Source organism: Tenacibaculum sp. TB-53 (genome assembly GCF_059716285.2).
Genome location: NZ_CM202790.1, coordinates 2,942,983 through 3,173,668, shown reverse-complemented (window position 1 = coordinate 3,173,668; position 230,686 = coordinate 2,942,983). Strand labels below are relative to the sequence as shown.

General features: G+C 32.6%; 192 protein-coding genes and 2 tRNA genes (2 of these 194 running past the window's edge). 88 read left to right on the top strand and 106 right to left on the bottom strand.

Annotated elements, in window-relative coordinates:
• The 3 genes in view from AC3VJB_RS14495 to AC3VJB_RS14485 are tightly spaced (at most 12 nt apart) and all read left to right on the top strand, a layout consistent with a single transcriptional unit that may run on beyond the window.
• On the top strand, window positions 1-8,882 hold the 3' portion of the coding sequence (locus AC3VJB_RS14495) for a DUF8696 domain-containing protein (RefSeq protein WP_497667286.1). The gene continues 3,970 nt to the left of window position 1, outside the view; 8,882 of the gene's 12,852 nt are visible here — the last part of the coding sequence; the start codon falls outside the window, past its left edge; the stop codon is at window positions 8,880-8,882.
• A gap of 10 nt (window positions 8,883-8,892) precedes the next feature.
• Window positions 8,893-9,813 carry a PorP/SprF family type IX secretion system membrane protein gene (locus AC3VJB_RS14490; protein WP_073182617.1) on the top strand — a complete coding sequence of 307 codons (921 nt, stop codon included), beginning with the start codon at window positions 8,893-8,895 and terminating at the stop codon, window positions 9,811-9,813.
• A gap of 12 nt (window positions 9,814-9,825) precedes the next feature.
• Window positions 9,826-11,739, top strand: coding sequence for an OmpA family protein (locus AC3VJB_RS14485; RefSeq protein ID WP_253678959.1), 1,914 nt, complete (start codon window positions 9,826-9,828; stop codon window positions 11,737-11,739).
• Window positions 11,740-11,998: 259 nt separating this feature from the next.
• On the opposite strand, the gene AC3VJB_RS14480 is transcribed toward AC3VJB_RS14485, so the two are convergent.
• From AC3VJB_RS14480 to AC3VJB_RS14460, 5 genes are all read right to left on the bottom strand, one after another.
• Window positions 11,999-14,812: a M16 family metallopeptidase gene (locus tag AC3VJB_RS14480; protein ID WP_497667285.1), complete on the bottom strand. Its 2,814-nt coding sequence runs from the start codon at window positions 14,810-14,812 to the stop codon at window positions 11,999-12,001.
• Between the two features lie 27 nt (window positions 14,813-14,839).
• A complete protein-coding gene (locus AC3VJB_RS14475) occupies window positions 14,840-15,004 on the bottom strand; it encodes a PLDc N-terminal domain-containing protein (protein ID WP_083574794.1) in 165 nt (54 codons plus the stop codon).
• A 139-nt stretch (window positions 15,005-15,143) separates the two neighbouring features.
• A complete protein-coding gene (locus AC3VJB_RS14470) occupies window positions 15,144-16,496 on the bottom strand; it encodes a RagB/SusD family nutrient uptake outer membrane protein (RefSeq protein WP_159489059.1) in 1,353 nt (450 codons plus the stop codon).
• Window positions 16,497-16,508: 12 nt separating this feature from the next.
• Window positions 16,509-19,919, bottom strand: coding sequence for a SusC/RagA family TonB-linked outer membrane protein (locus AC3VJB_RS14465; protein WP_497667284.1), 3,411 nt, complete (start codon window positions 19,917-19,919; stop codon window positions 16,509-16,511).
• Window positions 19,920-20,114: 195 nt separating this feature from the next.
• A complete protein-coding gene (locus tag AC3VJB_RS14460; protein WP_497667283.1) occupies window positions 20,115-21,272 on the bottom strand; it encodes a FecR family protein in 1,158 nt (385 codons plus the stop codon).
• 94 nt (window positions 21,273-21,366) lie between these two features.
• Between AC3VJB_RS14460 and AC3VJB_RS14455 the strand changes: the two genes are divergently transcribed.
• Window positions 21,367-21,966, top strand: a complete 600-nt coding sequence (locus AC3VJB_RS14455) for an RNA polymerase sigma factor (protein WP_047790277.1) — start codon at window positions 21,367-21,369, stop codon at window positions 21,964-21,966.
• 210 nt (window positions 21,967-22,176) lie between these two features.
• Here the strand turns inward: AC3VJB_RS14455 and AC3VJB_RS14450 are convergent.
• Window positions 22,177-22,258 (bottom strand) — tRNA-Leu (locus tag AC3VJB_RS14450).
• A gap of 387 nt (window positions 22,259-22,645) precedes the next feature.
• Here AC3VJB_RS14450 and AC3VJB_RS14445 point away from each other — a divergent pair.
• The gene (locus AC3VJB_RS14445; RefSeq protein ID WP_253055376.1) at window positions 22,646-23,626 is read left to right on the top strand and encodes a tyrosine-type recombinase/integrase; all 981 of its coding nucleotides are present in this window, start codon (window positions 22,646-22,648) and stop codon (window positions 23,624-23,626) included.
• 1,430 nt (window positions 23,627-25,056) lie between these two features.
• On the opposite strand, the gene AC3VJB_RS14440 is transcribed toward AC3VJB_RS14445, so the two are convergent.
• Window positions 25,057-25,668: a hypothetical protein gene (locus tag AC3VJB_RS14440; RefSeq protein ID WP_253055377.1), complete on the bottom strand. Its 612-nt coding sequence runs from the start codon at window positions 25,666-25,668 to the stop codon at window positions 25,057-25,059.
• Window positions 25,669-25,764: 96 nt separating this feature from the next.
• Between AC3VJB_RS14440 and AC3VJB_RS14435 the strand changes: the two genes are divergently transcribed.
• The 4 genes from AC3VJB_RS14435 to AC3VJB_RS14420 all read left to right on the top strand — a co-directional run bounded on the left by AC3VJB_RS14435 (window position 25,765) and on the right by AC3VJB_RS14420 (window position 29,078).
• On the top strand, window positions 25,765-25,983 hold the full coding sequence (locus tag AC3VJB_RS14435) for a helix-turn-helix domain-containing protein (RefSeq protein ID WP_253055378.1): 219 nt from the start codon (window positions 25,765-25,767) through the stop codon (window positions 25,981-25,983).
• 314 nt (window positions 25,984-26,297) lie between these two features.
• Window positions 26,298-27,605: a hypothetical protein gene (locus AC3VJB_RS14430; protein ID WP_253055379.1), complete on the top strand. Its 1,308-nt coding sequence runs from the start codon at window positions 26,298-26,300 to the stop codon at window positions 27,603-27,605.
• A gap of 59 nt (window positions 27,606-27,664) precedes the next feature.
• The gene (locus tag AC3VJB_RS14425; protein ID WP_253055380.1) at window positions 27,665-28,585 is read left to right on the top strand and encodes a hypothetical protein; all 921 of its coding nucleotides are present in this window, start codon (window positions 27,665-27,667) and stop codon (window positions 28,583-28,585) included.
• Entirely contained in the window at window positions 28,566-29,078 is a 513-nt protein-coding gene (locus tag AC3VJB_RS14420) for a hypothetical protein (protein ID WP_253055381.1), read from the top strand. Before AC3VJB_RS14425 ends, AC3VJB_RS14420 begins: the two co-directional genes overlap by 20 nt.
• 291 nt (window positions 29,079-29,369) lie before the next feature.
• Here the strand turns inward: AC3VJB_RS14420 and AC3VJB_RS14415 are convergent.
• Window positions 29,370-29,451, bottom strand: a tRNA-Leu gene (locus AC3VJB_RS14415).
• 101 nt (window positions 29,452-29,552) lie between these two features.
• On the opposite strand from AC3VJB_RS14415, the gene AC3VJB_RS14410 reads away from it, so the two are divergent.
• The 4 genes from AC3VJB_RS14410 (at window position 29,553) to AC3VJB_RS14395 (ending at window position 34,140) form a co-directional block, all read left to right on the top strand.
• The gene (locus AC3VJB_RS14410) at window positions 29,553-30,941 is read left to right on the top strand and encodes a dipeptidase (RefSeq protein ID WP_497667282.1); all 1,389 of its coding nucleotides are present in this window, start codon (window positions 29,553-29,555) and stop codon (window positions 30,939-30,941) included.
• Window positions 30,942-31,079: 138 nt separating this feature from the next.
• Entirely contained in the window at window positions 31,080-31,448 is a 369-nt protein-coding gene (locus AC3VJB_RS14405; RefSeq protein ID WP_047790279.1) for a BlaI/MecI/CopY family transcriptional regulator, read from the top strand.
• A complete protein-coding gene (locus AC3VJB_RS14400) occupies window positions 31,448-32,941 on the top strand; it encodes a M56 family metallopeptidase (RefSeq protein ID WP_497667281.1) in 1,494 nt (497 codons plus the stop codon). The genes AC3VJB_RS14405 and AC3VJB_RS14400 overlap by 1 nt, the downstream gene beginning before the upstream one ends.
• Before the next feature lie 98 nt (window positions 32,942-33,039).
• Window positions 33,040-34,140 (top strand): DUF4407 domain-containing protein, encoded by a 1,101-nt coding sequence (locus AC3VJB_RS14395; RefSeq protein ID WP_497667280.1) that lies wholly within the window; start codon window positions 33,040-33,042, stop codon window positions 34,138-34,140.
• Here the strand turns inward: AC3VJB_RS14395 and AC3VJB_RS14390 are convergent.
• Entirely contained in the window at window positions 34,135-34,593 is a 459-nt protein-coding gene (locus AC3VJB_RS14390) for an Lrp/AsnC family transcriptional regulator (RefSeq protein WP_047790281.1), read from the bottom strand. The two genes, AC3VJB_RS14395 and AC3VJB_RS14390, sit on opposite strands and share 6 nt — an antisense overlap.
• A 163-nt stretch (window positions 34,594-34,756) precedes the next feature.
• Here AC3VJB_RS14390 and AC3VJB_RS14385 point away from each other — a divergent pair, with 163 nt between their 5' ends.
• From AC3VJB_RS14385 to AC3VJB_RS14375, 3 genes are all read left to right on the top strand, one after another.
• Window positions 34,757-35,956, top strand: a complete 1,200-nt coding sequence (locus AC3VJB_RS14385) for an aminotransferase class I/II-fold pyridoxal phosphate-dependent enzyme (RefSeq protein WP_239178588.1) — start codon at window positions 34,757-34,759, stop codon at window positions 35,954-35,956.
• Window positions 35,957-36,151: 195 nt separating this feature from the next.
• A complete protein-coding gene (nhaC, locus tag AC3VJB_RS14380) occupies window positions 36,152-37,636 on the top strand; it encodes a Na+/H+ antiporter NhaC (RefSeq protein WP_497667279.1) in 1,485 nt (494 codons plus the stop codon).
• 41 nt (window positions 37,637-37,677) lie between these two features.
• Window positions 37,678-38,136, top strand: a complete 459-nt coding sequence (locus AC3VJB_RS14375) for a GNAT family N-acetyltransferase (protein ID WP_497667278.1) — start codon at window positions 37,678-37,680, stop codon at window positions 38,134-38,136.
• Here the strand turns inward: AC3VJB_RS14375 and AC3VJB_RS14370 are convergent.
• Together AC3VJB_RS14370 and AC3VJB_RS14365 are read right to left on the bottom strand one after the other, a co-directional pair.
• Window positions 38,098-38,349: a hypothetical protein gene (locus AC3VJB_RS14370; protein ID WP_497667277.1), complete on the bottom strand. Its 252-nt coding sequence runs from the start codon at window positions 38,347-38,349 to the stop codon at window positions 38,098-38,100. The two genes, AC3VJB_RS14375 and AC3VJB_RS14370, sit on opposite strands and share 39 nt — an antisense overlap.
• Window position 38,350: 1 nt before the next feature.
• Complete coding sequence (locus AC3VJB_RS14365) at window positions 38,351-40,300, bottom strand: putative porin (RefSeq protein WP_497667276.1); 1,950 nt, start codon at window positions 40,298-40,300, stop codon at window positions 38,351-38,353.
• A gap of 70 nt (window positions 40,301-40,370) precedes the next feature.
• Between AC3VJB_RS14365 and rnhB the strand changes: the two genes are divergently transcribed.
• On the top strand, window positions 40,371-40,970 hold the full coding sequence (gene rnhB, locus AC3VJB_RS14360) for a ribonuclease HII (RefSeq protein ID WP_159489037.1): 600 nt from the start codon (window positions 40,371-40,373) through the stop codon (window positions 40,968-40,970).
• 33 nt (window positions 40,971-41,003) lie between these two features.
• Window positions 41,004-42,059 (top strand): nucleoid-associated protein, encoded by a 1,056-nt coding sequence (locus AC3VJB_RS14355; RefSeq protein WP_047790288.1) that lies wholly within the window; start codon window positions 41,004-41,006, stop codon window positions 42,057-42,059.
• Between the two features lie 4 nt (window positions 42,060-42,063).
• Here AC3VJB_RS14355 and AC3VJB_RS14350 read toward each other — a convergent pair whose 3' ends face one another.
• Window positions 42,064-42,417 (bottom strand): hypothetical protein, encoded by a 354-nt coding sequence (locus tag AC3VJB_RS14350; RefSeq protein ID WP_159489035.1) that lies wholly within the window; start codon window positions 42,415-42,417, stop codon window positions 42,064-42,066.
• 20 nt (window positions 42,418-42,437) lie between these two features.
• Window positions 42,438-43,028 (bottom strand): PhnA domain-containing protein, encoded by a 591-nt coding sequence (locus tag AC3VJB_RS14345; RefSeq protein ID WP_047790290.1) that lies wholly within the window; start codon window positions 43,026-43,028, stop codon window positions 42,438-42,440.
• A 52-nt stretch (window positions 43,029-43,080) separates the two neighbouring features.
• On the opposite strand from AC3VJB_RS14345, the gene AC3VJB_RS14340 reads away from it, so the two are divergent.
• Window positions 43,081-43,584 carry a GNAT family N-acetyltransferase gene (locus AC3VJB_RS14340; RefSeq protein ID WP_073182593.1) on the top strand — a complete coding sequence of 168 codons (504 nt, stop codon included), beginning with the start codon at window positions 43,081-43,083 and terminating at the stop codon, window positions 43,582-43,584.
• Here AC3VJB_RS14340 and rimM read toward each other — a convergent pair.
• From rimM to AC3VJB_RS14325, 3 genes are all read right to left on the bottom strand, one after another.
• A complete protein-coding gene (rimM, locus tag AC3VJB_RS14335; protein ID WP_281980656.1) occupies window positions 43,581-44,108 on the bottom strand; it encodes a ribosome maturation factor RimM in 528 nt (175 codons plus the stop codon). The two genes, AC3VJB_RS14340 and rimM, sit on opposite strands and share 4 nt — an antisense overlap.
• 16 nt (window positions 44,109-44,124) lie before the next feature.
• Window positions 44,125-44,628: a 30S ribosomal protein S16 gene (locus AC3VJB_RS14330; RefSeq protein ID WP_047790292.1), complete on the bottom strand. Its 504-nt coding sequence runs from the start codon at window positions 44,626-44,628 to the stop codon at window positions 44,125-44,127.
• Window positions 44,629-44,799: 171 nt separating this feature from the next.
• Window positions 44,800-44,991: a cold-shock protein gene (locus tag AC3VJB_RS14325; protein ID WP_028891302.1), complete on the bottom strand. Its 192-nt coding sequence runs from the start codon at window positions 44,989-44,991 to the stop codon at window positions 44,800-44,802.
• 239 nt (window positions 44,992-45,230) lie between these two features.
• Here AC3VJB_RS14325 and dnaE point away from each other — a divergent pair, with 239 nt between their 5' ends.
• Complete coding sequence (gene dnaE, locus AC3VJB_RS14320) at window positions 45,231-49,604, top strand: DNA polymerase III subunit alpha (protein ID WP_437823701.1); 4,374 nt, start codon at window positions 45,231-45,233, stop codon at window positions 49,602-49,604.
• A gap of 8 nt (window positions 49,605-49,612) precedes the next feature.
• Window positions 49,613-49,969: a hypothetical protein gene (locus AC3VJB_RS14315; RefSeq protein WP_437823699.1), complete on the top strand. Its 357-nt coding sequence runs from the start codon at window positions 49,613-49,615 to the stop codon at window positions 49,967-49,969.
• 4 nt (window positions 49,970-49,973) lie between these two features.
• Here the strand turns inward: AC3VJB_RS14315 and AC3VJB_RS14310 are convergent, their stop codons facing one another.
• The 29 genes from AC3VJB_RS14310 to AC3VJB_RS14170 all read right to left on the bottom strand — a co-directional run bounded on the left by AC3VJB_RS14310 (window position 49,974) and on the right by AC3VJB_RS14170 (window position 87,959).
• Window positions 49,974-50,795, bottom strand: coding sequence for an uS11 family ribosomal protein (locus AC3VJB_RS14310; RefSeq protein WP_437823698.1), 822 nt, complete (start codon window positions 50,793-50,795; stop codon window positions 49,974-49,976).
• 11 nt (window positions 50,796-50,806) lie between these two features.
• Complete coding sequence (locus AC3VJB_RS14305) at window positions 50,807-52,159, bottom strand: ATP-binding protein (protein ID WP_497667275.1); 1,353 nt, start codon at window positions 52,157-52,159, stop codon at window positions 50,807-50,809.
• A gap of 77 nt (window positions 52,160-52,236) precedes the next feature.
• Window positions 52,237-52,617 carry a hypothetical protein gene (locus AC3VJB_RS14300; protein WP_437823695.1) on the bottom strand — a complete coding sequence of 127 codons (381 nt, stop codon included), beginning with the start codon at window positions 52,615-52,617 and terminating at the stop codon, window positions 52,237-52,239.
• Window positions 52,618-52,659: 42 nt separating this feature from the next.
• Complete coding sequence (locus AC3VJB_RS14295) at window positions 52,660-53,247, bottom strand: hypothetical protein (RefSeq protein ID WP_497667274.1); 588 nt, start codon at window positions 53,245-53,247, stop codon at window positions 52,660-52,662.
• A gap of 18 nt (window positions 53,248-53,265) precedes the next feature.
• The gene (locus AC3VJB_RS14290) at window positions 53,266-58,023 is read right to left on the bottom strand and encodes an eCIS core domain-containing protein (RefSeq protein ID WP_437823691.1); all 4,758 of its coding nucleotides are present in this window, start codon (window positions 58,021-58,023) and stop codon (window positions 53,266-53,268) included.
• Between the two features lie 47 nt (window positions 58,024-58,070).
• A complete protein-coding gene (locus tag AC3VJB_RS14285; RefSeq protein ID WP_437823689.1) occupies window positions 58,071-59,141 on the bottom strand; it encodes an eCIS core domain-containing protein in 1,071 nt (356 codons plus the stop codon).
• Between the two features lie 24 nt (window positions 59,142-59,165).
• Complete coding sequence (locus tag AC3VJB_RS14280; protein ID WP_497667273.1) at window positions 59,166-61,028, bottom strand: contractile injection system tape measure protein; 1,863 nt, start codon at window positions 61,026-61,028, stop codon at window positions 59,166-59,168.
• Entirely contained in the window at window positions 61,028-66,139 is a 5,112-nt protein-coding gene (locus tag AC3VJB_RS14275; RefSeq protein ID WP_497667272.1) for a PKD domain-containing protein, read from the bottom strand. Before AC3VJB_RS14275 ends, AC3VJB_RS14280 begins: the two co-directional genes overlap by 1 nt.
• A 45-nt stretch (window positions 66,140-66,184) precedes the next feature.
• Complete coding sequence (locus AC3VJB_RS14270) at window positions 66,185-69,385, bottom strand: contractile injection system baseplate wedge protein (protein WP_497667271.1); 3,201 nt, start codon at window positions 69,383-69,385, stop codon at window positions 66,185-66,187.
• The gene (locus tag AC3VJB_RS14265) at window positions 69,373-72,549 is read right to left on the bottom strand and encodes a baseplate J/gp47 family protein (protein ID WP_497667270.1); all 3,177 of its coding nucleotides are present in this window, start codon (window positions 72,547-72,549) and stop codon (window positions 69,373-69,375) included. Before AC3VJB_RS14265 ends, AC3VJB_RS14270 begins: the two co-directional genes overlap by 13 nt.
• 8 nt (window positions 72,550-72,557) lie before the next feature.
• Entirely contained in the window at window positions 72,558-72,971 is a 414-nt protein-coding gene (locus AC3VJB_RS14260) for a gp25 family contractile injection system sheath assembly initiator (RefSeq protein WP_047790300.1), read from the bottom strand.
• Between the two features lie 2 nt (window positions 72,972-72,973).
• The gene (locus AC3VJB_RS14255) at window positions 72,974-73,264 is read right to left on the bottom strand and encodes a PAAR domain-containing contractile injection system baseplate protein (RefSeq protein WP_159612982.1); all 291 of its coding nucleotides are present in this window, start codon (window positions 73,262-73,264) and stop codon (window positions 72,974-72,976) included.
• 3 nt (window positions 73,265-73,267) lie between these two features.
• The gene (gene vgrG / locus AC3VJB_RS14250; RefSeq protein WP_047790302.1) at window positions 73,268-75,013 is read right to left on the bottom strand and encodes a type VI secretion system tip protein VgrG; all 1,746 of its coding nucleotides are present in this window, start codon (window positions 75,011-75,013) and stop codon (window positions 73,268-73,270) included.
• A complete protein-coding gene (locus AC3VJB_RS14245) occupies window positions 75,014-75,700 on the bottom strand; it encodes a CIS tube protein (protein WP_047790303.1) in 687 nt (228 codons plus the stop codon).
• Window positions 75,700-75,861, bottom strand: coding sequence for a DUF5908 family protein (locus AC3VJB_RS14240; protein WP_281980623.1), 162 nt, complete (start codon window positions 75,859-75,861; stop codon window positions 75,700-75,702). Before AC3VJB_RS14240 ends, AC3VJB_RS14245 begins: the two co-directional genes overlap by 1 nt.
• Window position 75,862: 1 nt before the next feature.
• Complete coding sequence (locus tag AC3VJB_RS14235; RefSeq protein WP_047790304.1) at window positions 75,863-76,300, bottom strand: phage tail protein; 438 nt, start codon at window positions 76,298-76,300, stop codon at window positions 75,863-75,865.
• Window positions 76,300-76,746 carry a phage tail protein gene (locus tag AC3VJB_RS14230; RefSeq protein ID WP_047790305.1) on the bottom strand — a complete coding sequence of 149 codons (447 nt, stop codon included), beginning with the start codon at window positions 76,744-76,746 and terminating at the stop codon, window positions 76,300-76,302. Before AC3VJB_RS14230 ends, AC3VJB_RS14235 begins: the two co-directional genes overlap by 1 nt.
• A gap of 44 nt (window positions 76,747-76,790) precedes the next feature.
• A complete protein-coding gene (locus AC3VJB_RS14225) occupies window positions 76,791-78,740 on the bottom strand; it encodes a phage tail sheath C-terminal domain-containing protein (protein WP_231128359.1) in 1,950 nt (649 codons plus the stop codon).
• 29 nt (window positions 78,741-78,769) lie between these two features.
• Complete coding sequence (locus AC3VJB_RS14220) at window positions 78,770-79,840, bottom strand: hypothetical protein (protein ID WP_437823677.1); 1,071 nt, start codon at window positions 79,838-79,840, stop codon at window positions 78,770-78,772.
• A 6-nt stretch (window positions 79,841-79,846) separates the two neighbouring features.
• A complete protein-coding gene (locus AC3VJB_RS14215; RefSeq protein ID WP_047790308.1) occupies window positions 79,847-80,422 on the bottom strand; it encodes a contractile injection system cap protein in 576 nt (191 codons plus the stop codon).
• A 282-nt stretch (window positions 80,423-80,704) separates the two neighbouring features.
• On the bottom strand, window positions 80,705-81,598 hold the full coding sequence (gene gldA, locus AC3VJB_RS14210; RefSeq protein WP_437823675.1) for a gliding motility-associated ABC transporter ATP-binding subunit GldA: 894 nt from the start codon (window positions 81,596-81,598) through the stop codon (window positions 80,705-80,707).
• 56 nt (window positions 81,599-81,654) lie between these two features.
• On the bottom strand, window positions 81,655-82,140 hold the full coding sequence (locus tag AC3VJB_RS14205; RefSeq protein WP_167712440.1) for a dihydrofolate reductase: 486 nt from the start codon (window positions 82,138-82,140) through the stop codon (window positions 81,655-81,657).
• Window positions 82,141-82,158: 18 nt separating this feature from the next.
• On the bottom strand, window positions 82,159-82,344 hold the full coding sequence (locus AC3VJB_RS14200) for a hypothetical protein (protein WP_047790311.1): 186 nt from the start codon (window positions 82,342-82,344) through the stop codon (window positions 82,159-82,161).
• Between the two features lie 64 nt (window positions 82,345-82,408).
• A complete protein-coding gene (locus AC3VJB_RS14195; RefSeq protein ID WP_047790312.1) occupies window positions 82,409-83,233 on the bottom strand; it encodes a thymidylate synthase in 825 nt (274 codons plus the stop codon).
• A gap of 114 nt (window positions 83,234-83,347) precedes the next feature.
• Complete coding sequence (locus tag AC3VJB_RS14190) at window positions 83,348-83,530, bottom strand: hypothetical protein (protein WP_047790313.1); 183 nt, start codon at window positions 83,528-83,530, stop codon at window positions 83,348-83,350.
• A gap of 105 nt (window positions 83,531-83,635) precedes the next feature.
• Complete coding sequence (locus AC3VJB_RS14185; protein ID WP_073182573.1) at window positions 83,636-85,381, bottom strand: NupC/NupG family nucleoside CNT transporter; 1,746 nt, start codon at window positions 85,379-85,381, stop codon at window positions 83,636-83,638.
• 15 nt (window positions 85,382-85,396) lie between these two features.
• Window positions 85,397-86,008, bottom strand: a complete 612-nt coding sequence (locus AC3VJB_RS14180; RefSeq protein ID WP_159489003.1) for a bifunctional nuclease family protein — start codon at window positions 86,006-86,008, stop codon at window positions 85,397-85,399.
• 148 nt (window positions 86,009-86,156) lie between these two features.
• On the bottom strand, window positions 86,157-87,110 hold the full coding sequence (locus AC3VJB_RS14175; protein ID WP_073182572.1) for an electron transfer flavoprotein subunit alpha/FixB family protein: 954 nt from the start codon (window positions 87,108-87,110) through the stop codon (window positions 86,157-86,159).
• A gap of 108 nt (window positions 87,111-87,218) precedes the next feature.
• Window positions 87,219-87,959: an electron transfer flavoprotein subunit beta/FixA family protein gene (locus tag AC3VJB_RS14170; RefSeq protein ID WP_281980622.1), complete on the bottom strand. Its 741-nt coding sequence runs from the start codon at window positions 87,957-87,959 to the stop codon at window positions 87,219-87,221.
• A 215-nt stretch (window positions 87,960-88,174) separates the two neighbouring features.
• On the opposite strand from AC3VJB_RS14170, the gene AC3VJB_RS14165 reads away from it, so the two are divergent.
• The 15 genes from AC3VJB_RS14165 (at window position 88,175) to AC3VJB_RS14095 (ending at window position 105,971) form a co-directional block, all read left to right on the top strand.
• Window positions 88,175-89,155 (top strand): pyruvate dehydrogenase complex E1 component subunit beta, encoded by a 981-nt coding sequence (locus AC3VJB_RS14165; protein WP_047790318.1) that lies wholly within the window; start codon window positions 88,175-88,177, stop codon window positions 89,153-89,155.
• Between the two features lie 78 nt (window positions 89,156-89,233).
• Window positions 89,234-91,762: a DUF5686 family protein gene (locus AC3VJB_RS14160; protein WP_437823670.1), complete on the top strand. Its 2,529-nt coding sequence runs from the start codon at window positions 89,234-89,236 to the stop codon at window positions 91,760-91,762.
• A gap of 104 nt (window positions 91,763-91,866) precedes the next feature.
• Complete coding sequence (locus AC3VJB_RS14155; protein ID WP_047790320.1) at window positions 91,867-92,394, top strand: inorganic diphosphatase; 528 nt, start codon at window positions 91,867-91,869, stop codon at window positions 92,392-92,394.
• A 120-nt stretch (window positions 92,395-92,514) separates the two neighbouring features.
• Window positions 92,515-94,953: a sodium-translocating pyrophosphatase gene (locus AC3VJB_RS14150; protein ID WP_497667269.1), complete on the top strand. Its 2,439-nt coding sequence runs from the start codon at window positions 92,515-92,517 to the stop codon at window positions 94,951-94,953.
• A 230-nt stretch (window positions 94,954-95,183) separates the two neighbouring features.
• On the top strand, window positions 95,184-96,500 hold the full coding sequence (gene pabB / locus AC3VJB_RS14145; protein WP_437823666.1) for an aminodeoxychorismate synthase component I: 1,317 nt from the start codon (window positions 95,184-95,186) through the stop codon (window positions 96,498-96,500).
• Between the two features lie 66 nt (window positions 96,501-96,566).
• The gene (locus AC3VJB_RS14140) at window positions 96,567-97,079 is read left to right on the top strand and encodes a hypothetical protein (protein ID WP_239178547.1); all 513 of its coding nucleotides are present in this window, start codon (window positions 96,567-96,569) and stop codon (window positions 97,077-97,079) included.
• Window positions 97,079-97,906: an alpha/beta hydrolase gene (locus tag AC3VJB_RS14135; RefSeq protein ID WP_437823664.1), complete on the top strand. Its 828-nt coding sequence runs from the start codon at window positions 97,079-97,081 to the stop codon at window positions 97,904-97,906. Before AC3VJB_RS14140 ends, AC3VJB_RS14135 begins: the two co-directional genes overlap by 1 nt.
• Window positions 97,907-97,917: 11 nt before the next feature.
• The gene (gene tilS / locus AC3VJB_RS14130; RefSeq protein WP_497667268.1) at window positions 97,918-99,231 is read left to right on the top strand and encodes a tRNA lysidine(34) synthetase TilS; all 1,314 of its coding nucleotides are present in this window, start codon (window positions 97,918-97,920) and stop codon (window positions 99,229-99,231) included.
• A 25-nt stretch (window positions 99,232-99,256) separates the two neighbouring features.
• Entirely contained in the window at window positions 99,257-101,221 is a 1,965-nt protein-coding gene (locus AC3VJB_RS14125) for a protein-disulfide reductase DsbD family protein (protein ID WP_047790330.1), read from the top strand.
• A 78-nt stretch (window positions 101,222-101,299) separates the two neighbouring features.
• The gene (locus AC3VJB_RS14120; protein WP_073182562.1) at window positions 101,300-101,872 is read left to right on the top strand and encodes a DUF4126 domain-containing protein; all 573 of its coding nucleotides are present in this window, start codon (window positions 101,300-101,302) and stop codon (window positions 101,870-101,872) included.
• Window positions 101,873-101,904: 32 nt separating this feature from the next.
• Window positions 101,905-102,267, top strand: a complete 363-nt coding sequence (locus tag AC3VJB_RS14115) for a hypothetical protein (protein WP_437823660.1) — start codon at window positions 101,905-101,907, stop codon at window positions 102,265-102,267.
• Window positions 102,268-102,306: 39 nt separating this feature from the next.
• Complete coding sequence (locus AC3VJB_RS14110) at window positions 102,307-103,842, top strand: YifB family Mg chelatase-like AAA ATPase (RefSeq protein ID WP_437823658.1); 1,536 nt, start codon at window positions 102,307-102,309, stop codon at window positions 103,840-103,842.
• A gap of 136 nt (window positions 103,843-103,978) precedes the next feature.
• The gene (locus tag AC3VJB_RS14105; RefSeq protein ID WP_047790334.1) at window positions 103,979-104,986 is read left to right on the top strand and encodes a TlpA family protein disulfide reductase; all 1,008 of its coding nucleotides are present in this window, start codon (window positions 103,979-103,981) and stop codon (window positions 104,984-104,986) included.
• A 102-nt stretch (window positions 104,987-105,088) separates the two neighbouring features.
• A complete protein-coding gene (locus tag AC3VJB_RS14100; RefSeq protein WP_073182561.1) occupies window positions 105,089-105,382 on the top strand; it encodes a hypothetical protein in 294 nt (97 codons plus the stop codon).
• Between the two features lie 82 nt (window positions 105,383-105,464).
• Entirely contained in the window at window positions 105,465-105,971 is a 507-nt protein-coding gene (locus AC3VJB_RS14095) for a ferritin (RefSeq protein ID WP_073182560.1), read from the top strand.
• 119 nt (window positions 105,972-106,090) lie between these two features.
• Here the strand turns inward: AC3VJB_RS14095 and ahcY are convergent, their stop codons facing one another.
• The gene (gene ahcY / locus AC3VJB_RS14090; RefSeq protein ID WP_159616960.1) at window positions 106,091-107,407 is read right to left on the bottom strand and encodes an adenosylhomocysteinase; all 1,317 of its coding nucleotides are present in this window, start codon (window positions 107,405-107,407) and stop codon (window positions 106,091-106,093) included.
• A gap of 62 nt (window positions 107,408-107,469) precedes the next feature.
• Between ahcY and AC3VJB_RS14085 the strand changes: the two genes are divergently transcribed.
• The 5 genes from AC3VJB_RS14085 to arfB all read left to right on the top strand — a co-directional run bounded on the left by AC3VJB_RS14085 (window position 107,470) and on the right by arfB (window position 110,355).
• On the top strand, window positions 107,470-108,096 hold the full coding sequence (locus tag AC3VJB_RS14085; protein ID WP_497667267.1) for a 4'-phosphopantetheinyl transferase family protein: 627 nt from the start codon (window positions 107,470-107,472) through the stop codon (window positions 108,094-108,096).
• 181 nt (window positions 108,097-108,277) lie between these two features.
• Window positions 108,278-108,538, top strand: coding sequence for a YkoF family thiamine-binding protein (locus AC3VJB_RS14080; protein ID WP_073182558.1), 261 nt, complete (start codon window positions 108,278-108,280; stop codon window positions 108,536-108,538).
• Entirely contained in the window at window positions 108,522-109,154 is a 633-nt protein-coding gene (gene pnuC / locus AC3VJB_RS14075) for a nicotinamide riboside transporter PnuC (RefSeq protein WP_497667266.1), read from the top strand. Before AC3VJB_RS14080 ends, pnuC begins: the two co-directional genes overlap by 17 nt.
• Window positions 109,115-109,768, top strand: a complete 654-nt coding sequence (locus tag AC3VJB_RS14070) for an ATP/GTP-binding protein (RefSeq protein WP_437823650.1) — start codon at window positions 109,115-109,117, stop codon at window positions 109,766-109,768. The genes pnuC and AC3VJB_RS14070 overlap by 40 nt, the downstream gene beginning before the upstream one ends.
• A gap of 185 nt (window positions 109,769-109,953) precedes the next feature.
• Window positions 109,954-110,355, top strand: coding sequence for an alternative ribosome rescue aminoacyl-tRNA hydrolase ArfB (gene arfB, locus AC3VJB_RS14065; protein ID WP_497667265.1), 402 nt, complete (start codon window positions 109,954-109,956; stop codon window positions 110,353-110,355).
• 80 nt (window positions 110,356-110,435) lie between these two features.
• On the opposite strand, the gene AC3VJB_RS14060 is transcribed toward arfB, so the two are convergent.
• The 3 genes from AC3VJB_RS14060 to AC3VJB_RS14050 form a co-directional block, all read right to left on the bottom strand.
• Window positions 110,436-111,536 carry a reverse transcriptase family protein gene (locus AC3VJB_RS14060; RefSeq protein ID WP_497667264.1) on the bottom strand — a complete coding sequence of 367 codons (1,101 nt, stop codon included), beginning with the start codon at window positions 111,534-111,536 and terminating at the stop codon, window positions 110,436-110,438.
• 153 nt (window positions 111,537-111,689) lie between these two features.
• Complete coding sequence (locus AC3VJB_RS14055; RefSeq protein ID WP_497667263.1) at window positions 111,690-113,021, bottom strand: phosphoribosyltransferase-like protein; 1,332 nt, start codon at window positions 113,019-113,021, stop codon at window positions 111,690-111,692.
• A gap of 199 nt (window positions 113,022-113,220) precedes the next feature.
• Window positions 113,221-113,433 (bottom strand): hypothetical protein, encoded by a 213-nt coding sequence (locus tag AC3VJB_RS14050; protein ID WP_497667262.1) that lies wholly within the window; start codon window positions 113,431-113,433, stop codon window positions 113,221-113,223.
• Between the two features lie 683 nt (window positions 113,434-114,116).
• On the opposite strand from AC3VJB_RS14050, the gene AC3VJB_RS14045 reads away from it, so the two are divergent.
• A complete protein-coding gene (locus AC3VJB_RS14045; RefSeq protein WP_167712460.1) occupies window positions 114,117-115,088 on the top strand; it encodes a hypothetical protein in 972 nt (323 codons plus the stop codon).
• A 286-nt stretch (window positions 115,089-115,374) separates the two neighbouring features.
• On the opposite strand, the gene AC3VJB_RS14040 is transcribed toward AC3VJB_RS14045, so the two are convergent.
• From AC3VJB_RS14040 to AC3VJB_RS14015, 6 genes are all read right to left on the bottom strand, one after another.
• On the bottom strand, window positions 115,375-116,214 hold the full coding sequence (locus AC3VJB_RS14040; protein WP_497667261.1) for a hypothetical protein: 840 nt from the start codon (window positions 116,212-116,214) through the stop codon (window positions 115,375-115,377).
• Window positions 116,215-116,753: 539 nt separating this feature from the next.
• Window positions 116,754-117,173, bottom strand: a complete 420-nt coding sequence (locus tag AC3VJB_RS14035) for a hypothetical protein (protein WP_497667260.1) — start codon at window positions 117,171-117,173, stop codon at window positions 116,754-116,756.
• Between the two features lie 77 nt (window positions 117,174-117,250).
• Window positions 117,251-117,658 (bottom strand): hypothetical protein, encoded by a 408-nt coding sequence (locus AC3VJB_RS14030; RefSeq protein WP_125066621.1) that lies wholly within the window; start codon window positions 117,656-117,658, stop codon window positions 117,251-117,253.
• Between the two features lie 164 nt (window positions 117,659-117,822).
• Window positions 117,823-119,364: an acyl-CoA carboxylase subunit beta gene (locus tag AC3VJB_RS14025; RefSeq protein ID WP_167712465.1), complete on the bottom strand. Its 1,542-nt coding sequence runs from the start codon at window positions 119,362-119,364 to the stop codon at window positions 117,823-117,825.
• Between the two features lie 133 nt (window positions 119,365-119,497).
• Window positions 119,498-120,934 (bottom strand): acetyl-CoA carboxylase biotin carboxylase subunit, encoded by a 1,437-nt coding sequence (gene accC, locus AC3VJB_RS14020; RefSeq protein WP_167712466.1) that lies wholly within the window; start codon window positions 120,932-120,934, stop codon window positions 119,498-119,500.
• 1 nt (window position 120,935) lies between these two features.
• The gene (locus AC3VJB_RS14015; protein ID WP_167712467.1) at window positions 120,936-121,421 is read right to left on the bottom strand and encodes an acyl-CoA carboxylase biotin carboxyl carrier protein subunit; all 486 of its coding nucleotides are present in this window, start codon (window positions 121,419-121,421) and stop codon (window positions 120,936-120,938) included.
• Window positions 121,422-121,914: 493 nt separating this feature from the next.
• On the opposite strand from AC3VJB_RS14015, the gene AC3VJB_RS14010 reads away from it, so the two are divergent.
• Window positions 121,915-124,257, top strand: coding sequence for a TonB-dependent receptor (locus AC3VJB_RS14010; protein WP_167712468.1), 2,343 nt, complete (start codon window positions 121,915-121,917; stop codon window positions 124,255-124,257).
• Between the two features lie 81 nt (window positions 124,258-124,338).
• On the opposite strand, the gene nqrF is transcribed toward AC3VJB_RS14010, so the two are convergent.
• From nqrF to AC3VJB_RS13960, 10 genes are all read right to left on the bottom strand, one after another.
• Window positions 124,339-125,655 (bottom strand): NADH:ubiquinone reductase (Na(+)-transporting) subunit F, encoded by a 1,317-nt coding sequence (gene nqrF, locus AC3VJB_RS14005; protein ID WP_047788331.1) that lies wholly within the window; start codon window positions 125,653-125,655, stop codon window positions 124,339-124,341.
• Window positions 125,655-126,413 (bottom strand): NADH:ubiquinone reductase (Na(+)-transporting) subunit E, encoded by a 759-nt coding sequence (gene nqrE, locus AC3VJB_RS14000; protein ID WP_437823635.1) that lies wholly within the window; start codon window positions 126,411-126,413, stop codon window positions 125,655-125,657. The genes nqrF and nqrE overlap by 1 nt, the downstream gene beginning before the upstream one ends.
• A 31-nt stretch (window positions 126,414-126,444) precedes the next feature.
• Window positions 126,445-127,089 (bottom strand): NADH:ubiquinone reductase (Na(+)-transporting) subunit D, encoded by a 645-nt coding sequence (locus AC3VJB_RS13995; RefSeq protein ID WP_047788329.1) that lies wholly within the window; start codon window positions 127,087-127,089, stop codon window positions 126,445-126,447.
• 2 nt (window positions 127,090-127,091) lie between these two features.
• Window positions 127,092-127,832: a Na(+)-translocating NADH-quinone reductase subunit C gene (locus tag AC3VJB_RS13990; protein WP_047788328.1), complete on the bottom strand. Its 741-nt coding sequence runs from the start codon at window positions 127,830-127,832 to the stop codon at window positions 127,092-127,094.
• Window positions 127,833-127,834: 2 nt separating this feature from the next.
• Window positions 127,835-129,040 carry an NADH:ubiquinone reductase (Na(+)-transporting) subunit B gene (locus tag AC3VJB_RS13985; protein WP_047788327.1) on the bottom strand — a complete coding sequence of 402 codons (1,206 nt, stop codon included), beginning with the start codon at window positions 129,038-129,040 and terminating at the stop codon, window positions 127,835-127,837.
• Between the two features lie 3 nt (window positions 129,041-129,043).
• Window positions 129,044-130,396: a Na(+)-translocating NADH-quinone reductase subunit A gene (locus AC3VJB_RS13980; RefSeq protein ID WP_073182544.1), complete on the bottom strand. Its 1,353-nt coding sequence runs from the start codon at window positions 130,394-130,396 to the stop codon at window positions 129,044-129,046.
• Window positions 130,397-130,554: 158 nt separating this feature from the next.
• A complete protein-coding gene (locus AC3VJB_RS13975; RefSeq protein WP_253679066.1) occupies window positions 130,555-131,685 on the bottom strand; it encodes a cytochrome-c peroxidase in 1,131 nt (376 codons plus the stop codon).
• Window positions 131,686-131,716: 31 nt separating this feature from the next.
• Complete coding sequence (locus AC3VJB_RS13970; RefSeq protein ID WP_437823634.1) at window positions 131,717-133,225, bottom strand: DUF6850 family outer membrane beta-barrel protein; 1,509 nt, start codon at window positions 133,223-133,225, stop codon at window positions 131,717-131,719.
• A gap of 36 nt (window positions 133,226-133,261) precedes the next feature.
• Window positions 133,262-134,461, bottom strand: coding sequence for a DUF4876 domain-containing protein (locus AC3VJB_RS13965; protein WP_239178475.1), 1,200 nt, complete (start codon window positions 134,459-134,461; stop codon window positions 133,262-133,264).
• 18 nt (window positions 134,462-134,479) lie between these two features.
• Window positions 134,480-137,218: a TonB-dependent receptor plug domain-containing protein gene (locus AC3VJB_RS13960; RefSeq protein WP_239178473.1), complete on the bottom strand. Its 2,739-nt coding sequence runs from the start codon at window positions 137,216-137,218 to the stop codon at window positions 134,480-134,482.
• Between the two features lie 137 nt (window positions 137,219-137,355).
• Here AC3VJB_RS13960 and AC3VJB_RS13955 point away from each other — a divergent pair, with 137 nt between their 5' ends.
• The 3 genes from AC3VJB_RS13955 to AC3VJB_RS13945 are packed head-to-tail and all read left to right on the top strand — an operon-like array spanning window position 137,356 to window position 140,123.
• A complete protein-coding gene (locus tag AC3VJB_RS13955; RefSeq protein WP_437823633.1) occupies window positions 137,356-138,591 on the top strand; it encodes a type IX secretion system plug protein in 1,236 nt (411 codons plus the stop codon).
• 51 nt (window positions 138,592-138,642) lie between these two features.
• Window positions 138,643-139,029: a Co2+/Mg2+ efflux facilitator ApaG/CorD gene (gene apaG, locus AC3VJB_RS13950; protein ID WP_253679072.1), complete on the top strand. Its 387-nt coding sequence runs from the start codon at window positions 138,643-138,645 to the stop codon at window positions 139,027-139,029.
• Entirely contained in the window at window positions 139,029-140,123 is a 1,095-nt protein-coding gene (locus AC3VJB_RS13945) for a DUF3667 domain-containing protein (RefSeq protein ID WP_253679074.1), read from the top strand. Before apaG ends, AC3VJB_RS13945 begins: the two co-directional genes overlap by 1 nt.
• On the opposite strand, the gene AC3VJB_RS13940 is transcribed toward AC3VJB_RS13945, so the two are convergent.
• The 4 genes from AC3VJB_RS13940 to AC3VJB_RS13925 are packed head-to-tail and all read right to left on the bottom strand — an operon-like array spanning window position 140,120 to window position 144,667.
• Window positions 140,120-141,448 carry a hypothetical protein gene (locus tag AC3VJB_RS13940; protein ID WP_253679076.1) on the bottom strand — a complete coding sequence of 443 codons (1,329 nt, stop codon included), beginning with the start codon at window positions 141,446-141,448 and terminating at the stop codon, window positions 140,120-140,122. The two genes, AC3VJB_RS13945 and AC3VJB_RS13940, sit on opposite strands and share 4 nt — an antisense overlap.
• 5 nt (window positions 141,449-141,453) lie before the next feature.
• Entirely contained in the window at window positions 141,454-143,235 is a 1,782-nt protein-coding gene (locus tag AC3VJB_RS13935) for a hypothetical protein (protein ID WP_239178467.1), read from the bottom strand.
• A gap of 7 nt (window positions 143,236-143,242) precedes the next feature.
• Window positions 143,243-143,914, bottom strand: a complete 672-nt coding sequence (locus tag AC3VJB_RS13930; RefSeq protein ID WP_239178465.1) for a hypothetical protein — start codon at window positions 143,912-143,914, stop codon at window positions 143,243-143,245.
• A 36-nt stretch (window positions 143,915-143,950) separates the two neighbouring features.
• Entirely contained in the window at window positions 143,951-144,667 is a 717-nt protein-coding gene (locus AC3VJB_RS13925) for an NRDE family protein (RefSeq protein WP_047788316.1), read from the bottom strand.
• A 139-nt stretch (window positions 144,668-144,806) separates the two neighbouring features.
• Between AC3VJB_RS13925 and pruA the strand changes: the two genes are divergently transcribed.
• From pruA to AC3VJB_RS13910, 3 genes are all read left to right on the top strand, one after another.
• On the top strand, window positions 144,807-146,432 hold the full coding sequence (gene pruA, locus AC3VJB_RS13920; RefSeq protein ID WP_159509044.1) for an L-glutamate gamma-semialdehyde dehydrogenase: 1,626 nt from the start codon (window positions 144,807-144,809) through the stop codon (window positions 146,430-146,432).
• Window positions 146,433-146,552: 120 nt separating this feature from the next.
• A complete protein-coding gene (locus AC3VJB_RS13915) occupies window positions 146,553-147,464 on the top strand; it encodes a glutaminase (protein WP_497667259.1) in 912 nt (303 codons plus the stop codon).
• Between the two features lie 45 nt (window positions 147,465-147,509).
• Complete coding sequence (locus tag AC3VJB_RS13910; RefSeq protein ID WP_497667258.1) at window positions 147,510-147,962, top strand: hypothetical protein; 453 nt, start codon at window positions 147,510-147,512, stop codon at window positions 147,960-147,962.
• Between the two features lie 143 nt (window positions 147,963-148,105).
• Here AC3VJB_RS13910 and AC3VJB_RS13905 read toward each other — a convergent pair whose 3' ends face one another.
• On the bottom strand, window positions 148,106-148,285 hold the full coding sequence (locus AC3VJB_RS13905) for a hypothetical protein (protein ID WP_173359306.1): 180 nt from the start codon (window positions 148,283-148,285) through the stop codon (window positions 148,106-148,108).
• A 185-nt stretch (window positions 148,286-148,470) separates the two neighbouring features.
• On the opposite strand from AC3VJB_RS13905, the gene AC3VJB_RS13900 reads away from it, so the two are divergent.
• From AC3VJB_RS13900 to AC3VJB_RS13885, 4 genes are all read left to right on the top strand, one after another.
• Window positions 148,471-149,703: a DEAD/DEAH box helicase gene (locus AC3VJB_RS13900; protein WP_047788312.1), complete on the top strand. Its 1,233-nt coding sequence runs from the start codon at window positions 148,471-148,473 to the stop codon at window positions 149,701-149,703.
• 80 nt (window positions 149,704-149,783) lie between these two features.
• On the top strand, window positions 149,784-150,113 hold the full coding sequence (locus AC3VJB_RS13895; RefSeq protein ID WP_047788311.1) for an ArsR/SmtB family transcription factor: 330 nt from the start codon (window positions 149,784-149,786) through the stop codon (window positions 150,111-150,113).
• Window positions 150,114-150,163: 50 nt separating this feature from the next.
• Window positions 150,164-150,634: a DUF6428 family protein gene (locus AC3VJB_RS13890; RefSeq protein WP_159610843.1), complete on the top strand. Its 471-nt coding sequence runs from the start codon at window positions 150,164-150,166 to the stop codon at window positions 150,632-150,634.
• Between the two features lies 1 nt (window position 150,635).
• Entirely contained in the window at window positions 150,636-151,262 is a 627-nt protein-coding gene (locus AC3VJB_RS13885) for an arsenate-mycothiol transferase ArsC (protein ID WP_253680983.1), read from the top strand.
• Here AC3VJB_RS13885 and rsmG read toward each other — a convergent pair.
• On the bottom strand, window positions 151,259-151,888 hold the full coding sequence (gene rsmG, locus AC3VJB_RS13880) for a 16S rRNA (guanine(527)-N(7))-methyltransferase RsmG (protein WP_437823629.1): 630 nt from the start codon (window positions 151,886-151,888) through the stop codon (window positions 151,259-151,261). The genes AC3VJB_RS13885 and rsmG overlap by 4 nt on opposite strands.
• 298 nt (window positions 151,889-152,186) lie before the next feature.
• On the opposite strand from rsmG, the gene AC3VJB_RS13875 reads away from it, so the two are divergent.
• Both AC3VJB_RS13875 and AC3VJB_RS13870 read left to right on the top strand, forming a co-directional pair.
• A complete protein-coding gene (locus tag AC3VJB_RS13875; RefSeq protein ID WP_125066569.1) occupies window positions 152,187-153,278 on the top strand; it encodes a fatty acid desaturase family protein in 1,092 nt (363 codons plus the stop codon).
• 24 nt (window positions 153,279-153,302) lie between these two features.
• On the top strand, window positions 153,303-154,490 hold the full coding sequence (locus tag AC3VJB_RS13870; RefSeq protein ID WP_201284718.1) for a pyridoxal phosphate-dependent aminotransferase: 1,188 nt from the start codon (window positions 153,303-153,305) through the stop codon (window positions 154,488-154,490).
• 419 nt (window positions 154,491-154,909) lie between these two features.
• On the opposite strand, the gene AC3VJB_RS13865 is transcribed toward AC3VJB_RS13870, so the two are convergent.
• From AC3VJB_RS13865 to AC3VJB_RS13810, 12 genes are all read right to left on the bottom strand, one after another.
• Entirely contained in the window at window positions 154,910-155,290 is a 381-nt protein-coding gene (locus AC3VJB_RS13865) for a rhodanese-like domain-containing protein (protein WP_053056634.1), read from the bottom strand.
• A 5-nt stretch (window positions 155,291-155,295) separates the two neighbouring features.
• Window positions 155,296-156,705, bottom strand: coding sequence for an MBL fold metallo-hydrolase (locus tag AC3VJB_RS13860; RefSeq protein ID WP_047788306.1), 1,410 nt, complete (start codon window positions 156,703-156,705; stop codon window positions 155,296-155,298).
• An 11-nt stretch (window positions 156,706-156,716) separates the two neighbouring features.
• The gene (locus AC3VJB_RS13855; RefSeq protein ID WP_159509054.1) at window positions 156,717-158,447 is read right to left on the bottom strand and encodes a SulP family inorganic anion transporter; all 1,731 of its coding nucleotides are present in this window, start codon (window positions 158,445-158,447) and stop codon (window positions 156,717-156,719) included.
• Window positions 158,448-158,451: 4 nt separating this feature from the next.
• Window positions 158,452-159,474, bottom strand: coding sequence for a Holliday junction branch migration DNA helicase RuvB (ruvB, locus tag AC3VJB_RS13850; protein WP_073182525.1), 1,023 nt, complete (start codon window positions 159,472-159,474; stop codon window positions 158,452-158,454).
• A gap of 150 nt (window positions 159,475-159,624) precedes the next feature.
• On the bottom strand, window positions 159,625-161,394 hold the full coding sequence (locus AC3VJB_RS13845) for a cytochrome c oxidase subunit I (RefSeq protein ID WP_073182524.1): 1,770 nt from the start codon (window positions 161,392-161,394) through the stop codon (window positions 159,625-159,627).
• Window positions 161,395-161,421: 27 nt separating this feature from the next.
• Window positions 161,422-162,429, bottom strand: a complete 1,008-nt coding sequence (locus AC3VJB_RS13840; RefSeq protein WP_073182523.1) for a cytochrome c oxidase subunit II — start codon at window positions 162,427-162,429, stop codon at window positions 161,422-161,424.
• A 34-nt stretch (window positions 162,430-162,463) separates the two neighbouring features.
• Window positions 162,464-164,068 (bottom strand): quinol:cytochrome C oxidoreductase, encoded by a 1,605-nt coding sequence (locus AC3VJB_RS13835; protein ID WP_239178498.1) that lies wholly within the window; start codon window positions 164,066-164,068, stop codon window positions 162,464-162,466.
• 22 nt (window positions 164,069-164,090) lie between these two features.
• The gene (locus tag AC3VJB_RS13830) at window positions 164,091-164,639 is read right to left on the bottom strand and encodes a c-type cytochrome (RefSeq protein WP_172644827.1); all 549 of its coding nucleotides are present in this window, start codon (window positions 164,637-164,639) and stop codon (window positions 164,091-164,093) included.
• A 9-nt stretch (window positions 164,640-164,648) separates the two neighbouring features.
• Window positions 164,649-165,176: a DUF3341 domain-containing protein gene (locus tag AC3VJB_RS13825; RefSeq protein ID WP_047788300.1), complete on the bottom strand. Its 528-nt coding sequence runs from the start codon at window positions 165,174-165,176 to the stop codon at window positions 164,649-164,651.
• Window positions 165,166-166,566: an NrfD/PsrC family molybdoenzyme membrane anchor subunit gene (nrfD, locus tag AC3VJB_RS13820; RefSeq protein WP_028891351.1), complete on the bottom strand. Its 1,401-nt coding sequence runs from the start codon at window positions 166,564-166,566 to the stop codon at window positions 165,166-165,168. Before nrfD ends, AC3VJB_RS13825 begins: the two co-directional genes overlap by 11 nt.
• Before the next feature lie 27 nt (window positions 166,567-166,593).
• Window positions 166,594-169,740, bottom strand: coding sequence for a TAT-variant-translocated molybdopterin oxidoreductase (locus AC3VJB_RS13815; protein WP_437823627.1), 3,147 nt, complete (start codon window positions 169,738-169,740; stop codon window positions 166,594-166,596).
• A gap of 32 nt (window positions 169,741-169,772) precedes the next feature.
• A complete protein-coding gene (locus AC3VJB_RS13810; RefSeq protein WP_073182520.1) occupies window positions 169,773-171,068 on the bottom strand; it encodes a c-type cytochrome in 1,296 nt (431 codons plus the stop codon).
• A gap of 217 nt (window positions 171,069-171,285) precedes the next feature.
• Between AC3VJB_RS13810 and AC3VJB_RS13805 the strand changes: the two genes are divergently transcribed.
• Window positions 171,286-171,648 carry an SPOR domain-containing protein gene (locus tag AC3VJB_RS13805; protein WP_159610885.1) on the top strand — a complete coding sequence of 121 codons (363 nt, stop codon included), beginning with the start codon at window positions 171,286-171,288 and terminating at the stop codon, window positions 171,646-171,648.
• A gap of 78 nt (window positions 171,649-171,726) precedes the next feature.
• On the opposite strand, the gene AC3VJB_RS13800 is transcribed toward AC3VJB_RS13805, so the two are convergent.
• Both AC3VJB_RS13800 and AC3VJB_RS13795 read right to left on the bottom strand, forming a co-directional pair.
• Window positions 171,727-173,625: an amidophosphoribosyltransferase gene (locus AC3VJB_RS13800; RefSeq protein ID WP_497667257.1), complete on the bottom strand. Its 1,899-nt coding sequence runs from the start codon at window positions 173,623-173,625 to the stop codon at window positions 171,727-171,729.
• Between the two features lie 79 nt (window positions 173,626-173,704).
• On the bottom strand, window positions 173,705-174,631 hold the full coding sequence (locus AC3VJB_RS13795) for a PfkB family carbohydrate kinase (RefSeq protein ID WP_497667256.1): 927 nt from the start codon (window positions 174,629-174,631) through the stop codon (window positions 173,705-173,707).
• Window positions 174,632-174,823: 192 nt separating this feature from the next.
• Between AC3VJB_RS13795 and AC3VJB_RS13790 the strand changes: the two genes are divergently transcribed.
• The 6 genes from AC3VJB_RS13790 (at window position 174,824) to AC3VJB_RS13765 (ending at window position 179,182) form a co-directional block, all read left to right on the top strand.
• On the top strand, window positions 174,824-175,249 hold the full coding sequence (locus tag AC3VJB_RS13790) for a SufE family protein (RefSeq protein ID WP_047788294.1): 426 nt from the start codon (window positions 174,824-174,826) through the stop codon (window positions 175,247-175,249).
• Window positions 175,250-175,264: 15 nt separating this feature from the next.
• On the top strand, window positions 175,265-175,585 hold the full coding sequence (locus AC3VJB_RS13785; protein WP_047788293.1) for a DUF59 domain-containing protein: 321 nt from the start codon (window positions 175,265-175,267) through the stop codon (window positions 175,583-175,585).
• A gap of 38 nt (window positions 175,586-175,623) precedes the next feature.
• On the top strand, window positions 175,624-176,133 hold the full coding sequence (locus AC3VJB_RS13780) for a DUF2480 family protein (RefSeq protein ID WP_497667255.1): 510 nt from the start codon (window positions 175,624-175,626) through the stop codon (window positions 176,131-176,133).
• A 33-nt stretch (window positions 176,134-176,166) separates the two neighbouring features.
• A complete protein-coding gene (locus AC3VJB_RS13775; RefSeq protein ID WP_082118601.1) occupies window positions 176,167-177,117 on the top strand; it encodes a DUF3078 domain-containing protein in 951 nt (316 codons plus the stop codon).
• A gap of 69 nt (window positions 177,118-177,186) precedes the next feature.
• Entirely contained in the window at window positions 177,187-178,026 is an 840-nt protein-coding gene (locus tag AC3VJB_RS13770; RefSeq protein ID WP_173359322.1) for a DUF3078 domain-containing protein, read from the top strand.
• 82 nt (window positions 178,027-178,108) lie between these two features.
• Window positions 178,109-179,182 carry a CNNM domain-containing protein gene (locus AC3VJB_RS13765; RefSeq protein ID WP_281979606.1) on the top strand — a complete coding sequence of 358 codons (1,074 nt, stop codon included), beginning with the start codon at window positions 178,109-178,111 and terminating at the stop codon, window positions 179,180-179,182.
• 76 nt (window positions 179,183-179,258) lie between these two features.
• Here the strand turns inward: AC3VJB_RS13765 and AC3VJB_RS13760 are convergent, their stop codons facing one another.
• From AC3VJB_RS13760 to AC3VJB_RS13730, 7 genes are all read right to left on the bottom strand, one after another.
• Window positions 179,259-182,003 carry a TonB-dependent receptor gene (locus AC3VJB_RS13760; RefSeq protein WP_497667254.1) on the bottom strand — a complete coding sequence of 915 codons (2,745 nt, stop codon included), beginning with the start codon at window positions 182,001-182,003 and terminating at the stop codon, window positions 179,259-179,261.
• Window positions 182,004-182,042: 39 nt separating this feature from the next.
• Entirely contained in the window at window positions 182,043-182,777 is a 735-nt protein-coding gene (locus AC3VJB_RS13755) for an energy transducer TonB (protein WP_053056633.1), read from the bottom strand.
• Window positions 182,778-182,886: 109 nt separating this feature from the next.
• On the bottom strand, window positions 182,887-183,594 hold the full coding sequence (locus AC3VJB_RS13750; protein WP_394420326.1) for an energy transducer TonB: 708 nt from the start codon (window positions 183,592-183,594) through the stop codon (window positions 182,887-182,889).
• A gap of 357 nt (window positions 183,595-183,951) precedes the next feature.
• Window positions 183,952-185,151, bottom strand: a complete 1,200-nt coding sequence (gene hflX / locus AC3VJB_RS13745) for a GTPase HflX (RefSeq protein ID WP_047788288.1) — start codon at window positions 185,149-185,151, stop codon at window positions 183,952-183,954.
• A gap of 61 nt (window positions 185,152-185,212) precedes the next feature.
• Window positions 185,213-185,776: a uracil-DNA glycosylase family protein gene (locus AC3VJB_RS13740; protein ID WP_047788287.1), complete on the bottom strand. Its 564-nt coding sequence runs from the start codon at window positions 185,774-185,776 to the stop codon at window positions 185,213-185,215.
• Window positions 185,777-186,113: 337 nt separating this feature from the next.
• Window positions 186,114-186,476, bottom strand: a complete 363-nt coding sequence (locus AC3VJB_RS13735) for a DUF8840 domain-containing protein (RefSeq protein WP_159509082.1) — start codon at window positions 186,474-186,476, stop codon at window positions 186,114-186,116.
• The gene (locus tag AC3VJB_RS13730) at window positions 186,476-187,834 is read right to left on the bottom strand and encodes a DEAD/DEAH box helicase (RefSeq protein ID WP_173359318.1); all 1,359 of its coding nucleotides are present in this window, start codon (window positions 187,832-187,834) and stop codon (window positions 186,476-186,478) included. Before AC3VJB_RS13730 ends, AC3VJB_RS13735 begins: the two co-directional genes overlap by 1 nt.
• Before the next feature lie 68 nt (window positions 187,835-187,902).
• Here AC3VJB_RS13730 and AC3VJB_RS13725 point away from each other — a divergent pair, with 68 nt between their 5' ends.
• Window positions 187,903-188,364 (top strand): Na(+)-translocating NADH-quinone reductase subunit F, encoded by a 462-nt coding sequence (locus tag AC3VJB_RS13725; protein ID WP_497667253.1) that lies wholly within the window; start codon window positions 187,903-187,905, stop codon window positions 188,362-188,364.
• A 69-nt stretch (window positions 188,365-188,433) separates the two neighbouring features.
• Here the strand turns inward: AC3VJB_RS13725 and AC3VJB_RS13720 are convergent, their stop codons facing one another.
• Window positions 188,434-188,652, bottom strand: a complete 219-nt coding sequence (locus tag AC3VJB_RS13720) for a hypothetical protein (protein ID WP_047788283.1) — start codon at window positions 188,650-188,652, stop codon at window positions 188,434-188,436.
• Window positions 188,653-188,758: 106 nt separating this feature from the next.
• Window positions 188,759-189,238, bottom strand: coding sequence for a retropepsin-like aspartic protease (locus tag AC3VJB_RS13715; RefSeq protein WP_073182508.1), 480 nt, complete (start codon window positions 189,236-189,238; stop codon window positions 188,759-188,761).
• A 36-nt stretch (window positions 189,239-189,274) separates the two neighbouring features.
• On the opposite strand from AC3VJB_RS13715, the gene AC3VJB_RS13710 reads away from it, so the two are divergent.
• Window positions 189,275-190,039: a TatD family hydrolase gene (locus tag AC3VJB_RS13710; RefSeq protein ID WP_497667252.1), complete on the top strand. Its 765-nt coding sequence runs from the start codon at window positions 189,275-189,277 to the stop codon at window positions 190,037-190,039.
• Window positions 190,032-190,526: a methylated-DNA--[protein]-cysteine S-methyltransferase gene (locus AC3VJB_RS13705; RefSeq protein ID WP_497667251.1), complete on the top strand. Its 495-nt coding sequence runs from the start codon at window positions 190,032-190,034 to the stop codon at window positions 190,524-190,526. The genes AC3VJB_RS13710 and AC3VJB_RS13705 overlap by 8 nt, the downstream gene beginning before the upstream one ends.
• A gap of 68 nt (window positions 190,527-190,594) precedes the next feature.
• On the opposite strand, the gene AC3VJB_RS13700 is transcribed toward AC3VJB_RS13705, so the two are convergent.
• Window positions 190,595-191,041 (bottom strand): nucleoside deaminase, encoded by a 447-nt coding sequence (locus tag AC3VJB_RS13700; protein ID WP_047788279.1) that lies wholly within the window; start codon window positions 191,039-191,041, stop codon window positions 190,595-190,597.
• Between the two features lie 103 nt (window positions 191,042-191,144).
• Between AC3VJB_RS13700 and AC3VJB_RS13695 the strand changes: the two genes are divergently transcribed.
• On the top strand, window positions 191,145-191,903 hold the full coding sequence (locus tag AC3VJB_RS13695; RefSeq protein WP_125064458.1) for a UDP-2,3-diacylglucosamine diphosphatase: 759 nt from the start codon (window positions 191,145-191,147) through the stop codon (window positions 191,901-191,903).
• Window positions 191,904-191,947: 44 nt separating this feature from the next.
• On the opposite strand, the gene AC3VJB_RS13690 is transcribed toward AC3VJB_RS13695, so the two are convergent.
• The 3 genes from AC3VJB_RS13690 to AC3VJB_RS13680 all read right to left on the bottom strand — a co-directional run bounded on the left by AC3VJB_RS13690 (window position 191,948) and on the right by AC3VJB_RS13680 (window position 199,576).
• Complete coding sequence (locus tag AC3VJB_RS13690; protein ID WP_497667250.1) at window positions 191,948-194,812, bottom strand: TonB-dependent receptor; 2,865 nt, start codon at window positions 194,810-194,812, stop codon at window positions 191,948-191,950.
• Window positions 194,813-195,243: 431 nt separating this feature from the next.
• Window positions 195,244-196,593 carry a RagB/SusD family nutrient uptake outer membrane protein gene (locus tag AC3VJB_RS13685; protein ID WP_497667249.1) on the bottom strand — a complete coding sequence of 450 codons (1,350 nt, stop codon included), beginning with the start codon at window positions 196,591-196,593 and terminating at the stop codon, window positions 195,244-195,246.
• 19 nt (window positions 196,594-196,612) lie between these two features.
• Window positions 196,613-199,576, bottom strand: coding sequence for a SusC/RagA family TonB-linked outer membrane protein (locus tag AC3VJB_RS13680; RefSeq protein WP_497667248.1), 2,964 nt, complete (start codon window positions 199,574-199,576; stop codon window positions 196,613-196,615).
• 227 nt (window positions 199,577-199,803) lie between these two features.
• On the opposite strand from AC3VJB_RS13680, the gene AC3VJB_RS13675 reads away from it, so the two are divergent.
• From AC3VJB_RS13675 to AC3VJB_RS13615, 13 genes are all read left to right on the top strand, one after another.
• Window positions 199,804-200,793 carry an AAA family ATPase gene (locus tag AC3VJB_RS13675; RefSeq protein WP_047788275.1) on the top strand — a complete coding sequence of 330 codons (990 nt, stop codon included), beginning with the start codon at window positions 199,804-199,806 and terminating at the stop codon, window positions 200,791-200,793.
• A 75-nt stretch (window positions 200,794-200,868) separates the two neighbouring features.
• The gene (locus tag AC3VJB_RS13670) at window positions 200,869-201,735 is read left to right on the top strand and encodes a DUF58 domain-containing protein (RefSeq protein WP_437823618.1); all 867 of its coding nucleotides are present in this window, start codon (window positions 200,869-200,871) and stop codon (window positions 201,733-201,735) included.
• A gap of 9 nt (window positions 201,736-201,744) precedes the next feature.
• Window positions 201,745-202,662, top strand: a complete 918-nt coding sequence (locus AC3VJB_RS13665) for a hypothetical protein (protein WP_437823617.1) — start codon at window positions 201,745-201,747, stop codon at window positions 202,660-202,662.
• A complete protein-coding gene (locus tag AC3VJB_RS13660; RefSeq protein WP_437825065.1) occupies window positions 202,649-203,656 on the top strand; it encodes a vWA domain-containing protein in 1,008 nt (335 codons plus the stop codon). Before AC3VJB_RS13665 ends, AC3VJB_RS13660 begins: the two co-directional genes overlap by 14 nt.
• Before the next feature lie 35 nt (window positions 203,657-203,691).
• Window positions 203,692-204,054, top strand: a complete 363-nt coding sequence (locus tag AC3VJB_RS13655; protein ID WP_047788271.1) for a four helix bundle protein — start codon at window positions 203,692-203,694, stop codon at window positions 204,052-204,054.
• A gap of 28 nt (window positions 204,055-204,082) precedes the next feature.
• Complete coding sequence (locus AC3VJB_RS13650) at window positions 204,083-205,120, top strand: VWA domain-containing protein (protein ID WP_253679120.1); 1,038 nt, start codon at window positions 204,083-204,085, stop codon at window positions 205,118-205,120.
• A gap of 8 nt (window positions 205,121-205,128) precedes the next feature.
• On the top strand, window positions 205,129-205,953 hold the full coding sequence (gene batC / locus AC3VJB_RS13645; RefSeq protein ID WP_253679122.1) for a TPR repeat aerotolerance protein BatC: 825 nt from the start codon (window positions 205,129-205,131) through the stop codon (window positions 205,951-205,953).
• Window positions 205,954-206,004: 51 nt separating this feature from the next.
• A complete protein-coding gene (batD, locus tag AC3VJB_RS13640) occupies window positions 206,005-207,768 on the top strand; it encodes an aerotolerance protein BatD (RefSeq protein ID WP_073182500.1) in 1,764 nt (587 codons plus the stop codon).
• The gene (locus tag AC3VJB_RS13635) at window positions 207,768-208,520 is read left to right on the top strand and encodes a CDC27 family protein (protein WP_253679124.1); all 753 of its coding nucleotides are present in this window, start codon (window positions 207,768-207,770) and stop codon (window positions 208,518-208,520) included. The genes batD and AC3VJB_RS13635 overlap by 1 nt, the downstream gene beginning before the upstream one ends.
• A gap of 54 nt (window positions 208,521-208,574) precedes the next feature.
• On the top strand, window positions 208,575-208,874 hold the full coding sequence (locus tag AC3VJB_RS13630; protein WP_253055467.1) for a hypothetical protein: 300 nt from the start codon (window positions 208,575-208,577) through the stop codon (window positions 208,872-208,874).
• A 183-nt stretch (window positions 208,875-209,057) separates the two neighbouring features.
• The gene (locus AC3VJB_RS13625) at window positions 209,058-210,638 is read left to right on the top strand and encodes a SulP family inorganic anion transporter (RefSeq protein ID WP_047788266.1); all 1,581 of its coding nucleotides are present in this window, start codon (window positions 209,058-209,060) and stop codon (window positions 210,636-210,638) included.
• A gap of 54 nt (window positions 210,639-210,692) precedes the next feature.
• A complete protein-coding gene (locus AC3VJB_RS13620) occupies window positions 210,693-211,322 on the top strand; it encodes a carbonic anhydrase family protein (RefSeq protein WP_159610825.1) in 630 nt (209 codons plus the stop codon).
• Window positions 211,323-211,458: 136 nt separating this feature from the next.
• The gene (locus AC3VJB_RS13615) at window positions 211,459-212,085 is read left to right on the top strand and encodes a carbonic anhydrase (RefSeq protein ID WP_167712493.1); all 627 of its coding nucleotides are present in this window, start codon (window positions 211,459-211,461) and stop codon (window positions 212,083-212,085) included.
• A 31-nt stretch (window positions 212,086-212,116) separates the two neighbouring features.
• Here AC3VJB_RS13615 and AC3VJB_RS13610 read toward each other — a convergent pair whose 3' ends face one another.
• On the bottom strand, window positions 212,117-212,647 hold the full coding sequence (locus AC3VJB_RS13610; protein WP_497667247.1) for a CvpA family protein: 531 nt from the start codon (window positions 212,645-212,647) through the stop codon (window positions 212,117-212,119).
• Window positions 212,648-212,728: 81 nt separating this feature from the next.
• On the opposite strand from AC3VJB_RS13610, the gene AC3VJB_RS13605 reads away from it, so the two are divergent.
• Window positions 212,729-213,085, top strand: coding sequence for a hypothetical protein (locus AC3VJB_RS13605; protein ID WP_047788262.1), 357 nt, complete (start codon window positions 212,729-212,731; stop codon window positions 213,083-213,085).
• Here the strand turns inward: AC3VJB_RS13605 and AC3VJB_RS13600 are convergent.
• A complete protein-coding gene (locus AC3VJB_RS13600) occupies window positions 213,082-213,876 on the bottom strand; it encodes an SDR family oxidoreductase (protein WP_159509225.1) in 795 nt (264 codons plus the stop codon). The two genes, AC3VJB_RS13605 and AC3VJB_RS13600, sit on opposite strands and share 4 nt — an antisense overlap.
• 124 nt (window positions 213,877-214,000) lie before the next feature.
• Here AC3VJB_RS13600 and AC3VJB_RS13595 point away from each other — a divergent pair, with 124 nt between their 5' ends.
• A complete protein-coding gene (locus tag AC3VJB_RS13595) occupies window positions 214,001-215,383 on the top strand; it encodes a TlpA disulfide reductase family protein (protein WP_082118598.1) in 1,383 nt (460 codons plus the stop codon).
• Between the two features lie 54 nt (window positions 215,384-215,437).
• Here AC3VJB_RS13595 and AC3VJB_RS13590 read toward each other — a convergent pair whose 3' ends face one another.
• Window positions 215,438-215,797: a YraN family protein gene (locus tag AC3VJB_RS13590; protein WP_047788259.1), complete on the bottom strand. Its 360-nt coding sequence runs from the start codon at window positions 215,795-215,797 to the stop codon at window positions 215,438-215,440.
• A 39-nt stretch (window positions 215,798-215,836) separates the two neighbouring features.
• On the opposite strand from AC3VJB_RS13590, the gene AC3VJB_RS13585 reads away from it, so the two are divergent.
• Window positions 215,837-216,046 carry a YgaP family membrane protein gene (locus tag AC3VJB_RS13585; RefSeq protein WP_047788258.1) on the top strand — a complete coding sequence of 70 codons (210 nt, stop codon included), beginning with the start codon at window positions 215,837-215,839 and terminating at the stop codon, window positions 216,044-216,046.
• On the opposite strand, the gene AC3VJB_RS13580 is transcribed toward AC3VJB_RS13585, so the two are convergent.
• Entirely contained in the window at window positions 216,043-217,029 is a 987-nt protein-coding gene (locus tag AC3VJB_RS13580) for a S66 peptidase family protein (RefSeq protein WP_497667246.1), read from the bottom strand. The two genes, AC3VJB_RS13585 and AC3VJB_RS13580, sit on opposite strands and share 4 nt — an antisense overlap.
• Before the next feature lie 115 nt (window positions 217,030-217,144).
• On the opposite strand from AC3VJB_RS13580, the gene metG reads away from it, so the two are divergent.
• The 3 genes from metG to AC3VJB_RS13565 all read left to right on the top strand — a co-directional run bounded on the left by metG (window position 217,145) and on the right by AC3VJB_RS13565 (window position 222,914).
• Window positions 217,145-219,199 carry a methionine--tRNA ligase gene (metG, locus tag AC3VJB_RS13575; RefSeq protein WP_497667245.1) on the top strand — a complete coding sequence of 685 codons (2,055 nt, stop codon included), beginning with the start codon at window positions 217,145-217,147 and terminating at the stop codon, window positions 219,197-219,199.
• Window positions 219,200-219,272: 73 nt separating this feature from the next.
• Entirely contained in the window at window positions 219,273-220,724 is a 1,452-nt protein-coding gene (locus tag AC3VJB_RS13570; protein WP_497667244.1) for a hypothetical protein, read from the top strand.
• Window positions 220,725-220,790: 66 nt separating this feature from the next.
• The gene (locus AC3VJB_RS13565) at window positions 220,791-222,914 is read left to right on the top strand and encodes a Tex family protein (protein WP_497667243.1); all 2,124 of its coding nucleotides are present in this window, start codon (window positions 220,791-220,793) and stop codon (window positions 222,912-222,914) included.
• Between the two features lie 57 nt (window positions 222,915-222,971).
• Here AC3VJB_RS13565 and AC3VJB_RS13560 read toward each other — a convergent pair whose 3' ends face one another.
• The 3 genes from AC3VJB_RS13560 to AC3VJB_RS13550 form a co-directional block, all read right to left on the bottom strand.
• Window positions 222,972-225,908 (bottom strand): TonB-dependent receptor plug domain-containing protein, encoded by a 2,937-nt coding sequence (locus AC3VJB_RS13560; RefSeq protein WP_053056631.1) that lies wholly within the window; start codon window positions 225,906-225,908, stop codon window positions 222,972-222,974.
• An 18-nt stretch (window positions 225,909-225,926) separates the two neighbouring features.
• Complete coding sequence (locus AC3VJB_RS13555; RefSeq protein WP_073182492.1) at window positions 225,927-226,658, bottom strand: energy transducer TonB; 732 nt, start codon at window positions 226,656-226,658, stop codon at window positions 225,927-225,929.
• Between the two features lie 181 nt (window positions 226,659-226,839).
• On the bottom strand, window positions 226,840-227,175 hold the full coding sequence (locus AC3VJB_RS13550) for a single-stranded DNA-binding protein (protein WP_073182491.1): 336 nt from the start codon (window positions 227,173-227,175) through the stop codon (window positions 226,840-226,842).
• Between the two features lie 167 nt (window positions 227,176-227,342).
• Here AC3VJB_RS13550 and AC3VJB_RS13545 point away from each other — a divergent pair, with 167 nt between their 5' ends.
• Window positions 227,343-227,885: a GNAT family N-acetyltransferase gene (locus AC3VJB_RS13545; RefSeq protein ID WP_497667242.1), complete on the top strand. Its 543-nt coding sequence runs from the start codon at window positions 227,343-227,345 to the stop codon at window positions 227,883-227,885.
• Window positions 227,875-228,225: a hypothetical protein gene (locus tag AC3VJB_RS13540; protein WP_047788252.1), complete on the top strand. Its 351-nt coding sequence runs from the start codon at window positions 227,875-227,877 to the stop codon at window positions 228,223-228,225. The genes AC3VJB_RS13545 and AC3VJB_RS13540 overlap by 11 nt, the downstream gene beginning before the upstream one ends.
• Here the strand turns inward: AC3VJB_RS13540 and AC3VJB_RS13535 are convergent, their stop codons facing one another.
• Window positions 228,226-228,693 carry a CBS domain-containing protein gene (locus AC3VJB_RS13535; RefSeq protein WP_159610817.1) on the bottom strand — a complete coding sequence of 156 codons (468 nt, stop codon included), beginning with the start codon at window positions 228,691-228,693 and terminating at the stop codon, window positions 228,226-228,228.
• Window positions 228,694-228,793: 100 nt separating this feature from the next.
• Between AC3VJB_RS13535 and AC3VJB_RS13530 the strand changes: the two genes are divergently transcribed.
• On the top strand, window positions 228,794-230,686 hold the 5' portion of the coding sequence (locus AC3VJB_RS13530; RefSeq protein WP_497667241.1) for a M20/M25/M40 family metallo-hydrolase. The gene runs 408 nt beyond the window's last position; the window shows 1,893 of its 2,301 coding nt (coding positions 1-1,893); it begins with the start codon at window positions 228,794-228,796; the stop codon falls past the right edge of the window.

Genomic DNA, 230,686 nt, shown 5'->3' with positions numbered 1-230,686 from the left:
CTGAAGCAACTTCTGCTACAGCAACCATTACTGTAGATCCTACTTCGGTGGGAGGAAGCATTGCGGGAAGTACCAATGTGTGTACCGGAACCAATTCAACAACACTGACCCTAAGTGGACAAACAGGAAATATCATCCGTTGGGAAAGTTCTACCGATAACTTTACCACTGATACCGATATTACCAATACCACCACGACTTTAACAGCAACCAACCTTACCACCACCACGCAATACCGTGCTATCGTACAAAGTGGGGCGTGTGCTGAAGCAACTTCTGCTACAGCAACCATTACTGTAGATCCGACTTCGGTGGGAGGAAGCATTGCGGGAAGTACCAATGTGTGTACCGGAACCAATTCAACAACATTGACCCTAAGTGGACAGACAGGAAATATCATCCGTTGGGAAAGTTCTACCGATAACTTTACCACTGATACCGATATTGCCAATACCACCACGACCTTAACAGCAACCAACCTTACCACCACCACGCAATACCGTGCTATCGTACAAAGTGGGGCGTGTGCTGAAGCAACTTCTGCTACAGCAACCATTACTGTAGATCCGACTTCGGTGGGAGGAAGCATTGCGGGAAGTACCAATGTGTGTACCGGAACCAATTCAACAACACTGACCCTAAGTGGACAAACAGGAAATATCATCCGTTGGGAAAGTTCTACCGATAACTTTACCACTGATACCGATATTGCCAATACCACCACGACCTTAACAGCAACCAACCTTACCACCACCACGCAATACCGTGCAATCGTACAAAGTGGTGCCTGTACTGAAGCAACTTCTGCTACAGCAACCATTACTGTAGATCCGACTTCGGTGGGAGGAAGCATTGCGGGAAGTACCAATGTGTGTACCGGAACCAATTCAACAACACTGACCCTAAGTGGACAAACAGGAAATATCATCCGTTGGGAAAGTTCTACCGATAACTTTACCACTGATACCGATATTGCCAATACCACTACGACCTTAACAGCAACCAACCTTACCACCACCACGCAATACCGTGCAATCGTACAAAGTGGTGCCTGTACTGAAGCAACTTCTGCTACAGCAACCATTACTGTAGATCCGACTTCGGTGGGAGGAAGCATTGCGGGAAGTACCAATGTGTGTACCGGAACCAATTCAACAACACTGACCCTAAGTGGACAAACAGGAAATATCATCCGTTGGGAAAGTTCTACCGATAACTTTACCACTGATACCGATATTGCCAATACCACTACGACCTTAACTGCAACCAACCTTACCACCACCACGCAATACCGTGCAATCGTACAAAGTGGTGCCTGTACTGAAGCAACTTCTGCTACAGCAACCATTACTGTAGATCCTACTTCGGTGGGAGGAAGCATTGCGGGAAGTACCAATGTGTGTACCGGAACCAATTCAACAACATTGACCCTAAGTGGACAAACAGGAAATATCATCCGTTGGGAAAGTTCTACCGATAACTTTACCACTGATACCGATATTGCCAATACCACCACGACCTTAACTGCAACCAACCTTACCACCACCACGCAATACCGTGCAATCGTACAAAGTGGTGCCTGTACTGAAGCAACTTCTGCTACAGCAACCATTACTGTAGATCCTACTTCGGTGGGAGGAAGCATTGCGGGAAGTACCAATGTGTGTACCGGAACCAATTCAACAACACTGACCCTAAGTGGACAAACAGGAAATATCATCCGTTGGGAAAGTTCTACCGATAACTTTACCACTGATACCGATATTGCCAATACCACCACGACCTTAACAGCAACCAACCTTACCACCACCACGCAATACCGTGCAATCGTACAAAGTGGTGCCTGTGCAGAAGCAACTTCTGCTACAGCAACCATTACTGTAGATCCGACTTCGGTGGGAGGAAGCATTGCGGGAAGTACCAATGTGTGTACCGGAACCAATTCAACAACATTGACCCTAAGTGGACAGACAGGAAATATCATCCGTTGGGAAAGTTCTACCGATAACTTTACCACTGATACCGATATTGCCAATACCACCACGACTTTAACAGCAACCAACCTTACCACCACCACGCAATACCGTGCAATCGTACAAAGTGGTGCCTGTACAGAAGCAACTTCTGCTACAGCAACCATTACTGTAGATCCGACTTCGGTGGGAGGAAGCATTGCGGGAAGTACCAATGTGTGTACCGGAACCAATTCAACAACACTGACCCTAAGTGGACAGACAGGAAATATCATCCGTTGGGAAAGTTCTACCGATAACTTTACCACTGATACCGATATTGCCAATACCACCACGACTTTAACAGCAACCAACCTTACCACCACCACGCAATACCGTGCTATCGTACAAAGTGGTGCCTGTACTGAAGCTACTTCTGCTACAGCAACCATTACTGTAGATCCTACTTCGGTAGGAGGAAGCATTGCGGGAAGTACCAATGTGTGTACCGGAACCAATTCAACAACACTGACCCTAAGTGGACAGACAGGAAATATCATCCGTTGGGAAAGTTCTACCGATAACTTTACCACTGATACCGATATCGCAAATACCACCACGACCTTAACAGCAACCAACCTTACCACCACCACGCAATACCGTGCAATCGTACAAAGTGGTGCCTGTGCAGAAGCAACTTCTGCTACAGCAACCATCACTGTAGATCCGACTTCGGTGGGAGGAAGCATTGCGGGAAGTACCAATGTGTGTACCGGAACCAATTCAACAACACTGACCCTAAGTGGACAGACAGGAAATATCATCCGTTGGGAAAGTTCTACCGATAACTTTACCACTGATACCGATATCGCAAATACCACCACGACTTTAACAGCAACCAACCTTACCACCACCACGCAATACCGTGCAATCGTACAAAGTGGTGCCTGTACAGAAGCAACTTCTGCTACAGCAACCATTACTGTAGATCCGACTTCGGTGGGAGGAAGCATTGCGGGAAGTACCAATGTGTGTACCGGAACCAATTCAACAACATTGACCCTAAGTGGACAGACAGGAAATATCATCCGTTGGGAAAGTTCTACCGATAACTTTACCACTGATACCGATATCGCAAATACCACTACGACCTTAACAGCAACCAACCTTACCACCACCACGCAATACCGTGCTATCGTACAAAGTGGTGCCTGTGCAGAAGCGACTTCTGCTACAGCAACCATTACTGTAGATCCTACTTCGGTGGGAGGAAGCATTGCGGGAAGTACCAATGTGTGTACCGGAACCAATTCAACAACATTGACCCTAAGTGGACAAACAGGAAATATCATCCGTTGGGAAAGTTCTACCGATAACTTTACCACTGATACCGATATTGCCAATACCACCACGACCTTAACAGCAACCAACCTTACCACCACCACGCAATACCGTGCTATCGTACAAAGTGGTGCCTGTACTGAAGCTACTTCTGCTACAGCAACCATTACTGTAGATCCGACTTCGGTAGGAGGAAGCATTGCGGGAAGTACCAATGTGTGTACCGGAACCAATTCAACAACACTGACCCTAAGTGGACAGACAGGAAATATCATCCGTTGGGAAAGTTCTACCGATAACTTTACCACTGATACCGATATCGCCAATACCACTACGACCTTAACAGCAACCAACCTTACCACCACCACGCAATACCGTGCAATCGTACAAAGTGGTGCCTGTGCAGAAGCAACTTCTGCTACAGCAACCATCACTGTAGATCCGACTTCGGTGGGAGGAAGCATTGCGGGAAGTACCAATGTGTGTACCGGAACCAATTCAACAACATTGACCCTAAGTGGACAGACAGGAAATATCATCCGTTGGGAAAGTTCTACCGATAACTTTACCACTGATACCGATATCGCAAATACCACTACGACCTTAACAGCAACCAACCTTACCACCACCACGCAATACCGTGCTATCGTACAAAGTGGTGCCTGTGCAGAAGCGACTTCTGCTACAGCAACCATTACTGTAGATCCTACTTCGGTGGGAGGAAGCATTGCGGGAAGTACCAATGTGTGTACCGGAACCAATTCAACAACATTGACCCTAAGTGGACAAACAGGAAATATCATCCGTTGGGAAAGTTCTACCGATAACTTTACCACTGATACCGATATTGCCAATACCACCACGACCTTAACAGCAACCAACCTTACCACCACCACGCAATACCGTGCTATCGTACAAAGTGGTGCCTGTACTGAAGCTACTTCTGCTACAGCAACCATTACTGTAGATCCGACTTCGGTAGGAGGAAGCATTGCGGGAAGTACCAATGTGTGTACCGGAACCAATTCAACAACACTGACCCTAAGTGGACAGACAGGAAATATCATCCGTTGGGAAAGTTCTACCGATAACTTTACCACTGATACCGATATCGCCAATACCACTACGACCTTAACAGCAACCAACCTTACCACCACCACGCAATACCGTGCAATCGTACAAAGTGGTGCCTGTGCAGAAGCAACTTCTGCTACAGCAACCATCACTGTAGATCCGACTTCGGTGGGAGGAAGCATTGCGGGAAGTACCAATGTGTGTACCGGAACCAATTCAACAACATTGACCCTAAGTGGACAGACAGGAAATATCATCCGTTGGGAAAGTTCTACCGATAACTTTACCACTGATACCGATATTGCCAATACCACCACGACTTTAACAGCAACCAACCTTACCACCACCACGCAATACCGTGCAATCGTACAAAGTGGTGCCTGTACAGAAGCAACTTCTGCTACAGCAACCATTACTGTAGATCCGACTTCGGTGGGAGGAAGCATTGCGGGAAGTACCAATGTGTGTACCGGAACCAATTCAACAACACTGACCCTAAGTGGACAGACAGGAAATATCATCCGTTGGGAAAGTTCTACCGATAACTTTACCACTGATACCGATATTGCCAATACCACCACGACCTTAACAGCAACCAACCTTACCACCACCACGCAATACCGTGCAATCGTACAAAGTGGTGCCTGTGCAGAAGCGACTTCTGCTACAGCAACCATTACTGTAGATCCGACTTCGGTGGGAGGAAGCATTACGGGAAGTACCAATGTGTGTACCGGAACCAATTCAACAACACTGACCCTAAGTGGACAAACAGGAAATATCATCCGTTGGGAAAGTTCTACCGATAACTTTACAACTGATACCGATATTGCCAATACCACCACGACCTTAACAGCAACCAACCTTACCACCACCACGCAATACCGTGCTATCGTACAAAGTGGTGCCTGTACTGAAGCAACTTCTGCTACAGCAACCATTACTGTAGGAGGAGTAGTTAACTTAACTATAAATGATATTACGGCAGACAACATTGTGAATGCCTCAGAAGCAGGAAGCACTATTCCAGTAACCGGAACCGTAGGCGGTGACTTCAATACAGGAGATACGGTAACTTTAACAGTCAACGGAAACACCTATACAGGTACAGTAGATGGTAGTGGAAACTACAGCATCAATGTACCAGGGTCAGACTTAGCCGCTGACACAGACACGACAGTAGAGGCTAGTTTCCTGTCATATGCAACTTGTTCCACCAACACGAATCATGTTTATAATGTAGACACGACCGCTCCAGTTCCTACCATAAGTGTAGACAACATCACGGCAGACAACATTGTCAATGCAACAGAAGCAGGAACAACCATTGCAGTCACCGGAACAGTAGGCGGAGATTTCAATACCGGCGACACGGTAACCTTAGTAATCAATGGAAACAACTATACCGGTACCGTAGATGCCAGTGGAAACTACAGCATCAATGTACCAGGGTCAGACTTAGCTGCTGACACAGATACGACTGTAGAAGCAAGTGTAGCGACAACAGACGGATCGGGGAATGCAGGAAGTGCAAACACGAATCATGTTTATAATGTAGACACGACCGCTCCAGTTCCTACCATAAGTGTAGACAACATCACGGCAGACAACATTGTCAATGCAACAGAAGCAGGAACAACCATTGCAGTCACCGGAACAGTAGGCGGAGATTTCAATACCGGCGACACGGTAACCTTAGTAATCAATGGAAACAACTATACCGGTACCGTAGATGCCAGTGGAAACTACAGCATCAATGTACCAGGGTCAGACTTAGCAGCTGACACAGACACGACAGTAGAAGCAAGTGTAGCGACAACAGACGGATCGGGGAATGCAGGAAGTGCAAACACGAATCATGTTTATAATGTAGACACGACCGCTCCAGTTCCTACCATAAGTGTAGACAACATCACGGCAGACAACATTGTCAATGCAACAGAAGCAGGAACAACCATTGCAGTCACCGGAACAGTAGGCGGAGATTTCAATACCGGCGACACGGTAACCTTAGTAATCAATGGAAACAACTACACTGGTACCGTAGATGCCAGTGGAAACTACAGCATCAATGTACCAGGGTCAGACTTAGCAGCTGACACAGACACGACAGTAGAAGCAAGTGTAGCGACAACAGACGGATCGGGGAATGCAGGAAGTGCAAACACGAATCATGTTTATAATGTAGACACGACCGCTCCAGTTCCTACCATAAGTGTAGACAACATCACGGCAGACAACATTGTCAATGCAACAGAAGCAGGAACAACCATTGCAGTCACCGGAACAGTAGGCGGAGATTTCAATACCGGCGACACGGTAACCTTAGTAATCAATGGAAACAACTATACCGGTACCGTAGATGCCAGTGGAAACTACAGCATCAATGTACCAGGGTCAGACTTAGCAGCTGACACAGACACGACAGTAGAAGCAAGTGTAGCGACAACAGACGGATCGGGGAATGCAGGAAGTGCAAACACGAATCATGTTTATAATGTAGACACGACCGCTCCAGTTCCTACCATAAGTGTAGACAACATCACGGCAGACAACATTGTCAATGCAACAGAAGCAGGAACAACCATTGCAGTCACCGGAACAGTAGGCGGAGATTTCAATACCGGCGACACGGTAACCTTAGTAATCAATGGAAACAACTACACTGGTACCGTAGATGCCAGTGGAAACTACAGCATCAATGTACCAGGGTCAGACTTAGCAGCTGATACAGATACGACTGTAGAAGCAAGTGTTACTACTACTGATACTGCTGGAAATACTACTTCAGCCACTGATACTCACCTGTATAATGTAGATACCACAGCTCCTACCCTTTCTATTGTTATTGATGACATCACTCCAGACAATATCATTGACGCAGTAGAAGCTGGAACTGACATCCCTGTGACTGGAACTGTAACTGGTGACTTTAATACGGGTGATACTGTAACCTTAATAATCAATGGGAATACCTATACAGGAACGGTAGACGCCAGTGGAAACTATAGTATAAATGTACCAGGATCAGACTTAGCAGCTGATACAGATACGACTGTAGAAGCAAGTGTTACTACTACTGATACTGCTGGAAACACTACTTCAGCCACTGATACTCACCTGTATAATGTAGATACCACAGCTCCTACCCTTTCTATTGTTATTGATGACATCACTCCAGACAATATCATTGACGCAGTAGAAGCTGGAACTGACATCCCTGTGACTGGAACTGTAACTGGTGACTTTAATACGGGTGATACTGTAACCTTAATAATCAATGGGAATACCTATACAGGAACGGTAGACGCCAGTGGAAACTATAGTATAAATGTACCAGGATCAGACTTAGCAGCTGATACAGATACGACTGTAGAAGCAAGTGTTACTACTACTGATACTGCTGGAAATACTGCTTCTGCTACTGATACTCACCTGTATAATGTAGATACCACAGCTCCTACCCTTTCTATTGTTATTGATGACATCACTCCAGACAATATCATTGACGCAGTAGAAGCTGGAACTGACATCCCTGTGACTGGAACTGTAACTGGTGACTTTAATACGGGTGATACTGTAACCTTAATAATCAATGGTAATACCTACACCAGTACCGTAGACGCTAGTGGAAACTATAGTATCAATATTCCAGGATCAGACTTAGCAGCTGATACAGATACGACTGTAGAAGCAAGTGTTACTACTACTGATACTGCTGGAAATACTGCTTCTGCTACAGATACTCATTCATACAGTTTACTAGACTCTGATAATGATGAAATTCCTGATATTACCGATATTGATGATGACAATGATGGAATTTTAGATGCCGATGAAGGAGATGGCAACATAGATACTGATGAAGACGGGATACCTGATAGTCTTGATACTGATAGTGATAATGATGGAGTTCCAGATGTTATTGAAGGAAATGATGATAATAGTGATGGGATACCTGATAGCCTTCCTTCTGGAAATGACTCAGATGGAGATGGTTTGGATGATACTTATGACACAGATAACGGAGGTACCCCTGTAGACATTCCTGATAATGATGGAGATGGTGTTCCAGATTTTCAAGATATTGATGATGACAACGATGGTATTAATACTTCAGATGAAAATCCTGGCGACTCTGACCCAACAACCAACGATGCTCTTGATACCGATGATAATGGTATTCCTGACTATCTGGACCCTAACACAAAACCATGTGGTACTCCCTATAACATCATGACTCCTGGTAGTGATGGTGATAATGATATTTTCTTCATCTCTTGTATAGACAGACCTGAATATAGTAATAATACTGTTGAGATTTTTAACAGATGGGGTAACACTGTATACAAAGCTTCTGGCTATAACAATAAAGACGTTGTTTTTAACGGAACTTCTAATGGAAGAACAACAATTAATGTTGATGAAAAATTACCTTCAGGCACCTATTTCTATGTTATCGATTTAGGTGATGGATCAAAACCAAAAGTAGGCTGGTTATACATTAATAGATAAAAAAAATAATATGAAATTAAAACACCTATACACATTAATATTCTTAATACAAATATTAATAAATGTAAATGCTCAACAAGACCCTCAATATACTCAATATATGTATAACACTATGAGTGTGAACCCTGCATATGCTGGATCAAGCGGACACACTATAATAAATGCTCTTGCAAGAACTCAATGGGTTGGTATTGAAGGTGCTCCTGACACTCAAACGCTAAGTTTCGATACTCCTCTAGGTTTTAGCGGCGTTGGGTTAGGTATTAACCTTACTAACGATAGAATAGGCCCCGCCAATGAGATTTTTCTGGATATCAATGCTTCTTATACAGTTCGTACCAGTGATGAGGGAAATTTAGCTTTTGGGTTGAAACTTGGAGCAAGACATTTAAATGTTGATTGGAACAAAGGTATTGTTAAGGATCGAGACGATAAAAGTCTAACTGGAAACATTAATAGATTTTTACCAACTATTGGAGCTGGTATTTATTACTATACTTCTAACTGGTATTTGGGAGCAGCTATTCCTAATTTTATTAACACAGATCATTATGATGACTCTAATAATGGAGGTGATGTCGCAAAAGAACGAATACACTTGTTTTTAATTGGTGGATATGTATTTGATTTAAACGAAAGTATTAAGTTTAAGCCCGCATTTTTAACAAAAGTTGTAAATGGTGCACCTTTATCCCTAGATGTATCAGCTAATTTCCTTTTCAATGAAAAATTTACAGCAGGTATAGCTTGGAGGTGGGATGATTCTATTAGTGCTTTGATAGGACTTCAAGCTTCTAGAAATTTACACATAGGGTTAGCCTACGACCTCACTACCTCTAATTACAGCAACTACAATTCTGGAACCTATGAATTAATGATTAAATGGGAAATATTCAAAGAGCTAGCAATGAAGTCTCCTAGATTCTTTTAAATTATAAATAAAATGAAAAAAGCAATACATTTTTTACTTATAATAGTATTTATACCAATAACCATTAACAGCCAACGAAAGTATGCTGCTAATAGATATTTTGAAGAGTTTTCTTATAAAAAATCTGCTGAATTATATCAATCCATATACAACAAAGGAGATAATTCTTATACTGTATTAAGTAGATTAGGAGATTCTTACTACTTTAATTTTAAATATGTTATGGCAGAAAAAAACTATCAAGAGTTAATGAAACTATACGAAAATTCCGCTAAACCTAAACATATATTTAGATATGCCCAAGTTTTAAAAACTAATGGTAAAATAAAAGAATCTGACAAGTGGCTATTAAAATTAAACAAAAACGATAGTCGTGTGAAGGCTTTAGAAGAAAACACTAATTATTTTGTTGAATACTCTAATCGAGAAAAGACATATATAAACATCCACAACCTATCTAGCAACACTTCTTATTCAGACTTTGGTGGATACATTTATGATAATCATTTATATTTTTCTTCTACCCAACCCAAAACAGAAAAAGGTAAAAAACTCTATCGATGGAATAAGCAACCATATTTAAACATTTATAAAGCAAAACAAAATAACGATTCTATTAAAGTTTTGGATGTGGGTAAACCTATCATTCTTGAAGAATTAAGCTCTAAATATCACGAATCAAATATTGTTGTTTCTAAAGATGGAAAAACAGCTTACTTCACCAGAGATAACTTTGATGGCAAGCGATTAATAGGAGATAAAAATAATATTTCTCACCTTAAAATTTATAAAGCTACTAAAAAAGGAAACTTTTGGGGAGATATAAAAGAACTACCTTTTAATAGTAATAGTTTTTCTTGCGGACATCCTGCCCTTAGTCCTGACGAAAAAACACTTTATTTTGTTTCTGATATGCCAAATGGCTACGGAGATACCGACATTTATAAAATAGCAATTTTAGAAAACGATATCTATGGAAAACCTGAAAATCTGGGCAAAACTATTAATACAGAAAGCAAAGAAATGTTTCCTTTTATAGGGAATGATAATGTTTTATATTTTTCTTCTGATGGACATATTGGCTTAGGAGGTTTAGATGTTTTTGAGGCAAAAATCACTAGTAACTCTTATACAAAACCAGTAAATTTAGGAAGTCCTGTTAATGGTCCTTTTGATGATTTTGCTTTCATTATTAACGACAAGCATACTCAAGGTTACTTTTCTTCCAACAGAAAAGAAGGTAAAGGAGATGATGATATTTATAGTTTTAAAATATACGATTGTAAAGAAAACATTAAAGGAGTTATTTCAGACTCAAAAACAGGAAACCCTATTCCCAATGCTACCGTTCAGCTTATAAACAAACAAGGAGAACCCATTTTTACTAAAACAACTAATAAAGATGGTAGTTATTTATTTGAAAAAATAGATTGTGAAAAGAATTTTGTAGTCGTTGCTTCAAAAAAAGATTATAGAAACTCTCAAAAAAACACAAAAACACTTAACATTAACAAAAGATTAATTACTGAGAACATCCAACTTGAATCTTTAATAAAAGATGATCAAATCATTATAAACCCTATTTACTTTGATTTTGATTTATATAATATTCGTGAAGACGCCGAATACGAGTTAGAACATATCGTTTCTGTCTTAAAAGACAACCCTGATATAAGTTTAAGAATTGAGTCTCATACCGATAGTAGAGGATCGCGAACATATAACAAATTATTATCAGACAAAAGAGCCAAATCTACAAGAGACTATATATTATCAAGAGGCATTTCTCCAAAAAGGATTAAAAGTGCTGTTGGTTACGGAGAAGAACAGTTATTAAACAAGTGCAATGATCTAAATCAAAAAAAGTGTACCGAACAAGAACATCAACAAAACAGAAGGTCTTATTTTTATATAGAAAAAAAATAATTCAGTAAATTATTCTAAAATAGCTTTGTGTCATCCTAACAAAACATGCTATTTATCTAGGGGTTAATTTAATTATTTAGCTATAATTAAAATATACTATATCAAATCAATAATTGAAAGCACTAAAAACCACATTAGAAGCTACAACTATTAGAGTTTCTTAAACAATTTGTACTTATAAAAAACAAAAAGGCTTGTGAACTTTTAAGCTTACAAGCCTTTTTTAATCTTAAAACTTTATATTTTAGAACAAAGTTTATTACTTTTTAGAACTTTCTGGTATTAAAATAAACTCTGCATAATTTTTCTTATTGAAATACCTGTTGGCTGCATCAAGAAACATTTTAGAGTCAATTTTATTAATATTTGTTTCGTAATCTAAAATAGATTCTTGTTTTAAGCCATACTCATGCATTTCTCTCAGTTTATATATCCAGTAACTATTTATCTCTAAGTATTCTTTTGTATTAGCTAGTTCTGCTTCTTTAATTTTATTGATATCTTCTTTAGTAGCTCCTTCAATCTTGATTTTTTCAATTTCTTCAAGAACCTTTGCAATTAACTTTTCAACGTTATCTGGATCACAAGTAAACCTTACATTCATTCTATACCAATCGTAGGGCTTATCTGAAGCAAATCCTGAAACCCTTACACCATAAACGCCAGCCATTTTTTCACGCAGTTCTTCGGTCAGTTTAATTTTTAAGAGTTTACCTAATAAGCTTATTTCCTTCTTTTTTTCTAAAGAAAAATTGAGGGGACCCGTAAAGCGCATATCTACCTGACTTTTATCGTCAACACCTTTTACAATTGTCTCTTTAATTACCCCTTCTGAATATCTTAATCCAATATCCTTCCAAGTAGTTTTTTTATTTAAATTTGATGGAAGACTTCCTAAGTATTGTGTTACATAAGTTCTTAGTTTTTCTAATTCAAAACTACCTACAAAAACAAAAGTAAATCCGTTGGCAGAAGCAAAACGTTCTTTATAAAAATTATAAGTATCATCAAGGTTTAATTCGTTTTCAATTTGCTTTTCGGTTAACGGAATGGCTCTAGGATGACTATTGGTCATAAACTCGCTAATCTTTTTTTCAAAAACATTTCCCGGACTTTTATCTTGGTTTTTGAATAAGTTTTTTAAATGTTCCTTATTTGCATTAAAAACAGCCTCATCTTTATTCGGCTTAGTAAAATGCAAATGGACCATCTGTAGCATTCTTTCTAAATCTTTAGAAGAGCTACTACCAGAGAACAAATCATCATAAAAATTAATACGCGGTGTTACCTTTAATGTTCTCCCCATGTTTAGCTTTTTCAAATCGATCTCAGAAATACCATTAACCCCACTAGAACCAATAATAACACCTGCGTTTCTAGCAGAAACATAAAGAGAATTCGGAGCTACCGAACTTCCTCCAGGTCTAAATCCATTCATGGAAATTAAATCGTTTTGAAACTTTGTCGGTTTCGCTATAACAGTAATACCATTTGCAAATTTCCAAGTAGTAACACCTACTTTATCATTATACACTTCGCTTACAACTCTTCCAGGTTTAGGTGTATTGGACATTAATTGAGTATCGAGCAGTTTATCTTTATAAGCTTCTACTCTCTTTTTCCTTACATTTTTAAGAGTTTTCTTAATCTTTTTTTCAGTTGGCAGTTTTAAACCTTCTTTTTCAACAGCATTTAAAACAACTGCCATATTATCTTTCCTTACCCATTGATTACTAACTTTATTAACCTCATTAACAGTAATGGTTGGAAATACTTCCTTATAAAATTGATACACAAAAGTATCACTTGGAATAGGCTTATTATCGGTAAAATTATCAATGTATTGCTCAGTATAATACTTTGTAGGTATTTTTCCTGTTTCTTTTTGACGCAAGTCTGCGTTATTCAATAAAAAGGCTTTGTATCGTTCTAGTTCAGACGTGGTAAAACCATGTTTTTTTGCGCGTTCGCTTTCTGTAAACAACGCTTCAATACCTTCTTCAATTCTTTCTTCTTTAAGCTTCGCTCTTAAAAAATAACTATCCATGTTACCTAAAAAGTTCCCTATACCAGCAGAAGTTCCTAGAAAAGGTGCATTAGGTTGTAAACTGATTTCATTTAACCTCTGACGCAACATCCCCGTATACAAACGTTTTAAAACCTCTTGTCGGTAATCCTTTAAGGTTTGTACTTCAGTTTCTTCTTTTTTAATATATATAGAAGCTTCTACACCTGTAGCCTCTTTATCTCTAACTACAGCAACTACGGGTGCTTTATTTTCTGGTATTTTATAGTATACTCTTTTTTTAGGTTTTTTTACAGGCTCCATACTACTAAACAGTTCTTTTACTTTTTCTTCAGTTTCAAGCACATCAAAATCACCAACCAATACCAGTGCCATTAAATCTGGACGGTACCAATCTCTATAAAAACGTTTCATGGCATCGTACTCGGAATTCATAATAACGTCCAACTTACCAATAGGCAATCGTTCTGCATATCTAGAATTATTAGTAATAAGTGGAATAGACTTGTAATACATACGTGCCCTTGCTCCATTTCTAGCTCTAAGTTCTTCTGCAATGATGCCTCTTTCGTTATCAATCTCTTCATCTTCAAAAGTAATACCGTCTGCCCAATCGCGTAACACCTTTAAACTGGTATTAAAGATTTCCTCATCTGTCGGCACTGATAGTTTATAAACGGTTTCATCAAAACCAGTGTGAGCATTCAAATCTGCCCCAAACTCAACACCCAAACTTTGTAAATAATCAATCAGTTTGTTCTTTTCAAAACTCTTGGTACCGTTAAATGCCATATGTTCTACGAAGTGAGCAAGCCCAAGCTGATCCTCGTCTTCTAAAATAGAACCCGCCTTTAGCACCAAACGCAATTCTGCCTTGTTTTTTGGTTTAGCATTATGCTTTATATAATAGGTTAAACCATTGTCTAACTTTCCTATTTTAATTGTCGGATCTATAGGAATCTCTTTGTTTAAATTTTTAATTTGTGCAACGCTGTTAAAACTGAAAAACAGTATGATTGCCGTAAATATTATCGTTATTTTTTTCATTTTTTATATTTATATTTATGTTTAGCTTTATTTCTTTGAAAAAGAATAGCTATCCTTATCTTGTATTTTAGTTCTGGTAATATTATTTTTTAGTTGAAAGTAAAACACATAACCTATTAAAGAAATCATGAGTATTATTATAAGCCAAGCAAGTTTGAAGCTTAGATTTCTATCCCTTGACTCATAAAAAATCTTTTAGAATTCAAATCTGGAGAGCTATTGAGATCTCTGTTAATATTTTGTATATCATACAAAATTTAAAATAGCGCCCTAAGCCTTAGGGGAAATCTTAAGGCACTACTAAAAAATAACTAACTCAATAATTCATTTTTTAAATACCTTCATAGCCAGGGTTCTGATCTGCAAGAGTAAGCGCCCCATTACCATTAATTTCTTCTTCAGGAATTGGTAAAATGTATTGGTTAGAACTTGTGATGGAAGCTTTTAAGGTCATTGCTTTATCAAAACGAATAGCAGCAAACCATTCAGCACCATTTTCAAAGGCAAGCTCTCTGGTTATTTCATTAAAAATATCATCTTTCAGCTCATCTAAAGTTGTAGCTGGTGTATCACCAATCCCCGCACGATTCCTTATTATATTTAATGGCGCACTTGCATCTTGTAATGTAGCTCCACTAAATGCTAACCCTTCAGCTTTTATTAAGTACATTTCAGCTAAACGTAAAAAGTAAGTTGGCCTAAAAACATCTGCATTATTAGTTTTTAAAACAGTGGTGCCATCGTAGGTAAATGGTTGTCTTGGATCTGTATCCATTAAAGTAGCAAACCATGTGTTGTTTGACGTTCTACCTGGGTAAAAGCGTTTTCGATTATTATCCTCTGTGTCTGAGTTTTCATCTCTATAAGTCATAAAAATCATTTCAGATGAATTTAAACCTTTACTAAAAACACTTTCAAAATCTGGCTCTAAACCAGTAGTACCATCATTAATAACCTCATCTGCTAAAGTAGCAGCTTCTAAATATTTTCCTTGATACAACAATACTTTTGCTTTTAAGGCTTTAGCTGCAGTTTTTGATGCGTAATAACTTACCGAATAGTTTGGTGCATCGGCAATTGCTGCATCTAAATCTGCTAAAATTTGAGTATAGCATTCAGCTACTGTACTTCTGGACTTATCTCTAGTAACAAAGTTAGATGGTTCTGTACGTAATATAATTCCTAAATTACTATTATCATCAAAAAATTGACCGAAATACCTTAAAGCATCAAAGGTTGTCATCGCTCTTAAAAAAAGAGCCTCTCCAATAATCTCTTCTCTAGATGTTTCTGAAATCAAGCCACCTGAAAGCTCTGTGGTTTGCAAAATAGTATTATTGGCTACATCCATAACCTTATAAAACATCATCCAAAAGTCTCTAATATAAATATTATCAAACTGTACATTATTGTTTGCAAATTCCCCATGAGCTGCCCCAAAACCAGATTGATTCATTGTACCTATCATAGCACTTGGTATGAGTTCTGAAAACATATAATATTTATCGTTAACTCTTGATGTGATTGTAGTGTAGGCTCCATTTAATAATGCTCTGGCATCTGCTTCACTTTTCACTACATTCTCTGCAACTAAATTATTTGGCGGATCATTTTCTAATACATCTACTAATTCACAAGAATACATTATAAATAATGTAACTATATAAGCTGTTATTTTTCTCATAATTATAATTCTTTAAAACCCTATTCTTACACCTGTAGTAAATACTTTTGCAATAGGAAAACGATTAATATCTCTTCCTGCACTAATATCATTATTATACAAATTAGAAGCCTCAGGATCTGCACCTGGATAACTTGTTACTGTAAATAAGTTTTGAGCTGTGATAAAAACAGAAATATGATCGAAAAACTTAAGTTGATTTAAGGTTTCTTTAGGAAACGTATAACTAAAGTTTAATGTTTTTAATCTTAAATATGAAGCGTCATAAACGTAGTGCGATGATGTTCTGTCATTATTGTTTGGGTCAAAATATACCAGCCTCGGAATGTTTGTATCTGTGTTATCTGGTGTCCATGCATTTAAAATACTGGTATCTTTATTCTCTCCTATAAAAGTACTTGCAAAATTTGTCCCTCTCGCTAAGCTAAATGCTTCTATATCGTTCCCTACAGAAAACGTAAATAATGTAGATAAAGAAAATCCTTTGTAATAAAATGTATTATTGAAACCTCCGAAGAAATTGGGTTGAGTATCTCCAATAACTTCCTGATCTAAAGTAGTAATTCTACCATCAGGAGTTCCATCAGGTCCTGTTAAATCCTTAAATCTTATATCTCCAGGTGATGTTTGACTATTTTGATAAGTCCCTGTTGGTGATGCCGCATTCAAATCATCAATAACCTGTTGATCTTGAAAAAGTCCTTCAGATACATAACCATAAATTAAACCAATTGGACTTCCCTCTTTTAGCCTTCCACCACCAGGAAAACCTGTTAAAAAACCATTTTCATCTTTAAAATCATCAGAAATTCTGGTTAGTTTATTTTCGTTTTTACTCACGTTTAAAGACAAATTCCAAGTAAAATCATCAGTTTTGAACACATCTCCTTTTAATTCTAATTCTACCCCTGTGTTTTTGGTATCTCCTAAATTACCAATAATAGTTCTGTACCCGGTACTTCCAGGTGTAATAGCTGTAAAAAGGGCGTCTTTTGTTTCTTTGGAATAATATCCTATTCCTCCATTTAGCCTCCCTTTAAAAAAAGAAAAGTCTAAACCAAAATCTAATTGTTCTGTTGTTTCCCATTTTAAGTTAGCATTACCTAATTGAGTAATTATTACCGAGGGATCTGACCCATAATTTTCAGCTTCAAAAAGTGTTCGCCATGCATAATCTCCAAAATCTTGCTGTCCTGTTGTTCCAAAACTTGCTCTTAACTTTAATTCATCAATAAATGAGGCATTACTTAAAAAGTCTTCATTTGAGATTCTCCAAGCAACGGCTGCTGCAGGGAAGAAAGCATATTGATTATCTGGTGCAAACTTTGATGACCCATCTATACGCCCAGATAAGGTTAGTAAATATTTATTATCAAAATCATAATTTACTCTTCCAAAATAAGAAGATAATCCAGAACCAGATTCATAAGAAGAGGCATCTGTAAAAACAGTAGCGTTTGAAATATTGGTTAAAACTTCATTGAAGAATCCTTCTCCCCAACCTTTTATGTTTGAACGTTTATTTTTTTCAAAAGACACTCCTAAAACTGCATTAATATTATGTTTTCCAAATAACCTATCATAAGTTAATGTTCCTTGCAACATAGTATTTACACTTCTACTCCTACTTTCTTGGGCATAGCCATTACCGTTACCTTGATTTCTATCCCAACCACCTATAAATGTAAAAAGCGGATAGAAGCTTTGTTGGTTGCCTGAATTGTAGTTTACCGAAAAAAAAGTCTTAAAATCTAACCCTTCAGTCAGCTCTAATTGAGTGTATAAAGAACCTAATAATAAGAATGTTTTATTATTATTAGTTACTTTAGAGCGTGCTACTGGATTCTCCATACTATATTGAGTTGAGAAAGAGTAGTTTCCTTCTTTATCAAATACAGGAAGATCTGGTCTAAAATCATAAGTAAGTTGAGTAAGCCCTCCATCTGCAGCATCTTGTTCTGTAGAAGACAGGTTTACTTTGGTTCCAAACTTCCATTTATCTGTAATTTTTGTATCTAAATTTAATGTAAAAGAGTACCTGTCAAAACCTGTATTTCTATAAACACCATCTTGTGTGTTAATTCCTAAAGATGTAGAATATCTTGTTTTTTCTGACCCACCAAGTACCCTTAGGTTGTAACTGGTAGAAACTGGTGCACCCGGACTTACTTCTTCTTCCCAATTAGTATCTGCATTGCCAAAATAAGAGCCATCTAAAACTGCACTAGTAAAAGCATCATTTCTTGTACCATTTTCAACAGCTGTTGTCCAAGCTCGTTTAAATTGAGCAGCATTTAAGACCTCTAAAGTCCTTGCACTTTGTGTAGTTACAGAAACATCAGCCTCAAACTTAGTTTTACCAAAATAAACACCCTGTTTTGTATTTATAATAATTACACCATTGGCTGCTCGTGAGCCATAAATAGCCGCAGCAGAAGCATCTTTTAAAACACTAATAGACTCTATATCTGATGCGTTAATATTACCAATAGGTGTACTGATACCCTCATTATCGAGCTCACTACCTAACCTATTTCCTTCTGATCCCCCTTTAGGTATATTACTACTCGGTACCACTGGAATACCGTCAATAACATACAATGGTTGATTAGACCCAAGTAACGACGTATTACCTCTAATTCTAATTCGAGTTGCCGCTCCAGGTTGCCCAGAAGAACTTGTTACGTGAACACCTGCAACCTGACCTTGTAGTGCATTGTCTAAATTAACTGTAGCTGCTTGATTGGTTATACTTTTAACATCAACAGTACCTACTGAACCTGTTAGGTTTTGGCGTTTAACTTTACCATATCCAACAATGACTGTTTCCTCAAGACTTTCAAGTGCTTCTTGTAATTGAATATTAATAACCTTTCTGTTACCAATTTCGACATCTTTAGTTTCATGACCTATAAACGAAACGGTTAATGTTTTTGCATCTTCTGCTAAAGCGATTCTGAAGTTACCATCAAAATCTGTACTAGCTCCTATGTCTGTCCCTTTTAATATAACAGTTGCCCCTATTAATGGCTCACCATAAGCATTGGTTATTTTTCCTGTTATGTATTCTTGAAATAACCTACTAACAGAATTTTTAAACTTTTCTATAAACAAAGAGCTTTTGTTCTTGGGAAACAAAATAATTTGTTTATCGGCTACTTTAAAATCAATCCTTTCTTTTTTAAATAGCTTTTTTAATACTTTAGAAAGCATTTCTTCGTTCGATGAAATACTTACAGTTTTATGTTTTTTGAACACATTATTTTCATAAAGAAATTTAAACCCTGTTTTCTGTTCAATTTCAGTTAAAACATCTTCAAGCTTCATTTTTTTACAATCTAAAGTAACTTTTACATTTTGAGAATATGTATTGGCATGAACCTGAAACAATGTTAAAAAAAACAAAATATATGTGAGCTTCATTTTTAAACTTAGTTTGGGGAGATATCGTATTTCACTTATCCCAATGATGATTTTTTTCATACTTTTGGTTTGATTTAATTGTGTTAGACATTTGAATCACTTTTTTAATCGGAGAATGTTGCAGCATTTTCCGGTTTTATTTTTTATACTGAGGTTTAATTTTTAGTTAGCTTTTTATCATATTATTTTCAGTTTTTATGGATTAATTATTATTTTATTTTCATCAAATTTATATGTGAATTTCCCAGAGTAACTTAAACTTTCCATAACCTGTTCAATATCTTCAACATCAAATTTTGCTGTAAAAAACCTGTTTTTCAAGGCGGTATTGTTATTTATGAATTCTACATTATACTGTCGCTCTAATTTTTTTAATATGGCACTAAACTCAACTTCATAAAGGATAAGCCTGCCACTAATCCAAGCTAAATGCGTTTCTACATCTGTCTCTGTAACTTGTATAGTTTTATTTATTTTATTCCAGGCGGCTTTATTACCTGGCTTTAGTAAAGTTGCACTTTCAGGTTTATAGGTTTCTCCTGTTTTATATGTACTTACTGAACCTTCAACCAATACTGTGTTTATATTATTATCTTCGGGGTAAGACGATATATTAAATTTAGTACCCAACACACGCACATCAATTTCATTAGCACTAACAATAAACGGATGCTTAGTATCTTTTGCCACTTTAAAAAAAGCTTCACCACTTAAAAATACATGTCTATTTTTTCCTTTTATAAAATTAACGGGATATTTCAACGATGATCCTGAGTTTAAACTTACTATTGTTCCGTCTGATAATTGCACTTCAAATCTTTTCCCATAAGGGACTGCTAGGGTATTATAAATCAATGTATCGTTTTCATCATTGCTATTATATGCTAGTTGTTTTCCTGATTGAACACCTATAACACGTCCATTAACCTCAACAACTTCAACTGCCTCATCATCATTTATAACTTTAATATTACCATCGTTTAGCTGAAGCGTTATGCTTTCTTCAGGAAGAATAAGTTTGTCATCACTTGTAAAATAACCCTGTATATAACCATATCCTATAGATAAAAATATGAGTATTAATGCAGCATATTTTAAAAGGTTCATTTTTATCTTAGCCAAACGATTTGCAGATTTTTCTATTTTAATAACCCGTAACAAATTTGCCTTAGTTTGGGCAGAATTATATTTTTTCATATTATAGTTAATAGCATAATTAGTTCTTACATAATCGTTAAACAATTTTATATTATCAGGATTATTAAGCCATAGTGAAAGAGTATCCAACTCGCTTGAGTTTGCTTGGTTGATAAGGTATTTTACTATTATTTTTTCGGTTTCTGGAGAAATCATTCAACTCTACTATTTTATAGTATTACGAACCTATTTTACCTTACCCTAACTTTTTCTTAATATTTTTTTTATTTTGCAGAAGAAATTTTATAAAATGCCATATTTTTCAACAGATAATGCATCACTAATTAAAGCCCTTAAAATAGGGAAAACAGAAGCCTACACTTTTTTAGTTGAACAATACAACCAAAAATTATGTGTTTATGCCTTTAGCTTATCACATGACCACAATCTTGCCGAAGATATTGTGCAAAATGTGTTTATTCGTGTTTGGCAACAAAGACACAAACTTAAAAGCGAGTTTGCTATACAAAGTTTTCTCTATAAATTAGTTTACAATGAATTTATTGATCAGTATCGCAAGTTGAAATCTACTATGGCAATTGAGAAAAAACATATTGATGCTTTGGATATTATTTTAGAAGAAGATGATAAAACTGGTATTGAAAAGTTAATAAAACTGGTTAAAAGAGAAATAGAAAATTTACCTCCAAAATGCAAACAGGTTTTTTTATTAAGTAAACAAGATGGTTTAACCAACATTGAAATTGCAGAATACTTAAATATATCTATTAAAACTGTTGAAGCACAAATAACAAAAGCCTTTTCAATTATCCGCAAAAAAGTAGGCGAAAAAACCAATGGTATTTTGTTTTTACTTTTTGGAAAAAATTATGTAAACACTTTTATATAACTATTCAATAACACAAAAGCTTTTATTTAAAAATGCCCTAGAATTATCTCCTCCTTAAACTAAACAACAAGTTAACATATGGATGATAACCTTTTTCTATAGACTTTTGTCATAAAAAAGGTAACACCTTTAACATAACTAAAAGTAATCTAATCAAGTGGTATAAACTGAGACCAATAAAAAAGTCGAAGACTTCTCTTCGACTTTTAGTACGGGCGGAGAGACTCGAACTCTCACACCTCACGGCACTAGATCCTAAGTCTAGCGTGTCTACCAATTCCACCACGCCCGCGTACTTATTGGGGTTAAGACTGTAACAGGCTTAATTTCACAACATTCTTAAATCACCACATTTTAACTGTTTTTATGCTTTAGTGTGCAAATAGTGTGCAAAAAATGGCATCAATTAAATTTATTTTTAGGTCTATAAAAGACTTTGGTTCATTAACTATGAGATTTACTCATAAGGATAAAAACAATAAACTCGATATTTTTATTAATACCGAATTTAAATCGAAAAGAAGTTACTGGTTTGATTCTAAAAACAAGCAATTAAAATATCCCTAAGGCGAACTGTAAGGAATCTTTAAAAGTAAAATCAACTATTATTAATCTTGAAGAATTCGTTTATAATAGGTTCAATATTGATTTTGAAGTTACTGACATTAATAAACTTTGGTTGCAAGACTGTATTAACAACTTTTTTAATAGAACTACTAACACAAAACATAAACTTCCTTTAACTTTAGTTAATTATGTAGATTACTACATAAATAAATCATCGACTATTAAAAATGCTAAAGGAACTTTTGGTTTATCTAAGTCAAGAATTGACGATTTTAAAATCTTAAAAAAGTTTTTAGTAGAATTTCAAGGAAAAGAAGCTATCAAAATTAAAGATGTAAATCTTGATTTTAGCAACCGTTTTGTTAATTGGATGATTGATATTAAGAAATATGCTTCTGGTTATGCAGGCAGAATGTTAAGTGTAATTAAAACACTTTGTAACGACGCTAAATTTAATGGTTTAGAAACACATTCACAGCTCTTTAAAGTCTCTGGATACAAGACAAAAAACGAATATATAATCGTTTTAAGACCAGAAGAATTGGAATCTATAAAAGATATAGAACTTCCTTTAAAAAGCCTTAAAAACGCCCGTAAATGGCTTCTTTTAGGCTGTTATACAGGTCAAAGAGCAGGAGATTTACTCAACATAACTTTAGATAATTTTCATACTAGAAATGACCTAGAAGTTATCGAATTAAAGCAACAAAAAACGGGGAATTTAGTTACTATTCCTGTACTTGAAGAAGTAAAAGAAATTATATCAAATGGATTTCCTCATAAGATTAGCCAACAGAAGTTTAATCAATACATGAAAGAAGTATGTAAACTTGCTGGAATTAATCAATTAACCGAAGGGTTTCTATTTAATAAAGATACTAAACGTAAAGAATTTGGTAAGTATGAGAAATGGAAATTAATTTCGACTCATACTTGTAGAAGAACTTTCTGTACGAACAACTTCGGAAAGCTACCAAACTATTTAATCATGAGCGTTACAGGTCATAGAAGTGAAAAAACATTTCTTGGTTACATAGATAAGACATCCTATGATTATGCTAAACAATTTAAAGAGTTATATTCTAAAAATTAGAAAACACCTTTATATTGTTTCAGTAGTTGTTTCGACTCTTCCTTTTAACTTTTGGATAGAGTTCCTGAATTTGAGCCTATTATAATGAAATCAGGTGAAGAAAATCGTAAAAGATATACTGATTTACTTCAGTTTATAAAGTCTGAAAAAGAGAAAAACGGAGGAAAGTAGGTAAAAATAACGTGCAAATCCTGGGGATTAGTTTTTATTCTATTAATAGTAGGGAAAATCCCCAGGATTTGCATGTTTTTTTAAACTTCTTGTTTATTAAAAATATGATTAAAATCATTAGGAATTGAAAGATTAATTATTAAAATAATAACTAATTTATTTTTAAGTAAATTTATTTATACAAACTAGGACTTTGTTTATTATTACGTTCATGTTATGTTTAAGGCTTACTTTTCCTCAAACGTGTTTCTGTATGAAATGACTGTATAAAAATTTTCTTGTTGATTCTTAATGGAATTATTTCTGAATACCCTACTATCTCAACCAATTAAAGAACGTAATTCCTTCCTATGAAAAGCATGAAAAATTAACAAAACTTTAACTGCAAATCCTGGGGATCGGTTTTTATTCTATTAATAGTAGGTAAAATCGCCAGGATTTGCACATTTATTTGAGTTAAAAATTACAAGCTTTTACAACTTTAATTCTAGTGTTTCTTACCTGCTTATTAATTATTTTAATTTATTTTCGGGAGTTGGGAAAATCAAGAAAAAAAAATTACTTTATAGAATTGAAAAATATGAAGAGTTAGGTTTAACTCCTTAGAAAGAAAAATGACCCAAATTTGGGTCATTTTCTTAAAATTTTAACTGCAAATCCTGGGGATTAGTTTTTATTCTATTAATAGTAGGTAAAATCCCCAGGATTTGCACATTTATTTGAGTTAAAAATTACAAGCTTTTACAGCTTTAATTCTAGTGTTTCTTACCTGCTTATTAATTATTTTAATTTATTTTCGGGAGTTGGGAAAATCAAGAAAAAAAAATTACTTTATAGAATTGAAAAATATGAGGAGTTAGGTTTAACTCCTTAGAAAGAAAAATGACCCAAATTTGGGTCATTTTCTTAAAATTTTAACTGCAAATCCTGGGGATTAGTTTTTATTCTATTAATAGTAGGGAAAATCCCCAGGATTTGCACATTTATTTGAGTTAAAAATTACAAGCTTTTACAGCTTTAATTCTAATAATTCTTACCTGCTTACTAATTATTTTAATTTATTTTCGGGAGTTAGGAAATCAAGAAAAAAAAATTACTCTATAGAATTGAAAAATATGAGGAGTTAGGTTTAACTCCTTAGAAAGAAAAATGACCCAAATTTGGGTCATTTTCTTAAAATTTTAACTGCAAATCCTGGGGATAGGTTTTTATTCTATTAATAGTAGGGAAAATCCCCAGGATTTGCACATTTATTTGAGTTAAAAATTACAAGCTTTTACAGCTTTAATTCTAGCGTTTATTACCTTATTATTTATCTCCTTCCCTAAACCACAATTAGCCCCTGTAAATTTTGAAACTTTACGCTTCCTAATATCCTTATTTTCAATCTTTGGGTAATATGTGTAACTATCATTACAATATGCAAAAATATCATCTGTATCGCTTCTTTTAGACTCCAACAGAAAACCTTTTAATTCTACTTTATCTTTTAACTCTCCATTTGCATATAACTTAAACACCGTGTTTATTTCATAAGAATTAACAACTATATCAAACTTATCATAACGATACTCATAATGTATCTTTTCAGATGTATATAAGGCGTTTTTAGACACTATATTAGACTTAATAGACAAGTTATATCTTATTCCATTTTCATCTGTTACAGAAGAGTTATTCATGTAATAGCGAAGCTTTTCTAACTTCTTTTCTTCTTGTTTTTTCTTTGCTAATTCTTCTTCCTTTTCAGCTTGAATAACCTTCTCTGTTGAGTTATCTTTCTCAGAGCTCTCCTTAGGGGTTTCTTCTTTTGTACTTGTTCCACACGACACTAGAAAAGCAATCATAATACTTGCTAAATATTTTTTCATAAGATTTTATTTTAATTCGCTCAAATATAGAAGAAATATTTCTTTTTGCGGTTGTTCGTCCGCATTATTTTTTTCAACTATACATTCATTTGTCTTATGGATGTAAATAAGAAAGTCTGCAATTACATAGCTAAAGAATGGATTAAACCAAGTAAGTCTAATAGAAACTTTGGTCTTGACCATAATATTGACGAGAAGACTGTACGAAAGATTCTTCAAGAGGAAGGATATAGAATTCCTTTAAAAACTTTATTCAAGATTTGTGAAGCAAGAAATCTTAAACTTGAAGATTTTTTTAAATTAGTTAAAATTTAGAGATCTTTTATTTAGCCTATTCAACTTACAAGTATATAAATAAACATTTACGATTAATCGTAGGTGTTTATTATTCTCCTTAAATCAAGTGAAATATTGAAGAAATTCACATAGAAATTTGGGGGATTTTGCAACTTAATTAATAGAATAAGAAACTCTCCCCCACATTTGTAACTGATTATAATGAGATTACGGAAAAACCTTACTTTAATTACGGTTTTCCGCATCTGTATTAAATTCCTATCCTTTAAATTTGTTTGATAATAATTTTAGCTTGTTAATTCATTTAAACAACTAAATTTAATTCAAATTAAATGAAAGATTATAGCATAGAAAATGCTACCACAAAAATTAATTCAAAAAAAACAAAAGAATACTTCAAGGAAGTTTCTAGTTCCTATTTTAATGGAAATTATAGAGCAGCTATAGTTACATTATATTCTGTCGTGATACATGACATATTAATTAAACTTGAAGTACTTGAAGAAGTTTACGCAGATTCTACAGCTAAAACTGTTCTTGATAACATCAAAACCATTCAACAGACTAATCCAAAAAATTCAGAATGGGAACAAAGAATAATAGAAGAAGTAAAAAACAGAACTAGTTTATTAGATAACGTAGATTATGCTCATATACAAGCTTTGAAAAACGACAGACATCTATGTGCTCACCCTGTTATAGATAAACAAGATAAACTTTATACTCCTAACAAAGAGCTTGTCGCATCCCATATAAGAAACATGCTTGAGTCTCTCTTCCTTAAGCCTCCTGTGTTATCAAAAAAAATACTCTCAACAATTTTAGAAGATATAGAACAAAAAAAAGATATTTTAATAGATGAAACAAGTATTGAACGATATATAGAATCAAAATACTTAAACAATCTTAACGAATCGGTTGAAGCAACAATATTTAGGGATTTATGGAAGTTTATTTATCGTCTGGATGATGACAGATCTGAATCAAATAGGCAAATTAATTACAAACTACTATATTTCTTATACAAAAGAAACACACCAATTTGTATAGAAAAAATTAAATCAGAGAAAGAATATTTTAATAATATTAAAAATGATGAAAAAAATGTAAAATATCTAATAATATTCCTTTCTGAAAACGAGTTCATGTTACCTGAGTTTAATGATCATGTTAAATTAATCATGTCTAATATGATAAAAAAAGATAATGGTGCAAAGATTGTAGCATGGTTTATGAGTGAAAATTACACACAACATCTAACAGAGTTAAGAGAAATAATACCTAAGGATATATTTAACAATTTTCCATTTAGTGCTCCTATTTCAGCTTATAATAGATTAATCAAAATTGGAATTTCAAAAGGGTATTCTAAAGAGATAGCCGATTTTATTGCTTGGAGATATAGCATAGCAAAAGACTACAATGATGGTGATAAAATATTCTCAAACATTTTAAAACTTAACTTAGATATATTTAATCTTGAACAATTCAAAACACTATGTGAGTTGTCAGGAAAAAATTCTCAAACATATTCTAGAAATCAAGCAAAGGATGATCATAGATATTTAAAAGAATTTATAGAAAAAAAACATCCAAAATTCGATTTCGAAAAATACAACAAAGTGTTTAATCAGAAGTAGTAAACAATAATTCCAAACAAAACCAGTCCTAGTAAAAATAAAATTTTAATCAAACAAAAATGGCTAGAGGAGAAATTATTAAAGTGAAAAGAAAAGTTAATTATTATGAATTAGAATTAACATTCTCGGAAGATTCAGATTTTGAAAGTTTCTTTGAAACCTTAACTAGATTAGCAAAAACTAGAGCAAAAATAAGATACCAACGATTTGGTAATAAGTATGTTTTTATACAAGGAATTGAAAATAAAAACAACCTTATAAAAGCTAAAATGAGGTGTGTTAGAAAAGATTTACTTCCTGAATTAATGAATACTGAAACTGACGAAACCAAAGGAATTGACGCAAAAGAAGAGGAAGGACTAGTTGAAACTACTCATTTCATTTTAGACTACAGAAAGAACGGAAAAGTTTTTCTAGCTCTAGAATACAACCATTATGGTTCTAAAATTACCGACTTAGTAAATTATATCGAACGTGTAGGTATAGATCAAAACGTTTTAGAAAGAGTTGGTTTTAAACCAATTGTTAAAGACGAATTAGAAACATTTAAAGATAGAGTAAATCGTTTTTCAGAATTTATTGTTAAGGTACACAAAGATAATATTGCAAAAATAAAAGAAGTTGATCAAAAAATTTGGAGTGCAGTAAACTACTCAATAGAACACTTTTCAAGTGAATACGCTACTTTAACCCTTAAATTTGATTATAAACAAGCTCCTGAAGAATCAGCTATTAAACAATCAGTATTTAATATAATTAGAAATTTTTCTAAATCTCCAAAAAATAAAAATTTATTTAACAAACTGTCTTTAAAAGCAGAAGATGGAGAAAAAGATAATTTATTAGAGAATTTTGATTTACTTTTAGAGAAAGTAAACAGTGAAATTAGAGTTGAAAGGAAAAAAAAATATAGAACTATAATATCTAATGACATGTTTCAACAAATGTTAAAAGAATTAAATGACAAAAAACTCCAATAGATATCGTGAACTTGTAGATTATTATTTACAATATGCTTTGCTTATTGATACCATTGTTATTGGATGCTTATGGTTACTAAATAGTAAATTAAGCTTGTTTGATTTCATTCTTAAATCCAAAACAGAACACATCACTATAATTGAGAATATTATTGGTGCTTCAATTTCATTAGCAGGTTTCATACTTGCTTCATTAACTATTATAGCATCAATTCGCTCAAACGTATTAAATAAAAAACCTAAAAATTCTGAAACCCCTTTAGAACTTCTATTCTCTGTCGGTATTTATAAAGCCATAGTTAAAGTATTTAAAATAGCGATTATAGAGTTAGTTTTATGTTTTATAATATCTTACATCATTACATTGTCATCTGCTAACCTGAATAATTATTTTGTATTTAAATCTTTGATTGTGTTAATTTATTTACTTTCAGTTAGTACTATAAGAAGCTTATTTGTCCTCTTTTTATTAATAGATTCTGAAAAAAAATAGTTAATTATTTTTTCTGCAAAGTTTGTAGAATACATATAATTATTAATATACAAATGTGGGGGAGAGTTTCTTATTCTATTAATTAAGTTACAAAATCCCCCACATTTGTAGTTTTATTTAAGGTCTATTTTACTCGATTTAAACCTTATTATAAAACAATATTCATTGTAAACAATTAATTACAAACCTACAGTAAAGTAATAATTCAGAAAAAATGTGCAGATAGTGTGCAAACCTTAAGAAACAAAAAATGCAATTAACTAAAAATAAGCTAATTGCATCTTGATTAAGTACGGGCGGAGAGACTCGAACTCTCACACCTCACGGCACTAGATCCTAAGTCTAGCGTGTCTACCAATTCCACCACGCCCGCGTACTTTTGAAATTGTGGATGCAAATATAAACAATACTTGCAAACTACAAAGAAGAAGTATACTATTTTTCTTATTTTTGATGTTAATTAATATACAACACATGCAAAACGTAAAAGATTATATAGCTCAACATAAAGATCGTTTTATTAATGAGCTTATCGATTTATTAAAAATTCCATCAGTAAGTGCTGATCCAGCCTTTAATCAAGATGTATTAAATACTGCTGATACGGTTAAAGAAAGTTTAGAAAAAGCGGGATGTGATAAAGTAGAAATTTGCGAAACTCCTGGGTATCCTATTGTTTATGGAGAAAAAATAATAGATCCTAATCTACCAACAGTCTTGGTTTATGGTCATTACGATGTGCAGCCTGCTGATCCAATCGATTTATGGACTTCTCCTCCTTTCGAGCCTGTGATTAAAAAAACAGATATACATCCTGAAGGAGCCATTTTTGCTCGAGGTGCTTGTGATGACAAAGGACAAATGTACATGCATGTTAAAGCATTAGAATACATGACCCATACAGGAAACTTACCTTGTAACGTTAAGTTTATGATTGAAGGTGAAGAAGAAGTAGGTTCAGAAAGCTTAGCGTGGTTCGTTCCTAGAAACAAAGAAAAATTAGCCAACGACGTAATTTTAATTTCTGACACAGGAATGATTGCTAATGACATTCCTTCAATTACCACTGGTTTACGTGGTTTAAGTTATGTAGAAGTTGAGGTTACAGGTCCTAATCGTGATTTACATTCTGGATTATATGGTGGTGCGGTTGCAAATCCAATCAATATTTTAACCAAAATGATTGCTTCATTACACGATGAAAACAATCATATTACCATTCCTGGTTTTTACGATAAAGTAGAAGAATTATCTCGTGAAGAACGTGATGAAATGGCAAAAGCACCTTTCTCTTTAGAAGAATACAAAGCTGCTTTAGATATTGATGATGTGCATGGCGAAGCTGGTTATACTACCAACGAACGTAACTCTATCCGCCCTACCCTTGATGTAAACGGAATTTGGGGAGGATACACTGGTGAAGGTGCAAAAACTGTGATTGCTTCAAAAGCTTATACAAAAATTTCGATGCGTTTAGTACCAGGACAAGAATGGGAAGAAATTACAGAATTATTCAAAAAACACTTTGAAAGTATCGCTCCTAAATCAGTAAAAGTAGAAGTAAAACCTCATCATGGAGGACAAGGATATGTAACTCCAATTGATAATATTGGTTACCAGGCAGCAAGTAAAGCATACCAAGAAACCTTTGGAGTAACTCCTATTCCACAACGTAGTGGAGGAAGTATTCCTATCGTTGCTTTATTTGAACAAGAATTAAAAAGTAAAACTATTTTAATGGGATTCGGATTAAATTCTGATGCCATTCACTCACCAAACGAGCATTTTGGAGTGTGGAATTACTTAAAAGGAATTGAAACCATTCCGTATTTTTATCAATATTTTACAGAATTATCAAAATAATTCACCCTTAATAACATCAAAAAAATAGCCTTGAGGAAGTTTCAAGGCTATTTTTTTTTTTGCAATATTTCAAACTCTACACTTGTAGAATTAAAATTTATTTCTACATTTGTAGAATACAATTCAAATTTTATCGAAATGCAATTATCGAAAACTGAAGAACAAGTGATGCAATATTTATGGAAACTAAAAAAAGCTTTTATGAAAGATATTTTAGCAGAATTTCCTGAACCAAAACCTGCCACAACTACAGTTGCTACACTATTAAAAAGAATGAAAGATAAAGGATTTGTAGATTACACATTGGATGGAAAATCAAGAGAATATTTTCCTTTAGTAAAAAAGTCAGACTACTTTTCAAAGCATGTAAACGGATTGATTAAAAACTTTTTTAACAATTCCGCTAGTCAATTCGCTTCTTTCTTTACCGAAAAAACAGACTTATCGGTTTCTGAATTGGAAGATTTGAAAAAAATTATCGATCAGCAAATTAAAAAGCAACAATAATGATAACGTATTTTATCAAATCAGGAATTTGTTTAGCATTGCTGCTTCTCTTTTATCATTTGATATTAGAACGAGAAAAAATGCACCAATTCAATCGGTTTTATTTATTAGGTAGTGTATTATTTTCGTTTATAGCTCCTTTTTATAAGATCTATATAGAAACTATTCCGAATACTTTAAAGGCTGTCCCTTCCTTGATTACAGATTCAAATTTGGATGTAAATCCTGTTAAAGAAATTAGCTATACCCAATATTTATTTCTTGGATATACAATTGTAGCTATCATTTTATTAATCCGCTTTACAAAAAACCTATTTAATATCTTCTTAAAGATAAAACAGTATAAAAAAATAAAAAAAGACAAAGCTACCCTTGTGTTAGTAGATGATGCTATTAGCCCACATACCTTTTGGAACTACATTTTTATCAATAAAGAAGAATATAACACAAACAAAATAGAAACTGAACTCTATACCCACGAATTAACACATGCTTTGCAAAAGCATACGTTTGATATCTTATTGATTGAACTTTTACAAATTATTTTTTGGATCAATCCAACATTTATATTTCTTAAAAAAGCAATAAAACTAAATCATGAGTTTTTAGCAGACAACAAAGTGATTACTACACATAAAAACACTACTAAGTATCAGTATTTACTATTAAATAGAGCTACTTGGAACAACGAATATTACCTGGCCAGTAATTTGAATTATTTATTAACTAAAAAAAGATTATTAATGATGACAAAACAAAGTTCTCGTACCAAAATTTTGCTAAAAAAACTGGCAGTAATACCAGTAATAGCAGGATTCGCTTTTCTCTTTGCTGAAAGAGTTGAAGCAGAAACAACAAAAAAACATGTACTCTCTACTGAAACTTCAAAAGATTCAATTCCTTCATCAGTAACAGTTTATAAAAAAAGTATTAATCATGAAGACGCGGAAATAACTTATCATGATGAAAAAGGAAATAAAATAACTAAAAAAATCTCAGAATTAACAGAGAATGAAAAGGAACAACTCCCTCCACCTCCAAGCCCTACAAGTAGAATTGTTATAAAAGGTGAAGCTTTAAACATACCTCCACCTCCACCCCATAGCTATGAAGTTATTAGAGAAGAAGAAACCTCAAACATTCCACCTCCTTCAATAAATGCTATCGAATACATATATCAAAACAAAAATGCTGATTTCTATTTCGATAACAAAAAGCTGAATTATAATGAAGTTATTAAGTTAATTAAAAATAAAAAAGGACTAAGAACCTTAATACAAGCTAAAAACAACAAAAAAATCATCAAGTTTTATAGCAAAAAAGTTACTAAAAACACAAATAACATTAACACCTCTGATATAAAATATTACTTAGATGGTAAACTTATTTCTAAAGAAAAATTACACAAAATTGCACCTAAAGACATAAGAAAAGTTGATGTTAAAAAAAATAAAGATGGTACAGGGTTAGTATATGTAACCAGCAACAAATAACTGATATTCAAAACACATACTTGTTAAAAGCCTCTTAAATGAGGCTTTTTTTGTAACAAAATCCTAAATCTGTCGTTATTAAGCTATAAGCTTATTTTATGTTAAAACGATTTTTCCTTCTTTGTTCTGGAGCTGATTTAGATTTGCTTGAAAATTGTGCTAATGGTGAACAAAACAAATATGCTGGTATTGGTGCTACCGTTTTCTTCACTGCTTTAATGGCTACCATTGCTTCTGCTTATGCTTTATTTACAGTTTTTGATAATATTTACACCGCTATTTTCTTTGGTATTGTTTGGGGGGTACTCATTTTTAATTTAGATAGATTTATTGTTTCTACTATTAAAAAAAGAGAGTCTAAACGAAAAGAACTTATACAAATACTTCCTAGATTGTTACTTGCTATGATAATTGCTGTGGTGATTTCTAAACCATTAGAATTAAAAATTTTCGAAAAGGAAATCAATCAAGTATTACTGACTGAAAAAAATCAGATGACTTTGGATAACAAAACTCAAATTGCACAACAATTCACTCCTGAAATAACAAAAATTAATTCTGAAATCACTTCTTTAAAAGATGAGGTCACAACAAAAGAAAGCGAGGTAAATAAATTATATGAAACCTATATAGCTGAAGCCGAAGGAAGAAAAGGCACCAAATTAATTGGCAGAGGACCTGTTTACAAAGAAAAAAGAGATAAACACGATACTGCCCTTGCAGAACTTAATCAATTAAAAGCTGAAAATACCGAAAAAATAAAACAGAAAGAAGCTGCTATTGCTAATTTGATCGAAAGTCAAAAATTAAAAGAAACACAAACACAACCTATTATTTCTAATTTTGATGGATTAATGGCTCGTGTTAATGCTTTAAACAAACTACCTTGGCTACCTTCTTTCTTTATCTTCCTACTATTTTTAGCAATAGAAACTGCTCCTATTTTTGCCAAACTTATTAGCTCAAAAAGTGAATACGATTATAAATTGGAAAACCATGAATCTCAAGTTAAAACTTGGATTCAACAACAAGTTCATCAACGAGAAGCTATTTTACACACTGATATAGACCTCAACAACAAAATATACTCTGATTTAAAAACAGAAGAAGAACTCTACAATTATAAACAAAAGATGGCTCGTAACCTTATGAAGCTACAGGCTGATTCTTTTTATAAAAATCAACAAAATATTTTATAAAGCTATTGCTATTGAGTTTTTAACCTCACCTATTGTAAAAATACTGTGAGTACTTCCAACATGTTTTAATGCTGTAATTTTATTAATCATAAACTCTCTATAAGCATCCATATCTTTTACATAAATTTTTAACACATAATCATAATCTCCACTTACATGAAAACACTCTGTTACTTCTTCTAATTTTTTAATTTCACGCTCAAAAAGAGCTATATAATCTTTGTTATGTTTCTCTAACTTTATATGACAAAAAACTAAAAATGATTTTTCTATTTTGTTTTTATTTAGCAACGCAACATACTGTTTAATGACCTTCTCTTTTTCCAACTTCTTTATTCTCTCATAAACAGCTGTTACAGAAAGACCTAATTGCAATGATAACTGTTTTGTTGTTTGTTTACTATCTGTTTGAAGTAACCCTAATAACTTCTTATCTATATTATCTAACTTCATCTGAAAAAAAATCTATTTTATTACAACTTATCTGAACACAAACTAATAAAAAACTAAATACAAACATAAAATTAGTGTGATTTTCTACAAAAACCGCTTTGTATTGATTTTTAAACAACTAAAACAGAACTTAGTAGTTTACTAATAATTAACTTTAATCGATATGAAATTTAAACCTGCAAACAACATACAAGATCTACAGTACTTTGGAGAATTTGGAGGAGTTAACCCTTCTATTTCAGATTCTTCTACCTATACTTTTTTATCAGCAAAGACTATGTTTGATACTTTTGAAGGGAATACAGATGGTTGTTATTTATACTCTCGCCACTCATCTCCTTCAAACTTATACCTATCTGAAGCTTTAGCTGCTATGGAAGGTACTGAAACTGCTAATGTTTCAGCTACTGGTATGGGAGCCATTACTCCTACTATTTTACAAATATGTGGGGCTGGAGATCATATCGTTTCAAGTAGAACTATTTACGGAGGAACTTATGCCTTTCTTAAAAACTTTACTCCAAGAATAGGAATTGAAACTTCATTTGTAAACATTACAAAGTTAGACAGAGTAGAAGCTGCCATTAACAAAAATACTAAAATGATTTACTGCGAAACTGTAAGCAATCCGTTATTAGAGGTCGCAGATATTAAAGCTCTTTCAGTATTAGCTAAAAAGCATGATTTACAGTTGGTAGTTGACAATACATTTTCTCCTCTATCAATTTCTCCAGCTCAATTGGGTGCCAATATTGTTATTCACAGTTTAACAAAATTCATCAATGGTTCTTCTGACACTATGGGAGGAGTTATTTGTGGAACTGCAGATTTTATCAATTCTCAAAAAAGTGTAATTGATGGGGCAAGTATGTTATTAGGAGCTTCTATGGACTCTTTACGCGCTTCTTCAATCCTGAAAAACATGAGAACTTTACATATACGAGTAAAGCAACACAGTAAAAATGCGAGTTATTTAGCTGAAAAGTTTGAAGCTGACGGATTAAAAACTGTATACCCAGGATTACCATCACACCCTTCTCATAAGGTGTTTAAATCAATGATGAATGAAGAATATGGTTTTGGAGGAATGCTAACTATTGATGCTGGATCTCTAGACAAAGCCAATGCTTTAATGGAATTAATGCAAGATGAAAATCTAGGGTACTTAGCTGTAAGTTTAGGTTTTTATAAAACTTTATTTTCAGCTCCAGGGACTTCAACGTCATCAGAAATTCCTTTAGAAGAACAAAAAGAAATGGGACTTACCGATGGATTAATTCGTTTTTCTATTGGATTAGATAATGACATAGAGCGCACCTATCAAATGATGAAAACTTGCATGAAAAAAGTAGGTGTTTTGTAAAACACTTATAATATCTTCTCGATTCTATCATTTTAAACAAAATGAAAGACACTAAATCATTTCACATTTTTTAAAATGACATTTTTGTTTATGTAGTATTTCTATTCCATTTTTTTTAAAAAATATTGTAAACTAATTCGATTTGTGTAATTCTCTACAAAATCGTAACATTACAAGCCGAAAAAAATACCATACATGCAAGACGACAAAAACCTATCTAAAATTGAAATAGAAAATCAAAAAATAATTCAAAATAAAGAGTTGAGTATTTGGGAAGCTTTGATTCCTGTTTTCGCTTTAATAGGTATGCTTGCATATAATGTATATGTATTTGGAGACGATGCTTTAAGTGGAAGTAATCAATTTATTTTATTATTAGGTGGAGCTGTTGCGGCTATTGTAGGTTTTAAAAATAAAGTTTCCTACGAAAGAATGATTGAAGAAGTTGCTGAAAACATAAAATCAACAGCAGGTGCTATTTTAATTTTGTTAATGGTAGGTGCGCTTGCAGGAACATGGCTTGTAAGCGGTATTATACCTTCAATGATTTATTACGGGCTTCAAATTTTAAACCCGACTATCTTTTTAGTAGCTTGTTTAATAATATGTGCAGTTATATCTGTTGCCACTGGAAGTTCTTGGACAACTTCTGCAACAGTAGGTATAGCTTTAATTGGTATTGGTGAAGCTTTAGGTATTTCTTTAGGTATGACTGCTGGTGCAGTTTTATCTGGTGCTTATTTTGGCGACAAGATGTCTCCAATGTCAGACACTACAAACTTGGCTCCAGCCATGGCTGGAACAGATTTGTTTACACATATAAGATATATGACTTATACTACTGTACCTACATTTATAGTAACTATTATCTTTTTTGTTATTTTAGGATTTACCCAAACTACAACTGGTGACGCGAATACTCAACAAATGCTTAGCGACATTAACAAAGCTTTTAATATAACCCCATGGTTATTTCTTGTACCTGTATTAGTTTTAGTTCTAATTATTAAGAAGACACCTCCTTTAATCGCTCTTTTAGCTGGAACCATATTTGGTGGTGCTTTTGCTTTGATTTTTCAACCTCATGTTGTTTCTCAAATTTCTGGAGTTGAAAAGCTAGATTTTGAATCTGCCTACAGAGGAATAATGCAAGCTATAACCATAGAAACCTCTGTAACTACTGATAATGAAGTGTTAAAAGATTTATTTACTGCCGGTGGTATGAAAAAAATGCTTGGAACCGTATGGTTAATTTTATTAGCAATGGTTTTTGGTGGGGTCATGGATGCTATTGGAGCCTTAGCTAAAATTAGCAGTTTTATGTTAAGCTTATTTGATTCAGTATTCGGATTATTTGCCAGTACTGTTGGTACATGTATAGGTTTAAATTTCACCGCTTCTGATCAATATTTAGCAATTGTTGTACCTGGAAAAATGTACGCACAAGCTTATAAAGATAAAGGGTTGGCTCCTGAAAACTTAAGTAGAACTTTAGAAGATTCTGGTACTGTTACCTCTGTTTTAATTCCTTGGAATACTTGCGGAGCTTATCATTCTGGTGTTTTAGGTGTTCCTGTTATAGATTATGCTTTTTATGCCATGTTTAATTGGCTAAGTCCCTTTACAACATTACTATTTGCTGCATTCAGAATTAAAATAAAACAACTAGCTTCTAAATAATAACGTTTATAAACCTCACCTTTCGTGAGGTTCTTTTTTTTATGATTGTAAAAGCTCAAATACAAGACGCTAACTTATTAACTGAAATTGCCATAAGTTCAAAAGCATATTGGGGATATTCCAAAGAACAAATGGAAGAGTGGAAAAACGACTTAACAGTCTCCCCTAAAATGTTTACCAACTGTAATATTTATAAATTTCAAGTTAATGATACTACAGCTGGTTTTTACGTTTTATATCGAGCTAATATCAGAACAAGTTTTTTAGATTTTTTATTTGTCTCCCCTAAATTTATAAACCAAGGAATTGGTTCTAAACTACTAGAACATGTAAAAAAATCTTGTATAGGCGGTTCTTGTGCTGTATTAAATGTTTTATCAGACCCAAACTCGGATGCTTTTTATTTAAAAAATGGTTTTGAAATAATTGGGAAACGAGAGAGCAGTATTAAAGGACGTTTTTTATCTGAAATGGAACTCTATTTTCCTGAAAACATGTAATAAAGTTGATACTATTAAAAGTACCCAAGGAGTTCCATGCAAAAAAACATCAAACCAATCCATAAACTGCATAGCGTGCTCTCCTGAAAAGGCATTCCCTCCTGCTATCCATTGTAACTTTCCAACAATATGTGGTGGTCTAAAAGGTGCTAAACCTAAGGTTAAACTTGCTATTAAAAACAACTTCCAATTTTTTCGCAGCTTTTCTTTCATTTTATATAAACCAGTTCCACACTACTCCAAAACGAATTACGAAATCTCTATACGGGTAATTCGGAGCCGAAAAATAATTCTTTTTTAACACAAAAGAACTTATGTTATCTGCTTTAAAATAAATTCTAGTTCTACGAACCCTAGCATTGAAAAACAAATCTACTGTAGGATATCCTATTTCTGTGTCATTTTGTAAAGTAAACTCAGCTAATAAAGGGTTATACGCATTTGCTTTATATTTTGAAAAGTACTTAAATGTAGCTCCTATTTGTACCAGCAAAGGTTTTCCTTTGAACCATTCATCTGTATAGTAAAGTGTATTACGAGTAACAAATTCTGGAACCCTAAAAACACTATTTCCACTTGCTACTTTTTGATACATTAAAGTGTTATCTAAAGCAAACTTTCCAAAGGTAAATTCTTTAGATGCCTTTGCCTTTAAATAGTTTACATCTCCTGAAAACTGTTTCGGTTGACCATTTTCATCAAAATACGTGTAATTACTAATATTAGTGATATCCAACGAAGCATTTCCCCATTTAGACTCAATAACCCCTCCCAATGTACGTGTCCCTATTTGAGAAAAATTATTTTCCCAATTAAAATCATCGTAACTACTTTGATGTAATAAAAAATTAAAATTAGGTAATTTGTTACTTATTCCTAACCTCCCTTTCACAGTAAGTACACTATCTTTTTTATAGAAAGCTTCTCCTGAAAGATAATTCCCTGACAATCGACCACTTCCTGGTGTAAGACTTCCAGAAGCATTTACATGGAAATTTCCAATTCTTCCATTCCAATCAGCTCCAAACGAAATTGCATCTCCCTTCAGCTTATTCTTTGTAATTCCAACTGTATTATTCTGTAAGTTTTCATATCCATATGTATAGTTTGATAATTCTGTTTTTACACGAAATTTTCCTAGTACATATTTTGAATTAAAATCTAAAAAAAACTGATTATTATATAGTAAATAAATAGTTTTATTATTAATGTTACTCGAAATATTTGCATCACCAAACATATCTGATGCTGTACCTTGAGTAAATCGATAAAACTTAGAATCTCTAGTAAATGAATGCCCAAGTTTTAAATTAGAAAAGTCTTTTTGACTCACGCTATCTTTTGAAGAAAGTAATTTAAAAGTATGTTCAAAGTATAATCTCTTAGCATCTAAAGTACTTTCAGCATTACCCAAATTCACATCCATTCTACCTCTGTTTCCGCTAAAATTAGGATCATCTGCTAAAAATGCATCTAAAGAAGCTTCGGTTAGTCCTCCACTTTCTTGATTAAAAAAATCTTGATTTACAGCATGCCCTCTAATCCCGTATTGTCCTTTAGGAGTCTCGTAACTAAAACTAACCCTAAAATTACCCGTACTAGCTAAAGAACGCCTGTAAGCCCCTAAAGAACGAAGTCCTTTATAAGCTATCGAAACGTTAAATCGTTTAGAAAAATTTGTTGTAAAAAGCGCATCCAATACCTGACCTTGCTCTAACCCTGTACGATACATTATTTCTGTTGTAGGGGTGGGCACATGGTAATAATTCACATCTTCAATTTCAAAATAATTGAACATTTTTGCTCTAAAACCTATATTAGGAAACTTAGAAATATTAATAAAATCGTACCCTAAATTGTTAAAAGTTTGTCCTTGATTATGAAAAGCCAATAATTCAAAATTATCCTTTCTTAAGAAATTGAACTTATACTCTTTTTGAATTGTTAATGTAGTATCTACAATGGTAGTATCATTTTTATGTGATATAATTTTATAATCAGTGTACTTAGTTTTTCCACTAAGTTTTACATTAATCTCATTATCGGGCAATGAATCTGTATCTCTTCCTGGAATTTTTCCAAAACCTCCGTCAACTGTTCTTATTTGGGCAAAAATTATCTGAACACTTATCAAACAAAAAAATACTAAGAAATTTTTCTTCATAACAACAAAAGTAAAATAATTTAACGACAAAAATCGCGATTAATTTCTTTGAAAACTGTTAATTTGTAGCATGTTGCAATTAAACTATAGCGGGTATAAATTAGAAGCGGGTACTGATGAGGCTGGTAGAGGCTGTTTATCAGGACCTGTAGTTGCAGCAGCTGTAATTTTACCAGGTGATTTTCAGCATGAATTGCTAAACGACTCCAAGCAACTTTCTGAAAAAAAACGACAAAAACTTCGACCTTATATTGAAGAACATGCACTAGCTTTTGGAGTTTCTTTTATACATCAAGAAGAGGTTGATGAGCTAAACGTTTTACAAGCATCTATTACTGGAATGCATCGTTCAATAGAACAATTAAATGTACAACCTGAGTTTATTATTGTTGACGGAAACAAGTTCAAACCCTATCAAGAAACTCCACATAAAACCATTGTAAAAGGCGACGCTAAATTTATGAGTATCGCAGCTGCTTCTGTACTTGCCAAAACCTATCGTGATGAGTATATGGAGAAAATTCATCAAGAATTTCCGCAGTATAACTGGCAGAAAAACAAAGGATATCCTACAAAAGAACATCGCGAAGCTATTCGTCAATTTGGAGCAACTCCCTATCACCGAAAATCATTTAAATTGTTGCCAGAACAATTAAAATTGAAACTTTAATTTTTCTATTTTTGTCTTCCAATTTTTTAGAAGATGATTAAAAGAACTCGTACCGAAATTAACAAATGTATTATTCACAAAGTAGCTAACAAATACAATAGCGGGCAGAATGCCTTTTCTGAAAGTCTAGTGCGTTTTGATGAAGAAAGTTACGAATTGTTACTCCCTTTTTTACTGAAGCCTTTCGGTTCAGTTACTCAGAGTTACCGCTTTAGTCATCATGCTGATGTTCGTCTAAACGAAATCAATAAATATACTTCTGATATTTTTGAAGATGATAGCAACGAAGTTTTTATTGAACATTCTAAAAATATTGTTAATCACCTATACGAACAATCAAACTCTGCCAATATTAAAACGGGGGATGTAATTGTAGCTTATTTTGAAGGTATTGAATACAAAGATGTTTTAACTGAAGCCGTTGGTGTTTTTAAAATTGAAAGTAAAGTAGACTTCTTTCAGACTTACTTGGATGATGATAGTTTTGATGTAGTAGTTCAAAAAGGAATTTCAACAAAAAGATTGGATAAGGGATGTTTAATTTTAAACTCTACTGATGCAGAAGGAACTGTAGTTTTATCGGTAGATAACAACCAATACGATGCGCAATACTGGATTAAAAACTTCTTAAGTGTAAAATATGCTGATGATCGCAACTTACACACTCAGAATTACTTAGAAATGTGCAAGGAGTTTTCTGAAGAGGTTATAAAACCTGAATTTGGAAAACAAGAACAAAGTAATTTCTTAGCTAATACTGTTGATTATTTTAAAGAACATGAAAGTGTAGATTATCATGGCTTCAAAGATGAAATTTTTGAAGAAGACAAGCATAAAGACCTTTTTGAGGATTACAAGCAGCACTTTGAAAAATTAAACGATGTACTAATTCGTAATAATTTTGAAGTATCTGATGTTGTTTTAAAGAAAGAAAAAAGTAAGTTTAAAACTGAAATTAAATTAGACACCAATATTCAAATTAAAATTGATGTTGATGCTCCTGATGCTTCTGCTGAATATTTAGAACAAGGATACGATGAAGACAAGAAAATGAAGTATTATAAAGTATATTATAATACTGAGAAATAAAAAGTTAGTTTAACTCCGAAATTTCTTTTTCCAATCTTTTTTCTAACTCTTTCAATTCTTTTAGTTTTTTCTTATCCTGATGTCTGCTAGAAAAATGATAAAGAATGCAGAAAATCATATAAATAGTTGCGCAAAGCATTACTAACTTTAAATAACTATATTCTGTTTTTTGCAGCATTGATTTTTTATTAGAAAAAGAATGCCCCACACCATAAGTTGGAGCCCAAAAGCTAAAAACAATACCAGCAGCAATTACTTTCCATCTGTGTCTTAACAAAAAATCTTGCTGCCTGATAACGTTCTCTATTTTATATCTTGTTGCTTGTAAATGTTTTTCTTTGTAATATTTAGCAGACATTTTATTCTAAATATAAAAAACTATTCCTTTTCAGCCATTTTTTTTACATAATCGGTAATAATCACAATAGTTTGTGCTCCCACTTTACCTTCAATATATTTAGCATTTTCAGGATCTAACGAAATTCTACGTACAGCAGTTCCTTGCTTTGCTACCATGCTAGAACCTTTTACTTTTAAATCTTTAATCAACACAACATTATCTCCTGCTTGTAAAATAGCTCCATTCACATCTCTGTGAATTATTTTTTCACTTTCATCTAAATGCTCACCTGTAGCTTCTGCAAAACGTAACTCTTCATCTTCTAAATACATCATATCTAACAAATCTTGTGACCATCCATCTTTTTTGACACGGTGTAACATTCTCCAAGCCACAACTTTCACTGCTCTAAACTCACTCCACATACTATCATTTAAACAACGCCAGTGATTAGCGTCTGTAGCTTCTGAGTTTTCAATTTGCTCAATACAAGTACTACAAGCCAACAAACTCCCATCAACTCCTCCTGTTGAAATTGGTGGTACTTCATAAATTGACAAATCGCTTTTTGATCCGCATAATTCACATTGATTTCCGCTTCTATCTTGTAATTCTTGTAATAAACTCATTTTATTCTTTTTTTGCTTCGCAAAAGTACATTTTTAATTATATATTTAGGCTATGTTATTAGAAAGCGAACGACTAATTATTAAGGAAGCTCTAGTGAGCGATGCACCTTTTTATTTTCAACTATTTAATGATCCTGATTGGATTCAATTTATAGGAGATAAAAATTTAAAATCTATTGAAGAAACCCGTATCTACCTAAAGGATACTTTGTTTAAAAACTCTAAATTAAATGGACTTGGTTTTTTCACGGTTATTTCAAAAGAAACCAACAAACCCATTGGAGCCTCTACAGCATTGCAAAGAGACAAGTTAGATTTTATTGATATTGGGTACGCATTTCTACCAGAAGGAAGAGGTAAAGGATATGCAACAGAGGCTACAAAACTAATTATTGAATACGTCCGTACTAAATTCAAACAAGACAAAGTATTAGCTTTGACGATGCCAAAAAATGAAAAATCTCAAAAACTATTAAAAAACCTAGGTTTTGAGTTTATTGGGATGCAACAAGTTTTTGAAGACGGGGAAGATTGTGTATTTGAGTATGTTTTTTAACTCAAATACAAATCAATTAACCCTTCTGGTGTTTTAACTTCAATAGTTTTAGTATCTCTATCTACCTTTTTAATAAAGTCATCAATCATAGGAATGAAAATCTCTTTTCCGTCTCTATCAATTTCAAATAAAGGTTGAGCTGAAGAGTCATTAATACTTACTATATTTCCTACCTCTCCAAAAGAAGTATCAACAACCTTAAAACCTATCACTTCATGATAATAAAATTTATCTCCAGAAAGTTTAGGAAGCATATCTAATGGCAGGTAAACTTCAGAACGTAAAATAGCTTCGGCATCTGCCTCCGTATCAACATCCTCAAACTTCACTCTAAACATAGTTCCTTTACTCAGGGAAGATTTTTCAATAAAAAAAGGAATCAGATTATTGCCTAAATCGACAAAAACTGATTCCAAATTTTCGTAAAGATCGGGTTCATCAGTATCTAACTTAATAACTACCTCACCCTTAAAACTATGTTTTTTAACGATTTTGCCAAGATAAAAGCAATCTTCTTTTTGCATCATCGTAGTACAGTTTTTATTCTTCGCTATCAGCACCTGATTCAGCAGCAGCATCCTCACTATCCTCTACAGCAGGAGTTGCAGCAGCTATACGTGCTTCATTTACAGCTTTCTCAGCTTCTAAAGCTTTTGCTTTAGCGTCAGCTTCAGCTTTTGCTAAACCTTCTGTTTTACCAGCAACTTTAGCCGCTTTTTCTTCTAACCAAGCAGTAAATTTAGCTTCTGCTTGCTCTTCAGTTAAAGCACCTTTCTTAACTCCACCAGCTAAGTGATTCTTTAATAAAGCTCCTTTATAAGATAAAATAGCTCTAGCAGTATCAGTTGGTTGAGCACCATTTTGTAACCACTTTACAGCTCCGTCAACATCTAAATCGATAGTTGCAGGATTAGTATTTGGATTGTAAGTTCCGATTTTTTCTAAGAAACGACCGTCTCTTTTAGCTCTTGAATCAGCAGCTACTACCCAATAAAATGGTTTTCCTTTTTTACCGTGTCTTTGTAATCTAATTTTTACAGGCATAATTTTAATTTTTAAGGTTCGCGACCTTGGTTATTAATAAATCTTATTATCTCGTAATAAGTGGGCGCAAAATTATAAAATATTTTTCAAATAACACCTAAAAAGATTTTTTATTAAAATAAAAAAGAGCCTGTTAAACAGGCTCTTAAGAAAAATAAATTGTGAGGTATATTATAATACTCTAACGCTAACTGCGTTTAATCCTTTTTTTCCTTCTTTAAGTTCAAACTCAACAGTATCACCTTCTCTAATCTCATCGATTAAACCTGATACGTGTACAAAATGTTCTGTGTTTGATCCTGACTCTGTAATAAATCCAAAACCTTTAGATTCATTGAAGAACTTTACTGTTCCTTCTTTCATTGTAAAAAATATTATATTAAAGTACAAATGTAATCTTATTAATTGATTATCAATCACTTTTTTTCATTTTTATTTTAAAATTAACCTACACTTAACATCTATTTACTGATTACAATCAGCTATTCAAGCCTTTACATTAAGTAAAAACACTCGTTAATAACTTCTCTTAATAACAATGTAAATTCTTCGTATTTTTACACTTTGTTTTATCCAAAACACTTCAATAAGTAATTTTGCCCATGTATTTAATTTTCGATACCGAAACTACTGGATTACCAAAAAGCTGGAATGCTCCAATAACCGATACCGACAACTGGCCTAGAGCCATACAAATTGCGTGGCAATTACATGATGAATTAGGAAATTTAATTGAACACAATGACTTCTTAATACAACCTGACGGGTTCAATATTCCGTACGATGCAGAACGTATTCACGGAATTTCTACTGATTTAGCTATCGAACAAGGAATTCAATTGAGTGAAGGGTTAGAACTATTCAACAAGGCATTACAAAAAACGAAGTTTATTGTTGGTCAAAATGTTGGTTTTGATGTCAACATTATGGGGTGTGAGTTTCATCGTTTAGGTGTTGAAAACAATTTAACAGAATTACCTGTTTTGGATACTTGTACCGAGCATACGGCACAATTATGTCAAATTCCTGGTGGTCGTGGAGGAAAGTTTAAACTTCCAACTCTTACCGAATTACACAATCATTTATTCGGAACAGGTTTTGGAGAAGCACATAACGCTACTGCCGATGTAGAAGCAACTACAAGATGTTTCTTAGAATTAATTCGTTTACGTCAGTATACAGAAGAACAGTTAGACGTTCCTTCTGATTATTTTCAACGTTATACAGAAGCAAATCCGAACCCAATACAGGTAATCGGACTTAAGCACTTAAACCTTAAAAAGGAAAGTGAAAAAATTCGCAAAAGAAAGTCATCTGAAACTGATGAAGCTAATACAATTTCTACCGCAGAAGGATTAGCAGAACTTGAAGGTGTTAAATTTGCTCATTTACATAACCATACACAGTATTCTGTTTTACAATCTACCATTCAAATTGGTAACATAGTAAATGCCGCTGCTAAAGATAATATGTCTGCAGTTGCCATGACCGATACGGGTAACATGATGGCTGCATTCCATTTTGTACAAGCTGTTATAGGACATAACAAAGCTGCTGAAGCGGCTAATAAAGAAGCCTTAGAAAAAGGAGAAGAACCTACACAAAGTGTTTTAAAACCTATCGTAGGTTGTGAGTTTAATGTTTGTGAAGACCATACCAATAAAAGTCAAAAAGACAATGGATATCAAGTCGTTTTACTTGCTAAAAATAAAAAGGGATACCACAATTTAGCAAAAATGTCTTCCATTGCTTTCGTGGATGGTTTTTACTATGTTCCAAGAATCGACAAAAAAGTTATTGAGCAATACAAAGAAGATGTAATTGTATTAACAGGAAATTTATATGGTGAAGTTCCTAGTAAAATATTAAATGTAGGTGAAGCTCAAGCAGAAGAAGCTTTACTTTGGTGGAAAGAACAATTCGGAGAAGATTTATATATCGAATTGATGCGTCACGGACAAGAAGATGAAAGAGTTGTGAACGAAACTCTACTTTCATTCTCTAAAAAGCATGATATTAAAATTGTTGCTACGAACAATACTTTTTACTTAGATAAAGAAGACGCCAATGCTCACGATATTTTATTGTGTGTAAAAGATGGTGAAAAACAAGCTACTCCTAAAGGTCGAGGAAGAGGCTATCGTTATGGTTTACCTAACGACGAATACTACTTTAAATCTACTGAAGAGATGAAAAAACTCTTTGCTGATTTACCTGAAGCTATTATTAACATTCAAGAAATTGTAGATAAAATAGAACCTTTTGGTTTAGCTCGTGATGTATTATTACCTGCTTTTGATATTCCAGAAGAGTTTAGAGATGAAAAAGATCTTGAAGATGGAGGAAAAAGAGGTGAAAATAATTTTTTACGTCATTTAACCTATGAAGGAGCCAAAAAACGTTATGGAGAAATCACCGATAAAATCCGAGAACGTTTAGATTTTGAGCTTGATGTAATTGCTAAAACAGGGTACCCTGGATATTTCTTGATTGTAGAAGATTTTATTCGAGAAGCACGAAACATGGATGTATCAGTAGGTCCAGGACGTGGTTCTGCAGCTGGTTCGGTAGTTGCTTATTGCTTGTGGATTACTAATATAGATCCTATCCAGTACGACTTACTTTTTGAGCGTTTCTTAAACCCTGAACGTGTATCGATGCCCGATATTGATATCGACTTTGACGATGAAGGTCGTAGCCGCGTAATGGATTATGTAATTGAAAAATATGGTGCGAACCAAGTAGCACAAATTATTACCTATGGTACCATGGCAGCTAAATCATCTGTACGTGATACCGCTCGTGTACTTGACTTACCTCTATTTGAAGCCGATAGAATTGCTAAGTTAATTCCAGGAATGAAATTGAAAAAAATCTTTTCTTTAGATGAGAAAGGATTAAAAGAAAAGCTTCGTTCTGAAGAAATAGAAATGGTAAATGAGCTAAAAGCTATTGCCAATGGTAATGGTCTGGAAGCAGAAACCATTAACAAAGCTAGAATTTTAGAAGGTTCAGTTCGTAATACTGGAATTCACGCTTGTGGGGTAATTATCACTCCTGATGATATTACCAAATTCGTACCGGTATCTGTTGCAAAAGATTCCGACATGTATGTTACTCAGTTTGACAACTCGGTAGTAGAAAGTGCAGGATTATTAAAAATGGATTTTTTGGGGTTAAAAACATTAACCCTAATCAAGGATACAGTAAAAATTGTAAAAGCGCGTCATGGTGTAGAGCTCGACCCTGAGAATTTCCCTATTGATGATGAGGAAACTTATGCACTTTTCCAACGGGGAGAAACTGTAGGTATATTCCAATACGAATCTCCTGGAATGCAAAAGTACATGCGTGAGTTAAAACCTACGGTTTTTGCCGACTTAATTGCAATGAACGCTCTCTATCGTCCAGGTCCTTTAGAATATATTCCTTCTTTTATTAGAAGAAAACATGGGGACGAAGAAATTCAGTACGACCTTCCTGCAATGGAAGAATATTTAGCAGAAACCTACGGAATTACAGTATATCAGGAGCAAGTAATGTTACTTTCGCAAAAGTTAGCTGATTTTACCAAAGGTGAAGCCGATGTACTTCGTAAAGCAATGGGTAAAAAGCAAGCTGCGGTACTAGCGAAAATGAAACCTAAGTTTGTGAATCAAGCAAAGGCCAATGGTCATGATGAAAAAGCCCTAGAGAAAATCTGGAAGGACTGGGAAGCTTTCGCATCTTATGCTTTTAACAAATCGCACTCTACTTGTTATGCTTGGATTGCTTATCAAACCGCTTATTTAAAGGCCCACTACCCTGCTGAATACATGGCTGCAGTACTTTCCAACAACATGAACGATATTAAAACGGTTTCGTTTTTTATGGAGGAATGTAAACGCATGGGGTTAGAGGTATTGGGTCCAGATGTAAATGAATCGTATGCTAAATTTTCTGTAAATAAAGATGGCGCTGTTCGTTTTGGTATGGCGGCAATTAAAGGTGTTGGTGGTTCTGCTGTAAAAGCAATTATTGATGAACGCAAAGAAAATGGACATTACACTTCTATTTTTGATGTAGCAAAACGTGTTGATTTACGTGTTGCTAACAAAAAAGCTTTTGAAGGTTTAGTATTAGCTGGTGGTTTTGATTCTTTTACAGATACTCACAGAGCTCAATATTATGTGAAAGATGAAAAAGGACAAACTTTTTTAGAAAAGGCTATTCGCTTTGGAAATAAGTTTCAAGAAAATCAGAATTCATCTCAGGTATCTTTATTTGGAGAAGCTTCGGATGTTGATTTACCTGAACCTTTAATTCCTGAATGTGAAACTTGGGGAACTATGGAATTGTTAGCTCGTGAAAAAGAAGTAGTAGGAATGTATATTTCTGCACATCCACTTGATGATTTTAAAAATGAACTAAAGTTTTGCAACGCTTCTCTAGCACATTTTAAAAACATCGCTCAATATGAGGGTTTAGGACTTTCTTTTGCTGGAATCGTTACTGATGTACAGCATCGTGTATCAAAAGCAGGTAAAGGATGGGCTGCTTTTACAATGGAAGATTATAACGATAGTTTTGAATTCCGAATTTTTGGTGAAGATTATTTAAAGTTTAAACACTTTTTGGTTCCAAATTCATTCCTATATATCAAAACTACGATCAAACCTGGTTGGACTAATAAAGAAGGTGTGAAAGGTGAACCTAGAGTTGGATTTAATGAGTTTTTACTATTACACGATATTATGGATAAAATGTGTAAAAAACTCACCATAAAAATTCCTCTACAAGAAGTAAAAGACAACACTATAAAAGAACTACAACACTTGTTTGCTACTAACAAAGGCTCACAAAGTTTGTATTTTACCATTTGGGATGCCGAAGAAAAAATAGAGTTAAATTTACCTAGTAGAACAACTAAAATTAAAGTGTCTAGTGAGTTTTTAAAAGCATTAGACGAACAGTTTATAAATTATAAGTTGAATTAATAACCAAAATGCTACCTAGTTATCAAAACAGTATCGACCTATTAACAAATGTAGCTAACCAAAAGTTATATAAACAACTTATAGTTCAACTTAACAAAGATTTTAGTCTAACTGGATTTGATTTAGATTTTTCTGCAAATAGCACCCCTTCTGAGTTAAAAGAGCAACTTCAAAAATCAGTAAAGGAATTAATTTTACATGATTTTAATTCTTATACAAATCTTTTATACCGTATAGATATTTCTGAAAAAGACACACAAAATATCGAGTCAACAGATATTAATGTATACACCGAATGTCTTACTTTTTTGATTTTAAAAAGAGTTTGGAAAAAGGTTTGGTTTAAAAATCAGTTTACCAAATAAAGCTTTAGTCTGTAATTTCTTCTATAATAGCATCCAAATTATGATTTTCTTCAAAATCGCCCAACCATGTTGCTGTTTCTTCGTGATTTAAAAAACTATTGAGTGCTTCTCGAACTGCTGTTTTGTTTTGTTGTGGTAAATTTTCAATTACTTCTGTTAAGTTACTTAACAAGTGTTTAGGAGAAGTATTTTCTTCATATAACTTAAATGCAATTTTTCCTGTTACATCTAAAAACTTTATATAGTTTGCTTTTGTAGTTATAGGTGTATTAATTCCTAATCTTTCAAAAACTTCTTTTACTACTCCTGAAGTTTGTCTTCCCCAAATACCGTCTACCAAAATTTCTTCTTTATATATATGCTTTAAAACTAATTGTAAATACAGTGTTTCTGATTTTGATGTTTCATTATAATCAACAGGTACACTCGTATCAACATGCCAATGATCTTTATGGTTTGGATAATAATAATTTAATACAATACCAAAGTGCTTTCTTAAAAAGGACTCTATTCCAAGATATAACTCTTTTTGATGAATAAAATTAGTTGTAACTAAGGTTTCATCACTCCAAAAAACAGCATCTAAATCAAATGCTTTTCCGTGACTATGCTGTCCTGGTTTGTCTACAAAAATCCCTGCAGTCGTAATTACTTCAGGTATCCCTAGAGGACAATGTTCAAAAACTTCTTGAAGTGCATTTTCTAAAATACTTAAAAAACTTTCATCAATTGAAAAATTACGTTGCTCTCCTCTTGTTCCATAAGGGTGATTCGTTAATCTAGCATAATGTAGAGGAATACCATTTATTTGATTGATTGTTTTCATTACTGCTCTTTTTAAAGTTTGATATTAATTGTTTTTCCTTCTTTTGTGTATTCTCTTTTTACTCCTTCTAATAAGTATTGCCTTAAAATTTTTTTTCCTTTACTGCCGATAGTCTTTAAACACGCATATTGAATTACATTTACGATGTTGGCTCCTGTAAGGTTGAATTTTTTAGCCAATTCTTCTACAGTAATTAATTCTTCAAGTTCAACGTTTTTAGGTAAATTGTTTTTCCATAAAGCTAGCCTCTCCTCATAGTTTGGTGTTTCAAACTCTATAATATTATTAAAGCGACGTGTAAATGCCGTGTCAATATTATTTTTAAAGTTAGAGGCTAAAATTATAAGACCTGGATGTGCTTCTATGCGTTGTAGTAAATACGACACTTCTTGATTGGCATATTTATCGTGGGCATCTCTTACACTGGTTCTTTTTCCGAAGATAGCATCAGCTTCGTCAAAAAATAAAATCCAATCTTTATTAATGGATTTATCAAATAGTTTAGATAAGTTTTTTTCTGTTTCTCCTATATATTTTGATACAACCATAGATAAATCTACTCGATACACATCCTTCCCTGTATACTTTCCTAACAGGCCAGCTGTTAATGTCTTTCCTGTTCCTGGGAGTCCACAAAACAACACGCGATATCCTGGTTTTATTTTTGAAGCCATACCCCAGTCATTCATTAATACTTCTTTATAGGCTAACCAATTTTCTATCTCTTTAACATCATTCAGCGTTTTTTCTTTTAATACTAAATCTTCCCACTCTAAATCTGTGGTTATTAAGCTTGCTGGAAAATCTTGACTTAATTGTGGTTTTAGTTGTTTACTTGTTAAAAATAAATGCACGTATTCTTGAACAAGAATTATTTTTCCACTCATTTGTGGCTCTCCATAAGGCATTTTTTCTATTTCTATGATGGAGTTTTTGATGAGTTTACTCTCACATAGTATAAAACTTGTTAGTTTCTTACGTTCTTCTACATCTTTGCCTGCCAAGATATATAACGCTGTTTCAACCGTTGGTATAATACCTCTATGATTTTTCCCTTTTACTCCACCAAACTCAGGAAGCTCTCCTCCATTGGGTAAAAAATCGGAAATAATGGTATTAAAGAAATTTGGTGAAATATTCGGTATTATACTTAAGAACAATAGTACTTTATCTACATAACTCAATTTATTAGTTTTTATAAACGAGGCTATGGTAGAGTTACTCTTTTCAAAATTTATATCCAGTTCTAAAAAATCATTCCCATGAAATTCTAAAGACAATCTAGCGTAAATTATTTCTCTTAAAAAAGAAACGACTTCTTGTAGTTCTGTTTTTGTGTTTGTATTGTTTATTAATGTATCCATGTTTTTTGTGTGTTCAATTGATTAAACATCTATTGCTCTATACATGTATGTCTTAGATTACCTCTATCACATATTATTTAGCCTGAGTTCGATTTATAACATATTGATTTTTCATCTTCTGATTTTTGAACTTCCTCCTCTTCCTTTTGAAGATTATTTTTTGAGGCTAATTGAACTACTGGACTTATAGAATCAACTAAAGGTTTTTGCTGAACTTCTTGTTCATTTGATTCTTGTTTTTGAATCTCTTCTTCGTTTTTCTTTTGAACTGTGGGTGCGAAAAAAGAGTTTGGAGTTTCTTTTCCTTTCGCTACTATTTTATCCGCAGTTCTATCTGCCTCTACCTCATATTTATCACCAGGCTTCCCAACATTTAATTTAGGTTGAATAAAAGAATCATTCTGCGAAGAATGTCCCGGTGGTTTTGGTTTTAAAGTAGTAGTTTTTGCAGCGAACATATTTTATTAATAATAGTTTTCTATGAGAAATCTAGTATATTATTAGGTTTGATTATAAATCTTTTTCATTGTTTCTTTTGCCCAGTATATTTGATTTTCAATTTCTGTTAATAGCTTTCCTAATGGCATAGAAATATTGGTGATCGTGTTAGCTAAAAAACTTTTATTAGGATTTTCTTTTAAAACTGCTTTATAATCTGCTAAATAATCATATAATTTTTCATATTGATTTACCGCTTCAGAAGTATACAATGGAGAGTCTAAAAGGGGATAATAGCTATTAAGTTCATTAGGAAATGAACCTAATATTGAAAAATACACCATAGAACCTTTAGGCTCAAAAAGAAAAAATGTAGCCTCATAATCACCTGCTGTTCGGAGTAATGTATCTTTTCCTTCTTTTAATTGAATAAACACTTGTTCTAACTGAGGGATTAAAAAATCAAGAAGTCCAAATTTGTTAATTTGCATATTTTGCTCCTCAGACAATGCGTCGAAAATAATTAAAGTATCCTCTGGTGCCATATTCCATAAAGGTTTATCTAAAACATAGTCCTTTAAAGACGTCATACTCTCAGGAAAATTCAAGTCATAATCGTCATCAGGATTAAATGTGCATAATGTTATCATATCTGTATTCTTTTTTATTTATATACTCAAGAAAAGTCTTACTGCTGCTTTCATAATATCTTTTGATAGGCTAATCACACCTGTTCCTCCTATTGGATAAATTGAAACTAAGCCATTTACTCCGTTTAAATTTACACGTACATCATGAATAACACCACTAACTGTAATACCCGTTTTAACTCTATTTTGTCCACTTAGCATTGTTCCTATAAAAGTCTGGAGATCGGCATGATTTAATAAATCGGTTGCTATTCTTCTAACATCGCCAACACCAGTTCCAACTTGCCACATACCATTTAAATCTTCAACATTACCCATAGTTAATCTAAAATACTTCCAAGTATGTCTGCTAATATAATGGAAAATATCAGCCGCTTCAACAGTTACCGTAAGTGTTGTGCCATCTGACAGGGTAAACACTTTACTCGCTACACCTCCAGTGCCAGCTGTTGTTCTTCCTGGATAAGCAGTAAAATTGGAAGCGCCTTCTGCAATAAAATTTCTGGCATAACTAATTAAATCTCTCCAACCACTTGGTGTGGAAACACCAGCTGCTACAGCTCTATTAAAGAACTCTTCGAGGTGTGCCCAGTTTTTAAAGCCATCACTTACACAGGCATCTAAAAACTCTACAATAATAGTCATATTAGAAGCTTTAGCTTTATCGACAACTTGCTTTAAAGATTGGAAATCTGTAAAGTGAGTAATATAATCGATCATTTTTTGTAGATCACCTATTTCATCCAATACACTAAATAGCTCATTTAAATTCCCTCCAGCATGTGCCAATAAAGTTCTAAAGCGTGCTACTGTGAAATTATCCATGAATAATAAAGAATCCATTCTAAATAATGACATACTAGGCTCATCCATTAATCTAAGGAAATCATCCAATTCCCCTCCTAATTGTTGTAATGCACGGACAATATCATCAATATTATTAGCTCTACCTTCTAAGTAAGTTAATAATTTTGGTAACTCATTAGTTCTTCCTAAAACTTCTACAAGGAGATTAAAATCAGTTACATTGTCGAATAGTAGTAAAACTCTGTTTAAATCATCGGCATCATTTAAAACTCTTAGCAATGTATTTAGATTATCAACACTATCTAAAATCCGCATCGATTTAGCTAAATCATCTGCTCCCTCAAGAGTTTTAAATAGCGCTGCAGTATCGTCTGCACTATTAAAAAGTTTTGCTAATACAGATAAATCCGTACCCTCTTTACTTGCAAGTGCTAAAAATCTTGGAAGTTCATCAATCGCTTTAGTCATAGCCAAAATCATCTGATTAAGCTCTGGTGCATCTTCTAAAACTTTAATAACTCTGCCAAAATCATCTCCAGATCTTGCTAATATTTGAAGTAATCGGGTTAATTCGGTTGTTTCAGATAAAATTCGAACTAAAGTATTTCCTTTACCAAGAGCTATGGCGCGTTCCATCATGGTGAGTATCTGACCAATATCATCGGCATTTTTAATTAACAAGAATAAAGCATCTACGTCATCTACGGCTACCAAAACACGAATGATTCTATTTAAATCACCTGCTTGATCTAACAACCTAATCATATCATCAAGAAAATTCGTTTTAGCTAAAATTTTAAGTAGACCTACAAGATCCTGAGCAGCATCAATAATTCTTATGAGAGCTTTTAAGTCTTTAGATCGAAGCACCAGTCTTAAGAATATTAATATTCTCTGAATTCGAGAAAATATCGTAACAAGGCTCGCAATACGAGGTATCCACCCCATTAATTTTGCGTAAACGCCTGTGCCTATTAATCCAAATGCAAGTTCAAATAATCCCTTACCTAATAACCTTCCTCGTTCATAAGGTGTCAAACCTTCTGTAACGATGGCAGCCACTAAGAAATATACAAAAGCAATAATCCCAATTACAATACCAATAATTAAAAGGACTTTTCCAATGGCAGCCAAAGTAATTCCAACAACAACAACTAAGAATACAATAATAAGTACAACAACAAGAACAACAATCCAGAAAATAAGTGTACCCATTGCTTCCCATATCGCACTCAATAGGCTAGTAAACCCTTCCCAAAAACCAGCAAATACACCTCTTACAAAAGACCAAAAATCATCGCCTTTATTAAATTCTGCATCCAGATTAGATTCAAAACGTTCTAAAATATTTTCCTGCTCAGAGATGCCATCTGACACACGATCTCGCATATCCTGCAAATCATCATCTAATTGCGAATCCCAACGTGTTTCTTCTTCGCTAATCTTATCATCAAATCCTGTTTCTAATTCATCTCCTACAGCACGTGAAGCATCCGCAGAATCTCTAACAACTTCGTCGATAACACCAAAAACGTCAGTTTGTAAACGGGTTGCTGCAGTAATGTAATCTGTTAGTATTCTTGTAAAACTTGGTATAACTGTATTTTGGGTACTAACCAGTTCGTTTATAAAACTTGTAACGCCTGTTATTAGCCTTCCATTAGCATCTTCAACAAAAGTAGTAACGTCATTTTCTTGGTCTGTAATGGCTTGATTTAAATCTTCTTGAGCTTCAGCAACTTCGTCTCTGTGCCAGTATATTTCACCGACATCCTTTGCAAACTCATCAATATCTGCTATAGACTTTGCCTTGTCCTCCCTAAGCTTAGCTTTAACATGAATTTCAACATCATATAATTCCTCTCTAATTCGTTGTGGTATTCCTCTAAGCGCACTAATTTGCTCATTAATACCACGATTTACCTCACTCACTAAATTGGTAGTCTCAGTACGCAAACTATCGATAGATTCTTGACCTGCATCTCTTAATGCAGTTATAGTTTCATCTCTATTTTCAATGACTCTTTCACGTGCTTCAACACTAGTTTCTCCAAATTTTAGAGCAATATTTGAAGAGTCTTCCCGATAATTTCTTGCCAAGTCTCTCGAATGAGTAGTAATTGAATCTCGTATAGTATTACCAGATTCTCTGATCTTACCAACGGTATCTGATTTAGTATCCCATGCTGATTGGGTAACTTGGTCTGCATTATCTCTTCCAGAATATTGGCGTGATTTTCTTCTTATAATATTACCAACTTCATTTTCCTTCTCTGTAGTAGAACTATTAAGTCTACTTACTTGCTCACCTGCTCCATCAAGAACAGCTTGTGCTTTACTTTCTCCTCTCGAACGAATAGTTTCTTGTTTAATTCTTGTAATTTGATCTATTCGTTCTAATTCTAATCTCGCATTTTCTCTAGCATTTTCAATTTCATTAGCTCGTTTTGTTTCAATAGCTGTTTTAACTTCATTAAATTTACGATTAACCCCTACAACAACTTGTGTTTGTGCAGTTTGAAGTCGAGTTATCTGAGCATTTACTTCATTAATTGCTCTTTCCTGCTCCATTCTTATAAAATTATCAACGGCTGCATTTTGCTCTGTATAAAAATTCTCGACCGCTTGCTTTCTCTTCTGAACAAATGATGTAAAAGCCTCAAAAGTTGGAAACACTACAGGGGGATCACCAGCAGTAGTTTGTGGTCCACCTTGTTGGTTACTTTGTCCAGCATTCTGATTCCTTTGTTCGTTATTAGCTTGTTGATTATTTGAATTTTGAGTATTAGGAACTTGGTCGTTTTGTGGATTATTAGGTTGTTGGTTATTGCTTTGATTACGATTAGTACCTCCATTTTGATTCCCTTGCTGACTATTATTAGACGGTTGATTATTAGAACTCTGATTATTATTCTGACTGTTTTGCTGAGCATTTGATTGCTGAGTATTGTTTTGATTGCCACTACCTTCTCCATTTTGATTCCCTTGCTGATTGTTTGTTTGTGATTGATTATTTTCGTTTTGAGTGTTAGAATTTTGATCATTTTGTGGATTATCTGGCTGCTGATCTTCATTTTGATTTCCGTTACCCTCTCCTTCTTGCTTTTGGATTTGTGGTATACTCGAATCAGACTCCATTTTAGCTTGAACCCCATTAGCTGGTGACGCTCCTTGTTGTACAGTGTGGGTTAACTCATGCGCTAACAAATGTTTTCCTGACTCTGATGAAGGATTGTATTTTCCTTCATTAAAATAGATGTCATTTCCATTGGTAAATGCTTGAGAACCTAATTTTTTATTCATCTGTACAGCATTACTATCGTTATGAATTCGTACACCGCTAAAATCAGCTCCAAAACCTGACTCCATTTCATTTTGAGTATTTGAAGGTAGTGAACTTCCCCCTCCCTTTGAGCTACTCAAATCACCTTCTAGCGAGGAATTATCGTCTCCTCCAGCCATTTGTAATTGCTGAACTTCTTCTTCCTCTTTTTCTTGAACCTCCTCCTCTTCTTTTTCTTGGATTTCTTCTTCTGGTTTTTGTTGAATTAACTCATTGCTAAATGATGTAGTGTTATCTTCTTTGGCTTGTAGATTTTCTTCTGTTACTTGTTGAGTATTTTCATCTTCTGATTTTTGAACTTCCTCCTCTTCCTTTTGAAGATTATTTTCTGAGGCTAATTGAACTACTGGACTTATAGAATCAACCAAAGGTTTTTGCTGAACTTCTTGTTCGTTAGATTCTTGTTTTTGAATCTCTTCTTCATTTTTCTTTTGAACTGTTGGTGCGAAAAAAGAGTTTGGGGTTTCTTTTCCTTTCGCTACTATTTTATCCGCAGCTCTATCTGCCTCTACCTCATATTTATCACCTGGTTTCCCAACATTTAATTTAGGTTGAATAAAGCTTCCTCCTCCATTTGGTTTTGAAGAAATTGGTTTTGTGGTATGTTGGGTTTTTGGTGAAAACATTGTTCTTATCTAGTTTGTATCTTTAAATTTTTAGGTAACATTATTTTTTATGTTCTTACACTTACATCCCCTTGTAAAACACAATGTGGATTAGTACTGGGAACATGAAATGTAATATAGTAAGTCCCATCTGGCAAACCGCTCCAATTACCTGTATTTGATCGAGTTACAGAAAATGTTTTTTCATCATAACTGGAATCATATATTATTCCTTTTTCATGTAAAATGACCCAGTAATTTCCTGAACCACAATTATCTGTTCCTCTATCCCATTGTGCATTACTTGTCAAAGTCACATTACCATTTGACACTTGAAATTCTCGCGACTTTAAATATCTATGTCTAATAGATATGGTACTGTCAAACCCTCCTGATCCTCCTGATTGCTTTTGTACTTTTTTTTGTACCATTCCTTTTTGCTGAATTGTATGTGTTAACTCATGCGCTAACAAATGTTTTCCTTCTTTGGAATTTGGATTGTATTTTCCTTCATTAAAATAAATATTATTTCCGTGTGTAAATGCCTGCGCACCTATTTCTTGACTCATTTGAGCGGCTTCTGAATCGTTGTGAATGTTTACATGACTAAAATCAGCTCCAAAACCTGATTCCATTTCACTTTTGGTTTGCCCATCCATTTTTTTACCTCCGTTTCCTCCTTTTAATTTACTTTCAAAAGAAGGTTGATTAGATGCTGAAGCGTTATTTTCTGATTTTGACTGCACCGCTTCCTCTTCTTCTTGCTTTTGTACTTTTTCTTCTTTTTCACAATCATCGCACTTCGATTGTATTGTTTCTTTCTCTTCCTTCTTCTGAATTGACTCCTCTTCTTGTTTACTTTGTACAGGTTGTTCTTCTTCTGAAGATTCCGTTTTTTGTACTAAAGGTGTTACTTCAGAAGCCAATGGTTTTTGCTGTATTTCTTCTTCATTTTCTTTTTTTTGTATTGAATTAGCTTCATTATTATTTCCTACAACTTTATCAGCCATATTATCTGCTTCAACTTCATATTGATCTCCTTTTCTTCCAAATGCTAGCTTCGGCTGAATAAACAAATCCTTTTTTTTATCTTTTGCTTGAACGTTATTAGCTTCTGGTTTTTTATCTCTTTTAAACATGACTTTTAAAGTTTTAGTTATATTTTACCAATTCGTAAAGATTAATTCCTTCATCCAAGGAAGTTTACATAAGCTTAAATTCCATGGTAATTTGGTATCTATTAAAATATCTTGTGTTTTTCTTTCAACTGTTAGCGTAGGATTGTCCTTGGTTAAATCTAGTTTTCCTTCTCTTTGTAAATACTCATTACGCAATAGGTCGTTTGAAGAGTTTTTTAAAACCGCCCAATTTTGAAGTACTGCTCTTAACAATTCCTCTGATTTTTCTTTAAGTTCATCACTCAGTACTACATTTCTTTCAATAGAACTTTGTATGGGTAGGTTGCACAAAAATTTTTCGAAAATTAAATTGTTTTCAAACTGTTGTTCTTTTTTAGTTGCTACATAATGTAGCAAGTGAACTGCTTCATTGGGTTTGATAATTTTGTTGTCATTGTCTAGAAAACCACATGAATTGAAAAACTGCTTTAAAAAGGGGTGTAATAAAATTAATCCAGCATTTCTAATAAGATGTGATTTAGACTCACTTGTAACTTCTTTTTTACTTGAAAAAGTGTTTTTTAACGCTTCTTGATGTCTCCTTTTATATTCAGCTCTCTTTTGGTCGTCAGTAATTTTCTCCGTTTTCAAGTTTACTCCTTTATCTTCATAAGGATTCTTACTTTTCGCTTGCATTTTTATTCTTAATTCTTCTTTTACTTCTTTACTTTTCTCTTTTGATGATGTTTGCTTCTTTAAGGTTTCTTTTTTGTTTTTATTCTCTTTTTCTTCAACTGAAATAGGTAATTTAAGACTGTTTATTTCTTTATTTTTAAATGTTAATTTTTCATCTACAATTTTATTCTTCTCTAGATTTTCTTCCTTAATTATATCTTGACCATGGTTGGTAACTTCAAAGTCTATTTTATTTAATTGAATGGTATTTACTTCTTTATCTTTTTTATGATTTTTATCAAACCCTTCAGAAACTTCTATATTTCCTTCTTTTAGCTTTTGATGTTTTTTATCAACATTTTTAAGTTTATTTTTATCAATTTTAATCCCAAGCTCTTTTAGTTTTTTAACATTAATTTGATTTTTAAATATTGTGCTTTCCAAAATCAATTCTCCTAAAAAAAACATTAACTCTTCTGTATAATCCTTTAGAAATGTTGTTCTTTTTAATATTATTATTTCTTCTAGAATTTCATCTACTATTCTTGAAAAATCATTATTAATTGTTGCTTTAATAAAAAACTCCCATACGCTGTTTTTTATCTCATGATTCTTAAAATCAAACTTTTTAATTGTTGATAGGAAAGCCTCATATCCTTCTGGTTTACTGAAAACTCCTAGGAATAATATTTGTAATTCTTCAGTCTTAAACTGTTGAATTAATCTATTCTGTTGAACTTGATCTCTTAATGATTTTAAAAAGCGCTCTTCAAAAAATTGACTTTCTGTTATTTCAAACAACATCTTTTTTGTAAAACTTTTCTCTTCTTTTTGATTCCACCAAGCTGTTGTACCGTGTTGCAAAAAGTGAAAAAAAGTATCTAATTTAGATTCTGTTGTAGTAACCTTTTTTATAGTTACTTTGTGCAATTCTGGTGCTTTAAAAATTGCTTTTAGCTTTGTTATAAGTTGTTCTTTTATTTCTCTCTTTGTGCTGCTATCGTTTATAGATGTATTGCTATTAGATATATTAACCTCAATATTTAAATTTTCTATTTGTTGAATGTTTGCTTCATACTCGATTTCTTGAGAGTTAAAATATTTTTCTATTTCTGGAAATACTTCTTTCTGTAAAAAGTTTTCGATAGTATTTTTACACTCTTCTGCTACTTTTTTACTTTTCGTATTTACCTCAACAAATGCTTTTTGTATGGTATGTTCTAGGGCAGCCATTATGCGGTTTGTATTAAGTTTTCTTTTATAAACTTAGATATGTATTCGGCTTGAATTTCTACTGAACATTTTCTTAAAAACTCTAATAAAGCTTCTTCTTTTTTTATTTGTCCTTCCGTAAACCCTGTGTTAATTTCAATTAACAAATCTAGGAGGTCTTGTTTGATTTCATCTGACTCTAAAACTGTTTGCTTTTGACAATGAAGAATATTAAAGAATAATCTTACCTGTGCTTTATAATATTTTACAAGTAACGCTCTATTATCAGCGTTCTGTAAAGAAAGCATCCACGTATTATTTAATAAATCTAAAAACAGTTCAGTTAATTGATTGTTGTTTTTTCCAGTTAAATAAGAATTGCTTTTATCGTCTATTATTTTTATATATATATCATTTGTAGGAACTACTACAGTCATGTTAACCTTACTTCCAACAATTCCATCATTCATACTAAATTTATTCGATTTATAGTAATTGTCAATTGCTCCTTTTGTTATTTCCTCACAGGTTTTATCTTGTATTTTTTCTATTTCTATAACTTCTGTTGTTGTATGCTCTCCGCACTTACTTGCTACCGTTAAAGAGACTTTTACTGAATCTCCATCAAAGTTGCTCAGGTCTTCTGTTATTGTTGTTCTTTTTATTTGAGGTTCTCTTTCAACTCCATTAATTACCCAAACATACTCGTCTCCCTTTTCTGAAGTATTTGTTAATGATACTATTCTAGTTTTTGAATCAAAACTATGTGTAAAACTTGCTTGTGGTGTTGCTGTAAGGTTAATTGTTTGTGTTACAAATGTTCCTACAATACCAATACTTACAGTTCCTGAATTAGTTAGTCCAGAATTAGCTGGTACAAACTCCCATGATTTTATTTCTTCATTAAACTTTACATTTCCACCTGTGAGTTGTACTCCTTCAATTTTTGGTCTTACTGCAACAGGATAAGGCTCTTTATCACTTAAACAAAAAGTGGTTGGTATGTTTATTGTAAACTCTGGAAATGCAATAGTCTTTGTAAACTTTGCAGTTGAGAAACAGCCATTACCATCAGTAATTGCAAGTGTTACTGTATATGTATTTTCTATTCCTTCTTTAACTAATAATTTAGGATTAAAAAGTTCAGCTCCCGACTCAATACCATTTACACTCCAATTGAATTTTAACCCTTCTGGTTTTACTCCTTCTGGAAGGATAGCTTCGAAAACTGCTTCATAAAATAATTGTCCATCTTTCCATATAAATCTCGATTCACTTCGTTCTGAAATACTTATTTGCTTAACTTCATGAATCGTGATTCTTGCATTGGTTGTTTGCCCATCTTCTAAAAACTCAATTATTTGACCATAATTTTCAAAAACTGCTACATCAACAACTAGTTCATTGTTTTCAATCGTTACTCCATTTATGGCTCCATTTGCAATGGTTATTGTTCCATTAACATTCGTAAATGGAATTCTTGCTGTTTTTTCTTTAGTAAAATCGATACAATATGATGGTTGAATAGCTAATTCAGATGGTGTTAGTGTATCAAATTTTATTGGATTTATAGGTATTTCTTTCGAACATGGTCCTAATGAAATTTTCAATCCTGGGTGTATCTCATTGTTTATATCATCAATTGGCAATCCATAATTTTGAAAAACTTTATTATTTATAGGTGTACGTTCCACTCTAGTACCATCTCCCATAAAGTCCCAAGAGTACTTGATGTTATTAAAGAAATTAGCATTTACAAAATCAGTGTCTTTCCAATGTAACACATAGGTTACTCTTGCTTTCGATTTATTCTCATTATATTCAATAGGTTGTTCTACTTCAACTAATAACTCTAATGCTGGATATACAATAAGTTCACAATCTGTAGGCTCATCATTAACCATAAATTTAATTGGTTTACCTAATAAACTTTTATCTATTTTAGTTACATCAATTTTCCATCTTTTATCTTCTTCATCTAAATAAACTCCTGACTCCACACCTTCAGGCACATTTGCTTTTACTTCTCCATCTAATGGTCTTACAGTAAATAATAAAGAGTCAATTTCTATATCTTTTTTCAAACAAATAGTACTTACTGGCAAGCTTAAAAATGGTGGCTCTTTAGGAATTATGAAATTCACTGGAGCACAATCTGAACAACACATATACGGTAGCGAAAAATCTGCTACTACTGTATTTTTCAGTGTTTCATTTTCTTTAATTACAGTATTTTCTTCGAAATATAATTTTTTGTTAGTTTCTAAAACAACAGGGTTATATACCTGTAAAAAATATTTGTTTTTAGGTACTAAATGGTCTTTAATAGTAATACGCATTCCTACAGAACCGTCTTCGTTTATAACTGTTTCTTCAGCTTTTAGAGTTTTAGACATTCCTGTTTGAATCCAAATTCCATTTAAAAAAGCTGAAAAATTACTAACTGTTTCTGCTAATGTTTCGCCTACAAGCACTATATTGTTACTAATATATCTTGCATGTGCTGTTTTGAAATAATTCGCATCTACAAATGAAAATTCTATAGTTGAACTTTTATCCCATAGCTTTATTATTCCTCCATTTTTATAACTAATCTCATCTTTACTGAAAGCTAAATCTTTCGAGTTTATAAACTTATTTGTAATGTCTGATTCTTTATCTGAAGTTACTGGTTGATTTTTAAATACGATGTTTAGCACTACATCATCAAACGTGTTTTTATCTGCTGCATTTTCGGTAACGTATACCATTACAAAAGTTCCTCCTGGAATAACTCCTGCTTTATGTTCAAGACCTGGATGTTGTTTTACAAATTCTGAAAGTTGTATTCTTTCTAGAATCTTTTTCTTTCTTTTTTCTATTTCTAAAAGTAGTGTTTCTAACTTTTTTCCTGAACAACAAACAATAGATAATTGGTTAATTAATAAACCTAAAATTTGTTTGGTTGAAACTTCCAATGAGGTACTGTTGTACTTTGCTTGTAGGTTTTTTACTTTCTTACAAAGCTCTGTTATTGTTAGTTTATAACTTGTTAGCACAAGACTATCTATATCTCTTATATTTAATGGTATTTTTGTGTCTAAAATATACGTATGAACTAAGGTTTCTGTAAGGTCTGTTAATATAAAATCACTAAGTGTTGGTTCTTCTTTCCAAACTTCTTTTTCTTTTATAGCCTCGGTTTCTTTATTCAATTCAACAATAATATCACTTGCGGATCCTTCTTTATTTTTACCTATTACACGATCTATTAAATAGCCTATTGAGTCTTCATCTTTCGTCAAGTTTTCTTTTACAATATTTTCTTTATTAATCAGATAGTCTTGGTATTTATTTAAAACAGTTTTATTGTATTTATATATTGTTTCTCGTTTTTTAGTTTCTTCCTTAGAAAGGAACTTCATTTTATTTATTACTTCTTTGTCCATAAAAGCAGTGTCCGCTGCTACTTCTTCAGTTGCACTTATTCTTTTATCTTTTGATGGAATTAACCTATCCACTACTATATTAACCTTTGGATTGGTTAATTTAAACGCTGAAAATGTTTTACTTACTTCTGATAAAATGCAATTTTGTTCTGCTCTCCATGCGTTTAACAACATTTTTAAATCTTCAAACTCACATTCATAATTATTAATGTTGATGTTTTGTTTCGTAGTATTAATGGAAAGTGTTTTTACATCAAAATTTAATCCGTATTTTTTTTTATCGTCCAAAATTTTCTCTAGTGCTTCGCGATACATTTTTCCTTGATGCCCTTCAATTCTATAAAAATCATTGTTATCAATGTTGTAGGATAATGGGTTTTGAATTGCTTCTGATTTTTTAAGATTCTCTTTTTGATAGCTTAAATTTTGGTTGTCTCTATAATTTTTTGTTTTGTTAAAATCCCAATTCTTTAAAAACTGTGAAGAAACGTTGTAATAAAAAGGAATTGCTTTGTCGCTTAAAGGAGTATATGCTTTTGATGGGGTTATTACCACATCTTCTGATTTTGTTTTTCCTATATAATTACTCGAAATAGCAATTGCTCTATTAATTAACAACTGTATTTTTTGAAGGTTTTCATTTTCATGACCTACAATAGTTGATTTATAAAGTCGGTGACGTAATTCTGGATATGCTGTTTCTTTTTCCAACTTTCCTAACATTACATGCTTTGGAAAAGCTCCTATATTTGGACAGCAGTTTACATTAATATGAAGTAAAAGTTCTTTAATTTCATTATACGTATCTACCAAATCTTTGATAACATCGTACCTGTATTGAAAATCTAATGGAATAGCAAACGGACTATAATTAAATAATGCTTTTATTTTAGTAGTTATTGATGATTTTTGAAATTTTGAGAATATCGTATCAAAACCATCAATTAAATCTACACTTATACTTTTGTCTTTAATTACACTATCAAACTGAGCTTTTAATTCTGAAAATGTTTTGGTGTTTTTCTCATTTAACACCACTCTTTTTGCTTTTACAACAGGTAACTCATCATTAATTTTATACCAATTGTGTTTTAAAAAAATAGTGTCTTTTGATGCAATAGCTTCTAAGTCTTCAATACTTATAAGTAATACTCGTAGCTTATTAATCTGCTCGATACCTTGATTATCACATGTTAGTTTATTACATAATACGTCTTCGTTTGAATATTGTTCGAGATATAATAGAACAGCCATTTTTTGTATCTCTGGGAACTCAATTAAAGGGGTATGCGACTCATTTTCTTCACTATGCAATTCCCATAAATTATATTGCTTTTTTTGAGTATTTCTAAAACGCTCGTATTTGCCGTCGGTATCCTCAAATTTTTTGTAAAATGAAAACTTTTTTGATTTTATGTTTTCTTTTATTAAATCAAAAAACTGAATTAAATCTCCATCAGTAGTTACTGCTACTCCTTGAGTGATTTCAATACTCGACACCGCTGTTTTATCTATAGTAAATTTTGGAGTTACCTGAAACCCACAGGCTATTCCAACACCACTTAAACCTAATCTCGACAAACGGTTTTGATCTTCAAAATAGTCGATAAATGTATTGAGTTGTGTTTCTGTTAACACTTGATTAGCATTAAACTTACTATATTCAGTTGTAATTTCTCTTAGTTTCAGATTAGTCGTTTCCATACGTATTATGTTTTGGCTGTGTTAATAAATAAACACGTACTATTTTTATGAGTTTTCTTCGTTATTATTTTCTTTTTCTGATTGTATGTTTCCTATACTAGATTGATTTAGTATAATTCTTCCATCTAATGCTTCGTCTTCTGCATTACAATCGGTTAATCTTCCTACAGGATAAATCGTGTTTAACTGCTGCATAGCATGTATTAAATCTAACAGCTCGTTATTTTCTACAGGTTGTTTTTGTTCTAAGTTTGTTTTTGCAAACAGGTATTTTTTATATGCATTTTCAAACTGCAACAAATCATTTTCATTATCAGATATAATTCCTTTACGCTCCCCTACCCAACATATTCTTGGTAGTACATGTGCTGGAAGTTCTTGCCTGATAACATCTTCCATATAGCGTCTAAAATCTGGGTTTGAAAAACGATATGTATATCCTGGTAAAACAATACTGACTCTATAAGAATAAGGATCAATCGTTCCACAATCTTCACAATCTTTTGCACAAATAGGTAGGAAGTTTTCTATTTTGTTACTCGTGTTTTTTGGTCGTAAAATCATCTGTTCTTCATTATAAATCCCTTTTTCTAAAAAATCTTTTTTTAGTAGGCAGAGAAGTTTCTTTAAAGCATTCTTTAATGCGTTCCTATTTTCATATTCACTTGACTTTGCAAGACTCGATTCACTGTTATCTTCATGCTTTTCACGGTTAACTATATTAAACCAATATTTTACAGAATTTGGTTGTTTTGATAATGTAGCATTATGGATCCTTATGTGCCCAACTCTCTTTTTATCTATAATATCTTTTTTAAATACTCTCTCTAAATCAATTTCTTTTATTTGTAAAACTTGCTGTGCAATTAAATAGAAACCTTCTACTGCAATTTTTTCACTTGCATAGTTTTCTTGGGCTGATAACAAGATGTTTCCATCATTATCTCGTAATTTCCATCGATAGGTATTACCTCCTTCTATTTCTTCATATATTTCAACATAAGACTCTGTAACATCTGGGCGCAATAGCATATGCTCTACTAAAAACATTCCTTCTTCTGTGAAATCTTTTTTTAGAAAAGAAATTATCTCTAACAATGCTTCTTTTAAATCATTGATGTTAGTATAGTATTTGTATTGCTTTGCAATGATGTAATCAGAACTACTCTTTGGCTTTTCTGGATTGATAACATCAAAAGAATACTTTACTGGAATAGAAGGTTTTGATGGTGTAGATTCATGAATTCTTATAAAACCTATTTGTATATTATTTGTAATACCTTCTTCAAAAGCTTCCTTTATATCTTTTTCCTTGGTTTGCACAATTTGTAATACTGCAAAGTATAATTCTTCAATAGCTAAAACTTTTTTAGCATAGTTTTCAGTTGCTGATAGTAATATGTTTCCATTAGTATCTTTTAATCTCCATCTATATGTGTTACTACCCTCTGATACTTCATAAATATCTACACTGGTTTCCGTTAAATATCTTCTTTTCTCATTGGAAATCCCCATTAAACGTGCTATTCGTTTTTGAAATCCAGATACGTTATTTGTATACCATAATTTATCTTGGTTTTGTTTGTAATAGTTAAAAGCAAGCCCTTTTTCACTACTAATCACTTTATAATCTTTTAAAAAGGCTTCTTTGTTTAATAGTACAATTTCATCAGTTGCTGTTCCATACAACGCTTTCATAATAAATGTGTATTCTCCAAATCGTTCTGCAAAACGCGCTAACAAATGATCTAAAATAGAATTTCTGCGTTCCACATTGTTATCAAACTGATTGAATAAAAGCTTTGTTAATTCATCATCATTTGATTGTGGATATTCACTTATAAGCTCATCAAAATCTTTAATGTCTTTTATCGCTTGTGTAAAAAATGTTCGCGTTTCTTGTCCGCTAATAGACAATAATGTTTTTACTTCTGATAAGTGTTTGAAATAGGTTGCTAAGATTTGATCGAAAAATGTTAGATAGGCTTTTAATTGTTTTGCTTTTGCTTTCCTTTCATTCGTAACATGTACGGCTAATCCTCCTTGACCGATTCCATAAGTATCCGGGAAATCATTTTGAATAGTAGTGTACTCGTTAGCTCCTATTGAACTTCCTTTTGGCAACGATAAAACCTTGTCTTCATCTGCTATTTGTTGTGATTCTATTTCATCTTCTTTTAATTGTTTTAAATACTCATCTACTCTATCATAGTTTAAGTTGAGAGGAAGGAATCCTTTGCTAAAATTAAACGTACTCTTTTCACATAACACAGGTTTTTTATCAGGGTCAATACAAACTACCCATTTATTTTCTTGGACTATATTTTCATCACAAAAACCTACAGAGATGTCTTTAATTAATTTTACCCCTTCAATGTTCATGATAATTTTCATCACATCTGAAAGGCGCACTTCTTTTCTCAATTCTGCTTTTTTCAGTTCTTTTACATCTATAAATCCATTCTTTAAAATAGGTCCATCAAAAACCTCATCAGTTGCATACCCTTTATCTAGCATTTGCTGAATTGAATAGAACTTTAAAGATGGAGATAGGTAGTTTTCTATTTGGAATAAAATATTAGCATATACCCACTCTTCATCTGCTTCAGGAATTACATCAACATTAGCACAAATAGCAATCGGTTGCGTGTCTACTTCTTTTATTTCTATTAAATCTTCACATAAATTTCTATTCTCATGATAAGCTGTTTTGATATTCGGAAAAATCTGCTCTTTTGTATAACCTTCTTCTAAATCAACTAATAGAGAATACAATCCTTTTAGCTTAAAATCTTTTTGATATTCTGGTAGAATGTCTTCAAACTTTTTATAGCTTAATTTGTTATTCTTGCAATCAACAAACACTTGTTTGTCATAAACTCGTAGCCAACAATTTTTTACTCCTTCTAAATCAATAAACAATTTTCTATAGTCTAATTCATTGACTGGTTTGGTTGGGAAAATTTCTGAAGCTTTGTAAAATTGTGCTTGTAGCGATAAATTCGAATCTTTGGATGCTAATAAGTTTTCCAATGGTGTATCAATACGCATTCCTAAATCGGTAATGGCATAACACAACATTTCCAAAATAGTAACTCCTGGATCATGTGAATTGAAGTCAGTCCATAACTTACCTCCTAATTTTTCCAAATAAGAGATTCCTTCTTTTCTTAAAAAAGAAAAATCTAAGTCATCTTTGGTAGATATATTCTTTGGTATATTGATATGTTCATTTATAGCTGACATGTTTGTTCTATGATTTTTTTAGTTCCTTTACAGGTAGTTAATACAGTACTTACATTATGTGTTTTAGCAGATACTAATATTGATTTTGGATTACTTGGTTCTATTTTGTACACCTTGGCATCACCATTCATGGTTACATTCTGTAAATAATCTACATAAGTCAGTTTTTCTAAGTAGTCAATCAATATGCTTTTGTGCAGCATAATCCCGAAGGTTACTTCTTTGGTTTCGTCAAACGCCCAAGGTGATAGGAATTTCGTGATGTCAGTTTTTAGCTGCTCGGTGTAATAGTTTTCATCATATCCTTCATAAAAACTAACTTCTAAACCAATCGTTATTTCTTCATAATTAGGATTGATAACTTCAGCTTTTACATGCAAGGTGTTTAATGAATTGATATAATTCATAACACTATTTAAAGTAGCTTTGCTAACTCTTGGTTGATACATATCAAATACATTTTTATTTACGGTATCTGGCACCACAATTAAAGTAACATGCCCTGCTGCTGTAAAACTTGTTTCTGAAGTATGATTTAAACACTTCACTTTATAAATTTCAGGGAACTCCTGAAGAATTAAGTGTTCATAATCCCATAAAGTTATAGCTCTGTTTTTGTGACGTAAACGCTCGCTTATTCTTCTATAAAAATTAGCATCAGATTCTTCTGTGCTTCCTCCAAATGCATTGTAAGGCTGTGAAACTGATTTTATTTGCGGAATGCGTGTCACCATTTTTTTGATGGTCTCACAAGGCAACCCGTTTTTTAAATGGCTTACCTCATTATCATTATTTTTGAAGGTAGCCAATACTGCTTGAGCGTGAATTCCAATTGCTTTACATACTGCATCATATGGCTTATTCATCTGGGCTCTAATCCAAGTATAGCCTGATGGTAATAATGTATTATTTGAAGTAGCTTCTTTAGGTATTGAAAACGTAACAATTCCTGATTTTAAGAAGCTGTCTGTATTATTAGAAATGATATTATTCTCTAACGTTTTCCATTTATTATTACATAATATCGACCAATTTATCTTTTCGTTTTCTCCAAAACTTTCTACTAGTGGGTTTTCACTTCCTTCTAATACTTGGATTAACAGTGAAAGATTTTGCTGAGGCTCTACATTTTCTATTCCTAAAAATAAGTGACCTCCTACACAGTATTTTGGTACTAGTGTGGTTTGAATAACATCTTTATCAAAAAGATCTACAATTCCTTTTTCTTCTTGTAAATACTTTTTTTCTGCGTAATTTTCTTCATGTTGCCCAAAAGGATGTTCATGAAACAGTTGAATACGATTTCCTTCTAAATCCATTTTTTCCAGAAGCATCGTTTCTTCTGCTGAATAATTTACAGAAATTGATTCAACCAAAGGAGTGTAAGGTTCATTAGGAAAAATAATATCTTTATCATTTGCACTTACTGCTAATGCATAAAGTTTAGAGTATAATTCGTGTAAAAAAGATTGCTCTAAACTAAGTTGTAAGGCTTCTGCTTTTCCTATTTCATAAGCATTTGCATTATTTTCTACTTCAAACTCTGCCGTATAGCTTACCTCATCAGTTTCTTCATCTATCTCTTTTATAAAGAGATTTTTTATTTCCCCTACAGTTTCATTGGCTTCTCCCGCAGCGTGTAATAATCGTTTTTCTACTTTAAAATGCGTTTCATTATTCACCAATAAGGCTCTTTCATCTATATTTTTATTGAGTACATCAATATATTTATTGATTGATGAATAGTTTGATGATGTTACATATGCTTGATACCATTCTTTAAAATCTTCTGGAGTATTTTTCCAACGTAGATTTACTTTAAAATCTTTCCATTTTTTTGAGAAGGCTTCTTTATAACTTACACTAAAATTAGATCCTTCAATAGGACGTGTAGTAAAAGGGTGAAATGGTTTTTTAGTTCTTACCACTCCATTATCATTTTCAACGGTTGCTGATTTTACTCCTTTGACATCTGTTTTTATAGTTACTTTTTCAAGTGTATTACCTGCCAACAACCTATAAAAATCATATCCTTTCGTGTTAGAGACATCAAAAACAAAACGAACTAATGGATATGATGTATCGTATTTTTCAAGTAAAAACTCTTCATTATATGCTACCAACGCTTCTGAATCAAGTCCTAATGTAAATGTAAAACTTACTTCATTGGTAATTTCCAAATTACCTTCGTTCACATGGTTAATTGCGATTAATGTTGGTGTTATCCATTTTTCATTTCCACTTCCAAAAAGCTGAATGGTTGGGATTAATTCACTTACCTCAAAAGATGATTCTTCAAAATTGTTTTTAAACTTAATAGTAACCGTTACTGTTCTATCTCCTTCTTGTAACCACAACATCGGTGAAGCAATAGAAAACCCAAGTTCAGCATCTGGCAACTCAGTAGCATTCTTTTCACTTGCTGGATACCCAAAAGGGTACCAATATGGTTCGTCTTCTGGTAATTCCTCTTCAATCCCATCTTTCGTATTTGCTACCTCACTTACTTTTATCTTTTTTAATTCTGCTGTGTTGTTGTTATAAATTGTTTTTATAACTCCTACTGATGCTTTATTAACAATTAACTCTTCTTCTGTTTCGTATACTAACGGATTCCCAAGACTGTCTTTTTTCGCATCCAATAAAGTGCCTTCTTCTATTCGTTCATCCGTTATTTTTTTAGCTAGTTCAAAAATTACATGTGCTTGATCTGGAATTGGTTCTCTTTTTTGAACTTGAAGTATTTCTTTGTAATAAAAATCTAAGTGACGTTTGGTTAAATTGTTAAATCGTTCTTTTGAATGTTCTAATAACTTTAAAAAACATACGAATAAAGTTAAATGCGGACTTAATTTTCCTTCTTGGGTATACCCCTCAAGAGTTGTCTGAATATTCTCTTTTAATTTATTGTATTCTCTTGTTCCTCTAAAAGGGATAGTTGATGTGGTTAGTTTTTTGAAAAAATGTTGCCAATCTCCTGAAGCTACTTCGTGATTTTCTGTAGGAAAATAATTTAGTTTTTTGGCAAAATTATAGGCAAACAATATCCAATCTTCTATAGTAAAATCGTGAAGTTCGAAATTTTCAGGATTCAATGCTTCAATGTATCGTAGCTCTTGACCTGTTCCACTTCGTTGCAATATGTTAGATATGATTTTACTCATGATGTATCTTAGTTTATATCGGTTCCTTCTCCTTTATAAAAAGGGAAAACCACATTGGTTCTACTATTCGTAGCTCTAATTCTATATTCAATTTTTATAATCAACATTCCTTCTAAAGGATCTGTTTCTGAAACATCAATATGAATCACATCAATTCTTGGTTCGTGATATAAAATTGCTGTTTCTATTAAATCTTTAGCATAGGTTATTAGCGTTCTATCTAACTTTTCAAAAAGAAGCTCTTGTAAGTTGCAACCGTAATTAGGAAGCATAACACGTTCTCCTAATCGAGTAGTTAACAGTATTTCTAAACTACTTTTAATGTCTTCTTCTTCAGAAATCATAATGACTTCACTTAGATCTTTTGAAAACTCTGGCGGAAAACCCCAACCTATTCCTAAAAATGCTTTTTTATTTTCCATTATTATCCTATTAAAACTGTTGGTTCTCCTAACACAATAGTTCCTCCATGTGAAGTACTATCTCCCATTCTTGCTGCTGGCATTCCACCTATTAATACTGTTCCTGAACCAGCCACTATACTATCTGGTGGTCCGGTACAAGTTGCCATATCACCCACTCTTGCTGCGGGTAAACCTCCAATTAATACCGTAGGCTCTCCTGCGGGTAAAATTGGTCCTCCAACGTGAGGTACAACTCCTGTAACCATTGGGCATACATGCATGTCTGTTATTCTTGCTGCTGGATTCCCCATTTTTTAATTTATTTGAACTAATGAGCCTTTTAAAACTGCTATAGCGCTTGTTGAAACTTCTGCTCCAGCACTGCCTTCTGCTTTAAATTCTGCATTTGCTGCTATACTCACATTAGTTCCTTCAATAGTTACATCTCCTGACGCTTTTAATGAAATATCTCCAGCACTTTCCATTGATATTCCATCGCTGTTTATCGTAATTATATTAGAGTTATCATCTTCAATCGTTATGGCTCCTTCATCTTCATCCAGCGTAATCATTTTTCCTGCGGGTGTTTCAATGGTGATTATTTTTTTGTCGTCATCAAACAATACCTTCATTTCACTTCTTGTAATGATTCCTTTTTCGTGATTATCATCGGTTGCTGTGATTGGAGATGGTTTTGCGCTACTATGCAACATTCCTAAAACAATAGCATCATTAGGGTCATCATTGATGAACCCTACAATAACCTCATCACCTATTTCTGGTCGGAAATAAATACCTCTATTTTCTCCTGCATCGGGTGAGGCTACTCTACACCAAATACCTTCTTCTTCGTTATTTACTATGGGAATTTGCACTAGAATCCTGTCTTCTCCGTCAGGATCTTCTTCTAATTGAGAAACAATTCCTACTTGTAAGCCTTGAATAGCTGGTAATAATCCTGAAGCTGGTTTTGCTGAGATTTCAAAGGTTTCAGAAAACCATTCTGTTGATAATCCAAACTGTGCATTGACTATCCAATTTCCTTCTGAAATTACATGTTGAACTCCTGTTACATATACATTTCCGTTAAATCGGTCTCCTACACCTTCTAGTTTTAAAATGGTGTTTGGTTTTACTGACGGGATTCCTTGAAACTTTACACGTCCTCTTACTTTTGCCAATTGTTGAAATAACCATTTGGCATCTGCCCAATCTTGCAGTTCGGTATCGGTAACAACACCTCCGTGTCGTAACTCCATACTTTCTAAACCTATGGTTTTGTTTAAGTCTGAAACAGATAAGTTTCCATTTAAACTTACATTTGGGTCTTTTCCTTCAATTTCGACTACTTCTTGGTCAGCATGATTCCAACTATAAGCTGCTACTTTTTTAACTTGATGACGTGCGTCTATTTCTGCATCAAAATCTAATAAGGAACCTCCGAAGGTTACGGTTTCAATTTCTGACTGACTTACATTGGGTTTGGCTATGGTAATGGTTCCATCATCAACAAAACACAGTTTCCCATTTGCTTGGGCTCTTGAAACTACAAAATCCCAATCTGACGCATTGTATTGTACTAATTCTGCATGATTGTAATTTGTAGATTCTACCTCTTTAGCTAAACCATAATTTCCAATGATTTCTTCAAAAATGTCGCTATCGGTGCTTTCGTAAAAATACTTGCTTTTTCTACCTACAGTCATTTTTACCGCTTCGTCTTTACATTCAACGATTAACTGTGCTGAATTTGCTCTAATTCTTAGATTATGCTTGATAACAATTCCTTTGAAAATGGTTTCTTCATCTGAATGATACCCTGCCGTAATCTCAACTTCTTTCCCTGGAATTAACAACTCTTCGTTACTTAACTTAAAATCTCTTTGAGAAGCATCTCCATCTAATAAAACTAGCTGAGCTGTAGGTATTTTATTTACTTCTTTAGCTACAGTAATACTTTTTACCTCGTATTGTTTGGAAAGTTCTTCTCCTTCAATCAAGATTTTAAAAGTGACTAAATCTGCACTTTTTGAAGTTTGTATAGTTCCTGTATTATTCATTTATGCGAATTTTTGTAAGGGTGGAAAAAAAATTTCTTGACCAGGTTGTAATTTTCTGAACTGCATTATTTTATTAACACGAGCTACTTCTAAATAATACTTGGAGTCTCCATAAATACGATGACACATAAGTGGCAAAGTGTCTCCTGATTTTACTTTACGATAATGTGTTAAATCTGGTGATTGATTATTTTCCCTTGCTACTCTTAAATCATCATCAACAGTACCTTTTACCTTAAGCTTTGCACTGGCACGTAATGGTGTTCCATCTGGTGCAAACAATTTATATTCTATAGAAAGATCGACTAAAGAGCCTTTAAAAAGGAGAGCTCCCCATTTAATCATTAAATAGTTAGGTTTGTGCTCCTCTCCTTTATATTCGAATACAATTTTTTTGAATGCTTCTATTTTATCTATGATTCCATCTTTTAGATCACTTTTTCCATCAATGGCTCCACTACTATCAAATAACAGATCTAAATCTAATTCTTGAGGAGGTATTCTTGTAAACTTAGGCTGAGAACCACTTGTACCTTGCCCTTGCTCTTCAGTATATTCTGGCTTATAAGCAATCATATACTTTTCTGGGTTTATAAGTGTTGTAAACTCTCCATTGGCTACTTCATCCTTAAACTTATCGTCAGAATAGGCCTTTATTACTAATTTTTTTAACTCTCCTTGACTCATTATCGTTGTTTTTGTCTTTCCAAAATGTCTATTACTTCTTCCACACATGCTGAAACTATAGCTGCAGTATTTCCGTTTTTTGATCCACTAGTTTTTCCTTGTGATTCTGATTTCTCATCCACATTAATCTTGATATGTAGTTCTTTGATGGTAATAGGCATCTTATACTATTTTAAAATAATTATAGGTTAACTCAAGTGTTTCAATAACCAGTTTACTTTCTTCAGCGTTAAAGTCACCTACATTCCATTTTACAGGATATGCATGTTTTACATTCCAAGTTTGTATGGCTTGTTCGTCTTCTCCTAATAACATTACATTGATGTTTACGGGTTGTATTTCAAAGTTTCCTAAAGCTTTTTTACACCACTTGATTACTTCCGAGTCTACAAGCATCCCTCTCTTCAGTACTAAATTTGGGTATTTGGAACGTACAGGTATTTTGTGTTTGAATCTATTTTCTCCTCCTTCGGCTATTTCTTCAGTTTCAAGGTCTACCGTGAGACCTGAAACTGATTGAAATGAGTTGTCGCCGCTTGAAGTTGAGATGTCTTCAAACTCTACTTTAAAACTAAATCCTACTGGTGGATGATAGCTCATTACGATGACATTTTTAGCTTCTCAATTGCCCATTCAGCAGTTTCAATGGCAATTTCATTACCATCAGCTTTTAAATCTGTAGGCTGTACTTTAGTGATATAAGCATTCTGAGCTTCCCATACTACTGCTGGTTGCCCTGTCTCATCTAATAACTTGATGGTTAAGTCTCCTCTAAACTGCTCACCTCCTTCTTGGAAATAAACTGTTTTAGCCCATTGCTTATAAAATTGTTTACTTTCATCTACAAAGGTTCCTCTCTTCATAGTAATGTTACTATATTCGAATAATCCTGGTTGTTTTGATTTGTGGTACTCTTTATCTGCTCCTCCACGGTATTCTATTACTTTATTATCAAAACTTAACCCTGATACTTCTGTACAATTAAATTTCGTATCACCAAAGGTTACCTCGAAGGAAAACTTTGGCATTGGATATGATTCTGCCATGATTCTTTATTTTTTATTTATATTTTTTTGGTTAGTTAGTTTACTTATGCTTCTTGCATTTTGTGAGAGAATTTAAGGATGATAAATTCAGCTGGACGTACTACTGCCATACCTATTTCTATGATCATATTTCCTTCTAAAACATCTTGAGCTGTCATGGTTTCTCCTAAACCAACACTTACATAAAATGCTTTTTCTGGCGTAGGACCTGCAAGTGCTCCTGCTCTCCATTGTTGTGTTAAGAAATTATCAATCATTGCTTTTACACGTACCCAAGTGTTTTTATCATTAGGTTCAAAAACAAATTGTTCTGTTGCTTTTTTTATTGACTCTTCTGCCATGTTGAAGAAACGTCTTACAGATACATATCTCCATTCGTTGTCGTTTCCTGCAAGAGTTCTTGCTCCCCATACTAGATTTCCTTTACCTACAAAAGATCGAATTGCATTTATTGATTTACCTGCTACTGTATCTACATTCAAGTCCCTTTGTGCTTCGTGAGAAATGTTAACGGTTGGCTCAATTACATAATTTAAACTTACATTAGCTGGTGCTTTCCATACACCTCTATCAGAATCAACTCTTGCATAAACACCTGCTATGGCACTACTTGGAGGTAATATTAATGGTAAGTTGGATATTTCAGCTTTTATTTGATTATAAAGAGCATCATCTTCAGTTTTTATAACATCTAACGCCTTTACTGTGGCACTTCCACTAGATGTAGGTAAGTTTGTTATTAAATCATCAAGCTCTCCTGAAGCTATTAATGTGTTAATTTTATCTACGATAGAGTCTGTAGAGTCATTATGAATTCCAAGAGCTCTCTGTAAAGAAGGATTGTTTGTTGTAGTTTCTGAGATTTCATTGAAAACTGTAATTTTAGAATCATCGTCATTCAGACGATCCTTCACTTTATTTAATTCTAGCTGTAATGTTTCGATCTCATTAGTTATCCAAGTGTCTAAAGCATTTGCTTCAGCAACTGCAGCACCATCTGTTCTTGCCAAATCTAATGCTTTGTTCAACTCAACTTCTAAGTTGCTTAAGTAGTTTTTAATGCTATTAATTCTTGCTACTATATTAGGAACTTCGGCAACTGCATCTGTATTTTCATCGGGCCCAGACAGATTATCAACAGTAGTAGATATTGCTACAATCTCTGTTAAAAAAATAGATAAATCGGTCGTATCTATTCCCGTTGCAATCAACTGAGCTTCTGCTTGAATATTTCTGGGTAACGCTGTACTTATTGTAACATTTGTAGAAGATTCATCATAACTATAATCTAGAATAGTTTTTATAAATGGATAATAAGCGGCTCCATATTTAAGATAATTTTTGTCTGAACTTATTCTATCTCTTAAAATGCCTACGTTTGGAAAAGAAGCGTCTATAGTATCATAGGTTCTAGTATCTATAATTGTAAAACGGTCTTGTAATTCATTACACTGCGTTAACGCTGAGTTATATAGGCTGTAAAAAGTGGTATCATCTGTTAATGCAGTTGCATCAGGAAACACTATTAAAGTTACTTCATCTACTTTTCTTACTTCAGCTAATCCATCATTAAAATCTGAATCGGAAGTAATGGCTGTTACTTGTGAATCGCTACCATCTAATAAGTTTGATTCACCATACCTACCTACAGAAGTAATATAGCAAGGACCACCTCCATTGGCAAAGTATAATTGTAAACTATAGTACATTAAAAAAGGTGACTTTTCTGCACTATTTGGAGCTTCTACAGACACTTTTCCATCTTCTACAGTTACTTCAATGCCTGTTTCTGCTTTTGCCACACCAAAGTACATTTCATACTCTAACATAGAGCTGATTCGTGTAGGTGTTCCTTTTAAATCTCCTTTTACTTTTCTGGTTGCCTTTTCAGTATAACCAATAAAAGCCGGAATTGCTGTTTCTACTTGAGCTACTGATGGAGGAAACTTTACAATTTCCTCTACGTAGACTCCTGGTGTTTTGTACGCTGACATAATTACTTGTTTTAAATTTTAATTTTTGTTTATATAAATACTTCCGAATAATAATCTTGCGATTCTTTCTTAATACTTTCTGGAGTAGGATTTGGGAAATAATAATCTTCTTGTGGTTCTGGTATAACGTCTTGTTTCTCTATCTCTACACGTCCATTAAATGTCAATGGTTTTTCTTCTGACGTAGTCATTACAAGGCCTTCACTTCTTTTCATGTAACGCCAAAAAGTGTTTCTGTTTTCAATACAAACAGCAAACTCAGGAGACTCTTTTAATAAGCATTGTTTTGATACATCAAAGACTTCTGTTTCTTCATTCTTAGCTAATATTTCTTCTGTTAAGTTGGTGTTATTGTCTCCTGATATCTGGATTTGAACAACACCTATTACCCCATTATTTTTAATTCTTTGCACAAAAGAATTGATGGCAACTATCACCTTTTGCTCTTCTTCATTTAGAGGAATGGCGTTCGTTATTTTAGACTCAATAGTATCTAACTCTGATGCTTCTACATTTGCAATAGTTACTAAGTTTGGTGTAACTGTTTCAAGTTCTTTTTCACTTTCTAGTTGATGTAAAAGCTTTCTTGTTTCACTATCTGAAATCAAAAAAGAGCTCCATTTTTTTACTTCTGAAATTGCTTCAAATAAATTGATTGTTGAGGAACTTTTGTTTGATAAGTAATATAGTTGCTCCTCCTTCTTTTCAATTATGTCTGAAAAATTTTCAAAATAAGGATGGTGTACTTTTAAGTAAAAAGTTAACGTTAGTGAATCAGATAAGGTAATTATTGGACTATATCTATCTACTTCTTGATTTCCTTCTTCTGTAGTTACTTTTATTGTTTCTGTTAGTACTCGAACTCCCTTTTTATGGTTTCTAAGTAATAGTCTGTGATTTTTTAAACTTTTTCTAGTTTCTTCAGTAGGTTGAATTGATAGAAACTTGCTGATATCATATTGTTCTTCTAAACGTTTTTTTTCTTCTTCTGTAAGAGGTGTTACTCCATTATTTCCTCCATTTAATTCGAAAAAAGTTCGTTCTCCTTCGTTTAGGAAGTAAGAGTGGTATATATTGATATTGAACAGTGTTTTGTACATAATCTTTTAATTTTTAATTATTGATTGTTGTTCAATACCTGAGACTACTGTTCCTTCATTAGTTACAACATCCCTTTCTATTTCTAGTAATGTTATTTTGTAAAGTACAGATGGGTATTGCTTACCTCCTAAGGTTCCCCATATATAATTTAACTCTTCAAAAGAAGGTGTATATAGTTGGGTAATAAACTTAAACGTCTTTAAGTCTCCTAACCCATCTATACCTTCAAAGTTGGTGTTTTGATGTGTGAATACTTTTTTCCCCTGGAAAAAGGCTAATATTTTTGTTAAACTCTTTAAAGATTCAGCATAACTGGATTTATCTACACTGAATAAAACATAAAGGTTTAAATATACTTTTGGGTTTCTGTAACTAACTGTAGTTCCTTCTACACGATTATTAGAAGTATTTTTTAGCGCAAATTCTTCTTGTGTATTGATTAATGTTAATGAAATATCTGGAGTGTTTGCTGGGGAATTTCCATCTCCGTCCGCCATAGCTATATTTGATAGGTCTACAGCTTTTTCATCGAAATAATCATTTAATTCTTCGGTAATGATTTGTAATATTTCAAAAATCATTTTAATAGTAAGTTTGATTAGTTTTGCTTGTAGATTGAAGGGTTAGCAATCAGACATTGTAAAATTAATCGCTCTTACCAAGAGTAACCGCAATGAAAAACTCTTTTAAAAAAGTAGTTTCTCCTAAATATTTTCTAATAGAATTACAGGTAGTAAAAAGGGGGAAATCACCCTTACTTTTTTAAATAGTAAGGCTTAAATTTAGGAGATACCTAGTAAGTAAAACAAAAAACTCCTTACATAATGTATGCAAGGAGTCTTTCTTTTTAGGTTGTTATTTTTCTATTGAGTTAACTCTCTAAATAAACTTTCTAAGTTTTTATTTTCGGTATTTAATCCTAAAATTTTTAACCCATTTTCTTGTGCAAAGTCAAAAATTAATGGACGCATATCTTCTTTTGAATTAAAAACAAGTATCCAGTTATTTTCTAGAGTGTTTTTATACGATACTATATTAGGTAAGCGTTTTATAAACTGTTCTTCTAATTTATAATCAAACGTTACTTTAATTACTTGTTCATTATCTGTTTTAAGTTCTGAAATAGGTTTGTTAATTACTATTTCTCCTTTATTAATAATTATAACTCTGTCACACATTGCTTCTACTTCTTGCATAATGTGTGTAGATAGTAATACTGTTTTATCTTTTCCTAGTTCTTTGATTAATTGACGTATTTCAACTAATTGATTTGGATCTAATCCTGTTGTTGGTTCATCTAGAATCAACACTTCTGGGTCATGTAGTATAGCCGCAGCTAAACCAACTCTCTGGCGATATCCTTTAGATAGTTGATTAATTTTCTTGTGTGCTTCAATCGTTAACCCTACTTTTTCAATAGTCTCATTAACCTTAGAGTTTTTTATATTGTGTAGAGATGCTTGAAACTGTAAATACTCTCGTACATACATATCTATATATAACGGGTTATGCTCTGGTAAATAACCTATCTTTTTTTGTGCTTCAATAGGATTTGATATTACATCAATTCCACTTACCAATACAGTTCCTTCTGAAGGTTGAATAAACCCTGTTAAGATTTTCATTGTTGTAGATTTCCCAGCTCCATTGGGGCCTAAAAAACCAACTATTTCTCCTTTTTTTGCTGAAAAGGAAATATTATTTACTGCTTTTTGTGTTCCGTAAGTTTTTGATATTTCAGTAAGTTGTATTGACATTTTGAGTTTTCTGAGTATAAGGATGAAATTCTAAAACAAGTTTAGGATAACAAAAGTTAACGCTTCTCATAAGAAACGAAGCTATAGTCATATTTATTTTTTTCATCAGCTTTAAAATCTTCCCTTGCTACTTCTTTCCATATTTCCATATTTATTTCAGGGAAAAAAGCATCTGCTTCGAATTCGTGATGTATAAGAGTTATATCTAACCTATCAACTAAATTTTGTTCTAAAGCATCCTTATAAATTTGTGCTCCACCTATAATAAATGCATCTTTTCCTTCAGTCAACTCTATAGCTTGCTCAATACTATTAGCCATTAAACAGCCATCAACAAAGTAATTATTGTTTCGAGTAATTATTATAGATGTACGATTAGGCAAAGGTTTTCCAATACTTTCAAAAGTATTTCGTCCCATTAAAATAGGATGCCCTGTAGTAACTTTTTTAAAGCGTTTTAAATCGGCAGGTAAGTGCCAAATTAAGTCATTATCTTTCCCTAAAGCATTGTTTTTTGCAATTGCAGCTATGAGTGTAATCATAAGTTTAGTTTGTGTGGCTTACATATTTTTCACCCATTCTTTAATATATCCTGTAAGATCTCTTTTCTCTGTTGTAGCCTCTTCAAAAGTTTCATTTTTCATGTTATCAACCAACGTGTGGATTGCTTTTAACACATTTTCATCATTAATTTCGGCTATTTTATCGTAGAGATCTTCTTTTAAAACATCAACGTCTATATTCATTTTTATAACTTTTTTAGTGATTTCTTACAAAGCTACTAAACAATATATATAAAATAAAGTTAAATTAGACTGCCACAACTCCTTTTATGTGAGGATGCGGATCGTAACCAACCAATTCAAAATCTTCAAAAGTAAAATCTTCAATATTTTTTATGGCTGAATTAATTTTCATTTTAGGAAGAGGTTTTGGTTCACGTGATAATTGCAACTCTAATTGCTCCATATGATTATTATATATATGGGCATCACCAAATGTGTGAATAAATTCTCCTGCTTCATAACCACAAACTTGAGCAACCATCATTGTAAATAAAGCATACGATGCAATATTGAAAGGAACTCCTAAAAATATATCTGCACTACGTTGGTACAATTGGCATGAAAGTTTCCCATCTGCTACATAAAATTGAAAAAAAGCATGACATGGTGGAAGTGCTGCTTTACCATTCACTACATTTTCTGCAAATGACTTTGATGTATCTGGTAACACAGAAGGGTTCCATGCAGACACTAACATCCTACGGCTGTTTGGATTACTTTTTAAGGTTTCAATGACTTCTTTTAATTGATCTACTTCATCACTATTCCAATTACGCCACTGATGTCCGTACACTGGACCTAAATCACCATTTTCGTCAGCCCATTCATTCCATATACGTACACCATTTTCTTGCAAATACTTAATATTTGTATCACCTTTTATAAACCATAGTAATTCATAAATAATCGATTTTAGGTGTAACTTCTTAGTTGTTACCATAGGAAACCCTTCACTTAAATCAAATCGCATTTGATATCCAAAAACACTTTTAGTTCCTGTTCCTGTTCTATCTCCTTTCTCGTTTCCGTTTTCTAAAACGTGTTTTACTAAATCGTGATACTGCTTCATCCTTCTGCTTTTAATCGTTAAAATTCTTGAACTGTTTAACAACGTAAAAATAAAAAAGCATCTACAAAAAATGTAGATGCTTTTAAAATTATATTAATAAGTTATCAACTATAACTATGCCCAAACGCAAGTTCCGTTACTTTGACAGTAACCGTAGTCACAAAACTCTTGACCATTTGCAAATCTTGTACAACACATGCGTGTACCTTTACAATAGGTATAACGACCTCCGCTAACTTGGTTTTGCTCATTTTTTGATAACACTTTAATTCCTTTTAAACTTTTAAGTTTATTCATGATAGATTTAATTTGGGGGTTAATATTGGTATAAATATATCAAAAAAAAAGAATAAACAAAACTATTGTATTAAAAAACAACCAATTACCTATAACCTTTTATTTTTATCCTATAATCATCCCTGCTATGGTTGCAGACATTAGCGAAGCAATTGTACCTCCAACTAGGGCTTTCATTCCAAACTCAGATAAATTTTTACGTTGACCTGGTGCTAAAGAACCTATTCCTCCTATTTGAATTCCTATAGAAGCAAAATTGGCAAAACCGCACAACATATACGTAGCCATAATTACTGACTTGTTATAGGTTAAATGTGTAGCGCTTGCTGCATTTTTTAAATCAGCTAACTGGATATATCCTACAAACTCACTTGCAGCTAATTTAATACCTAATAGCTGTCCCATTAATGCCATATCTTCTTTAGCAACACCAATTAACCACATTAAAGGAGCGAAAGCATAACCTAAAATAAATTCTAATGACAATGCTTCATAAGGTGTAGTTCCTTCAATTAATTTATTCAAGGAAGTAAATTTCCAATCAAAATATTCAATTCCATCAAAACCTCCTATACTTCCTAAAATACCATTTATCATGGCTATAAAAGCAATAAAAACTAATAACATAGCTGCAACATTCATTGCCAATTGTAAGCCTTCAGTTGTTCCATTAGCTATAGCATCTAAAATATTTGAACCAATTTTTTCTGATGAAACCTGTACATCTGTATTTACTTCTTCTGTTTGTGGGTATAATATCTTGGAAATGATAATAGCTCCTGGTGCTGCCATTACAGATGCTGCTAATAGGTGTTTTGCATATAATAAGCGTAACGCTTCATCATCTCCTCCTAAAAACCCTATATAAGCTGCTAATACTGCTCCTGCTACGGTTGCCATTCCTCCTATCATTACTAACAAGATTTCAGAACGGTTCATTTTTTCTAAGTATGCCTTAATTAATAAAGGTGCTTCTGTTTGACCTAAGAAAATATTTCCTGCTACTGATAAACTTTCAGCTCCTGATATTTTTAAAAACTTAGATAATAACCAAGCTAAGCCTTTTACTACTTTTTGTATTAGTCCTAAATAAAACAATACTGATGTTAATGCCGAGAAAAATATAATGGTAGGTAGTACTTGAAAAGCAAAGATGAATCCAAAAGAATCCATATCAGCAACTAAACCGCTAAATAAAAACTCACTTCCTGCTCTTGTAAAGTCTAACACACTTACAAACAAGCCTCCAACTAGCTCAAATGTTTTTTGAACAAAAGGAACTTTTAAAACCCCAATTGCTATTAATAACTGAAAAGCCAACCCTAATCCTACTGTTTTCCAATCAATACCTCTTCGGTTTGCACTAAATAAAAAAGCAATAATTAGTAATGTTATCATCCCTAGAGCTCCTCTCCACAAACTTTGCATCGAAAAACCTTGACTTGGAATTATCTTTTTTGTTTTACTGACTACTTCTTCAACGTCTTTCCCTAAAACAACTATTGGTTCTGTTGTGAAATTATATAGTATGTTTTTTTCTGAGAGAGTTAAAACTTCATCTGTTAATTCAACCACGTTGTAATAACGAACTGTATCGTTGGGTTGCTTGTAGTTAAAAATTAATAAGTTGTTTTGATGAATATAGTTTCCTGAAGCTTGTAAACTATCTTTTTCTACTAAAGAGTATGTAAAGTTTCCTTCTGATAAAGTAAAAATATCTGTAGGATCTATAGAAACAATTGAATCTCCTTCTGTTGTTGTAATTGATGAGAAATTCCACTTTTTTTCAATGCTTTGGCTAAAAGTTATCATCGTAACGCAAAGCATTATGAAAGTAAATAGTTTCTTCATTTTTAATATTTTAAATTAAGAACGTTTGCTGATTTCATCACGAATTCTAGCTGCCAACTCATAATTTTCATTGGCTACAGCATCGTTAAGTTGTTCGTGTAATTCTTTAAGTGACAAGTGTGAGTAATTATCCTTTCCTTCTTCTTCTTCTATTGAAAACTCGATTTCATCTTCATCAGATTCTAAATCTTCTTCAATTGTTAATTCTTCATCCATTTTTAGATAAATACCTGCTTTATCTAAAATGTTTTCATATGTAAAAATTGGAGCTTCAAATCGAACTGCCAATGCTATAGCATCTGATGTTCTTGTATCAATAACCTCTTCTATTCCTTCTCTTTCACAAATTAAGCTTGAATAAAATACTCCATCAACTAACTTGTGTATAATTACTTGTTTAACGGTGATAGAGAATCGATCAGAAAACGTTTTAAATAAATCGTGAGTAAGTGGTCTTGGTGGACGGATTTCTTTTTCTAAGGCTATTGCTATTGATTGTGCCTCAAACGCTCCTATTATTATAGGAAGTGTTCTGGTTCCCTCCATTTCACTTAGCACTAAAGCATATGCCCCACTTTGTGTTTGGCTATACGAAATCCCTTTTATAGTTAGTTTAATTAAACTCATGTACAATCAATCATCATAAAATACAAAAAAACTGTCTAAATTTAGGCCTTTTGCTTAAAATTTTAGACAGCCTTCTAAAGTGGGCACAATTTACTAAAAATTATGAGTTGAACTCTAATTTCTAGAAAAAGAAAAAATTACCACTATTTTATGCTTGTTTAAAAGCTTTTAATTTTTCTACTAACTGAGGTACAACTTCAAAAGCATCACCAACAATACCATAATCAGCAGCTTTAAAGAAAGGTGCTTCTGGATCTGTGTTAACAACTACTTTTACCTTAGATGCGTTAATTCCTGCTAAATGCTGAATTGCACCTGAAATACCTATAGCTATGTATAAGTTTGAAGCTACAGGCTTACCAGTTTGACCAACGTGTTCGCTATGAGGACGCCATCCTAAATCAGATACAGGCTTAGAACATGCAGTTGCAGCACCTAAAACATCAGCTAACTCTTCAACCATTCCCCAGTTTTCAGGTCCTTTTAAACCTCTACCTGCAGAAACAACAATATCAGCATCAGCAATAGTAACTTTACCAGTTGCTCTATTAATATTTTCAGATTTCACTCCTAATTCAGGTAATGTAGCATCAAAACTCTCAGTAGAACCACTTACCGGATTTTCATGTGCTCCATATGAGTTTTTAGCAACACCCACTACTTTGTTATCAGTTGAAATTTCAGTATTGTTGAAGCCTTTATTTGAGAATGCTTTTCTCTTAACAACAAAAGGACTAGTGCTACTTGGTAATGCTACCGCATTTGAAGCATATCCAGCTTCTAAAGCTACAGCTACTAACGGTCCTACAGTTAATCCATCAACACTAGAATCGATAATTACCGTGTTAGCTCCTTTTGCTTCTGCTACTTGTTTAATAATTGAAGCATATGCTTTAGCATTAAAAGAAGATAAATCATTCTTTACTTCTACTACTTTTTCTGCTCCGTAAGTATATAATTCAGAAGCATCACCTCCATTAATAGTTAACACTACTAAGTCGCTTCCTAATTGTTCTGCTACTTTTTTTCCGTATGAAACAACTTCAAAAGCTGTTTTTTTGAATTTTCCTTCCGATGAATCGGCAAAAACTAATACAGACATATTTATTTATTTTTTAGTCGTTAGTGGTTAGTGGTTAGTTTTTAATCATTAAACACTAACAAGTATTTTTATTCTTTCTTTTAAACTCTATTAAAACAGTTCAACTGATTAAATTACTTTTGCTTCGTTATGTAATAAATCAATTAAATCATCAACATTATCAACTAACTTAACCGCTCCTTTTGGTGCTGGTTTTTCAAAATTTTGAGTTGCTGTTGCTGCTGTTGCTCCAGTTGGCTCTACCACCTTTAATGGTTTTTTACGTGCCATCATAATACCTCTCATATTAGGAATACGTAAATCTTTTTCTTCTACAATTCCTTTTTGACCTGCTATCACCATTGGTAAAGTAGAGGATACTTTTTCTTCACCTCCATCAATCTCTCTATTTAAAGTAACATTTGTTCCGTCTACCTCTACACCAACACATCCATTAACAAAGTTAAAATCTAACAAAGAGGCTAACATTCCAGGAACCATTTGTCCGTTATAGTCAGCAGATTCTTTTCCTGCTAATACTAAATCATATCCTCCATTTTTAACAACTTCAGCTAATTCTTTAGCTACCATAAAACCGTCAGTTGGTTCAGCGTTTACACGAATTGCATCATCTGCTCCAATTGCTAACGCTTTACGTAAAGTAGGCTCTGTAGAAGCTCCTCCAACATTCACTACAGTTACACTTGCTCCTTGCTTTTCTTTAAACCACATGGCACGAGTTAAGCTAAACTCGTCGTATGGATTAATAACATATTGAACCCCGTTAGTATCAAACTTTGTATCGTTATCAGTAAAGTTGATTTTTGAAGTAGTATCAGGTACATGACTGATACAAACTAATATTTTCATATATATCGTTGTTTTAAAGAAACTTAATTTTATGCCACGAAGTTAAGGATTTTTTTTAATTTATTATGCGTGCATAATAAATTTTTTCCTTAACATTAATCAGTCTCAAAATTAAGGTATTATTATTACATAATCATTTGTTGTTTTTAAAACTACAATATTACCCCTATTTTTATTATTTTTGCACTCTTGATAAACAACTACTTATAAAACGTATGAAAACAGTACAATTTAGAGAAGCCGTTTGCGAAGCAATGAGCGAAGAAATGCGTAGAGATGAAAGCATTTATTTAATCGGTGAAGAAGTTGCTGAGTATAACGGAGCATATAAAGCCAGTAAAGGAATGCTAGACGAGTTTGGTGACAAACGTGTTATTGATGCTCCTATTGCCGAACTAGGCTTTGGTGGTATTGCTGTAGGATCAGCAATGAATGGTAACCGCCCTATTGTTGAGTATATGACTTTTAATTTCTCTTTAGTAGGAATTGACCAAATTATTAACAATGCTGCAAAAATCCGTCAAATGAGTGGTGGACAATTCAACTGCCCTATTGTTTTTCGTGGACCAACAGCTTCTGCAGGTCAATTAGCAGCAACCCACTCACAAGCTTTTGAAAGTTGGTATGCAAACTGCCCAGGATTAAAAGTAATTGTTCCTTCTAATCCATACGATGCTAAAGGTTTATTAAAAGCTGCTATTCGAGATGATGATCCAGTTATTTTTATGGAGTCTGAACAAATGTATGGTGATAAAATGGAAATTCCTGAAGGAGAATATATCATCCCTATTGGAGTTGCTGATATTAAAAGAGAAGGTACCGATGTTACGGTAGTTTCTTTTGGTAAAATTATTAAAGAAGCATACAAAGCTGCTGACGAATTGGCTAAAGAAGGTATTTCTATTGAAATTATTGATTTACGCACAGTTCGTCCGATGGATCATAAAGCTATTTTAGAATCTGTTAAGAAGACAAATAGATTAGTTATTTTAGAAGAAGCTTGGCCATTTGGTAGTGTTTCATCAGAAATTACTTTTAGGGTACAAGACGAAGCATTTGATTATTTAGATGCTCCTATTAAAAGAATTACAACTGCCGACGCTCCTGCACCTTATTCTCCAGTATTATTGGAAGAATGGTTACCTAATGCGAATGATGTTATTTCAGCAGTAAAAGAAGTGATGTACCGCAAGTAATTGAAGAAAAAAGAAATTGAAAAAATAAATTAAAATCCTTTTGACTCAGGTCAAAAGGATTTTGTAGTAAAAAAAATAATGAAACATCTTCTTACCTTATTACTGCTACTAACTACCAGTATTTTAAGTGCACAATTAACTATACAAGGTAAAGTGGTTGACGAATTTGACACTCCTATGCCTTTCGTTAATGTAATTCTAAAAAACACCACTTATGGAACCACAACAGACGATAATGGAAAGTTTTTCCTAAAAACCAACAAATATAGGGGCACACTAGAAATTTCCTTTGTAGGTTTTCAAACTCACACTATTAAAGTGAGTCAAAAAACAAAGTTTTTAAATATTGTTTTAAAAGAAGAAAGTAATGAACTTGAAGAAGTTGTTATCGTTACCAAACCTAAAAAAAGGTTAAAGAAAAAAGAAAATCCTGCTTATAGAATTTTAAAAGAAATTTGGAAACGTAAAAGAAAAAATGGACTTGATTTAGTTGATCATTATCAATATAAAAAAAACACATCCATAGAAATAGGTCTTAATAATTTAGACACTCTTTTCTTAAAAAAGATATTTAAGAAAGAATACAAACAAGCACTTCAAGAAATAAAGTATGATAGCGACGGAATAAATTACTACATACCTATTTATTTAAATGAACAAGTTGCCAATGTGTATGGAGACAACAAAAATAATAATATCAGAGAAGACATAGAGGCTGAGAAATCAGAAGGACTTAGCGCTCAGGGTTTTATTTTTGACCGAATGGCCAACACCTTTCAAAATATTGATGTTTTTAAAAACAACATTACATTACTTCAAAAGCCTTTTATCAGTCCTTTATCTACTGATGGTTTTTCTACATATGACTATGTTCTTTACGATAGTGTCGTAAACAACAATAAAAAGCTTTACAATATTTATTTCTTTCCAAGGCGCGATGGAGATTTGGCCTTTCAAGGTAATTTTTGGGTAGCTGACAAAAATTTTTCTATCAAAAAATTAAAAATGAAAGTTCATAAAAGTATTAATTTAAACTTTGTAAGAGGACTTAGCTTTGAAAAAGAGTTTGAGGTACGAAACGACAGTATTTACATCCCTACCAAAAATGCTTATGAAGGTGATTTTACATTCATCGATAAAAACGAAAGCAATAAAGGATTAACAATTAAAAAAGATATTACTTTTAAGAATTATGTCTTAAACAAAGCTCTTCCTAAAAACTTCTATGAACAAACTATTGAGAAAATTAGACCTGATCAATATGAAAAAGAAGATTCTTACTGGAAGAATATTCAAACCGATGAAAGTAAAAAAACACACAAACTAATTGAAAGTGTTAAAGAAAAAAAACAAATAAAAAATTTAACAGGATTAATAAACACGGTAGCCAGTGGTTATATAAACACCAAACTAGGTGTTCAAATTGGACCTTTGTGGACTGCTTTTGCCAGTAACCAAGTAGAAGGCTTTAGAACTAAAGTTGGATTCAGAACCTTTGTAACCAAAGACGATCGTTTTCGTTTAGGTGGGCATATTGCTTACGGCTTTAAAGACGAACAAGTAAAATATGGTGCAGAAGCACGTTATCTTTTATCTTACAAACCTAGAATTGCCGTTGGAGTTGCATACCAAAACGATATTGAGCAACTCGGTAGTACTCTTTTAAACACAACACAACTTTTAGGAAGAAGCTTTGGAACAACTGCATTATTTTCAAGAGGAGACAATTTCTTTTTATCTGATGTTGAAAAAATAGCTGCAAACTTTGATTATCAAATTCAGCAAAACTTACATGTAGGTTTTAATTTTTCTCACTCAAAAATTAAATCAGCTTCTGAGAAAGATTTCTCTATGAATTACAGAGATGAAAACGGAAATATTCAATCACAAGTTACTGATGTGGCTTCTGATATTTATGTTTCTTTCACTCCCGGAAGGTTTGTATATGGACTGGGGGTAGAAAGGCGTTTTGGACGAAATGTATTCCCTACTTTTGTACTGAACTACCGAAGAGGTTACAAAGGACCTTTTAACGGAACTCACAGTTACGATAAAATTCAGTTTAAATACAGCCAACCTATTTTATTAAGTAAATTCGGAACTTTAGACGCTAGTTTTGAAGCTGGAAAAACATTTGGAACAGTTCCAGTTGCCTTATTAAGCCCTATCCCTGCCAACCAAACATTTTCTTTAGTTAAAGACACTTTCGCGCTACTAAATTACTACGATTTTGTAGCTGATGAATATTTGGCAGGACATTTTGAACACCATTTTAATGGTTATATTCTAAATAGAATACCCCTATTAAAAAAACTGAAACTAAGAAGCTTAGTTTCTTTTAGAGCTGCTTACGGGAACATTTCTCAACAAAATAGAGCTATAAATGATGGATTAATCAATAGTAGTGGAGCGCATAATGTTAACTATAACGCTCCAAACAAACTATATTACGAATACAGTGTAGGATTAGAAAATATTGGATATGGTAACTTACGTTTTCTGAGAATTGACGCTATTTGGAGAAGTAATTATACACCTCCTGCAGGATCAATTGTTGCTCCAACACCTAAATTTGCTATCCGTATTGGTATTAAACCCGGCTTATAATCATACATTTAACCATAAAATACCTTTGTTTTTTCTTTAAAAAAACTAATAAATCACTACTTTTGCAAACCGATTTTTAGAAAACGAAGAAAAGTTTAGAATATATGACCGCAAAAGAAAGAAAAACAGTTGATGTTTTAATTGAAATACCAAAAGGTAGTAGAAACAAGTATGAATACGATTTTGATTTAGGAAAAATTCGTTTTGACAGAATGTTATTCTCATCAATGATGTATCCTGGAGACTATGGATTTATCCCTCAAACTTTAGCGTTAGATGGTGACCCATTAGACGTATTAGTATTGGGTGCTGAACCAACTTTTCCTATGTGTGTTATGGAAGTAAAACCAATTGGTGTTTTCCATATGGCAGACGAAAAAGGGCCAGATGAAAAAATAGTTTGTGTCCCTGTTTCTGACCCAATTTGGAACAGATACAACGATATTACTGACCTAAATCCACACCGTCAAAAAGAAATCACTCACTTCTTCCAAGTATACAAAGACTTAGAAAAGAAAAAAGTTGATATTGGAGACTGGGGTAATGCTGATGAAGCCTACGAAATCTTAGATAAATGTTTAGAGCGTTATGAAAATAGCGAACATAAAACAAATGGAGATTTTACTATCTAATTTGTAAAAAAACTCCTTTTATAAAACAAAAAACCTCTCAGTTGTAACTGAGAGGTTTTTTGTTTAGTTATTGATTTTGTTATATTTACGAACACTTATAACTAATCAAATAACAATAACATGAAACAAAATATGATATATGTGCCAATAGTTTTGGCACTTTTAGGACTCATTTTTATGTATATAAAAATGGTCTGGGTTAAAAAACAAGATGCAGGAAATGATAAAATGAAATCTATTTCAAAAAGTATTAAAGAAGGAGCTCTTGCTTTTTTAGCTGCCGAATATCGATTATTACTAATCTTTGTTATTATCTCTTCATTAGCCTTATTCGGAATCTCTCAAGTAGTAGAAACAACAAGTATTATGATTGTTCCTGCATTTATTATCGGAGCAATATTTTCTGCACTCGCAGGAAACATAGGAATGCGAATCGCTACCGATGCTAATGCACGAACCGCAGAAGCTGCAAAAACTAGCCTGCCCCAAGCTTTAAAAGTATCTTTTGGTGGTGGAACCGTAATGGGGCTTGGTGTCGCTGGTTTAGCTGTTTTAGGTCTAAGTTTATTTTTTCTAATATTTGTTGGTCAATTTATTACAGATGGAGGTAACTTTTACAAAGAAATGACTGTTGTATTAGAAGCCTTGGCTGGATTTTCTTTAGGAGCTGAATCTATTGCTTTATTTGCTCGTGTTGGTGGAGGTATTTATACCAAAGCTGCCGATGTAGGTGCCGATTTAGTTGGAAAAGTAGAAGCAGGAATTCCTGAAGACGATCCTCGTAACCCAGCAACCATTGCAGATAACGTTGGTGACAATGTTGGTGATGTTGCAGGTATGGGGGCCGATTTGTTTGGTTCGTACGTAGCAACCGTACTAGCAGCCATGGTACTAGGAAACTATGTTATTAGAGATATGTCTATAACCTCACCTTTTTCTGATGCCTTTAACGGAATGGGACCAATATTACTACCTTTAGTAATTGCAGGAGTTGGTATTATTGCATCAATCATCGGAACTTTTTTAGTAGGAATTAAGGATAATAGTGCAAAAGAAGCACAAGTACAAAAAGCACTAGATACTGGAAACTGGGTCGCTATTATTTTAACATTAATAGCTAGTTTCTTCTTGATTAAATGGATGCTTCCTCAAACAATGCAAATGAAGTTCTTCGGAGAAGGCTTTAAAGAAGTAGCAGCTATCAATGTGTTTTGGGCTGCCTGTATTGGTTTAGCTGTAGGAGCATTAATCTCAATGGTTACAGCTTATTATACCAGTTTAGGTAAAAAACCAGTGTTAGCTATCGTACAAAATAGTGCTACAGGTGCTGGAACCAATATTATTGCTGGTTTAGCGGTAGGTATGAAATCTACTTTTTTATCTGTTTTATTATTTGCAGCAGCTATTTATGGCTCATATTATTTCGCTGGATTTTACGGAGTTGCTTTAGCAGCTTCAGCAATGATGGCAACAACGGCAATGCAATTAGCTATTGATGCATTTGGTCCTATTGCAGATAATGCGGGTGGAGTTGCTGAAATGAGTGAATTAGAAGATCACGTCCGTGAACGTACCGACATATTAGATTCTGTAGGAAATACTACTGCTGCAGTTGGTAAAGGGTTCGCCATCGCTTCCGCAGCTTTAACAGCCTTAGCTTTATTTGCTGCTTATGTGACTTTTACAGGAATTGACGGAATAAATATTTTTAAAGCTGATGTATTAGCCATGTTATTTGTCGGTGGAATGATTCCTGTTATATTCTCAGCATTAGCCATGCAATCAGTAGGAAAAGCAGCTATGGAAATGGTACATGAAGTACGTCGACAGTTTAGAGAAATCCCAGGAATTATGGAAGGAACGGGCACCCCTGAATATGCAAAATGTGTAGATATTTCAACCAAAGCTGCTTTAAAAGAAATGATTTTACCAGGGTTAATTACCATTATCACCCCAGTAATTATCGGGGTAGTTTTTGGTGCTGAACCTCTAGGTGGTTATATGGCTGGTGTTTGTGTATCGGGTGTTATGTGGGCTATTTTCCAAAATAATGCAGGTGGCGCTTGGGACAATGCTAAAAAATCGTTTGAAGCTGGTGTTGAAATCAACGGAGAAATGACTTACAAAGGTTCTGATGCGCATAAAGCTGCTGTAACAGGTGATACTGTTGGTGATCCTTTTAAAGACACCTCTGGACCATCAATGAATATTTTAATTAAACTTACGTGTTTAGTTGGTTTAGTTATTGCCCCAATATTAGGCGGACATACTTCTTCAGAAACACATGAAAAGACAGAAAATAGTAAAGTCTGGATTGACAAAAACGGTGAAAAACACGAAATAAAGCTTTATACTGATACTGAATTTACTACAGAAAACAAATTAGAAAACATCGTTAAAGTGAATATTGTAAAGAATGATGATGGTACTGCTAAAGCTATTATTTCTACTACAATTGTTAAAAACGGTGAAGAAACAACTGAAGAAAAAACTTTTGAAGGTACTTTAGAAGAAGTTGAAAAGAAAATAAAAGCCTACGAAAACTCAAAAAAAGAATAATACCAGTTATGATTTGAAATTACGGTAAAAGAAAATGATGATTTTTTTCTTTATCCAAGTTTCAAAAATCAAACATAGCCTTAGCTACGTTTTCTTTTTTAAATGAAGAAGAAAGGGAAAAAAGGTGTTTTATTACGGTAATTTCAAGTTGTAAATGGTATAACCCTCAAAATTATATAAAACTCAAACCCGATAGCAGTATTTCTATCGGGTTTCTTATTTTTGTGGCGATGTCAAGAACCGTCCGTATTTTTTCTATAGACACCCCTGAGCTCTTCAAGCAAAAGCTGTTTGTTTGGACTAAACAATTTGAAACAGCTATTTGGCTAGATTCTAACAATTACGAGCAACAATATAGCTCTTTCGATTGTGCTTTAGCTGTAGAAGAGTTTACTTCTATTAAAACAGATTACTATAATGCTTTTGATAAACTAAAAGAATATCAGTCTTTCACCAAAGATTACATCTTTGGTTACATTAGTTACGATGTTAAAAATAATGTAGAAAAACTAACTTCTAAGAATTTTGACGGACTTCATTTTCCTGACTTGTATTTTTTTCAGCCTCAAAAACTACTATTCATCAAAGGAAATACTGTTGAATTTCATTATTTACAAATGATTGATGATGAGTTAGAAGAAGATTTTGAAGATATCATTGAAACGAACCCTTCTATTGATAATTATCAACAAGAAGAAACAGATGAAGTAAAAATAAAATTACGTATCCATAAAGATGAATACCATCAAAAAGTAGAAAAAGTATTAGAACATATACATAGAGGAGATATTTATGAAGCTAACTTTTGTCAAGAATTCTATGCAGAAAACACAGCTATAAATCCCTATAGAGTATACACACAGTTAAACAAAATATCGGAACCTCCATTTGCAACGTTTTTTAGAAACGACAATCATTATTTACTATCGGCAACTCCAGAACGCTATTTGCGAAAAGAAGGTTCAAAAATTATTTCGCAACCTATAAAAGGAACCGCAAAACGTTTAATCAATCCGATTGAAGACGAAAAAATTGCGTTCGATTTAGCTCGTGATGAAAAAGAACGGTCAGAAAATATTATGATTGTAGATTTAGTTCGTAACGACTTATCAAGAACAGCTAAAAAAGGAAGTGTCCAAGTAGAAGAACTATGTAAAGTATATTCGTTTAAGCAAGTACATCAAATGATTTCTACCGTAGTTTCAGAAATTGAAAACACCACACACCCAGTTGATGTAATTAAAGATACTTTTCCAATGGGAAGTATGACCGGAGCTCCAAAAATTTCCGCCATGAAAATTATTGAAGACCTAGAAGAAACTAAACGTGGTTTATATTCAGGTACCGTCGGGTATTTTACTCCAAATGGCGACTTCGATTTTAACGTAGTTATCCGAAGTATTTTATACAATTCCGAGAACAAATACGTTTCATACTCAGTTGGTGGGGCTATTACAGCAAAATCTACTCCAGAAAAGGAGTATGAAGAATGTTTACTCAAAGCCAAGGCTATGAAATATGTTTTAACTCACACTAACAAAAGTTAGCTATATTTATAGCAAATACTCAGAAAAAGTATTTCTAATCAAAAAACTATTACAAAAAATAAAGAAATGAAAAACACAATTAAACTTATACTATTCGTTGCTATTATTGCATCAATGACGTCTTGTAAAGCAAACAAGTATTCATTTTTAAACGACTATCCTACTAAAAATGTTCCTTTGGTTGATAGTACAAACTTTAGCAATCATGTAGAGGGTAAATTATTAACAAAACCACAACAAGAGCTTTTAAAACTTCCTTCAATTTTTGAAGAGCAATTAGATGAAGAGAATGCTAAAATTGGTGTTTCCTATCTCCCAAAAATATCAGAAAGCTTTCAATCAGTAGTATATTATTTCTATCCAAATAATACTGAGTTAATCTCTATGCTGGTAACTTACGATAAACAATTTAATATAATTAATAGTCAAGTATTGGCTTATGACGAAATTGCAGAAGGAATGTTAAAAACCACCTCTACTCTTAATAAAAATAGTATTGAATTAGTTGAATATATTTCTGACTCTCCTTCTACTATTATTTTTAATATTTTAGAAGACGGAAACATTACAAGAGACTAATGACACACCATAAAACATTTACATTCAATTTTCATAAAACTGAGTTTTTTGGTCAGTATTGGCAACCAGAAACTGTAAAAGCCATAGTGGTAATTATTCACGGAATGGGAGAACATTCTGGCAGATATGAACACGTTGCCAAAAAACTAACCGATAATAATTTGGGGGTAATTGCTTTTGATCACTTTGGCCATGGAAAAACAACAGGAAAAAGAGGACACAACCCAGGTTACAACTATGTATTAGAAAGTGTAACTAAACTAATTGATAAAGCTAAAGAGGTTTTTGGTGATAAACCTACGTTTTTATATGGGCACTCTATGGGAGGCAACACTGTAATTAATTACACTCTAAGAGAAAAACATCATCTAAACGGCGTTATAGCTACCAGTCCTTTTTTACGTTTAGCTTTTCAGCCACCTGCTTGGAAGCTTTCGTTAGGAAAAGTAATGCAAAAAATAGCTCCTTCAGTGACTTTAGGAAATGAGTTAGATGCTAACGATGTATCTCGTGATCCTGTTGAAGTTGAAAAGTATAGTAATGACCCATTAGTTCATGATAAGGTGAGCCCTAATTTTTCTTTATCATTTATTGATGCTGGTGAATGGGCTATTAATAATGCATCTTCTTTAAAAACTCCAATGTTATTATTACACGGTACAGGTGATAAAATTATTGATTATAAAGGCACGGAGGCTTTTGCTAACAATACGCCTAAAGCTAGTATAAAACTATACGAAGGAGGATATCATGAGTTACAAAATGACTTATGTAAAGAAGAAATGTTACAAGATGTTGTAAGCTGGTTAAACACTCAATTACAATAATTATTATTCACATGCTCCAACAATTAGCAAAACATATTGACGAACAATTTTCTTTTTTAAAAGAAAAAAAGTTACTAATTGCTATTTCTGGGGGAGTTGATAGTGTTGTACTAACACACCTCTTACATCAACTACAGTTTAATATTTCGTTAGCACACTGTAATTTTCAACTAAGAGGAAAAGAAAGTGATTTAGATGAACTCTTTATTAAAGAGTTAGGAAAAAGTTTGAACATTCAAACATTTACAACACGCTTTAACACTAATGAATATGCTACTAAAAATAAATTATCAACACAACTAGCAGCAAGAGAGTTACGTTACAGTTGGTTTGACTCCCTAAGTAAAGAAAATAATTTTGATTATATATTAACAGCCCATCATGCTGATGATAATTTAGAGACATTTTTAATTAATCTCTCTAGAGGCACTGGTTTAGAGGGCTTAACAGGAATCCCTCCAATTAATAAAAATATCATTAGACCCTTGCTTATTTTTTCTCGTGAAGAGATTGTAGCCTTTGCCAAAAACAATAATATTAAATGGCGTGAAGATGAAAGTAATTCAGAAACCAAATATCTTCGAAATAAAATACGCCACCAGATTGTACCTACACTAAAAGAATTGAATGACAGCGTTTTAAAAAACTTCAATAAAACAATTGATCATTTAAAAGAGTCTCAACAAATTATTGATGATAAAATAGCGGACATTACCCATGAAATTGTCTCAAAAGAGGGAGATTTATTAAAAATAAATATTGAAAAACTGTTAAAGTTATCCAACCCAAAAGCATACCTCTACCAGCTGCTAAAGTCCTATAAATTCACGGAATGGAACGATGTTTACAACTTGATTTATGCACAATCTGGCAAGCAGATTTTAACAAAATTTTATACTTTGTTGAAAGACAGAGATTTTTTATTACTTTTACGCACTAATGAAAAAAGTTCCTTTGAAAAGGAATATTTCATTATTAGGGAGGAAAACAAAGAAATTACAGCACCGATAAAGCTGCAACTAAAAAAAGTTCTAAAAAAAACTAACATTAATAAAGAAAACATTTATGTTGATTATGAACTTCTTAACTTCCCTCTAAAACTCAGACGGTGGAAATCCGGCGACTTTTTTTATCCTAAAGGAATGATAGGTCGAAAAAAAGTAAGTAAATATTTTAAAGACGAAAAAATATCAATTGTAAACAAAAATAAAATTTGGTTGCTCTGTTCTAGTAAAAACGAAGTTATTTGGATAGTAGGAAAACGACAAGATAGACGCTTTTTACCAACAGAAAAAACAACCAAACTATTAAAAATTAGTATTTAATTAACCCCATCAAACTACATATAGAATGAAAAAATTCTTTACTCTATTTTTATTATTCATAGGTTTAGCGGTTTATTCTCAATCTGACGATAACCCCGTAGTTGTTACTCCTAAGGTAGAGAAAATCTCTGATACTGAGTACGACTTAATTTTTGACGTGTTAATTGCTGAAGACTGGCATTTATATTCTCAATACAACCCAGAAGATGCTTCACTACCTATGACAATTGCACCAGCAGAAGGACAATCTGGATATACCTTAAATGGTAAAGCAAAAGAAAGTGAAACAGAAACTCAGTTTAGTGAAATCTGGGGAAAAGATGAAATCTTCTTTGTTGACGAAGGTAAGTTAATTCAAAGAATTACTGTTTCAGACTCAACTTTAACAAAAGTTACATTAAATCTTGATGCCCAAGTTTGTAAAGAATACTGTTTACCTTTTGATGAAGATTTTACATTTTCTTTAACAGGTGAAAAAGTAGCACAAACAGTTGCTGAAGTTGATGACAAAAGTAAAGAACTATCTCAAACTTTAAATTTAGACTTAAAAAATACAATTTTATTAAAAAGCTCAACTGACACAAATACTGGTGAAGAAGAGGAAGACAATAGTCTTTTAAATATTTTCCTATTAGGTTTTGTTGGTGGATTATTAGCTTTCCTAACTCCATGTGTATTTCCAATGGTTCCTTTAACTGTATCGTTTTTCACAAAACGTACAGAAAAAAGAGGAAAAGGTGTTGGTAGCGCTATCCTATACGGTTTTTTCATCGTATTAATTTATGGTTTAATAAGTCTTCCTTTTCATTTCTTAGATACTTTAGATCCTGAAATATTAAATAGTATTTCAACAAACATATGGTTAAACCTATTTTTCTTTGTAATACTAATATTTTTTGCAGGTTCATTCTTCGGTTTTTATGAATTAACACTACCTAGTTCTTGGAGTAATAAAGCAGATAGCGCTTCAAATGTTGGAGGCGTTCTTGGAGTTTTCTTCATGGCATTAACTTTAGCTATTGTATCATTTTCTTGTACAGGACCTATTTTAGGTTCATTATTAGCAGGATCATTAAGTGGAGGAGCAATGCAATTATCTGTAGGTATGGTTGGTTTTGGTTTAGCATTAGCTTTACCTTTTGCTCTTTTTGCGATGTTCCCTAACTGGTTAAACACATTACCAAAATCTGGTGGATGGTTAAATACTGTTAAAGTTGTTTTAGGATTTATTGAATTAGCTTTTGCATTTAAATTCTTATCAAATGCTGATTTAGTAGGACACTGGGGAATACTAAAAAGAGAAATTTTTATTGGAATATGGGCTTTAATTGCGTTCCTTTTAGCACTGTACTTATTTGGTTTCATAGGAAAAAGGTATGGTAAAATGACCTTATTTAGAGTTTTAGTAGGAATTGGAGCCTTAGCTTTAGCAGTATACTTAGCTCCTGGTGTAATGGAAAACCCTTCTTGGAGTCAAAATAAATTATTAAGCGGGTTTGCTCCACCTAAATTCCATAGTATATACAAAAAAGACAATCAATGTCCTTTAAACTTAAACTGTTTTAAAGATTTTGATGAAGGTATAGCTTACGCAAAATCTGTTAACAAGCCTGTTTTATTAGATTTTACAGGATGGGCATGTGTTAACTGTCGTAAAATGGAAGAAAACATATGGAGTCAACCAGATATCTACTCATTAATAAATGATGATTATGTATTAATTTCATTATATGTTGATGATCATCAAAGAATGTTACCAGAAGAAGAGCAATTTGATTTTATTAAATCTAATGGGAAAGTAAAAAGAATTAGAACCTATGGTGATAAATGGGCTACTTTCCAGTCTGCTAACTTTAAAACAGCTTCTCAACCATTTTATGTACTAATGAGTCCTGAACTTGAAATATTAAACTCACCTCAACAATATACAGATCACGGAACATACTATAATTGGTTAAAAACTGGTTTAGATAGATTTAACTCTAACTAATTATAATATAAATATTATATATTTAAAAGCCTCTTTTTTAAAAAAGAGGCTTTTTTTATATCTTTCAATAAAAAATATATGACACCAGAAACTATTATCAGCATATTTTTAGGAATTGGCTTAGCTGCTTCCGTAGGGTTTAGAGTATTTTTACCTCTATTTACGTTAAGCTTAGCAGGATATTACAATGTTATTCCATTAAATGAAAACTGGCTGTGGGTAGCAAGTACCCCTGCTATTATAGCATTAGGTGTAGCTACAATATTAGAAATATTTGCATATTATATTCCTTGGTTTGACAACTTACTCGATACCATAGCTGTTCCGTTAGCCGCAATTGCAGGTACTGCAGTAATGGTTTCAACTGTGGCAGATTTATCACCAGTTATTACTTGGGCTTTAGCAATTATTGCTGGTGGCGGAACAGCATCAGCTATAAAGGGCACTGCTGCTTCTACTCGACTTACTTCTACAGCAACAACTGGAGGAGTTGCCAATCCAATTATTTCAACCGTAGAAACAGGCACCTCGTTAGTTATGTCTGCATTTTCTATTTTTTTCCCTATACTGGCTATTATTCTAGTTATTTTGATTTTTATTAGTATACGTAAAATGTTTAAATACATTTTTTCTAAATCAAAAAAGGTATAATTATTGGTGTTATTTTTATAAATCTAACTTTTTTGAAAAATAATATTACTACCATCTTTTTAATTACCGTCATACTTTCTACTTCAGCGCAAGAAATTAAGAAAAAAGAGAAGGCCCTTGGAAGTATTTATACTTTCTCCAATACCTATTCTACTTTTTATGATTCATCAACAGTTAATAAAAATTTAGATTTAAATGGATTATCTTTTTTTATTGTAAATCAACAAGACATTGATAACAATTCTTTCTCTATTCCATTTGATAAACTAAATAAAAAACCTACTTCTTTTATTTATGATGACTATATAGATTATCAAAATAACAACCTTTTAAAAGGGTTCTTAAAAAAGAATGATCCAACTCATTGGAGTCCACAGCAAATGCAATTACAATAAGTTTTATTTTTTCTCTATCTTTAGCGAAAAGAGAAAAATATGCTAGTAAAAGTCTATGGAAGTGCTGTTTTTGGTATTGAAGCAACCACAATTACTGTTGAAGTTAATATTGATAAAGGTATAGGATATCATTTAGTTGGATTACCCGATAAAGCTGTAAGTGAAAGTTCGTATCGAATCTCTGCCGCTTTAGCTAATAACAGTTACAAACTCCCTGGAAAGAAAATCATTATTAACATGGCACCAGCCGATATTCGTAAAGAAGGTGCTGCCTACGATTTAACTTTAGCTATTGGTATTTTGGCTGCCTCCAATCAAATAAAATCAGAACAGATTGATGAATATATTATTATGGGAGAACTTTCTCTTGATGGAAGTTTACAACCTATAAAAGGAGCTCTACCTATTGCTATTAAGGCTCGTGAAGAAGGATTTAAACACTTTATCCTTCCAAAAGAAAATGCCAAAGAGGCTGCTATAGTTAATGACTTAAATGTTCTTGGGGTAGACAATATTATGGAAGTTATAAACCATTTTGATGGTAACAAACTAATTGAACCTACAACCGTTGACACCCGCGCTGAATTTTACAAGCACATTGACTTTCCTGAGTTTGATTTTGCTGATGTAAAAGGACAAGAATCTATAAAACGTTGCATGGAAATTGCCGCTGCTGGTGGACATAATATCATTCTTATTGGACCTCCAGGAGCAGGTAAAACAATGTTAGCAAAACGTTTGCCATCCATTCTTCCTCCTATGACCTTACACGAAGCCTTAGAAACCACTAAAATACATTCAGTGGTAGGAAAAGTAAAAAATACTGGCTTAATGTATCAACGTCCCTTTCGCTCACCACATCATACAATTTCAGATGTTGCGCTCGTAGGTGGAGGACAATACCCACAACCTGGAGAAATATCTTTGGCACATAATGGTGTTTTATTCTTAGATGAACTTCCCGAATTTAAGCGTACCGTTTTAGAGGTAATGCGTCAACCTTTAGAAGATAGAGAAGTTACTATATCACGTGCCCGTTTTACCGTAAACTATCCTAGTAGTTTTATGTTAGTTGCTAGTATGAATCCGAGTCCTTCTGGATATTTCAACAATCCCGACTCACCGGTTACCTCCTCTCCTGCCGAAATGCAACGTTATTTAAGCAAAATTTCTGGTCCCTTGTTAGACAGAATCGATATCCACATTGAAGTAACACCAGTACCTTTTGATAAGCTTTCTGATGAACGAAAAGGAGAAAGTAGTGTAGATATTAGAGAAAGAGTTACCCTTGCTCGTGAAATACAAACAACTAGATTTAAAAACCTTGAAAACATTCATTACAACGCACAAATGAATGTAAAGCAAATTCGTGAATTTTGTAAATTATCAGAAGAAAGTAAAAGCTTATTAAAAGTGGCCATGGAAAAGTTAAACCTATCAGCTAGGGCTTATGACAGAATTTTAAAAGTATCTCGTACCATTGCCGATTTAGCTTCTTCCGAAAATATACTATCCGAACATATTACCGAAGCAATTCAGTATAGAAGTCTAGATCGTGAAGGTTGGTTAGGATAATTATAAAGTTAAAATTCAATAAAGTATACAACTTTAAGACAGTTAGTGAAATGTTAAAAAATTGTGCTTTCATATAAAATCACTAATTTAGGCGTTTATTTAAAAAGCTAAACAGCAAAATTAAACATACACCCTAATGAAAAAATTAGTTTACTTATTGGCATTTTCTATTGCCTTAGTTTCATGTAAAGAGAAACAAAAAGATTATGTGACTTTTTCTGGAAAAATTACCAACAAAAACTCTGAAACAGTTACTATTTCTAACCCTCAATTTAAATTCAACAAAGTAATTAAAGTTGGTGAGGATGGAACTTTTAAAGATACTATGAATGTAAAAGATGGTTTCTACAGATTTTTTGATGGTAAAGAATATACTGCTTTATACTTAAAAAACGGAGCCGATATTAATATGACGATTGATGCTAAAAAATTTGACGAAACTATAACTTATACAGGGGTTGGTTTTGAAGAAAGTGCTTTTTTAGCTAAAGCTTCATTAGAGCAAAAGAAATTATTTGAAGATAAAGAATTAATGAATTTACCAGAGTTAGACTTCAGATCTAAAGTTTCTAATTTTGTTGATGATTTTAACAAAAGATTTGAAGGAGCCTCATTAGATTCTACTTTTGTAGCAAGTCAAAAACAAAGTATTGCTGGTTTAGAAAATTACTTAACTAAAATGTATAACGACAAGCAATACATTACTAAAAAATTAGCTAAGGGTGCTGAATCTCCTAAGTTTGTTAATTACGAAAACAATGCTGGTGGTACTACTTCTTTAGATGATTTAAAAGGTAAGTATGTGTATATCGATTTATGGGCTACTTGGTGTCAACCATGTAAAAATGAAATTCCTTTCTTAAAGAAAGTTGAAGAAAAATATCACAATAAAAACATCGAGTTCGTAAGTATTTCTGTTGACAGACAAAAAGACTATGAAACTTGGAAAAAAATGATTGTTGATAAAGAATTATCAGGAGTACAATTATATGCTAAAGAAGATAAAGCTTTCATGGATGCGTATAGAGTATCAGGAATTCCAAGATTTATTTTATTAGATCCAGAAGGAAAGATTATAGACTCTAATGCTCCAAGACCTTCTAATCCTAAATTAGTTGAGTTATTTGAATCATTAAATATCTAGTCTTAAAAGACATTTTATAATAAAAAGCCTGCAAATTTGCGGGCTTTTTTATTCCTTACATTATTCTTTTTTAGATTGATTAAAAATAATTATATTTGCGGAATGAATTTTTTAACAGAAGATGTATCGTTTAAAGTATCTTGTGGTGGCAGAAACTGCTACCAGCTAGATTTAGGCTATAAAGTAATAGATTTTACTTTCTGCCAACTATTAGCCTTCAGGAAAAAAGTATTAGAACGCGCTTCGTACGAATCATTAGAAACGATTATCGACGGTGATAACTTCGTACTCCTTTTTGCAGCAGACAACAAACACTTATTATTCTTAGATGTACCTCAACTTATAGAATTACGAGAACTTCTTTTAGCTGTTTTTAAGCAGAAAACCCTTTACTAAGACTAGCTTTAAATTAGGCACTCCATTCTTTTTAAAGCCTTATAATCTGTATCTTTATAGTATTAAAACTAAACAAAATATTATGGAAACAGCAATAAGAAGAGACATGATTTTAGACGTGGAAGTAGTTGATTTGCTAAACCACCAAATAACAATGGAGCAACAAGCCTCTTCTAAGTATTTAGCGATGGCCTCTTGGTGCGACCAAAGAGAACTTAGAAATAGTGCAGCATACTTTTATAAGCAAGCGGAAGAAGAAAGAGAGCACATGATGAAAATTTTTAAATTCGTTAACGATAATGGCGGTAGTGCAATGTCACCTGTAGCTACTGAAGTTTCTCACGAATTTGAAAGCTTACGAGCTATTTTTGAAGCTTCTTTAGATGCAGAAATAGAAGTTACCAAATCTATTCACCACGTATTTAAAACTGCAAGAAAAGTAGGCGATTTCACTTCTGAAATCTTTTTACAATGGTTTGTAACAGAACAAGCCGAAGAAGAAGAAAAAGTAAGAGACATTTTAGACTTAATCGATTTAATGGAAGGTATGCCTTTAAAAATGATTGATGAGCGTATTCCTACTGAATAAAACAAAACGTTTATAAAAAGCATAAAAAATCCCGCAACAATGTTGCGGGATTTTTTGTGTCTTGATTCTTGATTCTTGATTCTTGATTCTAAAAATCTCAAATCTATAATAATCTAAATCTAGTATCTATAGTGTTCTGGTTTGTATGGACCTTCAACAGTTACTCCAATATATTTAGCTTGATCTTCACGTAACTCAGTTAACTCTACACCAATCTTAGCTAAGTGTAATTTTGCTACTTTTTCATCTAAGTGTTTTGGTAACATGTACACCTCGTTTTTATACGCATCAGAATTATTCCATAACTCGATTTGCGCTAAAGTTTGATTTGTAAATGAGTTAGACATTACAAAACTTGGGTGACCAGTAGCACAACCTAAGTTTACTAAACGTCCTTCTGCTAATACGATAATATCGTTTCCTTTTACTGTGTACTTATCAACCTGAGGCTTAATTTCAACCTTAGTATCACCGTATGTTTCATTTAACCAAGCCATTTGGATTTCGTTATCAAAGTGACCGATGTTACAAACGATAGTCTTATCTTTCATTGCTTCGAAGTGCTCAGAACGTACGATATCTTTGTTACCAGTAGTAGTAATTACGATATCAGCCTTACCTACAACAGTTTCTAATTTCTTTACTTCAAAACCGTCCATAGCAGCTTGTAACGCACAAATAGGATCAATTTCAGTAACAGTAACGATAGAACCAGCTCCACGGAAAGAAGCCGCAGTACCTTTACCAACATCACCATAACCACAAACCACTACTCTTTTACCAGCTAACATTACATCAGTAGCACGACGAATTGCATCAACTGCAGATTCTTTACATCCGTACTTATTGTCAAACTTCGATTTAGTAACCGAGTCATTTACATTAATAGCAGGCATTGGTAACGTTCCGTTTTTCATACGCTCGTATAAACGGTGTACCCCTGTAGTAGTTTCTTCAGATAATCCTTTAATTCCAGGAGCTAACTCAGGATATTTATCTAAAACCATATTCGTTAAATCTCCACCATCATCTAAAATCATGTTTAATGGCTTCTTATCTTCACCAAAGAATAATGTTTGTTCAATACACCAATCAAACTCTTCCTCGTTCATACCTTTCCAAGCATACACAGGAGTTCCAGCAGCAGCAATAGCAGCAGCAGCTTGATCTTGCGTAGAGAAGATATTACAAGAACTCCAAGTAACCTCAGCTCCTAAAGCCTGTAACGTTTCAATTAAAACCGCAGTTTGAATCGTCATGTGTAAACATCCTGCAATTCTTGCTCCCTTTAAAGGTTGCTCATCTTTATACTCTTCGCGTAAACTCATTAACCCTGGCATTTCAGCTTCTGCCAATTCAATCTCTTTTCTTCCCCAATCAGCTAAAGAAATATCTTTAACTTTGTAAGGAACATATGTCGCGGTTTTTGTGCTCATATTTTTGTATATTTATGTATCTTAAATTTGAGTCGCAAAATTACGAAATAACTTTCTAAAATATGCCTCTTTACAAAACATTAACGATAAACAACCATGCTAAAGCATTGATTTGGAAGATTGAAGAATCTTTTGAACAACTTTCTAACGGCGTTTCTTTAACAAAAGGAAATCAACAAAGAGTAAACGGCATGAAGTCCGATTTACACCAAAGAGGCTTTATGAGCGTACGCCATTTGCTAAAAGAAGTTGGCTACACCGATGGTGATTTACTATACGATGGCTACGGTAAACCACACTTAAAAGACGGTAAATTCATTTCAATTACCCATTCATTTACCTTTTCGGCAATAATTATTTCCGATACACAACCTGTGGGAATAGATATTGAAATGCAGCGCGACAAAATTGTAAAAATCGCACACAAATTCACCCCTATAGAAGAATACAAATCCATAGCCAACCACGATGCTTTGGTAAGCAAACTCACCATTGTTTGGGGCGCCAAAGAAAGTTTGTATAAAATCTACGGAAAGAAAAAATTGCTCTTCTTAGAAAACATTTATATTGAAGATTTCTCTTTTGACACCAATCAAACCACTGGAAAAATCTTGTACGAAGGACAAACCTCTGAGTACGACATCCTCTTTTTAGAAATGGAAGGGTTCACCTGCGTATGCGCTTGTTAAAAAACGTATCACACTCTCCTACTCCAAAACTCTACAACCCAAAAACTTTGCCACTATGAGACTTTGAAGCTCTACATCTTTGCGACTAAAAAACTCTGTAACTAAAAAATCTCCCAAAACCTTTCCCGCACAACAACAGCTTAACTTTAGTAACTTTGCATCTTTCTAATTAGGAACAACCATGAAAATATCCGTAGAATTGACCTTAAGTCCGCTTCAGAACGAATTTGAAGAACCAATTATCAATTTCATCAAAAAACTAAGAGCTTCGGGATTAACCGTATTAGAAAATCCGTTAAGCACACAAGTGTATGGAGATTATGATACCGTGATGCGTTTGGTTACTTCTGAATTGAAAAATGCCTTTGAATTGATTGACAACGGATTGCTATTTATGAAAATCGTAAAAACCGATCGTAGCGATTATGAGCCAACTTTTTGATTTCCTTTTTGGGCAGTATGCTGATTACAATCCTATTGATGTTTGGCTAGAAATTATTGCCGTTATTTTTGGATTTTTATCCGTTTGGTATTCAAAACAGAATAAAATTTGGGTATTCCCTACAGGGATGATAAGCACTGCTATTTTTGTGTACCTCTTGTTAAAGTGGGAACTGTTAGGCGATATGATGATTAATGGGTACTATTTTATGATGAGTGTATACGGTTGGTATATCTGGACGCGAAAAGTAGACGCCACCCATGTAACTCCTATCTCTAGAACCACACTTAAAGAAAAAAAACAAAGCGTAGCCATATTTGTAGCCACCTTAGTTTTTGTCTATGCTGTGTATACCGTTTTTGATAAATGGACGAGCTGGACAGCTTATGTAGATACCATTACCACTGCTATTTTCTTTGTGGGAATGTGGCTCATGGCAAAACGAAAAATAGAAAACTGGATTTATTGGATTATTGGTGATATTATCTCCGTTCCACTCTACTTTTACAAAGGATTTACCTTTACCAGTTTTCAATATTTATTATTTACCTTTATAGCAATTGCAGGATATTTAGCATGGAAAAAGCACTTACACAACAACCCATCAACCTTGTAAAGGTGGTATTATTTGGACCTGAAAGCACAGGAAAAACAACACTTTCTGGTCAGTTAGCACGTCATTATAATACTGTTTGGGCTCCCGAATTTGCTCGTGAATACTTGCAAGACAAGTGGAACAACGAACGTAAAACTTGTGAACAACACGATTTAATTCCGATTGCTGAAGGACAAATGAGCTTGGAAAATGAATTGGCTAAAAAGGCGGATAAAGTACTGATCTGCGATACCGATTTATTGGAAACCAAAGTATATTCTGAAGAGTATTATGGCGGATTCGTAGACCCAAAATTAGACGAGGCTGCGATTGCAAATACTTACGATATTTATTTCTTAACCTATATCGATACGCCTTGGGAAGCGGATGATTTACGCGACAGACCCGAACAACGATTGGAAATGTTTAAAGCCTTTGAAAATGCGTTGAAAAAGTACAACCGTCCGTATGTGTTATTAAAAGGCGACAAAGAAACTCGATTGAAAAAAGCAGTGGAAGTTATTGATGCGTTACTCTCTAAAAAAGAAAACTTATACTCTTTTTCCGACACCCTTACCGATTTAGATATGCACTTTATGCACCAATCACCCGACACGCCTAATTACGATTTGTAAGCATCGCTAAATGTCATTACTACAATAGATAAACGTCATTTCGAGCGATAGCGAGAAATCTGCTTAATTCTAGTTACGAATACCCTTTAAAGTTCCCAACTCTCACCAATAAGAGTCACTTCTATTAGTAAGCCCCCTTTACAAACAACAATAGATTCCCTATATTTGAGACATTCACAAACACTATGAACAAAGAACAACTTTTAAAAGAACTCAACTTTAAAGCCGTACGAAGCTCTGGTGCGGGCGGACAACATGTAAACAAGGTATCCTCTAAAGTAGAATTAAGTTTTACTATTGAAGACTCATTAGGACTCTCGGACAAAGAAAAAGCACTGCTCCTTAAAAACTTAGCCAACAGACTCTCTAAAGAAAACACACTTATACTAAGCTCACAAGAAAGCCGCTCACAACACCGCAACAAAGAATTGGTTACCGAACGCTTTTTTAACCTTTTAGCACAAGCCTTGGTAGTGCCTAAAGTACGCAAAGCCACCAAACCTAAAAAAGCAGCGATTGACAAACGTTTGGATGCCAAAAAACAACAGGCTGAAAAAAAAGAAAACCGAAAAAAATTTCGGTTTTAGTATAATTTAAAAATCTTACAATTTTACCTCTCTAAAACTATTGTTAGTTATACAGAGTATCATATATTTTTAGAACAATTTTATAATTCCCACTTAATTTGGTTATACATTTCTAAGTATTCTCTCCCTTTTTCAGGTTCTACAGAATGTACAAAACAAACTTTCCCTAATAAATGATCCCTATAATTAGCTTTGATTATAAAATCTTTGTTTTTCATTAACCATTTTTGATGGCTTAAGGGCCCTTTCTTTATACAGTGATATAGTTCAGTACGAAGTTTTTCTTTGAACTCTCTTGGAACACTAATTTTGTCATTTACAACCACTCCTGTCACAATTTGGCGATGAGAACGCTTGAAATACTTTACTTTTTTTTCATTTAAATTAAACCCTTCTTCCTTAACAATCTTTCTAAGTGTCTTAATTGATGGTAGCTTTTTGTAATTACCAGAAAAAGTTAAATCATCTGCATATCGTGAGTAATTCAAATTGAGTTTATTTGCTAGTAATTCCATTTTAGTATCTAAACTATGAGCTATAAAATTTGCTATTCTCGGGCTTGCTGGCGATCCCTGAGGTAAAATTTGTGGGCTTTCTTTTATGAAGGAATCTTTGAAAATGTTTTCTTCTTCAATTTCTTTCCAATAGGTTTTGCTCATTTTAGCAGTAAGTAATTCTGCAATTGAATAGGCTAGATTGGGTTGATATCCTAAGTATTTAAATACTCCTGCTACTCTCTTCTGCTCTATAGAATCAAAAAATCGATATAAATCGACATTGAGAATAGTATCCTGTTTTACATGTTTCTTTGCATTATCAACTATAGATCTTTCGTTTACAAAACCAAAAGAACAATCGTGTTCTGGGACATTCTTTAAAATATTTTCATAAATCCACCTTTGTATTCTTTTAAGTTGTTCATCAGGGCTTGTTATCCATCTATGACCACCTGTTTTCTTTTGAATCTTAAAAGTCTTGTAGTGTTTTGATTTATCTTTTAGTATTTCTTGTATGACATGAAAAGGAAGTCCAATTTTAAAACTCAAATCTGGTAAGGAAAAAATTACAGGTAAACCTTTTTCTTCAAGGTTTTTAGAGTAGCTTATTATTTCTTCCTTAAAATCTTCAGAAGCATTTGCTTCAACTAAAGAGTTTTTTATATTATCCAATTGGGAAGGCATAGAAAAGAAAATTACGATTTACTTGAAATCAACGCTGCGCGTTGTTGTATGCAAGCTGACAACTGTACCGACTTGCATACAAGATGATGTAAAGTTACTTTAGAGCCTCCATTCGTATACAGAACAGAATCAATTTCAAAAAATTGATAATGGCTAATTTTCTTGTCTTTCCTTCCCATTGAATTTTTTAGGTAAATAATTTATTTTTTTAAGTTCATAATTTATTGCACTTCTTCCGACTTCTTTCTTTAATCTTTTGAGTGTTTTTAAGCAATCCCCATATAGAATTTTACCTCTAGAAGATAATTCACCAGATTCTTCAAAAATTCCTTTCTTTATTCCGCTTTTTAGAATACCGCGAATGTCTGTCAATGTCAATCCTAATATCTCACAAATAACTTGGTCAAGTCGCCCTTGTTGTTTAAGGCGCATATAGGCAAACAATCTAAAATCAGTAGATTTTATATACGAATAGGACTTCCAGTCTAATTTTCCTTTACCTGAATAAAATGTCTCAATTATTTCAGGACCACTCATCTTAAGTAAACCCAATTCATAAGCTAATTCGTTTCTTAATGATTTTGCACGAGAAATTTTAAACACTTGATTTCTTGGATACAATGGGATCCAACGCTTTTCAAATTTTTTAACAAACTTGGATGACCAAATTATTGGCAATGTATTATTCGGTGGGTTATATGGGAACACTAATAATGCCTGAGAGTTGTTATACCCGAGCGGATGTATTTTTGTTTCTCCATTATTATCAATAGAGAATAGATGTTGACCGTAATAAAAAGCAAAATCACGATAATACTGTATATTCTGATTGGAACCAAATGGGGATTTTCTGTTTTTAAAACATTGATATTTAATGGTACTTATTATTTTTATGTTAGGTATTATACCTGTTAAAAACCTATCCGCCTTTCCTAAATGATAAATAGACATTGAACATAAGTCTCTTATTTCAGGTATTTTATCTGTTTGTGGTTTTATGTACGTTTTGTAATAATTCCACAATGATCGACCACTTCCTAAAAAGTCATCAAGAAGAATTAAAATAGAATCTTTTGGAATAGAATTAGTTTTCTTTTTGTATTTGAATTCTGAAGCTTTTTCGTAAAAAGTCGTTAATGATTCGATTTGCTTAAAATTTGGCGCCTTTTTCAGATAATAAGTTATCATTGTCCCACTTTTGCCATAATCTCCTATAGCATGAATAATAATATTTCGGCTATTTCCATAAAGTGAAATCAATGAAGTAATTCTATCATTAAAGTAATCTATTAATTCATTCTCTGTTACATACTCAAGGCATTCTAGTATTCTAACAGCTCTTTCAAATTCATCTTTCCTAAAGTTGCTAAGCCAATTAACAATATCAATGTGATTCACAGAATGAGATAAACGCTTTACGATTAGGTCTAATCGTAAGCGTAACTGCTCATCCAAGTAGATATTTAAATTTTCTTTTGTGGTCACTATGATATAATTTCAGTAATACTATACAATTTATTTTCTCAAACAACCGTCTATTTTATCTAGTCATCTAGACACTAAAAAAGTTTAACTTCTTTTTATTTTTTTAAATATAAAAAAACTCCATCATACTTTCTTACGGAATCCCATAAGTTCAACTATTTAGGTTATAAAAGTTGTTTTTTTGAGTAGCAACGGTTCTTTATATTGCTGTTTGGGTCGCTAATAGTACGGCATGCTCCGTTAACACCACGGCACGGGTCGCTGATATCACGGCACGGGTCGCTGATACTACGGCATGCTCCGTTGACACCACGGCATGGGTCGCTGATATTACGGCACGCTCCGTTAACACCACGGTACGGGTCGCTGATACTTCGGCTATCCTCCCACTCTTAAATCTGTATGGATTCAATCCAACGCTCTCGATCTACGTATTAACGGATTATCACTTCGATACAACACACAAAAAATGTCAAACAAATGTAACGACAGCTATAGAATTATTTTTGAAAGACAAATTGCTTTGATTAATGAGAATACTAAAAAAAGTACCCTGTCATAAGCAGGCAAACCAAAAATAACACCGCAAGAGCCGTTAAAATTAAAATCTGTTGAGCTATAGCGAGTTATTTTAATTTAGGGTCGAGGATGATTATTTTTGAGTGCAGGCAGGTTAAGACTAGATTTTTTGCTTCTTTTTCATCAATGGAAAAAGAAAAATAGCTTAGAAAAGATTATTCTATGTAAAATCTAAGTCGTTAAGAAAAGATGTCAATGATAGATAACACAAAAAAAGTATTCGCAACTCTAGTATAAAAGATATACTTCTGATAGTCTGCCTGTTAAAAAAAAGCAAAAATTGACCATCGCATTTGTTTTTTATACCCCAACACTATAATTTAGAAGTGGTTAAGAAAAAGAAACTAACAAAATGCTATGATTGTATTGCTAAAACCATCTAACTTTTTATGGGCTTTTAACTAGTGGCAAGGGGCTCTCCTGCTATTATAATCTTGTTGTTTCTAAGAATTACCTAAGGGTAGCGTGTTTTACGCATCCCTAAAAACACACATGTAACTTAAATTAAATATTAATATGGAAACAAGAAGAAAATTCAAAGGTTCAGATGCTTTTTTAGCTGAAAGCGCACGAACAATTTACAACCTATTTACGCAAGACTTGGAGCGTTTTACCGCTTTCAATGCCCGATTTACGAGCGAGTATGCGGCGGCTTTTTTACATCAGATTGATGCGGCAGATACGGTAGTTACCGATGTAAGTACCTTGGCAAAACAAGGGGTGGAAACGCAAAAGGTGTTGATAGAAATGCAAAATGCAAGTCGTGTGTATAATCGTATTAAAAGTCATGCTATGTGGGCTTTTCCTGATAATCCTGCGGTATTAAAGGAGTTTACAACTGGTTATAGAGATGCGAGCAAGAATCAGCCTAAAATGTTGGTGTTTTTAGAAACCTTAGAAAAGGTGGTTACAAATTATTTAGATGATTTGACCGATGTAACCAAAGGCGGAATGCCTGCTTCTATTGTGGAAGAGTTGGCTACAATAAAAGACGAATTAAAGAGTGCGAACACTCAGCAAGAGGTGTATAAAAAACAACGTTTGGTAATTACTCAAGATCGTATTTCGGCTTTGAACGATTGTTATACAACGCTTGTTCAAATTATAAATACGGCTCAGTTAGTATTTGCCAATGAGCCTGCAAAAAGGGCTCAGTATAGCTATCGTCCAACTACAGGAAGCAGTTCTATTACTGATTTTGTGGGACAGGTAGCGCCTAATGAAACCAAGGTGATTACTCAGGTATCGTATGATAAAGAGAGTTTTATTGGTTTTGAAAACAGAGGGGAAACCACACTACAGTTCGACATTAGTACCGACGAGGTGACCTTAAACGGCAATATGGTTGAATTGGAAAGTGGCGCTATTAACAATCAGCCAATGGAATGGTTGCTAGCGGATGTTGCCAACGGTACCAAAGTGAATATTTTGGCGTATAATCCGTCTACTACCTCAACGGGAAGTTATTGGGTTAGTACGGATGTGTAAGAATAATTTTTTATAAAAAATAACAACGTCATTACGAAGGAGGTACGACTGAAGTAATCTGTTTATTTTGAACTATAAACATAAAGATTACTGTGTTATCACTCGTAATGACGTTTTTTTTATGTGGTTGTGAATATTCTATTTCTTTGCTTGTCCAAAGAAAACGAACCAAAAGAAAAGACACTTTTATTAACTAACGTCATTACGAATCCCGATACTTCGGGGTGAAGTAATCCATACCTCGTGAACTAGATAACTACTTATGTTCTTATAATTTTTAACATAATTATTTAAATATCGAATATCCTATTCCCATTCCTAACCAAGGCTGATACTTAAACACCCAATTTTGACCTAACGAAGATACTGGGAAATCCATTCCTAAAAGAATACTTAACCCTAACTTACCATAACCATATTGATATCCTACTCCAGAGCTTATACTTAAAATATTATCTCCATCATTAATTCCATCAGTATTTTTCTCTGTTAGCTCTAATTTATTAAGTCCTAAAAATCCATAAAAATTTTGAGTGTTTGTCAATTTAGGTTCTCTTCCTTTCTTATAAGAATATTTTTCCCAACTTTTCCCATAAGTAACAGCTACATTAACATCAGTTTCAATATTATTTGTAAAACTTGACAAACTATCCGATTGACTAGTAAGGTATATTTTTAATGGAACTGTAATTGCGCTTACTTTCCATGACTTTCTCGTTATTTTCACTCCTTCAGTTACATCGATATACAATCTTCTTTCTTTTGTCCCATTATATTTTTTAAAATCGTCAGCAACATCCTCCCTAGGTAAAATAATAAGTTTATTTTCTTTCTGTTCTAAATCAACAAAAATTGATGAATAATTAAATTTTGGATTAATTTTTTTAAATGAAAAATTTTTATCAATATCTACATATCCCTTTGATTTTTTAGTAGCATTTTTACCATTAATAGTATATAAAACCTCTTCTTTATCTTCTCCCTCTTCTAAAACTATAGGAACCTTATCATTTTTAGAAGTTCCATCATTTTTTAAATAAATTCTGTAATTACCTTTTATTTCTTCTTGCGCAAATGTTTTAATACATAAAAAAACAACGAGAGTTATTAATATTTTAGTTTCCATATCTACTTGGTTTTAATTTTTTACAACTGGTTACATCAAAACAATTATATACTCTATTCAGATAATAAAACAACTTAATTGCTTTGATAATTCCTTATAAACCTAAAAAAACATCTTTACAAATAATTACGGAAATCCTCAAAACCAACTATTTAAGTCATTAGAGTTAGTTTTTTCATCATTAATGTAGTGTTAAACTGAGTAAAGAGTAGATTTATACTTAATAGTATTGTTCAGTAAACTACTGCCTTCATTTTCTTTGCTTGTCCAAAGAAAACGAACCAAAAGAAAGGACACTTTTACGAGGAATTTTTAAACCTTGTTTAAAAACGTCTGAAAAACGATGCGAGGCAAAGCCTCTGAATCTCATCAATTTTTCAGACTATTCTGCGTAAAAGGGCTTCGAAAAACTCCTTTATAAAATCGAACTTTTATTAGCTAACGTCATTACGAAGGAGGTACGACTGAAGTAATCTGTTTATTTCGAACTATAAACTTAAAGATTACTTCATTTCATTCGTAATGACGTTTTTTTGTAGTTACTTTTTAGAATATGTAGTAGCTACATTTTTCTCTGGTAAAGTTGTTGTAAAATCTAAACTATATTTTTCTCCTATCTTATAGTTAAGAACTCCATCTTTTTGAAAGGAATCTAATCTCTTTAATTTTTCTAATGGAGCACCTTCTGTCATTCTCATTATTTGATGACCATATTTTTCAATACGCCCATTATAAAAAACTAAACAACTATAAAGTGTTTCAGGCTTTGTACTTTTAAAAAACAAGAATTTTCGTTTTGGTTCATTTCTATATAAATAGACCGTTAAGTCATACATAAAATTCTCAATCCAATATATCTCTAATACAATAGTTCCTTCTATACAGTCTCTTTCAGCTTTTAAATAGTAGGATGTATCAGCATACCTTCTTTTATTTTCAGTAATTATTTTCCAATTCATAGTTATACTAACACCTTATATAAAGGTAGTTATATAGTTTGAACACACATTTTAATAAATATAGTACTAGTAATGATTTATATATCAGTTAATTTAATTTTCCCTTTTGCTATCTTTTTAGTGATAGACCTAAAAATATTATTTCCTCCTTCTATCCATTTTCCATCAATAAAAATTACTCTAAAAAATCTAATCCTTTCGGTTGCATGTGGTATACTAATATCTAAGCAATCTCTTTCTTGAGGAGTATAATCAAAATCAAATGTTTTAATAGTACTATTTAATTGATTAATAACTTTTTCAATAGTAACTCCGTTACCTAAATCTTTCTTTGGCATTACCATTTTACCAATTAAAGATGAACTATTCCTACCTAAATATCGAGTTAAATTCCAGTTATAACCTTCTAAGAAATTAGTTTTTATAGAACTTTCTTCTTTCTCTAAACAGGTACAGAAAATTAAAATTTTTCCGTTTTTACACATTTTTTTATTTTTTTTAAATCTAAAAAAATATGTTTATACATCCTTAACCTTTTCCAAAAACCTCATCAATATAGCATTAAATCAAGTACAACCCAAGGCTTTATAAACCAAAAAAACGCTTCTAAAAAGAAGCGCCTTTAAAAATATTGATATTTCTTTATTTGTTACAACGGTATGTTCCCGTGTTTTCTATTTGGTCTTTCTACCTTTTTACCTTCTAACATGGCAAAAGCTTTGATTAGTTTTCTGCGGGTGTCTTGTGGTAAAATTACCTCATCTACAAATCCGCGTTCTGCTGCTCGGTACGGATTCGCAAATTTATCAGCATACCCTGCTTCTTTCTCGGCTAATTTTGCTTCGTGATCGTCTGCTTCAGCAATTTCCTTTTTAAAGATAATTTCACTCGCTCCTTTCGCTCCCATTACTGCAATTTCTGCACTAGGCCACGCAAAGTTCATATCGGCTCCAATGTGTTTTGAGTTCATTACATCATAGGCTCCACCATAAGCTTTACGAGTAATTACACTTACTCTTGGCACCGTAGCTTCACTCAATGCATACAATAATTTTGCTCCGTTCGTAATAATAGCATTCCATTCTTGGTCGGTTCCTGGTAAGAATCCTGGTACATCTACCAATACCAATAACGGAATATTAAAGCAATCACAAAAACGGGTGAATCGTGCTGCTTTTTTAGAACTGTTTACATCCAAACATCCTGCTAAACTCATCGGTTGATTGGCAACAATCCCCACACTTCTTCCTCCTAAACGCGCAAATCCAACAACGATATTATCCGCATAATCTTTATGGATTTCAAAAAACGAATCCGCATCGGCAATACCGTCAATTACGGCACGCATATCGTACGGTTTGTTTGCATTATCTGGAACAATATTGGCTAGTTCTTCTCTAATTTCATCTCCTAATTCAAACGGTAATTTCTCTGTAGTTTCTTGATTGTTCTGTGGCATATAACTCAACAATGTTTTAATATCTTCCAAACATTGTACATCGTTCGCTGCTGTTAAATGCGTAACTCCCGATTTGGTTGCATGCGTACTTGCTCCTCCTAATTCTTCTGAAGTTACTTCTTCATTAGTTACTGTTTTTACTACGTTAGGTCCCGTAACAAACATATAACTTGAATTTTCTACCATAACGGTAAAATCGGTCATGGCTGGAGAATACACTGCTCCACCTGCACAAGGTCCCATAATTGCTGAGATTTGTGGAATTACCCCTGATGCTTGTACGTTTCTATAAAAAATATCGGCATAACCACCTAACGAACGTACTCCTTCTTGAATACGTGCTCCACCAGAATCGTTCAATCCGATTAATGGTGCTCCTACTTTTACGGCTAAATCCATAATCTTACAGATTTTTTCGGCATGTGTTTCCGATAACGAACCTCCAAATACCGTAAAGTCTTGTGCAAACACGTACACTAAGCGTCCGTTTACCGTTCCGTATCCTGTTACCACTCCGTCACCATAAAACTTCTGATTTTCCATTCCAAAATCGGTCGTTCTATGAGTTACTAAAATACCTACTTCTTCAAAAGAACCTTCATCTAAGAAATAATCGATACGCTCACGAGCGGTTAATTTTCCTTTTTGATGATGACGGTCGATGCGCTGTTGTCCGCCTCCTAACTTTGCTTCGGTAAGTTTATGTTGTAATTCTTCTATTTTAGATTTCATCTATATTCTTTTTTTGGGCGTTCCCCAAGGGTCGGGCTTTCCGCTATATCTTTTGTTGGTTCTCGATACTTGCTTCGCAAACTCGAACTGACAACAAAAGGATGCCGCTGCAATCCCTAACGCACATTATGTATTAACAAGTTTTTAAAATACGTTGCTCTTTTAAATACTGCTGTAAGGCTACCTGTGCAGCAATCTTCGCTTCTTTTTCGTTTCCTGCTTCTAACAACTCAGGTGTGTAATACTTCTTTACAAAATGAGTATCAAAATTCCCTGAAGTAAACGCTTCGTGTTCGCATACGAACTTTCCAAACGGCAACGTAGTTTCTATTCCTTTTACCTTATAATTACTAATCGCTTGTTTCATTAACTCAATAGCTTCTTCGCGTGTATTTCCGTAGGTAATCAATTTAGAAATCATCGGGTCGTAATAAATAGGAATTTCCATTCCTTCTTCAAAACCATCATCTACACGAATATTTTCTCCTTTCGGATGTTGGTAGGTTTCCAACACTCCAATACTCGGTGCAAAATTGTCTAACGGATCTTCGGCATATACACGTAGCTCTAATGCGTGTCCGTTAATTTGTAAATCGTCTTGCGTGAATGATAGCTCCTCTCCTCTTGCTATTTTTATTTGTTGCTCTACTAAATCTACTCCCGTAATGAGTTCCGTAACCGGGTGTTCTACTTGCAAGCGTGTATTCATTTCTAGGAAGTAGAAGTTTTTGTTTTCGTCTAGTAAGAACTCCACCGTTCCTGCTCCTAAATAATCACAGGCTTTCGCAACTCTTACGGCTGCGGCTCCCATAGCTTCTCTAATTTCAGGAGTCAACACACTCGATGGTGCTTCTTCTACTACTTTTTGGTGGCGACGTTGTACCGAACATTCGCGTTCAAATAAGTGTACTACGTTTCCATGAGCATCTGCCAATACTTGGATTTCGATATGACGTGGTGACCCTACATATTTTTCTATAAATACAGAACCATCTCCAAAAGCTGATTCTGCTTCTGAAATTGCACGCTGCATTTGTTCTTTAATATCCGCTTCTTTTTCAACAACACGCATTCCTTTTCCGCCACCTCCTGCTGAAGCTTTGATTAAGATAGGATACCCAATTTCATTCGCTACTTTCGAGGCATATTCTACATCGGTTACCGCTTCGTCAATACCTGGAACCATTGGAATATCATAAGCTTTCACTGCATCTTTTGCAGCTAATTTACTTCCCATAACTTCAATAGCATGAGTTTTTGGACCTATAAATACAATTCCTGATTTTGCTACCGCTTCTCCAAAGGCTGCATTTTCACTTAAAAATCCGTATCCTGGGTGAATTCCATCTACATCTAACTCCTTCGCTACTTCAATAATTTTATCTCCTAATAAATACGATTGATTCGATGGTGCAGGACCAATACATACTGCTTCGTCTGCAAAAGTTACGTGTGGTGAATTTCTGTCTGCTTCCGAATAAACAGCTACCGTTTTAATTCCCATCTTTTTTGCTGTACGCATTACACGTAAGGCAATTTCTCCTCTGTTTGCTACTAATATCTTTTTCATATTATTCCATTTCTATTAAAACCGTATTCTTTTCTACTTTATCACCTGCCTGAATAGCTACCGATTTTACGACTCCGTCTCTTGGTGCTTGTAAGGTATTCTCCATTTTCATGGCTTCTAACACTAAAATTCCATCACCCTCTTTTACTTCTTGACCAATTTCAACATCAACAGAAACAATTAACCCAGGCATTGGTGCCTTGATATCGTTTTCTTTTTTCTCTGCAGCTACTTCTAAACCTAATTCATCAATCAACATATCTAATTCGTTAGAAATATTCACCTCATAGGTGTTTCCGTTGATTTGAATGGTGTATGTTTTTTTGTTGAAATTTGTTTGGAGTATGGTAGCTTGATACGATTGGTTACCATCAAGTACGTGGTAGTTATTTTGTGATTTTTCTACTATGTCTAACGCCTCTATTTGCGCTTCAGTAAAGTCAAAATCATGCGTTTTATTAACGCTCGTTTTAAAAGATTTACTCATAAATGTCTGATATTTTCACCACTAAAATATTAAAATTACAATGGAATGCATTGAGTTAAATCTATAAATTGGCTAGAATGTTTTTTTACTTCCTTGATTACTTCCTATCCATTTACTAACAACCTCAGAAAAACCCGCTATTTATCCCGCTTAATTCATATTTCATATTTACCTTTGCACTGTTCTCATAAAGGGGTGCCTTATTTGAATTACGAATTTTAATTATTAAAATAATTTGTAATTAATCATTTATAATTCATAATTAAATTCAGGCTGAGATCATACCCAACGAACCTGGAACAGGTAATGCTGTTTAGGGATTTTATCGTCATCGCGAAGTAATTTGGAAAATTACTGTGGCAATCTGTTTATTGAAGAAAAGATTACGTCGTCGTAAACTAACTCCTCGTAATGACAAATTTTAATTATTCAATGTTTAACTAAAGAATAATTACCTCTTTTTATTCGATTTTGTTTTTATAAAATGAGACCGATGTCTTTTCGTAAAAAAGTGAAGATAGTAGCTTTTTTACTCGTTGTATTCACAACATTAACAACAACCGCACAAACGTTTATTCTATCTGGTAAAATAGTTGATGCAAACCAAGAACCTTTAGTGGGTGCTACCGTAGCAATTAAAGCTCAAAACAAAGGAACTTCTACCGACTTTGAAGGTAAATTCAAATTAAACTTACCAAAAGGAACACATGTTATTGATGTTTCTTATGTGGGGTTTAAAAGCCTTTCACAAGAAGTTAAAATTACCAATAACCAACAGATTACGTTTCAATTAATTTCTAATGAAACTGTGTTAGATGAAGTGTTGGTATCTGCTGTTCGTGTAAAAGCAGATGCACCCGTAACACACTCTAACCTTGGCAAACAAGAAATTGAAAAACGTAATTTAGGACAGGATATTCCTGTGTTACTAAACTACTTACCTTCTGTAACATCCTCGTCAGATGCTGGGGCTGGTGTTGGTTATACTTATATTCGTGTACGTGGTTCGGATGCTTCTCGTGTGAATGTTACGATTAACGGAATTCCATACAACGACTCTGAAAGTCATGGAACTTTTTGGGTAAATATGGGAGATTTTGCTTCGTCTACACAAAGTTTACAGTTACAACGTGGTGTGGGAACGTCTACGAACGGTTCTGGAGCATTTGGAGCTAGTTTAAATATTTTAACCGATGCTGTTTCGGATGAAGCTAGTGGAGAAATTTCAAATGCTTTTGGTTCTTATGGAACTAGAAAACACACCGTAAAGTTTACCACTGGAAAATTAAATAATGGATTTGAGTTTGCAGGACGTTTGTCTAACATTTACTCTGATGGATATGTTGACCGAGCTTTTACCGATTTAAAATCGTATTTCTTACAAGGTAGTTATACTGATGACAATACGTTGATTAAAGCCTTAGCTTTTGGAGGAAAGCAACAAACCTATCAAGCTTGGTATGGCTTAAGTGCTGAGGAGTTACAAGAAAATCGTCGCCAGAACCCGTATACCTACGATAATGAAACCGATAATTATTGGCAAGATCATTACCAATTACATTGGAATGAGAAACTCTCTGATAACTGGTCTACCAATATTGGATTAAATTATACCAAAGGAGAAGGATATTTTGAACAGTTTAAAGAGGACAAAGATGCTGTTGATTATGGTAATGTAATTGTTGACGGAAGCGATGTTATTGTTCGTCGTTGGTTAGATAATGATTTTTATGTAGCTAATGCTAACGTTACTTATAAAACTGAAAAATTCGAGTTAATTTCTGGTGCTTCTTATAGTAATTATAAAGGAGATCATTTTGGTGAAGTTATTTGGGCTACACAATTTGCAGATGGTGCTAGCATTAGAGATCGTTACTATTTTAGTGATGCTAAGAAAAATGATATTAGCGTTTTTTCTAAAGCTACTTTTAATGTTTTTGATAATTTAAAAGCTTTTGTTGATGTACAAGGTAGGTTTATTGATTATACAACCGGAGGCTTTACTTCTGATTTAAATCCTTTAAATATTGACACTACATTTAGCTTCTTTAATCCTAAGTTAGGTTTTACTTACAGTATTAATAAAGAAAATAGCATTTATGCATCGTATGCTCGTGCGAACAGAGAACCGAACCGTGATGATTTTCAAAATGGCCCGAATGTACAACATGAAACCTTAGATGATTTTGAATTAGGGTGGCGTTTGCATAATAAAACGGTTCAATTGAGCACCAACATCTATTACATGTCGTACGACAATCAATTAATTCAAACTGGTGGACTGAATGATGTTGGAGAATATTTACGAGAAAATGTGAAAGACAGCTATCGTTTAGGAGTAGAAATTGATGCTAATATTAACATTTCAGACAAGTTTAGTATTAATCAAAACCTTACGGTAAGTAGTAATAAAATCAAGAATTTTATTTTAGATCGTGATGGTGTTCAACGCAATATTGGTACGACTAATATTGCTTTTTCTCCAAATATTATTGCTGGAAATGCTTTGGTTTATACGCCTACACAAGGGTTACAGCTTTCTTTATTATCTAAATTTGTTGGTGAACAATATTTAAGTAACACAAACACAGAAGCCTCTAAACTTGATAGCTATTACGTTAGTGATTTTAATGTTAGTTATGAATTAAAAATGAACAAAGTTTTTAAATCTATTGTTTTTACAGGATTGGTAAACAATCTTTTTGATAAAGAATATGTTGATAGAGGATATACCTATTTAAATACTTGGAATACTCCTGGAACTTCTTTTGAGGTCCAAGGATACTTTCCGCAAGCTACTAGAAACTTTTTAGTAGGTGCAACGTTAAAGTTTTAATTGGGAAAATGCTAGAAAAACAAAAAACCGAGACAATTAATTGTCTCGGTTTTTTTATATAATGTATTAAACACTATGTTTCTATCCTCCAAAGTCATCAAAACGAATGTTTTCGTCATCAAGACCAAAATCTTCACCCATTTTTTGTACTGCTTTGTTCATTAATGGTGGCCCACAGAAATATAATTCTAAATCCTCAGGACTTTCATGCTTAGATAAATATTGATCTATTACAACTTGGTGAATAAACCCAACAAAACCATCTCCGCTTTCATCATTAATATCTTTTTTAACCTTCCAGTTATCTTCTTCTAATGGCTCAGATAATGCCAAGTAGAATTTAAAGTTTGGAAAGTCTTTTTCTAACGCTCTAAAGTAGTGAATGTAGAATAATTCTGCTTTAGAACGACCTCCGTACCAGTATGTTACTTTTCTACCAGTCTTTAAAGTTCTAAATAAATGATAAATATGTGAACGCATTGGTGCCATACCAGCTCCACCACCTACATATAACATCTCTGCATCAGAGTCATTGATGAAGAATTCACCATAAGGTCCAGAAATAGTTACTTTATCTCCTGGCTTTTGATTAAAAATATACGAAGATGCCACCCCTGGATTTACATCCATCCATCCGCCTTTAGCACGATCGAAAGGAGGTGTTGCTACACGAACATTTAACATGATTTCTCTTCCTTCTGCTGGATAAGAAGCCATAGAGTATGCTCTCTCTACAGTTTCTTCATTCTTCATTACTAATGGTCTTAGGTTAAATTTATCCCAATCAGCCTCAAATTTATCTGGTTCCCCTGGATGATCTTGTGGATGCGCAGAAATATCCATATCAGCATATTTTACTTCACATGGTGGTATTTCAATTTGAATATACCCGCCTGCTTTATAATCCATTTCTTCAGGAATCTCAACTACAAACTCCTTAATAAAGGTTGCTACGTTATAATTTCTTACAACAGTTGCTTCCCATTTCTTAATTCCGAAAATTTCTTCTGGAATAGATATATCCATATCTTGCTTTACTTTTACCTGACATGCTAAACGGATACCGTGTTGTAGTTCTTTACGTGTAAAGTGTGGTGTTTCTGTAGGTAAAGCTTCTCCTCCACCTGAATTTACATGACACTCACATTGTACACAAGAACCACCACCACCACATGCTGATGGTAAAAAGATTTTCTCATTACCTAAGGTAGATAATAAAGTTCCTCCTGATGCTACTTCTATTGTTTTTTCACCATTGATTGTAATTTTTACAGGTCCAGATGGTGCCAATTTTTGCTTAACAAATAATAATAAAGCTACCAAAACTAAGATTACCGCTAAAAACGCTAATACTGTAATAGCAACTGTTCCTCCTGTGCTTACTTCTAAAAATACCATTATTCTGTAATTTCTTTAGTGTTATTAGCTAATTCTTCTGCCTTCTCTTCAGTCTTTTCAGTTTCCTCTACTACCTTTTCTTCAACTTCTTTCTTTTCAACCTTAACTTCAGCAGTTTCTTCTTTATTTCCTGCATCATCACCTCCTGTTAACATTCCACCGAAGCTCATAAACCCGATAGCCATTAAACCTGTAATAATGAATGTAATTCCTAATCCTCTTAATGCTGGTGGCACAGAAGAGTATCTGATTTTTTCACGAATAGCAGCAATTGCTAAAATTGCTAAAAACCATCCGATTCCTGAACCAATACCATACGTAAATGATAAACCTAAAGTTGGAATTTCACGAGATTGCATAAATAATGACCCTCCTAAAATTGCACAGTTTACTGCAATTAATGGTAAGAAAATACCTAAAGAGTTATATAATGCTGGCGCAAATTTTTCAACTATAATTTCTACTAATTGTACCATGGTTGCAATTGTTGCAATAAACATGATAAATGACAAGAAACTTAAGTCATAATCTACATATTCCTCTCCTAACCACTTTAAAGCTCCAGGTTGTAATAGGTATTGATCTAACAACCAGTTTACTGGTACTGTTACTGCTAATACAAAGATTACAGCAGCACCTAAACCTACGGCCGTTGATACTTTTTTAGATACTGCAAGGTATGAGCACATTCCTAAGAATGTAGCAAATACCATGTTATCTATAAATATCGATTTGAAAAATAATTCTATATGTTCCATTTTCTATATTTTTAATGAACACTAACTTAAGTTAGTCTTCTACTAATGCTTTATTTCTTGTACGTTGTACCCAAATAATAATACCCACAACAATTAATGCCATTGGTGATAATAACATAAATCCGTTGTTTTCGTATCCTAAAGCATACAATCCTGTTTTCTCGATAGGATCACCTAATACTTTAAATCCTAATAAAGTACCTGAACCTAATAACTCTCTAAAGAAACCTACAATAATTAAGATTACTGCATATCCTAAGGCATTTCCTATTCCATCTAAAAACGATCTCCAAGGTCCGTTTCCTAAAGCAAAAGCCTCAAAACGTCCCATAATAATACAGTTGGTAATAATTAACCCAATAAAAACCGATAAGGTTTTACTTAAATCGTATGCAAATGCTTTTAACACTTGGTCTACGATAATTACTAAGGTTGCTACTACGATTAACTGTACAATAATTCTAATTTTTGATGGAATAATATTTCTCATTAACGAGATTACTACATTCCCTACTCCTAATACAAATAATACCGATATAGACATTACAATAGAAGCTTTTAACTCTGCTGTAATTGCTAATGCAGAACAAATTCCTAATACCTGAATTGTAATTGGGTTATTATCTGCTAATGGATCAGTAATTAACGCTGCGTCTTTTTTTGATAAAAGTCCCATATTTATTTTAATGTTTTAAAGTAAGGTACGTATAAACCTAATTCAGATTTAATCATTGCAGCTACTCCGTCTCCAGTAATAGTTGCTCCTGCAATTGCATCTACCTCGTTATCATTTTTATCTTCATTCTTTGGATCATTGTTCGATTTAGAAACTGCAATTCCTTTAAAAGAACCATTGCTCATTAAATCTTCTCCAATAAAATCGTCCATAAAGTAACGTTGCTTAATGTTAGCCCCTAAACCTGGTGTTTCTCCTTTATGATCGAAGAAAACTCCTTGAACTACCATGTTTTTATCCATTGCAACATATCCCCAAATAGCATCCCAAAGACCTTTACCTCTAATTGGAGCGATATAGAAAGTTTTTCCTTCCTTTTCACCTACAAATAATGGTAATTTTCTTGTTTTTCCTTCTTTAGCTGCTGTTTGTTGCTTTTTTACATCAATTAAATACGCTTTAGAATCTTCAGAAGCATTATCTCCTTCAATTACTAATTGTTTTTTTATGTATTTAGCAAACTCGTCTGCTACTTTATCTTTTGAAACAAACTCTACACTTGTTTCATCGTTTTCGTTTACACCCATTGCATACAAAATGTTTTGCTGCTTCTCGATACGTTTGTTAGCATCGATTGTTGGGCGAAGTGATGACGCTGTAAAAGCTAACAACGCACCCACTACTAGTACCATTCCTATTGCGAACGCTACCGTATATACATTACTATCTGTCTTCTTACTCATAATTAGGCAGTTTTAGCTTTTAAACGTTTTAATCTTCTTTTTACATTACCTTGAACTACGTAATGATCAATTGTTGGAGCAAATACATTCATTAATAAGATTGCTAACATTACTCCTTCTGGATATGCAGGGTTGAATACACGAATCATAATTGAAATAAAACCAATTAAGAATCCATAAATCCATTTTCCTTTGTTAGTTTGTGATGCTGTTACTGGGTCAGTTGCCATGTATACTGCACCAAACGCAAAACCTCCAATTAATAAATGCTTCCAAAAATCTAAACTCATTAATCCGTAAAACTTGCTTGTTTCACCAATCCATCCCATATCAACTACTTGATTGAAGATGAATCCCATTACTAAAGCTCCAATAACTGCAGATAACATAATTCTCCAGCTTCCAATCTTTGTAAAGATTAAGAATAAAGCTCCTAATAAAATTAATAATGTTGAAGTTTCTCCTACAGAACCTGGAATGAACCCAAAGAACATATCAGAAACTGAATAGTTTAATGGTTGCGACTGTGCTAAACTTCCTAAGATAGTTTCTCCTGAAATAGCATCAGCTGTTCCTGCAGCTTCAACAGCTCCTTGAACCCATACTTTATCTCCAGACATCCATGTTGGGTATGCGAAGAATAAGAATGCACGAATAGTTAAGGCAGGGTTTAAGATGTTCATTCCTGTACCTCCAAATACTTCTTTACCAATTATAACTCCAAATGCTACTGCTACTGCTAGCATCCATAATGGTAAATCTACTGGTACAATTAATGGAACTAACATTCCTGTTACCAAGTACCCCTCTTCTATCTCATGCCCTTTGATTATACAAAAAACAAACTCTATTGCTAAACCAACCGCATATGAAACAATTACTAATGGTAATATTTTAACCAAACCTATTAGAAAGTTACTCATATTCCAAAACTCTCCAGAAAAGAAACCTGTTGCATTTGAAACGGCTTCTATTTGAAGATTATGCTGATACCCTGCATTGAACATACCAAAAAGCAAACATGGTATTAATGCCATAATTACCGTATTCATGGTACGTTTTAAGTCATCTGCTGCCTTAATATGAGTTCCGCCGTGCGTTACCTCTTTTGGCATATAAAGAAAAGTATGAAACCCACTAAATAAGGGAAACCACTTTTTTTCTTTATGTTCTTCTCTAAAATTATCTAATTTTTGTTTTAAGCCCATATCTTATCCTAATTCTTCTCTCATTAAATCTAATCCTTCTCGAATTATTTTTTGGTGAGGTTGTTTCGATACACAAATAAATTCTGTTAATGCAAAATCTTCTGGTGCAATTTCGTAAGCCCCTAATCCTTCCATTTCGTCTAGATCTTTATACATACAAGCTTTTAATAATTGCATCGGATAGATGTCTAACGGAAAAATTTCTTCATAAGAGCCTGTTACTACAAATGCTCTGTGTTCTCCGTTAGTATTTGTATTTAAGTCATATTTTTTCTTTGGGTTTAACCAAGAAAAAGTTAATGCTCTAGAAGTAGATATTTTGTTAAAAACTGGTTTATTCCATCCAAAAAACTCATAATCATCTCCTTCTGGGATAGCTGTAATTAAGTTATCGTAGTACCCTAAGAAACCATCTTCTTTAACTTCTAAACCACTTAAAACATTTCCACTAATTACACGAGCATTATCAGCCTCTAAATTTCCTTTAACAACATCAGCTATTTGTGCCCCTGCTTTTGCAGTTACATACTGTGGTTTGTTAAATTTAGAACCTGCTAAGGCAACAGTACGAGTAATATTTAACTTCCCTGTTAATAATAGCTCACCTATTACTACTAAGTCTTGAGGCGTAACTACCCACACAACTTCTCCTTTATTAATAGGGTCAATTTGTGCTATTTGTGTACTTACATTTCCTACCGGGTGTGGACCTGAAACTTTATGTAGTTCAACTCCTTTCACATCTTTAAATGGTGATAGTGTTGAGTTTTTACCTACAGAAACATGTACTTTACCTGCTGTTAACTTTGTTAACGCTGTTAAAGCTGCTTGTAATTCTGCTTCTTTGCCTTTTAACGCATAATCATAATCAGCTGCTAAAGGCGCACTTGCATAGGCAGATACAAAAATTGCTTTTGGTGCTTGATTAGGATTTGCAACTACGTCATACGGACGTTGTTTTATAAACGGCCAACAACCTGAAGCAAACAAGTGGTTTTTCACCTCTTCTCCAGACATTGTGTCTACATCTTTTTTACCAAAATCTTTGTATTCCTGCTGTGCATCAGCAGTGATTTTAATTGCTAAAACTTTTCTTCGTGCTCCACGAACGATTTCTGTAACTTTACCGCTAACAGGACTAGAAAATAAAACACGCTCGTCACTTTTTGAATAAAAAAGTGCTTCTCCTGCTTTTACTTCTGTACCTTCTTTTGCTAAAATTTTAGGAATAACGCCGTGAAAATCATCTGGCTTTACTGCAAACAAACTACCTAATTGAAGTTCAGTAGTTATCTGTTCTGCCTCGCCAACTAGCTTGATATCCAAGCCCTTCTTAATACGGATGTCTTTTGACATAGGAACTGATTAATTTGATTTTCTTAAAAACACGCAAATTTAAAAATTTTGCATCCCTTTGCAGAACAAAACCTTTCTTATCTTTAAAAAACAACATTATTTATACTTATTCTAAATTAGCTTTTACTTTTTTAAGCTTCTTATTGTAGAACAAACAGTCATCGTGGTACTTCTGGAATCTCCATTTTGTACTTTGTTCCATTTAAAGCTTTTAGAAAAGCTACTAAGTCATTAATTTCTTCATCGGTTAAGTTTAAAGGTTTCATTAACGGGTCTACCACTGGAAACAATGAGTCTTTCTTTTTTTCTTCAAAAGATGGGTTTAACATCTGCATACCACTGTTATACATGTTTACCACTCCTGTTAAGTTATCAAAAAAACCATTGTGCATCCATGGTCTTGTATTAAGTAGATCTCTTAAAGAAGGGGTTAAAAATTTTCCAACATCTTCACTATTCTTCGTAACATTATAACGTCCTAGATCTTCTTGTTCTCTCTTGTAATATGTTAATCCTATATTATGAAATTTTTGATCTGTAAAAAATTGCCCATGATGACAATTCATACATCTTGCTTTTGTTCTAAAAAGATGTAACCCTTTAATTTCAGAATCTGTTAATGCTTTGTAACTTCCTTTCATAAATCTATCTACCTTACTAGGTTGACTTTTTATAGTTCTCTCAAAAGCTGCAATTGCACTTAAAACCTGCTCTATTGTTATATTTTCTTTTTTATAAACCTTTTTAAAAAGCTCTTCATATCTTTTTACTTTTTGAAGCTTACCAGGTAGTTCATCAATATTCATATTCATTTCATTATGAGCTGTTATAGGCCCCAGTGCTTGATTTTCTAAAGAAGCTACTCTACCATCCCAAAAAAAGATTTTTTTTGATGCTACATTTAAAATTGTAGGTGCATTTCTAGAGCTTTGTAAATGATTATGACCCGTAGATTTTTCGGTATGAGTTGCCCATCCCATTTCTGGATGATGACAAGAACTACATGATATTTGATTTGAGGACGATAATTTGGGATCAAAAAAAAGTAGTTTACCTAGCGTAACTTCTGGCTTTTTTATGTCTTCGAAATAATTGTAATTTATTTCTATGGGTTTCATTTCTTGCCACTCAACCCCCTCGTCAATGATTGGTTTTGGCCATTTTGAAATTGGTTTTTTATATAAGTCAACTATGGAATAACCTTTGTTTAATTTTTCTTCTTGTGAATTATGTTGCTTGCATGAATACAACACAAGGATAAGAATAAGGTATTGTAAAAATCGTGTCATTTTTTGTTGCGAAAGAAAATAAAAGGAGCATTTAAAAACTTACTCCTGTTGATATTGTATATAAATTATTTATTGCAGTGTTAACTAGAGCTGTTTCTGTATTAATTCCAACGAAAACATTAATTTTTTCCGCTACACTATAATCTAGCTTAAGTTTTACTCCTGAATTAATATAATTAGAGTTTAGCAATTCATTATTTTGATGAAGCATGTTTGATATGGAAACTTGATTATCGTTTCTTAACAAAGATTTCCCTTTTAAAACAGCTTTATAATTAAAGTTTACTACTGCAGAAAACAATATTTTCTCATTAACACTTGTTGTATATCTAGAGACAAATCCGACATTAAGATTATCAACATACTGGTAACTTCTAATTAAAAAATAGTCTTCTTTGTATTTTTGATAGTTAATATATGGAGAGAAGTACATAAAATACTTTTCAGCGTCTTTATAGTAAAGTGTACTTAATTGATAAGTAGTGTTATTTAGTTTGTAATTTTCGTTTTGACCTATAATTTTGAGTGTTGATCCAGTTCTTGAAGAAAGAATAGACTCTAATCCTTTTTTTTCTTGAACCTGATACATTAGTTTAACCCCAAAAGTTTGCCCTTTTTTCGTAAACAATTTTACCAAAGAAGCGTTTATATCGTTACTTTTTAAGCTAGACAACTCTGTAGATACTGCTTCACTTAAAAATTTACTTATTTTCAATTGTTTTGTGTTTACATACAGCCATAAATCATTATTTTTTATTGGCTGTAACTGCATTCCTAAATTAAATCCACTACCATCATAAAAAACACTTTTATAAGTTCCTCTTACAATATCATTAAAATATCCTAAACCATTTAAATGGTAAATCTCTGGTACTGAAATTTGATTAAAAAAACGAATATCATTGGATTGTGTATATTTCTGAAAACCTGCATGAAGCCCTAAGTCAACCCCAAAAAGATCTTTAAAATATACTCCTGATTTTATTTGAAAATTTGAACTTACGTCTTTTACTCTTGGATCTCTACTTCTACTAGCTAAGTTTGCTTTGTATTGTAACTGTGTTCCAAAATCTATTTTTTTAGTTGTTTTTGCATACCCTCCTAAAAAGTGATAACGCTCGTTACTTAAGTTTCCTCCTACCGAATCTGCTGTAATGTATGGATAAATCAAATCATAATCGATAGCTTCATTCCATACTTTATTTTTTTCTTCAATATTACTATAACTGGCTTTACCCCAAACTGTTTTTGTACTATCTATCGGATAAAAAGATGAAGCGGATATTTTAAAGCCACTTTCTTTTCTTGGTTTTTGAATAGTATACATTTCATTAGCAACATTAGAGTATGTTGCTTTTAATCTTGAAAATTGTCTAGTACCAAAACCCTGCATTAATGCAGGGTTTTGAAAAATATTTTTATAAAATTGTTTTTGATTATTGTGTTGTTTTATTTTTTGTAGCAGTTTTATATTTTCTTGTGCAAAAAACTTACCACTAAAAAGCAACACAAGACAAAAAAATATTATTTTAATTTTCATTTTTTGTTATATTAAAAAACAACTTTATGTAAAAACTTATTGTACAGAAAGACTTGCTTCTGGAATAAAATCATTTGCTGAATTGTTAGTATCTTGCAATAAACGTACTCCATCTATTTCTTGTAATACTTTTCTCTTCACAGATTTTCCGTAACGTGAAGCATCTCTATCAACTTTTCCACAGTAAGTATAACCGCTATCTAATGAAGCGTCTGTTACTACCCATTCAAACTCTGACTCTACACTCATATTAACCGCATCTACAATCCATTCGTTAGGAATCTTATAATCAGATTCATTTTGCGGTATCTCATATTCACCAAAAACAAATAACCACTCATAGTTGTACTTATAATCACTTATATAATTGGTTTGATTTACGCCCTCTGGCAACCTTACTAATACGTAACTATTAAACCCTCTGTTATGAGGCACTATTCTATCGTAAAAATTGATTACATTAGTTACAGCAGGGTTATCCACATCATCTGTTCCTTCATAAAACATTTCAAAATCTGCTGAACTTAAATCGATAGATTTTGCATTATTTTCTTTATGATTAATACCTCCTAATGCTATAATTAATGATTCCCCTGGCTCGACAGCATATTCTTTACCAGACCCTGGAATCTGAATCATTGAACCGGTTGTAAAGTCAGTTTTCATAACATCTGGTGTATATTCTTGCTTATCTACAGTTAAGAATTTAGATTGCGCTAATATTAATCCGTCTGCATATAAAACTTCGTCTGTATTGTTATATATTTTAAAATATTGATCACCGTAGTATTGCTCTCCTTCTGGCGTTAACGTTCCTGTAAAGAATACTTCTTCAATAATAAAATCTTTACTAAAAGCTTTTAACGCTAATTGAATATCTTGTGCTTGTACATCACTTACAAAGTTTAACTCTGGTACAAACGCCACAACAACCCCTTCTCTTGTTTCACCATTTAAATCATATTGCACCTTACCAGAAACAGACACTTCGTAACTTCCTTGATTTAATTCTATGTTAACAAGGTTTGCTGTTACTTTTTGCTCTTGTTTTTCTTTAGTATTAAGCTCTGTAAACGATATAGTAACATCTGTATATTGTGTTATTTTTACCAAGTCCGATGGGTTTAATAAATTAAAAGTCGCATCACTTTTTCTTATTAACACCTCAGGGTCGTCACTACAAGACGTAAAAACTAGTAGTGTAATTACTGTTAAAAAATATGCTATGTTTTTCATGTAAAAGTATTTGTATAATTAAAAATTAAAATTGAGTTCCATTCCAAAATAAGGGTCGATAAAATTTCGCTGTGTTACTTGTTGGTTTGCTGTTGTATTTCTGTCATAATAGTTAAACAAATTGTTTACATACATAGAAACCACAAAATTTTTGTAAAACTTTTTTGAAATTTTAATGTGTGTATTTAAGCCCAGGGGACTCTCTCTGTATGCAACCTCTCCATCCCCTCTTACATCTAAGATTAAAGATTTTAAAACAGGGTCGTTAGCCTCTACTATGGTATACGGCACAACAGTACCATCATTTTTTACATAATGTGTAGGCACACTACTTTCAGGCAAATAAAACGACTTAGTATACCATTGTACATCCATTCTAAAAGAAGTAGTTAAACCTAAATTCTGCAAATAGGTATCTGCTGTAAAACTTGTTTGTAACGACTCTTTAAAAGAGTTGTTATTAGCCATTTTATACAAACCAATATTGGTGTAGTTTACACCTCCTATAGTTGCTGTTTCCGATTTATATCTTGGTAATGAATTAAAATATTCACTTTGTAACCAAGCACCATTAATTGTAAAGCGTGTTTTTAATGCCTCAATTCTTTTAGTAGCATATTGAAATTCTACTCCCTTTTTAAATATTGAGCTTCCATTACTTTCTTGTGATGATAACGCTAAACTATTTACTGTTTTGTAGGGTAAATTTTCTACGAGCGGCGCACTTGTTATCGTTTCATGGTTTAACCCTGATACATCATATTTTTTATAATTTACCTGATGAAAATTACTAATTGTTCTAAATCCAGAAGACATTTTTTCATCAAAATAAGTTATGTATAATGAGTGATGATCATAGTTTAACCCTAATCTTACTTCTTTTTTTACATTTAAAGCAGGCTGAATTTTGTAGTTTACTTGTGAAAACTTGTATGTCTTATAATGAACTTGTCTATACTCTTTAATATTATGATAATAGTTTAATTGCTCATAGTCTTCATACAACTCTTGCGGATATAACATATTTAGTGTTGGTAATTTATGATGTTTACCATAACCACTTGTTACCTCTATATTTAAAGCTTCGTTATTATTGAATTTTATTGCAGGAAAGGCTATCTTAAGATTAAGTCTAGGATCTAAAAACAGCTCATTATGTATAGCGTATTTTTTATTGAGCCCTAAAAACGATGTTCCTCTAACACCCGCTCTTAAAGTAAAATTTGTAGTGTTTACATCCCACTTTATTTCATCTTCTACATAAAAAGCCAATGATTGCATTGCTGGTATTTCTTTGTATGTTCTCGGTCGTGTTTTAATCGACGGAGAAGGTGGTAATTTACGATCGTATACTTGTCCTAACCCATTATTTTTGGCATATAAATAATTGACACCTAACGTAATATTGTTTTTAATTTTGTATGCTGAAAAATTTAAAATTCCAGAAAAATCTGCAAAAATATCTAAAGGCTTCCCATCAATTACTTGGTTAGACACGTAACTAGGTAAAAGATAAAAACCATAGCTCTCTCCTGCTTCTGTAGCCAATGGAAGTGCTGTTGCATCCCATAATTGAACCCATCTGGTCTGCTTTATTTTATCAAAAGACTGGTTAAAGCTTGTTTTAAAGTTTATGTTTTTTAATATACCTTCAGAAAAATCAATATTAAACTCGTTAGACACACGAATACTATTATATGAGGATTTAAAAGACTCATATTTATCAAAAGGAACATCTGGATCCGATTTTTCACCATCTACAGTACCTGTATAATCTACATTTAAATTCCAACTAACAGGATTTCTTTTTTCAAACAACTTTTCTAACCGTAAAGATGTAGTGTATCTTTTATAATTTTCGTAGTTATCTCTAGGGTCTGCTTTTGCATCTAAATACGCTACATCAAAATTAAGCTTTAAGTTTTCTTCGTTAAAATTGTATCCTTTTCCTAAAGAATACAACTTACTAAAACCATCTGATTTTATTCTAGATTTCCAGCGTGTATATCCATTTTTACGCTTTATCTTTACTAAACCACTACTTAAATCTCCGTATTTTGCAGAAGCTACTCCTCTTACAATTTCTACCTTCTCTATCTCATCAGTAGATATTGATCGCATATCCACTCCTCTTCTTACCGTATTTCTATTATAATCTTTCGTAGATTTATTTACTGGTGCTGCCTCTACCACCTGTTGCAAGTTTGCATTAGTGTTAATTGGTACACCATCCACCAAAAAAGAAACACCCAATAAAGAAGTATCGTAATCTCTATCAGAAGAACCTACCTCTCTTAAACGTAAATGAGTAGATGCATTTAAATTACTATTAGTTATGTTTTTACCTGGAAGCAAACTAACCAAATCTGTAAAACTACTGGGCTGTAAATGACTCATCGCCTTTCTATCTACTAGAGACGAGGAGGTCATTCCTTCAGATTCTTTAGCTGTTATTACCACTTCTTGTAATAACTCTTTATTTTCTCTTAAAACTATAGTAACTATACTATCTTTTGACGCTAAAATTACTTTAGAAAAATCTAAATAAGCAATGTGATTAACCTTAATCGTATAGTTGTCTTTTTCTACATTAAAAAAAACTTCTCCTTTTTTATCAGTTACCTTTGCTTTGGAATTTATAAAAACATATGCATCTTCTATTGGGCTACCTAATGTGTTACTAACCTTAAAACCAATCTTTACTTGCGCCTTTGAAATTGCTGCCACAAACAACAACATAAAGAAACCAAACTTCATACCCCTCTTAATTTGAAATGCAAAAGTATAAATTATCTTTATTCAATCTAAATAAAAAATAAGTAAATTAATGTTTTATATATTCGTAGTTTTACAAACTGAATCTTCACGTTTTTTAACGTATTAAGGCTTTATAAATGCGATTATCAAATTATTTTTTATTATTCTTTGCATTGTTATTTTTGAATATTCAAGCTCAAAATGTAAAAACAGTACAACTACGACCTAAAAATAACCCAAACTTTTATGCCCCTATTGTTCGCTTGGGTGATGTTTTAAAATTATCTTTTGATGATTTAGATGCTGATAGCAAACAGTATTTATACAAAATTGAACATATGACTCATGATTGGAGACCCAGTTCAATAACAAGTAATCAATACATTCAGGGTTTTGAACAAAACGAAATCTTCAACTTTACCAATTCCTTTAATACACTCCAACCTTATACTCATTATTCTATAGAAATCCCTAATGAGAACACAATTATCACAAAAAGTGGTAATTATTTAATTTCTGTTTTAGATGAGGATTATAAAGTTGTTTTTACAAGACGCTGTGTCTTTTACGAAGATATTACCACCGTTGGTGTTGCTGCTTTTAGAAGCAGAAACACAACAACAACCAACCAACAACAAACCGTTCAATTTTCAGTTAATCACTCAGGTTTACAAATCAATAATCCTTCTCAAGAAATCAATGTTACATTGTTTCAAAACCATAATTGGAATACAGCTATTACTAATCTTCAACCTATTTTTATAAAACCTCAACAACTTTTATATAATCACACTGTAAAAACTAATTTCTGGGGTGGAAATGAGTTTTTAAATTTTGACACTAAACTGATACGAAACTCTAGTTTAAATGTTGCTAAAGTAGAACGCAAAAACGTATACCACAGCTACCTCTACACAGACGAGCCTAGGGCTGATAAAACATATACCTACAACCCTGATATTAACGGACAGTTTGTTATAAGAACCACTGAACGTGATGTTGTTGACAACAGAGATAACACTGAGGCTGATTATTCTTTAGTTCATTTTTCTTTAGATGCTTTTGAGCCTTACGAAAACAAGGAAGTTTATGTTTATGGAGCTTTTAACAACTACGAATTGTCTGAAGAAAATAAAATGACCTATGCCCCTTCTCAGAAAATTTACAAGGCAATTTTACCTTTTAAACAAGGCTTCTACAACTATAGCTACGCTACTTTAAACAAGAAAAAAAACATTGACTTACACGAAGTTAACGGTTCTTTTTATCAAACTGAAAATGAATATACCGTAATTGTTTATTACAGACCTTTTGGTGAAATTTACGATAGAGTAATTGGTGTTGGTTACGGTTTTTTTAACCAAAATAGGTAAGGTATTTATGTAAACGTTGACTAAAAACTGAAAAAGAACTATCTTTATCATATGTTTCAGCAAATTACAAAAGGTATTAAGGTTTCTGTAAAAACGTCTTTTAGAGGCTCAGTTTACAGAGAGCATCGGCAATACTACGCTTTTAGTTATTATGTTTCCATAGAAAATAGTTCGAAAGAAACTGTAAAGCTATTGGAACGTTTTTGGGTTATTTTTGATGCTCTTAACAATACTGAATATGTAGAAGGTGAAGGTGTCGTTGGTGAAACTCCAATCTTAAGACCTAGCGATATTTATAATTACAGATCAAATTGCTTTTTACTATCTACTACAGGTGCTATGGGCGGCAATTACAAGATGATTAACGTAGAAACTTTTGAGGAATTTCTTGTAATTATTCCTACTTTTCAATTAACCACCTCTTCTATTTTAAATTAATGATTAAGAAAAATAAAGTTCCGGTTATTAAAGATGCTAACTGTTTAAATTGCGGATGTCCTTTTACTAATAACGAAAAATTTTGTCCTGAATGTGGACAAAAGAATAGAGGTAAGAAAATTACACTAAGTGTTTTTCTTCGTGAACTTTTTGCTGGTTTTTTCTCTTTAGATACTAAGTTTTGGCGAACACTAATCCCTTTACTAATAAGCCCTGGAAAAGTTTCAAAAGACTATATAGAAGGAAAAAGAATTAAATACACAAATCCTTTTCGGTTCTATTTAGCTACATCTATTATTTTTTTCTTAATCATAAGCTTAACAGATAGTTACAAAAAGTTTGAAGAATTAAGGATTGGACGTTCATCTAATATTAAAATAAATAATGATGACTCAGAGGATATTCAAGTAGATTTGGACTCTATCCAAAGTATCGTTTTTAAACAACTTGAAGAACAAGACTCTATTAACACTAAACAAACTGAAACTGATTCTACTAAAGTTTCGTATAATATAAAACCAAAAACAGTTAAATCAAACCTTAGTAATTCTTTTGATATTATAGAGTTTATGAAATTTCAAAAGACGCATCCAAAAACCTCTATTGATGCTGCTTTGGACAGTTTACAAGTTACCAAAAATTTTAGCAATCGTTTTTGGTATTCTCGCGCTAAAGTTTTTAATTCAATTTTTTTAGATAGAGATGAAGCAAAGAAGTTTTTCCGTCAGGTACTATCATATGCTTCTATAGCACTTTTTGTTCTACTGCCTTTATTTACTTTATTTTTAAAATTTATTTATATTAGAAAAAAATATACTTACGTAGAGCATCTAGTTTTTGTATTTCATGTACAAACTGTGCTATTTCTTCTTTTTTCAATTTTTTATATTATAGACTTTTTTAAACACTCTAATAACTTTCTTTCTATTTTCTTATTACTTTTTATGGTTTACCTATACATTGCCATGAAAAGGTTTTACAATCAAGGATATTTTAAAACATTTACTAAATATATGCTTGCAAATACGATGTTTTTTATTCTAGCCATGCTTGGATCAGCCGCTATATCATTTGCTGCATTTGCCCTGTATTAATTCAAGGCTTGTAAAAAAAAGTTTTTTGAAGTGTTTTTTAACTCTACAGTCGCCTTTAACTCGTTGTTATTAGCTACTAATAACTGCATTGTTTTCACTTTACTTAAATATTTATTTTTAATAGAATAAATACCTCTATCCCTATTCTGATAATCAGCCACGTTAAATAAGAAGTAAAATTTATTCTTTTTATTAACCTCTTTAATTTGCTTATCTCCTTTTATTGACACAAACCTTAAACCTTCTTCTTCGCAAAAGCTATAGGTAGTAAAAAAAGGCATTAATGTTAGAATGTCTTCATTATCTAGTTTTTGAATTGCTCTTTTTTCTTCTAAATACCTGCACAAATCATCTCCATCAACTTCTAAAATCACTTTGGGTGTTATTATCTTTTGAATTTCCTTCTTTTCAACCTTATTAAAATCATCATCGTACTCATAAGTTACAATCGTATCTAATTTTTCTACGAAAGAACTAAGATTAAAATCTATCACTCCATCCCATTTATTAGTAACAGAATCTAATGACAATGTTGTTAGCTTTTTAAACTTTTTCTTAAAATCTACACCTAACCTACCTCTTAATACTTCGGTGTTTAATTTCCCTGACACAGTTACTATCGAACTACCCACTGAAGACGCTTTAAATGGCTTAAACAAGTTATTCTCTTCACTTAACTCTCCTTGAATCTTTAAACCACCTCCATCTGCAGAAAATTCAAAAAAGTCTCCTTGCAAAGTACTTATAACTATTGGCTGTTTACTATCCTTTATCCGCCTTAAGATTAAGTCGTTTTCAGAAAAATAGTTTTCATGACTTAGTTTAGATAATAACTGAGGGAGTATTTGTGCTCCTTTATATTTTTTTAATAGTACTTGCAAAGAATTACCTTTCACTACACAACTTATTACCCCTTTACTATAAACAGTTGTCTTATTTATATTTTTGACTGCAAATCCTTCTTCTTTTAAAGCTTCTTCAAAATTTTGTTTTACAACTATTGGGCTACTAATAAAAAAGTTTTTAAACTCTTGTTCATTAGTATAAAAAAACAAACTAGGAGGCACTTCTACCTCATCTAACCATGTTGTTTTATTTTTTGCTTTTTTGCTTGTAGATTTCTTGAAGTCTAACTGAGAAAGTGGATGTTTTAAAAAACTACTAAGTATACTATACTCTATTTCTCTAAGATTGAGGTAAACTATAGTTTCAGCTGAAGTTGGTACTTTTTTTTCATAAATTACGGTTGGATTATATCTAAAAAATCCAACCGTAACTATAATACAGCATACTGTTACAAGTATATATGCTATTCTTTTTATCATTTAGCTTATTTCGCTACTGTATTGATAAATTCTAACAATAATTTTAACGTGTTCTCTTCTGTTCCTTGTGTAGATATTTTTAATTCAGAAGAAATTGTGTTTCCTTTCATTCTAGACACTCTAAATACTCCATCATTTAAGTTATCTGTTGAAAAGCGCATTGCCTCTTTTTCCGATTTACTCATCCATTTATTAGGAATTTTATTTAAAACCGCATTTACATCTACAAAAAGCACTGTTGAGTTGTCTCTAACCAACTTACTATGTTTTTTTGTGTTAAAATTATTATTACCACTAGCAATACTTAACGCATTCGTTTTTGATGTAGTTAAGTACAATACATCATTTTTAACTACTGAATATAAATCAAATGGTATATCAGACTTTTTAGTTTTAAACTTTACTACGTTATTTTCAATCTCAACTGCTTTATGCTTTTCCCCTAATTTGAAAAACTTATTCAATAAATCTTCTTCTTCTGAACCAATCATCAACGTAAAATCAGGAATGAACTCTTCTTTTGTTTTTGTTACTTCTTTACGCTTATAATCTTTATCATATTCGTAAGTAGTGTACTCTACTTCTTGTTTAGAAAAATCGTTCAATACTAAAAGAGCATCTCCAGTAACTAATCTACCTACTGCTTTTTCATCTATAACTAAAGAAAATAAATCACCTACAAGTTCCATTTCTTCTTGAAATTTAGGTAAAATACCTCCGTACATCTTATGTAATAATTCTGGATATTCCTTTAATGTTTCTTCAGTATCTATAGAAATACTCCAAAAAGCTAATGCTTTATCATGATCAAAGCTATTAACTAAATTGCTACTCATTTTTTTATTATAAATCTTCTTAAAAGATTTCTTCATATCAGAACTAACCGACATATCTAATAAAATTCTTGCATCACTTTTATCAAAAAACAAATTAGCAGTTACTTCTTCAACTCCATAAATATTTTGATTTCCTCCTTCAGCATACATAGGATATAGATAACCTCCAAAAGACTTAAATAAGTCTGTCATTAACATTCCATAGTTACGAATCCAAAGTGTTGCCGATGCATTTTTCTTTTTACTCTTTTGAAACTTTTTATTAGTAGCAATAGACATTATAACATTCTTATTAAATAGGTCTAGCACATATTTTTTTGTCCAATCTTTACCTATTCTTTTTCTGAAGTTGTAACCAAACTCTCCTTCTTCTTTAAGCTTATCTAGACGTTCTTTATGAGTTGAGAAATATCCTCTTGACGCATCACCGTTTACCAATAAAAGGTAATCATCGTTCCATATTCTAATATCACTTCGTCCTTCAATAATATTATAACCCTCCATTCTCCTTATTTTCTTCTTATTTCGTTTACTTAACATAGACTCAAAGAGCTCTCTATCTTTCAACTCCACATAAAAGTTATGGTATGAAATACTATCTGTTTTACTAAAGAAATAATAGGCATTTGACTTAATATCTATCCCTGCATTAGCTACTGAAGAAACTTTTTTTCTCTCTTCTATATCTTTTGAGTCTTCTTTCTTTTCATCTGACTCTGACTCAACTACAGATTCTACTCTGTAAATATTATTATCTCTATTTAAATCCTTTAAAATTTCTTTTCCAATAGCATTTTTGTCAATATCTGATACTTCTATCAATTTAAATAAATTTTCTGCGTTTGCAGAAACTAACACATCTATGTTGTTAGGTATCTTAGACTCTAGTCGTTGAGCCTGTATAACTGTAAGTATATTTAAAAACAGTAGTGTAGCAATAATTTTTTTCATCCTAAATTTAATTCTCTAATTGTATTTTATTTTTGATTGTTTGTTTGTTTGCTATGATGTCTTGTGCCTGTAAATGCAACATAATAGCTTTTTTACTTTTTGATATTCTTGCTTTGTTGTTTTCTGTATATTTTATAGGTGTTTGAAACCTATACACACTGGTGTAAGTTGCAGTTTCAAATACTTTACGGTCTTGATTTTTTGTTTTTCTAAACTCTTTTCCTAGATCAAAATGATGACTGCGTGTAAATGTTTTACTTTTTTCATTAAAGGTAAAATGTTTATTCTTTTTAATAGCTTCTATATGTTTCTTTGAGCTAAAATTAGCTATTACTTCATTTAAAGCTTCTACATTATCAAAATCACACGAAACTGTAACAATAAACTCATTAAAATCTAACGTGTTTTTTACGTTATGAACTCCTTTTGTTCCTTTAATTTTAGAAACTATTTCTTGTACTTTTTTTCTTATAGTTACTTTTGAAGGTACTTTATAGCCATTAATACTGTCAAGTAGCATTATAGAAGCTAGCTTTGTTTTACTTTTACTTAAGTTAATGGTAAGTACAGCACTTCCTGAGCCATCTTTATTAAAACTCACTTCTTCAACAAACTCAAAACAGCTAGTAAATAAAAGGATAGAAATTGTAGAAAATAGCAATAATATTTTTTTATTCATAAAAACTTTTTTTGCAAAGATATTAAATCGCTTTTATTACAAACTAATGATTTCGACTCCTATTTTGTTAATATTTGAATGCAGGTCGTAGTAGCTCATGGTAAGTTGCTTTTCTTTTTTTATTACTGAAGTTACACTAACAGTTTCTACACTTTGACGCTTCATCTTTAATGACACTTCTTTATTACCTCTAGTTTCATCTTGATGAAAATTAATTATACCTGATTGATGAAACTCTTTGTTGTTGGATAACCAATCTGCAAACCACTCTTTTCTTAGCTGTTTCATTTCATCAGTATATAGTGTAGATGATGACCATATTTTAGGAGTTTTACCTAGCTCTTGAAAATGTTTTTTAACTCCATCCCAAACCAATTCATACGCTTGCAACCCATTATTCCAATCAACTAACACAATGGTAAAAGGCTCAATTCCTTCAAAGTCAAAGTGATTGATAATTTCAACAGGATCATCAACTTTTAATAACTGCTTCACAATCACTCCCCTACTCATTCGGTACGATTCTGCTCTTTGGTGTTTTGTAAACCCTCCATTTAGCAAACAAATCAATCTATTCTTTTCACTTAACCCTATCCATGTACCTCCAGCTAATTCATCTTTAGGGTATGTTAACTTCACTCCTTCTTCAACATACGTTTTTGGTGCAATCGTTTTTCGTTTCGGGTCTTCATCTCTATTTGATGTTAATATAAAATTATTATTCCCTAAAGGTAAATAAGTTACCGTACACATATTGTTTTACTTTTATATAATTCCAGCCTTATGTCCATTTAAATATTCCTAAAATAACCGTAACTTTGTCATTTAGGAAAGTCTGAGATAGACTTTTCAATAACAAAGAAAGAAATTTAATTCAACAAACAACATACAAATGGGAAAAGGATTTTTTCACGTACCAACTGCCATTAACGAACCGGTAAAAGGATATGCTCCAGGATCTTCAGAGCGCGAAGCCGTTTCAAAACAATACAAAGAATATTTTAACGGATCTGTAGATGTACCAATGTACATCGGTAACGAAGAGGTTAGAACAGGAAATACTCGTAATATGACACCTCCACACGACCACCAACATGTGGTAGGACAATATCATATTGGAGACAAAACACATGCAGAAAAAGCAATTGCTAATGCTTTAGAAGCTCGTACGGAATGGGCGCAAATGCCATGGGAACAAAGAGCTGCTATCTTTTTACGTGCTGCTGAGTTAATTGCGGGTCCTTACCGTGCAAAGATTAACGCTGCAACTATGATTGCGCAATCTAAAACTGTTCACCAAGCTGAGATTGATGCTGCTTGTGAATTAATTGACTTTTTACGTTTTAACGTAGAATATATGTCTGAAATTTACAACGAACAACCAAACTCTGACGACGGAATTTGGAACCGTGTTGAATACCGTCCGTTAGAAGGGTTTGTATATGCAATTACTCCATTTAACTTTACTGCAATTGCTGCAAACTTGCCTGCATCAGCTGCAATGATGGGGAATGTTGTAGTATGGAAACCATCTGATAGCCAAATTTTCTCTGCAAAAGTAATTGTAGATGTATTTAAAGAAGCTGGTGTACCAGACGGTGTTATCAACGTAATTTATGGTGATCCTGTTGAAATTACTGATGTAGTTTTATCTTCTCCTGATTTCGCTGGAATCCACTTTACAGGTTCTACTTATGTATTTAAAGAACTATGGAAAAAGATTGGTGAAAACATTCACACTTACAAAACATACCCAAGAATTGTAGGAGAAACTGGTGGTAAAGATTTTATCATTGCTCACCCTTCTGCAAACCCAAAACAAGTAGCTACAGGTATTTCTCGTGGTGCTTTTGAATTCCAAGGTCAAAAATGTTCTGCGGCTTCAAGAGTATACTTACCAAAATCGTTAGCTGAAGAAACCTTAAACTATGTAAAAGAAGATATCGCTTCTTTTAAAATGGGTTCTCCAGAAGATATGAGTAACTTTATTACTGCGGTAATTCACGAAGGTTCTTTTGATAAGTTAGCAAAGTATATTGACCAAGCTAAAGCTGATGCTGATGCAGAAATTATTGCTGGTGGTAACTACGACAAATCAAAAGGATACTTTATTGAGCCAACTGTTATCTTAACTACAAACCCTAAATACACTACTATGGAAACTGAATTATTCGGCCCTGTAGTAACTATTTATGTGTATGAAGATGCAGATTGGGCTGATACGTTAAAGTTAGTTGACGGAACTTCTGAGTACGCTTTAACAGGTGCTGTATTCTCAACAGATCGTTATGCAGTTGCTGAAGCTACTAAAGCATTAGAAAACTGTGCTGGTAACTTCTATGTAAACGATAAGCCAACAGGAGCTGTTGTAGGGCAACAACCATTTGGTGGAGCAAGAGCTTCAGGAACGAACGATAAAGCAGGATCTGCTCAAAACTTATTACGTTGGGTATCTCCTCGTTTAATCAAAGAAACATTTGTTTCTCCAACTGATTATCGTTACCCTTTCTTAGGATAAAATATTCCGATTACGGAAATTTACTATAAGTTAAAAGCAACCTCAATGAGGTTGCTTTTTTATTTGTTTTCAAACAGAATTCAACTAATTTCGTTTAACACATATTAGCGTTTATAAACAATGAATTATAAAGAAATACTTGAAGCTGTATATCAAAAAATAGCTCCTATTGAAAATATTGGGGAGCTAGCTACCTATATTCCTGAATTAGCTACCATTGATGCTGATAAATTTGGCGTATATATTTCAACAGTTACTAACACCAATTTTGGTTTAGGAAACTTTCAAGAAAAATTCTCTATTCAAAGTATTGCTAAAGTATTATCACTTTGTTTGGCTTATAAACATCTTGGTGAATCTATTTGGGACAGATTGGGTGTAGAACCCTCTGGCAACAGTTTCAATTCACTTGTTCAATTAGAAACTGACAATGGTATTCCTAGAAATCCGTTTATCAACGCAGGTGCTATTGTAATTGCCGATATTTTAATTAGCAGCTTAGTAAATCCGAAAGAAGATTTATTGAATTTCATTAAAAGTCTTTCTAAAAATAAAGACATTGACTACTCTGCAAAAATTGCGGCTTCAGAAAAATCGGTAGGATACAGAAATGTGGCTTTGTGCAATTTTATTAAGTCTTACGGAAATATATACAACGACCCTGAAGTGGTACTTGATTTCTATTTCGATTTATGCTCGCTGGAATTGACTTGCGAACAGCTTTCTGAATTGTTTTTCTTTTTAGCCAATAACGGACAAACCAGACAGGGAGAACAAATATTAACTAAAAGTCAATCCAAAAGAATCAATGCATTAATGCAAACCTGTGGTTTTTATGACGAATCTGGGGAGTTTGCTTTTAAAGTTGGACTCGCAGGGAAAAGTGGCGTTGGTGGTGGTATTATTGCCATACACCCTAACCAATACGCCATTGCAGTATGGAGTCCTAAATTGAATAAAAAAGGAAACTCATATAGAGGCATGCGCTTTTTAGAAGAGTTTACCACACTTTCTGAACAGTCTATTTTTTAGGTTTGATTCTTAACTTAATGTAGGTTAACTATAAACAAAAAAAAAATGAAAAAGTTAATATTTCTATTGTTTCTTACTTTAACAAGTTGCTCAATAAAAACTGAATTCTTTATTTATAACACAAGTAATGAATTCATAATAGTTGAATATGAATTTATAGAAGTAACTGAGTTTGGTGGATTTGTTTCTAACCCTGAAATAATGGAATCAAATTGGTTATCAATACTCAAAAAAACTGAAAACCCAGAATTAAATATTGATTTAAATAAAAAGATAGTTACTTGTAAATTAAGAAAAGGACAAGAAATAAAGCTAGGATGGATTGGAAATTACAACCCCAAATCTGAATATAATAGACAAGAGTTGTCTGAAAACCTCAAAAAATTAAAGATTACTCACGGCAGAAAAAAAACAAGAATAATTTCTAAAAAGGATAATGTTGCTAATTTATTTGAGCGTGTAAATTCAAAAAGATATGAAATAAAAATAAATGACTAACACTAGCAACTAACAACATTATTAATCACTTTCTAGCTACGATATAAAATAATTCACATCCCCTTTTACACTGATTAAACACAAAATGTAAAAAAAGCCCCAAATAGCATCTCAATATTATTTGGGCTTTTCAGTTTACTAGATTAACTCAACTCAATTTTCATATTCAAATACAACCATTTTGTAGGTACATCTGATGACTGTCCGTTTACCAATTTATCATAATCAATACCCCAATCTAATAAGTTTACTTGACCTTGTAATACTAGTTCGCTAGACATGCTTTCGTATGCATTTCTAATTCCAGTTGTAAAAAACTTCACTTTCGCTAAACTCCTTTAATAAACAGCATACCGTTAATTTGATACCATCAAAACTATCGCAAGCTTCCCTTAAAAGTATAAAAAGTACCTTTAACAAGGCTTTTATACTTAGTTAGCCCTCTGAAATACTATAAAATAAATTTTTCATTCTCTGTTTTAGCCTACCTTTGCAAAAAAGTATTTGAATGCAGTTTACAGACTTACAACTCAATAAATCTATCTTAAAAGCGCTTACGGAAGAAAGGCATCACAAACCAACCTTAGTACAACAAAAAGTAATTCCGTTAGTACTCAATAAAAAAGATGTGATTGTAGCTGCACAAACAGGTACTGGTAAAACTGCTGCTTTTGCGTTACCTATCATTCATGAGCTTTCTAAGGAAGATGATGTTGAAAAAAGAGCAAAAAAAATCAAAGCTTTAATTGTAAGTCCTACTCGAGAACTAGCTATTCAAATTGAAGAAAATTTTAAAGCATATAGTAAGTACACCAACTTAAGAAGTACTGTTATATACGGTGGTATGTCTACACAACCTCAAAAAGATGTGTTAGAAAAAGGGGTAGATATTTTAATCGCTACACCAGGTCGTTTTATCGACTTGCATAAACAAGGTAGTATTGATGTTCGCCAACTGAAAACTTTTGTTTTAGATGAAGCTGATTTAATGTTAGATATGGGCTTTATCGACGATGTAAGAAAGATTGAAGAATTATGTCCACGTAAAAAACAAACCTTACTATTTTCTGCAACAATGCCTGACAAAGTAAGTGACTTGGCTCAATCAATGTTATACAAGCCAGAGAAGATAGACATTTCACCTGCAGAAACCACTTCAACAAATATTGGTCAGTTACTATACTACACCCCTAAAAAGCATAAGGTCGATTTGTGTTTGCACTTATTACGCAATACCATAAAAGGTCGTATTATTATATTTCGTCGTACCAAATTTGGGGTTGACAAATTGGAGAAAACTCTTCAAAAAAACGGATACAAAGCTACCAGTGTACATGGTGATAAGTCACAAAACTTACGAAACCAAGCTATTGAGGATTTCAAAAACAACAAAGCCAACATTTTAATTGCTACCGATGTTGCTGCTCGTGGAATTGACGTTAGTAAAGTAGATGCGGTTATTAATGTTGACTTACCTAACATTCCTGAAACCTACGTACACCGAATTGGTAGAACTGGTAGAGCAGGTAAATCTGGAATCGCCTTTTCGCTATGTAGTGCCGATGAAACTTCGTACATTAAAGCTATTCAAAAGTTTATGGATAGAACTATAAAAATTATAGAAGACCATCCATTCCCTCTAGCTAAACCAAAGAAGAAAAAACAACCCAATACCATTAGCAAACATAAAAAAGGAAGAAAATCAGAAGCTTCTAAAAAGAAGAAAAAACGCTGGTATTAAACTTTTTATAAAAAATTTAACTTTTAAAGTTTTGTAAAAACCATTACTTAATCGTAATATTGCAATTAAATATTTAATAAATGGGATTAACTAAATCTGAAATTTTTTCTGAAGAGCAAAACCAATTGGCCTCTATTGCGAAAGTATTAGGACACCCTGCTCGTATTGCCATTTTACAACATTTATTCAAACTAAATTCTTGTGTTTGTGGTGATTTAGTAAATGAAATAGGTTTAGCGCAACCTACTATTTCGCAACATTTAAAAGAATTAAAAAAAATAGGAATTATTAAAGGAACTATTGAAGGCACAAGTGTTTGTTATTGCATAAATCCAGCTAAATGGCAAGAGACAAAAACTTTATTATCTTCTTTTTTAAATCTTGACATAAAAGACATGTCGTGCTGCTAAAAAAATTTAAACTTATTAATCGTAATATTGCAATATAAAAATATATTAAAATGAATTTATCTGAAATAAAAAAACATCTAGAAAACTTAAAAACTATTGCTTTTCAACTTCCTGATGGTAGTTTGGTCCCTAACCATTTTCATGTAACGGAAGTTGGTAGAGTTACTAAAAACTTTATCGATTGTGGTGGAGTGGTAAGAAATGAAGAAGTGGTTAACTTTCAGCTTTGGAACGCTAATGATTATGATCATCGATTACACCCTGAGAAACTAATATCTATTATAGAATTATCTGAAAAGACATTAAACATTTCACCTAACTTAGAGATTGAAGTGGAATATCAAGGAAGTACGATTGGTAAATACGGACTAGATTTTGACGGAACCTACTTTTTACTAACAACAAAACAAACAGATTGTTTGGCGAAAGATAACTGCGGAATTCCACAAGAAAAACCAAGAGTAAAGCTATCTGACTTACAAAAACATACTACTTGTGAACCTAACTCTGGATGCTGCTAATATGAAAACACAAACCTCAACACTATTTACTGAAATACAACAAACTCTTTCAAGTTTACCAACTGTTTCGGAAGAGCGAAAACAAGTTTTACAACCGCTTATAAGTTACATTCAAGAAAAACTGGATAATAAAGGACTTATAAACCTGAATTTTATTTGTACTCATAATTCAAGAAGAAGTCATTTGTCGCAAGTATGGGCACAAACGATGACTTTTTATTATCAAATACCAAATGTAAACGCATACTCTGGCGGTACAGAAGATACAGAGATGAACGAAATAGTAGTAAGCACTTTGGTTGATAACGGATTTCAAATTCAACAATTATCTGATGGAACAAATCCTATATACGCGGTAAAATATGCTGATAACGCATCACCTATTATAGGTTTTTCTAAAAAGTATGATAATGACTTTAATCCAAGCTCAGCTTTTTGCGCTATCATGACTTGTTCACAAGCCGATGAAGGTTGTCCATTCATTGCTGGTGCTGATAAAAGAGTACCTGTTACTTATGAAGACCCTAAACTATATGATGGTACACCTTTAGAAAAAGAGAAATACTTAGAGCGTAGCCTACAAATTGCTGCTGAAATGCACTATGTTTTTTCTTCTGTAAAAGCTTAACCTTTATATTTCATAGGTAAATGCACCACTTTTTTAGTTTCGAAGAAATCTTCTTCAAAAAAGTCTGGTAAATCATAAATGGTGGCTTTAGGAAAGTTCGCAAGTTCTTCCGTAAGGTCACCACCTTTTAAATATAAAATTCCGTTTTTAAGTGCATGATTTTGTTTTTTATGCACTTTATTTTTCACCCAACGGTGAAATGTTTCCATTTGCGCTACTGCTCTACTTACTATAAAATCGTACGTATCATCAACTTCTTCAACACGCCCATGAGTTGTTTTCACATTCTGTAAACCTAAACCTTCAGCAACTTCATTTACTACTTTAATTTTCTTTCCGATAGAATCTACCAAATGAAATTGGGTTTCAGGAAATAAAATGGCTAACGGAATTCCTGGAAAACCTCCTCCTGTACCTACATCCATCACTTTGGCTCCAGCTTTAAACTCCATCACCTTTGCAATTCCTAGTGAATGCAATACGTGACGCAAATACAATTCATCAATATCTTTACGAGAAACTACATTAATTTTTAAGTTCCAGTCTTCATACAATTCTTGCAACTTAGAAAATTGTGCTAATTGTGTTTCCGATAAATTGTCAAAGTATTTTTTTACAAGTTTCAAACCAATGTGTATTTAAATTAAGTACTTACTTTTTTAGGTAACCTATTAAGACATATTAATCAGTACAAAATGCTACCTACTATAAAATTTCTTCTCTTTTGGTATTACAACAGACTCTGTCTATTCAATAATTCCTCTATAGGAGGATTCCATGAAGTGATTTTTTCCGTTGCAAAAATAAAAAACTAATTGGTATTGTTAATTTTTCTGCAAAAGATATTAATCTAGTTAAAAAGTTAAGCTTTAGCAATAACCGTGAACCAAAAACGTTTATTTTTGCGGTACAAACAAACAATAAATGAAGACAGTAAACTTCTCAAGAATAGACAAAGCCAAGTTTTTTAGAACTCTGAATAAAAGAGTTAACACTTACTTTAAAGAAAACAACATTAAGCGTACAGGTAACTGGAAACTATATTCAAAAGCTATCATTATGTTAGCTACTTTTATCGTTCCATTCATATTAATTTTAACTGTTGATATGTCGCAATGGATAAAATTAGCTCTTGCTATTGTAATGGGTATTGGAATGGCTGGAGTAGGAATGAATGTGATGCACGATGCCAATCACGAATCTTTTTCTAGTAAAAAATGGGTAAATAAGCTTTTTGGAAGCAGTATTTATATTTTAGCAGGTAACGTGTATAACTGGAAAGTACAACACAATGTATTACACCATACTTATACTAACATTCAAGATCATGATGAAGATATGGATGCTGGTAGAATTATCCGTTTTTCAAAACACACACAATGGTTATGGATTCATAAATTCCAAAAATATTATTCAATCTTTTTATACGGATTGTTAACGATTAACTGGGCAATCACTACTGATTTTAAACAAATGCACAGTTACTTAAAGCGAAAGTTATCGTATGGAGAATTTCCAAATCCAGCTAAAGAATGGACAAAACTAGTAGTTTCGAAAGTTATTTATTATTCACTTTGGATTGTATTACCAATTGCAGTAATGAATGTTGCTTGGTGGAAAGTATTAATCGGATTTTTTGTAATGCACTATACTGCAGGAATCATTTTAAGCGTGGTTTTCCAATTAGCACACATTGTTCCTAAAACAGAAACCCCTTTACCAGATGAAGATGGTAATATGAAAAACACTTGGGCCATCCACCAATTATATACTACAGCAAATTTTGCTCCTAAAAATTGGTTTATCAACTTTTACACAGGTGGATTAAATCACCAAGTAGAACACCACATTTTCCCAAATATTTCTCATATTCACTATAATAAGTTAGCTCAAATTGTAAAAGAAACTGCTAAGGAATTTAACCTTCCTTATAATGAGTATAAAACTACACGTAAAGCAGTTATTGAGCATTTTAGACACTTAGCTGAATTAGGAAAAAAACCGCAATTAGCATAAATCAACATACAACATAACAACACAATGTCAAACGCATTATCAAACAGAATTCAAAGTTTACCAGTATCGCAAACTTTAGCAATGGCTGCTAAAGCGAGAGAATTAAAAGCTGAAGGTAAAGACATCATTAGTTTAAGTTTAGGAGAACCAGATTTTAACACTCCTGATTTTATTAAAGATGCTGCTATTGAAGCCATTAATCAAGACTACAACTCATACACTCCAGTTGATGGATATGTAGAGTTAAAAGAAGCTATTTGCGAGAAGTTTAAACGTGATAATAACTTAACATATGCTCCAAACCAAGTAGTTGTTTCTACAGGAGCAAAACAATCTATTGCCAACGTAGCTCAGGTATTATTAAACCCTGGTGATGAAGTATTATTACCAGCTCCATATTGGGTAAGTTATTCTGCAATTGCAACTTTGTGTGAGGCTAAGTTTACCGAAATTCCTTCTTCTATTGAAAACGATTTCAAAATCACTCCAGAACAATTAGAAGCCGCTATTTCACCAAAAACAAAAATGATTTTCTTTAACTCGCCAAACAACCCAAGTGGAACAATTTATAGCGAGGAAGAATACAGAGCATTGGCTAAAGTATTAGAAAAGCATCCGGATATTTATATTTTATCTGACGAAATATATGAGCACATTAACTACGGAACAAAACCATTTAGTTTTGCTGCTATTGAAAGTATGTACGATCGTACCATTACCGTGAACGGTTTAGCGAAAGCTTTTGCAATGACAGGATGGAGAATCGGTTATATTGGTGCTCCTGAATGGATTGCTAAGGCATGTACAAAAATGCAAGGTCAAATTACCTCAGGAACCAACTGTATTGCACAACGTGCTGCAATTACAGCTGTAAAAGCATCGCCAGAAAAAGTACAGTACATGGTAGATGAGTTTAAAAATCGTAGAGATTTAGTGTTACAGTTATTAGGAGAAATTGATGGATTTAAATTAAACGTACCTGAAGGTGCTTTTTACGTATTTCCAGACATTTCTTATTTCTTCGGAAAAACTATCCAAGGAAAAGAAATTAAAAATGCAAATGATTTTTCTATGCTATTATTAGAAAAAGCAAATGTAGCTACTGTAACTGGTGAAGCTTTTGGTGCACCAAACTGTGTTCGTTTATCATATGCTGCTTCTGAATTACAATTACGTGAAGCAATTAAAAGAATAAAAGAAGTTTTAAGCTAATTAATTTAAACAATTGTACCGTCCTAAAAAACGTTACAGCTTTCATTAGGGCTAGAGTTATAAAAATCTCTCAATAAACAGTTGTTTGTTGAGAGATTTTCTTTTTATAAGTTTTTAATTTTACCTTGTTTATGCATTTGATCTGACACATAGCTTTGGCTTTCCTATAATCAAAGCTATCTTATTTTTCAAGCCAGTTCACAAATGGTTTTTCTACACTGAATACCATAAGCCTGAAATATTGATAAACAGTCCTACTCTACTTCTTGTACAGTACTAAAGTTAAAACTTACTGGTTACTCTTTTTGAGTATGTTTTTTATACTTATTATTCATTACACTTGTTCTTAATACAACGCTATTTCAGGACGAAGCGCCTTTAAGATAAATAAATCCCGAGTAGTATACTCGGGATTTTCTTTATTCTTTATTTTTCTCTGTCCATTCTAGATAACCTCCTAAAACATTGTATACTTTAAAACCTTTTTGAGCAAGTAACTCACTTGCTTTTAAACTTCTTCCGCCTGAACGGCAATAAAGGTATACCGGTTTTGTTTTATCTAATTTCTCCAGAGCTTTTCCTTCAAAATCATTACCTGTAACATCTATTTTAATTGGGTTTTCAATAACTCCTCTTGACCACTCTTCTGGGGTTCTAACGTCTAATAACTGTGCATTATTTTCATTCTGTAAAACTACTTGTAAGTTATCTATAGTAATGTTATTTACCTCAGTTTTTTGTGGTTTACACGACAATATCACTGTTAAAAATAAACCTACTAAAAAAACGCCTTTGTTCATATTGCTTATTTTAAAGTTGATGGACATACCGTTGCTGTCCTTGGAATATCAGTTTCTTTAATAGCCTTATACCCTCCAGCAACATCAATGATGTTATGAAATCCTCTGGCTTTTAAAATAGACGCTGCAATTACTGAACGGTATCCTCCAGCACAATGTACATAAAAGTCTTCTTTTGTTGGAAACTCTTCAACATGCTCGTTTAAGAAATCTAACGGTGTACTTGGTACATCTACAATATGTTCATTTGCATATTCTCCTGGTTTTCTAACATCAAAAACAGGTGCTTCTTTTGTTATTGCTTCTGCTAAAATAGTTGCAGAAACAGAACGTAACGTATCTACTTCTTTTCCTGCTTCTTTCCAAGCTGCAAAGCTTCCATCTAAATATCCTAACACATTATCAAAACCAACACGAGATAAACGTGTAATCGTAGTTTCTTCTTCTCCTTTAGGAGTAACTAATAAAATTGGTTGAGTAACATCTTTAATCAATGCTCCTACCCATGGAGCAAATGTTCCTCCTAAACCAATAAAAATTGATTGAGGAATAAATCCTTTAATAAATTCTGATTGATGACGTACATCTAAAATCAACGCATCTGTTTCGTTTGCTATTTTTTCAAAATCTATTACTGATAAAGCTCTTGCTCCATTTTTGATAACTTCATCGATAGATTGGTATCCTTCCTTATTCATTTTTACATTTAAAGGAAAATATTCAGGTGGAGGTAGTAACCCGTCTGTTACTTCTTTTACAAACTCCTCTTTGGTCATGTCTGCACGCAATGCGTAATTGGTTTTCTTTTGATCGCCAATTGTGCCTACTGTTTCTTTGCTTAAGTTTTTACCACAAGCCGATCCTGCTCCGTGTGCCGGATATACAATTACTTCATCTTCCAATGTCATAATTTTTGTACGTAAACTATCGTACAATAATCCTGCTAATTCATCTTGCGTTAAGTTTGCTGCTTTTTGTGCTAAATCTGGACGTCCAACATCACCTAAAAACAAAGTATCTCCACTGAAAACTGCATGATTTTTTCCGTCTTTATCTTTTAACAAATAAGAAGTACTTTCCATTGTATGTCCTGGAGTATGTAATACAGTAATTGTAATTTCTCCTAATCTAAATACTTCTCCATCTGTTGCTATATGAGCTTCATAATTTGTTTTTGCTGTTGGTCCGTATACAATTGTTGCTCCTGTTTTTTCAGCTAGTGTAACATGACCACTTACAAAATCTGCATGGAAGTGAGTTTCGAAAATATATTTGATTTTAGCGCCATCTTTTTCAGCTCTGTTTATGTAAGGATCAACTTCACGTAATGGATCTATAATTGCTACTTCTCCATTACTTTCAATATAATAGGCTCCTTGTGCTAAACAACCTGTATAAATTTGCTCTATTTTCATGATATTATATATTATTTATACGCTTGGTGTATATACTGTGCGTATTTTTTCTGATTTTGATTATCTCCTGTTTTATAAAAATTTACGGCACCATTGGCACGCATAAAAAAGTGGTCTAAACTCACAACGTCTAATAAGCCTCCTCTAAAAAAGGCATCTCTTACAGGTCCTTTTACTCCTGCAAAGTAAAATTGAATGTTATGCTTGTTAAAATAAATAATACGTTCTTTTAACATATCAATTCCTGTACTATCAACTCTGTTTATGCTTTCAGCATCTAAAACAATCAACTTTAATGCTTTTCCTTTTTCTGATGCCATTTCATCTAACTTATCTCTAAAGTAATTTGAATTAGCATAAAAAAGTTGTGCATCAAAGCGAAATACTAAAATTTCATCATCTAGAATGACTTCCTTAAACCTGCTTTTATTACGATAGAAATCTGAATTTGGTACTTTTCCTAACTCTGCTACGTACGGTCTTGAAGTTCTAAAAATTAAAACAATTAATGATAAAACTACCCCGATTAAAATTCCATATTCAATTCCGAAGAAAATAGTAGCTAAGAAAGTAGCTAAGAGTAGCCAGAAATCTAAATTATTTGCTTTCCATAGCCTTCTTGCTTCTTTTAAATTTATTAAGTTAAAAACTGCAACTATAATAATTGCTGATAAAATAGTTTTTGGCAAGTGATAAAAAACTGGGGTTAAAAAAAGTAAGGTAAACACTACCAAAATTGCGGAAACTATTGCGGAAACTCCTGTAGTTCCTCCCGATTCTGCATTAATTGCCGAACGAGAAAAACTTGATGCTGACGGATATGATTGAAATAATGACCCAACCATATTACTTAAACCCAAAGCTACTAATTCTTGATTGGGTCTTACTCTATACTCATCTTGCTTAGCTTCCAAGGTTTTTCCGATAGAAATAGTTTCTAAATATCCTACCATAACCAAAGTTGCCGCTATCGGCATTAATTCACGTATTAAAGCTACATCAATTACTGGCATTGAAAATTTAGGTAAGCCTGATGGAATATCTTTTACAATGGCTACATCTGAAAATTCTGTTCCAAAAAAACGGATACTTATTATACCCAATATAACAACGATTAATGCATTGGGTATTTTTCTATTAATTCTTCTAAAAATTATAATAATAGCACATGCTATTAAACCTATTATTGTTGTATTTGTTTTAAAATATTTAAGTCTGAAGAGAATATCTTCTAATAATACATGGATTTGATCACTTTGTACAAAATCTACTCCGAATAAATTCCTAAATTGATTCAATCCAATAATTAAAGCTACTGCAGAGGTAAACCCAGTTATTACAGGTCTTGATAAAAAGTTAACAATAAATCCTAAACGGAAAATTCCCATTAAAAACTGAATAGTCCCTACTACTAGCGCGAGTAATATTGCTATAGCTATATAACTTTCAGAACCTGTTAATGCTAAGGTAGATACTCCTGTTGCTACAATCAATGAGTCCATTGCTACAGGACCAATTGCTACTTGACGTGACGTACCAAAAATAGCATATAGTAATTGAGGCACTAACGCAGCATACAACCCATAAATTGGTGGTAAACCTGCAATAAGTGCATACGCTATACCTTGTGGAATTAGCACAATAGCAACGGTTATACCTGCAACTACATCACCTTTTAACTGTGACTTTTTATAGTTGGGTAACCATTCTAGTATCGGTATAAGTTTTTTTAGTAATTCCATTTATTTAAAAGAGCTCTCCTTGACTAGTTCCTTTAATTCTTCCTAAATGTTTATATGCCAAATCAGTTACTTCTCTTCCTCTTGGCGTACGCATAATAAACCCTTGCTGAATTAAAAAAGGTTCATAAACTTCTTCTATTGTTTCTGAATTTTCTGCTACAGCAGTAGCTAACGTAGTAATTCCTACTGGGCCACCCTTAAACTTATCGATAATGGTGGATAAAATTTTATTATCCATTTCATCCAAACCATGTGCATCTACATTTAAAGCTTTTAAAGCATATTTGGCTATTTCTATGGTAATTGTACCATTTCCTTTAATTTGAGCAAAATCACGCACTCTACGTAGTAATGCATTAGCAATACGAGGAGTCCCTCTACTTCTTCCTGCAATTTCAATTGCGGCTTCCATAGAAATAGGCACTTTTAAAATAAATGCACTTCGTTGTATGATGGTTGTTAATAATTCTGTTGAGTAATAATGTAATCGGCTACTGATACCAAAACGAGCTCGCATAGGCGCTGTGAGCAATCCTGAACGAGTAGTTGCTCCTACTAAAGTAAATGGCTCTAAGTTAATTTGAACTGTACGTGCATTTGGACCAGATTCAATCATGATATCGATTTTATAATCTTCCATTGCTGAATACAGGTATTCTTCAACTATTGGACTTAATCGATGTATTTCATCTATAAATAAAACATCTCGTTCATCTAAATTGGTTAGTAAACCCGCTAAATCTCCAGGTTTATCTAGTACAGGCCCTGAAGTTACTTTTATTCCAACTCCTAATTCATTAGCTAAAATATGAGCCAATGTTGTTTTTCCTAATCCTGGAGGGCCGTGAAATAAGGCATGATCTAACGCTTCATCTCGTTGATTCGCTGCCTCTACAAAAACCTTTAAATTATCTATTGCCTGATCTTGGCCAGTAAAATCATCAAATGAAAGCGGACGCAGTTTTTTTTCTACATCTAATTCTTCATTTGAATAATTTGTGTTTTCAGGGTTTAAGTTTTCATTCATATTGTTGCAAATATACTTGAAATAAAATGTTCACATTGTAATATAAGTTACTTAACTAATATTTTATGCTAAAAAATTATTACAAGATCTACTAATACTTATAGAAAACAAAAGCCTCCCAGTTTTGGGAGGCTTTATAATTTATCTTTTTTAAGAAGGCTCTTCGCCATCTAATAGTGGTACGTTTTGTGGTACAAAGTCTTTTCCGTGTACATACTCACCATTTTCATCTGTTTTACTGTAATCGTAAGCCCATCTGTGAACTTCAGGAATTGCTCCTGGCCAGTTTCCATGAATATGTTCAACTGGAGTAGTCCACTCAAGTGTATTTGCATTCCAAGGGTTTTGTGTTGCTTTTTGACCTCTATACATAGAAATAAAGAAGTTTGCTATGAAGATTAACTGTGCTAAACCTCCAAGAATAGCCATGATAGTCATAAACACGTTTATATCTGCCAAATCATCAAACATTGGAAAGTTTGTGTTTGTATAATAACGACGTGGTAAACCAGCTAACCCTATAAAGTGCATTGGGAAAAATACTCCGTAAGCACTGATTATTGTTAACCAGAAGTGCCAGTATCCTAATGTTTTGTTCATCATTCTACCATACATCTTAGGGAACCAGTGATAAACACCAGCAAACATCCCTAATAAAGCAGATACACCCATTACCAAGTGGAAGTGTGCCACTACAAAATATGTATCGTGAACGTTAATATCTAAAGCAGAATCTCCCAATACTAATCCTGTTAATCCTCCTGTTACAAACGTAGAAACTAATCCGATTGAGAACATCATTGCAGGATTTAACTGTAGGTTACCTTTCCATAGTGTAGTAACATAGTTAAATGCTTTTACTGCTGATGGAATTGCAATTAATACTGTTGTAAATGTAAATACAGAACCTAAGAATGGATTCATTCCAGAAACGAACATGTGGTGACCCCATACAATCGTAGATAAGAATGCAATTGCCATAATAGAACCAACCATTGCACGGTAACCAAAAATTGGTTTACGTGCGTTTGTTGAAATTACTTCTGAACTAATACCTAATGCTGGTAATAAGATAATATATACCTCTGGGTGACCTAAGAACCAGAATAAGTGTTCGAATAATACTGGTGACCCTCCTTGGTAATGTAATACTTCTCCAGAAATAAAGATGTCTGATAAGTAGAATGAAGTACCGAAGCTTCTATCAAAGATTAATAATAAGGCTGCTGATAATAATACCGGGAATGAAATTACACCAATAATCGCTGTAATAAAGAATGCCCACATTGTTAATGGCAATCTTGTCATTTTCAATCCTTTTGTACGTAAGTTTAAAACTGTTACGATATAGTTTAATGATCCGATTAGCGATGATGCAATGAAAATTGCCATAGACACTAACCATAACGTCATTCCTGTACCTGAACCTGGGATTGCTTGTGGTAATGCAGATAATGGAGGATAAATTGTCCATCCTGCTGATGCTGGTCCTGCTTCTACGAATAATGAAATAATCATTATTACTGATGATAAGAAAAACAACCAATAAGATACCATATTTAAGAATCCAGAAGCCATATCACGAGCTCCAATTTGTAACGGAATTAATAGGTTGGAGAATGTACCACTTAAACCTGCCGTTAGGACAAAGAATACCATGATTGTACCATGAATCGTAACTAACGCTAAGTACATATCTGGGTTCATAATTCCATCTGTTTGATGGTTTCCTAAGAATGCTTCAACAATTGAAAACGATGTATCTGGCCATGCAATTTGTAAACGAAATAACATAGACATGAAACCTCCTATGATACCCATAAATATACCTGTAACAAGGAATTGTTTCGAGATCATTTTATGATCTTGACTAAAGATGTATTTAGTTACAAATGTTTCTTTGTGATGATGATCTGACATAATCTATATATACTTTAAAAAAATATCTTATTTAATAACTTGAGCTAATGTTTTTTGTTCTGATAACCACTTGTTGTACTCTTCTTCTTCAACAACAGTAATTTTCATTTGCATATTGTAGTGAGATGCTCCACAAATTTTGTTACACAATAGTAAGTAATCAAACTCATATGGGTCTTCTCCTTTAGCTCTTCTAATTTTGTTAATTCCTTCTGTTTTTGCAATTACCTCAGAATTTTGACGCATTTCTGCTGTGGTATACTTTGGCGTAAATGCGAATTGAGTAACCATACCTGGAACACAGTTCATTTGTGCTCTAAAGTGTGGCATATAAGCAGAGTGCAATACATCTTGCGAACGGAACTTGAATAATACTTTCTTCCCTTTAGGTAAGTATAATTCTGTTACTTGCTTATCATCTTGTGCACTTGGGTCTGACATATCGACCCCCATAGTGTTAATCCCTTTGATAAAGTTTACATTACCTAAACCTAATTGGTTGTCTTCACCTGCATAACGTGCATCCCAGCGGAATTGTTGAGAATATACTTCAATTACAATAGGGTTTTCATCGTCTCCAACATACATAATGTTATTCCAAGCCCATAAACCATATCCAATTAATAACACAATTGTTACTGCAGGAATAGTTGTCCAAATTAATTCTAACTTATGACTATCTGCATAAAATAATGCCTTATTGTTTTTATTTCCTCTGTACTTGTAAGTAAAGAAGAAAATTAAAAACTGCATTCCAAACTGAACTATTCCAATTAACCAAAAAGTGATATTAAAAAGGTTGTCATCATGCTCTCCTTCAAAAGAAGCAGCTTCTGGTAACATAATTACATTCATGGCAATTAAGCAGTAAATCATCATTGCATAAAGGAATGCTAGGAAAGCTAATGAATATTTAGCTTGTTTTTCGTTGTCTTCATCTGTAGCAATTACAGAACGGAAATTCATTATACGAGTAATTTGCCAAAAACTTACTCCGATTGCAACTGCTATGAAAATATAAAATAAAGCGAGCATATTATCTAAACTATTTGTTTATTAATTCTTTTTATTAATGATGATTACTATCTTCTCCTGTGTGTTCGATGTTGTAGTAATGATAGGTTTCACTTTCGTGTAAATAAGGATTACCTTTTGGCACTGGATTAGCTTTTGCAAACGCATTAAACGTAGCAAAAATAAACAATCCTGTGAAGAATAGTACCCCACTTATCTCTCCAATTCCAAATGCCCATTGACCACCTACTGTTCCTGGCATAACCATTACAAATAAGTCAATATAATGACCTGCTAAGATTACAACTCCTCCTAAAATTACAAACCAAGGTCTACTCTTAAAATCACTGTTGATTAATAATAATACTGGGAAAATAAAGTTCATTACAACCATTGCTAAAAATGGCACTTTATATTCGTTAAAACGTAATAGGAAATAAGTTGTTTCTTCTGGCATATCTGCATACCAAATTAACATAAACTGTGCGAACCATAAATATGTCCAGAATACTGAGAAACCAAACATAAATTTAGCTAAGTCGTGAATATGACTATCATTTACCAATGGCAATACTCCTTTTGAACGTAAGTAAATAGTTACCATTGCTATGACTGTTAAAGCAGACACTAAGAAAGTAGCTAATACATACCATCCAAACAATGTTGAGAACCAGTGCGGATCTATTGCCATAATCCAGTCCCAAGAAGCCATACTTTCAGTAATCATGAAGAATATAAGAAATATAACTGTTGCATTATAATTTTTCTTATGCTGCTTTAAATCTCCGTTATCTTGAGCTAACGACCATTTTCTTATTAGAAAACGATAAACATTCCAACCTGCTAAGTAAACAATACTTCTTATTAACCAACCAGGGGTATTTAACCACCATTTTTTTCCATCTACTATAGCATCATAATTTGGACTCGTTGGGTCAGTTACTCCTTCTCCCATCCAAGTAAACAGGTGATTCATATGCATTGCTGTAAGTATTAAGAATACTAACATTATTAAACTCACATAATGTAAATTTGATGAAATAGCTTCCATTACTCTGTGCAATACTACAGACCATCCTGCTTGTGCAACAATTTGTGAACCATAAAAAGCAAGCACTAACAATGTAATACCTAAAGAGAATAATAAAGCAACATACAAAGCAGACCAAGGTCTATTTTGCATTTGGTGTAAAGCGTGTTCTGCATGAGCATCTCCGTGATCTTCGCCATGAGCAGCTACTTCAGTATGTGCTTCAGTTGTTTCATTCGCTTCATCAATTGCAGTTTCTTTATGATCATCTTCAGCTACATGTACTGCCGAACTATCTTTTGCTTGTGTATTTTCAATAGCTTCTTCCGAATGATTTTGTTCACCGTTGTGTGCTACTTCTTCAGTGTGTGTAGCAGTACTATCTGCAACATGCTCTTCAGTTGTTGTATCTTCTTCGTGATTTTCAACTTTAGCTTCTTCTTTATGCTCTACATCAGCATGATCTGCTTTCGCTTCATGACCTCCATGATGTGCATCTTGTTTTGCTAAAATTTCTTTTGCTTCTTCTAATGTTTTAGGCGCTGAAAAGAAACTATAACCTGTTCCTAAAAGTCCTACAGCCATTAAAACAATAGCTAGCATTTTTAATTTTCCTGAAAACTGGTACATATCTTAACTATCTATTATAGACTTATTTTAATTCGCTTCTTAATTTTTCTACGTATTGTACAACTTGCCAACGCTCATTGTATCTTAACTGTGATGCATGAGATCCCATTAAGTTCTTACCATACATAATTACATGATAAATATTCCCTGGGGTTAACTCTCTGTCTGCGTAATTTGGGATACCATTGAATTTATCTCTTTGCGATAACACTCCGTTACCATCCCCTTTTGTTCCGTGACAAGAAGCACAGTATATGTCATATAACTCTTTACCTTTTTCTAAGTTAGCCTCAGTAGTTGGTAATGGGTTTTTTAATTCAGCTTTTGCTTTTTCATATCCTTCATTAGTGTCAGGAATATCATAAGCTACAACTCCGTTTCTGCTTACAGTACCTGCTACTGGTAATTTATTTACCTCTTCATTATTAATACCTTCGGCTCCATTTGCATCGTAGGGTACAGATACATACATATCTGGCATGAACTGAACTTGTGGTTTTCGTTTATCGTTACAAGAACTTAAGCTTGTTGCTGCTACAGCTAAAGCGATAATTATTTTTAAATTCTTCATATCTCTTTATTAGTGCGTTTCTACTACGTTAATTTCTACAGCTCCAGTTTTCTCTAATAATGACACCAACTCTTCTTCACTCCCTTTAACAGGAATCTCCATTAAAAAGTGATCATCTGTAGTTCTTGGGTCAGGGTTTTCAGCTTCTTTAAATGGCCATATCTTACTTCTCATATAAAAAGTAATTACCATTAAGTGTGCTGCAAAAAACACTGTTAATTCAAATAATATTGGAACAAAAGCTGGCATATTGGTAGCCCATGAAAAGTTTGGTTTTCCCCCAATATCTTGAGGCCAATCAGCAATCATAGTATACCATGTTAACCAAACTGCTACTGATAAGCCTGTAATACCATATAAAAAAGCGGTAATTGCTAAACGTGTTGGTGCTAATCCCATTGCTTTGTCTAATCCATGAACTGGAAAAGGACAAAATACTTCTTCAATATGATGATTTTCTGCTTTTACTTTCTTAACGGCATCCATTAAGATATCATCATCATTATATAATGCGTGAATTACTTTATTAGTGCTCATTGTTCTCTTCTCTTGATTTTTTAAAATTCTCACCTGATGATTTCAAAATAGTCTTAATCTCTGCTGTAGGGATTACTGGGAAAGTTCTTGCATATAATAAGAATAATACAAAGAAGAATCCGATAGTTCCTATAAAGATACCTACGTCTACGAACGTTGGTTCAAAACGCCACCATGTAGATGGTAACTGTCCTTTACTTAATACAATTGCAATAATATCAAAACGCTCAAACCACATACCGATGTTAATTACTATCGAGATAATAAAAGACCAAATAAAACTTCTTCTAATCTTTTTGATCCATAATAACTGTGGTGTGAAAATGTTACAAATTAATAACGACCAAAATGCCCATCCGTAAGCTCCTGCTTCTGCTCCAAATGATAAGTATGTGTAGTTTTCGTAAGGAGAACCTGTATACCATGCAATAAAGAACTCTGTTGCATAAGCTACTGCTACGATACCTCCTGTTAAAATGATTACGATGTTCATATACTCTACGTGTAAACGTGTAATATATGCTTCCATATTTGTAACCTTGCGCATAATACCTAATAAGGTTTGTACCATTGCAAACCCAGAGAAGATCGCCCCTGCTACGAAATAAGGAGGGAAAATTGTTGAGTGCCATCCTGGGTTAATAGAAGTTGCGAAGTCCATCGATACGATTGTATGTACAGAAAGTACTAATGGAGTTGCTAAACCTGCTAATACTAACGACACTTCTTCAAAACGTTGCCAGTCTTTTGCTCTACCTGACCACCCGAAAGATAATAATGCATAAATTTTCTTTTGGAAAGGTTTTACAGCTCTATCACGAATCGTTGCAAAATCAGGTAATAAACCAGTCCACCAGAAAACTAATGATACCGATAAATATGTAGAAATTGCGAATACATCCCATAATAATGGCGAGTTAAAGTTAACCCATAATGATCCGAATTGGTTTGGAATTGGTAATACCCAGTATCCGTTCCATGGACGTCCCATGTGAATAATTGGGAATAATCCTGCTTGGAATACCGCAAAGATTGTCATCGCTTCTGCAGAACGGTTAATTGCCATTCTCCATTTTTGACGGAATAATAAAAGTACTGCAGAAATAAGTGTTCCTGCGTGACCAATACCTACCCACCATACGAAGTTGGTAATATCCCATGCCCAACCGATGTTTTTACTTAATCCCCATACACCAATACCTGTTCCTACGGTGTAAAAGATACATCCAAATCCCCATAACATTGCTGCTAAAGAGATATAGAATGCTATATACCAATTTTTGTTTGCTTTCCCTTCAATAGGTCTAGCAATATCTTCAGTAATATCATGGTAACTCTTGTCACCAAGTATTAAAGGTTCTCTATAAGATGATTCGTAATGAGACGACATAAATCTATATACTTATTAATTTTACTATTAAGCTTCGTTTGTATTTCTTACTTTCACTTGATACACTACGTTTGGTTTTGTACCAATATAATCTAAAACGTGGAAAGCTCTTTTATCTTCTTTTAATGCTGTAACTGTATCTTCAGTGTTGTTTATATCTCCAAACACCATAGAACCAGTAGAACATGCTGCTGAACATGCTGTTTCAAACTCGTCTTTTTTAACAGCTCTACCTTCTTTCTTAGCCTTTAAGATAGTAGCTTGTGTCATTTGAATACACATAGAACACTTTTCCATTACACCACGAGAACGAACTACTACGTCTGGGTTTAACACCATTTTACCGTACTCGTTATTCATGTTAAAATCAAACTCGTTGTTTTCAGCATAATTAAACCAGTTGAAACGACGAACTCTGTATGGACAGTTATTTGCACAGTAACGAGTACCTACACAACGGTTATATGCCATTTGGTTTTGACCTTGACGACCGTGAGATGTTGCTGCTACCGGACATACTGTTTCACATGGTGCGTGGTTACAGTGCTGACACATCATTGGTTGGAAAGCAACCTGTGGATTTTCTGCTGGGTTTTCTAAAGCATCAAATAAATCTCCTTTGCTTAGCTCTAATACTTTTTCAGTATAACGTCTTTCAATTTCTTGGTTAGCTATGTTTGGATTTTGAGCTTTGAACTCCTCCAATGTCATTTTAGCCTTATGTTGCTTATCTTCCACAGTAGAAGAATAATAACGATCAATACGTAACCAAGCCATATCTCTACCAACTCTCATTTCATCTTTACCAACAACTGGTACGTTGTTTTCTGCGTGACATGCAATAACACATGCTCCACAACCTGTACAAGATGTTAAGTCGATAGATAAGTTAAAGTGGTGTCCTAAACTTCTGTCATGCTCATCCCATAAGTCAATTTTACTTCCTTCAACTTCTTGATGATCATAAGAGACCATGAATGGCTTATTCCAAGTATGCTTAGGATCTAATTTTTTATCGTTTACTTCTTTTAATGAAGCTTCTTTTAATATATCGTGGCGACCTGCTAAAGTGCTTTGTACTTGCATACAAGCAAACTTGTGCCATCCTGAAGTTCTTTCAATAGAAACATTATACTGAACATTGTTTCCATTTTGGTAGAATGGATAGGCATTGACACCTACTTGCATTTCTGATTTTAATCCTTGAGTTCTACCGTACCCTAATGCTAAACCTACTGATCCTTTTGCTTGACCTGGTTGTATAAGCACTGGTACTTTATTTATTGTTATGCCATTTACTGTTACGTTAGCATAATTACCATCAATAGCACCATTATCTTTTACTGGGTTTTCAAAACCTAATTCTTTTGCATCTGAAATCGAAATGGTCAAGTAGTTATCCCAAGAAGCTCTTGTAATAGGGTCAGGTAATTCTTGTAACCAAGGGTTATTTGCTTGTTTACCGTCTCCTAACGCTGTTGATGAGTATAAGTTTAATTCGAATCCTGAAGCATTATTAGCTTTTTTCACTAATTGCGCTGCTACTACATTTATATCTACAGTAGTTTCAAAGGCTGTTTCTTCTTCAACAGCAACTTTTTCAGCTTTAAAGAACCCATCATGTAATGCTTGATTCCATGAAGCCCCTCCTAATACATTTGTGCTCCAAAATTCTTTTAAAGTGTCGTAATAGTTCACTGTACTTCCAGACCATTTTAATAAAACGTCTTGTACTTGACGTGTGTTAAATAGTGGCTGTATAGTTGGTTGCATTAAACTATAAACACCTTGCTTCGCCATAACATCTCCCCAACTTTCTAAGTTATGAGGTGCTGGCAATGTATATTGTGTAGCATTAGCTGTAGCATCATCTTGAGTAGATAGAGCTATAGATAATTTTAAATTTTTAATTCCTTCTGCTAAATCAACTGCATTTGCTAAAGTGTATAAAGGATTTACATTATAAGTAATTAAACCTTTTACTTTACCTCCTTTAACGTCTGCTATCAATTGAGCTACTTGGGTATCGTTACCTTGACGCTTTAAATTCACCGCCTCAGTATCTATTACCTCACTATTTAACGCTTTATTGATTGCTAATGCAATTAATTGTGCGTTTTTATCATTTAAACCTGTAACAACAACCCCTTTTGAACCTGCTTTTTTAAGGTCTTTAGCTAATTGCTTTACCTCTACATCAAAAGTTGTTGCTTTTGAAGGAAGGCTATTTCCTGTTATTTGGTTGTATAAGTTTATTAAAGCGAAAACTTGCTCAGATGGTTTGGCTACAATTCTTTTATCGGCATTTGCTCCCGCTAAAGACATGTTAGCTTCTATTTGAACATGGTATGACATTTTACCAGTTTCTACTCTACGACCTTCTGCATAAGACTTTTCGTATCCCCCTTGCCAATCACCAATAAAATCTGCCCCTATGGACGCGATAACTTCCGCCTTACTAAAATCGTAATCTGGCAATGCTCTTTTACCATACATAGCTTCAAAAGCATCAGCAGTTGCACTTTCAGAGATTGCGTCATATACTACATGCTTAACATTTGGGTAAGCTGTAATAAAATCTGCTATTATTTTTTCAGTAGAAGGACTCGCTAAAGTTCCTGTTAATAATACTACTGGTTCATTAGCATTCTTTAATTCGTTTAATTTTGCGATAATTTCTTTATCTGCATCTGCCCAAGAGATTTGAGTTTTTCCTTTTCTTGGTTCTTTTAAACGTAATTTTTCATCGTATAATGATAAAACTGACGCTTGAGTACGTGCGCTAGTTACACCTCCTGCCTCTTTATTTGGCATGATTTGAATTGGACGTCCTTCGCGTGTTTTTACTAATACGTTTGCGAAATCAAAACCGTCTGCAATTGTAGTTGCGTACCAATCAGCAACGCCTACTACGATATCATTAGGTTGCACTACATAAGGAATTGATTTTCTTACTGGACCTTCACAAGCTGCTAAAGAAGCTGCTGCAGTGGTAAATCCAACATATTTCAAGAAGTCTCTACGTGAAGTTGATGATGTTTCTAAGGTATCTTTGTCGCCTAAAAATTCATCTGTAGGAATATCTTGTACAAACTCATTATTACGTAGCGTTTCAACAATAGAACTACCCTTTAGTTCTTCAACACTTTGCCAGTATTTTTTGTTTGAAGCCATTTATATATGTGTTTTTCTACTTTCTAAATTGATTAATAGTGGCATTTACCACACTCTTTTCCTCCTAATTGAGCAATAGTTACTTGCTCAACACCGTACTTCTTAGCTAGTTCTTCATGAATTTTAGCATAGTACTCATTACCTTTTAAGTCAACCTTAGTTTCCTTATGACAGTCAATACACCAACCCATTGTTAATGGCGAATATTGATATACTTCTTCCATTTCCTCTACTGGACCATGACATTTTTGACATGCAATTCCTCCTACAGTTACGTGTTGTGAATGGTTAAAATATGCGAAATCTGGCAAGTTATGAACTCTCACCCATTTAACCGGCTTAGTATTTCCAGTATATTCTAATTTTTCTGCATCCCAACCAGCTGCTTCATAAATCTTAGCGATTTCTTTATCTAAATCAGCTTTTACTAATGTATGATCATCCATCACAACTTTTGTATCGTCTGCTACTTCAGAAATATTCTTATGACAATTCATACAAACATTTACAGATGGTATACCCGAATGCTTACTATGTTTTGCTGCAGAGTGACAGTATTGACAATCTATCTTATTATCTCCTGCGTGAATTTTATGTGAAAAAGCTATTGGTTGAATTGGCTGATACCCCTCATCAACACCAACTTTAAACAAAGTTCCAAACAAGAAATAAGCAGCAATTAAAGCTCCAAAAATAACGGTTAACACTTTTAAGAAAGTATTCTGTTTAATTCCTTGCCACAACTCAGCAGTTTGCCCCATTAAACCTGGAGTTTTTGGAGCGCCTTTTAATTCACTAATAGTTTTTAACAAACTACCAATAATTAAGAATGCCACAACAATAGCTGCAGCCAATATATATATCAACCATTTTGGTGCCTGATCACCTTGAGATCCAACTCCTTCAATATCAGTTCCTGCTGCTGGAGTCTTTTTTAACTCACCAACCGTGGTATAGTAAAGGATATCATCAATGTTTTGATCCGATAACTGCGGAAAAGCAGTCATATTAGAACCATTATACTCTTCAAAAATCGCAATTGCTTCTTTATCCCCTGAAGCTCTTAAAGCAGCATTATCTTTTATCCATGCTTTCAACCATTCATTGGTTCTTCTCTCTTCAATCCCAGCCAAAGCAGGACCAACCAGCTTCTTATCTAACTTATGACAAGATGCACAAAGAGATTTAAACAATTTTTTCCCTTCTTTTTGACGCGCCTCATCAATATCTTGTGAAAACGCCGAAAAACTTACTAAGAAAACTAAAAAGAAAGCTAAACTCTTTGCTAGAGTTTTAGTTAATCTACTGTGATGATTCACACTTTTCATACTATAAAAATATAAGTTTTGTATCTATTTTGGTACAATTTTTTCTGTTACACTAATTTTAAAATTAGCACACAGAAAGTTGCACAAAAGTACTACTTCTGTCTAAATTGTGAAATGTTAAGAGAATCCTAATCTATAATTTATAACAATTCTAAATAACTAGCGTTAACAATGTATTAACTCACAAGTCATTACTTTTGTAAAAAGATTCATCAAAATGAAAAAACATAGCTTAATTATTACTTTTATATTTCTTGTTACTGCTTTTGCACTCAAAGCTAATGCTCAAGAAAAACTTACTGACAACAAGCACATTATTTCACTGATAGAAAAGAAAAGAACCTACAACAAGAGCAATGGAAACGGGTACAGAATCCAACTATATTATGGACTTGAAAGACGCGCTAGAAGCATACGCAATAGGTTTAAAGTTGAATACCCTGATGTTTACACCAAACTAACATACGAAGAACCTAACTGGAAAATACAAGTAGGGAATTATAAAACGCGCTTACATGCTGATAGGGCTTTAAATGAAATCCGAGAAAAATTCTCTGGCGCCATTGTAGTACCTATGTAATTAAACATATTTTACCACATAAAAAAAGAGTAATCGAAAAAACGATTACTCTTTTTTTATTTACTGGCTAATTAATTATTAATAAGCCCTCTTATCATTTCCTTCATAAAAATTGATAAATGCCTGATTTACCACCCTATGACCTCCATCAGTAGGATAATCTCCAGTAAAATACCAATCTCCTAAATTGTCTGGACAAGCTTTATGTAAACCACTTACTGGCTGAAAAATCACCTCGACATCAGCTTTTATCTCTGCAGTTTTTAACATTTGTGCAATCTTTGCAGAAACTTCTTCATCTGTAAAAGGTGCATAAATTTCCTTAACGTAGTTTATCACATCTTTATCTTCACTGCTTTCTTGTTGCTTACATTTTTGATACACTTCATCAACAATATGATACTGATTTGTTTCTTTTAACAATTCCAACGCAGCTTTAAAAGCAATAAAATCGTTAATCTTAGCCATATCAATACCATAACAATCTGGATAACGTATTTGAGGCGCAGAAGAAACTACTACTATTTTCTTAGGATTCAATCGGTCCAAGATTTTAATAATACTTTTCTTCAAGGTAGTACCTCTTACGATACTATCATCAATAATTACTAAATTATCTGTTGGCTTTACAACTCCGTAAGTAACATCATAAACATGCGCAACTAAATCATCACGACTACTATCATCTGTAATAAAAGTACGTAGTTTAGCATCTTTAATCGCTATTTTTTCAAAACGTGGTCTTTTAGAAAGAATTTCAATTACTCTTTCTTTTGAAAGCTTTCCTTCACCCGCTAAAATTGCATCAGTCTTTTGCTGATTTAACACATCTTCAGCAGCTTCCATCATTCCAAAAAATGATGTTTCTGCCGTATTTGGTATGTAAGAAAACACTGAATTTTCTATATCACTATCAATAGATTTTAAAACTTCAGGAAACACATATTTCCCTAAGTTTTTACGTTCTTCATAAATTGATGCATCACTTCCTCTTGAAAAATAAATACGCTCAAATGAACATGCTTTTTTGGGACGCTGTTCTAAAATTGGCGACATTGTTGTCTCTCCATTCTTTTTGATTATTAACGCATGTCCTCTTTCAACCTCTTTTATTGACTCTATATCAACGTTAAAAACTGTTTGAATAACTGGACGTTCAGAAGCAACCACAACTACTTCATCGTCTTCATAAAAAAAAGCTGGACGAATAGCTGATGGGTCTCTCAACACAAACGCATCTCCATGCCCCAGCATACCTGCCATAGCATATCCACCATCCCAGTTTTTAGCCGAACGTTTTAAAATTCGTTGAATATCTAGGTTATCTTCTATGTAAGGAGAAGCATCCTTTTTATTAAATCCTTCTTCTTTAGCTTTCAAATATAAATCTGAAACTTCCGACTGCAGAAAGTGTCCTATTTTTTCTAAAATTGTTACAGTATCAGTAGACTCTTTAGGGTGTTGACCTAATTCAATTAAATCATTTAACAAATGTTTAGAATTAGTCATATTAAAATTACCAGCAACAATTAAGCTTTGATGTTTCCAGTTGCTTTGGCGTAAAAAAGGATGTACACTCTCTATAGAGTTTTTACCAAAAGTACCGTAGCGAACGTGCCCTAAAAATAAGTTTCCAATGTAAGGCACATTTTCTTCTTGCCATTTCACATCATCAACCTTATCTGGATTCTCATCAAAAACTCCATTGATTCTATGGTTGATTTTACCAAAGATATCTTGAATCGGCTGTGATTGGTTGGAACGGATTCTGCTTATATATCTTGTTCCAGGCTCTACATTAAATTTTATACTTGCTAATCCAGCACCGTCTTGCCCCCGGTTGTGCTGTTTCTCCATTAACAGGTACATTTTATTTACACCATAAAACGCGGTACCGTATTTGTCTTTATAATATTGTAATGGCTTCTTTAAACGAACCATTGCAATTCCGCATTCGTGTTTAATAGCGTCACTCATTTAATTTCAAGTATTTAGTTGTGTTGTAGTTTTGTGTGTTGTATAAAAAAATCCGCAGCAAAAAGCGCGGATTTATAGTTTATGATAATGCTATATCAAATTGTGTTAATTCTTTAAACGCTTTTAAGCGTACTTGTACCTCCTCGCTAGTTAACTCCTCCATGCGTTGTGTTCCGAATTTTTCAACACAGAACGATGCTAAGTTAGATCCATATATAATTGCACTCTTCATATTTTCGAATGAAATATCTTCGGTTTTAGCTAAATATCCGCAGAAACCTCCTGCAAAAGTATCTCCAGCTCCAGTTGGGTCAAACACCTCTGCTAATGGCAATGCTGGTGCAAAGAACATATTTCCTTCATTGAATAATAAAGCTCCATGTTCCCCTTTTTTAATTACCACGTATTTTGGCCCCATTTCATGAATTTTCTTTGCTGCATTTACCAAAGAATATTCTCCACTTAACTGACGTGCTTCCTCGTCGTTAATTGTAATAACATCTACACGCTTTAATACTTCATGCAAATCGTTTAATGCTATATCCATCCAAAAGTTCATAGTATCTAACACTACTAACTTAGGTCTTTCATTCATTTGATCTAATACCGATGCTTGTGTTAATGGGTGTAAATTACCTAACATTACAATTGGTGCATCTTTAAACGATTCTGGAACCACTGGTTGAAAATGTTCTAATACATTTAGTTCAGTTATTAAAGTATCACGAGAATTCATATCATTATGATACTTTCCACTCCAAAAGAAAGTTTTTCCTTCTTTTACGATTTCCACTCCATCAGTATTAATTCCTTTATCGTTCATCATATCTAAGTATGATTGTGGAAAATCTCCTCCAACTACAGAAACAACTCCTGTTTGCACTCCAAATTGTGAAGCTGCTAATCCTACAAATGTTCCTGATCCTCCTAAGATTTTATCAGTTTTTCCAAATGGTGTTTCTATAGCGTCAAATGCTACAGTTCCTACTGCTAATAATTTACTCATAACTCTACTTAATATTTCTTCAACTGAAGAAATGTATTTGTTTCATTAAGTCTTTATAAATTACTAAGACTTAAATTTTTACTAATTATACTCATTAAGGCTTAAACTCTCATGTCAACTGCCTTTTTTGTCGTAATTTTGCGTCTTTAATTAAAAACGGTCTTTTTGACTTTGCAAAAATAGTTTTAAAAAATGACTATCAAAGAAATACAAGAAGAAATTATTGACGAGTTTTCTATGTTTGAAGACTGGATGGAGCGTTATGAATACATTATAGAGCTAGGAAAATCGCTACCTTTAATAAGTGAAACTTACAAGTTGGATGAAAACCTAATTAAAGGATGCCAATCGAAAGTATGGTTACATTCTGAATTAAAAGGTGATACTATTGAGTTTACTGCCGATAGTGATGCTATTTTAACAAAAGGAATTGTAGCTTTATTATTGAGGGTATTTTCTAACCAAACACCTAAGGCTATTTTAGACGCCGATACTGATTTTATTGATGAGATTGGCCTGAAAGAACATTTAAGCCCTACACGTGCTAATGGTTTAGTATCCATGGTAAAACAAATTAAAATGTACGCAATTGCACAGCAAAGCAAATTAGCGAATTAAAAGAAGTTTAGAATTATGACTGAAGACAAATTAGAAGAATTAGGAGATAAAATTGTACGTGTATTAAAAACCATATATGACCCAGAAATACCTGTTGACATATATGAGTTAGGTTTAATTTATGATGTTTTTATATCAGAAGAAAATGATGCCAAAATATTAATGACATTAACTTCTCCTAACTGTCCTGTTGCTGAAACTTTACCTGTTGAAGTAGAAGAAAAAGTAAAAACTTTAAAAGAGATTAACAATTGTGAGGTAGAAATCACCTTCGATCCTACTTGGACTCAAGATATGATGAGTGAAGAAGCTAAATTAGAATTAGGAATGTTATAGAGCAGTTAATACAACTTTAACCTTTTCAACTAAAAAATATGTCAGAAGAAATTATAAATAGAGTTGCTAATAGTAAGCTTACTACAATAGACCTTGAAGATTTTTACCCTGAGGGTAAACGTGTAATATTTGATATTAAGGATTGGTTATTTGAAGAATTAATTCTTCGTGAAAAAGATTTTAGAGAGACTGTAAAAAACCATGACTGGTCTCAATATCTAGATAGTTATGTTTCTTTAACTTGTTCTACTGACGCTATTATTCCTTCGTGGGCTTATATTTTACTAACTACTGAACTTACTCCTTTTGCTAAAAAGGTTGTTGTTGGGGACTTAACATTACTAGAAACTGTAATATATCAAGAGATAATTCAACAGCTTAACATCTCTAATTATAAAGACAAACCTATAATAATTAAAGGATGCTCAAATAAACCTATACCACCATCAGCATACACCTTACTAATTGAAAAAATTAAACCTGTAGCTAAAACCATTATGTTTGGAGAGGCTTGTTCAACAGTACCACTTTATAAGAGAAAAAAATAATTAGACTCGTATAATTCCTCAACTTAATCACAAATGAAAAAGCTGTTCTTAATCTTAATTTCTTGTTACTCCTTTTCTTTAGTTTCACAAGAAACTAAAAAAGATAGTATCTCAACTTTAGGTTTACAAAACTCCCCTTTAGACACTAGTTTTGCTTTCTACATATTTAACAAGCGAGTGTTTGCAGAGCCTTTAGTTAAGAAAAACCCACCAAAAAAATGGACTGTAACTGGAAAATACACTTTTCTTTTTAATCAATCATCTTTTTCAAATTGGGCAGCAGGTGGTAACAATACCGTTGCTGGAAATATGACACTTGGTTATGACTTTAACTACAAAAAGAAAAAATGGAACTGGGATAATAAAATAATATCAGCCTATGGATTAAGTTATATAGATGGTCAAGGTATAAGAAAAACAGAAGATCAGTTTGAATACAATTCTCTTTTAGGATTTAAAACTTCAAAATTATGGTTTTTATCTTTTTTTAGTAATTTTAAAACACAATATACCAAAGGTTATGATTATAAACAAGAACCTAAAGTAGCAGTTTCAGACTTCTTTTCTCCAGCATATTGGAGTTTTGGACCTGGTATGTTATGGAAACGGAATGATGACGCTAGAATAAACATAGCTCCCGCAACTGCTCGTTATACTTTTGTTTCTGACGAATTTTCGGGAAAATATGGTGTGGATGAAGGTAAAAATACTAGCTTTAGTTTAGGTTTTAACTTATCTGCCTATTTTAAAAGCGAAATAATGGAGGACGTTACTATGGAAAGCATAGTTGCTGTGTATTCAGATTATTTAAACAAACCTCAAAATATAGATATTGATTATCAGTTAAACTTCTTTGTTAAAATTAATAAAAACCTATCTACCAATCTCAGTTTGCATGCTATTATTGATGACGATGCCTCTAGCAGAGTACAGTTTAAAGAAGTTTTTGGGCTTGGTTTAAACTATATTTTTCATAAAACGTGACTTTTAATACAATATTATTGTCTAACTTCTATGTTAAACATTTATACACTTTAATTTAAAACTATTAAAATGAAAAAATTATTAGCTATTGCTGTTATGTTTGGAGCTTTAACAGCTAATGCTCAAGAAGAAAAAAAAGAAGAGCCTAAAGAAGGATGGAAAAGGAGTGGTAACATCTCTTTTCTATTCAATCAGTCCGCTTTTAATAACTGGTTAGCTGGTGGAACAAATAATATTTCTGGTACCATTGGGTTAAATTATGATTTTAATTACACCAAAGGTGACTGGACTTGGGATAATAAACTAATTGCTTCTTATGGTTTAACAAAGTTAAAAGGAGAAGCAATGCAAAAAACAGATGACCGTTTAGAGTTAAACTCTTTATTAGGTAAAAAAGCTAGTGGGTATTGGTATTATTCTGCTTTTTTTAACTTTAAGACTCAAATGTCTTCTACATATGTTTCTGGCGAGCAAACATCTCATTTCTTTTCTCCTGCCTACTTCCAATTTGGACCAGGTATGTTATGGAAAAAACACGACAATTTAAAAGTAAACATCGCTCCTGCAACTTCTAAACTAATTTATGTACACAAACACCTAACAGACTTAGGACCTGCTTTTGGAGTAGAACAAAACGAGACTACTCGTTATGAACTAGGTGCTGCGGTTAATGCTTACTATAAATTAGACGTTATGAAAAATGTGTCTGTTGAAAATATACTAAACTTATACAGTAACTACTTAGAAGATTTTCAAAATGTTGATATAGATTACACTGTTAATGTGGTAATGAAAGTTAATAAATATCTTTCTGCAAACCTCTCTATGCAAGCTATTTATGACGACAATGCTTTCAAAGGGTTCCAAACTAGAGAAGTGTTTGGTCTAGGAGTAAATTACGGTTTCTAAAAATAAAACATCAAGGTAAAACCTCAAGAACACGTTCTTGAGGTTTTCTTTTTTACGTATTTTAGCCTAAAAATTTTAACAAATGACTTTATTAATTGTTTACGCCACCTTATCTATATTTTTCTCTTTTTTATGCTCCATACTAGAAGCTGTACTATTAAGTGTAACTCCTACCTTTGTAAATGTTAAAAAGAAAGAAGAGAAAGCTTATGCAAACGATCTTGAAACATTAAAGAAAGATGTAGACAAACCTCTTATTGCTATTTTAACTGTAAACACAATTGCTCATACCGTAGGTGCTATACTTGTTGGTGCTCAAGCAAAAAAAATATTTAGTGATGAAGGAAACGGTGTTTTTATCGTTTCTGCTATAATGACAATTTTGATTTTAGTTGCCTCTGAAATTATTCCTAAAACCATTGGTGCTACTTACTGGAAGTCTTTAGCTGGCTTTACAACTAAAGCTTTAAATGTGCTGATTTTCTTTTGTAAATACACCGGTATCATATGGATACTTCAATTATTTACTAAACTATTTGGTAAAGGAGCACATGGAGAAAGTGTTTTAAGTAGAGAAGACTTTTCTGCAATGACAGATATTGCTGAGCAAGAAGGTGTTTTTCATGAAAGTGAAGGTAAAGTAATTAGAAACATGCTTAACTTTAAAGAAGTTCAAGCTAAACATATTATGACACCTCGTACAGTACTTACTACTGCTGATGAAAACCAAAGTATTGAATCTTTTTTTAATGAAAACAGACCTTTACGCTTTTCTAGAATACCTGTATATGCTGAAAATCCAGATAATATAACTGGATATGTTCTAAAGGACCAATTATTACTTTCTTTGGTTGATAATAAAGGAAATGAACCTTTAAAAACAATTAAAAGGGAAATTATAATAGCTAGTAGAGAGTTATCTATTCCTAATTTATTTGAAAAACTAATTGAACAAAGAGAACATTTAGCTTTAGTTGTAGATGAATATGGAGCTGTTAGCGGTTTAGTAACCCAAGAAGATGTTATAGAGACTCTTTTAGGTTATGAAATAATGGATGAGAGTGATAACGTTGCTAATTTACAAAGCTTAGCTAGAAAAAGCTGGGAACAACGCGCTAAACGACTAGGAATTATTAATGATTATGAAAATGAATAATAACTTTAGTCTATAAAATAAAAAAGAGGCGTGAACAAATTCACGCCTCTTTTTTATTTTATAATTTAAACTATTTCTAGTCATTAATTGTCCAAGAAATGTAATATAAAGAACCTATTGCTCCAGCCCCAGGAGCTATAAAATACTCCTTACCAGTAAGGTTTGTACCACCTATTTTAAATCTTGATTTAATTGCTGGTACTGTATAATTTATTTGAGCATCTATTACTGTTCTAGCATCTACTAATCCCTGTAAAAAAGAAGATTGCCAATAGTATTCATCTTGCCAACGGGCATTTATATTAAACCCAAAGTTTTTAAATAAATTTGGATGACCAAATTGAACTTTAACCTTATGTTCCGGTGTGTTAAATGCCGGCTCAAAATCTGGATCAGAAGTTTCTTCAAAATCAAATTTTGCATAGTTATAGCTCAAACCTAAATCAAAGCCTTTAAAAACCTTAGTTGACATTCCTACACCTACACCATACGAGGTAACATCTGCCTTAGAGTTTGTGTTTACTGAGAAAGCTGTTACATCATTATTTTGAAGCGCTAATAAAGCTTGAGCATTTGGAGTTCCATCTGCATTAAACCCTCCATAATGAGGAACAAGAACATCTTTAATTGCTGTAAAAGATTCATAATTGTTATAATACCCATTTACATCTAATTCTAAAATTTTATTGGAGCTTAAATTAACAATACTTCTATACCCTAATTCATATGAAATTACCTTCTCGGGTTTGATTGTGGTTAACTGAGATTTTACAAGGTTTCCTCTGTCTAATTCAGCTCTTGAGAATGAATTTTCAAAAGCATCTCTACCTGTTAAGGTATTACCTCCTCCAATATTAACAATGTAACGATCTAAGTTTTCATCAACTCCTCCTATTAAATGACCTGTACCAATTGGAAGTCCAAAGTACTGCTCTTGTAATGTTGGGTTTCTAAATCCTGTTTGATAAGAGGCTCTAATTACATGATCTTTATTTTCACCTAAAGCATAATTTAAAGACACCCTTGGAGAATAATTACCTTTAAAGTTTGTCGATTTATCATAACGAATCGAACCTGTAAACTTCAGTCTTTCTTCTAAAAACTTCTTCTGTAACTGAGTATAAACACCAAATTCATCAAAAGAAATTTTAGAATTTGCGTCTGTAAAAACAGAACCTTGAGAATTTAAATTAATTTTTCTATATGAACCACCAATTTGGATTTCACCAAACTTAATTATATCACGGAAATTATAGTTACCATCTGCATGGTAATATGACGTTTGGTCTGTTAATTTCGCTCCTCCTTCAGGAACTGTTTTAGAAGCTACATCATTAGCCGCTGCATTAAACTCTGCTGAACCAGGTTCAAAACGTCCTATATTAGCAAAGTCTCTAGCTTTTCCATGGCTCCTTCCTTGTGTTAGATAAGCATTTAGGTAATCTCCAAACCAATCTTTATCACTCTTCCAAGCCCTGTTAATATTAATTGCTTTAAAACGAGAATCAAAATAGTCTCCTGAATCATTTGCTGAATAGTATCCTCTTAAGAAAAAGTTCTTTCCTAAGAACTCTAATCTATGTTGCTCAAACGAAAATCCATCTTGAACATATCTATTAGCTCCTTGATAAATATTTTTTCCTCTTGCAAATCTTGAATTCCAAATAATTTCTAAATTTTCATTCTCCCAAGGACGGTAATGCAAAGAAGCATCAAACTTTAAACCATTTGAGTCATAATCTACTAAACTTGATTCATCATAACCTGTTCTTGTTATTTTTTCATCAGGTAAACTGTTTATGATTGCCGGGGTAATTAAAGGGTTTGTTTTACTTGCCTCAGTTGCAATTTGTTTTAAAGTAGCTCCTACTTCGTCTCCATACACGTTTATACCATCATATCCAGGTAAAGTTCTATCTCCACCAATAGCAACTCCACCTATTCCTGTAGAGTTCCCTGTATTATTCGCATGCCATTCTTCTGACTTATAATAGGTTAAATTAACCTTACCTGCTATCTTCTCATTAAATTTATAGGCCATACGAATACCAAAATCATAAAAAGGATTATTTCCTGCCGCATCTTGTGATGTGAATCCTGTTTTAAAATAAGTGCTAACTCCTGAATGTTTAAACGGGTTCTTGCTTTTAAGAAGCATAATTCCATTAAATGCATTTGCTCCATATAAAGCAGATGCTGCACCTGGTAAGACTTCAACGCTTTCTACATCTAAATCAGACGTACCTGCTAAATTCCCCATAGAGAAAGTTAATGCAGGAACCGCAGTATCCATTCCATCAACCAACTGTACAAAACGTGTATTTTCAAATGAAGAAAAACCTCTTGTATTAATTGACTTGAAACCATAACCACTTTCTCTAAGGTCTATTCCTTTTAAGTTTGCCATTCCATCATAATAGGTTACAGAAGTATTCTTTTTTATATCATTTATACCTATTCTTTCAATAGTTACTGGCGATTCAATAACTCGTTCTGGAGATCGAGATGCAGAGATTACAACTTCATCTAATGCTGTATTTTCTTTTAAAATTATATTTATTTCTTGCTCTTTAGAAGTTACTTCAATTAATTCTGTTTTGTAACCGAAAGCTGAAACTTGAATTATAAAAGGGTAATTTGATTTTGTAGCTAATATGAAAGTTCCATCAGAACTCGAAGTAGTTCTATCACTTCCTATTAGCACTACTGCATTGGAAAACGGCTCTAAATATTCATCGTAAACCTTTCCGTTTATTGTAGTTTGCGCATATATTGACACACCACAAATTACCAAAAACATGGTTAGTAGTTTTTTAAACATATTGTTTATTTTAATTATTTTTATATTGAGTTACTTATGTTATTCATCAAGAGCGAACATGATTGGGAAACCATATTTTACAGATGTTTCTCCTCCTGATTTTTTTGCTGGAATAAATTGTGGCAATTGAGATACCACTCGAACAGCTTCATTATTTAATAATTCTCCATTTTTAGGTCCTAAAGTTTTAATATTCTTAACCTGACCATTTTTATCAATAATAAAACGCACCCAAACTTCTCCTTGTATAGATTCTTTTACTGCTTGACTAGGATATCTAAAATGTTTTTGAATGTGTTTTACCATTTCCATATTAAAGCAATCTAACCTTTCGTTCTTTTTTGCTTTTTTACATGCAGTAAACAGAGGTATTTTGTCTACAGTAGAGAACTTTTCTGCTTTTCGTACTTCTTCTGCTGATAATTTACTTGTTAAGTTTTCAAGGTTGCTTTTAAAAGTTAAAGGTTTACTTAACTCTGTTTGCGAAGTTGTACTTTTTATTGCTGCCGTTCCTGCTCCTGACAAATTTGTAGCATTTGAAACTACTTTCTTTTTCGAAATTTCTCTCTTTTTTAAATACCTTCTATTGGCAGATACTTTTACAGAGATTTGTCTTGTTCCTTTATTTTTTTTGTCTTTTGGAGCAATAGTACATTTTGTTATACTATTTAAATCTACTAAAGACTCTTCTGGCGTCTCACATACTTCTCGTTGCGACATTACATTGGTTACATAAAAGCAAACTAACGTAATTAATAAAATAATTTTTCTCATGCCTTAAAGGTTTAACATTTTTCCAATCAAACAATTACACTTGTTACTCATGAAAATTTGGCATGCAAAGGTATTCTTTTTTTTACATAAAATAAACTATTTTAACACTCTAATAATCAGAACTGTTTAAACTAAAAATCATAGGAAAGCGATATAACACTCTAGTATTTTTGCTTTGTTGTTTTCCTGGAATAAAATCAGGCAATAGTAATACAATTCTTTTTGCTTCTTTTTTTAATATTTCAGGCACATTAATTCCTTCTGTCTTAACCTCAGTCACCTTACCCATTTCATTTATAACAAAACTCACTAAAACTTCTCCTTCTAACCCTTTTTCTATAGCTTCTTCTGGATAAACTAAGGTGGTCATTATATGGTCTTGCATTTTATAATTAAAGCAATCTTCTTTTTCTTTTAATGATTCTTTGCATGACAAGAATGCAGGAATTTCTTCAACCACATCAAAAGAAATTGATTTTTTTGTTGTTTCTTTTATAATAGGGTAAACATTTCCTAAACTACATTCAGCTAGCTCATTTAATGTATTTATTCTCTTTAAACTTTTTGCTTCAATACCTTCTGCAAAACTAATTACTTTCTCAAAATAAATACGTTTTCTTATGTGCCTTCTACTAGGAATAGTAGTTACTATAACTGAAGCTTCTGTATTATTGCTTTCTACTTTCTTTTCTGCTAAACACTTGTGAACTATATTTACATCTACTGAATGAATACTTTCAGATGTACATTTCTCTTGCGCACTAACAGCTTGCATACTGAAATACAATAATAAGAGGGGGATTATTTTTTTCATCATGATCTATTCAGGTTAATACATGATAACTCAAAAAGAGTAAACACTTCTTTTAACTATACATACTTTGTAAGTAAAGATTATAATTACTAGGTATGGCATTATACTAATAAAATTAATTACGTTAAGGCTTTTAATTTATTGTTAGTTAATAAATATGAATAGAATCGTCTAAATTTTGTTTGTGAAGTTTTATTATTTTTCATTTTCAGGGGGATAAAATGGTTAAAAATATAATTTACAATGCTTTATAAAACATATAAAAAGCAACATTAGGGATTATAAATATAACAAAAAAGAACTTAAAGTTTTAATTATTTAAGTCCTTTTTAAGTTATGTTTGCGTTTTTTTACTGTAAACTAATATTCTTGATATAGAAAATCATTATATGGAAAACGTTGAATATGTATTTTCTTTACCTCCTCATATACTTTCTCTTTAAAATTTTCTAAATTATCTTTATTTAAGGCTGAAATAAAAATACTTTCCGTTTCTAAGTCATTCATCCAGGTTTTTTTCCAATCCTCTAGTGTATAATGTTCTTTTGTTTTTTCTGTTATCAAATCATCTTCATCAATAGTTTCATGAGTATAAGCGTCTATTTTATTAAATACCATAACTGTCGGCTTATCTTTACTATCTATTTCATCTAAAATTTTATTTACAGAAGCTATATGATCTTCAAAGTTTGGATGTGAAATATCTACGACATGTAATAATAAATCTGCTTCACGAACTTCATCTAAAGTAGACTTGAACGACTCTACTAATTGTGTTGGTAATTTTCTAATGAACCCAACGGTGTCTGTCATTAAAAAAGGAATATTTTTTATTACCACCTTTCTAACTGTAGTATCTAATGTTGCAAACAGTTTATTCTCTGCAAAAACCTCACTTTTACTAACAACATTCATCAAGGTAGATTTACCAACATTGGTATATCCTACCAAAGCAACACGCACCATTTTTCCACGATTTTTTCGTTGTATGGACATTTGCTTGTCAATAGTTACTAATTTCTTTTTTAGCAACGAAATTTTATCTCGAATAATACGTCGGTCAGTTTCTATTTCTGTTTCTCCTGGACCACGCATACCAATACCTCCTTTTTGCTTGTCAAGGTGTGTCCACATTCTGGTTAATCGAGGTAATAAATATTGGTATTGTGCTAATTCTACTTGAGCTTTTGCTGAGCTTGTTTGTGCTCTACTTGCAAAAATATCAAGTATTAAGTTGGTTCTATCTAAAATTTTACAATCTAAAAAACGTTCAACATTTCTAAGTTGCGCAGGTGACAGCTCATCATCAAAAATAGCTGTTCCAATATCATTGGAATCTATATACGCTTTTACATCTTCTAGTTTACCTGTTCCAATAAAAGTTTTTGGATGGGGTTTATCTAATTTTTGAACAAACCTTTTTACAGCTACTCCTCCTGCTGTAAGTGTTAAAAACTCTAGCTCATCTAAATATTCTTCTGATTGTTTTTCATCTTGATGCTGGGTTATAATACCTATTAAAACCGCTTTTTCTGATATGGCTTCTCTTGTTTCTATCATACATTGCAAAAATACAAATTTATCAATGCATGTATTTAACTTTCTTTTAGTATTAAAATCACTATATCAGCTTTTTTACTGTGGTTTTCAATATGGGTAAAACATCTTTTTCAAACCATGAGTTTTTGGTTAACCAAAATCGATTTCTTGGGGATGGATGTGGTAATACAAAATAGTTAGGCAAGTATTCCTCAAAAGTATTCACTGTTTCAGTGAGTGTTCTTTTAGCTTTTCCTTTTAAGTAATAGTTTTGAGCGTACATTCCTATTAAAATAATCAATTTTACCTCTGATATTTCTTTTAATAAAGGTTGATGCCACTGTGGAGCGCATTCTTTTCTTGGTGGTAAATCTCCTGATTTTCCTTTTCCTGGATAACAGAAACCCATAGGTATTATTCCAAAGTTATTGGTATCATAAAACTTCTTATCAGTAACACCCAACCATTTCCTAAGCTGTTTTCCACTAGCATCATCCCAAGGAATCCCAGACTGATGTACTTTGGTTCCAGGTGCTTGACCTACAATAATGATTTTGGATTTTTTACTAGCAAGAACTACAGGATTGGGTTCTATATATTTCTCACAAATCTTACAGTTTTTTATTTCGTTTAACAGATTCTCCACACTGTAAAGTTACTATTTATGTATAAAAAAACACTCGTTTACATCATAAAACGAGTGTTTTTTAGATTCTAACTATTTAAACCTTAATTATTAATTGCATAACTAGCACCATTACCTAAATCTGATAAAAATGCCATAATAGTTTTTATTAATTTTTTCCCTTTTTTGGTTAGTAGTTGTCTTTTCATTTTTTTAGATATTTTATTAATTTCCCTGAGGTAAAATTAACATACAACTACTTGATATTTAACAGGGTTTATACCCTTTCCAACCTACAAAACCACTCTTTTCCCTTCAGTTAAAAAAGGAGATTAGCACCAAAAATTAGTAAAAGGTTTTATAAGATTTTTATAAAATCATCAAAAGCAACATAATAGGGTTTGTCTTTAAACACAGGCAAATCTACACTTTCTGCATTTGCTATACCTATGCCAGCATACCAAACCTTTGCATTTTGTTTTTCTGCGTGTTTTTTAAAAGTTTCCATCCACAATACATCATATTCTTGGGGTGACTGTATATTGTTCGTAGTTTTTACTAATACAAAAATGGTAGGCTCTCCTTTTTTAAACAACACAAACTGTGGATGCTTTTTCAACTCGCTATTTATTGCAACAAATTCATATCCCATTTCTTGCAGTTTTTTACCCACAATATTCATTCCTAAATTGTGAAGTTCTTGCTTAGTAAGTTCTTGCATTATTTACGTTTCTTATTGCGTTTGTTATAATTTTTATCTCCTCTTGTTTTTGGCTTTTTGTACTTCTTGGCAAGCTCTCTTCTATAAGAACCTCCTTGGTTTGTTTTTTTATTCTTTTCCTTTTTCTCGTGAAAAGCGGGACCTGGAATGTATTCTTGAGAAGTTCTGTTTTTATTTACTTCTCTTTCTTCTTTCGGACGTTCTTCTTCCGTTAATTGCTTGGTTATTTCAACTTGTTCTGGAATTTCTTCCTTTGGAATTGTGTAATCCATCAATTCCTCAATTCGTTGTTTTGCTTCCTGCTCTTTTTCCGTAGCGAATAAAATTGCTTTTCCTTCTCTTTCTGCACGACCTGTACGACCAATTCTGTGCATATAGTTTTCGGGGAAGTGTGGCACATCAAAATTGATTACATGTGTTACTTCTTCTAAATCTAATCCACGTGCAATTACATCGGTAGCTATTAAGATTCGTTTTTCTCCTTTGTTGAATTGTTCTATAGAGCGCAAACGGTAGTTTTGTGTTTTATTTGAATGAATTACACAGGCTTGTGATGGATATTCTTCGGCTACACAATCAAATAGTCTGTCTGCATTTCTTTTATTAGGTGCAAACACCAATACTTTACTAAACTCTGATTTATCAAATAATAAATAGTTTAATAAGTTGACTTTTGTATAAAAATTAGGAACATCATAGCTTATTTGCTGAATGTTATCTAATGGTGTTCCACTTACTGCAATTGCTATTTTATGTGGAGCAATAAAAAAATCATCAATTAATGCTTCAACATCCTCCGTCATCGTTGCTGAAAACATGATATTTTGACGTCTTTGAGGTAATAAATCAAAAATGTTTAACAACTGAAAACGAAAACCCAAATCAAGCATTACATCTACTTCATCTATGACTAATTTTTGAATAGACTTTAATTTTAATACGTTACTTAACGCTAAATCGTACAAACGTCCTGGTGTGGCAACAATAATGTCAGCTCCTTGCATTACTGCTTCTTTATGGCGATTTAAATTAACTCCTCCATATACACCTACAGTTCGTAAAGTGATGTATTTAGCTAGCTTTTCTATCTCTTCTACCACCTGAACCACTAATTCTCGTGTAGGTACTAATATCATCACCCTTGGGTGTTGTTGTTTTGAAAACTTTAAATCACGTAATATTGGGAGTAAGTACCCAAAAGTTTTACCTGTACCTGTTTGTGCAATCCCTACCACATCTTTTCCTGAACGAATTACAGGAAATGCTTGTTCTTGAATAGGTGTTGGATTTACGAAACCTAATTCTTCAATTGAATTTCTTAGTGGATTTGATAAGTCTAAATCTTGAAAAGTCGTCATTAACAATAATTTGATGCAAAGGTACAACCAATATTTTGTATATTTAAGGGAGTAAATCCTTTTTGATTATGGAAATACCTAAACGATTAGAACAAGCACTTATAAAGCTTTATAATGCTTTTCACAACGATGAATTGAATCCTGAATGTTGCTCAGCATGTGCGGTTGGAAATATATTAGACAATCGAGATAGTTGGAAACATCTCAAGAATGATCATGGCTCATTGCAACTAAGCTATGTGGGTAGGGTTCATCAAAATTTAGGTAGAAAATTTAATGGTTACACTCCACTTGAATTACTACAGATTGAGAGGGTGTTTTTAGAAGCATGCGGTTTTACTGTTCCTTTATGTCATTATAATCCAAAACCTCAAAATCCGACCGATAAAGAGAGGTTATTTAATGGTTTATGCGCTGTAGTTTCACAACTATGTAAACTCGAAGGAATAGCTAACGTTATGGATTATGCTAGAGTTTTTGAATATGATAGCGACAACCCTGTATATAAGTTTGATATAATTTATGAATAACATTATTTTACTAAAAATGTTGTTTTTCCTCATTACATCCAAACCACATTTCTTAGACCTAGTGACTTCTTAATTAGATTCTTCGTTTTTATTTTTTTTAAAGAAAGTAACAATATATAAAACAATAATTGACAAAGGCAAAAATGTTGTTTTTAATCTCTGATAAGTAAAAAACTCATCATACTGCTTATTATAGATAAGGGAAGAAAGCTCCCACACATAAATAAGCAAACCAAATATTACCCAAACTAAAACAAAATAGTTAAAAAACAATTTATTTCTTTTCATAGCTATCACAGTATTTTATTATAAAAATATTCAAAATATCTTTATAGTTTTCATTCTAGTATTGAATCTATTTACATTATAAAAATTTATACATAGAGCCACAACATTAGAAAGGAACTTTTAATTTCCTTACTTTTTTCTTTTTAAGCTTCTTTAAATACAATGCCTTCTTGTTATAATCAATAAAGGCTTTTCCTTCCTCTAAAATATCTGCCCCTATAATTCCGTCTACCTCATCAGCATCGTGTTGTTTTAAAGCTGTATTTACATGTGTTAAGTCAAACAATACTAAATCACACTCATTCGCTTTCCACTTTCCTATTTTAAGAGAATTATTTCCTGACTTATGTGTTTCCATATCCGTCGCTCCTGCTCCTGCAGCTTTTACTTCACTTTCTTCAGAAATAAGCTTGAAACGCTCTATTAAATCTAATCCAACACACGAATTAGAAGCGCCTGTATCTAAAATAAACCTTCCTTTAACACCATTTATCTCCGCATCTAACTCTAAATGATTTGTAATCATTTTTTTGAGTTTTATTTTAATGTATTTCTTTTTTCGTAATACTTTTTTCAAACTTGCCATTTCTTGTACTTTTGTCTCGTAAAGATACGGCAATAAATGATTACAGATACACATACCCACTTATATTCAAGTCAGTTTGACGAAGACAGAAATGAAATGATACAACGTGCTAAAGAAGCTGGAGTTTCTCGTTTCTTTATTCCTGCGATTGATAGTTCTTATACTGAACGTATGTTTGACTTGGAAAAAAACTATCCGAAAGATGTGTTTTTAATGATGGGGTTACATCCAACTTCAGTAAAAGAAAACTATCAAGAAGAGTTAGTTCATGTAAAAGAATGGTTAGACCAACGTGATTTTTATGCGATTGGTGAAATTGGTATCGATTTATATTGGGATAAATCATTTTTACCACAACAACAAGAAGCTTTTCGTACTCAAATTCAGTGGGCAAAAGAGAAAAAACTACCGATTGTTATCCATTGTCGTGATGCTTTTGATGAGATTTTTGAAGTACTAGAAACTGAAAAAGGAGATGATTTATATGGAATTTTTCACTGTTTTACAGGAACTTTAGAGCAAGCTGAAAAAGCAATTTCCTACAATATGAAATTAGGAATTGGTGGTGTAGCGACATTTAAAAATGGAAAAATTGACAAGTTTTTAAACCAAATAGACATTAAACACATTGTCTTAGAAACCGATTCGCCATACTTAGCACCTACTCCATACCGAGGAAAACGTAATGAAAGCAGCTACATTACTAATGTTGTAGATAAGTTAGTAGATATCTATGGATTGACTTTCGATGAAATTTCGGAAATTACCACACAGAACTCTAAAGACGTTTTTGATGTCTAACTTACAAACCACATATTATAAAACTCCTATCGGGATCGCCAAAATTGAAGGTAATGAAAACGGAATCCAATCGATTTCTGTATTGGATGAAGATGCTTTGCCTACAATTAGCTTTCCGAAAAAGACTCCGTCTTGTTTACAAAATTGTGTTACGCAGCTGGATGAATATTTTGCTGGAAAAAGAACAGATTTTGATCTACAATTGAATCCACAGGGAACAGCTTTTCAACAATCGGTTTGGAATGAATTATTAAACATCCCTTTTGGAAGGACTAGAACCTACTTAGAACAAACCAAACAATTAGGTGTTGTAAAAGCAATTCGTGCTGTAGCTTCAGCAAATGGTAAAAACCCTATTTGGATCGTTATTCCGTGTCACAGAGTTGTAGGTTCTGATGGCTCATTAACAGGATATGCAGGCGGTGTTTGGCGTAAAAAATGGCTATTGGAACACGAAAGCGGGGCAAAACAACAAACATTATTTTAAGTTGTTTAGTTAAACTTAATTTCAACTTCTCATAATGAAATTCCGAAACAAGTTCGGAATGATTATCGTCAATTTAAGTTCCGTTTTTCAATAAAAAATTTCTTCAGTAAAAATCCACATTCCTCCTCTAAAACCCCTGAAACTACTTTAGTTTTTGGATGCAATTTAGTTTGCAACACAGAAAATCCTAATTTAGGCTCGCTTGCTCCATACACTATCTTCCCTATCTGCGTCCAGTAACTCGCTCCTGCACACATTTGGCAAGGTTCTAATGTAACATACAAGGTACAGTCCTTTAAATATTTTCCACCTAAAAAGTCTGCTGCTGCAGTAAAAGCTTGCATTTCGGCATGTGCTGTAACATCGTTTAATAACTCCGTTAAGTTATGTGCTCTCGCTATAATCTGGTTATTAAAAACAATGACCGCTCCCACAGGAACTTCTCCTTTATCAAAAGCTATCTCCGCTTCTTGTAAGGCTTTTTTCATAAAGTAGATGTCGTCAAACGGATTCATATACGTGGATTCATGTAAGTTCTTAAACAAATGTAGCCAAAATTTGTTTGTGCTAACTCTAAGTAAAATACTTATTTTTACCAAAATTTACGATTTGATTTCAATCAACACTTCTGAAAATAAAAAAGTCTATTTTGCTTCCGATCAACATTTAGGAGCTCCAACATCTGAAGCTAGTTTTCCTCGTGAACAAAAATTTGTTGCATGGTTAAACGAAGTTAAAAAAGATGCTGAGGCTATCTTTATTTTAGGTGATTTATTCGATTTTTGGTTTGAATATAAAACTGTCGTTCCTAAAGGCTTTGTTCGCGTTTTAGGTAAACTTGCTGAACTAAAAGATAGTGGTATCCCGATTTACTTTTTTGTTGGGAACCACGACTTATGGATGCGTGATTATTTTGAAAAAGAATTAAATATTCCTGTGTATCATTCTCCTCAAGAATTTAAAATCAACGATAAATTGTTTTTAATTGGTCATGGTGATGGATTAGGCCCTGGGGATAAAGGATATAAACGCATGAAAAAAGTGTTTACATTTCCGCTATTTCAATGGATGTTTCGTTGGTTGCATCCAGATTTAGGTGTGCGATTAGGACAATATATGTCCGTAAAAAACAAATTGATTTCTGGTGATGAGGATGCTAAATTTTTAGGTGAAGATAATGAGTGGTTAGTACAGTATTGTAAGCGCAAACTAGAAACTAAACACCACGATTATTTTGTTTTTGGACACAGGCATCTTCCTCTAGAAATTCAACTTAAAGACAATAGTGTTTACCTTAACACTGGTGATTGGATTCAGTATTATACCTATGCTGTTTTTGAGAATGATAAGTTAGTTTTAAAAAAATATAACTCATAAAAAAACACCTCTAAAAGGTGCTTTTTTTATGGTTTATCCTAGTATTAATCTAATACAAAACGTAATCTAGCAAACAAATGTCTACCATTAGTTCCGAACTGTACAGAACGTCTTGAGTAGATAAAACGTCCACTAGACCTAAAAGCAGGATCGTTCTCATCTGGATAAACATCAAATAAATTATTTGCTCCTAATGTTAAACTTAGAGTCTTATTAAAATTATACCCAAAAGAAAGGTCTGTTAATACTTTTCCTCCAAATGTTGTATCTACATTAGGACTGTCATTATTAGTTGCTTCTTCAACTTCTCCAAAATAACTGTTTCTTAAAAAGATATTCCATTTATCATTAACACTTAAGTTATGTGATAAATTCCCTTTTGTTGTAGGAACTGCGGACTCTAAATAAATTCTACTTGTTGGGTCAAAATAAACATCAGACAATCCAGCGTTTTCTATAGCAGTTGGAATATTCACTCCTTCTACATTCGTTTTCGAAAATGTAAATGCTAAAGTATTAGTTAACTTCATCTTATCAGAAAGATCTGCTTTGTGATCTACAACAATATCTACTCCTTTTGTTTGAGTATCTACAGCATTTGCAAAAAATGCTGCTTGTGTAGCATTTGCTTGTTGGAACAATCTTTCTAACTCAGCGTCTCCATTATCATCAAAACTTCCTGTTAATATTACTCTGTCATCAATATTTATTATATATCCATCAACTGTAAACTTTAAGTTTGCACTTGGCACTTTTGCTGTAAATCCTGCCGAAAATCCAAAAGAAGTTTCTTCTTTTAATTTACCTATTCCTAAAATCCTTGCAACTCTCGAAGTGTTTGAAAACACCCCAACTTCATTTGGTATACCATCTACAAACAAGGTACTGGTTGAACTGTAAGATATTTGATGTAGTGATGGTGCTCTAAACCCTGTTTGTAAACTAGCTCTTAAATTAAAGTTTTTAGAAGCTTTTACCCTAGATGCTACTTTTACATTTAAAGTACCTCCAAAATCTGAGAAATTCTCATAACGTACAGCTCCACTTAATAAAAAAGACTCTGTAACATCTGCTTCTACATCTATGTAACCAGCTATAGAATTTCTAAATGAGTTTACTTCATTTTCTGGTTTAAATCCGGGAAACACTTGAATACCCCCTGGTCTTGAGTTACCAAAAAAATCTTCAGGAACCATTGAGTTAGGGTCTGTCGGATCATGTACATTACCTAATGTATTGTATTGCGCGTAGGATGCTTCCTCTCCTGCTACGATACCATAATTTTCTAAACGATATTCAGCACCAAAAGCTATATTTAAACCAGACATTACGTCTTCGTAAAACTTACTAAGATCAATATTTGTTGTGTTTTCACTTGAATAAAACCCACCTGAATTCGCTTCAAAAGGCGTTGAATTACCTAAAGATGCATTACTTGAATTGCTTATCAAATAGTTAAATTCATTTCTACCAAATGTATTTGAAAAATCTACATTCCAATCACCTAACTTTCCTTTTATTCCAACCGCATACGATTTGTCTTGAATGTTAGAATTTATTTCTGGTAAGAATCCATTCATATATGCTGGAGTGTATGCTCTAGATTGATTTGGCAACCTATAAAAACCTGCCGCATTACCATTTTTATAACTTAAGCCAGCATTACCATAAATAAACGTTTCATTTCCTAACGGGATTTCCATGTTCGCAAAAAATTGCGCTCCTCTTACCTTAGATTGCCCAACTCTCATATTAAAATCACTTCTTTTTAAGCCACGAGCTAACAATTCTGCTTCAGTAACATCAGCTCCTAGAATTGTTCGCAACTCTTCTTTTGTTTCAGTACCACTTAATGTAATACCCGCGTCACCAGCATAATTAAAAATATCATCTAAATCATCATCTAATAGATTTGAAACATTATACCCATCTGCAGCTGCAACTCTTTCAATAGAGTTATATGCATTAAATATTGAACCTTCCCATTCTTGCATTCTATTAGTCCATCCTCTAAAATCAAAGTTTCCAGTAAAATTTATAAACCCACCATCTTTACCAATTGGCACCCCATAATTTAATCCCAAGTTTAATTTTTCTCCGTCTACCTCTCTTTCTGGACTACTTTCACTTGTAAAATTAGCACCTGTTGTTAGGTTAACTTCTAACTTATTTGTAGATTTTTTTAGGACAATATTTATGATTCCTGCAATAGCATCAGAACCGTATTGAGCGGCAGCACCATCTCTAAGAATTTCTATTCTTTCAATAGCCATTGAAGGAATTGTTGTCATATCTGTACCCACTGAACCTCTACCAAAAGTACCATTTACATTTACTAAAGCTGTTTTGTGACGCCTCTTCCCATTAATTAACACTAACACTTGATCTGGACCTAATCCTCTTAATGCTGCTGGCGCAATATGATCTGTACCATCTGAAATTGATTGAGGATTAGAGTTAAAAGAGGGAGCTGCATAATTTAAAATTTCTGTCACTGTAACTTGTGGTGCTGACTCTGTTAGTTTGGAAACATCTAACACATCAATAGCCACGGGAGAATCTATTGCGACCCTTCCTTTATTACGAGAACCTACAATTACTACCTCTTCTAAAGACTCACTTGACTCTTCAATTACAATTGTAAGATAAGAATCATCTGTAACTATTAATTCTTTCGTTCTAAAGCCCACTGAAGAAACTATAACAGTAGCAGGTAATTTACTTACTTTTAAAAAATATTCTCCATTATCATCAGTAGTTATACCATTAGTAGTTCCTTTTTCTATTACGTTTACAAAAGGCAAACCTATTCCATTAGTATCTGTAATTTTTCCTTTTATCGTTTGACCAATTATTGATGTAACCGACATCAATAAAACACAAACAAGTAGTTTTATTTTTTGCTTCATAACTGTATTTATTTTATTTTTTTATGTTAAAAAAGTTAATTTACTATAAACATACTAATATTTACAACTCACAACAAGAATATATATAAATAAATCATTCACAACACATTAAGAAAAAAGAATATTCATTAAAACCAATAAGAAACCTATGTATTTCAATAAAAATTCAACCTTCTTAAAACTATCATATATTTAGAATTTCTTCATCCTAATTTCTTTTAAAAACATTTGTTATCTTTTACTACTATTTTAATCCATCACACGAACACTTTTTATAAAATAGTTTGGATATAAATACATAACTTTTTTGGTAATTGAATTTACATCCTATTTATTATTTTTTATAAATGAAGAAATAGCTCATAAAAAAAGACACCTTAGTAAGGTGCCTTTTCATTATCAAATATCACAATTAAAAACAAACTATATTGTTAATTAGCATTCTCACTAAATGGTGTTGGAAAGGCATCAATAATATTATCTCCTGATCTATCTAGTGGGATATAGGTCGAATTCAATCTATTTAATCGCCTTAAATCAATCCATCGATGTCCCTCCCCTAGTAAAGAGTATCTTCTTTGTTTTAAAACTTCTTCTACTAACTCGCTATCTGAAGTTCCTCCAGAGTAATCTAGCAAACCTGCAGCATTTCTAACAATATTGATAGCAGTAATAGCCTCTGTATTGTTTGTACCTATATTAGCTTCAGCATACATTAAAATTAATTCTTCATTTCTAATAAGATACACAGGATCTGTATTGCTTTTATACACAGAGATTTGATGCGTCCCTGTAAGCCCATCAAAAGAGGCAGGTTCACTTAACTGTATAGACTTACTAGAAACACGATTATCTCCAGATTCTGCATCTGTAATCCACGAATTATGAATTACAAAATTATTCCCTGTTTGTAATACATAAAATAAGTCATTCTTAATATCATTACCTGTCAATCCAAAAATATGAGATACCCCAAATGACATAGTGCCATTTAAATCTAAAAAAGAATCATTCAACATTGACAACACTTCTGACATATTATTTTGATATAGTGCAACCCGTGCAGCAATTGCCCTATTAAACTTTAAAAAACCGCTTGGTAAGAGAGGTAGCTTCTTACTTGAATCTGATGGATCCATAGGCTTTAAATCATTATACCCTGAGCTAAAAAGAAATAGAAAATTACTAGAAGAAGCTTCTAAATCGCTTTTAGCTTCATTTAATAAATTTTTTATTGCAACTAAAGCTTCATCATACCCTACAAAAGGGCCTAGGTTATCTGGATCTTCTACATCTAATCTAACTCCATTTGTATATTGCCTGTTTGCTGCCATTAAAAGAGCGTATGCCTTTATTGTCTTAGCATACCCATAATAAGAGTTTTTTTCTTCCTCAGAAAACCCTGCATTTGAGTTTTCTACAGCGGTAATTAAAACATTTGCTGCTTTAACAATTCTATACCAAGCCGCAAAAGAACGGGTTGTTAAAAATCCGTTATTATCTAAAGGTCCTTTTAAAATCTCTCCTGTATATCTTGGGTCTGCTTTAGACAAATCATAGTACTCTCTTGCTAAATAAGCTACCGTTTCATAATGAAAGTCTAAATCATTTCTCATTACAGCTTCCAAACCTACAGCCAAAGCTTCTACATCGGCCGCAGATGCTCCATCTACATAAGAGTCTAATGTAGGAGCATTTTGATTAGGCAACTCCTCTAATTCACAACTTTGAATAAAAGGAATAAAAACGATTAATATTAATTTATAGAATATATTTTTCATGATAATTTATTTTAGGAGATTAAAAGTTAACTTTTAGATGAAAATTAACAAATTTAGATGCAGGATAAGGAGTAACCTCAACATTATTAGCTAATACATTATTTCCAAAGTTCGATGCTTCAGGATCATAACTATTATAATCAAAAATATTGATTAAGTTTCTACCAGATATCCCTACTTTAACTTTTTCTACTCCTTTAAACACTCCTTCATCAAATGTATAAAAAAGACCTACTTCTCTTAACCGAAGATAACCCGCATCTTCTACTAATGGTGCTGTATTTCCTATTCCTATCTGCCCCAGTCTATAAGGCCCATTGGTAAGCGTACCTGTTGGGTCTAAATCAGTATCATCAAAATCCCATGTAGTTCCAGCATTATCATATAAAAAAGTTGTTAAATTAATACCGTCTCCTCCTTTTTTCCAGTGCCATAAAAATGATAAATCGAAGTTTTTATAACGTATGTTGTTTTGCCATGACATTTGAAAATCTGGTTCTGCATTACCATAAACAGCAAATCCATCTCCATCAGGATCAATTACAGCTATTTCTTCTGGAGTAAGTCCGCTAGGATAAGTCCCTACAATTTGCGTAGCACTCTTACCCTCTTGTATTAAAAAAGTTCCTAAGAAAGCCGCAAAACCTCCTTCTGTAAAGGCAGGAACGTCTAACTTATTAATTTTAGATTTGTTTTTCCACCATTTAAAGTTTGCATTCCAGGAAAAATCTTCTTTTTCAATAAAGTTCGCATTTAAACCTAATTCTATACCTGTATTCTCAAGCTCTCCTCCATTTTTAATTTTTCTTGTAAAACCAGATGATGTTGGAAAATTTTCTTGAATAAGTAGATCGCTTATTTTTTTGTTGTATACCGTAGCTTCTAATGTAAACCTATTATCAAACAGACCTAAATCTAATCCATATTCTAATTCTTTTTGACGTTCTGGACCTATGGTAGGGTCTCCTTTAAAAGTTCCAGGAGCAAAACCAGAGACACCTCCTATAAATTGTGGTGCAGCCAAAGTAAATTGATCATTAAAGTTAGGGAATCTTCCTGCTTCTCCATAGGCAATCCTAGGTTTTAAGCTAGTAATTTCTTTTATATTCCAAAAACTAAACTTATGTAAATTAATTGCTAAGTTTGCTTTAGGGTAATAATACATCTTATCTGAAATACCATTATTGGTTGACTTATCTCCTCTAATACCAATAGTACCAATTATTTTATCGTCATAATTTATTTCTTCCTGCACAAAAAACCCTGTATCTCTCTGAAGCCTAACAACTTGCTGAGACGATAAATTTTCCGCCAACGATAAACTTGTTAATGAGGTATTGAAACCTGTTCCTACACTAATAACAGTGTTACGGTCAAAATCTTGAAAAAAGGTTCCTGTTTGAGTTGTGAACTGTAACCCATTATTTAAACTTAAATTATGAACTAAAAAGGCAGATAAGTTATAATTAGTATTTCTCGTCGTTCCAGATATTGAAGCTCCTTTTAAAGTAGATCTATCTCTAAAATAAGTTAATTCTCTAGGGAAAATACTTGTTGTACGAAGTGTGTACTGATCAAACCCCGCTTCAAGCACCAACTTAAGTCTATTTTTTTCTCCGTTAAGAATTTTGATATTAGACTTAGCACTACCAATAAACCTATTTACGTTTTCTCTATTAGTAGTTAGTGCTATTGTTTCTAATACATTTGAACCAGCACCTCCAAAAGGATAGACTCCATCTGTAGGAGATAAGTTTTCCCATGGATAAGTAAAAGCTAGGGCGTACCCTATAGTTCTATTGGCATTACCGTTATTAAAAAAACCTCTATCTGCTTGAGAGCTTATATAATTTGACGTGACATATAAATCTAACCAATCTGTAAATTTTTGACCTATATTTAAACGAGCCGCTGCTTTTTCATAGCCTGTATTTTCAACTAATCCAGGTTCATCTTTATAAGTTACTCCAAAAAAGTAATCGCTTCTTTCTGAACCTCCTGATGTTGTAAACCTTGTTGTTGTAGAAATTCTAGTATGATCAAATAGCTCTGCTTCATAGTCTCTTAGTTTTGCATTCGCTGGTCCTCCTAAAGCAACAACTTCTGAATCATCCCAGTCTCTTAAACCTAATAACCTTGTTGGACTTCTCAAACCTACAGTTTGTGAAAAGGATACTCTAGGTTTACCTTCTTTACCTCTTTTTGTTGTGATAATAACAACACCTCCTGCCGCTCTTGATCCGTAGAGAGCTGCCGCTGAGGCACCTTTCAGTATTTCTACAGTCTCTATATCTTCAGGGTCAATATCTGCAATCCTATTAGAAGCGTCATCCTGATTTGATGAAGGGTTACCACCTCCAGCAGCTTCACTTACAATGTTATTTCCAGAAGAAATTGATGAGTTGTCAACATACACACCATCTACCACAAATAACGGTTGTTGATCTCCAAAAATAGAAGTAACACCTCTTAATCTCATAGAAATTCCTCCCCCTGGAGCCCCTGAATTCGCTTTTATCTCTGCTCCAGTGAACTTTCCTGATAATGCACTATCAAAACCCGATTGTGATGTGACTTGTGTTAATTCAGCAGCTGAAATTGTCGAAACTGTGTTCGCTAAATTAGATCTTTTCGTTGTAGTTGCTAACCCCGAAATCACTACTTCTTCTAAAACATCAGAATCTTCTCGTAGTGTTACCTGTAAAAAAGTATTCGTATCTGCAATATTTCTTTCTACTGTAACAAACCCTAAGGAAGATATTGTTACTACTGCTGGTAGTTTTTTTATATTTAAACTAAATTCACCATTCTCATTAGAAGTGGTACCATTTGTTGTTCCTTTCTCTATAATATTTGCAAAAGGAATACTTTCTCCATTTACATCCACAATTTTTCCTTTTATTGTTTGCCCGTAAACAAAACCAGAAAACAGAAAAATAAGTGCGTTAATTAGCAACGTTTTGCTAAAAGACATTTTCTTCATAAAATTTAAGTTTAAAGTTAGTAGAAGCTAAATTTCATTTTTTTTATTCATAAAAACAAATTATAAACAACTTATTTTCAAACACATAAAGCACATAGTCAAAAACTTAACTTTAAAGAACCACACCTTTTAGCTTGTAAATACAAGGTTTAACCAACTTTTAACAACTAAAAAAACACTATTATTGTAGCTTTGTTTCATAAAAATTCTAATTTATTTCAATTACTATGGATATAGACGTAAGAGCCATCAATGAAAAAATAGAAAGAGAAAGTGCTTTTGTAGACTTGTTAACTACAGAAATGAACAAAGTAATTGTAGGTCAGAAATACATGATTGAACGATTACTCATCGGTCTTTTAGGAAATGGACATATTTTATTAGAAGGTGTACCTGGTTTAGCAAAAACCTTAGCTATTAACACACTTTCTAAAGCTGTTGACGGAAGTTTTAGTCGTGTTCAATTTACTCCAGATTTATTACCTGCCGATGTAGTAGGTACTATGATATACAATGTAAAAGAAAACGATTTTTCTATTAAAAAAGGACCAATTTTTGCCAATTTTGTACTAGCCGATGAGATTAACCGTGCTCCTGCTAAAGTACAGTCTGCCTTACTAGAAGCTATGCAAGAGCGTCAAATTACCATTGGAGATGAAACTTTTAAATTGGATGAACCATTCTTGGTAATGGCTACTCAAAACCCGGTAGAACAAGAAGGAACATACCCACTTCCTGAGGCACAAGTAGACCGTTTTATGCTAAAAACTGTAATTGATTATCCAAAGTTACAAGACGAACAACTTATTATGCGTCAAAACTTAAACGGAGGCTTTCAAAAAGTAAATCCTGTAATTTCAATAGAACAAATCATTAAAGCTCGTAATGTAGTTAACGAAGTTTATATGGATGAAAAAATAGAAAAATATATCTTGGATATTATTTTCGCAACTCGTTACCCTGAAAAATATAATTTAGAAAAATTAAAACCTCTTATTAGCTTTGGATCTTCTCCACGTGGTAGTATTGCTTTGGCTAAAGCTGCAAAATGCTACGCCTTTATTAAACGAAGAGGATATGTGATTCCTGAAGATGTTCGAGCAGTCGTAAACGATGTGTTACGTCATAGAATTGGAATTACTTACGAAGCTGAAGCTGAAAATATTACTTCAATAGATATTATTAACTCTATTATTAACGAAGTACAAGTGCCTTAATCAATTATCAATGAGCAATTATCAGCCAAAAATACTTTACTGATTATTGATAACTGTTAACTGACAATTGAAAACATGGATACAAAAGAGTTACTAAAAAAAGTTCGAAAAATAGAAATAAAGACACGTAGGTTGTCTAATCATATTTTTGGAGGAGAATACCACTCAACCTTTAAAGGTAGAGGTATGACTTTTTCTGAAGTACGTCAATATCAATACGGAGATGATATTAGAGCAATTGACTGGAATGTAACTGCTCGCTATAACGAACCCTATGTAAAAGTTTTTGAGGAAGAGCGTGAGCTTACCATGATGTTGGTAGTCGATATTTCTGGCTCTGAATTTTTTGGTACTTCTGAACAATTTAAAAAAGATACCGTAACGGAAATTGCCGCAACACTAGCCTTTTCTGCAATTCAAAATAACGATAAAGTTGGTTTAATCCTGTTCTCTGATCAAGTTGAACTATACATTCCTCCTAAAAAAGGAAAAAGTCACGTATTACGAATTATCCGTGAGCTTATTGAATTTCAACCAAAAAGTAGACAAACCAATATTAGTGAAGCTCTCAAATTTTTATCCAACATCATGAAAAAGAAAGCAATTGTTTTTATGCTTTCTGATTTTATGGACGATGATTACGAACGTACGTTGAAAATTGTTGGCAACAAACATGATGTAACTGGTATACGTGTATATGATAAACACGATGAAGAAATTCCTAATTTAGGAATGGTTCCTATGATAGATGCTGAAACAGGAAAAACACAGCTAGTTAACACTAGTTCTAAATCTGTTAGAACTCATTACAAGGCAAATGCTTTACGTTTGTCTAATTATTTTGAAACCACTTTTACCAAGAGTGGTGCAGGAACTATCAACACTAGAGTTGACGAAAGTTATGTACGAAAGCTATTAGGTTATTTTAAACGAAAAGGATAAGAACAAACAATGAAACACAAACTACTTTACATATGCTTGTTTTTAACTTCTTTTGCCTTTGCACAACAACCTCAGGTAAAAGCGGAAATTGATACAACAAACATCAGAATTGGAGAACAGTTTCAGTATAAAATATCTGTTGATGAAACTGAAAATGTTATCATTCCTAAGCTAGAAAACCTAAAAGGATTAGAGGTTATCGATACACTCAAAATAGACACTATTGAAAACAAACTCATCCGAAAATATATTTTAACAGGTTTTGATAGCGGTGCTTTTTACATTCCGCAACAACAAATATTCATTAGAAATCAAGCTTATTTGACCGATAGTTTACTAGTTAACGTAGCTACTGTTCCTATTGACACTACTAAAATTAAAAAATTCCCTATTAAAGGAATTAAGGGAGAACCATATCAGTTTGACGATTTCAAACAATACATCTGGTGGGTTGTAATAGCCTTTATTATTATAGCTCTACTACTCTACTTCTTTGTTTTCAAAAAGAAAAAAGAACAAGAAGAAAAGGTTGTTATTCCTTTGTTGCCTCCATATGAAGAGGCAATACAAAAACTGGAGGAACTTGACAAAAAACTGTTATGGCAAAACAATCAGGTTAAAAAATATTACAGTGAATTAACAGACATTGTAAGAGGTTATATTGAACGAGAGTTACGTGTCCCAGCCTTAGAGAGTACTACTGATGAATTAATTGATGTTTTGAAAGACTTCAATGACACAAAGTCAATAGAAACCTCTAGGGAAATTATTGACAAATTAAAGGGACTATTACAAGAGTCTGACTTAGTAAAATTTGCAAAGTCTAAACCTTTATCGCACGAAATAGAGGAAGATCGAAAAGATGCTAAGCTTATAATAGACAATTTAAAACCTAAAAAACAAGAAGAAGATGATGAAGTGGAATAATTTCGAGTTTCATAGCCCCGAGTTTTTATGGTTGCTAATATTAATTCCTTTATTAGCTTTTTGGAGTTTTTATACCCGAAAAAAAGATAGTGCTCAGCTAAAAATGCCAAGTACTAAAGGTTTTAAAGTACAAGGTTCTATTTTACCCAAACTAAAACCTTTATTACAACTTTTAAGGTTATTAGCCTTAACCTGCTTGATAGTTGCTTTGGCACGCCCTAGAAATGTAGCTGTTAGTAAAAAAACAAAAACAAATAGAGGTATTGACATTGTAATGGCTGTTGATGTTTCTGCCAGTATGTTGGCAAAAGACCTTAAACCAAATAGATTAGAAGCCTTAAAAAGAGTAGCTACCAATTTTATAAACCGACGTCCTAATGATCGTATTGGTATCGTAGTATATGCAGGAGAAAGTTTTACACAAACTCCAATTACCAGTGATAAATCTATTGTAAAAAGAACAATTTCAGAAATTAAATGGGGACAGTTAGAAGGAGGAACTGCTATTGGAATGGGCTTAGGTTCTGCTGTTAATAGACTAAAAGATAGTAAAGCCAAAAGTAAAGTTATTATCTTATTGACAGACGGTGTAAACAATGCTGGTTTTGTTGATCCTAAAACAGCTACTGATTTAGCAAAAGGAAACGGAATTAAGGTTTATACTATCGGAATTGGAACTAACGGGATGGCTCCTTTTCCATGGGCTAAAGACCCAAGAACAGGAAAAATTTCATTTAAAAATCAACCTGTTGAAATTGACGAAGATTTGCTAAAGTACATTGCCAGCGAAACTAGTGGTAAATATTTTAGAGCAACTAATAACACCAAGTTAAAAGAAATTTATGACGAGATTGACAAGTTAGAAAAAACTAAAATCGAAGAGTTCAAGTATTATAATTACTCTGAAAAATATCGTTTTTTAGTTTTCTTAGCAGGGATATTTTTACTTTTAGAATTCACCCTAAAAAACACGTTATTTAAAAGTTTTATATAAAACTGTGTAATTGTTAAACTGTTTAAAAGTTAAAAATGTATATTTTCTCTTTTGAAAAATTAGAAGTTTGGAAAGAAGCTGTTAAGCTTTCTAAAAAAATATATTCTGTTACAGAAAGTTTTCCTGATTCAGAAAAGTTTGGTTTAACAAACCAACTAAGAAGAGCCTCTGTTTCTATTTCTTCTAATTTAGCAGAAGGAACAACACGAATAACAAACAAAGACAAAGCTCATTTTACATCTATAGCATATAGTTCAACAATGGAAATTCTAAGTCAATTAATTGTTTCAAGAGATTTAAACTTTTTAAATGAAGAAGACTATTTAAAATTAAGAAATACAATATACAAAATTTCTAACATGTTGAATTCTTTACGAAAATCACAGTTAAACGATTAAACGCATCAACAATTAAACTATCCGAAGGATGTACAAACTAGAAGAACCAATATATTTTTATCTTTTTGCAATTATCCCTGTAATAATTGTGGTTTTCCTATTAGTTTTATGGTGGAAAAAACGAACTCAAAAAAAATTTGCTAACCCGTTGCTTTTATCTAAAATAGCACCAAATACATCAACCTTTAAATCGGCACTAAAACTTGCTTTCTTTTTGGTAGGATTATCATTTTTAATTCTATCATTAGTTAATCCTAAAATGGGAACAAAACTAAAAACTGTGAAAAGAGAAGGTGTTGATGTGGTGTTTGCTTTAGACGTTTCTAAGAGTATGTTAGCAGAAGATATTGCACCTAATAGATTAGAAAAAGCAAAACAAATTATATCTAAAACTATTGATAAGTTAGGAAGTGATAGAGTTGGTATTATTATCTATGCAGGTAATGCATATCCCCTACTCCCTATTACTACCGACCACGCTGCAGCAAAAATGTTTTTGCAAAATGCAAACCCAGACATGGTTTCAAGTCAAGGTACAGCTATCAATGAAGCTTTAAATTTGGCAAATACTTATTATGATAACGACGAGCAAACAAATCGTTTTTTAATAATTATTTCAGATGGTGAAGATCATCAAGAAGAAACTAAACAAGTTGCCCAAAACATCGCTAACGAAGGTGTTAAAGTATATACCGTAGGTGTAGGAACCGAAAAAGGAGGTCCAATACCTATTAAATTAAATGGCGCGCTTATTGGTTATAAAAAAGACAGAATGGGAGAAACAGTAATTACCCAAAGAAAACCTGATGTTTTACAAGGAATTGCTGATGCTTCTGATGGACAATATTTTGATGGTAATAAAACTGAAAATCCAGTAGAAGCCATTGAAAAGATTATTGGAAACGCACAAAAAAATGAATTTGAAACAAAACAGTTTTCTGATTATAAAGACCAATTTCAATGGTTTGTAGGTATTGGACTATTGTTTTTGATTCTAGATATGTTTTTGTTTGATAAGAAAACCAAATGGTTGAAGAAAGTAGATTTATTTAACGAAGAATCTTAATATGTAGTATGAAAAGTTTACAAAATTTAATATTCATTATAGTCCTTACTGTTTCTGCGGCGGCTAATGCACAACAAGACACACTTAAACTACAACGTGAAGCACGTGCTTTGTTACGAGAAGGAAACAAGTTATACAATAAACAAAAGTTTAGTGATGCTGCTATTGCTTACCGGAAAGCTTTAGGTAAGAATAGTAAGTATGAAAAAGCAAGTTATAATTTTGGTAATACTTTATACCAAGAAAAGAAATACAAAGAAGCTGTAGAACAGTTTAAAGTAACCACTGAAACTTCAAAAGACAAGATGGCTCAGGCTGAAGCATATCATAACATTGGTAACGCAATGATGGAGCAAAAACAGTATGAACAAGCAGTTGAAGCTTTTAAAAATTCCTTACGTAGAAACCCAAATGACGATGAAACACGTTATAATTTAGCTGTTGCTCAAAAAGAAGCTAAAAAGCAACAACAAAATCAAAAAGATAACAAGGATAAAAATAAAGACGAAAAAAATAAAGATCAGAAAGATCAGCAGAAAAAAAACGACAAAGACAAACAAAACGATAAAAATAAAGATCAAAAAGGAGACGATAAGGATAAAAAAGATGATCAAAAAGATCAGAAAAATGACGATCAAAAAGATCAACAAAAACCTAATCAAGACCAAAAAGACAAACAAAATCAAAAACCTAAACCTCAACAAGGTAAGATGACTCCTGAACAAATGAAACAATTGTTAGAGAGTTTAAACAATGAGGAAAACAAGACGCAGAAAAAAATGAATGCGAAAAAATCAAAAGGAAGAAAAGTAAAACAAGAAAAAGACTGGTAATTTTACAGTTTTTAAAATCTTATTTATTTTTAGACAATTTTGAAAATTAACATGAAGTTAAAAATATACATATCGTTATTAGTTAGTTTTATAACATTTACCATTCATGCACAAGATGCTGCATTAACGGCCACCGTTAGTAAAAATAAGTTAGGTGTAAACCAACGATTACGTATTGAGTTTTCAATAAACAAACAAGGAGCCGATAATTTCAAAGCACCAAGCTTCACAAACTTTAAAATAGTTGGTGGTCCTAGTCAATCAGTAAGTCAATCTTGGATTAACGGTAAGGTTTCCTTTAATCAATCATACACTTACATTTTACAACCTAAGAGAAAAGGAGAATTTAACATTCCTTCTGCGAGTATTGAAATTGATGGAAAGACACTCACCTCTAACCCTATAAAAGTTATCGTTCTAGATGCTGTAGACATCCCTAAAAACCCGAACGATCCTAATTACATTGCAGAACAGAACATTCATTTAGTTGCTGAAGTTTCCAAATCTCAACCTTATGTTGGTGAAGGTATTTATGTAGAATATCGATTATATTTTAGCGATAATGTTGGAATTTACGATAATGCCATAACAGAAGCTCCACAATACAATGGTTTCTGGAACCAAGAAATTAAACGTAACGGAATGCCTGTTAAAACTGGAACATACAATGGAGAGCAATATCGTTATGCTGTATTACACAAAGCTTTATTAATTCCAACAACATCTGGTAAGCTAACAATAGACCCTATGAAGATGGATATTGTTGTAGCAGTTCCTACTGGAAGAGCTGACTTTTTTGGAAACGTAATTACACGTCAAGTCCGTAAAGAATTCTCTTCTGCTAAGAAAATAGTTAATGCTCAGGCCTTACCTATGAATAACAAACCAAAAGACTTTACTGGTGCTGTTGGTCAGTTTTCATTCGATGTTTCTTTAAGCAAGAATACCTTAAAGGCTAACGAATCATCGCAAATTAAGGTTTCTGTGAAAGGAAAAGGAAATTTAAAACTTTTTGAACTCCCAAAAATTGAAACCCCTAAAGAACTAGAGGTTTATCAACCAGAAAGAAAAGAAAGCGTTCGTATTACTGGAACAGGACTATCTGGATCTATTACAGATAATTACACTGTTGTTCCGGAATTCAAAGGAAAATATAGAATTCCAAAAACTAGCTTTTCTTACTTTAACCCAAAAGAAAAAGTGTATCAAACCATCACTACAGATGATTTATATGTTGATGTTTTGGAAGGAAAAGAAATTCCGACAGATTCAGATACTAATGCAGTTGCTAAACAAGACGTAAAAGTTACGGGTAGCGATTTCAGATACATCCAAACATCTACTAACTTACAACCTATAAAAACTGAAGATTTCTTTAAATCTACATTATTTTATATTCTTTTGTTGCTTCCTATTTTAACAATTCCTATTGGAATTATTATTCAGAAAAAGAGAGAAGAACGTAATAGTGATGTGCTAGGAAACAAGCTACGAAAGGCTGACAAACTCGCCAAGAAATACTTATCGGAAGCACAAAAACAATTAGGAAATAAAGAAGCTTTTTATGAAGCCTTAGAAAGAGCTTTACATAATTACTTGAAGGCTAAACTAGGCGTAGAAACTTCTGATATAAGTCGTGAAAAAATTACTGATTTACTAGCTAATAAAAATGTTAGCAAAGAAACCATTAGCAACTTTATTGAAGTATTTAACAATTGTGATTTTGCTAGATATACTCCAATTACCAATACACAAATGAAGGAAGAATATGAAAAAGCAAAACAAGTAATAACGCAATTAGACAGACAGTTATAATGAGAAATTTAGTTATATATTTATTCTTATTTGTGTCAATTAGTATGTTGGCACAAAATGCCAATGATTTATTTTTAAGTGCTAATTCTTTATACAAGGAAGGAAAGTATGAAGAAGCTATTAAGTTATATGAGCAAATAGAAGATGAAAACCTAGCTTCATCTGAAGTTTATTACAACTTAGCTAACTGTTACTATAAACTCAATAAAATAGCTCCTACTATTTATAATTACGAAAAAGCATTACAGTTAAACCCTTTAAACGAGGATGCAAAAAACAACTTAGTTATAGCAAAACGTTTAACTCTTGATAGAGTTGAAGCATTGCCAAAATCAGTATTTCAGAAGCTTAATGAAAACTATTTACAAAAGTTTACTTATAATACGTGGGCTGTAATTACTATTGTATTTTCTTTTATGGCTTCTATTTTATTTTTACTGTTTTATTTTTCTTATACTCCAAGTAAAAAAAGAACCTACTTTACAACTAGTATTATCTCATTTCTATTTTTAACATCCTCTTTAGCTATAACATACATTCAATATAACCAAGCCCAAAACAATATTGAGGCCATTATTTATAGCGAAGAAGTTTCTGTTAAAAATGAACCTACTAATAATTCTAATGAGATTTTTACACTACACGAAGGAACTAAAGTTAATATATTAGACTCTGTAGATAATTGGAAAAAGTTAAAGTTAACTGACGGTAAAATTGGATGGGTAAAAACTAAAACTTTAAAAGAACTATAACATTTTTCTTCAAAAATTTAATTACTTTTACCAGTGAACAAATAAAAAAGTATCTTGAAATCCAAAATAGCTATCTTTTTCATCGTCTTATTCACAGGCATAATTATTACGCCCTCGATTATTACGTTAGTTGATAAAGATCAAGATATTACTATTTTTTTAAATCTTAGCGAAGAAGAAGAAAATACTAAACACGTTAAAGTAGCTGAATTAAAAGCTCATCCTAACGAAGACTACACTTCTTTTTTATATAAGAAAATTCAAAAAAAGAAAAACGTTCGTTTTCTGTCTAAAAACTACGTTTCACAATATCCAAAAATTCTTACCCCTCCTCCAGAATTACTTATTGCATAATAACACAGGTAAACCACCTCATATAAGGTGATTAGCTAAAAAAATGAAAAATATTTCAATGTACAGTAAGAGTACTATTACTTTCCTTGATATATTTTAAGTTTCTATTGCTAATAAATCAATCATTTTTAAAATTAAAACACACTCTAAAATTTTATTTAGAGTTTAACAAACACATATATCATGTTTAAAACTATTAAAAGCGACTTGCCCGCAAGTATTGTCGTATTCTTTGTTGCCTTACCTTTATGTTTAGGTATTGCTTTGGCTAGTGGAGCTCCTCTTTTTTCTGGTGTAATTGCAGGAATTGTAGGAGGTATTGTAGTAGGTGCCTTGAGTGGCTCTAAAATAGGAGTTAGCGGTCCTGCAGCTGGTTTAGCTGCCATTGTATTAACTGCTATTGGTAATTTAGGTGGTTATGAAAACTTCTTAGTTGCAGTTGTACTAGGTGGAATTATCCAAATTCTTTTTGGTATTCTTAAGGCTGGTGTAATTGGCTATTATTTTCCATCATCTGTAATTAAAGGAATGCTTACTGGTATTGGTATTATTATTATCTTAAAGCAAATTCCTCATTTTTTCGGATATGACGCTGAACCAGAAGGTGCTGATAGTTTTATTGAACCTTCAGGAGAGAATACTTTTTCAGCTCTTTTAAGTATTACTGACAATATCACTATAGGATCAATGATTATTGGTTTTATTGGATTAGCAATATTAATTCTCTGGGATAGAGTTTTAAGTAAAAAAGGAAAAATATTTCAGTTAATTCAAGGACCATTAGTAGCAGTTGTTATGGGAATTGTCTTTTTTACTCTAACACAAGGAAATGAAACATTGGCAATACAAGCATCTCATTTAGTAAGCGTACCTATTCCTGAAAGTTTTGATTCTTTCTTAGGGCAATTTACCTTTCCTAATTTTAGTGCTATTGCCAACTACGAAGTTTGGGTAACCGCATTTACAATTGCACTAGTAGCCAGTTTAGAAACGCTACTTTGTGTTGAAGCTACTGACAAATTAGATCCTGAAAAAAATGTAACCCCAACAAACAGAGAATTACTAGCACAGGGAACAGGAAATATTTTATCTGGTATAATTGGAGGGCTACCTATTACTCAAGTAATTGTAAGAAGTTCTGCAAATATTCAATCAGGAGGTAAATCTAAAATGTCTGCGATTATACATGGTTTCTTCTTATTAATTTCAGTAATACTAATACCTACTTTATTAAATAAAATTCCATTATCTGTATTAGCAGCTATATTATTAGTAGTAGGTTATAAATTAGCCAAACCAAGTTTATTTAAGCAAATGTTTATTTTAGGATGGAAACAGTTCATTCCTTTTATTGTAACAGTTTTAGGTATTGTTTTTACTGATTTACTTACAGGAATTTCTTTAGGATTAGCTGTCGGTGTTTTTGTTATTTTGATAAAAAGTTACCAAAACTCTCACTTCTTACATATTGAGGATAAAAGCAACGGAATACACAAGATAAAAATGACACTTGCAGAAGAGGTTACTTTCTTTAACAAAGGAGCTATTTTAAAAGAATTAGATAGCTTACCTGAAAACACTCATTTAGAATTAGATGTAAGAAAAACTAGATACTTAGATAACGACATTATCGAAATTTTAGAAGACTTTGCTTTTAAAGCTAAAGAAAGAAATATTAATATTAAACTTATTTCAGAACGTGGTATTGTAGAAAACCCAGAAAGTTTTATTAAGTTTTTTAAACTTAGGCCAAAAGCAGCATAAACTTTTTAACTTCGTAAATTCTTAAAACGACATAAATAATCTTATAAAAATATAATGAAAGCACATACTAAAGAAACACAAGCCACTATGACACCTGAAAAGTCATTACAATATTTAAAAGAAGGAAACTTAAGATTTCAAAATAACTTAAAAGCTAATCGTAATTTATTAGAGCAAGTCAACGATACTAGAGAAGGGCAATTTCCTTTTGCTACTATTTTAAGTTGTATTGATTCTAGAGTTTCAGCCGAATTAGTTTTTGATCAAGGTTTAGGTGATATTTTTAGCGCAAGAATTGCCGGTAATTTTGTAAACGAAGATATTTTAGGTAGTATGGAGTTTGCTTGTAAATTAGCTGGCACAAAATTAATCGTTGTGTTAGGACATACTAGTTGTGGAGCTGTTAAAGGAGCTTGTGACAATGCTCAGTTAGGTAACTTAACCAACATGTTGGGTAAAATTAAACCTGCTGTTGAAGCTGTCACTGAACCTAAAGACGAAAGCTTAAGAAACTCATCTAATATAGAGTTTGTAAATAACGTTGCCGAAAAGAATGTACATTTAACTATCGACCGAATTTTAAACGAAAGTGAAGTTTTAGCTGAAATGCATAACAACGGTGAAATCATGATTGTTGGAGCTATGTACGACATTAAAGATGGGGCTGTTACTTTTTTTGAATAAAGAACACCAATTTTAAATTATATTATAAAGAGAATCTAAACTTAGTTTTAGGTTCTCTTTTTTATTAACTTCGAAAACTGTTATGCTTAGTATATAAGCAACCGCTAAAGATTCTTCTAACAAACATTTTATACTAATGAATCTATCTAAAATTTTTGCAAATAATAAAGAGTGGGTAAAAAGTAAACTGTCTACCAATAAAGATTACTTTAAAAAATTAAACGAAGGACAAAGTCCAGAGCTTTTGTATATAGGTTGTTCTGATAGTAGAGTTTCAGCAGAAGATTTGATGGGACTAAGCCCTGGTGACGTTTTTGTACACAGAAACATTGCTAATATGGTTCCTGCAATCGATTTAAATTCTGCTTCCGTTATTGAATATGCTGTTGAACATTTAAAAGTAAATCATATTGTGGTTTGTGGTCACTACTCATGTGGCGGAGTTAAAGCCGCAATGCAGTCTGCTGATTTAGGATTGCTAAATCCATGGCTACGCTATATCAGAGATGTATACCGTTTACACAAAGAGGAACTAAATGCAATAGAAGATGAAGATGCCCGCTACGATCGTTTGGTTGATTTAAACGTACAAGAGCAATGTGTTAACCTTATTAAAACTGCTGCTGTACAAAAAGCATACAGAGATAGAGGTCTAAAAGTACACGGTTGGGTTTTTGATATCAAAACAGGAAACCTCATCGATTTAAATATCGATTTTGAGCAAATCTTAGAAGATATTATGGAAATTTATCATTTAGACTAAATATAAAATTGAGTAAAAAGATTATCTGCTTTTATATTGTTATTTCTAGCTCTTTATTATCTTCATTTTCTTGTGTTTCTTGGTCTTTTATAATCGAAGGAAAAATCGTTGGAGCAATATTCTTTACTGGCTTAAATAAAATAGACTCTTCTAGGCTTTTCTCTTTTACAAACGGAATAGTATCATTCATTTTTCCGAAGAAAATAAAAACTACACTTAAAATTAATCCAATTTTTAAAGCACCGAAAACACCACCTAAAATTTTGTTCAAAATTCCTAAAGCTGCAAAATCAGCTATTTTGGTTAAAATTTTTCCTAATAGTGCTATAGCTACAATTATTACCACAAAAGTTCCAGCAAAAGCCGCCAAAGAAATATACTTTTCATCCCAAGTAACACTAGTTTTCAACCAATCTCCAATAAAGTATGAAAAATGGATAGCCCCATAAACTCCTGCAACCAAAGCAACTAGTGAAGCAACCTCTACAAACAACCCTTTCATTAAACCTCTTACAAAGCCAAAAAGTAGTAATGCTGCAATAATAATATCAAAAGTATTCATAAATATAAAAGCCTTCTACTATAAAATCTATGCTCAAATATACATAACTCATTTGTATCTTTGCTTTTTCAAAAAGCACAAATGGCAAAAGAAATCAATTTAAAAGAAAAGTGGGATTTTGTAATAACTCAATTATCACAACAATTTGCTGACGGTGATGAGCTTAATATAGATGGAGTTATCTACCTAATTGGCGTTCAAGAATTGGGACAAGGGCATCGTAAGTTTAAAAAAGATGAAAAGGTCAACCTTATGCATATTGCTATTTGTAAGTTGTTAGAACCTTACGGATACTATGAATTCGATTTTTTTGATGACGATGGATGGCCTCATTATAAAACTTTAACAGAATTACCTAATTTAAAACCTGGGGAACAATCTGTTTTAATGAAAGAAGCCATCATTAATTATTTTGAACTAATTAATTTTTTTGATTAAGTAACACTTAATTTCCGAATCATTTTTGATAATAACTTAGGGAAAAAACGTTTCGTATATACACCTAACTTTTCCTTCACACCTGCTATATAAACTTCTTCTTTTTTATTCTTTATAGCTTTTAACATCATTCTAGCAAATCTATCTGGATCTATACCATTTGCTGTCGCTATGTCCATTGTACTTTGCGGGGTACCATTTCCTGTTAATGCATTTTTCGACACATTGGTAGTTACAAATCCTGGACAAATTAAAGTAACAGCAATGTTGTCTTTATAATGTTCTGCTCTCAAACTATCAAAAAAACCATGTAAAGCATGTTTCGTAGCAGCGTACGTAGAACGTAATGGAGTTCCTATTTTACCAACAATACTCGTAGTTACAACAAAATGCCCTGATTTATTTTCAATAAAATGAGGTAACAAGGCTTTTGTAAGCGCCACAGTTCCTAAATAATTAACATCCATCAAACGTTTATCAACTTTTATTGAAGTATTTTTCACTAGCGATCGTTGACTTATTCCTCCGTTGTTCACTAAAACATCTACTCTTCCAAAAAATGAAATTGCTTTGATTACCCTCTCATGAAGGTTTTCATAATCTTCTAAATCTAAAGGCAAAATCATAACTTTTTCAGGAAATTTACAACTCTTTTTCACTTCTCTTAAAATGCTTTCATTTCTTGATGATATAATTAATTTTGCTTCATAATTAGATAACTCAATGACTAGAGATTTACCGATTCCTGAAGACGCACCTGTTACCCAAAATATTTGTTCTTTAAAGTTCATGTTTTCAAATGATTAAAAAAACGTTTCTAAAATACACAAGATAAAATAAAAGTGGTACACTTCTTGGATAGAAGTTCGTAAATGACTAGTTTTAAAACCTTATTAATAACCCTTTTTAAATATTATGATGAAAAAATTACTGGCTCTATTAATATTCACCACATCACTTGCAAATGCACAGTATACTGTTAAAGGTACCATGACCCCTCCAGACAAAGGAGATTGGGTTATTTTATATAAAATTGAGGGAGCAAAACAAAAGTTTCTTGCCAATGCCACCATTAAATTTGATACTGTAGCTATAAGCGGTGAAAAACAAGTTTTAGGTAAATTTAGTTTTGAACTACCTAATACAGCAACTCCAGGTGCTTACAGAGCTACTTATAGAAATTCTGGTGCAGGTTTTGTTGATTTTTTCTTTAATAAAGAAAATGTTGAATTTGTTTTTAATCCAAAATATCCGGACCAATCGGTTTTATTTACTAGCTCTAGAGAAAACAAATTATACAATGAATACTTACAAGCATATAATGCTGTTCAAAAAAAGATAGATTCATTACAAGCTTCTTATATTGAAACTAAATCAAAAGACACAAAAAAAGCATACAAAAAAGAGCTTAAAGAGTTAGAAGATGTTCAAGAAATGTATGAAAATAAGTCTGAAGGAATGTTAGTAAATAGTTTTATAAAAGCCTCTCGCCGTTATAATTCATCTAACCCTCATGATAACGTTCAAGATTATTTATCTGCTACTAGTGAAAACTTTTTTGAATATGTAGATTTTAAAAGTGACAAACTATACAATTCTTCTTTTTTGATTGACCGAATTAACGATTATGTTTTTTACCTAAATTATTCAGAAGATAAGGATGTTCAACAAAAATTAATAAAGGAATCTATTACCAATGTTATGAAGAAAATTTCTTCTGACAAGTTAGAAAAAGCAGTTATCGATTATTTAATTAGTGCTCTTACTGAAAAACGTAACGGGCCTGCAGTAGACTGGATGTTTGCTGAATATTATGACAAACTTCCTGCTGAAGATCAAGATGTTGATTTTAAAAAGGAAAAACTAGACATCTTACTTGCAACAGTAGGTAGAGTGGCGCCTGATTTTTCTTGGAAAGAAGGAGATAAAGAATATAAATTATCAACATTAAATGATGGAAACAAGTATTTGTTAGTATTCTGGAGTACTGGTTGCCCACACTGTATAAAAGAAATTCCAGAACTTTATAAGTTTATGCAAACTCATAAAGAAGTATCGGTAGTTTCTTTTGGTATTGAAAATGAAGAAAATGAATGGGACGAGTTTGTTAAGAATTTACCAGGATGGCACAATGCTATTGGAACACATCCTGAGTATAAGTTTGACAACGAAACCGTAAAAAAATATAACCTACTTGGTACTCCGTCTTATTTCGTATTAGACAAAGACAAAAATATTATTGCTATGCCTGATCACGTTGAAGACGTAGAAAAATATTTCAATAGCGATAAAAAATAAATATCAATATAACGTAAAGAAAAAGCTCAACAAATTTGTTGAGCTTTTTCTTTTTTAAAAATATAAAAATGCATCTTCAATATGCTCTATTACAAACTCATTTCGTTGTTTAATAATAGCAATGATATCAAACCGTATTTCAACATCTAACCCTCGTTCATTTACATAATTATCAATAGCAGTAACTAATAGCTTTATTTTCTTTGAGTTCACAAAGTCTTGTGGATTTCCAAAATAAGATGTAGATCTTGTTTTAACCTCAATAACAACCAATACATCTTTTTTTTGAGCAATAATATCAACCTCTGCTTTTTGGAAACAGTAATTTTTTTCAACAATAGTGTACCCATTTTTAACAAGATAATCTATTGCTAGTTGCTCTCCCTTCTTACCAAGTTCATTGTGTTGTGCCATTTAAAAACTTATATTTGAGTAACCGTAAATCTTTTTATCATGAAAAAAAACATAGGAAACATTGATAAAGCTATTAGAACTTTCATTGCTCTTATAATAGCTATGCTATCTTACTTTGAATTTATTACAGGAATTTTTGGTAATATCTTACTTGTATTAGCAATTATACTTTTGGTTACTAGTTTAATAAATTTTTGCCCACTATACAAGTTGTTAGGAATAAACACATGTAAAACAAAAAACAGTTAATTAAATTCTACCAAACACTGCTTATTCTTACTTATCGATAATTTAACTTCTCTACCCATTATCAATGCTCTATTATCTGGTTCATGACCTGCAGGAAAATTAAATAATATAGGGATATCTTTAGGAACAACGTCCAAAATTAATTGTTCTATTGAACTTCCCCAAGGAGTGGTATTTCTCTTAATCTTAGTCATATCTCCCACAATAATCGCTTTAACTTTAGTAAAATACCCTGCTCGCCTTAAACTTTGTAACATTCTATCTATCGAGTACTTATATTCTCCTATTTCTTCAATAAACAAAACTTTTCCATCTGTAGAAATTTGACTGTCCGACCCTAACATCGAAGCCAAAATAGCAATATTACCACCCACTAATTCTCCTGAAACCTCACCTACTTTATTCTCTTGTGAAGCAGGAACTTCATAGCGTAATTTTTCTCCAAATAATGCTTTCTTAAAAGTAGCGATTGTTTGCACAAGATCTTTTGGATCTTCTTCCATACTTGTTCCCATCATCGCATGCATTGTTTCAATACCTAAATTATGAATATGATTATGAAATGCTGTAACATCAGAATATCCAATAATCCATTTTGGATGTTTTTTAAACTTAGTAAAATCTAATCTATCTAAAATCCTCACAGAACCATATCCTCCGCGTGCACTCCAAATTGCCTTAATACTAGGATTGTCTAACGCGTCTTGAAAATCTTGACAACGTTCTTCATCAGTACCTGCAAAATGATCATTCTGATTAAACATATGCTTCCCATACACTACCTTTAACCCCCAGCTTTCTACTAAACTTTTAGCCTTATCAATAGTATGCTTACGGTTCTTTAAAATTCCAGCAGGAGCAACAATTGCAATCGTATCTCCTTTTTGCAAATAGGGTGGTGTGGTTAACTTCATTGTTTTATTTTGTGCATAACCTGATATAATTATCAGTATAAAAAATAAGGTAAAAATTCTTTTTTCCATAAACAAGTCTCTTTTCTTGACTTTAAAAGTCTAAAGTCCATCAAATGTACCTAATTTATAACAGTATAAAAAATTGCTTTTTCGTACTTTTGCGCTTTAATTTTAGTAGAAAAACATGAGTACACCAAAAAGATATACAATTACAGCAGCATTACCTTATACAAATGGCCCAATCCATATTGGTCATTTGGCAGGAGTGTATGTTCCTGGAGATATTTATGCGCGTTATCTGCGTCAAAAAGGAAAAGACGTAGCCTATATTTGTGGTTCTGATGAACACGGAGTTGCGATACCAATGCGTGCTAAAAAAGAAGGTGTTACTCCACAAGCTATTATTGATAAGTACAACGGAATCATTAAAAAATCGTTTGAAGATTTCGGTATTTCTTTTGATAATTACTCGCGTACCTCGGCTGAAATTCATCATAAAACAGCTTCAGATTTCTTTATCAAATTATACAATGATGGTGAATTTGTTGAAGAAGTTACGCAACAATTGTATGATGAAGAAGCTAATCAATTTTTAGCAGATCGTTTTGTTATTGGTACATGCCCTAAATGTGGAAATGAAGAAAGTTATGGAGACCAATGTGAAAAATGTGGGACAAGTCATAATGCTACAGATTTAATTAATCCTAAATCAGCTATTACTGGAAATGTTCCTACCTTAAAAGAAACTAAACATTGGTTTTTACCTTTAGATAAACACGAAGCTTTTTTACGTGAGTGGATTTTAGAAAGTCATAAAAATGATTGGAAACCTAACGTATTAGGGCAATGTAAATCATGGATTGATGACGGACTACGTCCTCGTGCAGTAACCCGTGATTTAGATTGGGGAATTCCTGTTCCTGTTGAAGGTGCTGACGGAAAAGTTTTATATGTTTGGTTTGATGCGCCTATTGGTTATATCTCTTCTACTAAAGAATGGGCTGCTCGTGAAGGTAAAAACTGGGAAGATTATTGGAAAAAAGACGATACCAAATTAGTACACTTTATTGGTAAAGATAATATTGTATTTCATTGTATTATTTTCCCTGCTATGTTAAAAGCTCATGGTGATTTTATTTTACCTGAAAATGTACCAGCTAACGAATTTTTAAATTTAGAAGGAAATAAACTATCAACTTCTAAAAATTGGGCTGTTTGGTTACACGAGTATTTAGAAGAGTTTCCAAATCAACAAGATGTGTTACGTTATACCTTAACAGCTAACGCTCCTGAAAATAAAGACAATGATTTTACTTGGAAAGATTTTCAAGCTAAAAATAATAATGAGTTAGTTGCTATTTTTGGAAATTTCATCAATCGTGTGGTAGTATTAACAAACAAATACTACAACGGAGTAATTCCTGCAGCTGGTGATTTATCAGAAGTTGATAAAGATACCTTAGAACAATTAAAACAGTTCCCTGATATAATTGCTAAATCTATAGAACGTTATCGTTTTAGAGAAGCATCTCAAGAAATGATGAATTTAGCTCGATTAGGTAACAAGTATTTAGCTGACGAAGAGCCATGGAAAGTAATTAAAGTTGACGAAGAGCGCACCAAAACTATTATGAACGTTGCCTTGCAAATCGCAACAGGTTTAGCTGTGTTATCAGAACCTTTTTTACCGTTTACTTCAAGTAAATTAAAGTCAATTTTAAATATTGATACTACGCTTGCTTGGAATGATGTAGCTGAAAAAGATGTTTTATTACCTGAAGGCCATCAAGTAAACAAAGCTGAATTATTATTTTCTAAAATTGAAGATACTACAATTCAAACACAGTTAGATAAGTTAGAAGCTACCAAGAAAGCAAATGAAGCTGCTAACAAAGTAGTAGAACCTCAAAAAGAAACTATCCAATTTGACGACTTTACCAAAATGGATATTCGAATAGGGACTATTGTTGCTGCTGAAAAAGTAGCTAAAACAAAAAAGCTACTGAAGCTTACCGTCGATGTTGGTATTGATACACGTACCATTGTTTCTGGTATTGCAGAAAGCTTTAAACCAGAAGATATCGTTGGTCAGCAAGTATCTGTACTGTGTAATTTAGCTCCTAGAAAATTACGTGGTGTAGAAAGTCAAGGAATGATTTTAATGACAGATACTCCTGATGGTAAATTAGCTTTTGTTCAACCTTCTGAAAAGGTGAATAACGGAGAGTTTATAGCCTAAACAAAAAACAGCTTTTATTATATTCGCAACCTCGCTTAAATGCGAGGTTTTTTATACCTCTTAATAACTAAAAATGAAAAAAAATTGTATCAACATCCTGTTTTTAATAGGATTTATGTGTAATTCTTTATTTGCTCAAACAGAAATTGCTAGTTTTAAAAACTTTTTAAAAGAAAACTCAACAGACATTAAAGATGTAATTCCTGTTGTAAATACTGAAAATAATGACTTGGCTATTTTAATTGCTGATGCTAAAAATGTCTACGCATATAAATTTAATGACGATTTTAAATTAACCGGTCAACTTTCATCTGAAACTAAGAAAAGGAAGTATAAAATACTTTTGGGAAGCAGTATTTACAATAATGAATATAAAATATTTTTAACCAATAAAAGTAACACACAATTTGCTGCAGTAAGTTTTTCTTTTAATAATAAAAAAAACACAGTAAAAGAGTTTTTACTTCCTTCTGGACAAACTTTTATCCAAACAATATCATTAAAAAATAAGTTTTATATCATTTCTGGAAACAAAATAAATGGCAATGTATATCTAAACTATATTAATGAAGATGGTAACTTACAATACATTCCACTAGACATTTCTGAGCTAAGACTTCTTAACGAAAAGAATAAAAAAGTAAGAGTTGTAGATCTGTTATTACCTTTTAACTACTCACCTATCAAAAAGTTTGAAGAAAATACACCTAACTCGATTGAATCAGTTTCTGAGACTGCCAAAATGTATTTAAAAGATAATAACCTTATTATTTCTTTTGATAATAATAAAAATATAACTCAATTATTTACTGTAAACTTAACAAACTATAAAGTTTCAACAGCAACTTTCAACAAACCTCTTTCTAATATTAAATCAGGAAGAAAAAAAACCAATTCTTTTATTTTTGACAATAAAATAGCAGTAGTAGCAGCTACGAAGGATGTTTTATCAATGTACATCTTAGACTTAGCAACTGGGAATTTTATAAAAGAATATGCTGCTAGTAAAGATGAGGAAATACTCTTTAAAAACTCTCCAATCATTCAAAAAGGAGGCTTTTATAACGGTTATAGAGAGCTAGAAAAAACTAAGAAATTTTTACGTAAAATAACTACTGGTAAAATTGGTGTTTCAGTCATTAAAAATAAAAACAGTTACTTGTTTACTTTAGGGGGGTATGTTGAACAAAGGTCTGCTGCTCCAATGATGATGGCAGGTTTTGGAGGAATAGGTGGACCAATAGCTAGCCTAGGAAGTGTAAATGTGAACCTTTTCTTTAACCCTACCATGTTTGCATATAATTCTTTCACCAATACAAAATCAACTCAAATTGAATGTTTATTTGACACAGGTTTTGAGCACATTAAAGACACCAAAATACCTAGGAATATTTTTGATAAAATAAAAAGTACCCCTAGAAAAAGCGATATTGCCTACACTATTTTTAAATATAAAGATTTTTATATTAGAAGTGATTATACCCCTAGCGACAAAACATATCACTTAAGAAAATTCACAAGATAAATTAACCTTTTACTATATTTGAAACCTCGCTATTCATGCGAGGTTTTTTATTTAAAATAATTTTCAATGCAACTTATCTCCTATATAACCTCTCGTACGCAAATATCACAAAAATCAATTCAAAATACGATTGAATTATTAAATGAAGATTGTACCATTCCTTTTATATCCCGTTACCGAAAAGAAAAAACAGGTAATTTAGATGAAGTTGAAATAGGTCAAATTGTACAACTTAAAGAACAGTTTGAAGCAATTGAGAAACGGAAAGCAGCCATTTTAAAAGCTTTAGAGGAGCAAGAAGTTTTAACCGATGAGTTAAAAGCAAAAATTGAAAAGACAGAAGACTTAACTACACTAGAAGATTTATACCTTCCTTATAAAAAGAAACGAAAAACCAAAGCAGAAACAGCTCGTAAAAACGGGTTAGAACCGTTGGCGAAGATGATTATGAGTCAGCGAGTAAACGATTTGGAATTTACTGCTTCAAAATACCTTTCGAACGAAGTAGAACAAATAGACGATGCTTTAGAAGGTGCCCGTCATATTATTTCTGAATGGATTAACGAACGAACGGATGTCCGTAATAACATTCGTTACCAATTAGAGCGTTTTGCAACCATTGCTACCAAGGTTATCAAAACTAAAAAAGACGAGGATGCTGCCCAAAAATTTAAAGATTATTTTGACTGGGAAGAAAATCTAAATCGCATTCCTTCACATCGATTGTTAGCTATTTTGCGCGCCGAAAAAGAAGGTTTTATTCGTGTAAAAATTAGTATTGATGATGAACGAGCTATTCAAAAAATAGAAGACAGAATTATTCGTTCGCATAACGAATGTGCTGAACAAATTGAATTAGCTATTGCTGATGCTTATAAGCGTTTGCTTTTTCCTGCATTATCAAATGAAGCTTTGTCTATAGCTAAAGAAAAGGCAGATGAAAATGCCATTAAGGTATTTGCTAAAAACCTTCAACAATTACTATTAGGCTCTCCTCTTGGTGAAAAACGAATTTTAGCTATTGATCCAGGATTTAGAACAGGGTGTAAAGTGGTTTGTTTAAGTGCTCAAGGAGATTTATTACATAACGAAACTATTTTTCCACACGCACCTCAACATCAATCAAAAGAAGCAATAAATAAACTTAGCTCTTTAGCTAATGCTTATAAAATAGAAGCTATTGCTATAGGTAACGGAACCGCTTCAAGAGAAACTGAACGATTGGTAAAAAGTGTATATTTTAAAAATCCCGTAGAAGTATTTGTTGTAAGTGAAGCTGGTGCTTCTATTTATTCGGCTTCTAAAATTGCACGAGATGAGTTCCCTAATTATGATGTAACTGTTCGTGGAGCTGTTTCAATCGGTCGTAGATTAGCTGACCCTTTAGCTGAACTGGTAAAGATAGAAGCAAAATCGATTGGGGTTGGGCAATATCAACATGATGTAGACCAAACACAACTAAAAAAATCATTAGACACTGTAGTAGAACATTGTGTAAACAAAGTAGGTGTTAACATTAACACTGCTAGTGCTTCTCTGTTAAGTTATGTTTCTGGTATTGGCCCTAAATTGGCTGAAAACATAGTGAATTACAGAAATGAAAATGGAGCTTTTTCCAATAGAACAACAATAAAGAAAGTCCCTCGTTTGGGAGGAAAAGCATTTGAGCAATCTGCTGGGTTCCTACGAATTAAAAACAGCGATAATCCACTAGATGATTCTGCTGTACATCCAGAGCGCTATGCTTTAGTAAAACAAATAGCCAAAGACGTTGGTAAAAAAGTAGATGATTTGATTGGTAATTCTTCTGTTTTAAAACAAATTAAGCTCCAGCAATATGTAACCGATTCTTACGGGTTACCTACGCTACAAGATATTGTAAAAGAGTTAGAAAAACCAGGATTAGACCCTCGTGAAAAAGCCAAAGCTTTTAGTTTTAACGAACATATTAAAACAATAGATGATGTACAAACAGGCATAGTACTACCCGGAATTGTAAATAACATTACAAATTTTGGTTGCTTTGTTGATATAGGTATTAAAGAAAGTGGTTTGGTACATGTTTCTAACCTTTCTGATTCTTTTGTAAAAGATGTTAACGAACATGTAAGTTTACATCAACACGTTCAAGTTAAGGTATTGGAGGTAGATATTACAAGAAAACGTATTCAATTAAGTATGAGTTTTTAACTAAAAAAAACGAGCTAATTTAATTAGCTCGTTTTTTGTATGCAAAATACTATTATTTTAGTTATTAATAATCCAAGAAAGATAATACAAACTACCTATGTTTCCTAAACCAGGAGCATGTTGATATTCTTCTCCAAATAAATTTGTTCCACCTATTTTAAACTTCGATTTTAAACTAGGTACACGATAATTTAATTGTGCATCTAAAACAGTTCTTGCTTTTACATCTCCCTTTACAAAAGTAGACACCCATCTGTATTTATCTCTCCATCGTGCATTGATGTTAAATCCAAAATTTTTGAAAAGCTTTTCATTACCAAACTGGATTTTAACACTATGTTTTGGTGTGTTAAAGTTAGGTTCAAAAGATCCAAAATCTAAATCTTCTTTCATTTCAAAATCTGTGAAGTTATAATTTGCACCTATATTAAAGTTTCTAAATAGCTTTGTGTTAAGCCCTACACCCACACCATAAGAGTTTATCTTAGATTTAGCATTGGTTATTAAGTTAAACTCTGTTACACTTCCCGTTCTAACTGCTTCAGCAGCTAAAGGGTCTAATTGTCCTGTTGCTATAACATTTCCAATATTAGGCACTACTACATCTTGAAAGAATACAAAGTCATTATGGATACTATAAAAAGCGTTAAAATCTATATCTAAATTAGTATCATTAATGTTTAAAAGGCTTCTATAACCTAATTCAAATGTTTTTACCTCTTCTGGTTGTATCTCTTTATAATCAGATTTAATATTTTGTCCTTTATCGTTAATAAAATCTAAATCATATACAGATCTTGTTAATAAAGCATTATTAATTATATCATCTCCTGTCGTAATAGAATTTTCTGTTACAGTATTACCCGTAGTAGGATCTTCATATCTACTAACAGTAGGGATGCCTATTCTTCTTAGGTTATCTGCTGTAGAACCTATAGTAGTTTTTCTTGCAGAAGGCAAAAACATATATTGTTCTTGAATTGTTGGGTTTCTAAAACCTGTTTGATAAGATGCCCTAATTATATGTAGTTTTTCTTCTCCTAAAGCATAATTAAGCGCTAATCTTGGAGAATAGTTTGGAGAAAAATTCTCAGATTTATCGTAACGGATAGAACCTGTAAACTTTAATCTGTCATTTAAAAATTTCTTTTGAAGTTGAGTATAAAAACCATATTCTTCAATACTAATTTCTTCGTTAGCATCATTAAATATTGTTCCTTTTGATTCTGGATTATAGTTTCTATAAGAACCTCCTACTTGAACATCTGCCCAATCATTAAGTAAGCTTCTAAAGTTGTAGTTTGCATCTACATGCGCATAAGCACTTTTATCGTAAATTTTACTACCTCCTTCAGTTATTAAGGTTGATGTAATTGAATTAAACCCATTGGTAAATTCAGCAGTACCTGGGTTTAACCTATATTGATCTGCAAATTCTCTAGACATTGCTATAACTCTTGAATCAACATCACTTACATTAAAAGGATTACCTGAAGCTCCTATTAAAGATGAGTTATTATTAACTAAATCCATATACTGTATTGCATAATAATCTCCCCAGCTTGGTCTGTAAGTTGTACCAGATAAAACAGGAATCTTAGCATCAGCTAAAGAATTTAGTCTTTGAGCTGTTCTTGTTAAATCGTAAGTATCACCAGCGTCATTACGTGTATAATAACCTCTTACAAAGAAATTATCTCCTTTTATTTCTAATTTAGATTGTCCAATATAATAGTTACGTTGCGCAAACCTTGAAGCAGCTCCTTGAAACATATTATCTCCCATTGCTATTCTTGTAGCTAATTGAATTTCTAATGATTCATCTTTAAAGGGTCTATAATGTAAAGAGGTTGAAAATTTTAAGTTTTTAGATTTGTAATCTTTAACTAATTCTCTTTCTGAATACCCTTTTCTACTAATATGTGTTCCTACAGGGAAGTTTAATGTAGAATCTTCATCTAGTGATGAAGCATCTAAATACCCTAAATATACAAGCACAGGAGTTGAGCTAGCTAAATCAGCAAAATCTTCATCTCCATACATATTTACACCATCATAATCTAAGCTTAAAGGAGCATCAAAACTTCCATTAATAATTTCGTTGGTGTCAATTCTTTTGTTTCTATTGTCGGTAGCATGCCATTCTTCTGCTTCAAAATAAGAGAAGTTTACTTTTGCAGCGAAAGCATCACTAAACTTATAGGCCATTCGAGTACTTACATCATAAAAAGGACTGTTTCCTGCTGCTTCTTGACTGGTCATTCCTCCTTTTGCTAAAACACTTATTCCTGTATGATTAAAAGGGTTTTTGGTATCCATTATCATAATACCATTATAAGCATTGGCACCATATAATGCAGAGGATGCTCCTGGTAGTATCTCTACACTTAAAATGTCTAGTTCTGATACACCAGATAAATTACCAGCACTAGTATTTAAAGCTGGTGCTGCTGTATCCATACCATCTACTAACTGAACAAACCTTGAATTATTAAAATCAGCAAATCCTCTAGTGTTTATAGATTTGTATCCATAACTAACTTCTCTAGCATCAACACCTTTTAAGTTTACCAAGGCATCATAAAATGAATTTGAGCTACTCTTTTTAATATCGGTTAACCCTAATCTTTCTATGGTAACAGGAGATTCAATAATTTTTTCTGGTGTTCTAGAAGCTGATATAACGACTTGGTCTAATAACAAGTTTTCTTTTAAAACAACATTTACTTTTTTCTCGAAAGAAACAATTGAAACCTCTTCTGTATTAAACCCAAAAGCAGAAATTGTTATTGTTTGAGGTAACGTATTGCTCGGTAAAACGATTGAGAAATTTCCTTCTTCATCTGAAACAACAAATGTTTCTCCATTTGAAATTTTTGCATTGTAAAACGGTTCTAAATATTCATCATACACAGAACCTGATATTTTTACCTGAGCATAACTTGATAGCATAGCCAAGGTAAAAACAATCATTACTAATTGTTTTTTTAACATTTTAAATTTAATTGATTTTTATTCTTCTAATGAAAAGTTTATTGGAAAACCATATTTTACAGGTACACGTTTTCCATTATTTTTCCCTGGTTCGAAGCGAGGTAGCATAGATACCACTCGTTTTGCTTCTTCATTAAGAATTTCTCCTCCGTCAGGGCCTAAAGTTTTAATATTTGTTACATAACCATCTCTATCTATAACGAAACGAATCCAAACTTCTCCTTGAATTTGGTTTCTTACAGCTTCTCCTGGATAGCGAAAATGTTTATTAATGTGATTAACCATCTCTAAATTAAAACAATCAAGTCTCTCTTTTTTCTTGGTATTTTTACATTTATCAAAAGAAGGTATTTTTTCTGTATAATAAAGTTTAGTTGCTTTTGATAACTCTTCTTTAGATAACATTTCTGTTATTCTTGTTAAATTATTTTCATACCCTGATGTTAGGTTTTTATTTTCAATATCTACAGGTTGTGTAGTTGAAACCTCGTTAACATTTAAAGTACTAACTGAATTTATAGCTTGTGCCTTTTTTTTAAGGACTCTTTTTTTAAGATATCTTTTGCTTGCTGATATTTTAACTTTAATTTGTCTATCTGCCTTTTTCTTTGAGTTTTTTACAGGTTCTATAGTACACTTTGTTATACTATTTACATCCATAAAAGAATCATCTGGAGATTCACACACTTCTTTTTGAGCATAAAAACTTAAAGATGACAACAAAAAAATCACTAAAAAATACTTTCTCATATAAATAATTATATATTATTAAAATAATAAGGATTAAGAGTATTCTTACGAATTAGATATCATCGGGGGAACGGCCGGCAAAATTACATGTTTTAAAAATATTATTAAGTATTTTTTTAAAAAAAATAGCTACATTTACCTTTATTTTTTTTGATATTGATTATCAGTGTTTTAGTCGTTTTTACTTGCTCCCTAACATTAATAATTCATTACAAACTACTTCTGTTATATAACGTTTATTACCTTCTTTATCTTCAAAAGAGCGAGAAGTCAATCTACCTTCAATCATTACTTCTTTTCCTTTTTCTAGGTATTTTTCTATTATTTCTGCTGTTTTATTCCAAGCAACAATATTATGCCATTGGGTATCGGTTATCTTTTCTCCTTGTGCATTTTTATAAGTCTCATTAGTTGCAATAGCAAATTTTGCTAGTTTCTTTCCAGAATCTAAAGTGATGATTTCTGGAGTGTTTCCTAAATTACCTATTAACTGTACTCTGTTTTTTAGTGCGTTCATAATATTTTTTTAATGTTAAACAGTTAAGAATTTGCCATTCAAACGAATTGACTCTGCAAAGATGATACAGCATGTAAATTAAAAACGATTAGTAAACATTTGTTTTCGTTTGTAATTGAATGTAATCGTTTAATTATATTTTATACCTTTGAAAACAAACATTTAGCATGAAATTTTATTTAGAAACCGAACACTTAATTTTAAGAGAATTTAGAGAAAGTGAAACAGAGGGGATTTTTGAGTTAGATTCTAATCCTGAAGTGCATAAATATTTAGGAAAGAACCCTATTACAACCTACAAGCAAGCTGAGGATATCATAACATTTTTTGAAGAACAGTATAAAGAAAGAGGTATTGGTAGGTTTGCCGCTTTTGAAAAAGCATCGGGAGAATTCATAGGATGGTCTGGATTAAAACTCAACACGGGAGAAAAAGAAGCATTAAATGGTTTTACTAATTTTATTGATATTGGTTATCGTTTTATTCCGCGTTTTTGGGGTAAAGGTTATGCTTCCGAATCTGCTTTTGCTTGTTTAGACTTCGGTTTTAAACAAATGAATTATGATATTATTTATGGTGCAGCTGATGTAGAAAATATTGGTTCTAACAAAATTCTACAAAAAATAGGATTACAGTTTATAAACCAGTTTGGTTATAAGGGTGTAGATGTTAACTGGTACGAACTTAAAAAATCAGATTATGGAAAATAAAAAATGTTTAGAGTGTGGTGAGAAAGTAATTGGAAGAATTGATAAAAAATTCTGTTCTGATTACTGCCGAAACGCCTTTAATAATAAAGTTAATAAAGAAAGTAAGAACCTAATACGAAACACCAACAACCGCTTACGAAAAAACTATAAAATTCTTTCCGAATTAAATACTTCTGGTAAAACTAAAGTAACCCGTCGTAAATTATTTGATAGAGGTTTTGACTTTAAGTTTATTACATCTCTTTATACAACAAAAACAGGTAACACCTATTTTTATGTATACGATCAAGGATATTTAGTATTAGAGAATGAATTATACTTATTAGTTAAGCAAGATTAATTATTTCCATGTGTTTCCTTTTAATTTCATGGCTGCAATAAGCACATCTTTTTGACTGATTTGTCCTGCTAGCTTACCATTTTGAACAATAGGGAAACGTCTTCTACGTGATTTTAAAAATTTATTGGCAGCATCTAAAATATTCATATTACCATCAATCGTTTCAACTTCTTTCACCATGGCTTTTCCAACTGTGTTGTTCTTACCTGTTGGTGAGTTATAATACCTGCTTTCTGATATTTGTTTTATACAATCACCTTCTGAAATAATTCCTACCAATTCATTTTTTTCATTAACAACAGGTCCTCCCGATATTTTATGCTTAATAAGTATATCTATCGCATCTTCAATAGGTTGTTCTTCTTTAAATGTAATTAACTTTGTGCTCATATAATCTGATACTAGCATTGGCACCTTCTCTTCTTGTGGTGTACTCGATCTCTTTCCTTGAAAACTTTTAATTGCCATAATCTTAAAATTTGCTATTAAATATACTGATTTTTAATTGATTATGTTTTTTCTTCTTAAAAAATAAATTACTTACTTTTATAAATACTAAAGTCCTACTATGAAATCATCAAGAAATTACCTGGCAGTTCTCATTATTATTTTAACCGTTTACTGGAGTTTTTACACTATACTTCCAAGTGCAACTTCTTCAAAAAAAGAAATTAGTGCTACTGAATTTTCAATTGATAATGCACTGTATCATTTAAAAAACATCTCTCAAAAACCACATCATACTGGATCTGAAGAACATAAAAAAGTACAAGAATATCTGGTTCAAGAGTTACAAAAACTGAATTTAGAACCTGAAATTCAATATCAAACTGCTATTAATAAAAAGTGGAGGGCAGCAACTACAACAGAAAATATTATTGCTAAAATTAAAGGAACTGAGAACGGAAAAGCTTTATTACTTTTAACTCATTACGACTCTAATCCACACTCCTCTTTAGGTGCAAGTGACGCTGGCTCTGGTGTCGTAACTATTTTAGAAGGTATAAGAGCTTACCTAGCCGCAAATAAGACACCTAAAAACGATATTATTATACTTTTTTCGGATGCTGAAGAATTAGGGCTTTTAGGCGCACAAGCTTTTGTTGAAAATCATCCTTGGGCAAAAGATGTTGGGTTAGTGCTAAATTTTGAAGCTCGTGGTAGCGGTGGTTCTAGTTATATGTTGATGGAGACTAACGGGAAAAACAAAACGTTATTAACTGAGTTTTTAAATGCAAACCCAAATTATCCAGCTGCCAACTCTTTAATGTACGGTGTATATAAAAAGCTTCCTAACGATACGGATTTAACTGTTTTTAGAGAAAAAGGGAATATTAACGGGTTTAATTTTGCTTTTATTGATGATCATTTTGACTATCACACCGAACAAGATTCCTACGAAAGATTAAATAGAGAAACACTCTTACATCAAGCAGATTATTTTACCACTTCATTAAAGTATTTTGCAAATGCTGATTTAACGAACTTAAACAGTGACACTGATTACATTTATGTAAACTTTCCTTTTACTAAGTTACTAACGTACCCGTTTTCTTGGGTGCTGCCAATGCTAATCATTGCCTTTTTGTTATTTATAGTGCTGGTTGTAGTAGGTATATACAAGAAGAAGATGACAGCAATGGGTGTATTAAAAGGTTTTATTCCTTATCTAGTATCTTTAGTATTGTGCATCGCTATTTCATACGGGCTGTGGCAATTATTGTTGATTATCCATCCACAATATACAGATATACTTCATGGTTTTACTTATAACGGATATCAATACATTATTTCTTTTGTTCTTTTAAATCTTTGGATTCTTTTTAAGGTATATAATAAGCTAAAAGAAGCCAAAGCCATCAATTTACTAATTGCCCCCATAACTTTTGGATTGGTTATAAATGTTATAATTTACATGAATTTACCAGGAGCGGGTTTCTTTATTATTCCTGTTTTTGCTTCTTTATTCATTTTAGCAATATTACTGTTCATGAATATTAACAAAGCATCTAGAGCTGCATTATTTGCAATTATATCTATTCCTACAATTTATATGATTGCTCCTATGATTCGGTTATTTCCTGTAGCGCTAGGTTTAAAAACATTATTTATTTCAGCCATACTTTTAGTGTTTCTTTTCGGGTTGATGCTTCCTGTTTTTTATCAGGAAAAAACTAAAAACAGATGGCAAACATTAACTGGTTTTCTTGCGTTATTATTTTTTGGTTATGCAACTTTTGATAGTGGTTTTTCAATAGAAAAGAAAAAGCCTAATAGCTTAGTTTTTATTCAAAATTCTGACACTAACACCTCGTATTGGGCTAGTCATAATAAAACATTAGATGGATACACGAAACAATATTTTAATGATGAATCTAAACAAGGTGGTGCCGATTTAATGGCTGGAAAAAGTAAATACAATACTTCTTTTAATTATTACCAAAAAGCAGAAAATAAAAAC

Coding starts and splice junctions, on each gene's coding strand:
- AC3VJB_RS14490 (WP_073182617.1), top strand. CDS start 8,893: ATGAAATTAAAACACCTATACACATTAATATTCTTAATACAAATATTA.
- AC3VJB_RS14485 (WP_253678959.1), top strand. CDS start 9,826: ATGAAAAAAGCAATACATTTTTTACTTATAATAGTATTTATACCAATA.
- AC3VJB_RS14480 (WP_497667285.1), bottom strand. CDS start 14,812: ATGAAAAAAATAACGATAATATTTACGGCAATCATACTGTTTTTCAGT.
- AC3VJB_RS14470 (WP_159489059.1), bottom strand. CDS start 16,496: ATGAGAAAAATAACAGCTTATATAGTTACATTATTTATAATGTATTCT.
- AC3VJB_RS14465 (WP_497667284.1), bottom strand. CDS start 19,919: ATGAAGCTCACATATATTTTGTTTTTTTTAACATTGTTTCAGGTTCAT.
- AC3VJB_RS14460 (WP_497667283.1), bottom strand. CDS start 21,272: ATGATTTCTCCAGAAACCGAAAAAATAATAGTAAAATACCTTATCAAC.
- AC3VJB_RS14455 (WP_047790277.1), top strand. CDS start 21,367: ATGCCATATTTTTCAACAGATAATGCATCACTAATTAAAGCCCTTAAA.
- AC3VJB_RS14440 (WP_253055377.1), bottom strand. CDS start 25,668: ATGAAAAAATATTTAGCAAGTATTATGATTGCTTTTCTAGTGTCGTGT.
- AC3VJB_RS14435 (WP_253055378.1), top strand. CDS start 25,765: ATGGATGTAAATAAGAAAGTCTGCAATTACATAGCTAAAGAATGGATT.
- AC3VJB_RS14430 (WP_253055379.1), top strand. CDS start 26,298: ATGAAAGATTATAGCATAGAAAATGCTACCACAAAAATTAATTCAAAA.
- AC3VJB_RS14425 (WP_253055380.1), top strand. CDS start 27,665: ATGGCTAGAGGAGAAATTATTAAAGTGAAAAGAAAAGTTAATTATTAT.
- AC3VJB_RS14420 (WP_253055381.1), top strand. CDS start 28,566: ATGACAAAAAACTCCAATAGATATCGTGAACTTGTAGATTATTATTTA.
- AC3VJB_RS14410 (WP_497667282.1), top strand. CDS start 29,553: ATGCAAAACGTAAAAGATTATATAGCTCAACATAAAGATCGTTTTATT.
- AC3VJB_RS14405 (WP_047790279.1), top strand. CDS start 31,080: ATGCAATTATCGAAAACTGAAGAACAAGTGATGCAATATTTATGGAAA.
- AC3VJB_RS14400 (WP_497667281.1), top strand. CDS start 31,448: ATGATAACGTATTTTATCAAATCAGGAATTTGTTTAGCATTGCTGCTT.
- AC3VJB_RS14395 (WP_497667280.1), top strand. CDS start 33,040: ATGTTAAAACGATTTTTCCTTCTTTGTTCTGGAGCTGATTTAGATTTG.
- AC3VJB_RS14390 (WP_047790281.1), bottom strand. CDS start 34,593: ATGAAGTTAGATAATATAGATAAGAAGTTATTAGGGTTACTTCAAACA.
- AC3VJB_RS14385 (WP_239178588.1), top strand. CDS start 34,757: ATGAAATTTAAACCTGCAAACAACATACAAGATCTACAGTACTTTGGA.
- nhaC (WP_497667279.1), top strand. CDS start 36,152: ATGCAAGACGACAAAAACCTATCTAAAATTGAAATAGAAAATCAAAAA.
- AC3VJB_RS14375 (WP_497667278.1), top strand. CDS start 37,678: ATGATTGTAAAAGCTCAAATACAAGACGCTAACTTATTAACTGAAATT.
- AC3VJB_RS14370 (WP_497667277.1), bottom strand. CDS start 38,349: ATGAAAGAAAAGCTGCGAAAAAATTGGAAGTTGTTTTTAATAGCAAGT.
- AC3VJB_RS14365 (WP_497667276.1), bottom strand. CDS start 40,300: ATGAAGAAAAATTTCTTAGTATTTTTTTGTTTGATAAGTGTTCAGATA.
- rnhB (WP_159489037.1), top strand. CDS start 40,371: ATGTTGCAATTAAACTATAGCGGGTATAAATTAGAAGCGGGTACTGAT.
- AC3VJB_RS14355 (WP_047790288.1), top strand. CDS start 41,004: ATGATTAAAAGAACTCGTACCGAAATTAACAAATGTATTATTCACAAA.
- AC3VJB_RS14350 (WP_159489035.1), bottom strand. CDS start 42,417: ATGTCTGCTAAATATTACAAAGAAAAACATTTACAAGCAACAAGATAT.
- AC3VJB_RS14345 (WP_047790290.1), bottom strand. CDS start 43,028: ATGAGTTTATTACAAGAATTACAAGATAGAAGCGGAAATCAATGTGAA.
- AC3VJB_RS14340 (WP_073182593.1), top strand. CDS start 43,081: ATGTTATTAGAAAGCGAACGACTAATTATTAAGGAAGCTCTAGTGAGC.
- rimM (WP_281980656.1), bottom strand. CDS start 44,108: ATGCAAAAAGAAGATTGCTTTTATCTTGGCAAAATCGTTAAAAAACAT.
- AC3VJB_RS14330 (WP_047790292.1), bottom strand. CDS start 44,628: ATGCCTGTAAAAATTAGATTACAAAGACACGGTAAAAAAGGAAAACCA.
- AC3VJB_RS14325 (WP_028891302.1), bottom strand. CDS start 44,991: ATGAAAGAAGGAACAGTAAAGTTCTTCAATGAATCTAAAGGTTTTGGA.
- dnaE (WP_437823701.1), top strand. CDS start 45,231: ATGTATTTAATTTTCGATACCGAAACTACTGGATTACCAAAAAGCTGG.
- AC3VJB_RS14315 (WP_437823699.1), top strand. CDS start 49,613: ATGCTACCTAGTTATCAAAACAGTATCGACCTATTAACAAATGTAGCT.
- AC3VJB_RS14310 (WP_437823698.1), bottom strand. CDS start 50,795: ATGAAAACAATCAATCAAATAAATGGTATTCCTCTACATTATGCTAGA.
- AC3VJB_RS14305 (WP_497667275.1), bottom strand. CDS start 52,159: ATGGATACATTAATAAACAATACAAACACAAAAACAGAACTACAAGAA.
- AC3VJB_RS14300 (WP_437823695.1), bottom strand. CDS start 52,617: ATGTTCGCTGCAAAAACTACTACTTTAAAACCAAAACCACCGGGACAT.
- AC3VJB_RS14295 (WP_497667274.1), bottom strand. CDS start 53,247: ATGATAACATTATGCACATTTAATCCTGATGACGATTATGACTTGAAT.
- AC3VJB_RS14290 (WP_437823691.1), bottom strand. CDS start 58,023: ATGTTTTCACCAAAAACCCAACATACCACAAAACCAATTTCTTCAAAA.
- AC3VJB_RS14285 (WP_437823689.1), bottom strand. CDS start 59,141: ATGTTTAAAAGAGATAAAAAACCAGAAGCTAATAACGTTCAAGCAAAA.
- AC3VJB_RS14280 (WP_497667273.1), bottom strand. CDS start 61,028: ATGGCTGCCCTAGAACATACCATACAAAAAGCATTTGTTGAGGTAAAT.
- AC3VJB_RS14275 (WP_497667272.1), bottom strand. CDS start 66,139: ATGGAAACGACTAATCTGAAACTAAGAGAAATTACAACTGAATATAGT.
- AC3VJB_RS14270 (WP_497667271.1), bottom strand. CDS start 69,385: ATGTCAGCTATAAATGAACATATCAATATACCAAAGAATATATCTACC.
- AC3VJB_RS14265 (WP_497667270.1), bottom strand. CDS start 72,549: ATGAGTAAAATCATATCTAACATATTGCAACGAAGTGGAACAGGTCAA.
- AC3VJB_RS14260 (WP_047790300.1), bottom strand. CDS start 72,971: ATGGAAAATAAAAAAGCATTTTTAGGAATAGGTTGGGGTTTTCCGCCA.
- AC3VJB_RS14255 (WP_159612982.1), bottom strand. CDS start 73,264: ATGGGGAATCCAGCAGCAAGAATAACAGACATGCATGTATGCCCAATG.
- vgrG (WP_047790302.1), bottom strand. CDS start 75,013: ATGAATAATACAGGAACTATACAAACTTCAAAAAGTGCAGATTTAGTC.
- AC3VJB_RS14245 (WP_047790303.1), bottom strand. CDS start 75,700: ATGAGTCAAGGAGAGTTAAAAAAATTAGTAATAAAGGCCTATTCTGAC.
- AC3VJB_RS14240 (WP_281980623.1), bottom strand. CDS start 75,861: ATGCCTATTACCATCAAAGAACTACATATCAAGATTAATGTGGATGAG.
- AC3VJB_RS14235 (WP_047790304.1), bottom strand. CDS start 76,300: ATGAGCTATCATCCACCAGTAGGATTTAGTTTTAAAGTAGAGTTTGAA.
- AC3VJB_RS14230 (WP_047790305.1), bottom strand. CDS start 76,746: ATGGCAGAATCATATCCAATGCCAAAGTTTTCCTTCGAGGTAACCTTT.
- AC3VJB_RS14225 (WP_231128359.1), bottom strand. CDS start 78,740: ATGTCAGCGTACAAAACACCAGGAGTCTACGTAGAGGAAATTGTAAAG.
- AC3VJB_RS14220 (WP_437823677.1), bottom strand. CDS start 79,840: ATGTACAAAACACTGTTCAATATCAATATATACCACTCTTACTTCCTA.
- AC3VJB_RS14215 (WP_047790308.1), bottom strand. CDS start 80,422: ATGATTTTTGAAATATTACAAATCATTACCGAAGAATTAAATGATTAT.
- gldA (WP_437823675.1), bottom strand. CDS start 81,598: ATGTCAATACAACTTACTGAAATATCAAAAACTTACGGAACACAAAAA.
- AC3VJB_RS14205 (WP_167712440.1), bottom strand. CDS start 82,140: ATGATTACACTCATAGCTGCAATTGCAAAAAACAATGCTTTAGGGAAA.
- AC3VJB_RS14200 (WP_047790311.1), bottom strand. CDS start 82,344: ATGAATATAGACGTTGATGTTTTAAAAGAAGATCTCTACGATAAAATA.
- AC3VJB_RS14195 (WP_047790312.1), bottom strand. CDS start 83,233: ATGAAGCAGTATCACGATTTAGTAAAACACGTTTTAGAAAACGGAAAC.
- AC3VJB_RS14190 (WP_047790313.1), bottom strand. CDS start 83,530: ATGAATAAACTTAAAAGTTTAAAAGGAATTAAAGTGTTATCAAAAAAT.
- AC3VJB_RS14185 (WP_073182573.1), bottom strand. CDS start 85,381: ATGAAGAAACTATTTACTTTCATAATGCTTTGCGTTACGATGATAACT.
- AC3VJB_RS14180 (WP_159489003.1), bottom strand. CDS start 86,008: ATGAGTTTAATTAAACTAACTATAAAAGGGATTTCGTATAGCCAAACA.
- AC3VJB_RS14175 (WP_073182572.1), bottom strand. CDS start 87,110: ATGTCTGTATTAGTTTTTGCCGATTCATCGGAAGGAAAATTCAAAAAA.
- AC3VJB_RS14170 (WP_281980622.1), bottom strand. CDS start 87,959: ATGAAAATATTAGTTTGTATCAGTCATGTACCTGATACTACTTCAAAA.
- AC3VJB_RS14165 (WP_047790318.1), top strand. CDS start 88,175: ATGAAAACAGTACAATTTAGAGAAGCCGTTTGCGAAGCAATGAGCGAA.
- AC3VJB_RS14160 (WP_437823670.1), top strand. CDS start 89,234: ATGAAACATCTTCTTACCTTATTACTGCTACTAACTACCAGTATTTTA.
- AC3VJB_RS14155 (WP_047790320.1), top strand. CDS start 91,867: ATGACCGCAAAAGAAAGAAAAACAGTTGATGTTTTAATTGAAATACCA.
- AC3VJB_RS14150 (WP_497667269.1), top strand. CDS start 92,515: ATGAAACAAAATATGATATATGTGCCAATAGTTTTGGCACTTTTAGGA.
- pabB (WP_437823666.1), top strand. CDS start 95,184: ATGTCAAGAACCGTCCGTATTTTTTCTATAGACACCCCTGAGCTCTTC.
- AC3VJB_RS14140 (WP_239178547.1), top strand. CDS start 96,567: ATGAAAAACACAATTAAACTTATACTATTCGTTGCTATTATTGCATCA.
- AC3VJB_RS14135 (WP_437823664.1), top strand. CDS start 97,079: ATGACACACCATAAAACATTTACATTCAATTTTCATAAAACTGAGTTT.
- tilS (WP_497667268.1), top strand. CDS start 97,918: ATGCTCCAACAATTAGCAAAACATATTGACGAACAATTTTCTTTTTTA.
- AC3VJB_RS14125 (WP_047790330.1), top strand. CDS start 99,257: ATGAAAAAATTCTTTACTCTATTTTTATTATTCATAGGTTTAGCGGTT.
- AC3VJB_RS14120 (WP_073182562.1), top strand. CDS start 101,300: ATGACACCAGAAACTATTATCAGCATATTTTTAGGAATTGGCTTAGCT.
- AC3VJB_RS14110 (WP_437823658.1), top strand. CDS start 102,307: ATGCTAGTAAAAGTCTATGGAAGTGCTGTTTTTGGTATTGAAGCAACC.
- AC3VJB_RS14105 (WP_047790334.1), top strand. CDS start 103,979: ATGAAAAAATTAGTTTACTTATTGGCATTTTCTATTGCCTTAGTTTCA.
- AC3VJB_RS14100 (WP_073182561.1), top strand. CDS start 105,089: ATGAATTTTTTAACAGAAGATGTATCGTTTAAAGTATCTTGTGGTGGC.
- AC3VJB_RS14095 (WP_073182560.1), top strand. CDS start 105,465: ATGGAAACAGCAATAAGAAGAGACATGATTTTAGACGTGGAAGTAGTT.
- ahcY (WP_159616960.1), bottom strand. CDS start 107,407: ATGAGCACAAAAACCGCGACATATGTTCCTTACAAAGTTAAAGATATT.
- AC3VJB_RS14085 (WP_497667267.1), top strand. CDS start 107,470: ATGCCTCTTTACAAAACATTAACGATAAACAACCATGCTAAAGCATTG.
- AC3VJB_RS14080 (WP_073182558.1), top strand. CDS start 108,278: ATGAAAATATCCGTAGAATTGACCTTAAGTCCGCTTCAGAACGAATTT.
- pnuC (WP_497667266.1), top strand. CDS start 108,522: ATGAGCCAACTTTTTGATTTCCTTTTTGGGCAGTATGCTGATTACAAT.
- AC3VJB_RS14070 (WP_437823650.1), top strand. CDS start 109,115: ATGGAAAAAGCACTTACACAACAACCCATCAACCTTGTAAAGGTGGTA.
- arfB (WP_497667265.1), top strand. CDS start 109,954: ATGAACAAAGAACAACTTTTAAAAGAACTCAACTTTAAAGCCGTACGA.
- AC3VJB_RS14060 (WP_497667264.1), bottom strand. CDS start 111,536: ATGCCTTCCCAATTGGATAATATAAAAAACTCTTTAGTTGAAGCAAAT.
- AC3VJB_RS14045 (WP_167712460.1), top strand. CDS start 114,117: ATGGAAACAAGAAGAAAATTCAAAGGTTCAGATGCTTTTTTAGCTGAA.
- AC3VJB_RS14040 (WP_497667261.1), bottom strand. CDS start 116,214: ATGGAAACTAAAATATTAATAACTCTCGTTGTTTTTTTATGTATTAAA.
- AC3VJB_RS14035 (WP_497667260.1), bottom strand. CDS start 117,173: ATGAATTGGAAAATAATTACTGAAAATAAAAGAAGGTATGCTGATACA.
- AC3VJB_RS14030 (WP_125066621.1), bottom strand. CDS start 117,658: ATGTGTAAAAACGGAAAAATTTTAATTTTCTGTACCTGTTTAGAGAAA.
- AC3VJB_RS14025 (WP_167712465.1), bottom strand. CDS start 119,364: ATGAAATCTAAAATAGAAGAATTACAACATAAACTTACCGAAGCAAAG.
- accC (WP_167712466.1), bottom strand. CDS start 120,934: ATGAAAAAGATATTAGTAGCAAACAGAGGAGAAATTGCCTTACGTGTA.
- AC3VJB_RS14015 (WP_167712467.1), bottom strand. CDS start 121,421: ATGAGTAAATCTTTTAAAACGAGCGTTAATAAAACGCATGATTTTGAC.
- AC3VJB_RS14010 (WP_167712468.1), top strand. CDS start 121,915: ATGTCTTTTCGTAAAAAAGTGAAGATAGTAGCTTTTTTACTCGTTGTA.
- nqrF (WP_047788331.1), bottom strand. CDS start 125,655: ATGGTATTTTTAGAAGTAAGCACAGGAGGAACAGTTGCTATTACAGTA.
- nqrE (WP_437823635.1), bottom strand. CDS start 126,413: ATGGAACATATAGAATTATTTTTCAAATCGATATTTATAGATAACATG.
- AC3VJB_RS13995 (WP_047788329.1), bottom strand. CDS start 127,089: ATGGGACTTTTATCAAAAAAAGACGCAGCGTTAATTACTGATCCATTA.
- AC3VJB_RS13990 (WP_047788328.1), bottom strand. CDS start 127,832: ATGAGTAAGAAGACAGATAGTAATGTATATACGGTAGCGTTCGCAATA.
- AC3VJB_RS13985 (WP_047788327.1), bottom strand. CDS start 129,040: ATGGGCTTAAAACAAAAATTAGATAATTTTAGAGAAGAACATAAAGAA.
- AC3VJB_RS13980 (WP_073182544.1), bottom strand. CDS start 130,396: ATGTCAAAAGACATCCGTATTAAGAAGGGCTTGGATATCAAGCTAGTT.
- AC3VJB_RS13975 (WP_253679066.1), bottom strand. CDS start 131,685: ATGACACGATTTTTACAATACCTTATTCTTATCCTTGTGTTGTATTCA.
- AC3VJB_RS13970 (WP_437823634.1), bottom strand. CDS start 133,225: ATGAAAATTAAAATAATATTTTTTTGTCTTGTGTTGCTTTTTAGTGGT.
- AC3VJB_RS13965 (WP_239178475.1), bottom strand. CDS start 134,461: ATGAAAAACATAGCATATTTTTTAACAGTAATTACACTACTAGTTTTT.
- AC3VJB_RS13960 (WP_239178473.1), bottom strand. CDS start 137,218: ATGAAGTTTGGTTTCTTTATGTTGTTGTTTGTGGCAGCAATTTCAAAG.
- AC3VJB_RS13955 (WP_437823633.1), top strand. CDS start 137,356: ATGCGATTATCAAATTATTTTTTATTATTCTTTGCATTGTTATTTTTG.
- apaG (WP_253679072.1), top strand. CDS start 138,643: ATGTTTCAGCAAATTACAAAAGGTATTAAGGTTTCTGTAAAAACGTCT.
- AC3VJB_RS13945 (WP_253679074.1), top strand. CDS start 139,029: ATGATTAAGAAAAATAAAGTTCCGGTTATTAAAGATGCTAACTGTTTA.
- AC3VJB_RS13940 (WP_253679076.1), bottom strand. CDS start 141,448: ATGATAAAAAGAATAGCATATATACTTGTAACAGTATGCTGTATTATA.
- AC3VJB_RS13935 (WP_239178467.1), bottom strand. CDS start 143,235: ATGAAAAAAATTATTGCTACACTACTGTTTTTAAATATACTTACAGTT.
- AC3VJB_RS13930 (WP_239178465.1), bottom strand. CDS start 143,914: ATGAATAAAAAAATATTATTGCTATTTTCTACAATTTCTATCCTTTTA.
- AC3VJB_RS13925 (WP_047788316.1), bottom strand. CDS start 144,667: ATGTGTACGGTAACTTATTTACCTTTAGGGAATAATAATTTTATATTA.
- pruA (WP_159509044.1), top strand. CDS start 144,807: ATGGGAAAAGGATTTTTTCACGTACCAACTGCCATTAACGAACCGGTA.
- AC3VJB_RS13915 (WP_497667259.1), top strand. CDS start 146,553: ATGAATTATAAAGAAATACTTGAAGCTGTATATCAAAAAATAGCTCCT.
- AC3VJB_RS13910 (WP_497667258.1), top strand. CDS start 147,510: ATGAAAAAGTTAATATTTCTATTGTTTCTTACTTTAACAAGTTGCTCA.
- AC3VJB_RS13900 (WP_047788312.1), top strand. CDS start 148,471: ATGCAGTTTACAGACTTACAACTCAATAAATCTATCTTAAAAGCGCTT.
- AC3VJB_RS13895 (WP_047788311.1), top strand. CDS start 149,784: ATGGGATTAACTAAATCTGAAATTTTTTCTGAAGAGCAAAACCAATTG.
- AC3VJB_RS13890 (WP_159610843.1), top strand. CDS start 150,164: ATGAATTTATCTGAAATAAAAAAACATCTAGAAAACTTAAAAACTATT.
- AC3VJB_RS13885 (WP_253680983.1), top strand. CDS start 150,636: ATGAAAACACAAACCTCAACACTATTTACTGAAATACAACAAACTCTT.
- AC3VJB_RS13875 (WP_125066569.1), top strand. CDS start 152,187: ATGAAGACAGTAAACTTCTCAAGAATAGACAAAGCCAAGTTTTTTAGA.
- AC3VJB_RS13870 (WP_201284718.1), top strand. CDS start 153,303: ATGTCAAACGCATTATCAAACAGAATTCAAAGTTTACCAGTATCGCAA.
- AC3VJB_RS13865 (WP_053056634.1), bottom strand. CDS start 155,290: ATGAACAAAGGCGTTTTTTTAGTAGGTTTATTTTTAACAGTGATATTG.
- AC3VJB_RS13860 (WP_047788306.1), bottom strand. CDS start 156,705: ATGAAAATAGAGCAAATTTATACAGGTTGTTTAGCACAAGGAGCCTAT.
- AC3VJB_RS13855 (WP_159509054.1), bottom strand. CDS start 158,447: ATGGAATTACTAAAAAAACTTATACCGATACTAGAATGGTTACCCAAC.
- ruvB (WP_073182525.1), bottom strand. CDS start 159,474: ATGAATGAAAACTTAAACCCTGAAAACACAAATTATTCAAATGAAGAA.
- AC3VJB_RS13845 (WP_073182524.1), bottom strand. CDS start 161,394: ATGTCAGATCATCATCACAAAGAAACATTTGTAACTAAATACATCTTT.
- AC3VJB_RS13840 (WP_073182523.1), bottom strand. CDS start 162,429: ATGCTCGCTTTATTTTATATTTTCATAGCAGTTGCAATCGGAGTAAGT.
- AC3VJB_RS13835 (WP_239178498.1), bottom strand. CDS start 164,068: ATGTACCAGTTTTCAGGAAAATTAAAAATGCTAGCTATTGTTTTAATG.
- AC3VJB_RS13830 (WP_172644827.1), bottom strand. CDS start 164,639: ATGAAGAATTTAAAAATAATTATCGCTTTAGCTGTAGCAGCAACAAGC.
- AC3VJB_RS13825 (WP_047788300.1), bottom strand. CDS start 165,176: ATGAGCACTAATAAAGTAATTCACGCATTATATAATGATGATGATATC.
- nrfD (WP_028891351.1), bottom strand. CDS start 166,566: ATGTCGTCTCATTACGAATCATCTTATAGAGAACCTTTAATACTTGGT.
- AC3VJB_RS13815 (WP_437823627.1), bottom strand. CDS start 169,740: ATGGCTTCAAACAAAAAATACTGGCAAAGTGTTGAAGAACTAAAGGGT.
- AC3VJB_RS13810 (WP_073182520.1), bottom strand. CDS start 171,068: ATGAAAAGTGTGAATCATCACAGTAGATTAACTAAAACTCTAGCAAAG.
- AC3VJB_RS13805 (WP_159610885.1), top strand. CDS start 171,286: ATGAAAAAACATAGCTTAATTATTACTTTTATATTTCTTGTTACTGCT.
- AC3VJB_RS13800 (WP_497667257.1), bottom strand. CDS start 173,625: ATGAGTGACGCTATTAAACACGAATGCGGAATTGCAATGGTTCGTTTA.
- AC3VJB_RS13795 (WP_497667256.1), bottom strand. CDS start 174,631: ATGAGTAAATTATTAGCAGTAGGAACTGTAGCATTTGACGCTATAGAA.
- AC3VJB_RS13790 (WP_047788294.1), top strand. CDS start 174,824: ATGACTATCAAAGAAATACAAGAAGAAATTATTGACGAGTTTTCTATG.
- AC3VJB_RS13785 (WP_047788293.1), top strand. CDS start 175,265: ATGACTGAAGACAAATTAGAAGAATTAGGAGATAAAATTGTACGTGTA.
- AC3VJB_RS13780 (WP_497667255.1), top strand. CDS start 175,624: ATGTCAGAAGAAATTATAAATAGAGTTGCTAATAGTAAGCTTACTACA.
- AC3VJB_RS13775 (WP_082118601.1), top strand. CDS start 176,167: ATGAAAAAGCTGTTCTTAATCTTAATTTCTTGTTACTCCTTTTCTTTA.
- AC3VJB_RS13770 (WP_173359322.1), top strand. CDS start 177,187: ATGAAAAAATTATTAGCTATTGCTGTTATGTTTGGAGCTTTAACAGCT.
- AC3VJB_RS13765 (WP_281979606.1), top strand. CDS start 178,109: ATGACTTTATTAATTGTTTACGCCACCTTATCTATATTTTTCTCTTTT.
- AC3VJB_RS13760 (WP_497667254.1), bottom strand. CDS start 182,003: ATGTTTAAAAAACTACTAACCATGTTTTTGGTAATTTGTGGTGTGTCA.
- AC3VJB_RS13755 (WP_053056633.1), bottom strand. CDS start 182,777: ATGAGAAAAATTATTTTATTAATTACGTTAGTTTGCTTTTATGTAACC.
- AC3VJB_RS13750 (WP_394420326.1), bottom strand. CDS start 183,594: ATGATGAAAAAAATAATCCCCCTCTTATTATTGTATTTCAGTATGCAA.
- hflX (WP_047788288.1), bottom strand. CDS start 185,151: ATGATAGAAACAAGAGAAGCCATATCAGAAAAAGCGGTTTTAATAGGT.
- AC3VJB_RS13735 (WP_159509082.1), bottom strand. CDS start 186,476: ATGCAAGAACTTACTAAGCAAGAACTTCACAATTTAGGAATGAATATT.
- AC3VJB_RS13730 (WP_173359318.1), bottom strand. CDS start 187,834: ATGACGACTTTTCAAGATTTAGACTTATCAAATCCACTAAGAAATTCA.
- AC3VJB_RS13725 (WP_497667253.1), top strand. CDS start 187,903: ATGGAAATACCTAAACGATTAGAACAAGCACTTATAAAGCTTTATAAT.
- AC3VJB_RS13720 (WP_047788283.1), bottom strand. CDS start 188,652: ATGAAAAGAAATAAATTGTTTTTTAACTATTTTGTTTTAGTTTGGGTA.
- AC3VJB_RS13715 (WP_073182508.1), bottom strand. CDS start 189,238: ATGGCAAGTTTGAAAAAAGTATTACGAAAAAAGAAATACATTAAAATA.
- AC3VJB_RS13710 (WP_497667252.1), top strand. CDS start 189,275: ATGATTACAGATACACATACCCACTTATATTCAAGTCAGTTTGACGAA.
- AC3VJB_RS13705 (WP_497667251.1), top strand. CDS start 190,032: ATGTCTAACTTACAAACCACATATTATAAAACTCCTATCGGGATCGCC.
- AC3VJB_RS13700 (WP_047788279.1), bottom strand. CDS start 191,041: ATGAATCCGTTTGACGACATCTACTTTATGAAAAAAGCCTTACAAGAA.
- AC3VJB_RS13690 (WP_497667250.1), bottom strand. CDS start 194,812: ATGAAGCAAAAAATAAAACTACTTGTTTGTGTTTTATTGATGTCGGTT.
- AC3VJB_RS13685 (WP_497667249.1), bottom strand. CDS start 196,593: ATGAAAAATATATTCTATAAATTAATATTAATCGTTTTTATTCCTTTT.
- AC3VJB_RS13680 (WP_497667248.1), bottom strand. CDS start 199,576: ATGAAGAAAATGTCTTTTAGCAAAACGTTGCTAATTAACGCACTTATT.
- AC3VJB_RS13675 (WP_047788275.1), top strand. CDS start 199,804: ATGGATATAGACGTAAGAGCCATCAATGAAAAAATAGAAAGAGAAAGT.
- AC3VJB_RS13670 (WP_437823618.1), top strand. CDS start 200,869: ATGGATACAAAAGAGTTACTAAAAAAAGTTCGAAAAATAGAAATAAAG.
- AC3VJB_RS13665 (WP_437823617.1), top strand. CDS start 201,745: ATGAAACACAAACTACTTTACATATGCTTGTTTTTAACTTCTTTTGCC.
- AC3VJB_RS13660 (WP_437825065.1), top strand. CDS start 202,649: ATGAAGTGGAATAATTTCGAGTTTCATAGCCCCGAGTTTTTATGGTTG.
- AC3VJB_RS13655 (WP_047788271.1), top strand. CDS start 203,692: ATGTATATTTTCTCTTTTGAAAAATTAGAAGTTTGGAAAGAAGCTGTT.
- AC3VJB_RS13650 (WP_253679120.1), top strand. CDS start 204,083: ATGTACAAACTAGAAGAACCAATATATTTTTATCTTTTTGCAATTATC.
- batC (WP_253679122.1), top strand. CDS start 205,129: ATGAAAAGTTTACAAAATTTAATATTCATTATAGTCCTTACTGTTTCT.
- batD (WP_073182500.1), top strand. CDS start 206,005: ATGAAGTTAAAAATATACATATCGTTATTAGTTAGTTTTATAACATTT.
- AC3VJB_RS13635 (WP_253679124.1), top strand. CDS start 207,768: ATGAGAAATTTAGTTATATATTTATTCTTATTTGTGTCAATTAGTATG.
- AC3VJB_RS13625 (WP_047788266.1), top strand. CDS start 209,058: ATGTTTAAAACTATTAAAAGCGACTTGCCCGCAAGTATTGTCGTATTC.
- AC3VJB_RS13620 (WP_159610825.1), top strand. CDS start 210,693: ATGAAAGCACATACTAAAGAAACACAAGCCACTATGACACCTGAAAAG.
- AC3VJB_RS13615 (WP_167712493.1), top strand. CDS start 211,459: ATGAATCTATCTAAAATTTTTGCAAATAATAAAGAGTGGGTAAAAAGT.
- AC3VJB_RS13610 (WP_497667247.1), bottom strand. CDS start 212,647: ATGAATACTTTTGATATTATTATTGCAGCATTACTACTTTTTGGCTTT.
- AC3VJB_RS13605 (WP_047788262.1), top strand. CDS start 212,729: ATGGCAAAAGAAATCAATTTAAAAGAAAAGTGGGATTTTGTAATAACT.
- AC3VJB_RS13600 (WP_159509225.1), bottom strand. CDS start 213,876: ATGAACTTTAAAGAACAAATATTTTGGGTAACAGGTGCGTCTTCAGGA.
- AC3VJB_RS13595 (WP_082118598.1), top strand. CDS start 214,001: ATGATGAAAAAATTACTGGCTCTATTAATATTCACCACATCACTTGCA.
- AC3VJB_RS13590 (WP_047788259.1), bottom strand. CDS start 215,797: ATGGCACAACACAATGAACTTGGTAAGAAGGGAGAGCAACTAGCAATA.
- AC3VJB_RS13585 (WP_047788258.1), top strand. CDS start 215,837: ATGAAAAAAAACATAGGAAACATTGATAAAGCTATTAGAACTTTCATT.
- AC3VJB_RS13580 (WP_497667246.1), bottom strand. CDS start 217,029: ATGGAAAAAAGAATTTTTACCTTATTTTTTATACTGATAATTATATCA.
- metG (WP_497667245.1), top strand. CDS start 217,145: ATGAGTACACCAAAAAGATATACAATTACAGCAGCATTACCTTATACA.
- AC3VJB_RS13570 (WP_497667244.1), top strand. CDS start 219,273: ATGAAAAAAAATTGTATCAACATCCTGTTTTTAATAGGATTTATGTGT.
- AC3VJB_RS13565 (WP_497667243.1), top strand. CDS start 220,791: ATGCAACTTATCTCCTATATAACCTCTCGTACGCAAATATCACAAAAA.
- AC3VJB_RS13560 (WP_053056631.1), bottom strand. CDS start 225,908: ATGTTAAAAAAACAATTAGTAATGATTGTTTTTACCTTGGCTATGCTA.
- AC3VJB_RS13555 (WP_073182492.1), bottom strand. CDS start 226,658: ATGAGAAAGTATTTTTTAGTGATTTTTTTGTTGTCATCTTTAAGTTTT.
- AC3VJB_RS13550 (WP_073182491.1), bottom strand. CDS start 227,175: ATGAACGCACTAAAAAACAGAGTACAGTTAATAGGTAATTTAGGAAAC.
- AC3VJB_RS13545 (WP_497667242.1), top strand. CDS start 227,343: ATGAAATTTTATTTAGAAACCGAACACTTAATTTTAAGAGAATTTAGA.
- AC3VJB_RS13540 (WP_047788252.1), top strand. CDS start 227,875: ATGGAAAATAAAAAATGTTTAGAGTGTGGTGAGAAAGTAATTGGAAGA.
- AC3VJB_RS13535 (WP_159610817.1), bottom strand. CDS start 228,693: ATGGCAATTAAAAGTTTTCAAGGAAAGAGATCGAGTACACCACAAGAA.